Raw genomic sequence first — 162,804 nt, forward strand, 5'->3', positions numbered from 1 at the left:
CGCGGACCGCGCCTCCGGCTCCGGGGCGGGTCCGCGGCCGCCGCTGGTTCCCCTGTTTGTGCTCGGCTTCCTCGCCCTCATCCTCGTGCGTACCTTCGGGCTGCTGCCTGCACCGGCACTGGAGGTGGCATCCGTGCTCCAGGAACTGCTTTTTGCCGCCGCCCTGTTCGGACTGGGCGCCGGGGTGCGGGTCCGGGCGCTCTTTGCTTCCGGCATCCGTGCCGTCGCCGCCGCCCTGGCATCCTGGGCGCTGGTGGCGGGGCTGGGGCTGGGCGTAGCGGTGGCCATTACCGGCTGACCGAAGGCAGCTCAGGCAGCTGGTGCATCCGGTGCAGGGAAAGCACCGGAGGCGCCGGGGAACACACTGCCGGTAGCGGCGCCGGCAGGCCGGAATCCGCCCCTCTACTTGTGGCTGGGATGCACGGCCGCCTAGTGTCCAACGAGGAGGAGCACAGCCATCCCATCAGGAACGGAAGGCGGGTTTCCGCGCGCCGTGGATTGGAGCCTGAATGGCCTCGGATGCCCGCCTGCCCGGAATGCTTCCGGACTCCGCGCACCCTTCCGGCACTGCCGCAGGACGTCGCCGCGACCGGCGTGCAGGACGTCGCCCGGGCCGGCCCGCAGACGGACCGGGAACCCGGCTGACCTTTGCCGCCCGCCTGCCGGCGGCGGCCGGACTGGTCTTCTGCGGGATTGCGGCCTGGTCCGTGATCGGCAATCTGCTCAGCCCGCACTACGGGTTTTCGCAGTATCCCCGGGGGTGGGCCGCAGCAGCTGCCGGCGCCGTCCTGGTCCTGATGGCCGGGCTGTACCTGCTGCAACAACGGAGTACCGGTGCGCTCTCCCGGCACCGCGGGCTGCGGAACCTGATGCGCGTGATCCTGTGGGCAGGTCTTTTTGCGCTGCAGGTCCGGCTGGTGTTTGCCGTGCGTCTGCCGGCGGACTGGGATTCCCATGCTGTTTTTGACTCCGCTGCCGGGTTGGCCCAGGGCACACAAACAGCGCTCTCCTCCTATTTCGGCATCAACCCGAACAACACCCTGCTGGCGCTGCTGCTGTCCGCCTACCTCCGCTTCGTCACTGCCCTGGGCGTGACGGACCTTGAGATGGCCGCCGCGTTCCTGAACGCCGTCGTCCTCTTTGCCGTAACGGTGCTGACGTACTGGGCGGCGCGGATGCTGGCCGGCACCAGCGCCGCCGTGCTGGCACTGCTGCCGCTGGGCATCTTTGTGCTCTTTTCCCCGTGGGCGGGAGTGCTCTATTCGGACACCGTGGGGATGGTGTTCCCCATCCTGATCCTCTGCCTGCTGCTTGCCGCCTGCCGCAGCGGGCACTGGCAGGTCCGGATACCTCTGTGGATCCTTGCCGGCGCTGCCTGTGCAGTGGGCTACGGCATCAAGCCCACCGTACTCATCTGCCTGGTGGCCGCCGGCCTCACTGCCCTCTGCCTCCTGCCCGGCAGGCAGGGTACTGCCGGCCTCCTGGCGGGACTGGCTGTGGTCACGGGCAGTTTCCTCGCGGCATACGCAGGCATCAGCACCTTTGAGCGGAACAGCGCCGCGGTGCCGGACACGGACCGCGCCCTGCCCGCCACCCATTTCCTCAAGGTGGGCGCCCAGCAGGCACCCGGGCCGCACGGGCCGTACTACGGCAGCTACAACCAGTCCGATGCCGAAACAACGGTGCAGATTGCAGACCCGCAGGAGAGGTTCCGGCATGGCCTGGACGTTTATGCTGCCCGGGTCCAGGCCATGGGTCCGGCAGGCTACGCGGGGTTCCTCAACCACAAACTGCTGTGGATCACCGGCGACGGGTCCTTTTTTACCTGGGGTGAAGGCACCGTTGACGGCAACGACTTTGTCTCCGACAACCCGGCAGACCAGGCCATCCAGGACTTCTTCGGCAATACCCGCCCCCATTTCCCCTGGACGCTGTCACTGTGGCAGGGAACCTGGTTCCTGCTCCTCGCCCTCGCCGCGGTGCCGCTGGCGCTCCGGACCCCGGTCCTGCTGCGCCCGGAACTCTCCGCCGTGCGGATAGCGCTGCTGGGCCTGCTGCTGTTCCTGCTGCTCTCGGAAGCGAGGTCCCGTTTCCTGTACCTCTACACCCCGTATTTCATTCTCCTGGCCGTTGTCTCCTTTCAGGCACTCGGCCGCCGTTTCCTGCCGGCGCGCACCGGACAGGACCCCGCTCGACACCGCGGCCCGGCGCGCACCGGACGGGCCGCCGGACGCGCTAAGTACGGTGAAGGTGATTGAATGAACAAGTGTCCAACCAGAATCTGAGCCGTGACGAAGCCGCCCGGCGCTCCCGCCTGCTGTCCGTGACCTCCTACAACGTCCATCTGGACCTTGGTAATGCCGAAGATGCCGGCGCCGCCGGTTTCCGGTCCACCAGCACCATCGTGTTCAGTTGTTCCGAACCCGGGGCGGCCACCTTCCTTGATTTCATCCACGGCGGGATCTCCTCCGTGGTGCTGAACGGCCGGGAGTTGGACCTCGCCACCGCCGTGGACTCCTCGCGTATCCACCTGCCCGGCCTGCAGGCAGAAAACACCGTCACCGTGGACGGTACGGCGCTGTACAGCCGCAGCGGCGAGGGCCTGCACCGTTTCGTTGACCCGGCTGACGGGCAGACGTACCTGTACACGCAGTACGAACCCGCCGACGCCCGCCGGGTGTTCGCCAATTTCGAACAGCCGGACCTGAAGGCCTCCTTCAGCTTTTCCGTCACAGCCCCGGCCGGCTGGCACGTAGCCTCCAACGGTAGCGAAACCTCCCGCACGCAGACGGACGACGGCGGCCTGAGCCGCTGGGAGTTCGCGCCCACCCAGCGCATTTCCACCTACATCACCACCGTGCTGGCCGGCCCGTACCACCGGGCCGAAGACCAGTGGTCGATGACACTGCAGGACGGTTCGGAGCTGCAGGTGCCGCTGGCGGCCTATTGCCGGTCTTCCCTGGCGGAGTACTTTGATCCGGAGAACATCTTTGCGGTCACCAAACGGGGCCTGGACTATTTCCACCGCCTCTTTGCCTTCCCCTACCCGTTCGGGAAATACGACCAGGCCTTTGTTCCCGAGTACAACCTGGGGGCCATGGAAAACCCGGGCCTGGTGACCTTCACCGAGGCGTATGTCTTCCGCTCCCGGGCCACGGAAGCCCAGTACGAGGCACGCGCCAACACCATCCTCCACGAGATGGCCCACATGTGGTTCGGCGACCTGGTCACCATGGCGTGGTGGGATGATCTGTGGCTCAAGGAATCCTTCGCCGACTACATGGGCGCCCTCGCGGTGGACCGCGCCACGGATTTCACCAATTCCTGGGTGAGCTTCGCGAACCGGCGCAAGGCCTGGGCCTACGTCCAGGACCAGCTGCCCACCACGCACCCCATCGTCGCTGACATCCCGAACCTGGAAGCAGCAAAACAGAACTTCGACGGCATCACCTACGCCAAGGGCGCTTCGGTGCTCAAACAGCTGGTGGCCTACGTAGGGTTCGACACGTTCATCGAAGCGGCACGCGGTTACTTCCGCGACCATGCCTTCGGCAACACCACGCTGGCGGACCTGCTGGCTGCCCTGGAAGCGGCTTCCGGCCGGGACATGGGCCAGTGGTCGCGGCAGTGGCTGCAGACCGCCGGGGTGCCGGTACTGGTGCCGGAGACGGAGACCGACGACGCCGGGAACTATACCTCGGTAGTGATCCGCCAGAACGCACCGGATCCGGTGAGCGGGGAACAGGTTCCGCGGCCGCACCGGCTCCGCATCGGGCTGTACAACTTTGACGACGCCGGGTTCCTGATCCGCACCGACAGCATTGAACTGGATGTGGCGGGCGCCCGGACCGAGGTCCCCGAGCTGACCGGTCGGAGCCGCCCGGCACTGCTGCTGCTCAATGACGAGGATCTGACGTACGCGAAGATCCGCTTTGACCAGCAGTCACTGCTGACGCTGATGGATTCCCTCCACCGCCTCACCGATCCCCTGGCCCGGGCAATCAGCCTCTCCGCCCTGTGGAACAGCGTCCGCGACGGTGTACTCAGTGCGCGCGACTACGTCCGGCTCATCCAGCGCGTGGCCCCGCAGGAGTCCGGTGCAGGGGTGCTGCAGGTCCTGCTGGACAACGCGCTCTCCGCCGTGGAGTACTACGCGCCTGCTTCGCTCCGCGGAGAGCTGCGCGAGGAGCTCTATGCCGCCATGGTTTCCGCACTCCACGCTGCCGAGCCGGGCAGCGACCGCCAGGTCATCTGGGCCCGTGCTGCTGCGGCAGCCGGACGCCGCAGCAGCACCCATCATCAGCTGCTGCGGGGATTACTGGACGGCAGTACCGGCATCAGCGGGCTGACCGTTGATTCCGATCTGCGGTGGCGCCTGTGGCTGGCCCTGGCAGCGACCGGGCTGGCGAACCGTGCGGAACTGAACGCGGAGCTGGAACGGGACAACACGGCGTCGGGCCGCGTGGGGTACACCACCGCTGCCGCAGCCTTCCCCGAGCCGGCGGTCAAGGACTCGGCCTGGCAGGCCGCCGTTCATTCGGATGCCCTGTCCAATGAGCTGCTTTCGGCCACCATTGCCGGCTTTACGCTGGGCAGCCACGAGTTGCTGGACGGCTACACAGAGGATTACTTCTCCTCCCTGGCCGGAGTATGGGCAGGCCGCAGCATCGAGCTGGCCTCTCGTGTGGTGGGCGGACTGTATCCCGGCCACCAGGACGCGCTGCCCGGCACTGTCCCGGCGGACCACCCGGTAGTGCAGAAATCCGTGGAGTGGCTGGAGCTGCATCCCGACGCACCGGCAGCCCTCCGCCGGATCATCATCGAAGCGCAGGACCAGCTGCTGCGATCGCTGCGGGTGCAGGCCGCCGCGCAGTGACGCCGGAAGAGCAGTGACGCTGGAGGCGCAGTGTGAACCTGAAGGGCAGCGACGCTAGGGCGCTGCCCGCTTGGCGACCGTCAGGAGTACAGCCGAATCCTCCAGGGCCTTCAGGGAGTGCCGCGCCTGCGGCACAATCAGCAGGTCCCCGGCGGAACCGTCCCAGGTGATGCCTTCGGAAATCAGGCTGACCCTGCCCTTGAGCACGTGGACGGTCGCCTCCCCCGGGTTCTCATGCTCATCGAGCATGAACCCTGCCTGCAGGGCGATGACTGTCTGGCGCAGGACGTGTTCGTGTCCCCCGTAGACCGTGGCGGCACTGCGTCCGCTGGACGCCTGGCGGGCAGTTTCCATCTGCCGGCGGGCGAGGGCAGTGAGTGACTTTTTCTCCATGGCCGCAGTCTAGGCCCGGTACCGGCGGCCGGGGTAGCATCCAGCCCGCCCGCACTGCACCGTGGCCACTCTGCCCCGCGGCCGTACCGCGGATCAGGGTACCCGGTTCAGCCACTCCGGCGTGTTGAACTTTTCCTTGACCTTTTCTTCGGCGAGAGCCATCTCTTCCTCGCTGATACCAGCCTGCACGGCACCGTACCGGGTGGTGAAAGTGTCCATCATGGTGGCAATGATGTCTTCGCGCGAGAGACCGGTCTGGCGCTTGAGGGGATCCACCCGCTTTTTCGCGCTGGTGGTGCCCTTGTCGGAGAGCTTTTCCTTGCCGATCCGCAGCACCTCCACCATCTTGTCCGCATCGATGTTGTAGGACATGGTGACGTGGTGCAGCATGCCGCCGCTGCTGAAGCGCTTCTGGGCGGCTCCGCCGATCTTGCCCTGCTCCGTGGCCATGTCATTGAGCGGTACGTACCAGGCCTGGATGCCGAGCTTCTTCAGGGATTCCATCACCCAGGCGTCGAGGAACGGGTAGGAATCGGCGAAGCTGAGCCCGTCCACCAGGGACTGCGGAACATAGATCGAATAGGTGATGGCGTTGCCGTGCTCCATGAACATTGCCCCGCCGCCGGTAATGCGGCGGACCACCGTAACACCGTGGCGCCGGGCGCCTTCGGGGTCCACTTCATTCTTCAATGACTGGAAGCTGCCAATAACCACTGAGGGCGATTCCCACTCCCAGAACCGGAGGGTGGGATTCCGGTGGCCCGTGCCCACTTCCTCGGCCAGCACTTCGTCCATGGCCACGTGCATATGCGTGGACAGCGGCGTGGGAGGAATGATTTCCCACTGGTGATCACCCCAGCCGGTTGCCTTCCCCAAGGCGCGGCGCACCGCGGTGGCTACGGCCTCCGGAGAGAAACCGAAGAGCACTGCGTCGGGGGCCAGGCGCGCATGTACGGCGGCGGCAATCTCACCGAACGGGGTTTCGGCCGGGAGGCCCTCCAGGGCCGCGTTGATATCCAGCAGGGCTTCGTCCGGTTCCAGGAAGAAGTCTCCGCCCAGGGACACGTTAGCCAGACGGCCGTCGCGGACGTCCAAATCCACTACCACGAGCTTGCCACCGGGAACCTTATATTCCCCGTGCCGCCGCGTGCCGTACTGTTCTTCGCTTGCCATCAAGGACTCCTCTGCTGGAACCGGTGCCGGAACCGGTCGGCCCCGTGACGGGGAAAGGCCCGCCGGGCAGATGCCGACGGACCTTTCTCCAAGTAATGCTCTTTATCCCAAATGGGTTACTTCTTGGCGCCGAAGCCCTTGAAGCGGGCGTTGAAGCGCTCCACGCGGCCGGCGGAGTCCATGATGCGCTGCTTGCCCGTGTAGAACGGGTGCGATGCGGAGGAGATTTCCACCTCGATGAGGGGGTAGGTGTTTCCGTCTTCCCACTCGATCGTCTTGGAGGAGGTGGCGGTGGAGGCCGTCAGGAAAGCGGTGTCGGACGCCAGGTCACGGAAGACAACCGGTGCATACTTGGGGTGGATATCAGACTTCACAGTTTTACCTTCTTTTGGTACCTGGATTTTGCCAGGCACAGGTGGTTAAAAGCTTTAGCGGCCGGAGTTTTCGGCCAGCAACCCATACTAGCGCATCAGCGCCTCCGCATGGAAACGGCTCCCGGGCGCGGCCGTCAGGGAGCAGGGAGGGTGCCCCACTGCGAGTTTACCGCCGTAATCCGCGAGGATATGCCCTGGTTCAGCCCGAGAATTTCAATCCGCACCGGCCGGTAGTAATCATCCAGGAAAAGGGTGAAGGAGCCGGCCGGTATTTCCGCTCCGGAAGCCGGGTCCGGCGGCGCCTCCCGGCCTGCGGTGTCGAAGCTGCCACTGATCCGGGTGAAGAGCGCGCCGTCCAGCGGTGCGGCATATGCCACCTCCACCGGCCGGGCCGAGGCCACCATTCCCGCTAAGCGCTCCGGCCGGACTGTCAGTTCGGCGGCGTTTGCCATGACCGCTGCATACGCTTCTTCCGCCGTACCGTCCGGATTCGCCGATACGGCTGAGCCCGCCTGGCGTAACTCCCTGCGCCCCTCCCGGATACTCACGTGAACGTCCAGCTCTTCGTTGTTCAGCTCCAGGGCAAACTCCGGGGTGGTGGCGAAGGCAACGGTGTAGGTGCCCGCCGGCAGCCAGCTGGTCTCCGTTTCCAGGGTTTGCACTGCTCCCCCGCCGGCAGCCATGGCGGCGGACAGGCACTCCCCGGCTTCGGCAGCGGGCATGGGCGCCGTGTCACGGCGCAGCAGCCACTGGCAGGCGTCCTGCACGGGCGCGGGCATGCCGGCCTGGCTGCCGGTGACGCCCACGCGGGCGGGGGTGGTGGGTGTTGGCTGAACCGGTGTGGGGGCCGGCGTCTCTGTCGGACGCGGGGCAGCCGTGCGGGGTTGAAGGGGGGTGGCTGAGGCCGATTCCTCGCGGGCACGCAGCTGGTCCGCTGTCGGCCCGCAGGCTGAAAGGGGAAGGAGCAGGGCAGCGGCGAGGGCCAGGGCAAGGCCCGGGCTGGCGATCGCACGGCTTTCCATGGCGGCTCCACTGGCTTTTCCAACTGACTGGCTGGGCACAGTCTGGCACCTGGGCCGCCTCAGGGTAAGAGCAAAGCGCCTGGCGGGCCTTTACGGCCGGCACTCCCAAAAGGCCACGGCGCTGGCGGCTGCCACGTTCAGGGAGTCGACGCCGCCGCTCATCGGGATGCGCACGGCCAGGTCCACACCTGCAAGGGTGCTCTCGGACAGTCCGTCCCCTTCGGTGCCGAGGATCAGGGCAAGGCGTTCGTCGCGGCGTGCGCTGAGTTCATCCAGGGTCAGGGAATCCTCGCGCAGGGCCAGCGCCGCAGTGACAAAGCCGGCGTCCCGCAGCTGGGTGAGCTGGCCGGGCCAGTCCGTCAGGCGTACCCACGGGACCTGGAACACGGTACCCATGCTGACCCGGATGGCACGCCGGTACAGCGGATCGGCGCAGCGCGGCGTCACCAGCACCGCGTCGACCTGCAGTGCCGCGGCGGAGCGGAAGATCGCTCCGATATTGGTGTGATCGACAATGTCTTCCAGAACGGCAACGCGCCGTGCGGTGGACAGCAGTGCGGCCAGGTCCAGCGGGGCAGGCCGTTCCATTGCGGCGAGGGCACCGCGGTGCAGATGGAAGCCGGTAATTTCCTCGAGGATGTCCGCCGTGCCGACAAAGGCCGGAACCTCGGGGAAACGGTCCAGGATGTCCTGCAGGTCCGGCAGCCACTTCTCCGCGAGGAAGAAGGACCTCGGCCTGTGGCCGGCGTCGACCGCCCGGCGCAGTACCTTGGAGGACTCGGCAATGTACATGCCCTCAACAGGCTCCCTGCGGCGCCGCAGGGAGGTGTCCGTCAGGGAGGTGTAGTCGCTGACGCGCGGATCGTCGGCGGAGCTTAGGTACTCAAGGCTCACCCGTGCACCGGTCCTAGCTGCGGCGTGCGGTGGCGAAGTACCGGCCGCCGTCGCGGCGCAGCTCCAAAGGCAGGTCGAAGGCGGTGCTCAGGTGCTCCTCGGTAAAGACGTCGTCAATGGGACCTGCTGCCACTACCCCGCCGTCGCGCAGCAGCAGCGCGTGCGTAAAGCCGGTGGGCACTTCCTCGAGGTGGTGGGTGACCAGCACCATGGCGGGGGCTTCCTCGTCCCTGGCCAGTTCCCCGAGACGGAAGAGCAGGTCTTCGCGGCCGGCCAGGTCCAGGCCCGCGGCCGGCTCATCCAGCAGGAGCAGTTCGGGGTCCGTCATAAGGGCGCGGGCAATCTGCACACGCTTGCGTTCGCCTTCGCTGAGCGAGGCGAACCGGCGGTTCATAAAGGTGGACATACCCCAGTCATGCAGCAGGCGGAAGGCGCGGCGTTCGTCCAGTTTTTCGTACTTTTCCCGCCAGCGGCCGGTCATGCCGTAGGAGGCGGTCAGCACGACATTAAGAACTGTTTCGTCCTCGGGAATCTGTCCGGCCAGGGCAGCCGAAGCCAGGCCGATGCGGGGGCGGAGTTCAAAAACGTCGACGGCCCCCAGCACCTCCTCGAGGATCCCCGCGACGCCGCGGGTGGGGTGCATCCGGCCGCCGGCAACCTGCAGGAGCGTGGTTTTACCGGCGCCGTTGGGTCCCATGATGACCCAGCGTTCCCCCTCCTTGACCTGCCAGTTCACGCCGTCCAACAGGGCCTTGCCGCCGCGAACCACGCTCACGCCGGCAAATTCAAGAACATCACTCATAGCACTAGACACTAGGCTAAAGAAAGGGACATTGGCGAAACGATACGCCGCAGCGGCCGCTCCGAGGACGGCCGGGGAACCCCTTACCCACCAGGTACCTACGCCTGCCAAGCAGAACGGATGCCATGCCGAACGCCCCCGAATACAGTGTTGTCAGCTACGGACGGGAGATCTCCGACGCCTACCTCGGCACGGTCCAAGGCGCGGTTACGGGCCTGGGAGCGCGGATCCTTGAACTGGAGAACACGGGCGGAGACGGGTACACGGTGTGCAAGCTGTACGTCGGGTACGACGGCGGCCTGGACCGCCTGCGCGCCGCCGTCGCCACCGCGGCGGCGTCGGTGGATGTCCGTGCCGGAGGAGAGCAGAGCGCGGTGGTGCCTCCGTCGCTGCTGCAGAAGGCGCGGAAGCTGCTGGTCATGGATGTCGACTCCACCCTGATCCGCCAGGAAGTTATTGAATTGCTGGCAGCCCACGCCGGTCGCGAAGCGGAGGTGGCGGCCGTGACCGAGGCCGCAATGCGCGGGGAACTGGATTTTGCCGCGAGCCTGCATGCCCGGGTCAAAACCCTGGCCGGACTGCCGGCGTCCGTCATTGACGAGGTGGGGGCCCGGATTGAGCTCTCTGTTGGTGCCGAGGCTCTGGTGAAGGAATTCCTGGCCGCAGGCCACGGTGTGGCAGTGGTGTCCGGCGGCTTCAGCCAGGTCCTGGAGCCGCTGGCCGCCCGGCTCCAGCTGACGTTCTCACGCGCAAACCTGTTGGAAATCGAGGACGGCGTACTGACGGGCAGGGTCAGTGGCGCCGTGGTGGACCGCGCGGTCAAAGCACGGTCGCTGGCCGAATGGTCCGATCAGCTTGGTGTCGCCCGGGAGCATACGGTTGCTGTGGGCGACGGTGCCAATGACCTGGACATGCTGGCGGCGGCCGCACTGGGCGTGGCGTTCAACGCCAAACCGACCGTGCAGGCCGCCGCGGATGCCGTGCTGAACCTGCCCAACCTGGACGTGGTGCAGCACTTTGTGAAGCTCTAGGCGGTCTCGCCGGCCTTCAGGTAGTCGGCCCCGCCCACATACTCGGTATGCCCTGAGGGAACGTCCGCGGTAGCCATGCGGGCCACTTCGGCACCGAACTCAGCCACCGAGTACAGCTTGCCGGCTTCCTCGCGGCGGGCCTCGATGGCTCCGGGATTGGCGCGGTCCAGCAGGGTGGCGGTGACGGTCCCCTCGATCATGTCGCCGGAGACAACCACCAGCGAGATGCCCTTCCTCTCGAGGTCCGGCAGCAGTGCCCGAAGGGCGTCCTCGCCGGCACGCTTGCTCAGCGCCACTGCCTCGTATTCGGGCATGGTGGGCACTGACTTGATGAAGTGCGCCTGGTGGCTGGTCACGAAGACCACCCGGGAACCGGCGGGCATCACGTCCAGGGCCGCCTTAAGCATGTTGACCTGCGCGTCGCGGTTCAGCTTCAGCGCGTAATCCTCTCCCATGCCGGTTTCCATGCCGCCGGAGGCATTCAGCACCAGGACGTCGAGTCCGCCGAAACTGTCCTGCGCCGCGGCGACCAGGGCGGCGGGGCCTTCGGGGACGGTCAGGTCCGCACCCACGGCGACAGCGCGGCCGCCGTCGGCCTCAATGGCCGCAACCACTTTGTTGGCGCGGGGCGCCTTCTGCCGGTAGTTGACGACGACGCCGGCGCCCTCAGCGGCGAGGAACTTCGCCACCTCGGCTCCGATACCGCGTGAGGATCCGGTGACGATGGCGGCTTTGCCCTCCAGCAGGCCCATGGGAACTCCTTTTTGTGGAAAGTATCTAAGTGTTGTGCTCCAAAGCCCATCCTGCCAGCCGCCGGTCCCGGGAACAGTTGAGGAAACCTCCAACGAATCCGGGACCGGCCATTACCTGCGGCTAATGGCCCATGCCCAGGCCGCCGTCGACCGGGATGACCGCACCGGAAATGTACCCCGCTTCGCTGCCGGCAATCCAGCGCACCACGTTGGCCACTTCCTCGGGCTCGGCAAACCTGCCCGCGGGAATGGAGGAAAGATAGTTCTTCTGTGTGTCCTCGGGCAGGGCCTTGGTCATGTCGGTGTTGATGAATCCCGGTGCCACAACGTTGGCAGTGATGTTCCGGGAACCCAGTTCCCGGGTGAGTGACCGTGCGATGCCGATCAGGCCGGCTTTGGAGGCTGCGTAGTTGATCTGCCCGGGCGAGCCGTAGAGTCCCACCACCGAGGAGATCAGCACTACGCGGCCTTTTTTCATTCGCAGCATGCCCTTGGAGGCGCGCTTGATTACACGGAAGGCGCCCGTCAGGTTGGTGTCCACAACATCGGTGAAGTCGTCTTCGCTCATCCGCAGCAGCAGCGTGTCGCGGGTGATCCCGGCGTTGGCTACCAGAACCTCGACCGGCCCGTGCGCCGCCTCAACTTCGGTGAATGCGGCGTCCACGGATGCCATGTCCGTCACATCGGCCTTCACTCCCAGCATGCCGTCGGGCACTTCGCCGCTGCGGTACGTGATGGCAACCCGGTCGCCGCCGGCCAGGAAGGCCCGGGCAATTGCCAGCCCGATCCCGCGGTTTCCGCCGGTGACCAGGACGCTGCGGCCGGACTCGTGCTCTGGGGTGTTCTGCAACGGATATTCCTTCTTTCCACGTTCGGCAGGGGTGCTCCGATCCTACGTGGGACCGAATCAACTTCTACAACGCGGCCGGGAATGAGAGAATGGACGAACCTGTTTGGAGAGTGATGACAAAGCACACAAACCGCGGGGACGGCGTTCCCAGAATCACGGCCGCACCCACGCCGCACACTGATGAGATGCACGCCCGGATGGTCAAATACGGCGTGTCCATGGGCATCCGCGTCGTCTGCCTTTTCCTGCTGTTTTTTGTGCACGGATGGCTGCTGTGGGTGGTGATCGCGGGCGCCGTCGTTATCCCGTACTTTGCCGTCATCCTCGCCAACGGGGGTTCGGACACCAGGAACATGACCGCCTCGGACGCCATGATCTCGCAGCCTCCGGCTGCGGCGGTGGAGGCCCCGGCAGCGCCGGTATCCCCTGACCGGACTGAATCTCCCGAAACCAGCGTGGTGCAGGGCGAGATTATTGATAACGACGACGAAGACAAGGCTCCGCCCACCGCATGAACCTCCTAGACTCACTCTCCGGTGCTCCGTCGCCCGATCAGGGGGCTCCCGTGTGCTCGCGGAAAGCCTGCCGGAATGATGCCCGCTGGCAGCTGCTGTGGAACAACCCCCGGATCCATACCCCGGACCGAAGAAAAACCTGGCTCTCCTGCGAGGACCACCGCGGCTGGCTGGAAGACTACCTGCGGACCCGCGGGCTGTGGAAGGAAACCCTTCCGTTGGGAGCCGATGCAGGTTCCGGGGCAGCCGGAACCGATGAAGGCGGGCAGGCATAGATGTACCGCTTTCTTCTTTCCAGCCGCTGGCTCGGCTGGTTTGTGCTCGTCTGCATTTTTGCTGCCGCCTGCGCCTGGCTCGGGTCCTGGCAGATGGACCGCCGTGCGGCATCGCTGGCGGATACCAGCCGGATTGAGGCCAATTACGACGCCGACCCGGTCCCCTATGCCGAGGCCGCGCGCTATTTCGACAGCTTTGAGGAATCCGCCGAATGGCTGCCGGTACGCCTGGAAGGCACCTATGATTCCTCGGAACTGCGGATTATCCGCAACCGGCCGCTGAACGGCCGCGCGGGTTATGAGGTGGTGGTGCCGCTGAAGCTTGATGACGGCACGGCTATCGCGGTGAACCGGGGCTGGCTGCCGATCGGCAATAACGAGGCAGGGCGGCCGGACACCATTCCGGCGGCCCCCGAAGGCCGGGTGAGCGTGGTGGCCCGCGTGAAGCCGGGGGAACCTGCCCTGGACCGCAGCGCACCGGAAGGGCAGCTTCCCTCCATTGACCTGGCGGCCTTCGGTGAGCAGCTGGACTACCCGCTGCACCAGGGATCCTACGGCCTGATGGCCGCCGAAGACCCCTCCGCAGCCGTTGTACCCGAAGCCGCTCCGCGCCCCGAGGTAAATGAGGGCCTGCACCTTTCCTACGGCCTGCAGTGGTACGCCTTCGGCCTGATGATGTTTATCGGACTGGGCTATGCCGCCCGTCAGGAAGCCCTGAACCGCTATTACGGGCGGATCGAGGACGAGGACGACGACGAAACGATCTCCGCGCACCCGGCACCCTCCCGGCGCCGGCCGCCGCGCAAAAAGCGGCGCCCGACCGGTGAAGAGGAAGAGGACGCGATCCTGGACGCGCAGGGGCTGTAGCCGGTCCGGACCCGGCTGCTACTGGTAGGAAATGAACCAGGGTTTGGGTGAGACGTCGGTGTACGTCTGTTCCGGCGTCAGAGTCGGCAGATCTTCGTCGTAGAAGTTCTTCCACCCGGGCCAGATCCCGGGCTGCAGGCCGGTCAGGAGCGTATTCCACGTCTCCAGTTTCTGCCCCGGGGTGCCATGGCCGTCGGCATGCAGGCTGACCGCAAGTTCGTCATGGCTGACGTCAACCTGGTCACGGTTGGTGATCATGGCGGTATTGAACTGGTGCAGCATAAATACCTTTTGCGGAAGGGCATGCTCCCGGGTCAGCTCCGCCAGCCAGCGGGCCGTCGCATTGATCTCCCCGGCGTCCACGGACCCGATCTGCTCCATGTGCCGCTGTCCCGGTGCGAGCCGCCATTCAGCGTCCAGGGCCAGGCCCACGGACGGCCGTTGCAGCAGCTCCGTGTAGGTTTTGGCCTGATCCATGAACGTGCTGCGCCCGGGCTGCAGGTCCAGCACCACATACACACCGGCGGCTTCTGCAGCCTCAATCCACGGGAGCAGATCGGCTGCGGGGGTAACGCGGGAGTAGTTGCCGTCCGGACCGGCCTCGGCACTGGCCACGGTGGCGATAATCTCCAGGGCCGGAATGACCGGCTCAGCGCTATGCGGCTGGTATTGGGCCGCGGCGTCCTTGGCGCGCTGGATGGTTGCCGCAATCCCCTGCTCCCCCAGAACACCCAGGCTGCCCCCGCCGGGATGGCCGTAGAGGGCCACCATGCGCCGCTGGGGGAACACGGTCTGGCCACCGCCGGGGAGCTGGACACCCGTCCGGGCCACCGCTACGCGGTCCGCGAGGAGCTCGGGGGTGCCGAAGGCTTCACCGGCCGCAAAGACGTCCGCGTCAGGACGCCCGTGCAGGAACGCTACCGTGTCGGGGTCGGCCCGCGGGTCTCCGCCAGGCAGGCGGAGAACCGTGGCTCCGGCAGCCCGAGCCGTGGCCTCCGCGGCCGCAGCGAGGGGGCTGCCGTCACTGAGGAACACGGCGTCAGCCTTTTCTGCGGGAGCGGCAAAGTCCGGCAGCGCACCGGCGTCGTCGGTTAGTTCACGGTTCCCCAGTACCGGCTCCCAGCCGGCGTCCGGGGTTCCGTAGGTCAGGACGGACGTGGTTTCCAGCCGGTCGAGTTCAGCCCGCAGGCCGTCCCTGGCTGCGGGATCCTCCCCGGCAGCGTCGTCCACCTGCAGCAGGGGGATACCGAGCCTGGCGGCGTCCTCACCCGCTGCCGCCAGATGGGGCCCGCTACCGGCGGTGACCACGGCGACAGGGGCCGTGCGGAAAAAGGCGGCGCTGGCCGCCCGCGAGGCCGCTGCCGCACCGCCGTCGAAGAACCCGGTCCTGCCGTCCTCCTCTGTCAGCACCACGGCCGGAACCGCAGGGGTGTCCCCCGCCGCTGCGCAGCCACCGAGTGTGAGGCTCAGTGCCAGGGCCGAGCCGATCAGAAGCCGGGAGCGCGGGACAGCGGACAGGACGGGCAGGGACGGGGAAAACGAAGGGATGGCGCAGTGGCTTTCTGTAGTGCGGCGGCTGCGGGCGGGGGAAATCCGGCGGTGTGCCGGATCCGGGTCAGGCCAGCGTGACCAGGTCCAGGTAGTTTTCGTTCCAGTGGTCCTCGTCGCCGTCGGGCAGCAGGACAACCCGCTCCGGGTTCAGCGCGGCAACGGCACCCTCATCGTGGCTGACCATCACTACGGCGCCGGTGTAGTTGCTCAGGGCACCCAGGATTTCCGCGCGGGAGGCAGGGTCGAGGTTGTTGGTCGGTTCATCGAGAAGCAGCACGTTGGCCGAGGAGGCCACAATGGTGGCCAGCGCCAGGCGGGTTTTTTCACCGCCGGAGAGCACCCCGGCCTTCTTCTCAACGTCGTCGCCGCTGAACATAAAGGAACCCAGGACGCTGCGGACCTCGGCATCATCCATGTCCGGCGCCGAAGAGCGCATGTTTTCCAGGACGGTACGCTCGGTGTCCAGGGTTTCGTGTTCCTGGGCGTAGTAGCCCACCTTCAGGCCGTGCCCCGGAATGATCTTTCCGGTGTCGGGCTGGTCCACTCCGGCCAGCATGCGCAGCAGCGTGGTCTTGCCGGCACCGTTCAGGCCCAGGATGACCACCTTCGAACCCCGATCAATGGCCAGGTCCACGTCGGTGAAAATTTCCAGCGAGCCGTAGCTCTTGCTCAGGCCTTCAGCCATCATGGGGGTCTTCCCGCAGGGGGCCGGATCCGGGAAGCGCAGTGCGGCAACCCGGTCCGTGGCGCGCACGGCGTCGAGCCCGCCCATCAGGCGGTCCACGCGCTTGAGCATGCTCTGCGCGGCGGAGGCGCCCGAGGCGCGGGCCTTCATCTTGTTGGCCTGGGCCAGCAGGATGCCGGCCTTCTTCTCCGTGTTGGCGCGCTCACGCTTACGGGCGCGCTCGTCGGTCTCGCGCTGGACCTTGTAGCGCTTCCAATCCATGTTGTAGATGTCGATGGTGGCGCGGTTGGCGTCCAGGCTGAAGACCTTGTTGACGGTGGCTTCGAGCAGTTCCGTGTCGTGGCTGATCACAATCAGGCCGCCGGTGTGGTTCTTCAGGAATTCCCGCAGCCAGGCAATGGAATCAGCGTCAAGGTGGTTGGTGGGCTCATCGAGCAGCATGGTGTCAGCGTCGGAATACAGGATCCGGGCCAGCTCCACGCGGCGGCGCTGGCCGCCGGAGAGGGTGCTCAGCGGCTGGTTCAGCAGCCGGTCCGGCAGCGCCAGGTTGGCGCAGATGGTGGCTGCTTCGGACTCGGCGGCGTACCCGCCGGCGGAAAGGAACTCCGCCTCGAGCCGGTCGTAGCGGTTCATGGCCTTCGAGGAGATCTTCGGGTCATCGCTGGCCATCTCGTCCTGGCACTTCTTCAGCTGCGCGGAAACCTTGTCCAACCCGCGGGCGGAAAGGATCCTGTCGCGGCCCAGCTGCTCCATGTCCGGGGTCCGCGGATCCTGGGGCAGGTAGCCGATCTCGCCGACCCGCTTCACGTGTCCCGCGGCAGGCAGTGCCTCGCCGGCGAGGACCTTGGTGAGCGTGGTCTTCCCGGCGCCGTTACGGCCCACGAGGCCGATCTTGTCTCCCTTGTCCACACGGAAAGAAACCGCTTCCATGAGAAGGCGTGCGCCTGCGCGCAGCTCGAGACCAGATACGGAAATCACTCAGTGGACCTTTCGAAGGTTTTTGGTGTTGCTTGATGACGCTGCGCGGGGCGCGGGCCTCGTACCGGGTGGGAATCCACCGAGGCGGGGAGGGTCACAGGGACCGGTTGGGAAGGCCTTGTTGGCCGGAACAGCCTTCCCAGTCTAGCCGCACGGACCGTTTTGTAGAAAACCTCCAATGGAATCGCGTCTGCGCGCCGCTAATGTTCGAAACGCGGGACGGTTCGGTTCTCTTCCAACTTCGGAAAGTGCAGCGATGAACAACACACGGGCAAATGCGGCGGATCCAACTCCCGCAGCAGGCAGCGGTCCTGCCGCAGCAAAGACCTCCCCCGACGGCGGAGCACAAGCGGCAGCAGGTGCCCATCAGGGCCGGGAGCGCCGCGCTCCGCGACGGTCCTGGACCCCCACCGACCTGTCACTGATAGCCGTCTTCGCTGCACTGACAGCTGTGTTCTCCATTCTTCCCGGCATTCCGCTGGGCGCCGGCGTGCCCCTGACGCTCCAGACGCTGGCCGTTATGCTGACCGGAATGATTCTCGGTCCCGGCCGGGGTGCGGCAGCGGTGGGGCTGTTTCTGCTCGCCGGGCTGGCGGGCCTTCCGGTGTTCAGCGGGTTCCGCGGCGGATTGGGAGTCCTGGCCGCACCGTCAGCCGGATACCTGCTGTCCTTTCCCGTAGCGGCATTTGTTGTGGGCGTCCTGTCCGCGGTGGTGCTGCGCCGGATCAGCCGGGCGCGGTATGTGTGGCTTTTCGCCGCCGCCATAACAACCAGTTTCCTTGTGGTCCACCCGGCCGGGATCACCGGCCTGATGGTGAACGCACACCTGGACTTCAGCGCGGCGCTGGCCGCTGACATGGCCTTCTGGCCCGGCGACGTACTGAAGAACCTGTTGGCTGCAGCCGTGGCGGTCAGCGTTTTCAAGGCCTTCCCCGGGATGGCCCCGGCCGGCCGCCGGACGCGGCGCTGATGCCTCGGATCCTGCTGCAGGACGTCAGCGTTCTGCCGGCATCTCCAGGAACGGATACAGAACCGCCGCCCATTCTGCATCCGTTCTCCCTGGAACTGGCCGGCCCCCGCACAGCGGTGATCGGCGCCAACGGGTCCGGCAAATCGACCCTGCTGAAACTCCTCAACGGTTTGGTCCTGCCGGACACCGGGTCCGTCACCGTGGACGGACTGGACACGGCTCACAAGGGTGCGGCCGTGCGGCGCCGGGTCGGCTTTGTCTTCACGGATCCGCTCTCACAGCTGGTTATGCCGACCGGCAGGGACGACGTCGAGCTGTCACTGCGTGCCTCGGTGCCGGGCCGTGCCGCGAGGCGGCACACAGCAGAAGCCCGGCTGGCTTCGCTGGGCCTGCTGGACCTGGCGGACAGAAGTATCTATGACCTATCCGGCGGTGAGCGCCAGCTGATGGCACTGGCCTCCGTACTCGCGGTGGAGCCGGACATCCTGGTTGCGGATGAGCCCAGCACCCTGCTTGACCTGCGCAACACTGTACGGCTGCGCGGGATCTTTTCCTCGCTCCCGCAACAGGTCATTTACACCACGCACGATCTGGAGTTCGCCGCCGACGCGGACCGCGTCATTGTGATGGAGAACGGTTCGGTGGTGTTCGACGGCGGTCCGCAGGAAGCCATAGCCGCCTACCGGGCGCTGGCCCTCGGAGTGCGGTGAGGCGCCGGGCCGGCCGCGCGGCGGCAACCGACCTCCTTGGCGGCTACACGGAGGGATGTTCCCTGGTCCACTCGGCGCCCCTGTGGACCAAAGCCGCAGTGCTGGTGGCGCTGTCCGTCACGGTGCTGGTGTTCTCCTCCCCCACTGTGCTGGGTGCCGCCGCGGTGCTGGTTGCCCTGCTTTACGCCGCAGCCGGGCTGCTGCGCCGGATCTGGCAGCCGTTGCGGCTGATGTGGCCGCTGCTGGTGCTGCTCGGTGCGTTCCAGATCTGGTCCGCTGGGCCGGTAACCGCGGTGCTGGTGACCGGCAATATCGTGATCTGTGTTGTTGCCGCCCGGCTGCTGACCCTCGCCACCTCTCCCCAGGAGCTGCTGGACGGGCTTGTGTCGCTGGCGTGGCCGCTGCGCTTTGCCGGTGCCGACCCGGAACGGTTTGGACTCACGCTGGCCCTGATGCTGCGCAGCATTCCGTTCCTGCTGGGGTCCGCCAGGGACGTGCGGGAATCCGCAATGGCCCGCGGGCTGGAGCGCAATCCGCGGGCGTTGACGGTGCCGGTGGTCATCCGTTCGGTGGCGTACGCCAGGCAGACCGGAGATGCCCTCGCAGCCAGGGGGCTGGGTGAGGCTTCCGGGGCACGTCATGAGCCTGCCCGGGACCGTGAGCGTCCCGGCGCTCGGGGCTAGCCGGAACCGGACCGTACCACGCTGCCCTGTCAGCCTGCGGGCTGTCCGACGTTGACCTCGGTGAAATCCCGGCAGAGCAGCCACGCCCCGTTCGTGAGCCGCCAAGACTCCAACAGCAGTGCGCGGCCGGTGATCTCGGCGCCGCTGCGGTAGGTCATTTCATAGAAGACAACTGCCTCATCCCGCCCCCGCGGAGTCACGGTGCGGAAATCCGCGTGTACGGTACACCCCTGCATGTCTGCCACGGTGCCGGCAAAGCCTTCCCGGGCGGTGGCGGCATCAAAGGGGGCGGTGGCAGCAGCCTCCTGCCCCAGCCAGCCGTGATATTCCGGGGAAAGGAACTCCTCGATCGGTGCGCTGCGCCCGGTGCTCATGGCCTCATTCCAGGCGTCGATATACCGGTCATGAAAATGCGTGGTCCCGCCGGCCATAGTGTTCCCCATGGCGAGAACGTAGCACCGCCGGAGTGTGCCGTCGCCGCGACACGCAGAAGGGCCGCCGCCGGAGTGGTTCCGGTGGCGGCCCTTCGTGGATGGCGCAGCGAACCTGCTAGATGTTGAAGCCGAGGGCCCGCATCTGGTCGCGTCCGTCGTCGGTGATCTTTTCAGGTCCCCACGGCGGCATCCATACCCAGTTCAGGCGCCACTCGTCGACAACGCCGTCGAGTGCCTGGGCGGTCTGCTCTTCGAGCACGTCCGTCAGCGGGCAGGCCGCCGTCGTCAGCGTCATATCGATGAGCAGGGCGCCGTCGTCGGCGTACTTCAGCCCGTAGAGCAGGCCGAGGTCCACCACGTTCACCCCCAGTTCGGGGTCAATGACGTCCTTGAGGGCCTCTTCGACGTCCTCCAGGGACGTCTGGGCCAGATCGGAGTCGCTCATATGTTGCTCCTTCAGCTGCTCTGTGTCGCGTGTATCAGTTACGCGCCGGCTGCGGCGTTGGCGCCGGTGAAGCGGTCGTAGCCTTCTTCTTCGAGCCGGTCTGCCAGTTCGGGGCCGCCCTGCTCGGCGATGTGGCCGTCAACAAAAACGTGGACGAAGTCAGGCTTGATGTAACGCAGGATACGCGTGTAGTGCGTGATCAGGAGCGTACCCATGCCGCCCTTGGAGTGCTCACGGTTGACACCCTCGGAGACAACCTTCAGCGCGTCCACGTCGAGGCCGGAGTCGGTCTCGTCCAGGATGGCAAACTTCGGGTGGAAGAGCTCGAGCTGCAGGATCTCCACACGCTTCTTCTCACCGCCGGAGAAGCCTTCGTTGACGTTGCGCTGGGCAAAGTCGGCGTCAATGCGCAGGTCGGACATGGCTGCCTTGACGTCCTTGGTCCAGTGACGCAGCGAGGGAGCCTCGCCGTCCAGTGCGGTCTTGGCGGTCCGCAGGAAGTTGGTCATGGTGACGCCGGGGACCTCTACCGGGTACTGCATGGCCAGGAAGAGGCCGGCGCGTGCACGCTCGTCCACGCTCATGGACAGGACGTCTTCACCGTCGAGGGTGATGGAGCCGCTGTCCACGGTGTAGCGCGGGTGGCCCGCAATGGTGGAGGCCAGGGTGGACTTACCGGAGCCGTTGGGGCCCATGATGGCGTGCGTCTCACCGGTGTTGATGGTCAGGCTGACACCCTTCAGGATCGGCTTGCGGCCCTGTTCGGTCTCAATGCTGACGTGAAGATCCTTGATCTCAAGAGTAGACATGCGAGTTGGCTTTCTCCTTTGCACCCTGTGGTGCGTTACTAAGCTTTGGGGATGGAAGGCGGGACATCCGAAGGTGCCGGAAGGATCCGGCACCTTCGGTGAGGTCCTAGTAGGCTCCGGAGGCTTCGAGCTCGCGCTCGACGGCGTCGGTGAGACGCTCTTCCAGGGCCGGAACCTTGATCTGCTGGATGATCTCGGTGAGGAAGCCGCGGACCACCAGACGGCGGGCGGTTTCCTCGGGGATGCCGCGGGCCATCAGGTAGAACAGATGCTCATCGTCGAACCGGCCGGTGGCGCTGGCGTGGCCGGCACCCTCGATCAGTCCGGTTTCGATTTCCAGGTTCGGAACGGAGTCGGCACGGCCGCCGTCGGTCAGCAGCAGGTTGCGGTTGACCTCGTAGGTGTCGGTGCCTTCTGCTTCCTTGCGGATCAGGACGTCGCCAACCCACACGGTGTGCGCGTCGCGGCCCTGCAGGGCGCCCTTGTACATCACGCGGGACTTGCAGTTGGGTACTGCGTGGTCCACGAACAGACGCTGTTCCAGGTGCTGGCCGGCGTCGGCGTAGTACAGGCCGAACATTTCCACGTCACCGCCGGTGGCGGTGAACTTGGACGACGGCGTGATGCGCACCAGGTCGCCGCCGAGGCTGACGACAACATGCTTGAACTTCGCGTCGCGGCCGATCCTGGCGTACTGGGCGGAGGCGTGCACGGCGTCGTCGTCCCAGTCCTGGACCGAGACCACGGTCAGCTCTGCACCGTCCTCAACCACGATCTCCACGTTCTGGGACAGCACGGCCGAACCCTTGTGGTCCAGGACCACAACACCCTTGGAGAACTTCTGCGCGGTGATCACAATGTGCTGCGCGGCGGGATCCTTGCTGACACCGTTGATGGTCAGCGTGACGCTGCCGTCCACCACGGTTTCGGCAGGCAGGGTCACAGCGGTGGCTTCACTGAAGTCCTCCCAGGCAGCCGCAGCCACCCGGTCCTCCGGAATACCGGCCGAGCCGATGCGGGCATCGGTGCGGGCAATGCTCTCCACGAGAACACCGTCCGGAGCCACTACTGCCAGCTCGGGTGCGGAACCGTTCAGGTCCGCAGTGTGCAGGCCGCGCAGGCGCTTAAGCGGGGTGAACCGCCAGTCCTCTTCGCGTCCGTTCAGTTTGCCGAAGTCAGCCCGGTGGTAGGAGGTCATCCGGCCGGCGCGGGAGCTGTCCGGGATGCCCTCTCCGCCGCCGTGGCTGTGGGCCGTGCTGCTGTCGCCGCCGAGGGGCGAGGAATCGTCATTCAGCGGGGAAAGGTTTTCGCCTTCCTCGGTGAAGCCGTCAATGCGGATGCGGTTGGACTCGGAGGAGCCGACCTTCGCCTTGACCTCCTCCACTACGTTGCTGACCTTCTCGGTCACTGTTTCGACGACGTCGTTAAGCTTCGACATTAACCGACGGCTCCTTCCATCTGGAGTTCGATGAGGCGGTTGAGTTCAAGGGCATATTCCATCGGCAGCTCACGGGCGATCGGCTCAATGAAGCCGCGCACGATCATTGCCATTGCCTCGTCCTCGGGAAGGCCGCGGGACATGAGGTAGAACAGCTGCTCCTCGCTGACGCGGGAAACAGTGGCTTCGTGGCCCATGGTGACGTCATCTTCGCGGATGTCCACGTACGGGTACGTGTCCGAGCGGGAGATGGTGTCCACCAGCAGGGCGTCGCAGCGCACGGTGTTGGCCGAGTGCTTGGCGCCTTCACGGACCTGGACCAGGCCGCGGTAGGCAGCACGGCCGCCGCCGCGGGCCACGGACTTGGAGATGATGGAGCTCTTGGTGTTGGGAGCAATGTGGACCATCTTGGATCCGGTGTCCTGGTGCTGGCCCTCGCCGGCGAAGGCGATGGACAGGGTCTCACCCTTGGCGTGCTCGCCGACCAGGTAGACAGCCGGGTACTTCATGGTGACCTTGGAACCGATGTTGCCGTCGATCCACTCCATGGTGGCGCCCTCGTGTGCAATGGCACGCTTGGTGACCAGGTTGTACACGTTGTTGGACCAGTTCTGGATGGTCGTGTAGCGGACGCGGGCGCCCTTCTTCACGATGATCTCGACGACGGCGGAGTGCAGCGAGTCCGAGGTGTAGATCGGCGCGGTGCAGCCCTCGATGTAGTGGACGTAGGAATCTTCGTCCGCAATGATCAGCGTGCGCTCGAACTGACCCATGTTTTCCGTGTTGATGCGGAAGTAGGCCTGCAGCGGGATTTCCACGTGGACGCCCTTGGGGACGTACACGAAGGAGCCGCCGGACCACACGGCGGTGTTCAGCGAGCCGAACTTGTTATCGCCCACCGGGATAACCGTGCCGAAGTACTCCTGGAACATTTCCGGGTGTTCCTTCAGTGCGGTGTCGGTATCCAGGAAGATAACGCCCTGGCGTTCCAGGTCCTCGCGGAGCTGGTGGTAAACAACCTCGGACTCGTACTGGGCGGCAACGCCGGAGACCAGGCGGCCACGCTCCGCTTCGGGGATGCCGAGCTTCTCGTACGTGTTACGGATGTCCTCGGGCAGGTCCTCCCAGGTGTTCGCCTGCTTCTCGGTGGAGCGCACAAAGTACTTGATGTTGTCGAAGTCGATGCCGGAGAGGTCTGCGCCCCAGGTCGGCATGGGCTTGCGGTCGAAGTACTTCAGGCCCTTGAGGCGGAGGTCCAGCATCCACTGCGGCTCGTTCTTCTTCGCGGAGATGTCGCGGACGACTTCCTCGCTCAGGCCGCGGCGGGCGGTTGCACCGGCGACGTCGGAGTCGGCCCAGCCGTACTCATAGTTGCCAATACCCTCTAGCTCAGGGTTTTTCTCCAGGATGTCTGAAATCACAGAATCCGGCACCGTGGCAGGTGCCGATGGCTTCTGGGTTACTTGATCCGTCATCACGGCCTTTCTTGCTGATGAATGGATGTGGTCTGGGTGGTCTCGGCGTGCAGGGGTACCTGCGGCGCAGATCTGGTCCGGCCCACGGGAATGTGGGTCGTACAAACGTGTCCGCCCCTGGACAGCGTGGAAAGTCTGCGGACATCCACGTCCAGAAGGCGGGCGAAAACTTCGGTCTCCTTGTCACAGAAGACGGGGTAGGCCGTGGCCAGGCCCTGGATCGGACAATGGGCCTGGCAGAGCTGGACGCTGAGAAGCGTGCTCTTTTTTGCCGTGGCGCCGATCATCGTGGTGGACGCAACAAAACCGTCCTTGGTCAGCTCCGCAGCCAGCGCCTCGGCCCGGTCCGCCGTTTCCGGCCCGGCGGCGTCGACCACGGGACGGTAACGCTTCTCCATTTCGGCGAACCGGTTCGCGGCGAACGCCTCAATGGCCTGGGGTCCAAGTCCGGCACCGAGCTGGCGCAGTGCCTCCGTGGCAATATCCAGGTAATCGTTGCCCAGGTACGCCTGGCCCTGCGGGCTGAGGACATAGCGCCGTGCCGGCCGTCCGGCTCCGGAGGCCGAGTTGCGGACCAGTTTTACCTGGATCAGCCCCTTGGCGGAAAGTGCGTCAAGGTGGCGGCGCACGGCTGCGGGTGTGAAGCCCAGCCGTTCGCCCAGCTCGGCCGCACTCACCGGGCCGTGTTCCAGAACCGCACCGAGTACCTTGTCCCTGGTGCGTTCCTCCGCTTCGCGGGCAGCGCCTGGCGCGGCCGCCGCCTTGGTTTCAGAGTTGCTCACAGAATACACAACACAAGCATGACCTAATCTGTTCCCCGTTTCCACTAAGGCAAGGCTTCCCATTGCCTGCCTTCCCGTGCCGGAACCACTACTACCTAACGTAGAATATGCAGGTGCCTATCGATGAACCCTGCCTGACCATTAAAGGTCTGATCAAGGACTGTGGCCCGGTTGCTGGTCTCGACGGCAAAATGATCCGCGTACTCGCCGGCGTAGACTTCACAGCCCGCCGCGGTCAGGTCACCGCCCTGCTCGGTGCCAACGGCGCCGGCAAGACCACCACGCTTGAATGCGCCCAGGGCCTGCAATCCATTAACGGCGGTGAAGTGCGGCTGCTGGGGCAGGACCCGTACCGCGCTGACGCCAGGCTCCGCAGCCGTGTCGGCGTGATGCTGCAGGACGGCGGGCTGCCGCCGTCAGCCCGACCCGTGGCCCTGCTGGAGCATGTGGCCCGTATGTACGAGGCGCCCCGGCCGGTGTCCGAGCTGGTGGAACGCCTGGGCATCCGCAGCTTCGCCAATACCGGGATCCGCCGCCTCTCGGGCGGGCAGAAACAGCGCCTGGCCATGGCCGCCGCGCTGATTGGCCGGCCGGAAGTGCTGTTCCTGGATGAACCCAGTGCCGGGCTGGACCCGCAGTCGCGGCAGATTGTCTTTGACCTGATCGCCGAACTGCGTGCGGAGGGACTGGGCATCATTCTCACTACGCACCTGATGGATGACGCGCAGAAGCTTGCGGACTACGTGTACATCATTGACGCCGGGAAAACCGTCGCCTCCGGCACAGTCGCCGAACTGACCTCCGCCACCGGGCACCAGGCCGAACAGCGGCTGCTGACGTTCGACGCCGATCCGGGCCTGGACCTCACCGGTTTGGCTTCAGGGACGCTGCAGCACCTGGACGTGGCCGAAGCGGCCCCCGGGCACTATGCCCTGCGCGGCGCGCTTACCCCGCAGGACCTCGCTGACGTGGCCGCATGGTGGGCCCGGCGCGGGATTCTGCCGGCCTCGGTCCACATGGCCTCCCGCACGCTGGAGGATGTCTTCCTCGACCTTTCCGGAAGGACAATCCGTTGAGTGCTCCCGCTTCGCTGCCCGCGCGCATCCTGAATCAGGGCCGCTACGAAGCAGTCATGATGCTGCGCAACGGGGAGCAGCTGATCCTTGCCGTGGTGCTGCCGCTGCTGGCCATGGTTGCCCTGGTGGTCACTCCCCTGTTGGACGGCTACGGGACCAGCCGGATCAATATGGCCACCCCGGGGATTTTCGCGCTCTGTGCCATGTCCACGGCGTTCACCGGCCAGGGCATCGCCACCGGCTTCGACCGCCGCTACGGGGTGCTGCGGTACCTGTCCACCACTCCCCTTGGCAGGGCCGGGCTGATCGCCGGCAAGGTGATCGCAGTGCTCGCGGTCCTGGTGATCCAGGTTGCGCTCGTCTCCATAGTGGCGCTGCTCTTCGGCTGGCGCCCGGAGCTCAGTGGGCTGGTGCCGGCGGTACTGCAGCTCCTGCTCGGCGCCATTGCCTTTACCGCGCTGGGACTGCTGGTGGCAGGCACTGTCCGGCCCGAGGCCACCCTGGCCATCACCAACCTGCTCTGGATCCTGCTGGCTGCGGCCGGCGGTATCATCATCCCCGTAGGCAACCTGCCCGGCATCGTGCAGCCGTTTGTGGAAGTCCTTCCCTCGGCTGCGCTTGGGGATGCCCTGCGCTCGGCTCTGATCGACTCGCAGTTCAATATTTCCGCCACGCTGATTCTTCTGGCGTGGACAATACTGGGCGGCCTGGGTGCTGTCCGCTGGTTCAAATGGAGTTAGCTACCGTGTCACAGACCTCGGCCGGTGTTCCGGCCCGGCAATCCAACAGCCGACAGCCTGCAACGGGCCGGCTCATCCGTTCACTGGCAGTCGCCTCCCTAGTAGCCAACATCGTCATTGTGGTCACCGGTGGCGCCGTCCGACTGACCGCTTCCGGACTCGGTTGCCCCGAGTGGCCGCTGTGTACCGCTGATTCGCTGGTCACCACCCCGGAAATGGGCGTCCACGGAATCATTGAGTTCGGCAACCGCCTGCTCACGTTTGTCCTGACCGCCATTGCGTTCGCCACCCTTTTCTCCGTGTGGCGCCTGCGGGCCGAACGCCGCGACCTGTGGTGGCTGTCCATCGGCCTGCTGGCAGGCATTCCGGCGCAGGCCGTCATCGGCGGCATTACCGTCCTCACGGGACTGAACCCCTGGGTTGTGGGCCTGCACTTCATTGTGTCCATGCTGCTGATTGTCGCCGCCGTCGTCCTTGTGAACCGGGCCTGGCTCTCGCCGGAAGACCTGGCAGTGCGCCACGCTCCGCTCGCTGGGAGGACTCTTCGCCCGCTGCTGGGCGCCGTGGGCGTGCTTGCGGCCATCACCGTGGTGCTGGGCGTGGTTGTGACTGGCTCCGGCCCCCATGCCGGGGACCACGGAGCGGCCCGCAACGGGCTGAACCCGGACCTGATGACACGCATCCACGTAGTGCCCGTCTACCTGCTGGTCTTCACCCTGGCCGTTGCCCTGTACCTGGTCTTCCGCCGGGTAACCGATGCCCGGCTGCGCAATGCCGTGGTGCTGGTGACCGTTGTTGTCCTGGCACAGGCCGTCATCGGGTACGTCCAGCACTTCCTGCATCTGCCCATCGCCCTGGTGGCGCTGCACATGCTCGGCGCCTGCCTGCTGACGGCCGCTGCGGCGCAGGCTGTGTTCGTCGGCTTCGCCAGGCAGGTCCCCGGTGGCGATACCGTCCCCGCGGCCGCTGCTGCGCCTGTGGACTAACCGCCGCTGCACTGCCCGTTGAAAGGGCCGGCCCCCGCATTGGACTGCGGAGGCCGGCCCTTTTTTGGTGCGCCGGGGTCTGGTGGGCGGCGGTATCTGGCGGGCGGCGGGGCGTTTAGGGGTCTTGGGACGGGCCCGTCCCTATCCTTATCCCCGTCCCGGGCGTTAGGGTGTGCCGAACCGGTGCCGGCTCCGGCTTCAGCCCCAGCCCCAGGCTGCCCCGAACCAGTGCCGGCTCCGGCTTCAGCCTCAGCGTCAGGCCGCCCCGAACCAGTGCCGGCTCCGGCTTCAGCCTCAGCGTCAGGCCGCCCCGAACCAGTGCCACCGAAGCCCGTGCAGCTGATCCTGCGCAATTATCCGTTCGGGATACCCGCAGTGCACCGGATGCTGTCAGGATCTGGTCCGGGCCGCGCCTGCTGCTGTATTGATGCCAGTGTCCGGGTATTTGGCCCTGAGCCGAAGCCGGCAGCCGGCAGCCGAAAAAGCGCGGCGAGCCCCGCACGAAGCAGCCCGGACCACGAAGCCCGAACATGCAAAAGCGGCCGGAGCCCGAAGGCCCCGGCCGCTGCCAGTCTGCTGCTGCGCACGTACAGCGCGCAGAAACCGCTCCTAGACCAGTGCACCGCCAACAAAGGGGTCCACGGCCAGGGCGAGGAAAAGGATGGTGAGGTAACTGATCGACAGGTGGAAGACCTTCATGGCCGACTTGTCGCTGAGGTCTTCACGCTGTGCCCGGGAGTGCAGCTTGTGGGACTCGGCAATAAACCACACACCGGAAAGTACAGCTGCGCCGGTGTAGACCCAGCCGGCGCCGCCCACGGGTACCAGCAGCAGCGAGCAGGCCACGGTGGCGTACGCGTAGAGCACCACCTGGACCGAAACCAGCTGGGCGCCGGCCACGGCACCGAGCATGGGAACGCTGGCGTTGCGGTAGTCCTCCCCGTACTTCATGGACAGCGGCCAGTAGTGCGGCGGGGTCCAGAGGAAGATGATCATAAAGAGGATGATGGCCGGCCATTCGACCTTGCCAGTCACGGCGGCCCAGGCAATAAGGACGGGCATGCAGCCGGCTGCACCGCCCCAGACAATGTTCTGCGTGGTCCGCCGTTTGAGGATCAGCGTGTAGAAGACCACGTACAGCAGGATGGCGCCGAGGCCAAGCAGCCCGGTGAGGGGGTTGGCCCCGAACCACAGCATGGCAATGGAAACAATGCCCAGCACCCAGGCGAAGACCATTGCCTCCCGCGGGGAGACCTCGCCGGTGACGAGCGGACGGTTTTTGGTCCGCTTCATCAACTTGTCCATGTCGCGGTCGATGTAGCAGTTAAAGGCGCCGGCACTTCCTGCCGCCAGCGCACCGCCAACCATCGTGACCAGGATCAGGCCAAGCGAGGGCAATCCCTGCTGGGCAAAGATCATGGTGGGCAGGGTGGTTACGAGCAGGAGCTCGATGACGCGGGGTTTGGTGAGCGCCACGTATGCCCGGACCTTGCGGCCCGCCGTCATCTTCCCCGAGTAGACAGGGGATTCGGCATGCTGGGTAGTCACGAAGCGATCACTGTATCCAATCTGGAACGAAAAAGTCCGTCCTCATCATAGCCTCTATCGGCTGTAGAAATCGAAGTACAGCCCGCCGGGGCGTATATACGCGCGCGGCGCCGCCGCATTTGCGGGTGACAGCAGGCTACCCGCACAGTGTCCGGGCCGGGAGTCAACGCCGCCCAAATCGGCTCCGTTGCCGCGTTCGCAGCGTTGCGGGCCCGTCATCGTGCGGCAATAAGGCAGGCAGGAAGCACCCGCAGAGGATAAGGTTGGAGCGGACCTTTCCTGCAGCCAAATAAGGTATCGCGGCTGCGAAAGCGACCCGCAGTATGAAAAAGGTTTCCGCAGCGTGAAGCTGCGAATAACGGAAGCAGCGAATCCCCCGGTGGGGAATCGATTTCCTTCCAACGTTGGTTGTAGTGGTAAAGGCACCGGTAACACCCGCTGTCCGCGGGGGTTTCCGGGCATGTCCGGCACTGTACGGTGCCGGTTATCTGCACAGAGAGGGGCCCGTAAACGTGCCACATATGGAAGAGCAAGAACTGACCTGGACGGATACGGACCGCAAGGCAGTGGACACCGTCCGCGTCCTGGCCGCCGACGCCGTGGAAAAGGTCGGCAACGGACACCCGGGTACGGCCATGAGCCTGGCCCCGGCCGCGTACCTCCTGTTCCAGAAGGTTATGCGCCACGATCCGAGCGATCCCCACTGGATTGGCCGCGACCGCTTTGTCCTCTCCCCCGGGCACACTTCACTGACCCTTTACATTGAACTCTTCCTCTCCGGCTACGGCCTGGAACTCGAGGACCTGAAGTCCCTGCGCACCTGGGGCTCCAAGACCCCGGGGCACCCCGAGTACCGGCACACCGACGGCGTGGAGATCACCACCGGCCCCCTCGGCCAGGGCCTCGCGTCCTCTGTCGGGTTTGCGTTTGCCCAGCGCCGCCTGCGCGGCCTGCTCGATGCCGACGCCGCCGAGGGCACCAGCCCGTTCGACCACACCATCTGGGTCATTGCCTCCGACGGCGACCTGCAGGAAGGCGTCACGGCTGAGGCCTCCTCGCTGGCCGGCCACCAGGAACTGGGCAACCTCGTGGTGATTTACGACGAGAACCACATCTCCATCGAAGACGACACCGACATTGCCTTCACCGAAGACGTGCTCAAGCGCTACGAAGCCTACGGCTGGCACACCCAGCGGGTGGACTGGACCAGGACCGGCGAATACGTCGAAGACGTCAATGAGCTCTACAACGCACTGATGGCAGCCAAGGCCGAGACGAACCGGCCGTCCATCATCTCCCTGCGCACCATCATCGGCTGGCCTGCACCGAACAAGCAGAACACCGGCAAGATCCACGGCTCTGCCCTGGGTGCCGACGAAGTGGCCGCGCTGAAGGAAACCCTGGGCTTCGACCCGGAGAAGAGCTTCGACGTCGACCCCGAGGTCCTCGAGCACGCACGCCAGGTGGTCAGCCGGGGCGCGAAGGCCCACGAAGAGTGGAACGAAGGATTCCAGGCCTGGCAGGATGCCAACGCCGAGGGTGCTGCCCTGCTGTCCCGCCTGGAGAAGGGTGAACTTCCCGAGGGCTGGGAAGACAGCCTTCCCGTCTTCGAGGCCGGCAAGGACATGTCCACCCGTGCAGCCTCCGGCAAGGTTCTTTCCGCCATCGGCCCGGCACTGCCCGAACTCTGGGGCGGCTCGGCGGACCTCGCCGAATCCAACAACACCACCATCGAAGGCTCTCCCTCCTTCATCCCGGCCGGCAAGCAGACCAACGCCTGGTCCGGTAACCCGTACGGGCGGGTGCTGCACTTCGGCATCCGGGAACACGCTGCCGCGTCGATCGTCAACGGCATCACGATGCACAGCAACACCCGGGCCTTCTCCGGAACGTTCCTGATCTTCAGCGACTACCAGCGTCCGGCCATCCGCCTCGGCGCCCTGATGGGTGTTCCCTCCATCTACGTCTGGACCCATGACTCCATCGGGCTCGGCGAAGACGGACCCACCCACCAGCCGGTGGAGCAGCTGGCTTCCCTGCGCGCCATTCCGGGACTCGACGTCGTCCGTCCCGGAGACGCCAATGAGGTAGCCGTTGCCTGGCGGACCATTTTGGAGAACACCGAGAACCCGGCCGGCATTGTCCTCACCCGGCAGAACATCCCCACCTACGCCCGCGGCGAGGGCGGCGCCACAGCCGAGGCGTTCGCATCGGCCGAAGGCGCGGCACGCGGCGGGTACGTACTGGCTGAGGCCGTCCGCGACGGCGCCGTCGTGACGCCGGACGTGATCCTGATCGGCACCGGCTCCGAGGTGCAGCTGGCGGTGGAGGCCCGCGAGGTCCTGGCAGCTGAGGGCGTGGCGGCACGCGTTGTGTCCATGCCCAGCATCGAGTGGTTCAACAAGCAGGACGAGGCCTACCGGGAATCCGTACTGCCCAAGGACATCCGTGCCCGGGTTTCCGTTGAGGCCGGCATTGCCATGGGCTGGCGCGAGATCATCGGCGACGCCGGCCGCAGCGTGTCCCTGGAGCACTTCGGCGCCTCGGCCGACTACAAGACGCTGTACCGCGAGTTCGGCATCACCTCCGACGCCGTGGCACAGGCTGCCCGCGATTCCCTGACCGCCGCCGGCGGCAGCGGCTCTGCTCCCGACGGCACCCCCGGTGCCGCTTCCGGGGCACAGTCCACCGAGACCGGCGACCAGCAGTAACCCCTTCACAAAGGAGCACCACCATGACTTCCACACCCACTGCCGCGCTTTCCCAAGCCGGTGTGTCCATCTGGCTGGACGATCTTTCCCGCGAACGGATTGTGTCCGGCTCCCTGAAGAAGCTCATCGACGAGAAGAACGTCGTCGGCGTGACCACCAACCCGAGCATTTTCGCTGCGGCCCTGGCCAACGGCGAGTCCTACGCCGCCCAGGTGCAGCAGCTTTCCCGCTCCGGTGCCGACGTCGACAAGTCCGTCTTCGAAATCACCACCGATGACGTCATCCAGGCCTGCGACGTGTTTGCTCCCGTGTACGAGGCAACCCACGGCGTTGACGGACGGGTCTCCATTGAGGTTGATCCGCGGCTGTCCCGGGATACCCAGGGCACCATCAACGAGGCGAAGGAACTCTTCGACAAGGTCGGCCGCGCGAACGTGCTGATCAAGATCCCCGCCACGAAGGAAGGGCTGCCGGCCATTTCCGCCACGCTGGCTGCGGGTATCAGCGTCAACGTGACCCTGATCTTCTCCCTGGAGCGCTACCGCGAGGTCATCAACGCGTTTATGGTCGGCATTGAGCAGGCCAAGGAGAACGGACACGACCTTTCCACCATCCACTCCGTGGCTTCCTTCTTCGTCTCCCGCGTGGACGCCGAGATTGACAAGCGCCTGGACGGCATCGGCACCGACGAAGCCACGGCCCTGAAGGGCAAGGCCGGCCTGGCCAACGCCCGCCTGGCCTACCAGGTCTTCGAGGAACAGTTCGCGACCGAACGCTGGCAGGTGCTGGCTGCAGCCGGTGCCAACGCGCAGCGCCCGCTCTGGGCGTCCACCGGCGTCAAGGACCCGGCCCTGCCGGACACCCTGTACGTCACGGGGCTCGTGGCTCCGGAGACGGTGAACACCATGCCGGAGAAGACCCTGGAAGCCACCGCAGACCACGGCGAGGTTACCGGCAACACCATTGCCGGCACGTACGAAGAGTCCAACGGCGTCCTGGACCGCCTGGACGGGCTGGGCATCTCCTACAACGACGTCGTGGAGCAGCTGGAAACCGAAGGCCTCGATAAATTCGTGGTCAGCTGGGGCGAACTGCTTGAAACCGTTCAGACCGCACTGGATACCGCGAAAGAGGCGTAGGAAAAAATGACCACACTGTCCTTTGAAGCAGCCGGAGCAGCACGTGCAGCAGTAGATGCCCATGTGCCCGAACTCGTGGGCGACGAAGTAGCGTCGCGCCTGGTAGCCCAGGACCCCACTCTCTGGGGTCCTGACGCCGAAGCTGAGGCGTCGATCCGCCTGGGCTGGCTGAACCCGGGGGAAAGTTCCCGGCCGCTGCTGGGACAGATTGCGGCGCTTCGGGAGGAGCTCGCCGCCGAGTCGGTGACCCGCGTGGTCCTGGCCGGCATGGGCGGCTCCTCCCTGGCGCCGGAGGTTATTACCCGCACAGCGGGAGTGGACCTGACGGTCCTGGATTCCACCGACCCGGACGTGGTGGCAGCCGCCCTGGGTGAGCGACTGGCGGAAACCGTGATTGTGGTGTCCTCCAAGTCCGGCTCCACCGTAGAGACGGACTCCCAGCGCCGGGTCTTCGAACAGGCCTTTACCGATGCCGGGATTGACGCCAAGTCCCGCATCGTCGTCGTGACCGATCCCGGATCACCCCTGGATGCAGCCGCGCGGGAAGCCGGCTACCGTGCCGTCTTCAACGCCGACCCGAACGTGGGCGGACGTTACTCGGCGCTGACCGCCTTCGGGCTGGTGCCTTCCGGCCTGGCCGGGGCCGACATCGAAACCCTGCTGGACGACGCGGAAATGACCGTGGAGATCCTGCGCGATGACGCTCCGGACAACATGGGCCTGGAGCTCGGCGCAGCGCTGGGCGGTACCGAGCCGCTGCGCAACAAGATTGTCATTGTGGACGAAGGTTCCGGACTGGCAGGTTTCCCCGACTGGGCCGAGCAGCTGATCGCCGAGTCCACGGGCAAGCTCGGGACCGGTGTGCTGCCCGTTGTCGTTGAGGCCGGCGCACCGGAGATCACCTCGGACGCGGCCGACATCCTGACCGTACGCATTGTCCCCGCGGACTCCGAGGCACTCCCGGAAGGAAACCAGGTGCTGGTTGCGGGCAGCCTCGGCGCACAAATGGTGCTGTGGGAGTTTGCCACGGCCGTGGCCGGACGCCTGCTGCACATCAATCCGTTTGACCAGCCGGACGTGGAAGCCGCCAAAAAAGCGGCACGCGGACTGCTGGATGCGACCCCGGAGCCCACGGAACCCGCCTTTATTGACGGTTCCGTTGAGGTTCGCGGCCCGGCGTCCCTGCTGGGAACGGCCAACACCCTGCGCGGTGCACTGACGGCGCTGCTGGGCGAACTGGGGCCGGAGGGCTACCTGAGTGTCCAGGCCTACCTGGACCGCGACCGGCAGGCTGGCCTGGCCGATATCCGTGCCGACCTCGCGGCTGCCACCGGCCGTCCGGTGACCTTCGGGTGGGGACCGCGGTTCCTGCACTCCACCGGCCAGTTCCATAAGGGCGGACCGGCGGAAGGCGTCTACCTGCAGATCACCGGCCGTCCCGCCACCGACGTCGCGATCCCCGACCGGCCCTTCACTTTCGGCGAGCTCATCAGCGCCCAGGCCGCCGGCGATGCCTCCGTGCTGGCCGATCAGGGCCGCCCCGTGCTGCGCCTGCACCTGCTCAACCGCGAGGAGGGCGTCCGCGAAATCGAAAACGTCGTGCGGTCCCTCTCTGCTCAAGGCGGTAACAAGTAAATGGCCGCAAAGGAGAAGACCGGCAGGAGGAACCCGCTCCGGGATCCGCGGGACCGGCGGCTGAGCCGGATCGCCGGGCCGTCCTCCCTGGTAATCTTCGGGGTGACCGGAGACCTGGCGCGGAAGAAACTGATCCCTGCCGTCTATGACCTGGCCAACCGCGGGCTGCTTCCGCCGAGTTTTTCGCTGGTCGGTTTCGGCCGCCGGCCCTGGAGCCACGAGGAGTTCGCCGCGCAGGTGAAGGAGTCGGTGCAGGCCCACGCCCGCACCGACTTCAACGAGAACGTCTGGAAGCAGCTGGCCGAAGGTATCCGTTTCGTTGAAGGCGGTTTCGACAGCGACGAGGCTTTCGGACAGCTCAAGGCAACACTGGAAGACCTCGACGCCCAACGCGGAACGCGCGGCAACCATGCCTTCTACCTTTCCGTCCCGCCCAAGTCCTTCGAACAGGTCTGCCAACAGCTCTCCGAACACGGGCTGGCGAAAACCTCGCAGGGCAAGTGGCGGCGGGTGGTGATCGAGAAGCCGTTCGGCCACGACCTGAAGTCCGCACGCGAACTGAACAACGTGGTGGAATCGGTGTTCCCGGCCGACTCGGTGTTCCGCATCGACCATTACCTGGGCAAGGAAACCGTCCAGAACATCCTGGCCCTGCGGTTCGCCAACCAGCTGTTCGAACCAATCTGGAACGCCAACCACGTGGACCACGTGCAGATCACCATGGCGGAGGACATCGGCATCGGCGGGCGCGCCGGCTATTACGACGGCGTGGGTGCGGCCCGCGACGTCATCCAGAACCACCTGCTCCAGCTGCTGGCACTCACCGCCATGGAAGAGCCCATCTCCTTTGACGCTGACCACCTGCGGGCTGAGAAGGAAAAGGTCCTGGCTGCGGTCCGGCTGCCCAAGGACCTCTCCCGCAGCTCGGCACGGGGCCAGTACACCGGCGGCTGGCAGGGCGGTGAAAAGGTCACCGGTTTCCTGGAGGAGGAGGGCTTCAATCCCGAATCCAGGACTGAAACCTTCGCCGCCATCCGCCTGGACATCAACACGCGCCGGTGGGCCGGTGTCCCGTTCTACCTGCGTGCCGGCAAGCGGCTCGGCCGCCGCGTCACGGAGATCGCCGTGGTCTTCAAACGCTCCCCCAATCTGCTGTTCCGTGAGCACAATGATGACGATTTCGGCCAGAATGCGGTTGTGATCCGGGTGCAGCCGGACGAAGGCGCCACCATCCGGTTCGGCTCCAAGGTGCCCGGGACCCAGATGGAGGTCCGCGACGTGTCGATGGACTTCGGCTACGGCCATTCCTTCACCGAATCCAGTCCCGAAGCCTACGAACGGCTCATCCTGGACGTGCTGCTGGGCGAACCGCCGCTCTTCCCCCGCCATCAGGAAGTGGAGCTGTCCTGGAAGATTGTGGATCCCTTCGAGGAGTACTGGGCATCGCTCGATGAGCAGCCTGAGCCGTATGCCCCGGGCAGCTGGGGTCCCGACTCCGCCAACGAACTGCTTGCCCAAGATGGAAGGACCTGGAGAAGGCCGTGATAGTAGACCTGCCGGACACCACTACGTCCAAGGTGTCCAAGGAAATAGTTGCCATGCGCGAAAAGGGCGGCGTGGTGACTCTTGGCCGGGTGCTGACTCTGGTGGTGGACACGCAGCCCGACTTCGTCGAAGAGGCCATTGCTGCAGCCAACGAAGCCAGCCGGGAACACCCCTGCCGGATTATCGTGCTTGCCGAAGGCAGCTCCGCTGATCCCACCCGGCTCGATGCGCAGATAAGGGTCGGCGGAGACGCCGGCGCCTCCGAGGTTATTGTCCTGTCCGGGCACGGGGAACTTGCCGGTGAAAGCGAGTCCCTGGTCTCGGCGCTGCTGCTGCCGGATGCGCCCATTGTGGTGTGGTGGCCGCACGGCGTTCCGGAGAACCCGGCAGAGACTCCGCTGGGGTGCATAGCGCACCGGCGGATTACCGACGCTGCGACCGAGCCCAACCCCAAGGAGGCGCTGCTGCACCTGGCGGATACCTATGCGGCGGGCGATACGGACCTGAGCTGGACGCGGCTGACCAACTGGCGGGTCCAGCTGGCAGCCGTCCTTGACGGCGCAGGATCGTCGCCGGTGCAATCCGCCGTGGTCGAAGGTGCTTCGGATTCGGCCAGCACTTTCCTGCTCGCCGCGTGGCTGAAGAAGGCCCTGGCCGTACCGGTGGAAATCATCGAAGGCGAAGCGGGCACTGGAATCCACCGGGTGCAGTTCCGCAGGCCGGAGGGAGACGTGGTGCTGGCACGCCCTGACCAGGTCACGGCCCACCTTACCCAGCCCGGCCAGCCCGAACAGCAGATTTCGCTTCCGCGGCGTACCCTGCGGGACTGCCTCGCCGAGGAACTGCGCCGGCTGGACCCGGACGAAGTGTTTGGAGAAGTACTCACTGAGGGACTGGCCGCGTGCCTGTCCCAGGAAGGGGCCAGCGCATGAGGCACTCCCCCAACGGCGTCAGCATCCACCCGGACCCGCAGGCACTGGTCTCGGCCATTGCTGCCCGTCTGATCACCAAACTCGTTGACGTGCAAAGCCGCCGGGGCGAGGCCACGGTGGTTCTCACGGGTGGAAGCGTGGGGATCGCCGCGCTGGAGGCCGTCACTGCGAATCCTGCCCGGACTGCGGTGGACTGGACCCGCGTCAACTTCTGGTGGGGCGATGAACGGTTCCTGCCGCAGGGCGATCCGGAGCTGAACTCCCTTCAGGCCAGGCAGGCCATGCTGGCACCCCTTGGGGTTCCGGCCGAACGCATTCATGCCGTGGCCACGTCCAACGAGGTAGCGACAGTGGAAGAAGCGGCAGCGGATTATGCCCTGCAGCTGGCCGAAGCGGCCGCAGCCGAGGAGCTTGCTCAGGGTTTCGAGCCGGTTGACCCGCGGCTGCCCCGCTTCGATGTACTGCTGCTCGGTGTCGGTCCGGATGCGCACATTGCCTCACTCTTCCCGGAAATGCCGGGGGTGCGGACGGTCGGTGCAACCACCGTGGCAGTTCGGGACGCGCCCAAGCCGCCGCCGGAACGTATCTCCCTGACCCTGGAAACGATCAATACCGCTGAAGAGGTCTGGCTGGGAGTTGCCGGCGACGATAAGGCCGGCGCCGTGGGCCTGGCCCTGGCAGGCGCCGGACCCATCCAGGTGCCGGCAGCCGGTGCCCGCGGGCGAACCAAGACCCGCTGGCTCATCGACCAGGCGGCAGCAGCCCAGCTCTCCCGCCGCCTGCTCGATTCCGAGCAGGAGCACGCCGGCACGGACGACGACGAGGAATAAGGCACCACAGCACAGGAAAGGCCCCCGGCGAAACCGCCGGGGGCCTTTCCTGTGGTGAGTCTGTTATTAGGCTTCGCCGGCGAAGCGCTGGATCAGGCCGAGGGCCACGATGACCAGGCCCCAGGCCAGTGCAAGCCCCACCGTGAAACGGTTCAGGTTCTTTTCCGCAACGCCGGAGGAACCGAGGCTGCTGGTCATGCCGCCGCCGAACATGTCCGACATGCCGCCGCCGCGTCCCTTGTGCAGCAGGATCAGCAGGGTCAGCAGCAGGCTCGTGATGGCAAGAAGCACCAGCAGGATGATCTTCAGAATTTCCACTTACGGCCTTTCGGGTGACTCATGGATTGGGGACGCCGCTGCGGCGCCCTTCAGCGGCAGTTCAGTCAGTCACCAGATGTTGTTCGAACCTGACAATATTAGCAAACTCGCCTACATCCAAACTGGCGCCGCCCACCAGCACGCCGTCTACGTCACGCTCGCCCAGAATACTGGCGGCATTGGCAGCCTTGACCGAGCCGCCGTACAGCAGGCGCGTCCTGGCTGCAGTGGCGTCGTCGTACAGATCCGCGATTTCCGCGCGGATGGCAGCGCACATTTCCTGAGCGTCCTCCGGGCCTGCGACTTCACCGGTGCCGATGGCCCATACGGGTTCGTAGGCGATGACGAGGTTGGCCACCTGCTCCGCGTCGAGGCCCGAAAGATCCTTGCGGACCTGCTCCAGGGTGTGAAGCACGTGGTCCCCGGCCTGGCGGACTTCAAGGCCCTCACCGACGCAGAGCACGGGCACGAGGTTATGCCGGTAGGCCGCCTTGAGCTTCTCGTTCAGCAGCTCATCGCTTTCTCCATGGACGGAGCGGCGTTCGCTGTGGCCCACCAGGACGTAGCTGCAGCCGAGCTTGGACAGGAACTGACCGGAAACGTCGCCGGTGTACGCGCCGGAATCAAACGGAGACAGGTCCTGAGCGCCGTACTCCACCTTGAGCTTGTCGCCCTGGACCAGGGTCTGGGTGCTGCGGAGGTCGGTGAACGGCGGGAACACCACTACCTCCACCCGTCCGAAGTCGTGGCGGGCGTCGCTGAGCGTCCAGGCCAGCTTCTGCAGCAGGGTGATGCCCTGGACGTGGTCCATGTTCATCTTCCAGTTGCCGGCGATCAGGGGTGTGCGGTCGAACTTCCCGTTCGTGGAGGTTGTCATGGTTGCTCCGGTTTCTAACTCGCGGTGCACCGGCCGTGCGGGCCGGGCGGGATGGGACATGCAGGTGCGGGCCCGCGCCGGTTACCCGGCGGCGGACCCGCACCGAAAAACTACTTATCCAGGACGGTGAGGCCCGGCAGGGCCTTGCCTTCCAGGTATTCGAGGCTGGCGCCGCCGCCAGTGGAAATGTGCCCGAAGTCCGCTTCGGAGAAGCCCAGCTTGCGGACAGCCGCCGCGGAGTCGCCGCCGCCGACAACGCTGAAGCCGGAGGAGTCCTTGAGCGCCTGGGCAACGGCACGCGTGCCGTTGGCAAAGGCTTCGAACTCGAACACACCCATGGGTCCGTTCCAGAAAATGGTCCGGCCCTTGCCGATGTGTTCGGCAAACGCGTCCGCGGAGTCGGGCCCGATATCCAGGCCGATGCCCGAAGCACCAAAACGGCTGGACTCCATGGCATCGGCAGGGACGGTGGCAACATCGGCGTCGGCGGCGAACTTATCCGCCACCACGATGTCGGTCGGCAGGACAAATTCGCAGCCGACCTCCTTGGCACGGCTCAGGTATCCCTTAACATTCTCGATCTGGTCTGCCTCCAGCAGGGAGGCACCCACCTGGTGGCCCTGGGCGGCCAGGAAGGTGAAGACCATGCCGCCGCCCACCAGCAGGTAGTCGGCACGGTCCATCAGGTTCTCAATGACGGCGAGTTTGTCCGAAACCTTCGATCCGCCCAACACCACCACATAGGGCTTTTCGGGGTTTTCGGTCAGGCGCTTGAGCACCTGGACCTCGGTGTGCACCAGATCCCCTTCATAGGCGGGCAGGATCTCAGCGATGTCGTAGACGCTGGCATGCTTGCGGTGGACGGCGCCGAAGGCATCATCCACGTACGCGCCGCGATCTCCGGTCAGTGCCGCAAGGTCCCGCGCCAGGGCCTGCCGTTCGCCGTCGTCCTTGGACGTCTCCCGGGGGTCGAAGCGGATGTTCTGCAGCACCAGCACGGACCCTGCGGCCAGGGAGCCTGCCAGTTCCCGTGCGCTGTCCCCCACCACGTCTTCGGCGAACTCCACCGCGAACGGGGAAAGTTCGTCAAGCCGCTCGACGGCGGGGCGCAGCGAATACTTCTCGTCGGGCGTGCCCTTGGGGCGGCCGAGGTGCGCCATGACAATGACTTTTGCGCCGTGTTCCACGAGCTTCTGAAGCGTGGGAATGGAAGCCCGGATACGGCCGTCATCGGTGACGCGGCCGTCCGCCAGCGGCACGTTCAGGTCCGAGCGGACCAGGACGTACCTGCCTTCGACGCCGTCACTGATCAGGTCGGAGAGAGTTTTGACAGTCATTTCTACCTTTGCGTGCGGTCGGTTAAAGTTTCGAGGCGACGAGGGACGTCAGGTCCACCAGGCGGCAGGAGTAGCCCCACTCGTTGTCGTACCAGCCCACAACCTTCACCTGGTTGCCCATCACCCGGGTGAGCCCGGAATCGAAGATGCAGGAGGCCGGATCGGTGACGATGTCGGAGGAGACAATAGGCTCGTCCGTGTAGCGCAGGATGCCCGCCAGCGGACCGTTGGCCGCCGTCTTGTAGACATCGTTGATCTCCTCAACCGTGGCTTCGCGGCCGACTGTCACGGTCAGGTCCGTCACCGAGCCGGTGGGAACCGGAACCCGGAGGGCGAACCCGTCCAGCTTGCCGTCCAGTTCGGGAAGCACCTGCCCGATGGCCTTTGCAGCACCGGTGGTGGTGGGCACAATGTTCAGGGCGGCGGCACGGGCCCGGCGCAGGTCACGGTGCGGGCCGTCCTGGAGGTTCTGGTCTGCGGTGTAGGCGTGCACGGTGGTCATCAGGCCGCGTTCAATGCCGAAGGCTTCGTGGAGCACCTTGGCCAGCGGGCCGAGGCAGTTGGTGGTACAGGAGGCGTTGGAAATAATGTTCTGGGTGGCGGGATCATAGTCCGCATCATTGACCCCCATCACGATGGTGATGTCTGAGCCCTTGCCCGGTGCGGAAATCAGCACTTTCTTGGCGCCCGCATCCAGGTGCTTCTTCGCGTCTTCGGCCTTGGTGAAGAAACCGGTGGACTCAATAACGATGTCTACGCCCAGATCCGACCAGGGCAGGTTTGCGGGGTCGCGTTCCGCCAGGACCTTGATGGTTTTGCCTCCAACAACAATGTTGCCGTCCCGTACTTCAAGGTCGGCTCCCAGCCGGCCGGTCACGGAATCGTACTTCAGCAGGTGGGCGAGGGTTTCCGGGCTGGTGAGGTCATTGACGGCGACGATGTCGAGGTCCGCGTTCTGCTCCAGTGCGGCACGGAAGTAGTTGCGGCCGATACGTCCGAATCCGTTGATTCCAACACGAGTAGTCACTTTTCTGTCTCCTTGATAAGGGGTCAATTGAGAACTGAGTGACCTCGGTAAGAAGCCACCGGACTGACTGCGGCCTGACAACCTCCGCTTGGGGAACAAATCCGGCCGCGGCGCCGTGTCTCCGTCCTGCCCGGATGCCGGAGCATCGGGCAGGACGGTGACCTACGGAATATCTTACGCGTCACAGTCTCCGTAGGGACCGGGACGGCAGCACATTGGTGCTGTTTGGGTACGGACTAGGCCGGGACGATCAGGCCCTTGGCACCGGTGCGGGCAGCGTCGAAGCGTGCTGCGACATCGGCCCAGTTGACAATGTTCCAGAAGGCCTTGACGTAGTCAGCCTTGACGTTGACGTAGTCCAGGTAGAAGGCGTGCTCCCACATGTCCAGCATCAGCAGCGGAATGGTGCCGACGGGGACGTTGCCCTGCTGATCGTAGAGCTGCTCGATGACCAGGTTCTTGCCCAGCGGTTCGTAGGCCAGGATGGCCCAGCCGGAGCCCTGGATGGAGTTGGCCACAGCGGTGAACTGGCCACGGAACTTGTCGAAGGATCCGAAGAACTCGTCGATGGCCGCTGCGAGTTCGCCTTCGGGCTTGTCGCCGCCGTCCGGGGACATGTTGTTCCAGAAGATGCTGTGGTTGGTGTGGCCGCCCAGGTGGAAGGCCAGATCCTTGGAGAGCTTCGTCATGGTGCCGAACTCGCCCTTTTCGCGGGCTTCGGCCATCTGTGCCAGTGCCGTGTTGGCGCCTGCTACATAAGTGGCGTGGTGCTTGTCATGGTGCAGTTCCATGATGCGCGCGGAGATGTGGGGTTCCAGGGCTGCGTAGTCGTACGGCAGTTCCGGCAGTGTGTATTCGTTCACGAAAATCCTCCGTTGATATGTCGGATCGATGATCCGGACGGAATGCCCGTCCGGAAACTCATGGTGCCGCCAAAAGGCAGCATGCTTAGTCCATCCTATGCAATATCGCTATTCATCCAACATTTCCGGCGTGACACTGGACTCAGTACCCGGAATCCCCAGTTCAGCTGCCCTCTTGTCGGCCATGGCAAGCAGCCGCCGGATCCGGCCGGCGATGGCGTCCTTGGTCATGGGCGGTTCGGCCAGGTGGCCCAGTTCGTCGAGGCTGGCCTGCTTGTGTGCCACGCGCAGCTCCCCCGCGTAGCGCAGGTGCTCGGGCACGTCCTCGCCCAGGATTTCCAGGGCACGCTCCACACGGGCGCCGGCAGCGACGGCGGCCTGGGCCGAACGGCGCAGATTCGCGTCGTCGAAATTGGCGAGCCGGTTTGCGGTGGCCCGCACTTCCTTGCGCATCCGCCGTTCCTCCCACACCATCAGCGCATCGTGGGCGCCCATCCGGGTAAGCAGGGCGGCGATGGTGTCGCCGTCGCGGATCACCACGCGGTCCACTCCGCGGACCTCGCGTGCCTTGGCGGAAATGCCGATCCGGCGGGCGGAACCGACCAGGGCGAGGGCGGCCTCGGGTCCCGGGCAGGTAACTTCCAGGGAGGAGGAACGGCCGGGCTCGGTGAGGGACCCGTGTGCCAGGAAGGCGCCCCGCCAGACGGCTTCGGCGTCGGCTGCGGAGCCGTTGACCACCACTGAGGGCAGGCCGCGGACGGGACGGCCGCGGGAGTCGAGCAGCCCGGTTTGCCGGGCCAGGGATTCGCCGTCCTTGACTACGCGCACCACGTAGCGGTTTCCGCGGCGCAGGCCGCCGCCGGAGACCACAATGATGTCGCTGGCATGCCCGTAGACCTCCGCGATGGCCGAGCGGAGCCGGCGGGCGGTGGAAGCAAGGTCCACTTCGGCTTCGATGACTATGCGTCCGGAGATGATGTGAAGCCCCCCGGCAAAACGCAGCATCGCCGATACTTCAGCCTTGCGGACTGAGGATTTTTTTACCTCGAGGCGCGAAAGTTCCTCTTTTACTGCTGCGGTCAGCGCCACAAAAACACTCCTAAATCTCCCCAAACATATCGTGGAAGGCGGTCGCGAGGCGGAGCGGATCATGGATCGGACGCCCCGATGCTGCCCCCACCTTACCGAAGACCGCGCGGCCGCCCAGTTCGGCGACGGCCTCTTCGAACGCTTCCCGGTCCCCTACCACTGACGGATCCACCAGGACGGCATCCACCTTGAACTCCGGGGCGTAACGCCGGATCACAGCCAGGTGGTCCACGGCGCTCATGCCCGCGGTTTCCGTGGTTTCGTTGCTCAGGTTCATCGTCAGGCAACGCTTGGCGGAGGTGGCGCAGAGCGCATCACGCAGCTGCGGCAGCATCAGGTGCGGAAGCACCGAGGTGTACCAGGACCCCGGGCCGAGGATGACCCAGTCGGCAAGGTCGATTGCCTCCAGGGCAGCCGGGCAGGCCGGTGCGTCGGCCGGCAGCAGCCTGACCTCATGGACGTTGCTGCGGGTTCCGGCGGCGGCCAGGCGGGCCTGCCCGGTTACCGTCTCGATCCGGGTGCCGGCAGCGGTCCGCCGGATCACGTCGCCTTCAATGGTCAGCGGCAATGTGGACATCGGCAGTACCTGGCCGCGGGCACCGAGCAGCGCACCGGCCCACTGCAGTCCGGCTACCGGATCCCCCAGCAGCTCCCAGAGGGTGACAATCAGCAGGTTGCCCAGGGCATGGTCGTCCAGTGAACCGTCCACACCCGGACGGGAGCGGAAGCGGTGCTGCATCACGTCACGCCAGGTCCTGCCCCAGTCGGTGTCGTCGCAGAGCGCGGCCAGCGCCATCCGGAGGTCTCCGGGCGGCAGGACACCGAGCTCCCGGCGCAGGCGGCCCGAGGACCCGCCGTCGTCGGCCACGGTGACGACGGCGGTGAGGTCGGTGGTGAGCAGCCGAAGGGCAGACAGGGACGCAGAGAGGCCGTGGCCGCCGCCCAGGGCGACAACGGATCCGGCCTTACCGGGTTCCTCCCGTCCCTTCGCCTCCGGTATCAGCGGCAGCGGTCCGGTGAGAAAGGACATTATTCGCGCCCCAGATCCCGGTGGTGGGAGCTGACGGTGACGCGTGGAAGCTGGGCCAGGCGCTTGGCCAGCTCTTCGGTAACCGCTACGGAGCGGTGCTTGCCGCCGGTGCAGCCCACGGCAATGGTGGCGTAGTGCTTGTTCTCCCGGCGGTAGCCGTCGATGACCGGCTCCAGGGCTTCCACGTAGCGGTCCAGGAAGTCGGCGGTTCCCTTGGCCTGCAGGACATAGTCCCGGACATTCTCGTCCAGCCCGGTGTGCGGGCGCAGCTGCGGGACCCAGTGCGGGTTGGGGATGAAGCGGACATCCGCCACGTAGTTCGCGTCCACGGGCAGTCCGTATTTGAAGCCGAAGCTCATCACGTTCAGGCGCAGCACAATGGGACCGGACTCGGTAAACAGCTCGGTGACGGTGGTGGCCAGCGCGTGCACGTTCAGCTTGGAGGTATCCACCACGACGTCGGAGCTGTCCCGCAGCTCGGCAAGCACCTCGCGTTCGGAGGCGATGCCATCCAGGATGCTGCCGTCCCCCTGAAGGGGGTGCGGGCGCCGGCCCTGTTCAAACCGGCGGACCAGGGTTGCGTCGTCGGCGTCGAGGAAGAGCACCCGGTAGGCGACGCCCGCGGCACGCAGGTTCCGCAGGGCTTCCTGGATGTCCCGGAAGAGCTCCTTGCTGCGGACATCGATGACGACGGCCAGCTTGGGGATGGACTGCGGCATCCTGGACACCAGTTCGGTGAGGGTGCCCAGCATCAGCGGCGGGAGGTTCTCCACCACGTACCAGCCGTGGTCCTCGAGCGCATTCGCAGCCGTGCTGCGTCCGGCGCCGGACATGCCCGTGACAACGAGCAGCTCGGATTCCTCGGGCTTGACTATGGACAAGCCGTCCTCTTGCGTCATGTGGTGTGATCCCATCCTGTTGCACTGCCTGGCCCTGCCCGGAAAGGCATCATCCGTTCCCGCGACACGCCGGTTTCCCAGCGTAGCTAAGTTTCCAGGATTTCGCCGGTGGACATGTTCACTGCCGGTGCCGCCTCCGCCTTGGAACTATCGGCCAGACGGCTGCGGAGGTTAGCAGCCATGGCCGGTCCGATGCCGGGAACCTGCTGCAGTTCCTCCTCGGAGGCAGCCCGGAGTTTCTTCACTGAGCCAAAGTGCTTGAGCAGGGCCTGCCGCTTGGCGGGGCCCAGGCCCGGGACCTCGTCCAGGAGCGAAGCGGTCATGGACTTGCCGCGCTTCTGGCGGTGGAAGGTGATGGCAAACCGGTGCGCCTCGTCGCGGATACGCTGCAGCAGGAACAGTGCTTCGGAGGCGCGGGGCAGGATCACCGGGAAATCGCTGTCCGGGACCCAGACCTCCTCGAGGCGTTTCGCCAGACCAACCACCTGCACGTCGGTGATGCCCAGGTCCGCCAGTGCCCTGGAGGCCGCGGCAACCTGGGGCTGGCCGCCGTCGACCACCACCAGGTTCGGCGGATAGGCGAACTTGGTGCGCGGCGCCGGGGTCAGGGTATCCGTGAGCGGCTGCACGTCGGTTGCGCCGTCGTCGAGACGCTCTGCCGGCAGTTCCTGCGGGGCATCCGGATCAGCTGCCGGATCCGCGTTTTCAGCCAGGTAGTTGCGGAAGCGCCGCGAAATGACGTCATACATGGAGGCAGTGTCATCACGTGCGGCTTCTCCGGTGATGGAGAACTTCCGATAGTCGGATTTCTTGGGCAGGCCGTCTTCGGCCACCACCATGGAGGCCACTACATTGGTGCCGGAGACGTGGGAGATGTCATAGCATTCGATCCGCAGCGGAGCCGCGTCCAAGTCCAGGGCCTCCTGGAGCTCCTGCAGGGCGGCAGAGCGCGTGGTGATGTCGCCCGCCCGGCGGCTCTTGTGCAGCCGGAGGGCATCGGAGGCGTTGCGGGCCACGGTTTCCATGAGCGCTTTTTTGTCGCCGCGCATGGGCACCCGGATGTCCACCCGCGCGCCCCGCAGGCCGTGCAGCCACTCGGCCAGTTCCTCGGCATTGGGGGGAAGCACCGGGACCAGGACCTGGCGCGGAATGCGGTCCGTGGAATTCGCCTCGCCGTAGACCTGCTGGATCAGGTGCTCCACCAGATCCGCGGTGTCGTTGTCCTCCACCTTTTCCACCACCCAGCCGCGCTGTCCGCGGATGCGCCCGCCGCGGACGTGGAAGACCTGGGCTGAGGCCTCCAGCTCATCCTCTTCGAGGGCGAAAATGTCCGCGTCAGTGTCTTCGCTGAGCACTACGTTGTTGCGCTCGAACACTTTACGCAGTGCGGAAATGTCGTCGCGGAGACGGGCCGCGGTCTCATAGTCCAGTTCGGACACCGCGGCCTGCATCTCCTTTTCCAGGCTGGAGATGAACCGTTTGCCCTCCCCTGCCATGAAATCGCACAGCTCGGCGGCGAGCTGGCGGTGGTCTTCGGGGCTGATCCTCCCCACGCAGGGGGCGGCGCACTTGTCGATGTAGCCGAGCAGGCAGGGCCGGCCGGTGCGTTCGGCGCGCTTGAAAACGCCGCTGCTGCAGGTGCGCACCGGAAAGACGCGGAGCAGCGTGTCCAGGGTTTCCCGGATGGCTTTGGCCGGGTAGAAGGGCCCGAAATAGCGGGTGTCCTTGCGCCGGTCGCCGCGCATCACCTGGGCGCGGGGGTACTTCTCCCCCATGGTCACGGCCAGGTAGGGGTAGGACTTGTCGTCCCGGAACATGATGTTGAACCGCGGATTGAATTCCTTGATCCACGTGTATTCAAGCTGCAGTGCTTCCAGCTCGGTTCCCACCACGGTCCACTCCACGCCGGCGGCAGTGTGCACCATGGCCCTGGTTTTGGGCATCAGGCCGCGCGGATTGGCGAAGTAGGAGTTCAGTCGGGAGCGGAGGTTCTTGGCCTTGCCCACGTAGATGATCCGGCCGTGTTCATCCCGGAAACGGTAAACGCCCGGGGCCGTGGGGATCTCCCCTGTTTTTGGCCGGTAGGTTGCTGGATCTGCCACTGTTCCATCCTACGTTCGCCTCCGCGGCGTCCCCGACGTACGGCCGGCGTTTCGCGGGACGCTGAACCCCGCGGGCTACCCCTCGGGCCGGTTGCGGTTGTAACTCTCCGCGCGCTCCTGGCCGGTGAGTTCGGCGATGGCGTCCATGACCCGGTCCGTGGCCTGCCGGCGCGCCGGAAGGGCATGTTCGGGTCCGGTCTTCTGGAAGTACAGCGGCGCACCGACCCTCAGGGTGAAGTGCCCCGGCTTCACGGTCTTTTTGCCCGCCGGCTGCAGGTTCTCCGTGCCGATCAGGCCCACCGGAACCACGGGGGCACCGGAGGTCAGTGCCAGCCAGCCGACGCCGGTCCGGCCGCGGTAGAGCAGCCCGTCCCGTGAGCGGGTGCCCTCGGGGTAGATGCCTACCCCTCCGCCGTCCTCGAGGATGTCCAGCAGGGTCCGGAGGGCTGCCACACTGGCGGCCTGCTGGTCACGCTGCACCGGGATGGACCCCACGCCTTCAAAGAAGCTCTTCATGGCGTAGCCCTTGAGGCCCGTGCCGGTGAAGTACTCGGCCTTCGCGAAGAACCCGACCCGCCGCGGCAGCAGCGCCTGCACCAGGACGCTGTCCAGGAAGGAGAGATGGTTGCAGGCCACAATGAAGGGTCCGCTGGACGGTACGTTCTCCAGTCCGGTGATGGTGGGCCGGCACAGGCCGCCCACAAGGCCGCGGATACTGGTCCGCGTGAGGTTATAGAGCGCCATGGAGCGCCGGTCCGTTCTCAGCGGAGCGCAGTACCGCATCCACCAGTTCCGCGGCGGTATCCACCACAACGGCGGCGCCGGCTCCGTCCAGTTCGCCCGGGGCTGCGAAGCCCCAGGACACACCGATGCAGTCCAGTCCGTTGGCGTGTGCACCCTCGACGTCGTGGCGCCTGTCGCCGATCATCACGGCCGCGTCGTAGCTCCCGGCGTGCCGTTCCAGGGCCGCACGGATAATGCTGCGCTTGCCGTCCAGTGCGGCGGCGGCCTGTTCATCCGCCGGTGAGCCGTGCACGGAGGCGAAGAGTCCACCCATCTCCTGCACTCCGAGGAGTTCCACGGCCAGGGCCTCCGGCTTCTGGGTGGCAACGGCCACCGTGTGCAGGGCGCCCAGCCGCTCGACGGCGTCGCGGATCCCCGGGTAGGGACGGCTCTGTGCCATCCCGGCGGACCGGTAGCCGGTGCGGTATTGCCGGATAACCTCTTCGACCCGGCTTTCCGGTACGCCTGCGATATCCCGCAGGGAGGTCACGAGGGCGGGGCCCACCATCCGCTGCAGGTCCGCGTCAGCCGGAACCGGAAGGCCGCAGGCGGACAGGGCGGCACTGATACCGCCGGTGATGGCGCCGTTGGGGTCAACCAGCGTTCCATCGAGATCAAAGAGCACCAAGAGCCGGGGAGAAGTCACGGCCCAAGTTTGGCATACAGGGAAGGACTAAGGGAAAAAGGTATACCAATAATGGAATATGTCGGCGGCGGTTATATTCCGCAGAAGTGTCTGTGGCAGCGTCGCGCCGTGCCCGGGCAACACGGCATGGCCGGGCCAAACATCACGCGGTCCGGAAGACGGGAATGCCCCCGGACAGTCCGCCGAAACGGACCGCCCGGGGGCATCATGGCGCCCTGCCGCAGAACGGCTACGGGTTGAGGATCTCCGCGAGGAACGTGGCCGTGTGGCTGCCCTCCACCTTGGCCACCTTCTCCGGGGTGCCGGAGGCCACGACCCTGCCGCCGCCGTTGCCGCCGTCGGGACCCAGGTCAATGATCCAGTCCGCGCTCTTGATCACGTCGAGGTTGTGCTCAATGGTGATCACGGTGTTGCCCTTGTCCACCAGACCCTGCAGCACTTCCAGCAGCTTGCGGACGTCCTCGAAGTGCAGGCCGGTGGTCGGCTCGTCCAGGACGTAGATGCTGCGGCCGTTGGAGCGCTTCTGCAGCTCGCTCGCCAGTTTCACGCGCTGCGCCTCGCCGCCGGAGAGCGTGGTGGCCGGCTGGCCGAGCCGGACGTAGCCCAGGCCCACGTCCACCAGCGTGTTCAGGTGCCGGGAGATGGGACCGAACGCTGCGAAGAACTCCGCTGCTTCCTCGATCGGCATGTCCAGCACCTCGGCAATGTTCTTGCCCTTGTAGTGGACTTCCATGGTTTCCCGGTTGAACCGGGCGCCGTGGCACACCTCGCAGGGCACGTACACGTCCGGCAGGAAGTTCATCTCGATCTTGAGCGTGCCGTCGCCGTGGCAGGCTTCGCAGCGCCCGCCCTTGACGTTGAAGGAGAACCGGCCCGGCAGGTAGCCGCGCACCTTCGCCTCATTGGTCTCCGCGAAAAGCTTGCGGATGTGGTCCCAGACGCCGGTGTAGGTGGCCGGGTTGGAACGCGGCGTGCGGCCGATGGGGCTCTGGTCCACGTGGATGACCTTGTCCAGCTGCTCCAGGCCCTCCACCCGGGTGTGCCGGCCGGCCACATGCTTGGCGCCGTTGAGCTTGTTCGCCATGGTCTTGTAGAGGATGTCGTTGATCAGCGTGGACTTGCCCGAGCCGCTGACACCGGTCACCGCCGTGAACACGCCCAGCGGAATGTCCACGTTCAGGTTCTGCAGGTTGTTTTCCCGCGCGCCCACGATCTTCAGCTGGCGGGACTTGTCCACCTTGCGCCGTTTGGCCGGGATCTCAATCTTCTTCCGGCCGGAAAGGTAGGCACCGGTAATGGAGCGTTCGTTGGTGAGCAGCTCAGCCAACGGACCGGAGTGCACAATCTCGCCGCCGCGCTCACCGGCACCGGGTCCGACGTCAACAATCCAGTCCGCTTCATGGATGGTGTCTTCGTCGTGCTCCACCACAATCAGGGTGTTGCCCAGGCTGCGCAGCCGGGTCAGGGTTTCGATCAGCCGCCGGTTGTCCTTCTGGTGCAGGCCGATGGACGGCTCGTCGAGCACGTACAGCACGCCCACCAGGCCGGAACCGATCTGGGTGGCCAGGCGGATGCGCTGTGCCTCGCCGCCGGAGAGGGTGGCCGCCGGCCGGTTCAGGCTCAGGTATTCGAGTCCGACGTCGAGCAGGAACGTCAGCCGCGCCTGGATCTCCTTGAGTACGTTGCTGGCGATCTGTGCTTCCCGTCCGGTGAGGGTCAGGCTGCCCAGGAACTCGGCGGCCTCACGGAGCGGTAGGGCGCTGATCTCGGCAATGTTGCGGCCGTTGATCAGCACGGAGAGGGAGGCAGGGTTCAGCCGCGCTCCCCCGCACTCGGGGCAGGCGATTTCGCGCATGTACTCCTCGTACCGGTCCCGGGCATGGTCCGATTCGGTTTCCAGGTGCTTGCGGTGGATGTACTGGATGACGCCTTCGAAGCCGGTGCTGTACTTGCGTTCGCGGCCGAAGCGGTTCCGGTACTGGACCACCACCTTGTGGTCCTTGCCGTTGAGGACTGCCTCGCGCGCCTTGGCGGACAGCTTCTTCCACGGGGTGTCCATGGAAAAGCCCATGTCCTTGGCCAGGCCTTCAAGCAGCCGGTTCCAGTATTCGGTGGTGGCGGCGCCCAGTGACCAGGGAGCGATGGCGCCTTCGGCCAGGGACTTGGACGGGTCCGGAATGATCAGGTCCTCATCCACCTCCAGCTTGGAGCCGATGCCGGTGCAGACCGGGCAGGCACCGAAGGGGTTGTTGAAGGAGAAGGAGCGCGGCTCAATCTCGTCAATGGCCAGCGGGTGCTCGTTCGGGCAGGCCAGGTTTTCGGAGAAGGCCCGGGTGCGGTCCTCACTGTCCTCGGGCAGGTCCACGAAGTCGACCACTATCCGGCCATCGGCCAGGGCCAGGCCGGTTTCCACCGAGTCGGTGAGCCGCTGCCGGATGCCGTCCTTGGCTACGAGGCGGTCCACCACCACTTCGATGTTGTGCTTGATCTGCTTGCCGAGCTTGGGCGGGTCGGAGAGCTGGATCTGCTTGCCGTCCACCCGGGCACGGGAGTAGCCCTTGGCGGCAAGTTCCTTGAACAGGTCCACAAATTCGCCCTTGCGGCCGCGGACCACCGGGGCGAGGACCTGGTAGCGGGTACCTTCTTCAAGCTCCAGGAGCTGGTCCACAATGGCCTGCGGGGTCTGCCGGCTGACCGGCTCGCCGCAGACGGGGCAGAACGGGCGTCCCACGCGTGCCCAGAGCAGGCGCATGTAGTCATGGATCTCGGTGATGGTACCCACGGTGGAACGCGGGTTCTTCGATGTGGACTTCTGGTCAATCGAGACCGCAGGCGAGAGGCCTTCGATGAAGTCGACGTCGGGCTTGTCCACCTGGCCCAGGAACATGCGGGCGTAGGCGGAAAGCGATTCGACGTAGCGGCGCTGTCCTTCCGCAAAGATGGTGTCGAAGGCCAGCGACGACTTTCCGGAGCCGGACAGGCCGGTGAACACGATCATGGCGTCCCGGGGCAGATCCAGGTCAACGTTCCGGAGGTTGTGCTCGCGCGCCCCCTTCACTACCAGTCGGGACAGATCATTGGCAGTATGCGGCGCAAACACAGTGTCCGCCGTCGTGAGAGTCGATTTAGGCACGTTTTCCACTCTAGTTCAAACACCGATTCGAAAACGTATTCGAGCAGCCGAGTTTCGCCGCAGGCGAAGAGCAGCAGCCTTACTGCAGGGCGGCGCGCACCAGCGCGACGGCGTCGTCCGCGGGAATGCCGTTGGCGCGGGCCGCGTCGGCAAACACCCGGGCGGCCTCGGCTACCCGGCTGCGGCCGGCGTCACCGGCGGCGGCCACCACTGTTCCCGCCCGGGAGCGGGTGGTGACCACCTGGGCCTGTTCCAGCTCCCGGTAGGCCCGCGCCACCGTGTTGACCGCAAGCCCAAGGTGGCCTGCCAGCGCGCGGACCGGCGGCAGCCGGGTGCCCACGGCGAGCCGGCCCTCGTTAACGGCGTCCAGGATCTGCAGGCGCAACTGCTCGTACGGGGGGACCGAGCTTGCAGCGTCGATCCGAACCCAGGGCAGGACACCGGGATCGGTGACGGTGGAGGGCGATTCAGGGCCGGTGCCGGGCGCGGGAGTCATGATGCCATGCTAGTGCCCGTCCGGTGTGGACGGCGCAGCGGCCGCCTCAGCACCCCCGGCCGATTCCACTGCAGGTCCGGCGAACTGGGAGCGGTACAGCTCGGCATAGAAGCCCTCGGCAGCGAGCAGCGCGTCATGGACACCCTGCTCCACAATCTCTCCGTTGCGCACCACCAGGATGACGTCCGCGTCGCGGATGGTGGAGAGCCGGTGCGCAATCACGAAGCTGGTCCGGTCCTGACGGAGGGCATTCATTGCCATCCGGATGGCCACCTCGGTGCGGGTGTCCACGGAGCTGGTTGCCTCATCCAGCACCAGGATGGCCGGGTCGGAGAGCCAGGCGCGGGCGATTGTCAGCAGCTGCCGCTGGCCCTGGCTCAGGGATCCGCCGTCATAGCCCAGCACGGTGTCATAGCCTTCCGGCAGGGAGCGGACAAAGTGGTCCACGTGCGTAGCCAGTGCAGCGGCATGGATCTGCTCGTCCGTGGCCCCGGGGGCGCCGTAGGCCAGGTTTTCGCGGACGGTGCCCTCAAAGAGCCAGGCGTCCTGCAGCACCATGCCGATCCGGCTGCGCAGCTCTTCGCGGCTCAGCCGGGCAATGTCCACGCCGTCAATGGTGATGCGTCCGGCATCAACGTCATAGAAGCGCATCAGCAGGTTCACGAGGGTGGTTTTGCCGGCACCGGTAGGACCGACAATCGCCACCGTCTGCCCCGGTTCGGCGACAAAGGAAAGATCCTTGATGAGCGGCGCTTCAGGACTGTAGCTGAAGGACACGTCTTCGAAGGCCACCCGTCCGCGCACCTTGTCCAGATGTTCCGGGTGCGCCGGATCCGGTTCCTGTTCCCGCGCATCCAGCAGCGCGAACACGCGTTCGGCCGAGGCGACGCCGGACTGGAGCATGTTGATCAGCCCGCCCAGCTGGCCAAGGGGCTGGCTGAACTGCCGGCTGTACTGCACAAAGGCCTGGACCCCGCCGATGGACAGCTGCCCGCCGGCCACCTGCAGCCCGCCCACCACGGCCACTGCCACGTAGTTCAGGTTCGAGATGAACATCATCGCCGGCATGATGATGCCGGAAACGAACTGTGCCCGAAATGCTGACCGGAACAGACGGTCATTGGCCGGCGCGAATCCTTCAATCACCCGTTCCTGTTGCCCGAAGGCCTTCACCACGTCCTGGCCGGTGAACATTTCCTCGATATAGCCGTTCACCTCACCGGTGGATTTCCACTGCGTTTTGAACTCCGCCTGCGAGCGCCGGGCAATGAGTACCGTCACCAGGGCGGAGACCGGAACCGTGACCACGGCGATCAGCGCCAGCAGCGGGGAAATGGAGAGCATCATCGCCAGGACACCAATGATGGTCAGCACGGAAGTGACTATCTGGGTGAGGCTCTGCGAGAGGGTCTGGGCCAGGTTGTCGATGTCATTGGTGACCCGGCTCAGGACATCTCCGCGCGACTGCTGCTGGAAGTGGGACATGGGCAGGCGGAACAGCTTGCCGTCCACGTCGCGCCGCAGCCGGTACATGGCGTTCTGGACAATACGGGCCGTGAGCCGGGCCTGGAACCAGCCGAAGACGAAGGCCGCCAGGTAGATCGCCAGGACGCCCAGCAGGATCCCGCCCAGCCGGCCGAAGTCCAGCCCCTGCCCGGGCACCACGTCCATGGCGGCGAGCATGTCAGCCAGTTCCCGCTCCCCCGAGGCCCGCAGGGCCTCCACCTGGGCATCCTTGGACATTCCCGCCGGCAGGCTGTTCCCGATGAAGCCGTCGAAGATGACGTTGGTGGCTTCCCCCAGGATTCGCGGGGCACTGACCGCGAGCGCCACCGAGACGACGGCGGCCAGCATCACGGCGGCCACGCGGAGCCGGTCCGGTGCCATCAGGACCAGGATGCGCCGGACACTGGCGGCAAAGTTCTCGGGTTTCGCCGTTGCCGGGGCTCCCGGGCGTCCTCGCATGCCCGCCCCGTGCCCGCTCACGCGACCTCCTCGGCCGTGAGCTGGGAGGCGACGATTTCCCGGTACGTCGGGGAGGACTCCATCAGCTCGGTGTGGGTTCCCTGCCCTACGACCCGTCCCTCCTCCAGGACCACTATCCGGGCAGCGTCGGTGATGGTGTTGACCCGCTGGGCCACCACCACCACGGTGGCGTTCCGGGTCTGCGGTTTCAGGGCGCTGCGCAGCCGCGCGTCGGTGGCAAAGTCCAGGGCGGAGAAACTGTCATCGAAGAGGTAGATCGAGGGCCGCACCACCAGGGCACGGGCAATGGCCAGGCGCTGGCGCTGTCCCCCGGAGAAATTGGCACCGCCCTGTTCCACCGGATGGTCCAGCCCGCCGTCCCCGGCCCGGACGAAGTCTGCGGCCTGGGCGGTCTCCAGCGCTTCCCACAGTTCCGCGTCCGTTGCCTCCGGACGTCCGAAGCGCAGGTTGGAGGCAATGGTGCCGCTGAACAGGTAGGCCCGCTGCGGCACCAGGCCGATCCCGTGCCGCAGGGAGGCGAGGGTGACACCGGCAAGATCCTGGCCGTCCACGCTGACGGTGCCGGAAGTTGCATCAAGCAGGCGCGGCACCAGATTCAGCAGGGTGGTTTTCCCGGCCCCGGTGGAGCCGATGATGGCTGTGGTCTCCCCCGGCAGCGCCTCGAAGCTGATGCTGTGCAGCACCGGGCCCTCCGCCCCCGGATAGCTGTAGCCGACGTCGGTGAAGGTGAGCCGGCCGCCGTCGTACTCCAGTTCCGCCGCGTCCGGGGTGTCCGTGACGCTGGTGCGGGTATCCAGCACCTCGTAAATGCGCTCGGCACAGACTGCAGCGCGGGGCAGCATCATGATCAGGAACATGGACATCATCACGGCCATGAGGATTTGGATGATGTAGGCGATAAAGGCCGTCAGGGCGCCGATCTGCATTTGCCCGGCCTCAATCCGGAACGCGCCGAACCAGATCACGGCAACGGTGGCGAGGTTGGCCACCAACATGGCTGCCGGGAACAGCAGCGCCAGCAGCTGGCTGATCCGCAACTGGGTGCCGGTCAGGTCGGCGTTGGCCGAATCGAACCGCTGTTCCTCTGAGCGCTCGCGGATGAAGGCCCGGATAACGGCGATCCCCATGATCTGCTCCCGCAATACGGAGTTCACCCGGTCGATCTGCCGCTGCGCCCGCCGGAAAAGCGGGATCAGGCGCCGCAGGACCAAACCGATCACAACGAACAGCACCGGCAGGATCAGCAGCAGGATCCCGGAGAGCGGTATGTCCTGGTTCAGGGCCAGCAGCACCCCGCCAATGCCCATGATGGGCGCCGAGACCATCATGGTGAACGTCATCAGCAGCGTCATCTGGACCTGCTGCACGTCATTGGTGGTCCGGGTAATCAGTGACGGCGGCCCGAACAGGCCCACTTCGCGGGAGGAAAAGGTTTCCACGTTGGTGAACAGCTCGGAACGGATATTGCGGCCCGTGCTCATCGCCACCCGCGCGGCGAGGAACGTGGCAGCGATGGAACAGAGAATCTGGCCCGCCGTGACGGCGAGCATCCAGCCGCCCACCTCCATGATGACGCCGGTATCCCCGGTGACGACGCCGCGGTCAATGATGTCGGCGTTCAGGGTAGGCAGGTACAGCGTTGCCACAGTCTGCAGCAGCTGCAGCGCAACGACGGCGGCTACGGTGCCTTTGTAGGGAGCGAGGTACTGCCGGACCAGCCTCAGGAGCATCCTTGCAACCTACGCCCGTCTGCGGGTGCAGACAATAGCCCTGCGCAAGCACGTGCGGGAACGGCCTCGCTAGACTGGGCCGATGGAGAATCTGCAGAACATCACCATCCGGAGCGCGTCCGTGGGCACCATGGACAACAACGTTTATGTGCTCACCGACAAGGACACCGGCGCCCAGGTCCTTATTGATGCCGCTGATGATTTCGCCGCCATCCAGCGCCTGCTGGCCGAAGGGGCCGCCGATGCCCGGGTGCCGGCGAAGCTTGAACTGGTGATCACTACGCACAGCCACTGGGACCATGTCCGTGCGCTCGCCGAAACGGCGGCTGCCACCGGAGCGCGTACTGCCGCCGGGACGGAGGACATCGGGGACATCGAAGTACCCACCGTCCTGGCACTTGAACACGGCGACAGGGTGCCCTTTGGCGGCGCCGAACTTGAAGCACTCAAACTGCGCGGGCATACCCCCGGATCCGTGGCCCTGCTCTACCGGGAGCCGGACGCGCCGGCCCACCTCTTTACCGGTGACTCCCTGTTCCCCGGCGGCCTGGGCAACACGCAGAAGGACCCGGAACGCTTCGCGTCCCTGTACCGCGACGTATTCGAACGTATATTCGAATACCTTCCGGATGACACCGTGGTGCACCCCGGCCACGGCGCCGGCACCACTCTGGGGGCCGAACGGCCGCACCTGGCCGAATGGAAGGAACGCGGCTGGTAAAGGCGCACAACCCACGCTCCCCGTTGACCCTGCTTCGCGGCCGGCCGTACGCTCCAAAGGGGCCTGCCGGACCGAGTGATGGAGCGCAGCAGTGGCCGAACCAGCGTCGCCAAAGTCCCGGACGCCCCGGGCCCCGGGGCAGATTGGCCTCGTAGCCTGCGTAGCGTTCGGGGTTGGCACCACGGTGGGCGGAGGGGTATTCACCCTTTCCGGCACGGCGGTCAACCTGGCCGGACCGGCCGCCGCCGTCAGCTACATCCTCGCGGGCATCGTGATGTTCCTGTGTGCACTGTCCTTCATCGTGGTTTCCACCAGGGCCGGCGACGGCGAATCCGGCTACGCCCCCGTGGGCACCATCCTCGGCCCCTTCTGGCGGTTCATTGTGATGTGGGCCTTTTACCTCAACGGGGCCACCATCATCGCCTACCTGGTGGTCTCCTTCGGCGACTACTTCAGCGAATACTTCCTGCCCGCGGCCGGCACCCTCACGGTGGCGCTCGCCACCACCGTACTGGTCACCGCACTGAACCTCGGCCCGACGTCGCTCGTCGCCCGGGCGGAGACCTGGATTGTTGGCATCAAACTGGGGCTGCTGGTGCTGTTCTCCGTTTGGGGCCTCACCGAACTCCGGCCCGATGACCTTGACCGGCCGCTGCCTTCCGGCACCGGGGGGATCTTTTCCGCCGCCGCACTGCTGTTCACTGCCTACACCGGCTTCAACGTCATCACCAACATGGCCGGATCGGTGAAGAATCCGCGCAAAACAGTTCCGCGCGCCATCATGCTGACCATCCTGGTTTCCGGTCTCGTCTACCTCGGCACTGTCCTGGCCATGACAGCCAGCGGGATCACCAGGTTCACCGCCACCGGCGTATCCCAGGCTGCCGAGACGGTCATGGGGGCCTGGGGTGGCGTCCTGGTGGCGTTTGCGGCCTGCCTGTCCACGTTCTCGGGAGCCAACGCCAATGTGCTGGGCGCCTCGGAGATCATGCTGCGCATGGTGGCCCGCGGGGATGTTCCCCCGGCACTGGGCCGGCACACACGCAACGGCCACCCCTACATAAGCGTGCTGCTGCTGGGAATCATTACCGTTCTCCTGGTGGTGCTGCGGGACACCGCGTTTGTAGTCTCCGTTGCCAACGTGGCGGCGATTATCGCCATGATTGCCATCCTGGCCGTGCTGGCCGCGGCCGGCCAGCTGCCGTCACTGAACCCGGAAGCAATTGTGGCCGGCTTCTTCCTGACCGGTTTCGGTGCCGCCCTGTACTTCGCCCGGCTGTACGAACGCGGCGGCGCGGGAACCCGGGCGCATGCGAGCGCCCAGATCGATACCCTGAACACCCCGCTGATGAAAGCCGCACGCACCGGGACCATCGCAAACAGCGCGGATCCCTCCGGGCCGCGCCGGCGCCTGCCGCCCGAAGCCTGACCTACGCCGTTTTCCTTGCCACCATAAAAATGCGGCGGAACGGAAAGACGGTTCCCCAGCCGTGCTGCGGGTAGGCACTGCGCAGCAGAGCCGCGTATTCGGCCTCAAACCGGGAGAGCTCCTCTGCCGTCAGGGCAGCAATCACCGGGCGCAGCGCCGTGCCGCGGACCCATTCAAGTACCGGGTCCTCCCCGGGGAGAACCTGCTGGTAACTGGTCTCCCAGACATCGGCGTCCATCCCCGCTTCAACCAGGAGAGCCAGATACTCGTCGGGCGCGGCGACGGCGTCCGCATGGCGCAGCACCCCCTCCAGCTTCGGTGCCCAGCGGGCGCTCGCCGCCAGGTCACGCATGAGCACATGCGACGGGGCAGTGAAGTTGCCCGGCACCTGCACTGCCAGCCACGCGCCGGCGTCGAGCCGTTTGGCCCACTTCCGCAACAGATCCCGGTGGCCGGGAACCCACTGCAGGGCAGCGTTGGAGACCACCACGTCCGTACCGGCGTCCGGTTCCCAGTCCTCGATCCGGGACCGGATGAACTCCAGATTCAGAGGTGCACCCTCCAACGCCCCGGCCTGCTCAATCATGTCGGCGGAGGAATCCACCCCGGTCACCTGCGCACCGGGCCAGCGGGCGGCGAGCGCAGCGGTCAGTGCCCCGGTGCCGCAGCCCAGGTCCACCACCCGCCCGGGCGAGGACGCCGCTATCCGGGCGGTGAGGTCGAAGAAGGGCCTGTCGCGGTGCGAGGAGAACTGTGTGTACTTTTCCGGATCCCATTTCATGCGGCCGAGCCTACCGCCGGAAAGGGAGGAAAAACGCGACAGGCGCGGCCCCGTTAGTCTGGTAGAGACATGAAACTTCTTGAGCAGCTGCCCTCCGGTCCCTCCGCCACCGCAACCATTGACCCCGACGAGACCTACACCTCCTTCCTGGAATGGGTTGAGAGCCGGGGTATGTCGCTGTACCCGGCGCAGGACGAGGCAGTGATGGAACTGGTGACCGGTAACAACGTCATCCTGGCCACGCCCACCGGATCCGGTAAGTCCATGGTGGCCATTGCCGCGCACTTCCACGCCATGGCCCACGACGAGCGCAGCTACTACACCGCTCCCATCAAGGCACTGGTGTCCGAGAAGTTCTTCGCCCTGTGCGAGATTTTCGGTGCTGAGAACGTGGGCATGGTCACCGGGGACTCCTCGGTGAACAAGGACGCACCGATCATCTGCTGCACCGCGGAGATCCTGGCCAACATTGCCCTGCGTGAAGGGCCGGACGCGGATCTGGGCACGGTCATCATGGACGAGTTCCATTTCTACTCCGATCCGCAGCGCGGCTGGGCCTGGCAGGTGCCGCTGCTGGAGCTGCCGCAGGCGCAGTTCCTGCTGATGTCCGCCACTCTGGGCGACATGACCCGGATCGCCAACGAACTCAGCGAGCTCACCAACCGGGACACCGTCACGGTCTCCTCCGTGCAGCGGCCCATCCCGCTGCACTACTACTACGTGGAAACCCCCATCCAGGAATCCCTGGAGGAACTGCTGGCCACCAAACAGGTCCCCGTCTACGTGGTGCACTTCTCCCAGATCGAAGCCATTGACCGGGCCCAGGCGCTGATGAGCATCAACGTCTGCACCCGCGAGGAGAAAGACCGCATAGCCGAGCTGATCGCCGGGTTCCGGTTCGCCCCCGGCTTCGGCAAGACCCTCAACCGGCTGGTCCGCCACGGCATCGGCGTACACCACGCCGGCATGCTGCCCAAGTACCGCCGCCTGGTGGAGCAGCTGGCCCAGGCCGGACTGCTGAAGGTCATCTGCGGCACCGACACCCTGGGCGTGGGGATTAACGTGCCCATCCGCACGGTGCTGATCACTGCCCTGTCCAAGTACGACGGCACCCGCACCCGGCCGCTGAAGGTCCGCGAATTCCACCAGATTGCCGGACGCGCCGGCCGGGCGGGTTATGACACCGCCGGCACCGTGGTGGTGCAGGCACCGGAACACGTGATCGAAAACGCCAAGGCCATGGCCAAGGCGCAGGCGAAGTTCGGTGACGACCAGAAGAAGCTGCGCCAGGTGGTGAAGAAGAAACCGCAGGCCGGTTTTGTGTCCTGGGGCAAACCCAGCTTCGAGAAGCTCGTGGACGGCACCCCGGAGCCGCTCACCTCCAGCTTTAACATCACCCACTCCATGCTGCTGAACCTGCTGGAGCGCCCGGGTGACCCGTTCACCGCAGCCAAGAAACTGCTCACCAACAACCACGAGACGCGGTCCTCCCAGCTGGCGCTGATGAAGAAGGCCCTGAGCATCTACCGCGAACTGAAAACCGCGGGCATTGTGGAGGTGCTGCCCGAACCCGACGCCGACGGCCGCACCGTCCGGCTGAAGGTGCACCTGCAGCCCAACTTTGCCCTAAACCAGCCGCTGTCCCCGTTTGCCATGGCATCACTGGAAATCCTGGATCCGGAGAGCCCGTCCTACGCCCTGGATGTGGTCTCGGTGATCGAGGCGATTATGGAAAAGCCGCGCCAGGTGCTCTCCGCCCAGGAGAAAAAGGCCCGCGGCGAAGCGATCGCGGCCATGAAGTCCCAGGGCATCGAGTATGACGAGCGGATGGCGCTGCTCGAAGAGGTCACCTATCCCCAGCCGCTGGCGGAACTCCTGGAGCAGTCCTTCGAGGTATACCGCTCCGGTGCTCCCTGGCTGGGCGAGTTCGAGCTCAGCCCCAAGTCGATTGTCCGGGACATGTATGAGCGGGCCATGAGCTTCGGCGAGTACGTGCAGTTCTACTCGCTCGCGCGCTCGGAGGGCGTGCTGCTGCGCTACCTCTCCGACACCTACAAGGCGCTGCTGCACACGGTGCCCCCGGAGCGGCTCCGCGAAGACCTGGAGGACATCATCGAGTGGCTCGGCGAGCTGGTCCGCCAGACCGACTCGTCGCTGCTGGACGAATGGGAGGAACTCACCTCCGGAGTCAACCCCGACGCCAGCAGCGAACCCGTGCTGCCGCCCGTGCCGGACCGGCTGACCGCCAACGTCCGGGCCTTCCGGGTGATGGTCCGCAACGAGATGTTCTCCCGCGTCAAGCTTTTCGCGGACGAGGATGACCGCGCGCTGGGCGAGCTCGACGGCGACGCCGGCTGGGACGCCGACCGCTGGGCGGACGTGCTGGACGCCTACTTCGAGGAACACGAGGACATCGATGACGGCCCCGACGGCCGCGGCCCGAACCTGCTGATCATCAAGGAAGTTCCCGGCAAGTGGGAGGTCCGGCAGATCTTTAAGGATCCTGCCAACCACCTGGACTGGGGCATCACCGCGGAAGTGGACCTGGCCGCCTCAGACGAAGCCGGCAGCCCCGTCATCAAGGTGATCACCGCCGGACGGCTGGATTAGGCTGGATCCCATGCAGATCCGTCCCGCGCGCAAAGAAGATGTCCCCGTCATCCTGGAACTCATCCATGATCTGGCGATCTACGAAAAGGAGCCGCACGCCGTGAAGAACACGGTGGAGGCCCTCGAGGAGAACCTCTTCGGCCCGCATCCGGCCATTTTCGCGCATGTGGCAGTGGAGCAGGGACAGGTCCAGGGCTTCGCCCTGTGGTTCCTGAACTACTCCACCTGGGAAGGTGTGCACGGCATCTACCTCGAGGACCTGTACGTCCGGCCCGAAGCGCGCGGCAAGGGCATGGGCAAGGCGCTGCTGCGCACCCTGGCCGGGATCGCCGTCGAGCGCGGCTACGCCCGGGTGGAATGGTGCGTGCTGAACTGGAACGAACCCTCCATCCGGTTCTACAAGTCCCTGGGTGCGGTTCCGCAGGATGAGTGGACCACGTTCCGGCTGACCGGCGACGCGCTGTCCTCCTTCGGCAGCCCCGTGGTTTCAGGAGGGGCAGCATGAGCGCCCCGGTCCCGCGTATCCCCGTTCCCCACACTGCGTCGGCCCCCTACACGGTGCGTGGCATGAACGTCACCGACCACCGGTTCACCGTTCCCCTGGACCACGCGGCACCGGACGGGGAAAGCATCACCGTCTTCGCCCGTGAGTACTCCGATGCGGCCCTCCCTGCTGCCCGGGTGCGGGAACTGCCGTGGCTGCTGTACCTGCAGGGCGGACCCGGAGGCAAGGGCAGCCGGCTGCTGCAGTTCGGCGGCTGGACCAAGGCCGCCTCGAAGCACTTCCGCATCCTGATGCTGGACCAGCGCGGCACCGGGCTGTCCACCCCTGCGGACCGGCAGACGCTGGCCCTGCGCGGTGACGCCGCCGCCCAGGCGGACTACCTGACCCATTTCCGGGCGGACTCCATTGTTGCGGACGCTGAGCTGATCCGCCGGGCCCTGGGCTCCGGACCGTGGACCACTTACGGGCAGAGCTACGGCGGTTTCTGTACCCTCACATACCTCTCCTACGCGCCGGAAGGTCTGCGCGGGAGCCTGATTACCGGCGGCCTGGCGCCGCTGACCGGTCCCGCTGACCGGGTGTATGAGGCCACCTTCGGGCGGGTGGCCGCACGCAACGCCGAATACTTTGCCCGGTACCCCGAAGACCGGGACATCGTTACCCGCATAGCCCGGCATCTGGACAGCGTTCCCGAATTCCTGCCGTCCGGCGAACGGCTCTCCGTCCGGCGCTTCCAGATGGCCGGCTCGTACCTGGGTGGAAACACCCGGGTGGACGGCCTGCACTATTTCCTGCAGGAAGCCTTTGTTCCCACCCCCGACGGCGACCGGCTTTCGGATACCTTCCTGGAGACCATGCACGGACTGGTCAGCCGGGCATCAAACCCGCTCTACGCCCTGATGCACGAGTCCATCTACGGGCAGGGCGAAGCCACGAACTGGGCGGCCTGGCGGGTGCTGCAGTCCCATCCCGAATTCGAGCCCGCGGCCGCTGAGCCGCTGTTCACCGGCGAGATGGTCTATCCGTGGTACTTCGACGAGGACCCGGCGTTGGTGCCCTTGAAGGAGACCGCGGAACTGCTGGCGAAGAAGACAGACTGGGGTCCGCTCTATGACACTGCCCGGCTGGCACGGAACACCGTGCCGGTGGCGGCCGCGGTGTACACCGATGACATTTATGTGGACCGGGACCTCTCGCTGGAAACTGCTGCCGCCGTGAAGGGACTGCAGGTCTGGGAAAGCGGCGACTTCCATCACGACGGCATTGCCGACGACGGCGAGGCAATCTTCAACCGCCTGCTGGGCATGGTGCGCGGCGGCGACGCATAAAAAGCAGGTCCCCGGCGGATAGCCGGGGACCTGAAGCGTTTTTGTGGAGACTCCGCTGCGGAGCTTCGACGGTTAGAGGGGCTTCTTTGCAAGCTCCCGGACCCAGTCCGGGGTGGGCTTGCCGAGCTTGCGATCGGTGGTGAGGCGGAGGCGTGCTGCCCGGATCTGCACCCGCTCACGGTCCCGGTCAGGTACGGGCTGGTCGGCGGGACGCGGGGTTCTATCTCCGTGTGCCAGCGGCAGTGCTGCTGTTGTCATCGTCGACCTCCTCCGCTCCGGGTACGCTCGTGGTGTCTTCATTCTGGCCCATCCCGCCGTTCGAGTCCACTATCGCCGTCAGCGGGCGCGCCCAGGCAATGCTGATAATGGCCGCTTCTTCGGCCCCGGCAAGATCACTCTGGGCCAACAGATCCAGCACCCCTAATCCGGTTTCCTGCCGCCTGGGATCGTCCGACAGCGACGCCTCGATGGCCCACTCGGCACGTGCCCACCATTCAGAGCGTTGATCCGCCTTCCGGCGCTGTTCGAGGGTCTTCCACCCAATAATAAAGGTCAAAGCACCGGCGAGCAGAACAGCCAGGGGGCCCAGCGCAGCGACAATTTCCCACCAGGAGGTGGCACTCTCTGCGGGAAGAGCCGGAGCGACCGGCGGGGACGTTGACTGCATCAGCCCAGCGTAGCGCCGGCCGCCGACAATAGACGCGAAGCAACCCTAGGCGTGCCCGGCAGACTGCATCTGCCGCAGTTCCTTTTTCAGGTCTCCCACCTCGTCGCGCAGGCGGGCTGCCAGTTCGAACTGCAGCTCGGCCGCGGCCGCATGCATCTGCTCGGTCATGGAGGCAATCAGCTCGGTCAGGTCCTCCGCCGGGGCGGCGGCAAGTCCGTCCTTACGGACAGCCTTGCCCTTGCCCTTGGCCTTCTTGTTCCTGGCCGCTTCCTCCAGGAGTGCCTTGGTGTCGGCGTCCTCGCGGGCCAGCTGATCGGTGATGTCGGCGATCTTCTTGCGCAGCGGCTGCGGGTCCACGCCGTGCTTTTTGTTATAGGCGATCTGGATGTCCCGGCGACGGTTGGTTTCGTCGATGGCATGCGCCATGGAGTCGGTGATCCGGTCCGCGTACATGTGGACCTCGCCGGAGACGTTACGCGCGGCGCGGCCAATGGTCTGGATCAGCGACGTGGAGGAACGCAGGAAGCCTTCCTTGTCGGCATCGAGGATGCTCACCAGCGACACCTCGGGCAGGTCCAGGCCCTCACGGAGCAGGTTAATGCCCACCAGCACGTCGAACGTGCCCATCCGCAGCTCGCGCAGCAGCTCCACGCGCCGCAGGGTGTCGACGTCGGAGTGCAGGTACTCCACCTTCACCCCGTGCTCGAGGAGGTACCCGGTCAGGTCCTCGGCCATGCGCTTGGTCAGGGTGGTCACCAGCACGCGCTCGTCCCGTTCCGTGCGGGTGCGGATCTCGCCGAGCAGGTCATCGATCTGGCCCTTGCTGGGCTTGACCACCACCTGCGGGTCCACCAGCCCGGTGGGCCGGATGATCTGCTCCACGTAGCCGTCCGACTTGGACAGTTCGTATTTGCCCGGGGTGGCGGACATGTACACGGTCTGGCCGATCCGCTCGAGGAATTCGTCCCACTTCAGCGGCCGGTTGTCCATGGCCGAGGGCAGCCGGAAGCCGTGGTCCACCAGGGTCCGCTTACGGGACATGTCGCCTTCATACATGGCGCCGATCTGCGGAATGGTCACGTGTGACTCGTCCACCACGAGCAGGAAATCGTCCGGGAAGTAGTCCAGCAGGCAGTGCGGGGCGGTCCCCGGGCCGCGGCCGTCAATATGCCGGGAGTAGTTCTCGATGCCGTTGCAGAACCCCATCTGCTGCATCATTTCCAGGTCATAGGTGGTGCGCATCCGCAGCCGCTGGGCTTCGACCAGCTTGTTCTGGGATTCAAGTTCCGCCAGCCGCACCTGCAGTTCATCCTCGATGTTGCGGATAGCCCACTGCATCCGGTCCTCACCGGCGACGTAGTGCGACGCCGGGAAAACGTACATCTCGGTTTCTTCATGGATGACGTCGCCCGTCAGCGGATGCAGGGTATAGATGTTCTCGATCTCGTCGCCGAAGAACTCGACGCGGATGGCGTTTTCCTCGTACATCGGGATGATCTCCACCGTGTCGCCCCGCACCCGGAAAGTGCCGCGGTGGAAGTCCATGTCATTGCGCACGTACTGCATGGCCACGAACTTGCGCAGCAGGTCATCTCGGTTCATCTGCTGCCCGCGGCGCAGGGTCACCATCTGCTCGATGTACTCTTCCGGGGTGCCCAGACCGTAGATGCAGGAAACGGTGGCCACGACAATGACATCGCGGCGGGTCAGCAGGGCGTTGGTGGCGGAGTGCCGCAGCCGTTCAACTTCCTCGTTGATGGAGGAGTCCTTCTCGATGAAGGTGTCCGTCTGCGGGACGTAGGCTTCCGGCTGGTAGTAGTCGTAGTAGGAAACGAAATATTCCACGGCGTTGTTCGGCAGCAGCTCACGGAATTCGTTGGCCAGCTGGGCGGCGAGGGTCTTGTTTTGCACCATGACCAGGGTGGGCCGTTGAACCTGTTCCACCAGCCATGCCGCGGTGGCACTTTTGCCGGTACCGGTGGCTCCGAGGAGGACTATGTCCTTCTCGCCGGCATTGATCCGTTCGGCCAGTTCCTTGATGGCGGTGGGCTGGTCGCCGGCCGGCCGGTAATCGCTGACGACCTCGAAGGGCGCCACTACTCTCTTGATGTCCTGCGCAAGACTCATGTCTACAAAACTACTCCGCCATGCGGTCAGCCGTGGTCCGCTTTGCTAGGGGCTGAACGGAAATTATCCGGTCCCTTCGGCGTCCGGCCTGCGCCGGTTCATCGGCACCAGTCTCTGTTCCCACAGCGCCCGCACAGCGGCCGCCAGGTCTTCGGGAGTACCGGTGTTGTGCAGGACGACGTCGGCGGCCTCCGCGCGCTCAGCGGCGGTGGCCTGCGCCGCGATCCGCGCCCGTGCGGCGTCGGGATCCATCCCGCGGTCCCGGACCATCCGGACCAGGCGTTCCTCTTCGGGAGCCTCCACCACGAGCACAAAGTCAAAGTTTCCGGCCTGTCCGGTCTCCACCAGCAGCGGAATATCCTGCACCAGGATTCCATCCTGCGGAGCTTCAGCCGCCAGCGCTGCGGCGCGGGCACGGACCAGCGGATGAATGATGCCGTTAAGGACCGCCCGGCGCTCATCGTCGCCGAACACCACTGCCGCCAGCGCGGCACGGTCCAAACTGCCGTCCTGCGCGAGAACGGAAGGACCGAACGCCTCCACGACGGCGGCGAGACCGTCAGTTCCCGGTTCCACCACCTCGCGGGCCAGGGCATCGGCATCAATCAAAACGGCGCCGCATTCCACGAGGGTCCGGGCAACCAGGGATTTTCCGGCGGCGATCCCGCCGGTGAGTCCAACCTTGAGCATGCAGCCCAGCCTACCGCCGAAGCCCCGGGCCCCCGGGCAGTCGCGACGCCGGACCACTAGACTAAAGGGGTGAGTGACATCGACGCGGCGGCGGGGCGCTACACCACCGTTGCCGGGGAGCACCGCTCCGAACTGGAGATCAAACGCTCACGCTTCATCACGGTGCTGCGCCGCACCGAAACCGAAGACCAGGCACGGGCGCTGGTCGCAGAACTGCGCCGCGAATTCCACGACGCCCGGCACCACTGCAGCGCCTTCGTCCTGGGCCCGGGACGCGAGGTCCAGCGCTCAAACGACGACGGCGAACCCTCAGGAACCGCCGGCATCCCCATGCTGGAGGCACTGACCAAACGTGAAACCGCCGGCGGCGCTACGGACCTGAGCGACATCACGGCGGTCACCGTACGCTACTTCGGCGGCATTCTGCTGGGTGCCGGCGGACTGGTGCGGGCCTACTCGGAATCCGTCTCCACTGCCCTGTCCACCGCTCCCCTGCTGCAACGGCGTCGGATGCTGCTTTACGCGGTGCCGGCCGGCCACGCCGAGGCTGGACGGCTGGAAAACGACCTGCGCAATGCCGGCCTCAGCGTCACCGGCACCGACTACGGAGCGGCCGGGGCCAGTATCACCGTGGCACTGCCGGACATCCCGGGCAGTGCTGAGCATTTTCATGACCGGCTGGCAGCCTTCACCGCCGGGGTCAGCACCCCGGAACCGCTTGGAACAGAATGGATCGACCTGTGACGCAAGACCCCGCCGTGACACCCGGGTTTTCCTTTGAGAACCTCAGCCGCCGCCCCGATGTCGAGGCAGAGAACCTGCAGGCCCACGATGCTGCGGACCGGCTGCTGCTGGATACCGCCGCAGACCGCCTGCGCGCGGACGCAGGCGGCGTCGTCGTCATTGGGGACGCCTATGGTGCGCTGACTCTCGGAGCGGCCGCGCTGCACGGTGTGCGGGACCTGCGGGTCCATCAGGATCCGTATTCCGGTGAGCTGGCACTGGCACGCAACGCCGACGCCGCCGGGCTGGCCGGGGTGTACAGCTCGCTGCCGCTGGATCCGGCACTGGTGCACGGAGCCCGCACGGTGCTGCTGCGGCTGCCGCGGTCCCTTGACGCGCTCGAGGAAATAGCCGCCCTGATCGCACGGCATGCCGATCCCGGTGTGGTGGTTTATGCCGGCGGCAGGGTCAAGCACATGACCACCGCCATGAACGCCGTCCTGGGGCGGTGGTTCGGCTCCGTCTCCGCCGGCCTGGCCCGGCAGAAATCCCGGATCCTGACCGCGGCCGGTCCGCTGCCCGCTGAGCGGCTGCCTGAGGACCGGTTTCCGCTCGCCCAGAAGCACGATGTCGGACTCACCGCACCGCTGGAACTGCGGGGCTACGGTGCCGCATTTGCCGGGGCATCCCTGGACATCGGCACCCGGTTCCTGCTGCCGTACCTGGCGCAAGCACGGCAGGCGGCGTCCGCCATCGATCTGGGCTGCGGTACCGGGGCCATAGCCGCCTATCTGGCACTGACCCGCCCGGATCTGCAGGTGCTGGCCACAGACCAGTCAGCTGCCGCCGTGGCCTCCGCCTCCGCAACCATGGCAGCCAATGGCGTGGCGGAGCAGGTGCGGGTCCGGCGGGATGACGCACTGGCCGGTCTTCCGGAGCGTTCAGCCGAACTGGTGGTGCTGAACCCGCCGTTCCATATCGGTGCCAGCGTGCACGCCGGTATTGCGCTGAAGCTGTTTGCCGACGCCGGCCGTGTCCTGGTGCCCGGCGGGGAACTCTGGACGGTCTGGAACAGCCATTTGGCCTACAAGCCGGCCCTGACCCGGTTGGTCGGCCCCACCCGTGAAGTAGCCCGCAACCCCAAATTCACGATCACGGTCAGCACACGCGCCTAAGCGGACAGTAGCCCCGGCACGCCGGGCGGGACGTCCCTCTTCCCCCGCAGCGCATAATCCCGCACAACCAATCTGAGAGAGCGCTCTCTTGACAGTGACCGTTGTCACACCTAGGCTCACACGAAGATCAGAGAGCGCTCTCTCAGTCCGGCGGATGTTTGCGGACCGGCTCTCTTTTGTATCCAGCTTCAGTCCCGCCCCCCCCCGGCGGATCAGGTCCGGTTGCTGTCCCGGCACGGTCCAAACAGTTATCACCACCGGCTAGACCCACACACAAAGGAGTGACCGTGAAGAACTTTAAGCACCGGGCAGGAGCAGTGGCAGGCGCCGCAGCCCTCGCATTGCTCGCCGCCGGCTGTGGCGGCGGAGACAGCCAGGCCGGCACCGCGGAGGATCCCCTGGAAATCTCCATCACCACCTTCGGCACCTTCGGCTACGACGATCTCTACGCCGAGTACGAAGAAGCGAACCCGGGCATCAAGATCCGGCACAACAACATCGACCGCGGAGCCAACGCGCAGACTGACCTCTTCACGAAACTGGCCGCCGGCTCCGGCGTCAGCGACGTCGTCGCCATCGAAGAAGGCTGGCTCGGCGCCGTCATGGAGGTCTCCGACGAATTCGTGGACCTGAATGACTACGGCGCTGAGGACATCAAGGACAACTGGGTCGACTGGAAATACCAGCAGGGCACCGACGCGGAGGGCCGCGTTATCGGTTACGGCACGGACATCGGGCCGCAGGGCCTGTGCTACAACGGAAAGCTCTTCGAAGCCGCCGGCCTGCCCAGCGACCGCGAGGCAGTGGCGGAACTCTTCGGCGGGGATGACGCCACCTGGGACCGCTACTTCGAACTGGGCAACGAATACCACGAGAAGACCGGGCTGGGCTGGTATGACCAGTCAGGATTTGTCTGGAACTCCATGGTGAACCAGATGGAAGAGGGCTACTACACTGCCGACGGCGACCTGAACATTGAGGACAACGCCGCCATGAAGGAACAGTTCATGCAGCTCGCTGCCGGAACCGAGGCCGGCCTGTCCGGCAACGAGAAGAAGTGGGACTGGGGCAAGGGCCGCGCCTTCACCGACGGTTCCTTCGCCACCTTCGTGTGCCCGGGCTGGATGCTCGGCACCATTCAGGAACAGCTGGAATCTGCCGGCGGTGCCGAAGACTCCGGCTGGGACTTCGCCGATGTGTTCCCCGGTGGGGCATCCAACTGGGGCGGCGCCTTCCTCTCCGTATCGGAAGAGTCCGAGCACAAGGAGGAAGCAGCAAAGCTGGCCGCCTGGCTCACCGCCCCGGAACAGCAGGTCAAGCAGTCCGCAGCGGCCAACAACTTCCCCAGCACCCTGGAAGCACAGCAACAGCTCGCCGAGGATGCAACGCCCAATAAGGTCTTCAACGACGCTCCTACCGGGGCGATCCTCGCCTCCCGCGCGGAGGGCGTGAAGGCGCAGTTCAAGGGTCCGGATGACTCGGTGATCCAGGAGAAGGTCTTCGGAGCCGCTCTGACGCAGCTTGATGCGGGCAGCCTGGACGGCGAAGGTGCCTGGAACGAGGCGATCAAACTGCTGAACGAGCAGGTCGAACAGGACTAGCTCCCCGTCGGGGCCTCCGGGAAACCGGGGGCCCCTCATGGACTGTGAGAATCGAAATGACCGTAACCCTCAAGCCGTCCGCGCCCCCGGCGCCGGCGCACAAGCCCAAACCCTCTTTCCGGCAGCGCCTTAACGTCTGGGATTTCAAGGCGTCGCCGTACCTCTACATCTCCCCGTTCTTTCTCCTTTTCGCGCTGGTGGGCCTTTTTCCGCTCATCTACACGTTCTACGTGTCCCTCTACGACTGGCACCTGCTGAAGGGCCAGGGCGAATTTGTCGGACTGGGCAATTTTGCCAATGTGCTCGCGGACCGCTTCTTCTGGAACTCGCTCTTCAACACCATGAGCATCTTCCTGCTTTCAGCCATTCCGCAGCTGGCCGGCGCCCTGCTGATTGCCGCCGTGCTGGACCAGAACATCCGGGCCAAAACCTTCTGGCGCATGAGTGTCCTGGTCCCCTACGTGGTCACCCCCGTGGCCGTGGCACTGATCTTCACGAATATGTTCGGCGAAGACTACGGACTCATCAACAGCATCCTGGGGAACTTCGGAATTGATCCCATCATGTGGCGGACCGAGACCTTCCCCAGCCATGTGGCCGTGGCCAGCATGGTCAACTGGCGCTGGACCGGGTACAACGCCCTGATCCTTCTCGCCGCCATGCAGTCAGTGCCGCGGGAAATCTACGAATCCGCAGCCCTGGACGGTGCCGGTGCCTTCCGGCGCTTCTTCAGCATCACCCTGCCGAGCATCCGGCCCACCATGATTTTCGTGGTGATCACCTCCACCATCGGCGGACTGCAGATCTTCACCGAACCGCGCCTCCTGGACCCGACGGAAGCCGGCGGCTCCCAGCGGCAGTTCCAGACAACGGTTCTGTACCTCTGGGAAATGGGGTTCCAGCGCAAGGACTTCGGCGAGGCCTCTGCCATCGCGTGGCTGCTGTTCCTCCTGATCATCGTTGTCGGGATCATCAACCTGGCCCTGTCCAGGCGGATTGCCTCCGGCGGCCCGTCCCGCGGCCGCACCGCCGTGAAAGGGAAGAAAAAGTGAGTGTCATAGAGCGCAAGGCCGCGCCCGGACGGGAACCGGTACCGCCCCGCAGAGGGCCGAGTCTGCGAAACCGGGCCTTCGGAAACGGGCTTCGCCCCGGGTTCCTGACGTACGGTCTGCTGCTGGCCTTCTTTATCGGTTCCGCCTACCCGCTGTGGTGGTCGGCGATAGTGGGCAGCCGGTCCAACGAGGCACTGGGCCTGACCTATCCCCCGCTGCTGCCGGGCGGCAACTTCTGGACCAACGTCGGCGAGGTGATGGACACCATCCCGTTCTGGACCGCACTGTGGAACAGCGTCCTGATCTCCAGCATCATCACGGTGTCAGTCGTCATCTTCTCCACGCTGGCGGGGTATGCCTTCGCCAAACTGCGGTTCCGCGGCAACGGGGTGCTGATGGTTGCGGTGGTGGCCACCATGGCCATACCCACCCAGCTGGGCATCATTCCGCTGTTCATGGTGATGCGGACCCTCGGGTGGACGGGCGAAATCGGCGCGGTGATCGTACCGACGCTCGTGACGGCATTTGGTGTCTTCTTTATGCGCCAGTACCTGGTGGACGTGATCCCGGACGAGCTGATTGAGTCCGCCCGCATGGACGGGGCCAACATGATCCGGACGTTCTGGCATGTGGCCCTGCCCGCCGCCAGGCCGGCTATGGCCATTCTCAGCCTGTTCACCTTTATGTCGGCCTGGACTGACTTCCTTTGGCCGCTGCTGGTGCTCGACGCCGGAAACCCGACCCTCCAGACGGCACTCAGCCAGCTTCAGTCCTCCCGGTACGTGGACTACTCGGTGGTCCTGACCGGCGCAGTACTGGCCACCATCCCCCTGCTTGTGCTCTTTGTGCTGGCAGGCAAACAACTTATATCCGGAATTATGCAGGGAGCAGTGAAGGGCTAATGACAAACAACACCCCGGAATGGAACAACTTCCCGGCCGGCTTTATCTGGGGCTCCGCGACGGCGGCTGCCCAGGTTGAGGGCGCCGCCGCCGAGGACGGGAAGGAAGAGTCCGTGTGGGATGCCTTCGCGGCCGTCCCCGGCAACGTCCGGAACGGCGACACCCCCGCCGTGGCCGTGGACCATTATCACCGGATGCCCCAGGATGTGGCGCTGATGAAGGACCTGGGACTGGACTCCTACCGGTTCTCCACCAGCTGGGCACGGGTGCGGCCAGGCGGCCGGGACCTCAACCGGAAGGGCCTGGACTTCTACTCCCGCCTCGTTGATGAACTCCTTGAAGCCGGCATCCTCCCCTGGCTAACCCTGTACCACTGGGACCTCCCGCAGGCACTGGAGGAGGCAGGCGGCTGGACAAACCGGGACACCGCGTTCCGGTTCGTGGAGTACGCCCAGGACGTCTATTCGGCCCTGGGCGACAGGGTGGCCCACTGGACCACCTTCAACGAGCCCTTCTGCTCCTCGCTGCTCGGCTATGGTTCGGGTGCGCACGCGCCCGGCCGGCAGGACCCCCGCGCAGCAATTGCCGCCGTCCATCACCAGCACCTCGCCCACGGCATGGCAGTCACCGAGCTGCGCGGACTTGGAGCCAGGGAGCTGGGCATCACCCTCAACCTGAGCAACTCGATCCCCCGCGACGCGGCGGACCCGGTGGATGTGGAGGCCGCCCGGTTGTTCGATTCCCTGCAGAACCGGATTTTCCTGGACCCGATCCTCCGCGGCGCCTATCCGGAGGACTCGCTCCGCGACCTCGAACCGTACGGCCTGCACGAACTGATCCTGCCCGGTGACATGGAAACCATTGGGGCGCCTATCGATTTCCTGGGCGTCAACCACTATCACGATGACCAGATCAGCGGGCATCCGGACACCTCCGGCTCGGATGGGCACGGCGGCGGTTCCGGACGGCCCACGGCCTCACCATGGATCGGGGCGGAGCACATCACCTTCCCCAGCCGCGGCCTGCCCCGCACGGGGATGGACTGGGAGGTGAACCCCGGCGGCTTGCGCACGCTGCTGCTGCGGCTGGGGGAGGAGTATCCGCAGCTGCCGCCGCTCTACATCACGGAGAACGGGGCTGCCTACGACGACGAGGTGCTCGAAGACGGGAGCGTCCCGGACACGGAACGCACCCGGTTCATCCTCGACCACATCCGGGCGGTCTCGGAGGCCATCTCTGCGGGAGCCGATGTCAGGGGCTACTTTGTGTGGTCCCTGCTGGATAATTTCGAATGGTCCTGGGGATACAGCAAGCGTTTCGGCATTGTGCGGGTGGATTACGAAACGCAGGAACGGACGGTGAAGGACAGCGGCCATGCCTACCGGCAGCTCATCGCCGCGGGCAGGAGCACGGCCGCGGCGGCCTCAGCGGTGTGAGGTCCCGTAAGCTGGGCATCGGCCGAATGTCCCGGCCCCGGTCCCGAGGGAGAACATGGTGAACGCTGAGCCCGGCCAGGTCCGTCCTGCCCCGACCCTGGAAATGGTCGCGGCCCTGGCCGGGGTGTCCCGGGCAACGGTGTCCCGGGTAGTCAACGGCGCATCGTCCGTTGATCCGGGACTCACCGCCTCGGTGCAGAAGGCCGTGCAGGCCCTGAACTATGTACCTAACCGGGCGGCGCGGACACTGGCGAGCCGGCGTACTTTCACGGTCACCCTCCTGGTCCCGGAATCCACCTCGAAGGTCTTTGCGGATCCGTTCTTCGCCGCCGTCGTTGAGGGCGTTGCGCGGTACCTGAACACCACTGAGTACATGCTCAACATGGTGACGTCCTCGGAATCGAATCCGGAGAAAACCCGGCGCTACCTGTTGGGCGGCAACGTGGACGGCGTCCTGGTGGTCTCCCACCATACCGGCGACCACTCCTGGGCCCATCTGGACGGTTCCCTGCCCCTGGTCTTCGCCGGGCGGCCGCTCCTGAACTCCGCGGATGCGTACTTCGTGGAGGTCGACAATGAAAAGGGCGCCGCCACTGGCACCGCCCGGCTGACCGGATCGGGACGGACGAACATCGCCACCATCGCCGGTCCGCAGGACATGCACCCGGGCGTGGACCGTCTCGCGGGCTGGCGGGGCGAGGTTCTCCGCGCCGGGCTGACAGACGCGCTGGTGGAAATCGGCGACTTCACGGTCGCCTCCGGTGCGGCAGCCATGCGGCGGCTGCTGGACCGCGGGGCACCCCTGGACGGCGTGTTCGCCGCCAACGACCAGATGGCCGCCGGCGCGTACTCGGTCATCAGGGAGCACGGCCTGCGCATCCCCGAGGACATCGCCGTCGTCGGTTTCGACGACGACTATTACGCCACCAGCCTCACGCCCGCGCTGACTACTATCCACCATCCGATCTCCCTGCTGGGCGAGAAGATGGCCGAGGTACTGGTGGACCTCATCGAGGGCCGGCCGGCTGAGCGGATCACTCGCCTGCCGACCTCGCTTGTGGAGCGGGAATCGGCTTAAGGGCAAACCAAAAAGCGGACCCCCACTTTCGTGGGGGTCCGCTTTTATGTGGTTACTGCAACCGGGTCGCCGAAGCGACTAAACCGGAATTAGTTGCCCGTGAGCTTCTCGCGCAGTGCAGCCAGTGCTTCGTCGGAAGCCAGCGTGCCGGCACCCGTCTCAGCAACAGCCGGCTCGGAGGAGTAGCTGGTGGTGCCGGAATCGTTGGATTCCGATGCAGCTGCAACATCCTCCGAGTTGTGCTGAGCAACCTGCTTCTTGTGGGCTTCCCAACGGGCCTGGGCGTCAGCGTACTGCTGCTCCCAAGCGGCACGCTGGGTCTCGTAACCTTCGAGCCATTCGTTGGACTCGGGGTCGAAGCCCTCCGGGTACTTGTAGTTGCCGGCTTCGTCGTACTCTGCGGCCATGCCGTACAGAGCCGGATCGAACTCGGTGCCCTCGGGATCGACACCCTCGTTGGCCTGCTTGAGGGACAGCGAGATGCGGCGACGCTCGAGATCGATGTCGATGACCTTGACGAACAGTTCGTCGCCAACGGAGACAACCTGCTCGGCGAGCTCCACGTGGCGGACAGCCAGCTCGGAGATGTGGACCAGGCCTTCGATGCCGTCTTCGACGCGAACGAACGCACCGAACGGAACCAGCTTGGTGACCTTACCCGGAACAACCTGGCCGAGGGCGTGGGTGCGGGCGAAGGTCTGCCACGGATCTTCCTGCGTAGCCTTCAGCGACAGGGAGACACGCTCGCGGTCGAGGTCAACTTCCAGAACCTCAACGGTGACTTCCTGGCCAACTTCGACAACCTCGGAGGGGTGGTCGATGTGCTTCCAGGACAGCTCGGAGACGTGAACCAGGCCATCTACGCCGCCAAGGTCCACGAATGCACCGAAGTTGACGATGGAGGACACAACGCCGGGACGAACCTGGCCCTTTTCCAGCTTGTTGAGGAACGTGGAACGAACCTCGGACTGGGTCTGCTCGAGCCATGCACGGCGGGACAGAACAACGTTGTTGCGGTTCTTGTCCAGCTCGATGATCTTGGCTTCGATCTGCTGGCCGATGTACGGAGCCAGGTCGCGGACACGACGCATCTCCACGAGGGATGCCGGCAGGAAGCCGCGCAGCCCGATGTCGAGGATAAGACCACCCTTGACAACCTCGATGACGGTACCGGTAACGACGCCGTCTTCTTCCTTGACCTTCTCGATGTCGCCCCAGGCACGCTCGTACTGTGCGCGCTTCTTGGAGAGGATCAGACGGCCTTCTTTGTCTTCCTTGGTGAGCACCAGGGCTTCGACCTGATCGCCAACGGAGACAACGTCTCCGGGATCAACGTCGTGCTTGATGGAAAGCTCGCGGGAAGGAATGACACCCTCGGTCTTGTAACCGATGTCGAGCAGGACCTCGTCGCGGTCGACCTTGACAACGGTGCCTTCGACGAGATCGCCGTCGTTGAAGTACTTGATCGTTGCGTCAATCGCGGCGAGGAAGTCCTCGGCAGTACCGATGTCGTTGATGGCGACCTGCGGGGTACCGGACTTCTCGTTGGTGGTGATGGTCATGTAGTTGGGACTCCGATGTGGAAGTTGTTTTGTATTCCGGGCTGGTTTCCACTTAACCGGCAGCAGGCCTAGCGGCCGCCGCAAGCAAGATACTTGCCCAAGTGCAGGCCCTAGGCACGAAAACGCCTCTGACACACAGCTTGTTTGCCCGGAGATGGACAGGATGGGTAATAACTCGCGCTATTACGCGCCCGATCAGTCTAGCCGGACGCGCCAACGCAGGTCAAAGGGAGACGGTCATCCGGAGCCCGAAAAAATCACGCGGGCACTCAGGTGGTCAGAAATGGGTACTGCAGTACGGTGCCGGGCCGGCGCTGAACATCCCGTCCAGTACGGCCAGGGCCTCCGGTGTACCGCGCACCCCGCCTGCTGCGGCAAGGGTGCGGGCGGTGACATCACCAAGATACAGGGAGCCGAGCGCGGAGATGTCCACGGTGGCCTGCGGTGCCTGCGCTGCCGTTCCGGGAGCGATCGCCCGGACCGTCCCGGCACCGCCCCTGACCTCAAGAAGCCAGGTGCCGGCGGCGAAGCCCAGGGGGTCGCTGACATCCAGGGACACCGTACCGTCCCCGAAGTACCCGCGGGCTTCCAGCGCGGCCCTGGTATCCAGGATCCGCAGCCAGAGCACGTCCTCCACCTCGGTGACCTTGTAACGCCGCCGGTCCGCGAGCATCCACGGCAGCGGATCCGCGACAGGGGCAGCACCAAAGGTCAGCCGGTCCACCAGGTCAATGGCCCCGAGATATCGCCAGAGCTCGCGGTAGGCCTCATCGCTGGCGGCCACCAGGTCAGTGACCTTCATGGTGTGGGGTTCGTTCCGCCATCCCAGCGACTTAAAGGCGGCATAACCGTCCGGGACGCCGTCCGCGGTGTACCTGATCACGCCCCGCAGCGCCTTGTCCGGTTGTGTGGTCCCGTCACTCCATGCTCCGGAGGCACGCAAGGCGTAGCTGTGCTGCCTGCCCAGGGCACCGAAGGTCCGTTCCAGGTGCGCCCGGAAGATTTCCGGGGCGAGGGCCTGCAGCTTTCCGCCGTCAGCCACTGCAATGCTGCCTTCCGGCGGCGCGCTGACCTCCAGTCCCCCGCGGGTATCCAGCTGGACGGTGGCGGTGGAGCTGGCGGCGCCGAAACCGAACCGTCCGTAAATGGTGGCTTCGGAGGCGGTTAGCGCGGCCAGCGCCAGGCCGGACTCCTTCGCACGGGCAAGGTCGCCGGTGATGAGCCGGCGCAGGATGCCCCGCCGCCGGTGGGTGGGCCGGACGGTCACCATGGTGATCAGATGGGCTGCGAGCAGGTCGGCTCCACCCACATTCAGTCGGTTCACCATAGTGGCGTAGGTAGCCACCGGCACCGCCGGGTCCCAGGCATATTCAGGCGCGGCGTCGTCATAGACGCCGGTCAGGATCCGGCGGTCCCGCTGGTAGGCATCCACCATGGCCGCCACGTCCGACGGCGTCTGGCGCTCCTCATGGAACCCCAGGTTCACCGCGTCAACCCAGTTCAGCGTCCGTGTGTCGGCGGACTCGGGATTTGCGGCGTCGTATCCGGCGGGAAAGGAGACGAACCGCAGTCCATCGGCACTCCGGCTATCTGACTCGGTCATTCCTGCCCCCGTAGCTCGCATTGTTTCCTGCAGCCTAGAACATCCGGCCGCCCGTTGCAGGCGGCCGGATGCCGGAGCGTACCGGGAAAGGCGGGTCAGTGCCCTGCTTCGTGCCAGCTGATGCCCTGGCCCACGGAGACGTCCAGCGGCACCGAGAGGTCAGCGGCGGCGCCCATCTGCGCCCGGACCAGCTTCTCAACCGCATCCCGCTCGCCGGGAGCGACTTCGAGCACCAGTTCGTCATGGACCTGCAGCAGCATCCGGGACTTCAGGCCCTGCGCCTTGATTTCGGTGTCCACGCCGAGCATGGCCTTCTTGATGATGTCCGCTGCCGAGCCCTGGATGGGGGCATTCAGAGCGGCCCGCTCGGCCATTTCGCGCAGCTGGCGGTTGTCGCTGGAAAGATCCGGCAGGTACCGGCGGCGGCCCTCGATGGTGGAGGTGAAGCCGTCCTTCCGGGCCTGCTCGACGACGCCGCGCAGGTAGTCACGCACGGCACCGAAACGTTCGAAGTAGTCACGGATCAGGGTGCGGGCCTCGTCCACCGGGATGGCCAGCTGCTTCGAGAGGCCGAAGGAGCTCAGGCCGTAGACCAGGCCGTAGGACATGGCCTTGACCTTGGAGCGCATGGCACTGGTGACTTCTTCGGGCGCCACGTTGAACACATGCGAACCGACGAAGCGGTGCAGGTCCTCACCGGCACGGAAGGCCGAGATCAGCCCTTCGTCGCCGGAGAGGTGCGCCATGATGCGCATTTCAATCTGCGAGTAGTCGGCCGTCAGAAGTTCCTCGTACCCTTCGCCCACCACGAACACCTCACGGATGCGGCGGCCTTCCTCGGAGCGGATGGGGATGTTCTGCAGGTTCGGGTTGACCGAGGACAACCGGCCGGTGGCTGCCACTGTCTGTGCGTATGTGGTGTGGATGCGGCCGTCGTCGGCTACGGACTTCCGCAGCCCTTCGACGGTGGAGCGCAGCTTGGAGGCGTCGCGGAAGGCCAGCAGCTGCTCCAGGAACGGATGCCCGGTCTTCACAATGAGGTCTGTCAGCGCATCGGCGTCCGTGGAGTAGCCGGTCTTGATTTTCTTTGTCTTCGGCAGGCCGAGTTCGTCGAAGAGGACGGCCTGCAGCTGCTTCGGGGAGCCGAGGTTGATTTCCTTGCCGATGATCCGGAAGGCTTCCTCGCTGGCGTGGGTGATGGTGGCGCTGAAGTCATCGAGCAGCCGGTCCAGCTTCTCTCCGGAGACCGCGATGCCCGCAAGTTCCATTTCGGCCAGGACTTCCGAGAGCGGCAGCTCCAGCCCGCCCAGCAGCTGGTTCGCGCCGCGCTCCACCAGCTGACCGGCAAAATGCTCGCTCAGGCGCAGGGCGGCAAAGGCCTTGGACACAGCGGGGGTGGCGGCGTCCTCGTCACCCAGGGACAGCTCGAGCTGGTTGCTGCCTGCCGCCGCCGGCACAATGTTCATGCGCAGGTGGTACTGGGCCAGGTCCGCGAGGTCATAACTGCGGCGGTCCGGCTGGATGAGGTACCCGGAGATGGCAGTGTCATCCACCTCGCCGGCCAGGTGCAGGCCGCGGGCGGACAGCGCCTTGTAGGCTTCCTTGAAATCGTGCACCACCTTCGGAGCGTCCAGATCAGCGAGCCAGGCAGCGAGCACCTGCTCCGCGTCGGCGTCGAGCTCGGTCAGCGGCACATAGGCGGCGGAGGCGTCCGTTACCAGGGCGATGCCAACGACGTCGCGGGACGCGGCGGTTCCTTCAGTCACCAGCTGGACGGCGGTCCGGGCCTGGTTGGTGGCACGCAGCCAGGCCTCCAGCGCGGCGGCATCGGTGATGATGCTGTGGGCCGGGGCAGCGACTTCGGCGTGTTCGGGGCCGGCGGCTCCTTCTTCCTCGCCGTAGACGTCAAAGAGCCGCTTGCGCAGCGCGTTGAACTGCAGGGCATCGAAGAGTTCCTCGATGGCTTCCCGGTCCGGACGCTGGGCGGCCATGGCGTCCAGGTCCACCGGGAGGTCAAGGTCCCGCAGCAGCCGGTTGAGCCTGCGGTTACGCTTGACGTCCTCAATATTGGCGCGCAGCGAATCCCCCACTTTGCCCTTGATGGCGTCCAGGTTCTCCAGGATGCCTTCGAGCCCGCCGTAGAGCTTGATCCACTTTGCAGCCGTCTTGGGCCCTACGCCCGGAACTCCGGGAAGGTTGTCGGCGCTCTCGCCTACGAGCGCGGCCAAGTCGGAGTATTTGTCCGGCGGAACCAGGTATTTCGCCTCGACTGCGGCGGCGTCCATCCGGGGCAGGTCCGAGACGCCCTTCTTGGGGTAGAAAACCGTAACGTGGTCATCCACCAGCTGGAACGCATCGCGGTCACCGGAGACCACCATGACATCCCAGTTGCGGTCCGAGGCCTTGGCGGCCAGGGTGGCAAGAATGTCATCGGCTTCATAGCCGTCCATGGACAGGGTGGGGATGCGCATGGCTTCCATGACCTTGATGATCAGGTCCACCTGCCCGTGGAACTCCTCGGGCGTCTTGTTCCGTCCGCCTTTGTACTCGGTGTACTCCTCGGAACGGAACGTGGGGGTATCCAGGTCGAAGGCCACCGCCACGTGCGTGGGCTTCTCTTCCTTGATCAGGTTGATCAGCATGGAGGTGAATCCATAGACGGCGTTGGTGTGCTGGCCGGTGTCCGTAGAGAAATTCTCTGCCGGCAGGGCGTAGAAAGCCCGGAAGGCCATGGAATGGCCGTCAATAACCAGGAGCCGGTTATGGCCGCCGGCGTTGACGCTGCCCAGGGAAGCCGGAGCAGCGGCGGCAGTTCCGTCGGCGCTCACCGTGCCGGTTCCGGTGCCGCTCCCGCCGGGAGTTTCGAGGCTTGCGCTGTTGCTGTCTTCAAGGGGTTTTGCGGCCAGTTTGGTAGATTCACTCACAAATGCAAGCCTAGTTGCCATGAGCGAGATTTTCACGCCGGGCCAGGCCGGCTCCGAGGCGGACACGAACCCGTACAAGCGCGACCTGATCGAGGCCGGCATTCCGGAGGAAATGCATGAGTGGCTCTCCTCGCACGGCCCCGGCCGCCTGGTGGTGAAACTGGGCATCCGCTTCCTGGAGATGTCACCGGACCGGCTTGTGGCCACCATGCCGGTGGAGGGCAACGAGCAGGTGGCCGGAATCCTGCACGGGGGCGCCCACCTGGTCCTGGCGGAAACCCTCGGTTCCTTCGGCGCCGGCATGCACGCCGGACCGGGCAGGCACGCCGTGGGCATTGAGATTGGTGCCACGCATCACCGGTCGGTTTCCTCAGGTCTGGTGACCGGAACCGCCACCGCCGTGCACCTTGGCAATACCCTTACCACCCACGAAGTGGTCATGACCGATGAACAGGGCCGCCGGCTCTCCACCGCACGGATCACCAACATGATCCGCGAAACCCGCTAGCCGAACCCGTAGCTAAGCAGGACACTGCCGTCGGCGGACGGCCGCGCAGCCAGCAGCCGTGCGGACCGGCCGGCTGCCGACGGCAGGACCGGTTGTCCCGCGCCCAGCACTACCGGATGAAGTGTCAGGCGCAGCTCATCCAGCAGTCCGTGCCGGAGGTACTGCCCCGCCAGATCCGCTCCGCGCAGCCAGATGTCCCCGCCGTCGGCTGATGCCGCGATGTCGGCTGCAAACTCCGCCACCGGTCCCCGGACAAACATGATGTCCGCCCCTTCAACGCCGGGAAACTCATGGTGCGTGTAGACCCAGACAGGGGCCGGCGGACAGTCCCAGGCTCCCGTTCCCTCCTCTTCCACCTGCCTGCGGAGCCGCGCGTAGGTGCCTGCCCCCATAACGACGGCGCCTGCCGGAGCGGGCACCTCGCTGCCTAAGGGCTCCAGTCCGGCGGCATCAAATCCGTCCAGCGAAGCTGACGCGTAATACACGGCCCGGCTCATGGGCCCATGCTAGCCAGCGCGGGTTCCGCGGGAAACGGTGTTCCCTGGAAACGGTGTTGCCGCGAAACCGTGTTCCCGAGAAACGGCGGCGATAGACAGCTGCCCGGAAGCAGGTGCGCGGCCGGATGCCCCCGGGTCCCGGGCGGCGGGCGGCGGGCGTCGGGCGGAGCCCGAGAGGAATAGACCCGCGGGGCTCGGGGTTGTCCGCCTATGGAGTGAACCTGCCGCTGCCGGCGTCCCACGGGGGCGCGGACGGCGGCGATCTACAGGAAGAGTTACTTAGTGAATTTGTTTTCCCCCATGACCGCGGGCAGCCTGAAGCTGTCCAACCGCCTGGTAATGGCACCGCTGACGCGTCAGCGTGCCGGACGGGAAGGTATCCCAGGCCCCCTGATGGTGGAGCACTACCGTCAGCGTGCGTCCCTGGGGCTGATTGTCAGTGAAGGGACCTACCCCTCCCGCGAAGGGCAGGGGTTCCCGGGCCAGCCCGGCCTGGTTGATGCTGAGCAGCTGGACGGATGGCGGAAGGTTACCGACGCCGTACACGAAGCCGGCGGCAGCATTGTGGCACAGGTGATGCATGCAGGCCGGGTGACCCACACCAACACCACGGGCGGACTGGAACTGGTGGCGCCGAGCGCCATCGCAGTGGACGGGCTTTCCCACACCTATGACGGCAAGCAGCAGTATCCCGTGCCGCGCGCATTGGAAACCGAAGAACTGGCCAGGGTCATCGATGACTTCGTCCGTGCCTCACGGGACGCGGTGGATGCCGGGTTCGACGGCGTGGAGCTGCACGGTGCCAACGGCTACCTGCTGCACGAGTTCCTCTCCCCCACAGCCAACCTGCGGACGGACGGCTACGGTGGCAGCCCGGAAAACCGCGCGCGCTTTGTCATCGAAACCGTGCGCGCCGTCGCTGCGGAGATCGGTGCCGACAGGGTTGGCCTGCGGCTTTCCCCCGAACACAACGTCCAGGGCGCGCTCGAGACGGACCCGGCCGATGTGCTGGCCACCCACGGCGCACTGGTGGATGCCATTGCCCCGCTGGGCCTTGCCTACCTCAGCCTCCTGCACCGGGACCCCGCCGGTGAGCTGGTGCAGACCCTGCGCAGCCGTTTCGGCGGGCCGGTATTCCTGAACTCCGGCTTCGGCGTCATCACTACCCGGGACGAGGCCGTGGCGATGCTGGCCGACGGCCTGGCGGACGCCGTCGTTGTGGGACGCCCTGCCATCGCCAACCCGGACCTCGCCCGGCGCTGGGAGGAAGACCTGCCGCTGAACACTCCGGACGCCACCACGTTCTACTCCTTCGGCGCCGAGGGCTACACGGATTACCCGTTCTACGTTCCGGAGCACGCCGCGGAAAGCGCCGTTCGGAACTGACGGCGCTCCTCCCCCGGACAACGGAAAAGGCCTGCAGGATCATCACGATCCTGCAGGCCTTTTTGCCTGTTCTGTGCAGCGTAAGCCGCGCAGTTAGCCGTGCAGCGCCGGAACGATCAGGTAGATGCCGTACAGAACTGCTGCGCCGCTGAGGGCAAAGCAGGCAAAAGCGCCGGCTTTGGCCAGGGCAGGACGGGTTCTTGCGGGGGTGCCGGTGTCCTCATCGAGGGAGACCGCGTAGAGACGGACCCCGAAGGAGTAGATACCCACAACCGTCAGCGCGGCGAGGAGGGTGACCCCGAAAACCGTGAGGTAATCCAGCCAGTGGATGTTCATTTGGAACCTTCCTTGAGCTTGCCGGCAGCCTTGCCGCCGCCCTTGCTTCCGGTATTGCCCTGGCCGCTCTTGGCGCCCTGGTTCTTCCCGCGGGACTTGCCCCTGCTCTTCTTGATCCTGACCACCTCACCGGCACTCTCAATGTTGGTGACGGCGTTGTCGTGACCAACTCGGTTGCGGCGGGACCAGAGGAAAATACCGAGGATGACGGCAGTGCCGACGACGGCGTCCACCACCACGCCGACCATGCCCAGCTGGGCGATCATTGCGGTAACGGCGCCCATGGCGGCGGCAGCCGGGAGGGTGAGCAGCCAGCCGCTGCCGACCCGGCCGGCGGTACGCCAGCGCACCTCGGCACCCTTGCGGCCCAGGCCGGACCCGATGACCGAGCCGGAGGCTACCTGCGTGGTGGACAGCGCGAAGCCCAGGTGGGAGGAGGCCAGGATGGCGGCCGCGGTGCTTGTTTCAGCGGCGAATCCCTGTGCCGGCTTCACTTCGGTGAGTCCGGTTCCCATGGTGCGGATGATGCGCCAGCCACCTGCGTAGGTACCGGCGGCAATGGCGACGGCGCAGGCGGTTACCACCCAGAACTCCGGGCCGGTGCCGGCCGTCTGGAGTCCGCCGGCAATCAGGACGAGGGTGATCACACCCATGGTCTTCTGCGCGTCGTTGGTGCCGTGAGCCAGGGCCACCAGGGAGGACGAGAAAATCTGGGCGTACCGGAAGCCGCCGCGCCGGCGCGGGAGTTTGCTCCCGGAATCCGGATCATGGCGCCGGGTGATGCGGTAGGCGAGCTTGGTGGCCAGGTAGGCGACGAAACCGGCGATCAGGGGTGCGATCAGCGCTGGCAGGATCACCTTGGACATCAGAACCGAGAAATCCACGGCGCCAAAGCCGGCACCCACCACGGCGGCGCCGATGAGGCCGCCGAACAGGGCGTGGGAGGAGCTGCTGGGCAGTCCTTTCAGCCACGTGATCAGGTTCCAGATCACCGCTCCCATCAGGCCCGCGAAAATCATGACGGGGGTAATCTGTATGCCCCCGTCGCCTTCGCGGATCAGGCCGCCGGAAATGGTTTTGGCTACTTCGGTGGAGAGGAAGGCGCCGACCAGGTTCAGCACTGCGGCCAGGGTTACGGCGGTTTTCGGCTTGATAGCACCGGTGGCGATGGGGGTGGCCATCGCATTGGCGGTGTCATGGAAACCATTGGTGAAATCGAAGAACAGTGCTAGCGCGATCACCAGCGCGACCATAAGGGTGAGGTCCACCACATACCTAACTAAAGACAGTTTGAAGGAATCCGCGCTGCGGGTACTGCCTCGGCACGTTGTTTCCGCCGGGGCCCGCTTCGCGCCTGAATGATCGTATGCGCTTGGGTGGGCGGGTACCAAAGCCGGGGATGTGCGCTTGGTCTCCTCCGGGACCGTGCACCGCGGATCAGGCGGAGACCGGGTGGTGCAGGGAGGGGCTTCCGGGCCGGAGGAAGCATTGCCCTCATATCTGTATTCCGGTCCGGTTCCCGCGGCTGCCGTCCAGCTCGATGTCGACGACGCTGTTGGCCAGGGGGAAGGACAGCCGCCTGCTGTGGGTGGTGGACCCGTCCGGCTCAATGACACTGAGGATGTACACACCGGATCCCGGCAGCGGCAGCTCATAGTTCCCGCCGTCATCCGACCGGGTGGAAATGGAGGCCTCTCCTCCCGGCCGCAGCAGGATCAGCAGGGCCGCCGGGACGGCACGTCCTTCCTGCCGCACGGTGCCGGAGAGGGTCCGGCGGTTCCGGAAGCGGACGTCGTGTTCCTGCTGGACGCCGGGGAAGGCCAGCACCTCGGTGACCGGCTGCCAGGCAGACTGTGTGGCCACCACTGCGTAGTGGCCATCGCCCGGAAGCACCACGCTGTACCGGCCGGCATCGTCTGCACGGGCCCAATCCACCCGGTTTCCCGCGGCATCCAGGGCGGTCACCGTTCCGCCGGGCACCGGACCGCTGTCGGAGAGCATCCTGCCGCGGAGCATGATCTCCTGCTTTTCATCCGCCGGTTTCGGCTGTTCCTGCCCCGGGGCGGGATGCAGCTGCGGATGGGTTGCCTCGCGCCGCTGTGAACGGGGCACCAGGCAGGAGACCCCCGTGGCCAGGAGCGCCGCCAGTCCGGCGAAGACGAAGATGGTGCGGAAGGCATCCAGACCGGGGTAGACCGTACCGTCCACGCGCAGGGTCAGTGACGTGAGTATGGTGGCTACGGCGGCACTGCACGTGGATGTTCCGACCGAGCGCAGCAGCGTGTTGACGCCGTTGGCGGCGGCGGTGTCCGTCAGCGGCACGTTGCTCATAATGATGGTCGGCATGGCGGCCATGGCCATGGCCGTACCCACCGATACGATCACTGCCCCGATGATGATCTGGGTGACGGAATGAACAAGGAGCACTCTGGAGGCGTAGCCTGCGGCCATCACGGCGCAGCCGGAGACCAGGGTGGTCCTGGCTCCAAAGGCGTTGGTCAGCCGGGCGGAGACAGGGGCCGCCGCCACCATCGCGAGCCCTGATGGAATCATGGTCAGTCCGGCCCCCAGCACGCTCAGGCCGAACCCGAAACCTGTGACCGGTGAGAGCTGCAGCTGCTGGGTGGTGACCAGCATGTTGGCGTACATCGAGAACCCGACCAGTACGGCTGCGGCGTTGGTGAGCAGGACCGGCCGCCTGGCAGAGGTACGCAGGTCCACCAGAGGCGCTCCGCTGCGCAGCTCGGCCGGAAACCAGAGGGCAAAAAAGACGGCGGTTGCGGTAAAGAGGCCGATGATCGGGTAGGTCGTCCAGCCCCACACGCCGCCCTTGCTGATGGCCAGCAGCAGGGCGGTCATTCCGGCTGAAAGCAGCAGGGCCCCGGTGTAGTCGAAGCGGCCGGGGGTCCGCACGTCGGACTCGGGGACGAAAACAAAAACGCCCAGCATAAGGACGGCGGCAATCACGCCGACCACCCAGAAAGTGGCTTCCCAGCCCAGCCGCTCATAGATCAGCCCGGACAGCGGCAGACCCAAAGCGCTGCCAATGCCGAAGCTCGCGCTCATCATGGAGACCGCGCCGGCGATTTTCTTTTGTGGAAGCGCGTCGCGCAGGATGCTGATGCCCACCGGGATTACGGCTCCGGCAAAGCCCTGGAGGCCCCGGCCGATCAGGGCCCAGGTGAACGTACCGCCGAGAGATGCGGCAAAGGCGCCGGCGACCATCATGGCCATGGCGAGCAGCAGCATTCGACGCTTGCCGAACATGTCCGCCAGGCGCGAGACGATGGGCGTTGCCACCGCGGCGCAGAGGAGCGTTACGGTGACCATCCAGGACACGTCATCGCTGGTTACCCCGAAAATGCGGGGGTACTCCGGCAGAAGCGGAACCACTGCCGTCTTTTCCAGCGAGACGACAATGCCGCCGCATGCCAGCGTCGCAATGACCAGCCAGTCCGGGTAGACCCGTTTGCGCCGTGCCACCGGTGGCGTGCTCATACCTGCCTTCGGTTCAGCCCCGCGAGATCGGAATCTTCGTTGACGAGGCTCCGGGCTCCGGCACCGGTATGCGGACCTCCAGAACGCCGTCGTTGTAGGTGGCACTCACCCCGTCCTGGTCGCTGCCTGTGGGCAGTGGAATCTCCCGCGAAAAGGAGCCGTAGCGGAACTCCGAGCGGTATCCGTGCCGGTCCTTGTGCTCCGTCTCCTGGCGCCGCTCGCCTTTTATCTGCAGGACACCGTCGCTTACGGTGACGTCCAGTCCGGTATCGGGGTCAATGTCGGGAAGTTCGGCGCGGACCACCATGGTGGAGCCGTCCCGGTATTCCTCCACGGGGAAGGCCGGTACATCCCAGTCACCTTCGAAGAATTTCCGTACCGGTTCCGGCAGCTCGAAACGTTCCCGGCGTGCAAGTGAGGCCATGCGATTCTCCTGTTGCTATGGTCCCGGCAGGGCGGACTCCGGTGCTGCGCGGAGCCCGGACGGCGGGGACGGTGGTGAATCTCGGTTCCAGCAAGGTTATGCCCGGCTACCGGCGGGCTCAATGCGGGGCAGGCGAAACCAGGCGGGCAGCACCTGCTTTGGCAGGGCTTTGGCGGCCGTGCCGGCAGTGCGGAGCGGGAGCCTAGTAATGGATTTTCGCCCCGCGTATAGTTTTTCGTGCGCGCTGCCCTGTGGGGATATGACCGCCGTTCACTGCGGCCTTGCCGGTAGGCATTCCGTCGACGAGAGGGTTCCAAAATGGCGCAGAAAAAACCTGATTCAGTGACCGTCAATCCCATATTCGCCCGTCCGGGCGAGGAAACGTCAGCCCCGAAGTTCAAACTGAATGACGGGCAGATGCTGCCCGAGACCGCGTACCAGATTGTGCATGACGAGACCATGCTCGACGGCAACGCCCGCCTGAACCTGGCGACCTTCGTGAGCACCTGGATGGACGACTACGCCAACCGGCTCTACAGCGAGACGTTCGACAAGAACATGATCGATAAGGACGAATACCCGCAGACAGCGCAGATTGAACAGAACTGCTGGCGCATCCTCGCGGATCTGTGGCACTCCCCCAATCCGGAGGGCACTATCGGCACGTCCACGGTGGGCTCCTCCGAGGCCTGCATGCTGGGCGGGCTGGCGTTAAAGCGGCTGTGGCAGCACAAGCGCCGCAGCGAGGGAAAGTCCGTGGATAAACCGAACCTGGTGATGAGCTCGGCTGTGCAGGTGTGCTGGGAAAAGTTCTGCAACTACTTCGACATTGAAGCCCGGCTTGTTCCCATCAGCGAGGAGCATAAGTGCCTGGACGGTTTTGAACTGGAAAAGTACGTTGATGAGAACACCATCGGCGTGGTCGCCATTATGGGTGTGACCTATACCGGCATGTACGAACCCGTGAAGCAGATTGCCGCCAAGCTGGACGAGATCCAGTCCTCCACCGGCCTGGACATCGCCATCCACGTGGACGCCGCGTCCGGCGGGATGATTGCCCCGTTTATCCAGCAGGACCTGGAATGGGACTTCCGCTTGGAACGGGTCCACTCGATCAGCACGTCCGGACATAAGTACGGGCTGGTTTATCCCGGCCTCGGCTGGGTGGTCTGGCGTGAACGCCAGTGGCTGCCGGAAGACCTCATTTTCTACGTCAGCTACCTCGGCGGGGACATGCCCACCTTCGCGCTGAACTTCTCCCGGCCCGGGGCGCAGGTAGTGCTGCAGTTCTATCTGTTCCTCCGGCTGGGCAGGGACGGTTATGCCAAAGTGCAGCAGGCCTCCCAGGACGTGGCGCTTTACCTGTCCAGCAACATTGCGGAGATCGGTCCCTTCGAGCTGTGGAATGACGGCTCCGACATCCCGGTCTTCGCGTGGCGGCTGAAGGAGGGGCATACCGATAAGTGGAATCTCTACGATCTGGCGGAGCGACTGCGCACCAAGGGGTGGCTGGTTCCCGCCTATCCCATGCCGGATGACCTGGCGAACCTGACAGTTGAACGGATTGTGGTCCGCAACGGTTTGAGCATGGACCTGGCGGACAATCTGCTCACGGACATCCGCCGGGAAACCGCGTACCTGGAACAACTGAGTGCGCCCATGCCCCGCGAGTCGGAGCACCCCGGGTTCCACCACTAATCCCAGGAGGTGAGTTGAATGAGCGATTCGAAGGCAAGCGCTTCAACTGCATCCACGAACGATCAGCAGGGGCTTTCGGCGAAGCAGAAAGCGCAAATCACCATCGGTGCCCTGGCCGTGATGAACATTGTGGCGGTGGTCAGCCTCCGCGGACTTCCCTCGGAGGCGGAATATGGTTTGAGTTCCGTTTTCTATTACGTATTTGCCGCGATTGTCTTCCTGATCCCGGTATCCATCGTCGCAGCGGAACTGGCCACGGGCTGGCCGGAAACGGGCGGCGTTTTCCGTTGGGTCGGTGAGGCCTTCGGGCCCCGCTGGGCCTTCCTGGCCATGTTTATGCTTTTCATCGAAGTCACTATCTGGTTTCCCACGGTACTGACCTTCGGTGCGGTGTCGCTGGCCTATACGGGAACAGATCAAAACCTGGACTCACAGCTGGCAGGCAACAAACTGTTCGTCCTGGCAGTGGTCCTGGTGGTCTACTGGCTGGCTACCTTCATCGCGTTCCGCGGAGCGAAGGCCTTCTCACGAGTGAGCCAGTGGGGTGGAATCATCGGCACTATCATTCCGGCCATCATCCTGATCGTGCTTGGTTTTTCCTATTTCTTTGCCGGAAACACCCCGCAGATCCAGATGGGCTGGGGTGAACTTCTGCCGGACTTCGGCAATTTCTCCAACGTGGTGCTCGCCGCGTCGATTTTCCTTTTTTATGCCGGCATGGAAATGAACGCCATCCACGTGAAGGAAGTGAAGAACCCGACGCGCGACTATCCGATTGCGGTGCTGATTGCCGCAGCCGGCACAGTGATCATCTTCGTCCTCGGCACCCTGGCCATTGCCTTTGTGGTGCCGCAGGCGGATATCAACCTGACCCAGTCCCTGCTGACCTCCTATAACGACATGTTCGAGTGGGCCGGTATCGGCTGGGCCGGACCGATTGTTGCGGCCATGCTCCTGCTGGGGGTCCTGGCCGGCGTGGTGACCTGGGTGGCCGGTCCCTCCAGCGGCATGCTGGCCGTTGCCAAGGCCGGGTACCTGCCGCGCTTCTGGCAACACACCAACAAGCACGGCATGGGCACGCACATCCTCTTCTTCCAGGCATTTGTGGTGACCGGCCTGGGATTCATCTATGTGGTCCTGCCGTCCGTGCAGGCGGCCTACCAGATCCTGAGCCAGCTGACCGTGATCCTGTACCTGATCATGTACATGCTGATGTTCGCGTCGGCCATCTACCTGCGCTACAGCCAGCCGAACCGCCCCCGGCCCTACCGGGTGCCCGGCGGAGACGTGGGCATGTGGATTGTCGCCGGAGTCGGCTTCCTGGGCGCGCTGATGGCCTTCTCCTTCAGCTTCATCCCGCCCGCCCAGATCGCCGTCGGTTCCCCCGCCGTCTATGTGGGCATTCTGGTAGCCGGTGCAGCCATTATGGTGATCCTGCCGTTCATCATTTACGCCTTCCGCAAGCCGCACTGGCGTGACCCCTCCAGCCCGTTCGTGCCGTTTACCTGGCAGATTGAGCACTCGAATCCGGGAACGGTGACGGAGTCCAGTGTTTCGACGCAGCAGCTGACCCGGGAGGCAGAGGCTTCGGGGTCACCGCTGAACTATTCGCAGGACAGCGGACACGGAGAGCACGCCAAGGCTGCGCATCCGCCCGCCCACGTGCAGCCGTCCGGGCATGAGGGCGAGCACGCGGCTACTACGGGCGCCGCTCCGGCGCCCGGTTCTACCCGGCCGCGCGGTAGTGGCGGCAGCACAGGCACAGGCGGGAGCACAGCAGTATGAAACTGGACCAGGCATCCATAGAGAATGCCGTGAAAACCGCCTACGCGGACCATAAGGATGACACCGGCGGCGAGAACGCCAGCTACATCCCGTACCTGGCATCGGTGGACCCGGCGTTGTTTGGTGTCTGCGTCATGACTGCCGACGGCCAGTTATTCGAAATGGGTGACACCGGCTTCGAATTCGCGCTGGAATCCATTTCCAAGGTCTTTTCCATGGCCTGGGCCATGGAAAAGGTGGGGCTGGAAACCTTCCAGCAGAAAGTGGGCGCCGATCCAACGGGTGAACCGTTCAACTCGGTCATCTCCGTCGCCCTGCACGGCGACGCACCCGTGTCACCCCTGGTCAACGCCGGGGCCATGTCCACCGTCTCGCTGATCCCGGGCGACACAGCAGAGGACCGGTGGGAAGCCATCCTGCAGGTCCAGAGCGCCTTCGCCGGGCGGAAAATCAGGCTTAGCGATGAGGTGAACGAATCGGAGCAGTCCACCAACTTCCATAACCGGGCCATTGCCTGGCTGCTGTACTCGGGCGGCACCATGTATTCCGATCCGATGGAAGCCTGCGATGTGTATACCCGGCAGTGTTCGACCCTGGTTACGGCCCGGGACCTGGCAGCCATGGGTGCCACCATTGCAAACCGCGGGGTAAATCCGCTGACCGGCGACCGCGTGGTCCAGGCCGCGCATGTGCCGGCCATGTTGGCGGAGATGACCATGGAGGGGTTGTACACCGCGTCCGGTGACTGGGCCTACCAGGTCGGGCTGCCGGGCAAAAGCGGGGTGGGCGGCGGAATCATGGCCGTGATGCCCGGCAAGCTGGCCATCGCCGGCTTCGCGCCTCCCCTGGACCCCGCCGGCAACAGCGTCAAGGCCCAGCATGCCGTGGCGCAGGTGGCCAAGTCGCTGGGGCTGAGCATTTACAAGGCCAGCGAATACAGCGAGTAACTGCTGATTAGGCCGGGCCGCCGCGGCTGCCGAGATCCCTGGAGATCCGGTCCGCGGCGGCCCGCAGCAGCGGAAGAACCGTTGTCTCCACGCCGTCTGAACTGTGCAGCTGCAGGGACACGTTGGCGGCTGCAACCACGGTGCCGTCCGCACCCCGGACCGGCACGGCAACACCGCGCAGTCCGTCTTCCAGCTCATCCGTCACCTTTGACCAGCCGCGGATGCCGGCAAGCCGGACTTCCTCCCGCAACTCCGCCACTGAGGATACGGTGCTGCGCGTGTACTGCTGCAGCCGGACGTCCGCGAAGTAGGCTTCCAGCTCTTCGGCCGGCAGCTGAGCCAGCAGGACCCGCCCCATGGAGGTGGCCCAGGCCGGGAAACGGGTCCCCACGTTCACTGCCACCCGCAGGAGCCGCAGCGACGTGATCCGGGAAACGTAGACGACGTCGGTTCCGTCCAGGATGCACAGCGACGTCGTCTCCCCCAGCTCGGCAGAGAGCTGCTTCAGGTGCTGTTCGGCCACCTGCGGCAGGGAGAGGTGTGCCAGGTACGCGGCGGCGACGTCCAGGGTCCGCGGTGCCAGTCGGAAGGCGGTGCCGTCAAAGCCCAGATAGCCCAGGTCCCGCAGGGTGAGCAGGAACCGGCGGGCGGCGGCGCGGCTGGTCCCCGCCGCGGCCGCGGCCGTACTGACCGTGTGTTCCGGAACGTCGGGCGTGAACGCGCCGAGGATCCCGAAGGCCTTCTCCACGGACTTAACGTAGTAACCCTCCTCCACGGTCATCCCTCTCCGCGCCGGGAATCATTCCTCGATGCCAGGTATTGGGACGCCAGCCGGACCGGGGCGTTGGGGGCGCCGTAGCCGTCATAGCTGCCACGCCGTTCCACCACCTCGAAGAACACGTTGCCCACGGTTGCGGTGTAGAAGTGCAGGAACTCCCCGTCCGCATCCCGGTCATATAGCAGGTTCAGTTCCTGCAGCTCGGACAGGAACGCCGGGTCGAGGCGGAACCTGGCGGCAAGATCCTCATAGTAGTTTGCCGGTACCGGCAGGAACCGCAGGCCGCGCTCGGCCGCCCGCCGGGCTGTGGCGATCAGGTCGGTGGAGGCAAAGGCGACGTGCTGGGGGTACTCCCCGCTTCCCGGGCCGGATTCCACAATGAGCGGGGCAATGTTCAGCGCCAGCCGTACCCCGCCGTCCACACTGCGCATGACCTGGCTGCGGACCAGGCCCATGGGGCTGGGAACCTCCTGTGAGGCAATGGGTGCCAGGGACAGCGTGGATTCGTAAAACAGTACCGCTTCGTCGAAGTGCTGCCACGGCTGGGACAGGTTGATGTGGTCGATGGCAGAGATCAGGGGCTCGGCCAAACCGTCGCCGTCCGGTGCGTCCGGCGCCCCTTCCGGCCCGCCGGTACCCGCCGGCCGGCTGAACTCTCCGGCCCACGCGGCGGTGCCGTCGGCCGTCGCTTCGCAGAGGAAGACTTCGGTGGAATCCGGGGCGAACACTGCCTGCAGGACCTGCTCGTCAGCCTGGCTGCGCCGGTTCACCGGACGTGCACGCAGCTGCAGCGCCCGCGATGCCGCCGCCTGCGGGTCCTTCACATCCAGCCCCAGTGCTGAAATCCCCGGTTCCATGCCGCGTGCCTGCTGGCCGTTGATGATGACGCGGGCACGGCCCTGCGTCCACAGCTGCACCGGCTTGGTCCGGTGCCGGCCGGCGAAGGTGAAACCCAGCTGATAGAGCAGGGCGGATACCGTTTCCGGGTTTTCCGCCTTGACCTCGGCAAAGTTGAACCCGCTGGGTTCCGCCACCCGCGGCAGCGTGGCCAGCGACATTGGGTACGAGGCACCGCCGTCGTGCTCAGCGAGGTATGCCGAGGTGCGTTCCTCCAGCCAGATCAGGGACCGCATGGCGTCCACTGCGGTCCGCTCCTCGGCGGTCTGGCGGAACACGTCGTTAAAGATTTCCAGTGACACGGGACCGTCATAGCCGCTGCGGACCAGATGGGCCATAAACCCAACGAGGTCGAAGGCGCCCTCGCCGGGAAACACCCGGTAGTGCCGGCTCCAGGACAGGACGTCCAGGGAGAGTTCCGGGGCATCGGCGAGCTGGACAAAGAAGATCTTCCCGGCCGGGATCTTCTCGATCGCGGCGGGGTCCCATCCGCGGGAGAGAATGTGGAAGCTGTCCAGGCAGGTACCTATGTTGGGATGGTCGGCCAGGTCCACTATGCGCTGGGCGTGCTCAAAGTCGTTGACGTAGCGTCCCCAGGCCAGGGCCTCGTAGGCCACTTTTATGCCATACCGGGCCGCGGTGTCCCCGAGCCGGCGCAGCTGCCGGGCTGCCACGGCGTCGTCGTTGATGGTGGCCGTACCCACGTTGCTGCACAGCAGCAGGGTGTCGATGCCCAGCCGGTTCATCAGAGCAAACTTGGCCTGTGCCCGGCGCAGGTTCTCCTCCAGCTGCTCCTCCTCCACGCCTTCGAAGTCGCGGAAGGGCTGGTAGAGGTCAAGGGTAAGGCCGAGCGTGGCGGCGAGGTCCCGGATTTCCTCCGGGCTGGAGGGTGAGACCAGCAGGTCCGGTTCGAAGATTTCGATGCCGTCAAAACCCGCGTCGGAGCAGGCACGCATTTTCTCTTCGAGCGTTCCGCTAAGGCAGACGGTGGCTATGGAGGTGCGCATCAGCGTCCCTGGGCAATCAGCTCGTGGAAGTGGGCAAGCATCCGCGCGGCATCCGGCCGGATGCCGGTGATCAGCTCAAAGGCGTCCACCGCCTGGCCCACGGCCATCCGTCCGCCGTCCAGGACCCGGCAGCCCTTGGCGCGGGCGCCAATGATCAGTTCCGTGTCGACCGGGCGGTAGACGACGTCGGCCACCCACTGGGACGGGTCCAGCAGGTCCAGGTCCACGGCGAGTCCGGGGTGGGAATGCATGCCCACCGGCGTCGCATGGACCAGTCCGTCGGCACCGGGCAGCACGGCGGGCAGGTCCGCCGGCGTTCCGGAGTTCACTCGCCGGTCAGGGAAAAGCTGTGCAAGTGCCGCCGCGCGCTCGGCTGCGCGGTCCGGGTCCAGGTCCAGCAGCGTCAGTTCCGCGGTGCCGGCCTTCAGGAGGGCGTACGCGACAGCGGCTCCTGCCCCGCCCACACCCAGCTGAACCACGGACCCCAGCGCTGCGTCCGGCAGGCCGGCGGCCAGTGCACCGCTAAAGCCGGAGAAGTCGGTGTTGTGGCCAATGAGCTTTCCATCCCGGATCAGGACAGTATTTACCGCCCCGAGGCGTGCGGCGTCCTCAGACACCTCGTCCAGTTCGGCCAGGACCAGCTGCTTGCAGGGGTGGGTGACGTTGAAGGCGTTGAAGCCCAGGTCCCTGCCCCAGCGCAGCAGGTCACCCACATCCGAGCCGGGGCGCCCCAGCCGGGTGAGGTCCACCGGACGGTAGACATAGCGCAGGCCCTGCCGGTCGGCTTCACGCTCGTGCATGGGAGGAGTAAGGGAGGCAGTAATGCCTTCTCCGATCAATCCGACGACGAACGATTCCTCCGTGCCACTCATGGGACTGTCCTTCCGGTCTACTTGGTGCTGCCGTGTGCTCATTCCGAACCGGAACGGCCCGGATGGCAGGTCACAGTTGCCGGGGTATCCGGCTGTGAGTTACATTACTGCAAGTGTACGGAGTATGCACATGTGTACGCATAGCGCACAATGGCTGCTGCCACGCATACCCGGACACCATCAACACTGCATCAGGTACGGCGCACCCACCGCATTTGGTGCGGAAGCAGTACACCCTGCAGCACATCAGGTACCGCACACCCCGCACCACGGGGAAACACCCCGGAACCTGGTAACCGCACGGTATGCCGGCCACGGCATCCCGTCGCCATCCGCCGTCCCCCACCGCCACGCCCCCACGTCAGGAGAGATGCAATGGACGCATCCGCCCCCGCCGGAAAAGCGCCGGGCAAGTCCCCGCGCAAGGCCGCCACTGCCAGTTTTATGGGCAGTGCCGTTGAGTATTACGACTTCTTCATTTTCGGCTCCGCCGCCGCGTTGATTTTCCCGCGCGTCTTCTTCCCCGATGCGGATGCCCAGGCCAGCATCATGTCCCTGGCGACCTTCGGTTTCGCGTACATTGCCCGCCCCGTGGGTGCAGTGATCCTGGGACACTTCGGTGACAAGGTTGGCCGCCAGCGCGTGCTGATGTTCACCCTGCTTCTGATGGGCGGCTCCACGTTCCTCATCGGCTGCCTCCCGGACTTCAATACCATCGGCTGGTGGGCTCCCGCACTGCTGGTTTTCTGCCGGCTGATGCAGGGCCTTTCCGCTGCCGGCGAGCAGGCCGGGGCCAGTTCCATGACCCTGGAACACGCACCGGACAACCGCCGGTCCTTCTTCACGTCCTGGACGCTGACCGGAACGCAGGGCGGCCAGATCCTCGCAGCCCTGGTCTTCATTCCCGTCGTCGCGCTGCCGGACGAGATCAAGTACGGCATTGGCTGGCGTATCCCGTTCTGGCTGAGCGCCGTGGTAGTGGTAGTCACCTACTTCATCCGCCGTTCCCTGCACGAAACCCCCACCTTCACCGAAGCCAAGGAACGCAATGAAATCGTCAAGCTTCCGGTGGGTGTGCTGCTGAAGGACCACTGGCGCGATGTGCTGCGCGTAGTGTGCTGCGCCTTCATCGCCGCTGTCTCCACCGTGTACGGAACACTTGCGATCAAGTACGGCACGGAAGTCGGCAGCGTCAACGCGGACATAACGCTTTGGCTCGTAGTGGCGGGCAACTTCGTGGCACTGTTCACCCAGCCGCTGTTCGGACGTCTGGCAGACCGCATCGGCCGGCGGCCGGTCTTCGTCTACGGTGCAGTGTCCAGTGCGGTGATCATGCCCTTCTACCTGTTGTCCATGGAGTCCGGAAACACCCTGCTGCAGTTTGCCCTGTCCATTGCCGTATTCTCCTGCGGCTACGCGGCTGCCAACGCTGTCTGGCCGTCCTTCTACGCCGAGATGTTCAGCGCCAAGGTTCGCTTCTCCGGCCTGGCCATCGGCACCCAGCTCGGCTTCCTGATGGCCGGTTTCGCACCCTCCATCGTTGCCGCCATCGGTGGCCTGGAGCCCGGCGGCTGGCTGGTCACCAGCTACTTCACCGCAGCGATCTGCGCCATCGCCGCCGTATCGGCACTGACGGCAAAGGAAACCGTCCACGTTCCCACGGCCGAACTGGGTCTGCGCCCCAAGGCTGTTCCGTCCGGCGCAGCGCCGGCGAACCCGTACAGCTGAACCGCATAGCGCGGTAAACCGCCCGGGCGGCCCCTTTGCGGGGTCGCCCGGTTCCGGTTAAGCATCCGTTTACATACCGCGCAGCCGGGCGCGCCGCGATGTCCAGGCAATGTACCCGCCCAGTGCCCCGGTGGATGCCAGGCCGGCACTCATCAGGGGTGCCTGCCACGACTTCCAGCGCGAAGCGTCCCCGAGGGTCAGCTCCCCCACGCCACGGATGAAGGCAGAGGCGAAAATAGCTGCCACCAAACGGTTCCCCACCCGCTCCAACCGGATAACCAGCGGGAGCAGTTCTTCCGCCCTGAGGTGGACCTCCATGCCTTCGAAGTCCAGCGTTTCGATGAGCCGGCGCACCTGGTCCGGCAGTTCGGTGCCCAGTTCCAGGGCCTCCGCCCCTGCCCGCCCCAGCCGGCGGGCGTAATTGACCGGGTTCAGCTGCCTGGCGGTCATCCGGCGCGCATAGGGTGCCAGGGTCGGGCCCATCCTGAAGTCCGGGTCCAGCACCTCCCCCATGCCTTCGGTCATGATCAGCATCCGCAACAGCAGGGCCATCTCCCGCGGGAGCTGGATGTGATGGGTGCGGAGGATCCCCAGGCCGGTGGTGATCAGGCTGCCCACAGGCGCATCGGCCAGGCTCCTGCCCGAGTACATACGGATCAGCGGACCAAGGTCCATGCGCAGCTTCACCCGGTCCACCCGCACACCTGAAGCGTTCAGCCGGACAATGGCGTTGGTCATCCGCTCCGGGTCCTTGCGCACAATGCCGACAAAAAGTGCGGAGAGCTGCCCCCGCAGCTTCTCATCCACTTCTCCGACCATGCCGAAGTCAATCAGCCCCACCCGGCCACCGGGCTCCACGAACAGGTTCCCGGGATGCGGGTCGGCATGGAAAAACCCGTCGTCAAAGACCATCTGCATTTCCACCCCGGCCGCCGCGACAGCCAGTGCCGGACGGTCGATTCCTGCCGCATCCAGCGCCTTGGTATCCGTGACCTTCATTCCCGTGATGCGGTCCATTGTCAGGACCCGTGAGGTGGTGTGGTCCCAATAGACCCGGGGAATCTGCACGGCCGTACTGTCTTCGAAGTTGAGCCGGAACCGGTCTGCGTTGCGTCCTTCCTGCAGGTAATCCAGCTCAGAACGCAGGGTCCGGGCAAACTCGTCCATCAGGCCGGTGAGATCGTAGTCCCTGGCGGCCTCCCAGTGCTTGCTGGCCGTGCTGGCGAGGTTCTGCAGGATCTCCAGGTCCTGGTCCACCTCCGTGGTGATGCCGGGCCGGCGCACTTTGACGACGACGGCGGTGCCGTCCTTCAGGGCCGCCGAATACACCTGCCCGATGGAGGCACTGGCCATCACCGCGGTGTCGAAGAAACCGAAAACCGATTCCGGTTCGGCGCCCAGTTCCTGGCGCAGCTCTTCCCGAATCGCCGGCCAGGGCACAGGATCGGCCCTGTCCTGCAGTTTGGCCAGTTCCCGCTGGTAATCCGGTGGCAGCAGGTCCGGCCGGGTGGAGAGCAGCTGGCCCATTTTGATGTAGGTGGGTCCCAGTTCCTCGAGTGCAATCCGCAGGTATTCGGGCCTGCTCGGCCGGCGTACGGCATCTTCAGCGTGCTCCTGGCGCCGGAACGGCAGCCGCCCCTCCAGCCCGAGGGCCGAGACGAGAAAGCCCAGGCCGTTACGGGAGAGGATTTCGGCTATCTGCCGGTAACGGTCCAGGTGGGTAATCATGGTCTGCTCCCGTCATGCGGCACGGTTCACCGCCGCAGGTGCTTAGCGAAAACACTAACCGCAGCCCACGGCCGCCGACAGGCCCTGCAGCGATGCGGCAGCCGGCCGGGCGGCATCGGATGGTTTGCTCTTCCGGCAGGCACCGGCGGCCCCTAGACTCCGGCACATGCCAATGCCTGCATCCGACAACCCGTCCGCTTCCATGCCCCTGGATGCCGGGTCCCTGACGCTGCCCCATAAGCTTTCCCTGCTGTCCGGCGCATCCTTCTGGCGCACGGCGGCCATTGCCCGTGCGGGTATCCGGCCGCTTGTCCTCTCCGACGGGCCCCACGGCATCCGCCGGCCACGCAATGAGGATGAGCCGGGACTCGGGAACTCCATCGAGGCCACCTGCTTTCCCGCCGAGTGCCTCACCGCCTGCTCCTGGGATCCGGAGCTGCTGGCGCAGCTGGGCGCCGCGACGGCGCGGGAGGCGGCCGCGGCCGGCGTCGACGTCGTGCTGGGCCCCGGATTGAACATCAAGCGCACGCCCCTGTGCGGACGCAACTTCGAATACTTTTCCGAGGATCCGCTGCTTGCCGGCGAACTGGGTGCTGCGTGGGTACGTGCCGTCCAGGCACAGGGGGTGGCCGCCTGCCCCAAACACTTCGCCGCAAACAACCAGGAGGCGGACCGGATGCGCATTGATGCCTCGGTGGATGACCGGACGCTGCGCGAGATCTATCTGAAGGCCTTTGAAACCGTGGTCCGCTCCGCCCGGCCGTGGTCACTGATGGCCGCCTACAACAAAATCAACGGAATCCACGCAGCGGAGAACCCCTGGCTGCTGGATACGGTACTGCGCGGCGACTGGGGGTTCGACGGCGTTGTCGTCTCCGACTGGGGCGCTGTCACGGACCGCGCGGCTGCACTGGACGCGGGCCTGGACCTGGAAATGCCGGCAAGCAACGGCCTGGGCCTGGCCGAACTCGAGGCAGGGCTGGATGCCGGCACCATCAACCGGGACATGGTGGACGCCTCCGTTGCCAGGCTGCTGCAGCTGGCCGCGCGGACCGCATCACCGGCCCGGGAACCGGTGGACCCGGAAGCACACCACCGGCTGGCACGTGACGCGGCAGCACGCTCCATGGTGTTGCTGAAGAACGAGGGCGGCATCCTGCCCCTGTCCCCGAAGCTCCGGCTGGCGGTCGTGGGTGAACTGGCCCGCACACCGCGCTTCCAGGGGGCGGGCTCCTCCCAGGTGAACCCTACGCGGATCAGCGTGCCGCTGGATGTCCTGGCAGACGGGTTCGCCGCCGTTGACTTTGCCGCGGGGTACCGGCTGGACGGGGAGTCCGAGGAGGCGCTGGTAACCGAGGCGGAAACCGCTGCTGCCGCCGCAGACGCAGTCCTGTTTTTCCTGGGCCTGCCGGTGGAGAGGGAATCCGAGGGTTTTGACCGTCCGGACCTCACGCTGCCGGCAAACCAGCTGCAGTCACTCGCTGCCGTCCTGGCAGCGAACCCCTGGACGGTGGTGGTGCTCTTCAACGGCGGCGCAGTTGAAACGTCGTGGGCATCGGATGTGCCTGCGGTCCTCGAAGCGTGGCTTCCGGGACAGGCCTGTGGGGAGGCACTCGCCGATGTGCTGACCGGCGCCGTGAACCCGTCCGGAAAACTCGCCGAAACCTTCCCGCACCGGATCGAGGACACACCGGCCTTCGGTAATTATCCGGGTGAATCCGGGACGGTCCGGTACGGCGAAGGCATCTTTGTGGGCTACCGCTGGTACGACGCCCGGCGGATGGAACCGGCCTTCCCCTTTGGCCACGGGCTCTCCTACACCAGCTTCGGCTACAGCGGACTGGCTCTGAAGACCGCAGAGTCAGACGAGGGTCAAATGGTCTCGGTACGGCTGACCGTGCGGAACACCGGCAGCTGCGCCGGAGCTGAAGTCATCCAGCTCTATGTGGGCGCCCCGGGCGGCACGGCCCCCGCTGCGCCCCGCGAACTCCGGGCCTTCCGCAAGGTCTATTTGGAACCGGATGCCACCGCCGATGTGGCCTTTGACCTGCCGCTGGCGGCGCTGGCCCGGTTCGATCCGGCAGCGCACCGGTGGACCGCCGATCCCGGCGGCTACCGGATCGATGTCGGGTCCTCCTCGCGGGACATCCGGCTCAGCGGCAGCCTGGAGCTGCCCGGCACCGGCGCCGAACCGACAGGACAGCTCAGCCTCGATTCGACCATCGCAGAATGGCTGGCGAATCCGCGGGGGCAGCGTGTACTTGGCGCACTGGCAGCAGAAGCGGCCGGCGGCGCGGGGGAAACCGGAGCGGCGGAAACCGGAGCCGGGGAAGCCGGCGGGCTCGCCGGAGCGCTGTCGCTGATGGGCAGCCTTCCCCTTCGCCGGTTGGCACGCTTTCCCGGCAGTCCGCTGACACCCTCGATCCTGGCCGGGCTGGAACAGGCCGTCCGCGGCCCGGAAACCGGTCAGGGCGCCAGCACGGACGCGTAGATCTCCTCATGGGCCGCCGCCACGGCCCGCCGTTCGGCTGTCCGCTCCGCGCGTGTAAGCCCCGGCCAGGGACGCTCGGCATAGAGACCCTTGAGTGCGGTGGCCAGTGACTGCTCGTCCAAACCGTCCTCGGTGTGCACAAACTCCGCCACGGTGGAGCGTTGCTGGGCATAAAAACCGCAGGACGGCGCCAGCACGCTGGTGCCCAGATCCGTACAGGCCTCCAGCCAGCCGGAGTGGGTTCCGAACCGGTAGGGCAGTACTGACACATCCAGGGAGCCGAGGTAATCCCAGAGCGCCGTCTCATCGAAATAGTCCCGCACCTGCAGTTCCAAACGCCCAGCCGTTTCAGCTTCGGTGAGCCATTTGTGCAGCTCCGGACGGTATTTGTCCCCGCCCGGCGTGAGGATGTCCGGGTGCCCGTTAACCTGCAGCACGGCCCCCGGCAGCTGTTCCACCGCTGCCGTCAACGCCGGCAGGATGACGCCGTCAAGCATGTTGGGCCGCAGGCTCTTCAGGTGCACCCCCACGCGGAACCGGTCCTGCGGCGGCCGGGAAAGCCGCAGGCGCTGCCGCCGTTCGAGTTCACCCAGCTCCACCACGTGCGGATGGGGCAGGACCACCGGCCGGCGCCCCCAGCGGGCCTCGACGGCTGCAGCTGCCCCGGGCGTCAGCGTAATCAGCCGGTCCGCCGCCGGAATAAGCACATCCAGCTGGGCATCATGGGCTTCCGGGGTGAGGTGGTGCGGATTGCGCAGGTCATGCACGGTGTAGACCAACGGCTTGCCCCGGGCCTTCAACTCGGCCGTCACAGCCCGCAGGTCCCGGGGGGAAATGGCATCAAACCCGAAGTGGATGTGCATCAGGTCAAAGGTGGAGGCGTTCTCCCGGATCCAGTGCGGGTCCAGCATGACGGGCGGCCACCAGGTGGATTCCGTTGACTGGCCGGGATTGCGCGGATCCGGGTCCGGCAGGCGCAGCACACCGCCTGGCCGCGAATCACCGGGGACACGCCCCGTGTGGCGGATATAGACCTGGCTGTGCGGCACGCTTGCCACCCTGACGGTTGACTCCCCCACCGGATCCGACACCGCCGCGCCCACTGCCCCGGAATCCGCCATCGCGCCTGACTCTGCCACGTCACTGCACCTTTCCCGGGCCGAATCCGGCCCTGTCAGCAAATTGCCTTCAGTATACTTACTGTTTTGGGCGCCGGCAGGGAGCGCCTGCGGCGGAGGGGAACCCATGGAGCAGACCGGCGGCGACGAACCGTTTTCAGTGCTGATCATCAGCTCCGGGAGGGACCGGCACCTGGCCCGGACTGTCCAGGGCATCCAGCGCTCCACCCGCCTGCCGGCTGACATAGTGTTCTGCTACATGAACCAGCCCGACGCTGTTCCGCCCCAGGGCACACTGCCCCTCAGTGTGGTCCATGTGGACACACCGTCCGGTGCGCCGCTGCCGCTTGGTGCCGCCCGCAACGCCGCCGCCGCTGCTGCGCAGACCCGAACGCTGGTTTTCCTGGACGTGGACTGCATCCCCGCCCCGGAGATGTTCGAGCAGCTGCTGGCTGATCTGCAGCAGGCAGGAGGGCTGGTGATGGCGACGCCGCGCTACCTGTACCCGGATGCGGACCTGGCGGCCTGGGAGACGGGAGGCAGCATGGACGTGCTGATGCAGGGGTCCATTCCCCATCACGCCCGGGCAGCGCTTTCCCCGGGTCGCGGAGAACCCGCGGCCCCGTCCACCGAGTACGCCCTTTTCTGGTCCCTGGGCTTCGCCGTCCGGCGGTCAACCTTTGACCTAATCGGCGGTTTCGACGAGACCTTTGCCGGCTATGGGGGTGAGGACACCGATTTCGCGTTCACTGCCCGCGGGATGGGGATCCCCCTGGCATTCTCCGGGGCCACGATGTTCCACCAGCACCATGGTGTGCACCGGCCGCCCCTGCAGCATCTGGAATCCATTGTGGTCAATGCCCGGGCGTTCCGGAGAAAGTGGGGAACCTGGCCCATGACGGGATGGCTGGAGGCCTTTGCCCGGGCCGGCTACGTGGCGTGGGACCCGGACGGCGGGGAACTTCGGCTGCTTGCCACGCCCGGCCCGGCGGAGCTGGCTGCGGTGCGGGTCAGCGCTCCCTACTGAATGCAGGGACCGGCGGCCGCTCCCCTGCCCCGGATTCGGCGGTGGCACGCTCCACTGCCGTCAGGAAGCGGCTCCGGAATTCTGCCTCCGAAACCAGCAGTGTCCGCGCCAGCAGTTCCGGATCGGAGGCGCTGAGCGCCGCCAGTGTGCGCTGCCAGTCCGTAGGTGCCGAGAAGTCCGGGGCAGCAGTGGCGCCGGCGCCGGCCAGCGCCTGCGCAAACCGTTCCTGCTCTCGGAAGGGCCGCTGTTCGGGAATGAGCAGGGCCGGCCGGCGGGCTGCGGCGGCCGCGGCCACCGCGTTGTGCCCTGCCGAGGTCACCAGGACCTCTGCGGCTGCCAGCAGCGGTGCCGGCTCCGCTACAACGCCAAGCAGTTCAACATTGGAGGGCACGTCCCGGACAGCACCCGAAGTACGGCCCATGATCCGCCACGTCCAGTCCGGGGTTGCGCGGGCGGCCTCAAGTACGGCCGGCAGCCGGACCCCGGTCCCGCCGAGGGATGTCTGGACAGCAACCGTGCGCGGCTGAACAGCCTGCCGCCCCGCTGACCGCGGCGCGAGCATGCCGAGATAGGTGCTTTTTGTGCCGTAGGCCGCCAGATGTTCAGGGGTTTCGAGGGTTTGGGGGAAATACGCAATCAGTCCGTTGACGGAATCATAGGCGAGCCGGTGCGGGGCATCCGTCCGGTCCCCGTGCATACGCCGGTGGATGACCGGATATCCGGCCAGCCGGGCGAACACGGCGGTTTCCACCGAGACATCCACCACCACAACGTCCGGCATGAACTCCTCCCAGTACGCGTGCAGCCGTGCGAAGCGTTCCCGGACCGCAGGAACGGTGGGCGCATAGTGCAGGGACGTACCGGGTCCCGGCGGGAACGGGCCCTGCCGCGCGACGTCGGGCGGCAGCGGGGCAAACCGTGCCCCGCCCGGCAGGTCCGGGACGCCGGCGGCAGGCATGGTGCCGGTTACCAGCAGGTCCACGGCGTCAAGCCGGGCAATGTTCGCTGCGTGACGCAGGTGCCCTGTGCCGTGATGGTGCGCGTAGTACGCCACACGGGGTTTTCTCCGGGAGGTCATGACAGATCGGCTCAGCTCAGGGGCAGGGCAGCTTCGGCGCTGCCGGACTGGGGGCGGGAAAACCCGGCCGGCTGTGCAAGTGACGGCAGGCCCTCGGGCTGGAGCAGGGAACGGAGGTGCACCTCATAGGAGTCCACCATGGCACCTGCACTGAAGCGGGCGGCGGACCGGCGGACCCGGCTGCGGTCCAGGCCCCGCGCAGCCGTCATGGCATCGGCCAGTTCGTCGGCACCGAGCCCGGCGGCCACCCGGCCGGCGTCGGCGTCGATAATCTCCGGCATGGCGCCCAGCGGCAGTGCCGCTACGGGGGTGCCGCAGGCCATGGCTTCCAGGGCTGTAAGGCCAAAGGGCTCGGACCACACGGGTGAGGCGATAAAGACTTCACCCGAGCCCAGGAAGGCCGCCAGTTCGCGGTGATCGAGGTGCCCCGCATGTCTGACGCCCGGACCCAGCCGGGGAGCTATAACGCGGTCAAAGTACTTACCGTCACTGACAGGGCCCGCAAAGTGCAGGTCCATGCCGGCTTTCCGGGCGGCGTCGATCGCAATGTGCAGGCCCTTCTCCGGAGTCACCCGCCCCGCCCAGACCGCGGTACCGGGGCGGCGGGAGGTACCCGCGGGCCAGTCTGAGAGACGGATGCCGTTGTGGATGACGTGGAGGTCCGGCAGATGAGGTGCCCAGCCCGTGGCGTTCCGGGCGGAGACACTGACAAACCGGTGCAGCGGGGAGATGGCCGTGCGTCCCTGTTCAACCGCGTCCACGATCCACGGCAGGGGCGGGGTGTGCAGGATGGTCAGGGTGGGGTGGTCCGCCAACTTCAGATAGGGCTGCAGGCTCAGCGAATTGTTCACGACGACGTCGAAGGAGCCGTCCCGGACCGCGTCCAGTGCCAGGCCCAATGCCCTGTCCAGCGTCCCCTGCTGCGCCTGCATGGCGTCATCGGGCATCCCGCGGCGGAACTCAAAAGCGGCTGGAAGGACATCCACCACCCGGGCTGCGGACACGGATCCCGCTTTGGCAAAAAGCGTCACGTCATGACCGCGTGCGGCGAGTTCGTCTGCCATCAGGGAGGTGTGCATTTCGAGCCCGCCCAGGAACGGACTGGCAATCGGGTGATGCAGATGGGACAGCACCGCAATCCGGAGTGGACCCCCGCCCGCCGTGTGCCCCTGCGGGAGGGGGAACTCGAGACTCATATTAGTAAGTATGCCTTGTATTATCCCGCTCCCCGCCTAAGCCGGGCTCCCGGAGCTTCGGTCCACGTGCTTGGGGTTTGGGCGGTGCAGGTATCCGCCGGGGCGCTAACTAGGCTGTAAAGGGAATGGGCGGAAAGTGGTGCGTGGGCAGGCGGTCACGGTCGTAACTGATGGTGGTGTAGCCGTGGGGTGCGGGCTTGCCGTGCTCATCCAGGTTCACGAACACGATCTTGTCGATGGTCAGGATGCTGTCGCGGGTGATCATGTTCCGCACTTCGGCCTGCATTGTCAGCGAGGTCCGGCCGAACTTGGTTGCGGTAAGCCCCATTTCGATCAGGTCGCCCTGCACGGCGGAACTGACGAAGTTGATCTCGGACATGAACTTGGTGACAACCCGGCCGTTCCCCATCTGCAGGATCGCGTAGACGGTAGCTTCCTCGTCAATCCAACGCAGCAGGCTGCCGCCGAACAGGGTGCCGTTTGCGTTCAGGTCTTCGGGCCGGACCCACTTGCGGGTATGGAAGTTAATGTTTTGGAGGGGCATATATTCAGCTTATCCACAGCCCGGCCACCGTCCTGACCGATCCGCGGATGCCTTGCTCACACACCCCTGTTAGCTCTCTGACCTCTCTGTGACAGCCATCCCCGCACGGCTGTGAAAGCGGTCATTGCCAATCCGGCCTTTCGTTGAGTACGTCCCCCTGATGTGTAAGGTCGCCGTCTGCGGGCACGGGCAGTGCTTCCACAGACCCGGAGTGAACCAGCTGCCCGATGAGGGCGGCTGAGCCGCCCACGATGGTTGAGTCCATATCTATTTCCGAGGCCAGGAACCACGCACGGTCTTCGGGCCAGAGCAGGTTTGGGCTCTGCAGCACGTCCCATCCGCTGGCCTCGTGCCAGCCGGGCTCGGTGAAGACTGCAAGGTCGGCGTTAAACAGCAGGTACTTCCGTCCCGGCAGTTCCAGCCTGGCCGCACCGGCCACTGTGTCCTGATGGAAGGGCGGGGGCAGGGGTTCTTCGTAGGTATGGCCTTCACTGTCCACGGTGACGTTCACGGCCGCGCCGCTCACCCACCCCCACCCCTCCCAGAGGCCGGCGATACAGGCTGAGGGCGAATCCGTATGGCTGGACAGAATGCGCACCACCTCAGCCAGGCATCCGGCCGCCAACGCGCCTACGAGGGGATCTTCGTACTGCCAGCCCGGTTCATTCCAGACCGGGTTGCGGTAGCCCGCCAGGATGGAGTTCCACTGCATCAGCGGGTGCGCCAGCGTTCCGCGGGTCTCGGCAAGGTCCCGCCACTGCATGGTCCGCGACTGTACCGGCACCGGATAGTCCCGATCCCATTCCATTAGCCGCGCGTGGACGGGATGGAAGATCCGTGCGTAGGCCTCGAATCCGGCCGGTACGGTTCCGGTCACTGTGCCCGGGCGGGCGAGGCTCCCGGGAATCCAAAGACCGGACTCGGAATCGGCAAGGGGACCCTCCAGCGGCGTCGTCATGCGGCCAGTATGCCTTAGTCGCTGCCGGATGCGGCGTATCGGGGCAGTGTTGGACCGCCGGCCCGCAGGAATCGCCACCGTGGCCGTGGTGCGGCCCTGCCGATCGGTTCTGCCCGCCGCGTGCAGCGCTAGAAATTAATCATGTGGCCCGTCAATCCGTGGAAGGCCTCCTGCAGCGCCTCACTCAGCGTCGGGTGGGTGTGGACATTACGGGCCAGTTCAGCGGCCGTAAGGTCCCACTTCTGGGCCAGCGTCAGTTCCGGCAGCAGCTCGGAGACGTCCGGGCCGATCAGGTGCCCGCCCAGCAGTTCCCCATACCTGCCATCCGCCACCAGCTTCACAAAGCCCACCGGCTCCCCCAGCCCGTGCGCCTTGCCGTTGGCCGTAAACGGGAAGGTGCTCACCAGCACCTCGTGGCCCTCGTCCCGGGCCTGCTGCTCGGTAAGCCCGAAACTGGCAACCTGCGGCTGGCAGAACGTGGCGCGCGGCATCATCCGGTAGTCACCCAGCGGCATCGTTTCGGCCTTGCCGATGGTTTCGGCGGCAACCACCCCCATGGCCTCCGCTACGTGGGCGAGCTGGAGCTTGGCGGTGACATCACCGATGGCATAGATATGGGGCACATTGGTACGCATGAAGTCATCGATGCCAATGGCGCCCCGGTCCGTCAGCTGCACCCCGGTCTTCTCCAGGCCGTAGCCCTCGGTACGCGGCGCAAAGCCGATGGACATCATGACCCGGTCCGCTTCGATGCTGCCGGCCTTCCCGTCCTTGTCCGTGTAGGCCACCGTTACGGAGGAGCCGTTATCCTTCACGGTCTCCACCTTGGTGGAAGTCAGGATGGGAATGCCCAGTTTCTTGTACTGCTTTGTGATCTCCTTGGACACGTCAACATCCTCGTTGGGCAGCGCCCGGTCCAGGAACTCAATGATGGTGACGTCCACACCGTAGCTGCGCAGCACATAGCCGAATTCCATGCCGATGGCCCCTGCGCCCACAATGACCATCTTTTTGGGCAGGTCCCGGTCCATGATCTGGGCCTCATAAGTGACCACGTTGTCGCTCAGTTCCACACCGGGAAGAAGCCGGACATAGGTGCCTGTGGCGATGATGGCGTTGTCGAAGGTGACGGTTTCACTGCCGCCCTTTGACAGGCTGACCTCAAGGGTGTGGTCATCGGAGAAGATCCCGTGGCCGTCGTATTCGGTGATCTTGTTTTTCTTCATCAGGAAGTGCACGCCCTTGACCCGGCCGTCGGCCACCTGGCGGCTCCGGTCGAAGGCCGCCCCGTAATCGAACGTGACATCACCGTTCATGCCGAAGGTCTTGGACTGATTGGTAAAAATCTGCGCCAGCTCGGCGTTGCGGAGCAGGGCTTTGGAGGGGATGCAACCGACGTTAAGGCACACCCCGCCCCAGTATTTTTCCTCCACAATGGCAGTCTTCAGTCCCAGCTGGGCAGCACGGATGGCGGCCACATACCCGCCCGGTCCGGCTCCGAGAACAACGACGTCGTAATGTTCGCTCATGCGCTCTGACTCTCCTTAGCTGCGGTGCTGAAAACTGGTGCTGAACACTGTGGTGCTGGAAATCATAAGCCAGCTTACGACGCCCGCGCCGGTGCCGCGAGAGGCGCCCGCACCGGCCGCCGAATCCCGGGGGGCTGTTGCTCCGGCAGGGCAGCGCGTCAGATGTAGCCGCGGTAGCCCGCCCAGGCCCTGCGCCGTTCCGGGAACGGATCGGATTCAATCCGGTCGGCCTTATCAAACACGCGTGTGTGCCGGTGGAACTCGTCATACCCGGGCCAATCAGCGCCGGGGTGGGAGTGCCTGGCCAGGCTCAGCAGTGAACCCTGGAACCTCCGGGAGAGTGCTTTCAGCTCATCCCCTCCGCCCAGGAGCGTGAGGGCTTTGGCCAGCCCGCTATCGGTATCGCCGAACATTACGGGTACGTCAAAGGAATGGGTGGCGCCGAAGCCCAGGAGATTCATCATCGGCGTGGCGTAGTCGTAGCGGTATGCCCAGGTTGGGGCCACCCGCGAGTGCCCTTCGGCCACCATCTGGCTGGGATACCAGAAGACCAGGTCGCCGCTGATGTCCACGGACCGTTGGCGGGAGGGATAGCCCGGGTACGCTGCCACCACGCGGTCCCGGGCGAGCGGATCGGTCCCCGCGAACATCTTCTCGATCCGTTCAGGCGTCGACGGAAGGATGTTGGAGACCTTCGCGAAGAGTGCCCCTTCGCGGGCCATGGTGCCCAGCACCAGCGGCACCTGGTGTGATTCTCCCTCATGGAACATGTCGATTGGATGCCGCGGCAGAAAGTCACCGTCGATCACCGGCGAAACGCTCAGCGAGCCTGGCTGTTTGGCCGGACCTATTTTCGTGGTCATCTTCCGGGTTGCCTCGACAAGCTTGGATGCGCTGATGGTGGTCAGCCCCTCCGCTGCATCGGACGGGCTGATGCCAAGTATTTCCAGCAGGTCCGCGGCCCAGGCTGCATGCGTGTGGGGGTAATATGCCCCCGATGGTGCCGGGCTTTGGGCATAGGCCTGATGGAAGAGCCCCCGGGCGCTGGGGATGCACATCAGGGACGTCACCGCCAGGCCGCCGGCCGATTCGCCGAAGAGGGTGACGTTCCCGGGATCCCCGCCGAAGGCCTCGATGTTCTGCTGAATCCACTCCAGTGCCGCTACCTGGTCCCGCAGTCCCACATTGGCGTCGAACCGGTGTTCCGGGGTCGAGTAGGCACGGAAGTCCATAAAACCGAGTGCCCCGATGCGGTAGTTGAGGCAAACGTAGACAACGTCCCCGTCCCTGACCAGCTTTGCGCCGCGATAGGTAGGTTCGGCCGAGGACCCGGAACTGAACGCACCGCCGTAAAGGTAGACGAGAACCGGGCGCAGGGTATCCGAGGGGTCCAGCGGGGCGGACACATTCACGCTCAGGCAGTCTTCGTCCATCGCCACCCGGCGGTGCGTGCCGGTAAGGCTGGGTGCCTTGGACTGCGGCGGCACCGCACCGAAAAAGCGTGCATCACGGATCCCGGTCCAGCTCTCCGGCGGCCGGGGTGCGCGCAACCGCAGCTCCCCCACGGGCGCTGCCGCATAGGGAATACCACGCCAGGTACGTACACCCTGGTCAACAACGCCCTGAACCCGACCGTTACGGGTTTCAACCACCAGTGATTCAACGCCAATATCCACGACGAACTCTTTTCGGCCGGGGAAAGCTGAGCCTGCTCCCTGCGACTATCAACGATAGCCGGGCGCCCAAGAGCTAACCAGAGACGGAGCCGCTCACGGCTGCACGCCGTGCGGGATTGTGCCGCGGCCGCACTCTTTCGGACGGCGGACTACGCGGCGGAAACGAGCCGTCCTGCCGCGCTGCGGCGTCCCGAGACCCTCGAACCGGCGTTTTTGACCAGATAGCGGTGGACGCCGAATTCCTTGGCGCAAAGCAGGGCAACGGCAAAGACGTTCAATGCAATCTTGGTGCCCGTGGACCAGTCAGTAGCCACGCACAGCATCCAGACAACAATCAGGACGGGCAGATCAGCCCGCTTCAGCGCCTTCACAGCCAAAGGCCGTACTGCCAGCCGCCCACTCCGGGGGCGTCACCAGGCAGACACCGCTGAGGCGTCCCGGCTGCACTGCCGCTTCCCCAGTTGCAGTGCAGGTTGGCTGCCGGGCAGCCGCGTTTTCCACTCCATGGATCCATTGGACACTTCTTCCGTGAAATCGTCCGATAACTTAGCGAGACCAATCCGTGAGCTAAGCGCCGCATCCGCGGGGATGCAGCCTGCATAATTTCTATCACATTCGGTCAAGCAATATGTCCTCCCCTGCTGCCGCGGCACGGGAGGACGCCGCTCACCGGATGCGGACGGTCCCGCCCTCAACTTCCCACCGCACATCCAGGCGCACATTTTCCAGCAACCGCCGGTCATGGGATACCAGCAGCAACGCACCCTCGTAACTCTCCAACGCTTCTTCCAGCTGCTCGATCGCGGGCAGGTCCAGATGGTTAGTGGGCTCATCGAGAACCAGCAGGTTCACCCCCCGTGCCTGCAGCAGTGCCAGGGACGCACGCGTCCGCTCACCGGGAGACAGGTCCCCGACCCTGCTGCCGACCTGGTCCGCCTTGAGCCCGAACTTGGCCAGCAGGGTCCTCACTTCCGCCGCGGAAAGTTCAGGGACGGCGGCCTCAAATGCGTCGCCCAGCCTGGCACCGGCCGGCAGCTGCCCGCGCCCCTGATCAATTTCGCCCACGGCCACGGAGGCTCCCAGGGACGCTGTGCCGGCGTCCGGGGTTTCCCGCCCCAGCAGGAGCGCGAGGAGGGTGGACTTTCCCGCACCGTTGGGGCCGGTGATGCCGATCCGCTCCCCCGCATTAACCTGCAGGGAAACCGGTCCCAGGGTAAAACTGCCGCGGTTTAGCACCGCTGCGTTCAGGGTGGCGACCACGGAACTGGACCGCGGTGCCGCCCCGATGCGCAGCTGCAGCTGCCATTCCTTGCGCGGTTCCTCCACCTCGTCCAGCCGGGCAATCCGCGATTCCATCTGGCGGACCTTGCGTGCCTGCTTTTCGGAGGACTCGGTGCTGGCTTTGCGGCGGATCTTGTCATTATCCGGATTCTTCTTCATCGCGTTGCGCACGCCCTGGGAACTCCACTCCCGCGTGGTCCGGGCCCGGGAAACAAGATCGGCCTTCTTGTCTGCGAACTCGTCATAGGCCTCGCGGGCGTGCCGGCGTGCGACGGCGCGTTCTTCCAGGAACGCCTCGTATCCGCCGTCGTACACACCCACACTGTTCTGTGCCAGGTCCAGTTCCACCACGGTGGTCACGCAGCGGGCCAGGAACTCCCGGTCGTGGGAGACCAGCACCACCCCGCCGCGCAGGCCGCGGACAAACTGCTCCAGCCGGGCCAGCCCGTCCAGGTCCAGGTCATTGGTGGGCTCATCAAGCAGGACTATGTCGAACCTGCTCAGCAGCAGCGCAGCAAGGGCCGTCCTGGCAGCCTGCCCGCCGGACAGGCCGGTCATCGGTGCGTCCATTTCCACCTCCAGCCCGAGGTCCGCGAGCACCGACGGGGCACGGTCCTCAAGATCCGCAGCTCCGGAGGCCAGCCAGCGATCCAGGGCAGCGGCATACACATCGTCCACACCGGGGGTATCCGTTCCCAGCGCCTCGGCAGCCTTTTCCATGGCCACGGTGGCCGCAGCCGCACCGGTCCGGCGGGCCAGGTAAGCACCCACTGTTTCACCCTGTACCCGCTCGTGCTCCTGCGGCAGCCAGCCCACAAAGGCGTCAGCAGGATTGGTGCTGACCGTTCCGGCCAGTGGTTCGGCAGCGCCGGCCAGCAGGCTCAGCAGCGTGGATTTGCCGGCACCGTTGGCACCCACCACGCCGACCACGTCGCCGGGGGCGACGGTCAGCGACAGGTGCTCGAACAGGGTGCGGTGGGCGTGGCCGCCGGAAAGATCCCGGGCGACAAGTGTTGCAGTCATACCACCAGTCTATTTTGCGTGCGGCCTGTTTCTGCGCGGTGCCCCGGCGGTAGGCTGGTTATCCCCTCCGCACCTAAGGACTGCCATGAATTCCATGCATCCCACCGGCCCCGGGGCCCTCCGCCTGATTTTCCCGCAGTGGCAGGGCGCCGCAGGAGCGGGAACCGTAGGGTCGCTGCCGGCAGGCCAGCCGCACCAGACCCTGCTCTCCTACCATCTGGGCCCGCCCCTGCTGGAGCTGCTTTCCCCGCTGCATGACGGGCCCACGGCCTTTGTGCCGGTAAGTACGGATACATCGGACGCGGCAGTGGAAACGGTAGACGGCATTTATGCGCGCGGCGCCGTTCTCCAGCAGCTCCGGCAGGCACTGGAGGTGATACAGGACGCTGCCCCGGAGACCGTGGTGACCTTTGGCGGGGAATGCTCGGTGAGTGTAGCTCCGTTCAGCCATCTTGCCGCACTGTACAGCGGGGATCTGGCGGTGCTGTGGGTGGATGCCCACCCGGATACCGGCACGCCGGGCGACGGTTACACCGGGTTCCGGTCAATGTCGCTGGCAACCCTGGCCGGAGAGGGTGACGAAGAGTTCCTCGCGGCGCTGCCCGCCGTGGTGCCGCCGTCCAATATTCTCCAAATCGGCCTGCGGGACTGGCAGGATCCCGGCATCGGCACCAAACAGCGCCTGGGTATCCGCAGCGTGGGCATCACGGACACCCCTGAGGACACCCGCCGGATCCTGGAATGGCTGGCACTGACCGGTGCCACGAAACTGGCGGTGCACGTGGACCTGGATGTACTGGACCGGCGCGATTTTGCCGACACCACCGGCGGCGGCAGCCGCGGCGTCCGCGTTCCTGACCTGCTGCGCATCATCGATGCGGTCAGTGACGCCGGAGATATTGTCGGCTTATCGCTGGCTCAGCATGCGCCCCTGGAACTGCTCCGGTTGGGCGGCCTGCTGCGCGAGCTCCCCGTTTAGCCCCCGTCCACCCCCCCCACGGACCACTTCCCCCCCGCGCGGGTTTACGGTTCACCGGTAGCCCAGGTAGCCGTTCCACGCAACGCGCCGGACGTGGTGCGGGTCTGGCACTATCTGATCCGTCCGGTCAAAGATTTTGGTCTTGCGTGACTGTGTCTCATACGCAGGCCACATCGGCCCGGGATTCCCCGTCCGCGCAAACCGCAGCAGCGCCCCCTGGAAACGGTTGCTGACCGAAACGGCAGTGCGTCCGCCGCCGGCGAGCGTCAGGAACCGGCCGAGCCCGGAGGCATAGTTGCCGAACACAGCCGGGATATCCAGGCCGTGGGTGGCACCCAGTCCCAAAAGATGGGCCATGCAGGGAGCGTAATCGAAGCGGTAGGACCAGGTTGGGGCAAACGCTGAGTGGGCCTCCGCCACCTGTATCCCCGGATGCCAGAAAACCGCATCGCCGCCAACATCCACTGCTTCCCGTTTCCCGGGATAACCGGGGTAGGCGCCCAGCACCCGGTCCTTGAGGTCAGGCCCGGTCAGGGCAAACATGGTGTCGATCCGCTCCGGCTTTGTTGGCAGCACATCCTCGAACTGGTCGAAGAGGGCACCTTCGCGGCCCATGTTGCCCATGACCAGCGGCACGCGGTGCGCCGTCCCGGCCCGGAAGGCGTCTATGGGGTGCAGTGGCAGGAAGTCACCGTCCACTACCGGTGCGACGGCGCGCGTGCCCGGTTCGGATTCCGGGGCCACGTCCCGGGTCAGGCGCACCGCCGCCTCCACCAGGCGCGACGCCGGGAGGCTGGCCAGGGCCTTTCCGGCGTCGGCTTCGGGGACGCCGAGGAGGTCCAGCAGCTTGGCGGCCCATTTTTCGGGCAGTCCCGGTCCGTAGGCCGTGGACGGTGCCGAGCTCAGGGCAATGGCCCGGTGGAACAGGCCCTTTGCCGAGGGTGCGCACATCAGGGCGGTCACGGACATGGCGCCGGCGGACTGACCGAAGATGGTCACATTGCCCGGGTCTCCCCCGAACCGGGCAATGTTCCGCTGGACCCAGCGCAGGGCTGCAACCTGGTCTGCCAGGCCGCAGTTCGCGTCGAAGGGACGCTGCGGCGTGGAGTACCGGCGGAAATCCATAAAGCCCAGTGCGCCGAGCCGGTAGTTCATGCAGACGTACACAACGTCCCCGCGTTCCACCAGCCTGGTGGCGTCATACGCCTCGGCGGAAGCGGCTCCCGTGGTGAAGCCGCCCCCGTAAAGGTAAACGAGGACCGGCAGCGGCGCTGCGGGTGCCAGCGGCGCAGTGACGTTCACCGTCAGGCAATCCTCATCCATCGGCGTCCGCCGGCCGGCACCCAGGAGACCCCGGCCGCGCGGCTGCGGCGGCACCGGGCCATAAGCCGTGGCGTCGAACACCTCCGCCCATGGGCGTATCGGCTGCGGGAGGCGAAGCCGCAGCTCACCAACCGGCGGGGCCGCATAGGGGATCCCCCGCCAGGTCCGCAGGCCGCTGTTCACGGCGCCGCGCACCGGCCCTTCCATCGTTTCAACTGTGAGATCCGGCCGAACTGCAGTAAGGGACACAGTGTTCCTTCCGGGGTTCCAGGGTGTGGCGCGATCATAGCGGCCGCAGGGAACCGCCCGCTATCCCCCGGGCCGCTATTCCCGGTCCCCGAAACTAAGCCATTGGCGTAGGACGCGTTCCCTCGCCGCAAAAATATGCGAAGCATGCTTATGGTGGAGGCACGTAAGTCAACGAAAGGAATGCCGCATGTCACGCATCGCCATCATCGGGGGACACGGAAAAGTTGCACTCCACCTCGCCCGCAGGCTCACCGCCGCAAACCACTCCGTTACGTCAGTGTTCCGCAATCCGGACCACACCGCGGATGTCGAGGACACCGGGGCCGCTGCCAAGGTAGCCGACGTCCAGGCCCTGTCCACGGAGGAGATGGCCGAGCTGCTGCGCGGTCATGATGCAGTGGTCTGGACTGCCGGAGCCGGCGGCGGCAGCCCCGAGCGCACCTTTGCCGTGGACCGGGACGCAGCCATCCGGTCGATGGACGCAGCCGAAGCTGCCGGCGCGAAGCGGTACGTTATGGTCTCCTACTTCGGGGCAGGCAAGGATCACGGTGTGCCGGAGGACGACGGGTTCTACGCGTACGCCGAGGCCAAGGCCGACGCCGACGAGCACCTGCGTGCCAGCGGGCTGGACTGGACCATTCTCGGCCCCAGCGCCCTGACGCTGGATCCGGGTACGGGACGAATTGAAACCGGTTCGGGGGTTACCGGCAGCCAGGTATCCCGCGAGGATGTTGCCCATGTGGCAGCCGAGGTCCTCGACCGCCCCGAAACGGCAGGCCGGACCATCGAATTCAACAACGGCACAACGCCGGTAGCCGAGGCGCTGGACGCCGTAGCCGCACAGTAGCCGTGACGTAGTCCGCGGTCGGTGCCGGGGCAGGTACCGGGGTGCGCCCCGGTACCTGCCCCGGCCTTCCGGTGACGGACGCCTGCACGCAGCACGCCAGGGACCAGGAGCGAAGCCAGGAAAGGACCACCATGAACCAGCCAAAGCAGCAACAGGAAGTGCCCGGAACGCAGGAGGCGATGACGCCGATTCCGGATTGCGGCGAGGAAACCTACCGCGGCAGCGGGAAGCTCGAGGGCAAAGCCGCCGTGATTACCGGTGGCGACAGCGGTATCGGCCGGGCAGTGGCCATCGCGTACGCACGCGAGGGGGCCGACGTCGTGATCTCCTACCTGAACGAGGATGCGGACGCGCGGGATACCGCCCGGCTTGTGGAAGAGGCCGGCCGCAGGGCGGTACTGGTGCGCGGAGACCTGGATACGGCAGCTCAGTGCCGCCGCGTCATCGATACCGCTGTTGACCAGTTCGGCAAGGTGGACATCCTTGTCCACAACGCGGCGTTCCAGATGGACCGCGAATCCATTGAGGAGATTCCGGACGAGGAGTGGGAGTACACGTTCAAGGTGAACATCAATGCGATGTTCTATCTGGTGAAGGCAGCCCTGCCGCACATGTCCCCGGGCTCCTCGGTGATCGGCACTTCCTCGGTGAACTCCGACATGCCGGTGCCCACGCTGGCGCCGTATTCAGCAACCAAGGCAGCCATTGCCAACTTCTCCGCCAGCCTGTCACAGCTGCTTGGCGAACGCGGCATCAGGGTCAACAGCGTGGCGCCCGGACCCACCTGGACACCGCTGATCCCGGCCACCATGCCCGAAGACAAGGTTGGGTCCTTCGGAGCCGACACACCCCTGGGGCGGCCGGGCCAGCCGGCTGAACTGGCACCGACCTACGTCCTGCTGGCCTCTGAGGACGGCAGCTACATCTCCGGAGCCCGGATTGCCGTCACCGGAGGCAACCCCATCCTCTAGCCGGTGATCTTGTACTTCTCCCGGTCAGCTGCATCCAGTACACGCTGTTCCTCCACACCCATGGCGCTGCCGCCCCGGCTGCGTGGCATCCACCACGCACCGGGGGCGGGAGTGACCGGATACGTGTCAATGCAATGGTCGATTCCGGCCTGCAGTTCCTCCTGCAGCCGCAGGGTTTCCGCCGCGACGTCGGGATTTTCGTCAACGCGGATCATTTCGCCCACGTGCATGCGGACCGGTGTCTTCCACACCGAGGACAGGCTCAGCCCGTGTCCGCGGGTCTTCATCCGGTGGGCGCCCCAGATGGAAATCGGAATGATCGGCACACCTGCCTCGGCGGCCATGCGCACAGCGCCGGTCTTCAATTCGCGGACCGAGAAGCTGCGGCTGACCCCGGCTTCGGGGAGAACCGCAAGATAGTCTCCGCCCCGCAGCTTTTCCACGGACTCCGCATACGCAGCAGCACCGTCTGCCCGGTCCACCACCACATGCTCACACCAGTCGCAGACGGCCTTGACGAAAGGCTTTTTAGCCGCCTTCTTCGTGACCAGGAAGCGCATATGCACCTTCAGCTTCCGCCAGATGAGCAGCTCAGCGAAGGCAAAATCGAGATACCCGAAGTGCGTAATGGCTACCACCGCGCCTTTGCCGGGAACCACCTTGCGGTCCAATCCGCGGATCTGTTCGCCGGTGGGAAGATTCTCCAGGCCCGAGGGAATCACCGGGACCCGGAAGAGGCCGCGTGCGGCGAGGCCCGTGAAGACAATACCTCGGTAAACGTATTTGTTGGGGGAACGCTTTGCGGGCAACGTCAGCTCCTGGGAATGGGATGGTTCGGACATTTAGGGGCAGGCATAAAGATTCTAACGTGTGACGGCCGGCCTGCCCGGGCAGGTAGCACGCGGCACGCATCTTCCGGGTTTCTTGCCGCCGGAACAGGTCAGCAGCCTCCGCCCCGCAGACGGCGGCAGTCCGCGGCCGCTATCTTTTAGCCATGGCATTTAGGGGAATCTTTCCCGGGCGGAGGCTTCCCCGCAGACTGCACCCGGAACCGGCTGCGGGACCGGCCGCGGATCCAGGTGCAGCTGCCGCCGCGGACCCGGCTGGTGCGCGGGACGCCGCACTGGGCGACATTGACTGGACGGTCCTGCCACCGGGAACCGGGCGATCCTTTTTCCCGGCACCCAGCGGGGCCCTGGCCGCCGTCAGTATGGGCAGCCCTGCCGATACGCCGGTCATCCTTGTGCCTGGCGCCATGGGCTCCAAGGAGGATTTCTCCCTTATACTCCCCGAACTTGCCGCCGCCGGCTACTTCGCCTTCAGCTATGACCTGGCCGGCCAGTATGAGTCCGCCGGGGCCGGCCCGGAGCAACTGCACCCTCCGCGGGCCCATTATGACTACGACCTGTTTGTTGATGACCTGATCTCGGTGCTGGCCGTTCACGGCCCCGCCCATGTGGTCGGGTACTCGTTTGCCGGCGTCGTCGTCCAGCTCACGGCACTGCGGCGGCCGGACCTGTTTCGAAGCATGACCCTGCTTGGCTGTCCGCCCCGGGGCGGACAGAGTTTCCGCGGCGTAAGCCGGATCGGGTGGCTCGCTCCGCTGATCGGCGCCCGGATCAGTGCGGACCTGATTGTCTGGGGGGTCAGGCGCAACTTCATCAGGGCGCCGGCAGGCCGGATGAAACTGGTCAACCTCCGCTTCACCGTCACCCGGCGGGATTCGATCCGGGACATGGTCCGGCTGATGCGCCACGCCCCGGACCTGCGCGCCGCCCTGGGCGCCACCACCGTACCCAAATTCGTCGGTGTCGGCGCGCATGATGTGTGGCCGGTCCGGCTGCACCGGGAGTTCGCCGCGAGCATTGGCGCATCCTTTGCCGTGTACGCCACCGGACACAGCCCCAGCGAGGAATCCCCCTATCAGCTGACCCGCGACCTGCTGCGGTTATACCGCACCGCCCGCTAGGTACCGGCGTTCCCTGCGCCGGGCCAGCGGCCCCTCAGCGGCAAAATCGACCCGGAACGTTACATAGGCCATGGCCAGCCGCCTGCCCAGCCCGGCCCAGGTATGGAACGGACGGGCAGACACCCGGACGCGAAGCGTCCCGTCCCACACAACGTTCATCCACGGGCGCAGCTGGTAACTGAGGTCCAGGTCATCATGGACCCGGGGAACGCCGCGGTGGACCCGGTCCCGGACCTGTTCCCACATACTGCGGTGGAAGCCGAAGTTGGAGCCGAAGAGCGGCGGATGTCCCATCAGCAGGTTCATTGACCAGCGGTAGCCGCCGATGTACAGGTTCCGTGCAATCCACAGGATCACCGGAGCGGCTCCGTAGAAATCCCCGGGGCCGGTCACCGCTGTGTCCTTGCCGGCCGCCAGCAGGGCAGTCTCCAGCTGGGCAAGCCAGCGCGGTGGCGGAACCGAATCTGCGTCGATCCGGGTCAGCCATTCACCGGCGGCCTCGTCGAAGCCGCGGAAGGTTGCTGCGGCAACACCGACACTGTCCTCCCGGACCCGGCGGACCCCGAAGGCCCGGCAGACGTCCGCGGTCCGGTCGGTGCTGGCGTTGTCCACCACCAGGATTTCATCCGGGGCACGGGTCTGCTCTGCCAGGCCCCGCAGGCACGCGGCGAGCATGGGGGCATCGTTTCGGCAAGGAATCACCACCGAGATGGTCGGCATCGCATCCCGTTCCACGGTTGGATGTACAGGGTCCTGCCCTCCGATCATCGCACCGCCCACCCGTGGCGGCCATGCATCCGTTCCTGCCTGCCCACCCGGACGGCAAAGAAAGCCGGCGGATGTCCAGCCGTTCCGTAACCCGGCTTCATGCCCGGTCACATGGCGCCACACTCATTGAGGGCCGGGGCCGGCCCGCACTAGCGTTGCTCAACTGCGGCGGGATAGGCCGCAGTTCGTCTTCTCAGGAGTGCTTTACATGCTAATTTCAGGCCTGCTGGTGGGGGTGGCCCTCGGTTTCGTTATGCAGCGGGGGCGCTTCTGCGTTACCGGCGCGTTCCGTGACATCTGGGTGACCCGCAATACGCGGTGGCTGACCGCTTTCCTGGTGGTGGTGGCTGTTCAGAGTGTGGGCGTCTTCGCCCTCGACGCAGCCGGAGTCATCACGCTCCATGGCGATGCCTTTCCCTGGCTCGCCACTATCGTGGGCGGCTTCATCTTTGGCTTCGCCATCGTCCTGGCCGGCGGCTGCGCCACCGGAACCTACTACCGGGCAGGTGAAGGCCTGGTGGGCAGCTGGCTTGCCCTGATTACCTATGCCCTCTTCGCCGCCATCATGAAGACGGGACCGCTGGCCGGGTTCAACACGGCCATGCGCTCAGTGACCGTGGAACAAAGCAACTTTTACACCGTCCTGGGTGTTTCTCCGTGGCTGTTTGTCGCCGTACTGGTTGCCGCCGTCGCGCTGGCGGTCCGGCATCACCTGAACAAGCCCCGCATCGCCATGGCCGCCCTGCCACCTTCCAAAACCGGCCTGGCACACCTGTTGTTCGAGAAGCCGTGGAATGCCTTCGCCACCGCGGTGGTCATCGGCATTATTGCCATTGCCGCCTGGCCGCTCAGCTGGGCCACGGGCCGCGAAGACGGTCTGGGCATCACCACACCCTCCTCCAAGCTTGTTGGCTATTTGGTGACCGGTGACGCCGAGCTGGTGGACTGGGGCGTGTTCCTGGTTGTCGGCATCCTCCTTGGCTCCTTCATTGCCGCTAAGGGCAGCGGAGAATTCCGGGTCAGGGTGCCGGACGCCGCCACCGTCATAAAAAGCCTGGGCGGAGGCGCGCTGATGGGCATTGGCGCCGCACTGGCCGGCGGGTGCACCATCGGCAACGCCATGGTGCAGACGGCGCAGTTCAGCTTCCAGGGCTGGACAGCCCTGGTCTTTATGATCCTGGGCACCGGCCTGGCCGCGAAGCTGACCATCATGAACCGCCGGCAGGCACCCGCAGCTGCGCGCGTACCGGCGGGAGTATGACCTCCGCTGCCCCACCCGCAGCCGTTTCATTCATCCATCCACCCGAAACCCCACCACAAAGGAGTCACACCGTGGCAAAAGTAACCCTGGAAACCAACGGATCCGTCTGCCCCTTCCCTCTGGTTGAAGCCAAGGAGGCCATGAAAACCATGACTGCGGGCGATGAGCTGGTCATCAACTTCGACTGCACCCAGGCCACGGACGCCATCCCCCGCTGGGCGGCCGAAAGCGGCTACCCGGTCACGGACTTCTCCAAGACCGGTCCGGCGGAGTGGTCCATTACGGTCGCAAAGGCGTAGCCCGTCCCGCGCAGGCCCGCAGCGGATTCCGGCGCCGCCGGAGTCTGCCGGGGGCACCTGGCCGGGGAGGAAACCCGGCCCGGGTACGGGTCCGTCAGTCCTTGCGGCGGGCCCGGCTGGGCTGGACCCGGGGCGGCTCCCCGGCATCTTGGGATAGTCCGGCGGGAAGGGCAGCTCGCCCAGCCCGTTGGCCAGGTCCCGCTCCCACCAGCCCAGCAGCACGTCGATGGAGCCGGGCCGTGCATACATGTCGGCCCACGGATCCCCTACCGTACGCAGCCGCTCGGGAATTGTGGCAATGGTGAAGTCACCCGGATGCACCTGTTCGAGTTCTTCCCAGCTGATCGGGCAGGAGACGGGGGCATCCGGGAGGGCGCGCGGGCTGTAGGCCCCTGCCATGGTCCGGTCCCGGTTGGCCTGGTTGAAATCCACGAATACACGCCGGCCGCGCTCTTCCTTCCACCATGCGGTGGTCACCTTCTCCGGCATCCTCCGCTCTACCTCCCGCGCTGCGGCAATGACGGCATGGCGGACATCCTGGAACTCATGCTCCGGCCGGATCGGGGCAAAGAGGTGGATGCCGCGGTTGCCGGAGGTCTTGATATACCCCTCCAGACCCGCCTCGGCGAGGATGGAGCGCAGTTCCAGCGCGGCCGGGACGGCGTCGTCGAAGTCCGTGCCCGGCTGGGGGTCCAGATCGATGCGCAGCTGATCAGGATTGTCCGTATTCTCCGCCCGCGAGGGCCAGGGGTGGAACACCACTGTGTTCATCTGCACCGCCCAGACCGCGGCCGCCGGCTCATCCAGCACCACCTGCGGGTGGGACCGGGCACTGGGATAGGTCACCGTAACCCCGCGCATCCACTCCGGCATGCCCCGGGGCGGATTCTTCGAGAAGAACACTTCCCCCTCGATTCCTTCGGGGAAACGCTCAAGGGAGACCGGCCGGTCCCCGTTGGCCCGAATAAAGGCTTCACCCACGTCCGCCATGTAGCGCGCCAGATCGAGCTTGGTGATCCCCGGGACGGGCCAGAGCACCCGTCCGGGACTTGAAATCCGTATCTCGCGTTCCCCGTCCGGACCGGGAACCGTCAGTGTTTCCGCCTCGCGTGCCATGGGCCTGCTCCCCTCGCTTGTGGAACGAGGGTACCCCGTCAGGCGGCGGGCGTGTCCTGAGCCACGAAGGCGGTATGGTCCGGCCGCCGGTCCTTGCGGCCGTGGACAAAGTAGTACAGCACCGTATTGCCCAGCAGCACCGCAGCGAGGACCCAGTACATGCCGTGGAACCCGCTCAGCGGCAGCAGCACTCCCAGCAGGAGCGGGCCCAGACCCACCCCGGCGTCCATAAAGATGAAGAACGTGGACGTGGCCAGGCCAATCCGTGCCGGTGCGGCCATGCCCACTGCGATGGCCTGGGCGCACGGCATCAGGGCACCGAAGCCGAACCCGACGAAGACGCCGGCCACGGCCATGACAGTGTCATTGGGGGCGTATGCAAGGAGCGCCAGGCCGGCGGCGAAGGAGAGAAGCGTGGGGTAGACCACGGCGTTGTCTCCGTGGCGGTCCTGGATCCGGCCAACGAAGAGCCGCGATACCAGCACCACCCCGGCATAGACCACAAAGAAGAGGCTTGCCCCGAGGACCAGGCCCTCCGTCTGGGCGTAGGAGTTCAGGAAGGAAAGGATGCCCGCGTAGGCGGCACCGGCAATGAACATTACCGAGGCAATGGGAAGCACGGACACATAGAGGATGTCGCTCAGGTGCATGCGCCACTTGTTCTTCAGTTCCTCCGGGCCCGGCGTGCGCTCGGGCAGCCGCAGCACCAGGGAGAGGATCAGGGCGACGGCGGCGCAGGCGGCAGCAAACAGGAAAAGCGCACGGTAGCTGGCCGAGTCCACCAGGAGCACGGCCAGGAACGGCCCGACGGCGGTGGCCAGGGTGGTGGAGATGCCGAAGTATCCGGTGCCTTCCCCGCGCCGGTGGGCGGGGATAAGCCCCATAACCGAGGCTGAGAGGCTGGTGCTGGCGGCACCGAAGGCGGCGCCGTGGAGCAGCCTCACTGCCAGCAGCACGCCCAGGTTCGAGGCCGGGATGTAGAGCACCGAAGCGGCTACGAAAACTGCGAGGCTGGCGATCAGCATGCGCCGGCGGCCAACGAAATCAAGGAACTTTCCGGCAAAGACCCGGGCGGCAAGAGCGCCGATCACAAACGAACCGGAGGCAAAGCCGGCGGCGCTGTCCGACGCGGCGAACTCCTGCACCGCGTAGAGCGCCATGGTGGTCATCAGCAGGTAAAAAACGAGGGAAATGAACAGGTTCGTGACAATCGCCAGCACGAATCCCCTGGTCCATAGTTTCTGGCTGCTGCCTGACACTCGCGTTACTCCTGTGCATCGTTGAGGCTGCCCTCGATTGAAAGGTAGCCTAAGTATCTTATGCAGGAGAGCTGGCGTACCGGCAACCCAGATCCGCCAGGGAGAGCGACTTCACATTTTTTGTCTGCGGAACGGCGGTGTATCCCTGGCATCACGTGCACCATATACAACATCCGTTATGCGCCCCCGGCGCCGGACAACAGTCAGGCCTGAAAAATCGGCGGGAACAGTGTGACGGCATGGCATTGGATGGCATTGCTGGGGCCGGAGTGACTAGCACATCGAGGCGCCACTCACACGCTGCAGAGAACCGGATCACTAAATGGTTATCCAACCGTAACCATCTTGTACGGTTATTTCCATGCCGCTCTGAACGCGGCTCCCCCGGACTAGTTACCTAGCTCTGCCGCTTATCCGGGGTCCACAGAACGCACCATCACGGCAGGGGCGGGGGAACCAATAACGGGTTCCACGAATCCTTGGGGTTAAGTCGCCGGATTCACTCCGATGACCGGGTGTCTCCCATCCGCATCCGACAGCTCACCTCGCAGGTATCGGGAGAGGTAAATCAACATGTCATTCAATAAGAACCGTGGACGTCACCGTGCCGAGACCGCCGGCGTTTGGTCCACCATCTCACAGACCACCGTCAGCCGCGGACGGACCATCGGCAGCACCGCAGCCGTTGTAGCCGCCGGATCCGGCCTGATGCTCGGAATGGCCGCACCGGCCTCCGCAGGCGTCGTAGCGAACGACAACTACACGCCGACCCAGGCTGCAGCTCCGGCCGCACCGGTCGCAGCCCCCGTGGCTGAAGCCGCTCCCGTTGCCGCTCCGGCAGCCGCCAGCACCACCCACACCGTTCAGTCCGGTGACACCCTGGGCGCCATTGCCGCCAACTACGGCGTCAGCCTGGACAGTGTCTTCGCCCTGAACGGCCTGTCCATGGCATCGATCATCTACCCCGGCGACGTCATTACCGTCTCCGGCGAGGCAGCAGCCGCACCGGCTGCCCTGGATTACGCTGCCGCCACCTACACCACCGAGGCCTACGCCGCACCGGTTGCCCCTGCTGCCGCGGACAACGGCATCATCAGCACCCAGGCCACTTCGGTTACCCCGGCCCCGGCTCCCGCCGCCGCTGCTGCCACCGGCAGCAACGCCACCATGCTGGCATCGGCGTACTCGCAGCTGGGCGCCGCCCAGGACTGCACCGTCCTGGTTGAGGTTGCCCTGCGCGCCGCCGGCCACTCCGTGGGCGACCTTGCCCCCGCACAGCTGGCTGCCTACGGCACCCAGGTCTCCACTCCGGAGCCCGGTGACATGGTCTACTACGCCGACGGCGGCATGGGCCTGGCCCACATTGCCATCTACATCGGCAACGGCGAGGCCATCCACAGCGGCTGGAACGGCAACCAGACCGTGGTCCAGTCCGTCAACGTCGGCTCCGGCCCCGTGTTCTACCGCGCATAAGGCTTAGCGGCCCGTCCGCGCACGGCAATCCTGCCGTAGCTACGCAAAAGCGTCCGTTCCCTGAAGGGGGACGGACTCTTTTGCGTTTCCAGCGCCGTTACGGCACAAACCGGTACCCCATGCCGTGCTCGGTCAGCAGATGCTCGGGACACCCGGGGTCTACCTCCAGTTTGCGGCGCAGCTGCCCGATGTACAGCCGCAGGTAGCCCGTATCGGTGGTGCCCGGCCCCCAGACGTCGTGCAGGAGGGTATCCCGCGTCACCAACATGCCCGGGTGTGCCAGGAGGGCCGCCAGCAGGCGCCATTCAGTAGGCGTAAGGCGGATGTCGGACCCGTCCGGCAGCCGGATAATCCGCCGGGCAGCCAGATCGACACGCACCGAGCCGAAGGATATTTCGCTCGGCCCTGCCGCGGCCGGTGTCCGGCGGGACAGGGCACGGATGCGGGCCAGCAACTCCTCGGTGGAGAAGGGCTTCGTCACATAGTCGTCAGCGCCGAGGTCCAGTGCACGGACCTTGTCCGCAGGATCCATCCGGCCGGATACCACCAGGATGGGCACCGCGCTCCAGCCGCGGACCGCCTCAATGACATCCATCCCGCTCAACCCGGGCATGCCCAGGTCCAGGACCAGCAGGTCAGGATGGGTATCCACGGTTTTACGGATGGCTGCACTGCCGCTCTCGGCGGTCACCACCTCGTACCCGTACGCGGCGAGCGTGATGCGCAGGGCGCGCAGTATCTGTGTATCGTCGTCGGCCAGCAGGATTCTCATCGGGCCCCCACCGGCAGGCCGCCTGCCCCGGCGGACACACGGTCCGCGGCAGGCAGGGAAAGGACCATGGTCAGCCCGCCGCCGGGTGTGTCTTCGGCCTCCAGGGTTCCGCCCATACCTTCAGTGAATCCCTTCGCCAGAGCCAGTCCCAGCCCCAGGCCGGTTTGATTGTCCGTGTCGCCCAGCCGTTGGAACGGCGTGAAGATGTCCGGTTGCCGTGGTTCCGGGACACCGGGGCCCGAGTCTATGACACGGATTTCCACCCGTCCGGAAAACTCGCTCACGGCCAGCACGGCTCTGGCCGACTCCGGGCTGAACCGCACGGCGTTAGCCAGGAGATTGACCAGCACACGCTGCAGCAGCACCGGATCGGCAAGGACATTCCGGCCGTCCACAGGAATCCCGAGTTCCACCTCGGCCGGGCCCAGGTCCAGTTCCTCCAGTGCCGGCAGCACGGCATCGGCAACATTCAGCGGCTCCAGGTTTACCCCGACCACCCCCGCCTGCAGCCGGCTGACGTCCAGCAGGCTGGTCACCAGCGTGGAAAGGGACGCGAGTGATTCCTCGGCAGTGGCAAGCAGCTCGCTGCGGTCCTGCTCGGACCAGGTGACGTCCGTGGCCCGCAGTCCGGTAACCGCGGCGGTGGCCGCCGTCAGCGGCCGGCGCAGGTCGTGTCCGACGGCGGCCAGCAACGCCGTGCGTACCTTGTCCGCCTCGGCCAGGGACCCGAGCCCGCGGGCCGTCTCGGTCAGTTCCCGGTGCTCCAGTGCCGCTTCCAGCTGGGCGGTGATCACCGCCAGCAGCCGGCGGTCCGAAGCCGCCAGTTCACGCCCCCACAGATCCAGGAAGGCGCGCTCCCCCACCGGCAGCCGGGTGAAGGCCGGGTCCCCCGGCGGGAGATCTGCCGGCCAGTCGCCGTCGGCGTACAGGTCCATGCCGTCCGCCCTCAGCCGCGCCGCGCCCAGGGTAAACGCCTCACGGGTGCGCCCCACCAGGGCGGCCAGGGCATCCTCACCCCGCAGCACGCTGCCCGCGACCGAAGCCAGCAGTTCGGATTCCGACGCCGACCGCCGGGCGGTGCGGGCACGGCGCGCCGCCGCATCCACCACGTAGCTGACCAGCAGCGCGTTCACCACATACAGGCCCAGGGCCAGCATGTGGGAGGGCGTGGCAACCGTGACCGTGTAGAGCGGCTGGATAAAGAAGAAGTCCAGTGTGAGACCCGAAAGCAGCGCGGCGAACAGTGCCGGCCAGATCCCGCCCACCAGCGCCACCAGAATCACCAGCAGCTGGTAGCTCAGGACGTCGCCGGTGATGGTCTCGGCGCTCCGGACGGCCACCAGCCCGGCGGTAAGCAGCGGACCTCCGGCCAGGGCCAGGGCAAAACCCAGCAGGCGGCGGCGCCTGGAGAGTGCACCGCCGAAGTGCGGCAGCACCAGCGCCCGTGCTGCCGCCGAGTGGGACACGATGTGGACATCAATGTCCCCCGACTCCCGGATCACGGTGGCACCGATCCCGGGGCCGGAGAGCAGCGCCGCAATCCGCGGGCGGCGGCTCACGCCGACTACCAGCTGTGTGGCGTTGACGCCGCGGGCAAAGTCCACCAGTGCCTTGGGAATGTCGTGGCCCACCACCTGGTGGAAGGTGCCGCCCAGTTTTTCCGCCAGGATCCGCTGCGCCGCCAGCTCCCCGGGCTCTGCTCCGCGCAGCCCGTCCGCACCGGCAATGTGGACGGCCAGCAGTTTCCCGCCGGCCGACCGGGCGGCTATCCGCGCACCCCGGCGCAGCAGCGTTCGTCCTTCGGGGCCGCCGGTCAGGGCCACGACAACCCGTTCCCGGGCTTCCCATTTACGGTGAATGCCCTGTTCCGCACGGTACCGGTTCAGTGCCGAGTCCACCTCGTCCGCCAGCCACAGCAGGGCCAGCTCGCGCAGCGCGGTGAGGTTGCCCAGCCTGAAGTAGTTGGACAGCGCGGCGTCCACGCGTTCGGCCGGGTAGATCACCCCGTCGGCCAGCCGTCCCCGCAGGGACTGCGGCGCCAGGTCAACCAGTTCCACCTGTTCGGCCTCGCGCAGGACGGCGTCCGGTACGGTTTCGGCCTGCAGGGTGCCGGTGATCTGCTCGATCACGTCATTAAGTGAATCGACGTGCTGGATGTTCACGGTGGACAGGACGTTGATCCCGGCATTGAGCAGGGCCTGCACGTCCTGCCACCGCTTTTCATGCTTCAGTCCGGGGACATTGGTATGGGCCAGTTCGTCCACCAGCGCGTACTCCGGGGCGCGGGCCAGGACGGCGTCCAGGTCCAGCTCCGTGAGCTCCAGCCCGCGGTGGTGCAGGACGGCGCGCGGGACTGTCTCCAGGCCCTCGGCCTGGGCAGCGGTCGCTGCACGGCCGTGGGTCTCCACCAGCGCGACGACGACGTCCGCCCCCTCGCTGCGGAGGCGGCGCCCTTCCTCGAGCATGGCGTAGGTCTTCCCCACACCGGGCGCCGCCCCCAGGAATACCCTCAGTTGTCCCCGCGTCATGGACTAAGTGTCCAGCTCCGCCAGGGAAATGTTCAAAAGCAACACGTTAACGGTGCGCAGTCCGAGGATCCCTGCGAACGGAGCCTGCGTGGCATCATCCACGAGTGCCTGGACCCGGGCCGGGTCCAGGCCGCGTTCGGCGGCCACCCGGTCCACCTGCATCCGGGCGTACTCGGGGCTGATGTGCGGATCCAGCCCGGACCCCGACGCGGTGACTGCCTCGGCGGGAACATCTGCCGGCGCCACCGCCTCCAGCTCGGCCACGGCGGCCCGCCGCTCCGCCACGGCAGCAGCCAGGTCCTCATTCAGCGGGCCGAGGTTTGACCCGCTGGAGGCACCGCCGTCGTACCCGTCCCCCGCTGCCGAAGGCCGGGACTGGAACCACTGCGGCAGGGCGGCGCCGTCGGCGTCAGTGAAGGACTGCCCGATCAGCGCCGATCCCACGTCCGTGCCCCCGCTGCTGACCATCGAGCCGTTGGCCCGGCCGTGCAGGGCGGCCTGTCCGATTCCGGCGACTGCCAGCGGATACACCACGCCGAGGAGAACAGTGAGCACCGCCAGTGCCCGGAGGGAGACGCCAAGCTGGCGCATACTGCTGCGGACGGGGTTCATTTACTGCTCCTGGTCAGAGGTGTGCTGCGTACTGTGCGGGTAAGGGGCGCCATGTCAGAAGCCCGGGAGAAGGCTGATCAGCAGGTCGATGGCCTTGATGCCGATGAATGGCGCGATCACGCCGCCCACACCGTAGACCAGCAGGTTCCGGCTAAGGATCGAGGAGGATCCGGCGGCCCGGTACTTCACGCCCCGCAGTGCCAGCGGGATTAGCACCACGATGATCAGCGCGTTGAAGATGACCGCGGACAGGATTGCCGAGGCGGGTGAATGCAGCTGCATCAGGTTCAGTGCGGACAGGCCCGGGAACACCCCTACGAACATCGCCGGGATGATCGCGAAGTACTTGGCAATGTCGTTCGCGATGGAGAAAGTGGTCAACGCACCGCGCGTGATGAGCAGCTGTTTGCCGATACCGACAATGTCGATCAGCTTGGTGGGGTCGGAGTCCAGGTCCACCATATTGCCCGCTTCCTTCGCCGCGGAGGTGCCGGTATTCATTGCCACGCCGACGTCGGCCTGGGCCAGGGCCGGGGCGTCATTCGTGCCGTCACCGGTCATGGCGACCAGGTGGCCGCCCTCCTGTTCACGCCGGATCAGGGCCATCTTGTCCTCGGGCGTCGCTTCGGCGAGGAAGTCATCCACCCCTGCCTCGGCCGCAATGGCCCTGGCGGTGTAGGGATTGTCACCGGTGATCATCACCGTGCGGATGCCCATGGCGCGCAGCTGCGCGAAACGGTCCTTCAGGCCCTCCTTGACCACGTCCTTCAGGTGGACGACGCCGAGCACCCGGGTGCCGCCGTCGGCGTCCCGGACCGCCACCAGCAGCGGTGTGCCGCCGCCCGTGGAGATTTTCTTTACCTGGTCTTCAACGGCAATCAGCACGTCGACGTCGATGCCGCCGGATTCCGCAGTCCAGTCCAGGATGGCGGAGGAGGCGCCCTTGCGGATCTTCGCCCGGTCGGGGAAGTCCATGCCGCTCATCCGGGTCTGCGCAGTGAAGGGAACACTGACGGATCCGGCGGGCGGTTCGGGCCTGCACCCCTTCGCCGCCGCCAGGTCCACGATGGACTTGCCCTCCGGGGTGGGATCGCCGAAGGAGGACAGCACTGCGGCGTCAATCAGGTCGGTGCTTTCGGTCCCGTTGATCGGGATGAACCCGGCGGCCTGGCGGTTGCCATAGGTGATGGTGCCGGTCTTGTCGAGCAGCAGGGTGGTGACGTCGCCGGCTGCCTCCACTGCGCGGCCGGACATGGCCAGGACGTTGCGCTGGACCAGGCGGTCCATGCCGGCAATGCCGATGGCGGAGAGCAGCGCGCCGATGGTGGTGGGGATCAGGCACACCAGAAGTGCCACCAGCACGGGGATGCTGACGGTCGCGGACGAGTAGCCCGCCAGCGGGTTGAGCGTCAGCACCACCACGATAAAGACCAGGGACAGCGTGGCCAGCAGGATATCCAGGGCAATCTCGTTGGGCGTTTTCTGCCGGGCGGCGCCTTCCACCAGCCGGATCATCCGGTCCACGAACGTTTCACCGGGCCTGGACGTGATCCGTACGACGATCCGGTCCGAGAGGACGCGGGTGCCGCCGGTGACGGCCGAGCGGTCGCCGCCGGATTCACGGACCACCGGAGCGGATTCACCGGTAATGGCGGATTCGTCCACGGAGGCAATACCGTCAATGATGTCGCCGTCGCCCGGGATGACCTGTCCTGCTTCGACCACCACGACGTCGTCCAGGGCCAGGTCGGCCGAGGGGACTTCGGCCACAGTTGCCCCCAGAGCGGCCGGATCGCGGGCTGCGTCATACCCGTCCACCCGGTAGGCGGTGGTGGTGGCACGGCTGTTGCGCAGGCTGGCTGCCTGCGCCTTGCCCCGTCCCTCGGCCACGGATTCCGCGAGGTTGGCGAAGATAACGGTGGCCCAAAGCCATCCCGCGATCAGCCAGGAGAAGGCTCCGGGGACGGCGGTGCCGCCGGAATCCGCCGGCCCGCTGAGGAAGGGTTCGGCCACGGCGATGGCCGTGATCAGGACGGCTCCGGCTTCGACAATGAACATCACCGGCGTGCGGACCATAAGCCGGGGGTCCAGCTTCCGGAAAGCTCCGGGCAGGGCGGCCGCCAGCGATCCCGCGGTGATGCCGCGGCGCACCGGGGCCGGGGCACCGGCCTGTTCGGATTCTCGGGGTTTGGTAAGTGTGGACATGGTTAGTGCAGTCCTTCCGCCAGGGGACCCAGCGCGAGTACGGGAAAGAAGGTCAGGGCAGTCACAATCACGGTGACGCCGCACAGCAGCGTCACGGATTGCGGCCGGTGGGTGGGCAGGGTTCCTGAGGTGGCAGGGACCTTGCCCTGCTCCGCGAAGGCCCCGGCCAGTGCGAGAACGAAGATCATCGGCAGGAAGCGTCCGACGAGCATGGCCACGCCGAGGGCCGTGTTCAGCCACGGGGTGTTGGCAGTAAGGCCCGCGAACGCCGAACCGTTGTTGTTGGCTGCCGAGGTGAAGGCGTACAGGACCTCACTGAAGCCGTGCAGCCCGGTGTTCAGGATGGAGGTGCCTTCAATGTCGGCCCGGATGGCCGGTACGGCGAAACTCAGTGCCGTTCCCACCAGGACCAGGGTGGGCATGGTGAGGATGTAGAGGCTGGCGAGCTTGATTTCCTTCGGCCCGATTTTCTTGCCGAGGTATTCGGGGGTGCGGCCTACCAGGAGGCCGGCCACGAAGGACGTAACCACTGCCAGGATCAGCATGCCGTAGAGCCCGGAGCCAACGCCGCCGGGGGCCACCTCGCCGAGCATCATGTTCAGCATGGCCATCATTCCGCCCAGCGGGCTGAAACTGTCATGCATGGCGTTCACTGCTCCGGTGGACGTGAGCGTGCTGGTGGAACCGAAGAGAGTGGAGGCGGCTATCCCGAAGCGCTGCTCCTTGCCCTCCATGGACCCGGCGGCGCCGTCAGCCGCACCGAACTCGAAGGCCGTCATGGCTGCGAGCGACACGGTGAAGATGCCGGCCATGGCCGCCAGAATGGCGTAACCCTGCCGGCGGTCGCCCACCATGGTGCCGAAGGTGCGGGGCAGGCTGAACGGAATGAGAAGCATCAGGAAGATTTCCACCAGGTTGGTCCAGCCGCCGGGATTCTCGAACGGATGCGCGGAGTTGGCGTTGAAAAACCCGCCTCCGTTGGTGCCCAGCAGCTTGATGGCTTCCTGCGAGGCCACCGGCCCGCCGGGGATGGTGGCGGTTCCGCCCAGCAGCGTGGTGACGGAGCTGAAGCCGTTGAAGTTCTGGATCACCCCGCCAACCATGAGGACAATGGCGGCCAGGAATGCCCCGGGGAGCAGCAGCCGCAGGACGCCGCGGGTCAGGTCCACCCAGAAGTTGCCGATGGTGGCGCAGTTGCGCCCGGCCAGTCCGCGGATCAGTGCCACGGCCACGGCCAGCCCGACGGCCGCCGAGAGGAAGTTCTGCACTGCGAGTCCGGTCATCTGCACCGCATAGCCCATGGTGGTTTCGGGTGAATAGGACTGCCAGTTGGTATTGGCCACGAAGGAGGCAGCCGTGTTGAAGGACAGGGCCTCGGGGACGGCAGGAAGGCCGAGCGAACCCGGCAGCAGCGTCTGGACCCGCTGCAGCACATAGAGCAGGAGCATGCTGGCTCCGGAGAAGGCCAGGACGCTGCGCAGGTAGCTCTGCCAGGCCTGGCCGGCGGAACCGTCCACGCCGATCAGGCGGTAAAAACCGCGTTCGATCCGAAGATGTTGATCGGAGGAATAGAGCCGGGCCATGTAGTCGCCGAGGGGCCGGTGGACCAGGGCCAGCAGGAGAAGCAGGCTGAGCACCTGGGCAAGCGTTGCCCACCCGCCCATCAGAACCGCTCCGGTCGGATGAGGGCCACCAGAAGGTAGCCGGCTGCGGCCGCCCCGAGGCAAAGCGCCAGGATGTTAAAGACGATCACAGTCTTTCCACCGCCCCGACCATCAGGACAAACGCAGCGAATAGCCCTGCGAAGCCCAGCACAAATAAAACGTCAAGCACAGGAATTGCCCCCAGCCGAATCAGCGTGCCGCCGCAACGGCAGCACGGGCACGCCTTGTGCCGCATTCGATTAGAAACCTCCGCAGGGCGCCCCGGCGCCGTTCCTAACGCTTTCCTTACGGCCCCGCCGCAAACCCTTACGAAATACCCATAACGCGGCGCCGCAGCGGCGAACAGGATGCGTAGCTCCGTGGCGTGTACGCCGTAAACTTGAAGCACCGATCTTATTCGCAGAAAGGCACGCCCGTGTCCCGGAAAAACCCGCTGACCCCGGACGGTATCGCTGCAGCCGCCGTCGCGATAGCCGACGCCGAAGGCCTCGATGCCGTGAGCATGCGGCGCGTTGCCGGTGACCTGGGCGTCTCGGCCATGGCCCTGTACCGGCACGTGGCAGACCGCAATGACCTGCTGCTGATGATGGCCGGGGCGGCCACCGCCGAATTCTCCCTGCTTGGCCCCGGGACCCGCACCTGGCAGCAGGTGCTGGCCCACATGGCAGATGCGCAGTGGGAAGCGTTCACGGCACACCGCTGGCTGCTGCGCATTGTGCTCACTCCGCGCAGGCTGGTGAACATGGCCAGCCCCGGGGACGTGGAACGGATACTTGCCACGCTCGCCTCAGCAGGCCTGAGCGAGGAGCAGGGCTTCGACTGCCTGCTGGGAATTTCCGCCGCCGTGATAGGCACTTCGGCCATTACTGCGGCAGCCCACTACGGCCCGGCCTTCGATGGACAGCCGGCGCCCGCGGACGGCGGACAGGGCGAGTGGAAGGACGGCACAGCGGTGGCCCGGCACCCGCGGGCGGCCCGTTTCCAGCAGCAGGGCATCACCTATGCCGGGTCACGCCGTTCCCTGGACTTCTTCGTTGCCAACTTTATTGCCGGCGTCGAACAGACACTGGCACAGGCTCAGGACCTGCCAACGGGTTCTGCGACACGGAAGGAATAAGAATGAAACTCAGTAACCGGACAGCGATCATTACCGGCGGGGCCGGCGGGATCGGGCAGGGAATTGTCCGGCGGTTCCTCGCCGAGGGCGCCAAGGTTGCGGTAGTGGACATCGACCAGGCGCAGGGCGACAAGCTGCTGGCCGACCTCGAAGGCAAAGGCGAGGTCATATTCATCGCGAAGGACATCTCCAAGGCCGAGAACGCCGCAGCCATTGTGGCCGAAACGGTGGCACGCTTCGGCGGGCTGGACATCCTGGTGAACAACGCCCATGCCTCCAAGCAGGCGCCGATCATGGAAACCACGCAGGAAATGTGGGACCTGTCCTTCAACACGGGCACCATGGCCACCTTCCACCTGATGCGGGCCGCCTATCCCGAGCTGAAAAAGACCGGCGGCAGCATCATCAACTTCGGCTCGGGGGCGGGTATCAAGGGCCTGCCCAACCAGGTTGCCTACGCGGCGGCCAAGGAAGCCATCCGCGCCATCTCCCGCACGGCCGCCAACGAGTGGGCGGCGGACGGTATCCGCGTCAACGTGGTCTCCCCCGTGGCGCTGACACCGGGCATTGTGCAGTGGGCCAAGGCCTTCCCGGACGCCTATCAGGAGGTTGTCGACGGCGTACCGCTGGGCCGGCTGGGTGATCCGGAAACCGACATTGCACCAATTGTGGTGTTCCTGGCCAGCGATGATTCGCAGTACCTGACGGGCCAGACCCTGATGGCCGACGGCGGCACCATCAAGCTGTACTAGCCGGCAGCAGTACCAAGCACGGCCCATCCGCCGCCGGGCAGGGACAGCTGCCTACCCGGGACGTCCAGCCCACCCTCGCCGGCGAGGACGTCCCGGGCTGCGGCCGGCACCGGAATATGCCCGGCTGCGGCGGAGGCATTCAGCGCCACGAACAGTGAGTTCCCGGCGTCGTACACCTCGTAGACAATCTGCTCATTGCTCAGCGAATGCACCCGGGTGCGGGCCGCGTGAACCCAGGCATGCCGGCGGCGCAGCCCGATCAGTTCGCGGTGCAGCCGGTACAGCGGCGCGCCGACATCGGAAAGTCCGTCGGGGGTGGCGGGGAACAGCGGCCGGATGTCGTCGTCCCCTCCGGCACGCTCCTCCTTGATGCCCCGGTAGCCCTGCTCGTCGCCGTAATAAATGGCAGGCGTGCCCGGCAGGGTCAGCAACAGCACCACCGCCTGCGCCAGCCTGCCCGACGGCGCCAGCCGGCTGGCAATGCGCGTCACGTCATGGTTGCCCACGAAGGTCAGCGGCACGAAGCTGTCCAGGAACGTGTTGTGCCGCTCCAAGGCAGCCGCAAGTTCGTAGAAGTTGGCGTCACTAAGCGAGCTCCAGACTGCCTTCCACAGCTCGTACTGGGTCACTGCGTCCAGTTTTCCCGCGCGAACCTCGGCCGGGTAGTCGCCGTGGATGTACTCCCCCACAAAATAGGCCTCCGGGAATTCGGCCCTGACCTCGGTGAGCACGCGTGCCCAGAACTCTGAGGGTACGGCGTACGCGGCGTCCAGCCGCCAGCCGTCAGCCCCGCGCCTGAGCCAGTGCTTCATCACATCGGCCACAAAATCCGCTACCGCGGGTTCGCCGTGATTCAGCGCCACCAGGTGGTGGTGCCCCTCGAAGTCGCCATACTGCGGTTCGGTTCCGGGTTTCCATCCGTCCGGCCAGTCCAGGTGGAACCAGCCGGCTGTCTCCGCGGCAGGCCCCTTCTCCAGTGCCTCCATAAACGGGGCAAAGCTGCGGCCGGTGTGGTTGAACACCCCGTCCAGCAGAACGCGGATACCGCGGGCCCGGGCCGCACGGATCAGCTCGTCGAAATCGGCGTCGTCGCCGAGCCGGGGATCAATCCGGTAATAGTCGGTGGTGTCGTACCCGTGGGATTCGGAGGCAAACACGGGGCCGAGGGCAAGGCCGGACGCGCCCATCTCCACCAGATAGTCCAGCCAGTCCGCCAGGTGCGGCAACCGGTGCTGCACGGGCTGCGCAACCGCCGGATCCCCGCCGGCTGCCATATCGCCCGGCGTTTTTTCGGCTCCGGTAAAGCCCAGCGGGTAGACGTGCCACCACACAGCGTGCTGCACCCAGTCCGGCGTCCTCATGTAACAGGTGACCTTTCAGTAGTCCTCGCGTCCTGGTCCAGTCTGCCATTATCAGCCGGCCCGCAGGTGCAAGCCGCCGGCCGGGAGCTGCGGCGGCTAGCGCAGCTCTGCCGGAACTGCGGGGAAGGCGTCCGCTGCGTAAAGACCTGCCACGGCCTTCATGTACTGCGTCCACTGGGCGCCGGCGAGGGCTGATCCGTCCACGTAGGAACGGGTAACCCCGTTGATTTCCTGGTTGTTCAGGGACGTGTAGGAGTTCCAGTTGCCCACCCAGGACGCCGTGGAGATACCCGTGGTGTAACCCACCGTCCAGGTCTGTTCAGACTGGTCGGTGGTACCGGTCTTGGCGGCTGCAGGCACACCGATGGGGCTGATGCTGCCCGGCGATCCGTTGACCAGGTTCTGCAGCGGCAGGGTAACCGCGGCGGCCACGTCCTCGGAGATGGCACGGCTGCAGTTTTCACCCGGAACCTCATATGAGTTGCCGCGGCCGTCGGTTACCTCGGTCAGCGCCGTCGGCTCGCAGTATTGCCCGCCGCTGGCGAACGTGGCGTAGGCCGCGGCCATGGTCAGCGGGGAAACTTCCTGTCCGCCGAGCACAAAGGACGGGCTCGTGACCTCCAGGGGTTCCCCGTCGACTGCCCGGTGCACACCCATGCTGGTGGCGGTATCCCTGATATCGCACAGGTCCAGCAGGGCTGCCTGCGCCACCGTGGCGGTGTTCACTGACTGGGTGAGGCCCTGGCTGACGGTCATCGGCCGTTCGAAGCCCTCGCTGGCGTTTTTGAACTTCCATTCATCAAACTCGGTGTTTGCACCCAGGCATTTCGCCTGCCAGTCGAACCCGGCGGGATAGGACGTGCGGGTCGCATCGATGGTGTCGCTGAGGCTGCGGCCGGATTTCAGCCACTGGGCCGTGGTGAAGGGTTTCATGGTGGATCCGGGCTGGAACCCGTAGGGGGTCCCGCCCATATCCGCATCCACGTTGAAGTTCAGCTGGGTCCTGCCGGCCCCGGGTTCCGGCGTGTACACGGTGTTCTGCGCCATGGCCAGAATCTTCCCGGTGCCCGGCTCAACGGACACCATTGCCGAACCGGCGCCGGATGCATCCCCGACCGGAACCTGTGCCTCGATCTGTGCCTGCGCCTCCGACTGCAGCCGGGAGTCAAGGGTGGTGCGGATGGTCAGTCCGCCGCGCGCCAGAAGCTTGGCGCGGTCCTGGACGTCGGCGCCGAAGGCTTCAGACTGCAGGATGGTCTGCTCCACGTAGCTGCAGAAGTACTGGGCGGTTTCGGCGCCGGTGCAGCCGGAGGTAACGGTCTGGGGGTTCAGGTCCAGGCCCGTGGCCACGGCCTGCTCATACTCGGCCTGGCTGATTTTGCCGTTCTTCAGCATCGCCGCCAGGACCGTGTCCCGGCGGGCCTGCGTCCCCTCGGGGTTGGTAAAGGGGTTGTAGTGGCTTGGTGACTGCACCATTCCGGCCAGCATGGCCGACTGTGCCGGGGTCAGCTGGGACGCCGGCACACCGAAGAAGCTGCGGGCCGCGGCTTCCACACCGTAGGTCTGCCCGCTGAACAGCACAATGTTCAGGTAGCCCTCAAGGATTTCCTCCTTGGTGTACTGCTTCTCCACGGCGACGGCGAGCTTGGCTTCACGCAGCTTGTCGCCCAGGTCCTTGGTGCCGCTCAGGGTCAGGTCACTGCCACCCTTGCCCGCTGCAATATCGCGGTTGATCAGGACGTTGTTGACGTACTGCATGGTCAGCGTGGAGGCACCCTGGGTGTCGCTGCGGCTGGCGTTGGAAGCCACCGCGCGGGCCACACCCTTGAAGTCAATGCCGTTGTGATCGAAGAAGCGTGCGTCCTCGATGGAGACAATCGCATCCTGCATGCTCTGCGAAATCTGGTCCAGGGTAACCGGGACACGGTTCTGCGCGTAGAACGTGGCCAGCAGGACTCCGTCGGCGCTGTAAATCTTCGACCCCTCGTCCAACGGGCCGGTTTCAAGCTCGTCCGGCAGCTGGTCCAGTACCTCCACGGTCATGTCCGTTCCGGTGGCCGCCACGGCTGCCACGGGAATCAGGGTGGCGGCGGCCAGCACGCCGGCCAGCAGGCTGACGAGGAAGAAGGCTGCCACCCGTGCGGGCAGCGTGAGTCGTTCCAGGAACGAGGGTTTGGGGGCTTGCATCCGGCTAAGTTATCGGTTTTTCCTGTGAGCGCTGCGGCACCGGCGGATGCCCGGAAGCGCGCTGCGGGGCGCGCGCGCCGGCCTGCCGTCCGCCGTCCTGCCGCGTACTGACGGGGTTCAGCGGGCACCCCGCGCCGTGTCGCCGGGCCGCCGGGGCCGGACTGCCGAGCGTCGCAGGGAGAAAAAAATCACACGGCAGGGCGGCTTGCAGCCCCGGTTAACGAAGTCCGGCCCGCAGCGTAATCACTGCGGGCCGGAGCGCGGGACGGGTCCCGGGGCTAGCTACGCGTCAACAACAATCGCCGTGATGGCCGGCGTGCGGTTGTAGAACCGGCGCATCCAGTTGGCGACGGCGCGCTCGATGACGTCTTCGAGGTCCTCGCCCTTGGGTCCGCGGCGGCTGCCGGAGGCCGCGTTGGCCAGGGCCTTCTCCACGGCTTCCTCGGCCTTCTTCAGGTCCTCTGACTTCACGGTAAAGCCCTTGGTGAAGAACTCGGCAGGCTCGGCAATGGTGCCGGTATCGGCGTCGACCAGGGCCAGCACCGTCACGGCGCCCTCCTCGGCCAGCTGCATGCGCTCCTTCAGGGTTTCCTCGGTGGTGTGGCCAACGCTGTCGCCGTCCACGAAGACCAGGTCCACCTGGTGCTTCCCGGAGATCGTGGCCCGGCCGCGGCGCAGGTCAACGGTCATGCCGTTTTCGGCGATGACGACGTCGCGGGGATCCATGCCGGTAGCCTCTGCGATGGCTCCGTTGGCCTTGAGGTGACGCCATTCGCCATGCACCGGCATCACGTTGCGCGGCTTGACGATGTTGTAGCAGTAGGCGAGTTCGCCGGCGCTGGCGTGGCCGGAGACGTGCACCTTGGCATTGCCCTTGTGCACCACGTTGGCGCCGATCTTGGTCAGGTTGTTGATGATGCCGTAGATGGCGTTCTCGTTACCCGGGATCAGCGAGCTGGCCATCAGCACGGTGTCGCCCTCGTGGATACGGATCTGGTGGTCCTTGTTGGCCATCCGGGACAGCGCGGCCATCGGCTCGCCCTGCGAACCGGTGCAGATCAGCACCACCTTGTGGTCATCGGTGCGCTGCAGGGACTTGAAGTCCACCAGGATGCCCTTGGGGATGTTCAGGTAGCCCAGTTCCTCGGCGATGGTCATGTTGCGGATCATCGAGCGGCCCACGAAGGAGACCTTGCGGTTGTAGCGCGATGCCGCGTCGATGACCTGCTGGATGCGGTGGATGTGGCTGGCGAAGCTGGAAACGATGATGCGGCGCGGTGCGGTGCGGAACACCGTGTCGATAGCCGGGGCCAGTTCCTTTTCCGAGGCCATAAAGCCGGGGACCTCGGCGTTGGTGGAGTCGGTGAGGAACAGGTCCACGCCTTCCACGCCGAGCCGGGCGAAGCCGGTGAGGTCGGTGATGCGGCGGTCCAGCGGGAACTGGTCCATCTTGAAGTCACCGGTGTGCAGTGCCATGCCGGCAGCGGTGCGGATGGCAATGGCCAGGCCGTCCGGGATGGAGTGGTTCACGGCCAGGAACTCCAGGTCGAAGCCGCCGATGGTGCGGCGGTCGCCTTCCTTGACCTGGATCAGCTTGGGCTTGATCCGGTGTTCCTTCAGCTTGGCCTCGATGAACGCCAGGGTCAGCTTGGAGCCCACGATGGGGATGTCCGAACGCTCGCGCAGCAGGTACGGGACACCGCCGATGTGGTCTTCGTGGCCGTGGGTCAGGACAACGGCAACAACGTCCTGCAGGCGGTCACGGATGGCGGTGAAGTCGGGCAGGATGAGGTTGACGCCGGGGTGTTCCTCTTCGGGGAAGAGGACGCCGCAGTCAACAATCAGCAGCTTGCCGTCGAATTCGAAAACGGTCATGTTCCTGCCGATTTCGCCGAGGCCGCCAAGATTCATGACTCGCATGGTTCCCTTGGCGAGTTCCCGGGGGGCTTTTAGGACGGCAGGTGTTCTATTCACGGATGATTTTCTTTCGTTGGGGATCGGGATTGCAAAGTGGAATGGCAGCCGTACGGCGGCATTCCGGAAGTCTGTGGTGCGGCCAGAGCAGGGCCGTCGGCTGCGGTGCTTACATCTATTCTATTGACTTTTCCGGCGCGCCGCGGACCACGGGGTTCCCGGGAGCGTCACGACGGCGCCGGACACCGCGTTTTTGCGCGGTCAGGCCGGCTTGGGGGCGTGCTTCGGGCTGCGGCCGATTACCGTGCCGTACCCGCACTTTGGACAGGCCTAGAGCGTCCGCAGGGGTTTGGCCGGGTTGCCTGCCACAACGGTATTGGGCGGCACATCGCGTGTGACGACGGCGCCGGCCCCCACCACGCTGTTCTCCCCCACACTCACTCCGCCAGGATGTGCTGTGCTGCGCTTTGGTCCGTGGGCCAGGTGCGGGCGTAGCGGTCGGCCAGCTCCATGGCACGCCGGCTGTCTGCGGCCAGCTCCGGGTCATCGGCAAGGTAGGGATCGCCGGCAAGCATCCGCTCGCGCATGCTGCGGGTATCTCCGGGGAAAAAGTCGCGCTTCTCCATGTGTCCCAGCCTACGGCATTACTAAGCTTGCTTAGTACTGGCAGTGCGGTTATCTTCTCTGGCATGGACGCCCGTCCCCGGACAAACGCCGAATACATCCTGCCGCTTAAATGGACTGAGGACAGCGGCCTGGAAGAGCTGTGCGGATACCTCGAAGTGCTGTGCACCCATCTGCCGGTACTGGTGGTGGACGGCTCCGACGAGGAACGCTTCGCCGCGCATGGCCGGGCGTTCCCGCCGGCGGTGCGGCATTGCCGGCCCGCCCACCCCGAATGCCTCAACGGCAAAGTTGACGGAGTCCTGACCGGCCTGGACCTGACCCGGGCGGAGTACCTGATTATTGCCGACGACGACGTCCGCTACACGCCGTCCGCGCTCAGCCGCGTGCTTGCGCTGCTCGCGGACGCCGACGTCGTCCGTCCGCAGAACTACTTCCCCGCCCCGCTGCCGTGGCATGCCAAATGGGACACCGGCCGCATCCTGCTGAACCGCGCCTTCGGTTCGGACTACCCCGGAACGCTGGGCGTGCGTGCAGAGCTCCTGAGACGCACCGGCGGCTACAGCGGAGACGTACTGTTCGAGAATCTGGAACTGCTGCGCACGGTCAAGGCGGCAGGGGGCCGCGAGGCACGCGCCGGAGACCTGCATATCGCCCGGCTCCCCTGCTCGGCCCGCCGGTTCTTCAGCCAGCGGGTCCGCCAGGCCTACGACGGTTTTGCCCAGCCCTTGCGCCTGTCGGCCGAGCTATCCCTCCTCCCCCTGCTGACCTGGTGCCTTCGCCGGCCGCGCCGGTTGGCCGGTTTCGCCGGCATTGCCGTTGCGGCGGCAGAATACGGCCGCCGGCGCAGCGGCGGAAGCCGGGTGTTTCCACAGACGGCGGCCCTCTGGGCACCCGTCTGGCTTTCCGAGCGGGCGGTCTGCATCTGGCTGGCAGCAGTCCGGCGGATGGGCGGGGGCATCCCGTACTCCGGCACCCGGATAAGGACCGCCGCGCATTCTGTTGTCACCCTGCGCCGGGAGCTGCGCCGGGGAACAGACCCGGTGGCGTAGCGATGGGGAGTATTCCGGACAGCGGGAGCCACGGATGGGTACAGGTGCCCCATGCCCGCATTTACTGGGAGGCCAGCGGCAACCCGGCCGGCACCGCGGTCCTGTACCTGCACGGCGGCCCCGGCAGTTCGCTCGGTTCCGGCGGCTACCGAAGCCTGCACAATCCACGGCTTTTTTACACCATCGGGATCGACCAGCGAGGCTGCGGCCGCAGCACTCCGGCCGCACAGGATGATCCCGGGCACCTGCACCTGAACACCACCCAGACGCTGATCGCCGACATCGAAGCGGTGCGGACCAGCCTGGGGATCAGCCGGTGGATAGTCACCGGAATATCCTGGGGCAGCACCCTGGCGATGGCCTATACCCTCCGGCACCCGGACCGCGTCATTGGGCTGGCCATGGCCGCCGTCACCACCACCAGCCGTGCCGAGGTGGACTGGATCACCGGCGGCGTCGGGCGGTTCTGCCCCGAAGCCCTGGCCCGCTTCAGCCGGGATGCCCGCGCCGTCCCCGGCGAGAGAACCGTTGAAGCGTACGCCCGCCGCCTGGCAGGAGAGGACCGGACGGATGCCCTTGCCGCCGCCGGAGCCTGGCTGCAGTGGGAATCCGCAGTTGCCGCTTTGGCACCCGGTGCGCCGGCCGGTCCCCGGTTCGACGGCGAGCGCAGCCTGGTGACGTTCGCGCTGTTGACTGCCCGCTACTGGGCGCAGGACGGCTTCCTGCCCGGAGAGGCGGCGATCCTGGCCCGGGTGCGGGAGCTGGACGGCATCCCGGCCCGGCTGATCCACGGGCGGCGGGATATCGGCAGTCCCGTAGGTACGGCCTGGGAGTTGCACCGGCGCTGGCCCTCCAGCCGCCTCACGGTCATCGAGGACGAGGGACATGTGGGACCGAGGGCACTCGCTGCGCTGGGTGCCGCTGTGGAACAGCTACGGGGTGCAGAGCCTGCTCCGCCGGTAGGCTTTGACCATGGCCAGATACTATGACGTCCACCCCGACAATCCGCAGCCGCGGTCCATCAACCAGATAGTGGATACCATCCGCTCCGGGGGCCTCATCGCCTATCCCACAGACTCCTGTTACGCGCTGGGCGTCCAGCTGGGCAACCGGGAGGGAGTGGAACGCATCCGCCAGCTCCGCAGGCTGGATGAGAAGCACCACTTCACCCTTGTCTGCCGGGACTTCGCACAGCTGGGCCAGTTTGTGCAGCTGGATAACTCGGTGTTCCGCAGCGTTAAGGCCGCCACCCCGGGCAGCTACACCTTTATCCTGCCGGCCGTGAAGGACGTTCCCCGCTGGCTCTCGCATCCCAAGAAGCGGACGGTGGGAGTACGCATCCCGGATAACGCCGTGGTCCAGTCCATCCTCGCCGGCCTGGGCGAGCCCCTGCTCTCCAGCACCCTGCTGCTGCCCGGAGACGAGGAGCCGATGACCGAGGGCTGGGAAATCAAGGAGCGTCTGGACCACCAGGTGGACGCCGTCATCGACTCCGGTTTCTGCGGCCCTGATCCCACCACCGTCATTGATTTCTCCAGCGGCGCCCCGGAAGTGGTCCGACGCGGAACCGGAGACCCGTCTCCCTTCGAATAACCTGTCCGCCGGTACACGCTTCCCTGCCCGCGGCCTCCCCTGCCGCAGCCTAAACAGGCTGCCGGAGGAACCGGTTTGCCTCACTTCGGTTGACTCCCCGGAAGCCGGTACAGAGTGTTGCACGCGTCAGGGGGACCTTCACCGCTAGGCACTCGCAGGGGAATCCACATGAATAAGACGGCTAAGGCAGTATCAACGGCGATATTGGGCATTTGCGTCCTGGCAGGATGCGGAACCGGCGTGGGACTGCCGGGACACGGGGGTGGTACCGGCAGCCCCACGGCCACCGGACATCCAACCCGGCCGGGACATACCGGGACACCGACACCCTCCGCTACCTCCACACCAAGTCCCACAGCTACCGGGAGCCCCTCTCCGACGGAAAGCCCGTCCCCTTCACCCAGTCCCACGGATGGTGGCGGAGACGGCGGAACCGATGAGTCGGTCAACGTCATCCTGATGGTCGGCGACGGTATGGGCACCAGCCAGCGCGACGCCATCCGGCTCGCTTCGGTGGGCCTGAGCGGGGAACTGGCCATGGACACCCTTCCCGAGGTGGGCAGGGTGCACACCAACTCCGCGGACGAGGAAACGTTCGTCACCGATTCCGCCGCAGCAGCCACCTCCATGGCCACCGGTGTCAAAACCTACAACGGCGCCGTCGGGATGGATGTGGACCGGCAGCCGGTCACCACGGCACTGGAAATAGCCGAGGAACTGGGCAAGTCCACCGGGCTGGTCACCACCAGCCAGGTCACCGACGCCACGCCGGCTGCGTTCGGCTCACATGTCCTGGACCGGGACGAGCAGAGCGCCATTGCCGCACAGTTCCTGCGCAGCTCGCACCCGGAAGTCATCCTGGGCGGCGGCGAAGACCACTGGTATCCGGAGGGCAGCCCGGGCAGGTACCCGGACAATCCTGACGAGGATCCCTCTGAGGAGAGCGCCGGCACCGAAGGCAATCTGGTCGAAGAAGCCATGGACCAGGGCTACGAATACGTCTGGGACCTGCCGGGCCTGCAGGCAGCACAGGGGGACCGGATTCTGGGACTCTTCGCCAATGAGGAAATGTTCCAGTACGGCGACGACGTCGAGGAAACCTACAGCCCCTCGGTTCCGCTCACGGAAATGACGCGAAAGGCCCTCTCCGTGCTGGACGGCAACCAGTCCGGCAACGGCTTCTTCCTGATGGTGGAGGAAGAAGGCATTGACGCCTTCAGTCACGTCAACAACGGTGCGCTCACCATCGGGTCCGGCATTGAGTTTGACCGGTCGGTGGCTTTGGCCAAAGAGTTCGCCGAGCAGGACGGCAATACGCTCCTGGTCACGGTCGGCGACCACCAGACCGGCGGGATGGTTATCGAACCGCTGGGCGGCGCAGACCCGACGAATCCTGACAGCCCGGTGCAGGAGGAACCCTTTGACGTTGCCGGTTCGGAGCAGCAGTTCCGGATTGACTGGACCACCAACGGCCACACCGGCGACGACGTGCCCCTGACGGCCATGGGGCCGGGCGCCGAAATGCTCACCGGGGTGTACGAGAACACCCGCATCTTCGACGTGATGGTGGACGTTATGCGGTCCGGCACCGAACGGGCCTTCGATCTGCAGTCCCACCGCGGCGGGCGCGGGGAAAACACCGAGGAGTCCCTCGCGGCGTTTGCCCATTCCCTGGAACTGGGGGTAACCACTTTGGAGCTGGACACGCACCTGACCGAGGACGGCAAGGTGATTGTCTGGCATGACGACACCATCCAGCCGGAGAAGTGCGCCGACACCGGTCCGGCCACGTACGTGGATCCGGAGTTTCCCTACGTGGGTGACCGGGTGGCGGAGCTTAGCCTGGCGCAGATCCGGATGCTGGATTGCGGTTATGCCCAGCTGCCGGGCTACCCGGAACAGGTGGTGTCGCAGGGGAACACCATTGCGGAACTGCGTGATGTGTACGCGCTCGCCGATCGCTACGGGGCGGACACGGTCCGCTTCAATGTGGAGACCAAGGTCGAAGAGGGGCTGGCCGGCGGTCCGGGCAGCGTGGCGCTGACCGAGGCGGTTGTCAGTGAGGTCCGCGCGGCAGGCAAGGCCGGACGCACCACTATCCAGTCCTTCGACTGGTCCACGCTGAACCTGGTATCCGGGATGGCCCCGGAACTGGTGCTGGTGGCGCTGGCCGGGACTCCGGAGGATCTGGGCGTGGGGCAGCCGGGGGCTGCACCGGAACTGGGCGGCATCGACATTGATGACTTCGGCGGTTCGGTTCCCCGGGCGGCCGCGTCTCTGGGGTACGACGTCGTCTCCCCCATCGCCACCAGCGTCACTCCGGCGATGATCACCGAGGCACACGACCTGGGACTCAGCGTTATCCCCTGGACCGTCAATGAGACGGCGGACATGAACGCGCTTATCGACCTGGGAGTGGACGGCATCATCACCGATTACCCCACCCGGCTGCGGACGGTTATGGCTGAGCGCGGGCTTCCCCTGCCCCCGGCCTACGCCGGCTGAGCCGGGCCGGGGCGGCGGGACCGTATTTTCCGCCGCCCCGGCGCCGATGGCATGCTGGTGCAATGCCCGGTCTCTATGTCCTTCCCTCCAGCTGGCTGCTTGATGCCTCCCCCGAAGACGTATGGGAGGCGGTGGCCGGCCCGGAGATGGACTGGCCCCGGTGGTGGCCCGGCTGCACCCGGCAGGACGTCTCCCCGGCTGCTGCCCCCTCCGGCGGCGACCGGGCCGCGGTGCTGCTCTCCTCCACCGTCCGGCTGCAGTTCCGCGCCGCACTGGGCTACCGTCTTTCCATTACCCTGCGTCCCACCGCGGTGGACCACCCGGTCTCGATCGATTTCGACGCCGCCGGTGATCTGGCCGGCAGCGGGCAGATCCGCCTGACTCCCCTGGCCGCTGACGGCGGGACGGAGCCGGTGCAGACGCGGATGGACATATCGTGGCGGGTCCGGCCGACCCGGCCGTGGATGCGCCTGCTCACCCCGGTTGCCCGGCCGGTTCTCACGGCCGCCCACGCGCTGCTTATGCACCGCGGCGAAAAGGGACTGCAGCGCCTGCTTCGCCGTGCGGCGCGCGGTACCCGGCAGAGTGCACCTGCGCAGGCGCTTCAGGCAACCCGCCGGGGCCGGCCGAACAGGGTGTCCACCCCCGTGGAGTAGTGCACGGTGTCCGGCGGGCCGGAGACATCCAGCCCGGCGGCGGAGAGCAGTTCATCGTCGCAGTGTGCCAGCCGCGCCGGGTGCAGCGGCCAGGGCCGGTGGGAATTGGGGATAAAAACCGTGCTGCCGCCGAAAGCGGTATGCAATCCGAAGCGGGCCGTCAGCCACAGCGAGAGCTCATCATCGGCCTGCCGGGCACAGTCCGGAACCGCAGCGAAGGAGGAACGTGCCTGCCTGCCGAACCGCTCGACGTCGTACCCCCGGGCCGTGCCGGCGCGGACCGGCCTGCACCGCGACCAGACATAGGGAATCCGCAGCGAGCGTGCCACGAGCACGGGAGCGAGCCGGGATGCGTCCAGGGACAGGAACAGAACCCCCGCGCTGCCGTCTGCGCCGCGGGAATACAGCCGCACGTTGATTTCCGTGAAGGAGCCGACGTAGGGCATGCCGATCCGTCCCAAAAACCGCGTCTTTGGCGCGTGGAACCCGATCAGCCCCACCCAGGTGGCACCATGAAGAACGTCCGGTTCCACGCCCGGCGGCATAAACGGGACGGCCGCTGCGGGATCCATGCGCCAGTGCAGGAACACCACGTCTGCCCAGGTCTGGGCCATCAGCACCGGCGGTGCCGCGCGTGGCCCGGCAGGCCAGGGCTCCTGCGAACCGTGCCCGTACACACCCATTCCGCCAACGTAACAGCGGGTGCTAATCCCCTGCCAGGGCTTTTCCTAGGCTTCGCGGATTTCCACCTGCCCCGGGGCGGATCCTTCGGCGCCGAAGATGAGGCGGCGGGTGGCGATCTTCTCGGTGAAGAACCGGTCATGGCTGACCACAATCACGGCACCGGGAAAATGCATCAGGGCCCGTTCCATCACCTGGGTGCTGGACATGTCCAGGTGGTTGGTTGGCTCGTCCAGCAGCAAGACGGGTGCGCCGGAAAGCAGGCACTGGGCCATGGCCACCCGGGCACGCTGGCCGCCGGACAGGTTGCCGATCTTCTGGGTCAGGTCCGCTTCGGAGAACTGGAACATGGTCAGGAAGCGGTTCACGGACTTTTTCGTGGCACTGAAGGCAAGGGATCCCGGCAGGGCGTTAACCGCGTGGGTGACCGTGTCGCCGTCGTCGAGCGCCTCAAGCATTTTGTTGTAGGAGACCATGGACGGGCCCTTGGGCCAGCTGACCTCGCCGGAGTCGGGGGTTTCCTCCCCCGTGAGGACACGCAGCAGGGTGGTCTTGCCGCTGCCGTTGGTGCCGGTGACGGCAATCCGGTCGCCTTTGTTCACTTCAAAGCTCAGGTCGCTGAAGAGCACTTTGTCGCCGTAGGACTTGGACAGTGAGCGGAAACGGCCCAGCACGTCCTTGACGTGCAGGCCGGCATAAATCCCGGTGATGATTTCATCCACCGGCCGGGGTGCCCGGGACTTCTTGATCCGGGCCAGCTGGCTGCTCAGCCGGCCGCCGGCCTTGGCCGCCTCACGGCGGTCCGCGATGCCCTCTGCTTCAAAGGCCAACAGTTCGGCTTCATGCACAAACTGGGCCTGCAGGGTTTTCAGCCGGAACTGCTTCTGCACAACGTATTCCGCAAAGTTGCCGGGGTATTCGTGCAGGTGGAAGTTCTCCACCTCCACGATGCGGGTAACCACGGCGTCCAGGAACTTCCGGTCATGCGAAACGATGACCGCCGCACCGCGGAAGTCGCGGAACCAGCCCTCAAGCCATTCCACGCCGTCCACATCAAGGTAATTGGTTGGTTCATCCAGCAGCAGCACATCCGGCTGTTCAAGCAGGATTTTCGCCAGCGCCGCCCGGTTCCGCCAGCCGCCGGAGAGGGCGTCAATGGCGCAGGTGCGGTGCGCCTCGGTGAAACCGAGGGTGGTGAGCACGGCATCGATGCGGCGGGGGTAGTCCCAGCCGTCCAGCCGGTCCATGGTCTCAAACAGTTCGGCCTGGCGGGTGATGAGCCGGTTCATTTCCTTCTCGGCGGGAGCCCCGGCTATGGCCGTGTCTATGCGGGCGAGCTCCGCTTCGACGTCCTTGATCCCGGTAAAGACGGTGTCCAGCACCTCGGTGATGCTGGCTTCTCCGTCCAGTTCGGAGAACTGGGAGAAGTAGCCGATCCGCAGGCCCGGCTCCACCGTGACTGTGCCGGAATCCGGTTCGAGCCGGCCCAGCACGAGTTTCAGGATGGTGGACTTGCCGGATCCGTTGCGTCCAATCAGCCCGATCCGGTCCTTGGGTTCAAGGCGAAGGAACGCTTCGCGCAGCACCTGCTTGTTCTCGAACGATGTGTTGACGTCCTGCAGCCGGATCAGGCTCATGGTGTCCTCTCATAGGGGGTTGGTCTTCCTCGCCCCCGCGGGACAACGAGCATTCAGCTTATCGGCTGCGCACGTCCCGCCCGGCGCGGCCGCACGGTCTGCACCGCAGCCTGCGCCGGGGAATGCCGCCGCTGCCTACGCCTGAAAGGTGTAGCTGCCGCTGCCTACGCCTGAAAGGTGTAGCTGCCGCGGGCGCGGCGGGGAGCAGATGCTCCGTCGGTGCAGGTGTAGCTGCCCGCGGCGCGGGTCCGCTGGCTGGCGGCGGTGACGTAGCTTCCCCGGGAGCGCGGGGTGCAGCGGGTTTCCGCAGCGGAGTCATAGCGGCTGGTGTAGCTGCCTTCGGGACGGATCGGAGCTGCTGCCTGTTCCGTGCGTTCGGCAACGGCAGGGCGCGGAGCGGAGTCCTGGCGGTTATCGTCACGGGCGGTGGCGGTCGGGGTGATCAAAATGGTCATGGTTCTCTCCTCGGATAACGCGTTGTGGTGAGACTCGGGCCGGTTCCTACCGCCGGTTTGCACAAGTGCAGGCCGGGGCAGGGGCGGTTTCCGGGCAGCGTGAAGCCCGGAAAGGGGTAATCGCCATTGAAAGGGGCCCGCCGGTGGTTCGACGGTTGGTGCTGCCTACGGGGCGGAGGATTCCGCCAGCTGCCGGCAGCTGCTGCAGATGCCGCTGAATGTCACTTCGGCGGCCAGCACGGTGAAATCGGAATCATCCGACGGCTCCAGGCAGGGTGCCTGGCCAATCACGCAGTCAACGTCCCTGATTTTCCCGCAGTGGATGCACACCAGATGATGGTGGTTATCTCCCACTCGGGACTCGTACAGGGCCGGTGAACCGGCGGGCTCAAGCCGTCGCGCCAGGCCGGCCTCGGTAAAGGCGGCCAGGATGCCGTAAACCGCCTGGGCGGAGATGTTCGGTAATTCCTCGCGGACGGCAGCAAGAACCTGCTCCGCACTGGAGTGCGGGGTCTGCTGCAGCACCTGCAGTACGGCCAGGCGCTGCGCGGTGACCTTCAGTCCGGCGGTCCGGATGTTCCCGGCCAGCCGTTCCGTGTCTTCGTCCGTCTGCATATCAAAACCCTATCAGTTGTTTTGAGCGACTCAAGACAACTTCCGCCCTTTCGGACTGTGATTCCGGACGCTGTGACCGGCACCTCCCGTGTAGGGGAGGATGAGGGTAGGAACTTGTGTCAAGGAAAGAGGAACAGGGTATGGGAACGCTCAAAGACCGGCTGCAGCAGGATATGAAAGCGCATATGAAAGCCGGCAACCGCACGGCGCTGGCCACGGTCCGCAATGTGCTTGGTGAAATCGGCACGCGGGAAAAGTCCGGGAAGACACCCGTGGAGCTGGATGACGCGCAGACCATCTCCCTGCTGCAGAAGGAGGCAGCCAAGCGGCGAGACACCGCACGGATCTACACCGAGGCAGGGGAAGCGGACCGCGCCACGGCGGAGATCGCAGAAGCGGAGATTATCGAGGCGTACCTGCCGGCTGCGCTGAGCCGGACAGAGGTTGAGGCCATCGTGGACGAGGAGATTGCCGGGCTGCGCGCCGGCGGCACGGAACCGTCCATGCGGCAGATGGGGCAGGTCATGAAACCGGTGACGGCCAGGGTGGCCGGCCGGTTTGACGGCAAAACGGTCAGCGAGATTGTCCGCTCGCGCCTGGCCTAACCGCCCCGTACCGGATGCACTCCCCTGTTACTCTGGTTGCTAAACGCTCATTTTGTTCAGAATCCGGAGGATCAGGTGCCCGCAACCGACACGGGCCAGCGCCTGCTGGAATCCGCCACCGAGGCCTTCGCGGCCAAGGGTTTTCACGGCACCACTACGCGGGACATTGCTGCAGCAGCAGGGGTGACGCCCGGGGCCGTGTACGTCCACCACAGGTCCAAGGAAGAGCTGCTGTACAGCATCTCGAAGGTGGGCCATGAGCGGACCCTGGAGCTGGTCCGCGCCGGAATGGCCTCGAGCACGGATCCGGTGGAGCAGATCCGCAACGTGGTGCGGGACTTTGTGGAATGGCAGAGCAGCAACCGGACCAAATCCAGCGTGGTCAACTTCGAATTGCCCGCCCTCAGCGATGAGCACCGGGCCGAGGTGCTTGAGATCCGCCGTGCGGTGGACGCCGAGTTCCGGACCGTCGTCGACCGCGGGCGCGAACTGGGTGTGTTCTCGGTGCCGGACACCCGGCTGGCTGTTTTCGCTCTTCTGTCCCTGTGCATCGATGTGGCCCGCTGGTTCCGCGCGGACGGAAGGCTCACCGCGGCCGACGTCGCGGCGAACCACAGCATGCTGGCGCTGCGGATGCTTGGCGCCGCCGGCTCCTGACCCGCACCGTCTGTTCCCGGAGCCGTGCGGGCGGCATACTGTACCTGCACACTGGAACACCCGGATGAAGCGAGGTGCAGCATGGCGGAACCGGCAACCCTGGCATCCGGCATTGGAATGGGCGAATCCGCACGCTGGCACGGCAATGAATTCTGGTTTGCGGACTGGACAGCGGGCACCATCTCGGCGCTGGACCGGCAGGGAAACATTCGCCGTGCCGCAGCGGTGCCGTCCTTCCCCATCAGCTTTGACTGGCTGCCTGACGGCAGGATGGTGGTGGTCTCGGGCAGTGACGGCACCGTGCTGGTGGAGGTACCCCACGCCGGACTGGTCCCGCTGGCCGATCTGCGGCGGCTCTCCGAGCACCCCTGGAACGAGATTGCCGTCCACCCCGGCGGCAACGCCTACGTCAACGGCATCGGGGCCGACTACGCCGCCGGGGCGGGCAGCGACGGCATCATAGCCCTGGTCCGGCCGGACGGCTCCGCCGAGACAGTCGCCCGCGGACTGTCCTTCCCCAACGGAATGCTGGTCTCCGAGGACGGCAGCACCCTGGTGGTGGCCGAATCCAACGCCGGCCGCCTGGCATCCTTCACTATCAATGCCGATGGCACGCTCACCCCCGCGGGCGAGTGGGCCGGGGTGCCCGGCAGTGCCCCGGACGGCATCTGCTGGGACGGTGCCGGCGGCATTTGGTTTGCCGAAGTGCCCGGTGAGCGGTGTGTGCGAATCCGGCCCGGCGGGGACGTTGTGGAGTCCGTACAGCTGGAGCAGGGCTGTTTTTCCTGTGCTGTGGGAGGAGACGACGGCGGACTGCTTTTTATGATGACCGCACAGTGGCCGGAGGCCATGGACCCGATGGCGGGGAACACCGGCAGGGTGCTGGGGCTGCGGGTTGGCGGGCCCCAACACCCATAGCGGTATCCGTCAACTGTTCTCCGGCTGGCCTCTGATGCTCTAGGCGAAGGCCGACAGGCCGGTAATGTGCCGGCCCAGAATCAGGGACTGCATGGTGTCGGTGCCCTCATAGGTGAAGACCACCTCCATGTCGGTCAGGTGCCTTGCCACATGGTTTTCGAGCAGCAGTCCGTTGCCGCCCATGATGTCCCGTGCCTCCTGGCAGATCCAGCGTCCCTGCCGCGCTGCGAACATTTTCGCCATGGATGCCATGGGGCTGGTCATCTGGCCGGATTCGCCCAGCTCGTTGAGCCGGAAGCAGGTCAGCTTGATGGCGGTCAGCTGGGCAAGCATGTTGGCCAGCTTGTTCTGCACCAGCTGGAACCCGGCAATCGGCTTGCCGAACTGTACGCGCTGCTTGGCGTACGCGACGGCAATCTCATAAGCAGCCACGGCATGTCCCAGCGCCTCCCAGGCCACTCCCCCGCGGGTGGCGGCAAGGACCTTGTTTACGTCCTTGAAGGAGTTGCAGTTTTCCAGCCGGTTCGCGGCCGGAATGCGCAGGTCCTCAATGACAATGTTGGGCTGCAGCACGGCACGCTTGCCCATCTTTCCGGTGATGACTTCGGCGTTATACCCGGCCGGGTGGCCCTCGGCGCCCTTCTCCATGACAAACGCCTTAACCGCGCCGTCGGCTTCATCCCGGGCGTAAATGATCACGATGTCGGCAAAGCTGGCATTGCCGATCCATCGCTTGCTGCCGTTCAGGACGTAGAAATCGCCCTCGCGCCGGGCACTGGTCTCCAGCGAGACCGAGTCGGATCCGTGCGCCGGCTCGGTCAGGGCAAAGGCGCCGATCTTTTCAAACCGGGCCATGGCCGGCAGCCAGCGCTGTTTCTGTTCCTCACTGCCGAGCATGTCGATGCTGCCCATGGCCAGGCCGGAGTGGACCCCGAAAAAGGTGTTGATGGAGCCGTCGCCGCGGGCCAGCTCAGCGGCTGCGATGGAGGCCGACATCCGGCTCATGCCGGGGCACCCGTATCCCTTGATGGTGCCGCCGGCGATGTTGAGGGCTGCCAGCTTGGGAATCAGCTCGTACGGCACCTCGGCCCGCTCCCAGTATCCGTTGATGACCGGCAGCAGGTCCTGGTCCACGAAGGCGCGTACCCTCGCCTGCACGTGTTTTGCCTCCTCATCCAGCTGCTCGTCGAGCAGGTACAGGTCGGCATCAACGTCGGCGACGTCGTTCGGATCGAAGGTGGGACGGGCGGACTGGAGGACGGTCATCTGGGCTCCTGACATAAGCACTAACTAATCGTTCATTTAGTATGGAGTCCGTCACACCCGTGGTCAAGGATTTTCCGGGACGCCCTGTTCGGCGAGCATGTGCGGCGCGTTGGTGACCACCAGCCAGGCCGGCAGCACAGCCAGGCAAAGGACGCCGGTCACGGTGACGTCGCCGGTGATCACCACGGCGATAAAGAGGGCCATCCAGCCGTCCCGGGCCACGGCAAGTACCAGCCCGAGCACGGCCGCGGACACGGCCAGCGCTACCGGTATGCCCGGCACAAACCCGGCGACCGCCAGGCCGGCGGCAACGCCGATAAAAACGGCAGGAAAAATCCTCCCGCCACGGAAGCCTGCTGCCGCCGCTATGACCAGGGCGGCGAGTTTCACCAGTGCGTCACCGAGCAGGGCCCAGGGTTCCTCGCCGCCCGGGTTTTGGAGCAGGCGCGCGGATTCGGCCGCCCCTTTGAACAGGGTCACCGGCCCGCCGATCACACCCAGCAGGCCAAGCAGCACTCCCCCGAGCGTGGTGTAGAGGACAGGGCTTCCCAGCCGCCGGAATCCGCTGTGCACCCGGGCGAAGACCGCTACCCCGAGCAGGCCGAATGCGGCCGCCAGCGGAGCAATCACCAGCGCCGCCAGTACGTCCCAGCCGTCCGGGGCGCCCATGGGCGGGATCCGGACCTGCAGCAGCGTGCCACCGAGCAGGGTCATGGTTACTGCTCCGGCACCGGCGGAGACGAGCGGCAGGAAAAGCCTGTCAAAGAGGGCTCCCCCGGTGCGCATTGCGCCGGCCAGCCCGGTAAAAAGCAGGGCGGCCGCCACGGGTGTGCCGAACAGGGCACCCACGGTTCCTGCCACCGCGAGGCCGGCGATCACCCGGGCGGGTATGCGGACGAAAAACCGCCCTGCCAGCGCGGTCAGCAGGGCGGTATTGATGGCAATAATCGGATTCTCCGGTCCCAGGCTGACGCCCCCGGCCAGGCCAAGGACTGCAGCCAGGGCGAGCCCCGGCACCACGCCGGGCGGCAGCGGCGGACCGCCCAGTTCGGCAGCTGCTGAATCCGGGCCGGCATGGCCTGGCACAAACCGTACAGTGAGTCCCACGGCGAGCCCGGTAATCGTCAAGGTGCCCAGAATCCACCAGCCGCCCGCGGGATCCGCGCCGACGGCGGCCGGCAGGTCGGCCCAGACCCAGTGTTCGAGCAGCAGGCTCAGCCTGTCGAGACCAAAAAGGACCAGGGCGGACACCACGCCGAACAGGACCGCCGGGCCCGCGAGGGCCAGCAGCATCCGGACGCGGTTTCCGCCGGGGGCTTGCCTGTGCTCGGACATGGTGCCACTTCCCGGAGTGCAGTGCCTGTGATGGGGCGGATTGCACCTGCGTTACCGAGGATAGTGGCCGCCGCTGCCGAACAACAGGCACACCGGGTTAGTGGACGCCCACCCCGTCAGGCAGTTCGTTCACGGGACGGCGGACAAAGAATGACGCCGCCAGTGCCACCAGGGAGATCACGGCGCCCCAGAAGAAGGCCGTATGGATTCCGGCCGCTGCTGCCGGGATGGCCGCCAAGCCGTCATTGACTGCAGCGGTGGTGCCGGCTGTCATCAGCGTGATGAAGACTGCCGTACCTGCCGCTCCTGCCAGTTGCTGGAGCGTGTTGATGATGGCGCTGCCGTGCGAGTACAGCGTGCGGTCCAGGGAACCGAGTGCAGAGGTGAACAGCGGGGTGAAGATAAAGCCGAGGCCGGCGTTCAGGAAGCAGTGCAGCAGGATTACCAGTGGCACCGGAGAGTCCTCCGTCAGCATGGTCATGCCCCAGAGCGAAGCACTCAGCACCAGGGCGCCGGGAATCACCAGCGGCCGGGGTCCGAAACGGTCAAAGAGACCGCCGACAATCGGGGACAGGATTGCCATGACCGCACCGCCGGGCAGTAGCAGCAGACCGGTTTCCAGAGTGGACAGGCCCAGCACGTTCTGCAGGTAGAGCGGGAGCACAATCAGGCAGCCGAACAGGGCCATCATGCTCACCAGCACCATAACCACAGCTATGACAAACGGCTTGCTGGTGAAAGTGCGCAGGTCCATCAGTGCCCGGTCAGAGCGCTGGAGCACCAGCTGGCGGTACACAAACCCGGCCATGGCCAGTGCACCGACGGCCAGGGGGATCCACAGCGGCATGAGTTCCTTGCCCTGGGCCGCCTCTCCGATGCTGCTCAGGCCGAAGATGATTCCGCCGAAGGCAAAGGTGGAGAGCACTATGGACAGGGCATCGAAGGGAACCCGTTTCGGTTCGGTCAGGTTGCGGATGAAGACTGTCCCCAGGACCAGCGAGAGCAGGGCAATGGGCAGCACCAGCCAGAACATCCAGCGCCAGTCCAGCGCATTGAGGATGATGCCGGAAACGGTCGGCCCGATGGCCGGAGCCACGGCGATCACAATCGAAATGGTTCCCATCATGCGGCCGCGCCTGTGCGCAGGCACCGCATTCAGCACCGTGGTCATCAGCAGCGGGATCATGATGGCCGTACCGCCGGCCTGGATGATCCGCCCGCCCAGCAGGGCACCGAATCCGGGAGCCAGGGCAGCGAGGAGGGTGCCGGCACTGAACAGGGACATGGCGGTCATAAACAGGCCGCGCATGGAGAAGCGCTGGAGCAGGAACCCGGTCGCGGGGATTACCACGGCCATGGTGAGCATAAACCCGGTGGTAAGCCACTGGGCGGTTCCCGCAGTGATGTTCAGGTCCGCCATCAGCCGGGGCAGAGCCACGCTCATGATGGTTTCGTTCAGGATGACGACAAATGAGGAAACGAGCAGCAGCCCGATAACGGTTTTCGTCCGCGGATCCAGGGCGTCCGGTGCCGGTTTCCGTCCGGCGCGTTTTGTGGTGCCCGCTGCGGGCAGCGGTGAAGAGTTGGTGTGGGGGTCAAGACTCAAAGGGGTGAAATCCAATCACGCATAGTTGCTGGGGCACGCGGCGATCGATGCCCGGCCTGCCATCCTATGCGTTTGGAACACCCGGGGATTAATCCGGGCTATCCGAAGCCAATGACCAGCAGCCCGAACCCAAGGACGCAGGCAACCACCAGCCACCAGCCAAACACCACGGCCACGGCAGCCATGGCCAGCACCATCACCCAGGTCCGCCGGACGCGGCTGCGCAGCCAGGTGAAGATCAGCGGGGCGGCCAGCAGGAGCATCACCACGGACCCAAGGATCAGTGCCAGCAGCAGAGTGAGCAGCACCGGCTCCGGCAGAATCCACAGCTGCAATATCACCACTGCCACCGCCAGGGTGATGGCGGCAGCCGCCTGCACCACCCATGCCAGCCCCAAAAGCGGCCAGGACTGATCGTTTTCGCTCATAAACCCGCAGTCTAGCCGCGAAGGAGCCTAGTGCCGTTCCCGGTGGTCCATGGTGACGGTCCTCAGATCCAGCCGCCGCAGCACCCGGTCCACGGCCTCGGGATCCGTGCCGGGGCGGCGTCGGGCTGCGAGCACCTCGCGCCGTGCCGCGTCCATGGCTTCACGTTGGACCACATCCATGAGTTCCAGGGTGGCTTTGCGGTCCAGCAGCTTCTGCGGATCCGGCTCGTCATCGCCCTGCAGCATTGAGTGCAGCGAGGACATCCGCTTGGCCAGCACGGCCCGGCGTTCCGGCGGAAGCTGCGCAATTGCCGTGGAGCGTTTCATGCTTTCTATGGCTGCCCGTTCCGCGCGAAGCGCCAGTTCGCGTTCCTTGCGGTCCGCGTCCCGGTGGTTATCGGGCAGCTTGAGGACCCGCATCAGCCAGGGCAGGGTCAGGCCGGGTATAACGAGCGTGACCACGAGTACGGCCGCGGCGCACGCGACCACGAAGTTCCGGCCGGGCAGGGCCTCCCCGGCCATGGTGGTGCCGGGCAGCGCCAGGGCCAGCGCCAGGGTGGCGAGCCCGCGCATGCCGCACCAGGTCAGCACGAGGACTTCCTTCAGCGAGCCGGGAACCCGGTTCATCTCGGTTCCGCCCAGCCGGTAGATACCCAGCATCCACAGGAACCGCACCACCAGGACGGCCACGCATACTGCGGCAATTCCGGGAACGAAGCCGAGCAGTTCCGCCCCCTCGTCCTCGATGATGTACCGCATCTCGATGCCCACCAGGCCAAACGCAACACCAGTGGTCAGCATCTCCACCACGTCCCAGAAAGCGGTACGGGTGAGCCGTTCCTCGGAATCCTGCGGGCGGGCCCGGCGTCCAAGTTCCAGTGCGGTGACCACCACTGCCACCACCCCCGAAAAGTGCGCTTCTTCAGCAATCAGGTACACGGCATAGGGCGCCACCAGAGTAGCTGCCGAACGGGCCACCATGTTCGGGACAAAACGGTTCAGGCTGCCGACAAGCCACGCCATGGCCAGGCCCAGGAGGACGGCTCCCGCTGCACCGATAAGGAACCTCGGAACCACATCCCATCCGACTTCACCTCCGCTGGTGCTGGCCGCCACGGCGGCCTGGAAGATCACGATGGCGATGGCGTCGTTAAACAGGCCCTCTGTCTGGAGCACGGTGATCAGGCGGCGCGGCATTTTTACCTTGCCTGCCACCGCTTCCACCGCCACCGGGTCCGGCGGGGCGACAATGGCACCCAGGGCAATTGCGGCCGGCAGTCCGAGGGCCGGGATCATGGCCCAGGAAACCCCGGCAACCACCGCAACTGTGACTGCGACCAGGGCTACGGCCAGGAGCACCAGTGACCGCCACCGCAGGCGGAAGACGGACCAGGAGCTTCGTTGCGCCGCGGCGTACAGCAGCGGCGGCAGGAAGAGCGGCAGGATCAGTTCCGGGTTGATGTGCACCTCGGGAATGATCGGCAGAAAAGCGATCAGGGCGGAGAAGATCAGCATCAGCACCGGGTACGGAAGGCGGATACGTTCACCGACGCCGGCAGCCAGTACGGTTCCGAACAGCAGTCCGATCAGCAGTATCAGGAATTCCATGGTCTCAGCACCTTCCGCGCCTGGAGTCCGGAGCTGTTATGCATGCCATGTCTGTCCGCAACCTCTTCCGGGTCTGGGTCACTGCCTATTGGTCTGCGGACAATTATTGCACCCGGTCCGGGAGAGTGAATGAATGCATCGAGTGCAGGCTTGCCCCGGGGCGGGTGGAACCCGGCAGACTTCACGGGCGAACATCACAGGCGTGCATACGCATCCTCACAGCGGGAACCCCGCCCGCGGTGTCAAGCCCGGATGTGGACAGCGTTAAGATTATTCAACAGGCATTTTGAGTGCACAAATCAAGGTGATTTGAGTTCTAAGATGTTGACTCCACATCTGTATGACCCCGTCCCTACCGTTTCACAGCGGGGCACTCTGACCGCTGCCCGCGGCCCCGGTCTGCTGATCGACTGGAACCCTGCCGACATACCGGATGCCCTGGACCGTCTCGCCGAACAGCATCCGGAGCACTTCACCGGCCCGGATGCCCTGCCCCAACACCCTGTCCCCTTCCGGATGCGTTTGCTGGATGCGGGGGCTCCACCCCCGATCCTGATCCACCCCTCCGTGGAGCAGGCCCAGGCAGGCTTTATCCGCGAGCAGGCCCGGGGCGTACCCATGGGTGCAGGCAACCGCAATTACAAAGATTGCCATGCCAAGGTGGAAGTAGCCGTTGCGGTAAGCCCCGTCAGCGTATTGTCCGGCGAGCGTAACCCTGCGACCCTCCGGGAGGTCGCCGAGGGGTTGGATCTGCCCTGGCTCCGGTCTTTCGTCACCTTTCAGCATGAATCGCCCAGCCACGCCGTGCTGCGGATGACGCGTGACGAGCAGCAGCGGGCGCTGCGGGAGACAAATTTTGCAGTGGACAGGGCCACGAACCCCACCGGGGCGGTGGCCGATACCGTGGCCACGGTTCGCCGTCTCCGCGAACTGTTTCCCGGGGACCGCGGCATCCTTTACGCCGTCTGCATGAATCACATCCATCTGGAACCAGGCCAGGCCATGGTCACACCGGCGGGCTGCCTGCATACTTACGTGTCCGGTCAGGCAGTGGTGCTGATGAGCATCTCCGAGAACTCGCTACGGGTGGGCCTGACCAGGGACTACGTGGATACCGGTGAACTCCAGCAGGTCCTGCGTGAGGACCAGCCAACGCCGGCCCCCCTGCCGGTTATCCCAGTTGACGGCTTCCAGGACAGGATTCCGCTGTGGAGCGAGGATCTGCATCTGGGGCGTGCGGTGTTGGATGACACCGAAGAGACCGTCCAGCTGGGCCGTTTTGCCATAGTGCTCTCAGCGAAGGGGCGCGCGGAAATCACCGTGGGTGGCACCACCACACCCGTATCAGAGGGCTGCCGCGTCCTTTATCTTGGGGACCCGGTTCAGGCCCGGGTCCGCGGACCCGCGCAGCTTTTCATTGCTACCCGGCGCTAGCCCCGCACCCTGGATCCCGCATGCCGCGGAGTGGTGACGGCGACCACTGCCAGCGCCACCAGCGCACCAATAGTAGTTTGCAGTGACCGGTCCATGGTTAGCGCCCACACGTCTCCGCCGTGCGTAAATCCCGTCATCATCAGCGCCACGGGCGTCAGGAACACCATGGCGGCGCCGTAATGCCTGACCACATAGAGTTCACCGCTGAACTGCAGCATGGCCAGCAGCAATGCCAGCTGCACGGCTGACCAGGGCACCTGCATCAGCAGGGCGGAAAACAGTACGCCGGCATAGGTGCCGGCAATGAAGTGCACTGCCCTGGCTGGTCCCCGGGACAGTTCGACGGCGGCCAGTGGGGCGCAGGCAGCCAGCATTGCCCAGTATCCGTGTCCGAGGCCGAGCCCTGCGGATACCGTGCCGGCAATGCCTACTGCTGCGGCGTAACGGCTTGCGTAGACCAGCAACCGGCGGGCACGCCTCGGGCTTCCCGGCCGTGCCGCCGGCTCCCGGAGACGGCCCGGGCTATGCCGGCGGGCGTGCAGCCGGCCGGCCACTCCCAACAGCACCGCCAGCAGCGTACTTGCCGTGACGGTGAGAAATGCTTCGACCAGCGAACCGGCAAACGGCGCGGCCGACGTCGCTGTAAAGGCAAAATGTAAGTGAACGGGCCGGCCGGGCGCACCCGCAGGGAATCCGCAGCCACAGAGATGCCCGCAGCAATCAGGGTTCCGGTGAATACCACTGTCCAGGGTCCGCGGCCGGCCTGGGACAAGGCCACCCCGGCCATCACCGTCAGGACCATCAGCACGCCGGAAGCGGTTTGCTGCTTCAGCCGCCGCCAGTGCGGTTCGCTGCGCCCGAACACGCCGGTCAGGGAACCAAAGATGGCACACATGGTCAGATCGGTACGTCCGGCCGGAATCAGTACCAAAAGCGGCAGCAGCATCCCCAGGCCAACACGCACGGCCGGGAAGCGGTGTCCGCGGCCGGAGGGGATACTCAGGAATTCACGGACGGAGTACTTCACGGGTGCAGACAGCCTTTCACGGCAGCACAGGACGGCGCGCTGCCCTTCCAGCCTAAAACCCGCCGTGCTTCGCGGCGGGGCAAGGCGGCTGTGACTCTGCACTCAGTACCGCCCCGGAACCCCGCCCCTACATCCGGGCCTTGGTGCGTGCCGTTGCCTTGGCCTGCCAGGGATCTTCGGGCCAGGGGTGCTTGGGATACCGGCCCCGCATCTCAGCCCGCACCTGTGCATACGGTCCGGACCAAAAGGACGCCAGGTCATCCGTCACCGCCAGCGGCCGGCCCGCCGGTGAGAGCAGATGAAAGAGGACCGGAACCCTGCCCTGGACCAGGCGGGGAGTCTGTGCCCACCCGAAACACTCCTGCAGCTTCACGGCTACCACGGGCCGCTCCCCTGCATAGTCGATCCGCACGTGCGAGCCGCTGGGCACCTCAAGCCGTTCGGGAACCAGCTCCCCCATGTGCGCGGCCTCGGGCCACGGAAGCAGACGCCGGAGCGGTTCGGTGAGGTCGATGCCGCGCACCGGGCTGCCGGCCGCCAGTGCGTCGAGCTCCGGTGCAAGCCAGTCCTGGAGCCTGGCCAGCAGCGCCTGCTCGGCAACATCGGGCCACGGTTCCCCCAGTTCCCGGTGCAGCAGTGCCATCCGCCGGCGCAGCGTGCCGGCAGCCGGTGAAAAGCCGATAATGTCCAGTCCCTCCTTCAACAACGCACGGCCAACGGCATCCCGGCCGGCCTCAACGGAAGCCCGGACCGGTGTAGAGGAGAGCACAATGGCGCCCAGCCGGCGTTCCTGACGGGCGCTGACCCGCCCGCCGGCAAACCGGGCCTCCACTGTATCCGTGAGCAGATGCGCAGCAGCGGCTTCGGCGGACGCTGCTGACAAGGGTGCGGCAGCCCGAATCACGGCGCCCGTGCCCGCGGCATCCCGGCCGGCAGCACGCGCCACCTCTGCCACGGCCAGCCACTCCTGGCCGCCAAGGCTACTGCCCGCCGGAAGGCCCGCCCGGGTGCCGGAGGCGAGCAGATAGCGCTCCGGCCCGGTGCCCGGCACCCGCCGGGCAATCCGGTCCGGGAACGCCAAGGCAAGCACGTACCCCGAACCTTCCTCCGGATCGGGGACCCAGGGGTGCTGCCCGGCCACGGACGCCGGTGGATGCTGTTTCCGGGCCACCGTCTCCATCCGCCGGACGTCTTCAGCCCACCGCCGATGTCCCGGGTCCCGGCCGGAACGCAGGTCGGACAGCAGGCGGGTAAGGTCCGCGCCCGGGGCGCGCGCCTCCCCGGCTGCCAGGGCCACCGCCTCCGCGGCC

140 protein-coding genes, 2 pseudogenes and 1 riboswitch are annotated in these 162,804 nt (G+C 65.9%); of the genes and pseudogenes, 57 read left to right on the plus strand and 85 right to left on the minus strand.

Features of this window, described 5'->3' with window-relative positions; all coding sequences use genetic code 11:
• From AC5RVB_RS03930 to pepN, 3 genes are all read left to right on the plus strand, one after another.
• On the plus strand, nucleotides 1–298 hold a 298-nt coding region (locus AC5RVB_RS03930; protein ID WP_494142022.1), incomplete at its 5' end, for a putative sulfate exporter family transporter.
• 211 nt (nucleotides 299–509) lie between these two features.
• On the plus strand, nucleotides 510–2,258 hold the full coding sequence (locus AC5RVB_RS03935; protein ID WP_494142023.1) for a hypothetical protein: 1,749 nt from the start codon (nucleotides 510–512) through the stop codon (nucleotides 2,256–2,258).
• A gap of 8 nt (nucleotides 2,259–2,266) precedes the next feature.
• The gene (pepN, locus tag AC5RVB_RS03940; RefSeq protein WP_494142024.1) at nucleotides 2,267–4,876 is read left to right on the plus strand and encodes an aminopeptidase N; all 2,610 of its coding nucleotides are present in this window, start codon (nucleotides 2,267–2,269) and stop codon (nucleotides 4,874–4,876) included.
• A 54-nt stretch (nucleotides 4,877–4,930) separates the two neighbouring features.
• Here pepN and AC5RVB_RS03945 read toward each other — a convergent pair whose 3' ends face one another.
• The 6 genes from AC5RVB_RS03945 to AC5RVB_RS03970 all read right to left on the minus strand — a co-directional run bounded on the left by AC5RVB_RS03945 (nucleotide 4,931) and on the right by AC5RVB_RS03970 (nucleotide 9,534).
• Entirely contained in the window at nucleotides 4,931–5,269 is a 339-nt protein-coding gene (locus AC5RVB_RS03945; protein WP_227901881.1) for a cupin domain-containing protein, read from the minus strand.
• Between the two features lie 93 nt (nucleotides 5,270–5,362).
• On the minus strand, nucleotides 5,363–6,442 hold the full coding sequence (lplAB, locus tag AC5RVB_RS03950) for a lipoate-protein ligase LplAB (protein ID WP_290245054.1): 1,080 nt from the start codon (nucleotides 6,440–6,442) through the stop codon (nucleotides 5,363–5,365).
• Between the two features lie 116 nt (nucleotides 6,443–6,558).
• Complete coding sequence (locus AC5RVB_RS03955) at nucleotides 6,559–6,816, minus strand: type B 50S ribosomal protein L31 (RefSeq protein WP_146361982.1); 258 nt, start codon at nucleotides 6,814–6,816, stop codon at nucleotides 6,559–6,561.
• 134 nt (nucleotides 6,817–6,950) lie between these two features.
• Nucleotides 6,951–7,838, minus strand: a complete 888-nt coding sequence (locus AC5RVB_RS03960) for a hypothetical protein (RefSeq protein ID WP_494142025.1) — start codon at nucleotides 7,836–7,838, stop codon at nucleotides 6,951–6,953.
• Between the two features lie 90 nt (nucleotides 7,839–7,928).
• A complete protein-coding gene (locus tag AC5RVB_RS03965; RefSeq protein ID WP_494142026.1) occupies nucleotides 7,929–8,732 on the minus strand; it encodes a TrmH family RNA methyltransferase in 804 nt (267 codons plus the stop codon).
• A gap of 13 nt (nucleotides 8,733–8,745) precedes the next feature.
• A complete protein-coding gene (locus tag AC5RVB_RS03970) occupies nucleotides 8,746–9,534 on the minus strand; it encodes an ABC transporter ATP-binding protein (protein WP_494142027.1) in 789 nt (262 codons plus the stop codon).
• 125 nt (nucleotides 9,535–9,659) lie between these two features.
• Here AC5RVB_RS03970 and serB point away from each other — a divergent pair, with 125 nt between their 5' ends.
• Complete coding sequence (serB, locus tag AC5RVB_RS03975) at nucleotides 9,660–10,565, plus strand: phosphoserine phosphatase SerB (RefSeq protein ID WP_494142028.1); 906 nt, start codon at nucleotides 9,660–9,662, stop codon at nucleotides 10,563–10,565.
• Here serB and AC5RVB_RS03980 read toward each other — a convergent pair.
• Both AC5RVB_RS03980 and AC5RVB_RS03985 read right to left on the minus strand, forming a co-directional pair.
• Complete coding sequence (locus AC5RVB_RS03980) at nucleotides 10,562–11,317, minus strand: SDR family oxidoreductase (RefSeq protein ID WP_227927809.1); 756 nt, start codon at nucleotides 11,315–11,317, stop codon at nucleotides 10,562–10,564. The two genes, serB and AC5RVB_RS03980, sit on opposite strands and share 4 nt — an antisense overlap.
• Before the next feature lie 121 nt (nucleotides 11,318–11,438).
• Entirely contained in the window at nucleotides 11,439–12,167 is a 729-nt protein-coding gene (locus tag AC5RVB_RS03985; protein ID WP_227901888.1) for a beta-ketoacyl-ACP reductase, read from the minus strand.
• A gap of 113 nt (nucleotides 12,168–12,280) precedes the next feature.
• On the opposite strand from AC5RVB_RS03985, the gene AC5RVB_RS03990 reads away from it, so the two are divergent.
• The 3 genes from AC5RVB_RS03990 to AC5RVB_RS04000 are packed head-to-tail and all read left to right on the plus strand — an operon-like array spanning nucleotide 12,281 to nucleotide 13,824.
• Nucleotides 12,281–12,682: a DUF3099 domain-containing protein gene (locus AC5RVB_RS03990; protein WP_290245059.1), complete on the plus strand. Its 402-nt coding sequence runs from the start codon at nucleotides 12,281–12,283 to the stop codon at nucleotides 12,680–12,682.
• Nucleotides 12,679–12,957 carry a hypothetical protein gene (locus tag AC5RVB_RS03995; RefSeq protein ID WP_494142029.1) on the plus strand — a complete coding sequence of 93 codons (279 nt, stop codon included), beginning with the start codon at nucleotides 12,679–12,681 and terminating at the stop codon, nucleotides 12,955–12,957. Before AC5RVB_RS03990 ends, AC5RVB_RS03995 begins: the two co-directional genes overlap by 4 nt.
• Nucleotides 12,958–13,824, plus strand: coding sequence for an SURF1 family cytochrome oxidase biogenesis protein (locus tag AC5RVB_RS04000; RefSeq protein ID WP_494142030.1), 867 nt, complete (start codon nucleotides 12,958–12,960; stop codon nucleotides 13,822–13,824).
• Between the two features lie 18 nt (nucleotides 13,825–13,842).
• On the opposite strand, the gene AC5RVB_RS04005 is transcribed toward AC5RVB_RS04000, so the two are convergent.
• Together AC5RVB_RS04005 and AC5RVB_RS04010 are read right to left on the minus strand one after the other, a co-directional pair.
• Nucleotides 13,843–15,237, minus strand: coding sequence for a hypothetical protein (locus tag AC5RVB_RS04005; protein WP_494142031.1), 1,395 nt, complete (start codon nucleotides 15,235–15,237; stop codon nucleotides 13,843–13,845).
• A 202-nt stretch (nucleotides 15,238–15,439) separates the two neighbouring features.
• Nucleotides 15,440–17,038 carry an ABC-F family ATP-binding cassette domain-containing protein gene (locus AC5RVB_RS04010; RefSeq protein ID WP_290245063.1) on the minus strand — a complete coding sequence of 533 codons (1,599 nt, stop codon included), beginning with the start codon at nucleotides 17,036–17,038 and terminating at the stop codon, nucleotides 15,440–15,442.
• A 256-nt stretch (nucleotides 17,039–17,294) separates the two neighbouring features.
• On the opposite strand from AC5RVB_RS04010, the gene AC5RVB_RS04015 reads away from it, so the two are divergent.
• Genes AC5RVB_RS04015 through AC5RVB_RS04025 form a run of 3 tightly spaced genes read left to right on the plus strand, consistent with a single transcriptional unit; the run spans nucleotide 17,295 to nucleotide 19,401 of the window.
• The gene (locus tag AC5RVB_RS04015; RefSeq protein ID WP_494142032.1) at nucleotides 17,295–18,008 is read left to right on the plus strand and encodes a biotin transporter BioY; all 714 of its coding nucleotides are present in this window, start codon (nucleotides 17,295–17,297) and stop codon (nucleotides 18,006–18,008) included.
• Nucleotides 18,008–18,718: an energy-coupling factor ABC transporter ATP-binding protein gene (locus AC5RVB_RS04020; RefSeq protein ID WP_494142033.1), complete on the plus strand. Its 711-nt coding sequence runs from the start codon at nucleotides 18,008–18,010 to the stop codon at nucleotides 18,716–18,718. The genes AC5RVB_RS04015 and AC5RVB_RS04020 overlap by 1 nt, the downstream gene beginning before the upstream one ends.
• Nucleotides 18,715–19,401 carry an energy-coupling factor transporter transmembrane component T family protein gene (locus tag AC5RVB_RS04025; RefSeq protein WP_494142034.1) on the plus strand — a complete coding sequence of 229 codons (687 nt, stop codon included), beginning with the start codon at nucleotides 18,715–18,717 and terminating at the stop codon, nucleotides 19,399–19,401. The genes AC5RVB_RS04020 and AC5RVB_RS04025 overlap by 4 nt, the downstream gene beginning before the upstream one ends.
• Before the next feature lie 29 nt (nucleotides 19,402–19,430).
• Here AC5RVB_RS04025 and AC5RVB_RS04030 read toward each other — a convergent pair whose 3' ends face one another.
• The 6 genes from AC5RVB_RS04030 to AC5RVB_RS04055 all read right to left on the minus strand — a co-directional run bounded on the left by AC5RVB_RS04030 (nucleotide 19,431) and on the right by AC5RVB_RS04055 (nucleotide 24,793).
• On the minus strand, nucleotides 19,431–19,844 hold the full coding sequence (locus AC5RVB_RS04030; protein ID WP_494142035.1) for a hypothetical protein: 414 nt from the start codon (nucleotides 19,842–19,844) through the stop codon (nucleotides 19,431–19,433).
• 106 nt (nucleotides 19,845–19,950) lie between these two features.
• The gene (locus AC5RVB_RS04035) at nucleotides 19,951–20,280 is read right to left on the minus strand and encodes a metal-sulfur cluster assembly factor (protein WP_227901900.1); all 330 of its coding nucleotides are present in this window, start codon (nucleotides 20,278–20,280) and stop codon (nucleotides 19,951–19,953) included.
• 38 nt (nucleotides 20,281–20,318) lie between these two features.
• Nucleotides 20,319–21,089 carry a Fe-S cluster assembly ATPase SufC gene (gene sufC, locus AC5RVB_RS04040; RefSeq protein WP_227901901.1) on the minus strand — a complete coding sequence of 257 codons (771 nt, stop codon included), beginning with the start codon at nucleotides 21,087–21,089 and terminating at the stop codon, nucleotides 20,319–20,321.
• A 106-nt stretch (nucleotides 21,090–21,195) separates the two neighbouring features.
• A complete protein-coding gene (sufD, locus tag AC5RVB_RS04045) occupies nucleotides 21,196–22,527 on the minus strand; it encodes a Fe-S cluster assembly protein SufD (protein ID WP_494142036.1) in 1,332 nt (443 codons plus the stop codon).
• Entirely contained in the window at nucleotides 22,527–24,002 is a 1,476-nt protein-coding gene (gene sufB / locus AC5RVB_RS04050; protein WP_227901903.1) for a Fe-S cluster assembly protein SufB, read from the minus strand. Before sufB ends, sufD begins: the two co-directional genes overlap by 1 nt.
• Nucleotides 24,002–24,793: a helix-turn-helix transcriptional regulator gene (locus AC5RVB_RS04055; RefSeq protein WP_227901904.1), complete on the minus strand. Its 792-nt coding sequence runs from the start codon at nucleotides 24,791–24,793 to the stop codon at nucleotides 24,002–24,004. Before AC5RVB_RS04055 ends, sufB begins: the two co-directional genes overlap by 1 nt.
• A 98-nt stretch (nucleotides 24,794–24,891) precedes the next feature.
• Between AC5RVB_RS04055 and AC5RVB_RS04060 the strand changes: the two genes are divergently transcribed.
• From AC5RVB_RS04060 to AC5RVB_RS04070, 3 genes are read left to right on the plus strand one after another with little or no spacing between them, the layout of a single operon-like run.
• A complete protein-coding gene (locus tag AC5RVB_RS04060; RefSeq protein ID WP_227901905.1) occupies nucleotides 24,892–25,860 on the plus strand; it encodes an ABC transporter ATP-binding protein in 969 nt (322 codons plus the stop codon).
• Nucleotides 25,857–26,600: an ABC transporter permease gene (locus AC5RVB_RS04065; protein WP_227927814.1), complete on the plus strand. Its 744-nt coding sequence runs from the start codon at nucleotides 25,857–25,859 to the stop codon at nucleotides 26,598–26,600. The genes AC5RVB_RS04060 and AC5RVB_RS04065 overlap by 4 nt, the downstream gene beginning before the upstream one ends.
• Entirely contained in the window at nucleotides 26,591–27,586 is a 996-nt protein-coding gene (locus AC5RVB_RS04070) for a COX15/CtaA family protein (protein WP_423724590.1), read from the plus strand. Before AC5RVB_RS04065 ends, AC5RVB_RS04070 begins: the two co-directional genes overlap by 10 nt.
• 609 nt (nucleotides 27,587–28,195) lie before the next feature.
• Here AC5RVB_RS04070 and AC5RVB_RS04075 read toward each other — a convergent pair.
• Nucleotides 28,196–29,092 (minus strand): heme o synthase, encoded by an 897-nt coding sequence (locus AC5RVB_RS04075; protein ID WP_227928078.1) that lies wholly within the window; start codon nucleotides 29,090–29,092, stop codon nucleotides 28,196–28,198.
• A 563-nt stretch (nucleotides 29,093–29,655) separates the two neighbouring features.
• Between AC5RVB_RS04075 and tkt the strand changes: the two genes are divergently transcribed.
• From tkt to pgl, 6 genes are read left to right on the plus strand one after another with little or no spacing between them, the layout of a single operon-like run.
• Nucleotides 29,656–31,845, plus strand: a complete 2,190-nt coding sequence (gene tkt / locus AC5RVB_RS04080; RefSeq protein ID WP_494142037.1) for a transketolase — start codon at nucleotides 29,656–29,658, stop codon at nucleotides 31,843–31,845.
• A gap of 23 nt (nucleotides 31,846–31,868) precedes the next feature.
• Entirely contained in the window at nucleotides 31,869–32,984 is a 1,116-nt protein-coding gene (gene tal / locus AC5RVB_RS04085; protein WP_227901909.1) for a transaldolase, read from the plus strand.
• Between the two features lie 6 nt (nucleotides 32,985–32,990).
• Nucleotides 32,991–34,619, plus strand: coding sequence for a phosphoglucose isomerase-related protein (locus AC5RVB_RS04090; protein WP_494142038.1), 1,629 nt, complete (start codon nucleotides 32,991–32,993; stop codon nucleotides 34,617–34,619).
• On the plus strand, nucleotides 34,620–36,164 hold the full coding sequence (gene zwf / locus AC5RVB_RS04095) for a glucose-6-phosphate dehydrogenase (protein WP_290245073.1): 1,545 nt from the start codon (nucleotides 34,620–34,622) through the stop codon (nucleotides 36,162–36,164).
• Nucleotides 36,161–37,096 (plus strand): glucose-6-phosphate dehydrogenase assembly protein OpcA, encoded by a 936-nt coding sequence (locus tag AC5RVB_RS04100; protein WP_290245074.1) that lies wholly within the window; start codon nucleotides 36,161–36,163, stop codon nucleotides 37,094–37,096. The genes zwf and AC5RVB_RS04100 overlap by 4 nt, the downstream gene beginning before the upstream one ends.
• Nucleotides 37,093–37,926, plus strand: coding sequence for a 6-phosphogluconolactonase (pgl, locus tag AC5RVB_RS04105; RefSeq protein WP_227901913.1), 834 nt, complete (start codon nucleotides 37,093–37,095; stop codon nucleotides 37,924–37,926). Before AC5RVB_RS04100 ends, pgl begins: the two co-directional genes overlap by 4 nt.
• A 66-nt stretch (nucleotides 37,927–37,992) precedes the next feature.
• Here the strand turns inward: pgl and secG are convergent, their stop codons facing one another.
• From secG to AC5RVB_RS04180, 15 genes are all read right to left on the minus strand, one after another.
• Complete coding sequence (gene secG, locus AC5RVB_RS04110; RefSeq protein WP_227901914.1) at nucleotides 37,993–38,244, minus strand: preprotein translocase subunit SecG; 252 nt, start codon at nucleotides 38,242–38,244, stop codon at nucleotides 37,993–37,995.
• 61 nt (nucleotides 38,245–38,305) lie between these two features.
• Nucleotides 38,306–39,121, minus strand: a complete 816-nt coding sequence (gene tpiA, locus AC5RVB_RS04115) for a triose-phosphate isomerase (RefSeq protein ID WP_227901915.1) — start codon at nucleotides 39,119–39,121, stop codon at nucleotides 38,306–38,308.
• 110 nt (nucleotides 39,122–39,231) lie between these two features.
• Nucleotides 39,232–40,458 (minus strand): phosphoglycerate kinase, encoded by a 1,227-nt coding sequence (locus AC5RVB_RS04120; protein ID WP_227927819.1) that lies wholly within the window; start codon nucleotides 40,456–40,458, stop codon nucleotides 39,232–39,234.
• A gap of 22 nt (nucleotides 40,459–40,480) precedes the next feature.
• The gene (gene gap / locus AC5RVB_RS04125; RefSeq protein WP_227901917.1) at nucleotides 40,481–41,485 is read right to left on the minus strand and encodes a type I glyceraldehyde-3-phosphate dehydrogenase; all 1,005 of its coding nucleotides are present in this window, start codon (nucleotides 41,483–41,485) and stop codon (nucleotides 40,481–40,483) included.
• Between the two features lie 236 nt (nucleotides 41,486–41,721).
• Nucleotides 41,722–42,348: a superoxide dismutase gene (locus AC5RVB_RS04130; protein WP_227901918.1), complete on the minus strand. Its 627-nt coding sequence runs from the start codon at nucleotides 42,346–42,348 to the stop codon at nucleotides 41,722–41,724.
• Nucleotides 42,349–42,456: 108 nt separating this feature from the next.
• Nucleotides 42,457–43,437: a DNA-binding protein WhiA gene (gene whiA / locus AC5RVB_RS04135; protein ID WP_227901919.1), complete on the minus strand. Its 981-nt coding sequence runs from the start codon at nucleotides 43,435–43,437 to the stop codon at nucleotides 42,457–42,459.
• A gap of 10 nt (nucleotides 43,438–43,447) precedes the next feature.
• A complete protein-coding gene (locus AC5RVB_RS04140) occupies nucleotides 43,448–44,467 on the minus strand; it encodes a gluconeogenesis factor YvcK family protein (RefSeq protein ID WP_227927820.1) in 1,020 nt (339 codons plus the stop codon).
• A complete protein-coding gene (rapZ, locus tag AC5RVB_RS04145) occupies nucleotides 44,467–45,366 on the minus strand; it encodes an RNase adapter RapZ (protein WP_494142039.1) in 900 nt (299 codons plus the stop codon). Before rapZ ends, AC5RVB_RS04140 begins: the two co-directional genes overlap by 1 nt.
• Nucleotides 45,367–45,452: 86 nt before the next feature.
• Nucleotides 45,453–47,468, minus strand: a complete 2,016-nt coding sequence (gene uvrC, locus AC5RVB_RS04150; RefSeq protein ID WP_227927822.1) for an excinuclease ABC subunit UvrC — start codon at nucleotides 47,466–47,468, stop codon at nucleotides 45,453–45,455.
• Between the two features lie 75 nt (nucleotides 47,469–47,543).
• Nucleotides 47,544–48,212, minus strand: coding sequence for a lysophospholipid acyltransferase family protein (locus tag AC5RVB_RS04155; RefSeq protein WP_227927823.1), 669 nt, complete (start codon nucleotides 48,210–48,212; stop codon nucleotides 47,544–47,546).
• Nucleotides 48,199–48,897: an HAD hydrolase-like protein gene (locus AC5RVB_RS04160; protein WP_227927824.1), complete on the minus strand. Its 699-nt coding sequence runs from the start codon at nucleotides 48,895–48,897 to the stop codon at nucleotides 48,199–48,201. The genes AC5RVB_RS04155 and AC5RVB_RS04160 overlap by 14 nt, the downstream gene beginning before the upstream one ends.
• 229 nt (nucleotides 48,898–49,126) lie before the next feature.
• Nucleotides 49,127–52,030, minus strand: a complete 2,904-nt coding sequence (gene uvrA, locus AC5RVB_RS04165; protein ID WP_227901925.1) for an excinuclease ABC subunit UvrA — start codon at nucleotides 52,028–52,030, stop codon at nucleotides 49,127–49,129.
• Nucleotides 52,031–52,109: 79 nt separating this feature from the next.
• Nucleotides 52,110–52,526 (minus strand): GntR family transcriptional regulator, encoded by a 417-nt coding sequence (locus AC5RVB_RS04170; RefSeq protein WP_227927825.1) that lies wholly within the window; start codon nucleotides 52,524–52,526, stop codon nucleotides 52,110–52,112.
• 9 nt (nucleotides 52,527–52,535) lie between these two features.
• Nucleotides 52,536–54,491, minus strand: a complete 1,956-nt coding sequence (locus tag AC5RVB_RS04175; protein ID WP_227928079.1) for an ABC transporter ATP-binding protein — start codon at nucleotides 54,489–54,491, stop codon at nucleotides 52,536–52,538.
• 17 nt (nucleotides 54,492–54,508) lie between these two features.
• On the minus strand, nucleotides 54,509–56,242 hold the full coding sequence (locus AC5RVB_RS04180; protein ID WP_494142040.1) for an ABC transporter ATP-binding protein: 1,734 nt from the start codon (nucleotides 56,240–56,242) through the stop codon (nucleotides 54,509–54,511).
• A gap of 82 nt (nucleotides 56,243–56,324) precedes the next feature.
• On the opposite strand from AC5RVB_RS04180, the gene AC5RVB_RS04185 reads away from it, so the two are divergent.
• Both AC5RVB_RS04185 and AC5RVB_RS04190 read left to right on the plus strand, forming a co-directional pair.
• A complete protein-coding gene (locus AC5RVB_RS04185; protein WP_227901928.1) occupies nucleotides 56,325–56,963 on the plus strand; it encodes an MBL fold metallo-hydrolase in 639 nt (212 codons plus the stop codon).
• Nucleotides 56,964–57,054: 91 nt separating this feature from the next.
• Complete coding sequence (locus AC5RVB_RS04190; RefSeq protein WP_494142041.1) at nucleotides 57,055–58,392, plus strand: APC family permease; 1,338 nt, start codon at nucleotides 57,055–57,057, stop codon at nucleotides 58,390–58,392.
• A gap of 1 nt (nucleotide 58,393) precedes the next feature.
• On the opposite strand, the gene AC5RVB_RS04195 is transcribed toward AC5RVB_RS04190, so the two are convergent.
• Nucleotides 58,394–59,173 (minus strand): trans-aconitate 2-methyltransferase, encoded by a 780-nt coding sequence (locus AC5RVB_RS04195; protein ID WP_494142042.1) that lies wholly within the window; start codon nucleotides 59,171–59,173, stop codon nucleotides 58,394–58,396.
• A 69-nt stretch (nucleotides 59,174–59,242) separates the two neighbouring features.
• Here AC5RVB_RS04195 and AC5RVB_RS04200 point away from each other — a divergent pair, with 69 nt between their 5' ends.
• The 3 genes from AC5RVB_RS04200 to AC5RVB_RS04210 are packed head-to-tail and all read left to right on the plus strand — an operon-like array spanning nucleotide 59,243 to nucleotide 63,616.
• Nucleotides 59,243–61,783 carry a DEAD/DEAH box helicase gene (locus AC5RVB_RS04200; protein WP_227901931.1) on the plus strand — a complete coding sequence of 847 codons (2,541 nt, stop codon included), beginning with the start codon at nucleotides 59,243–59,245 and terminating at the stop codon, nucleotides 61,781–61,783.
• A 10-nt stretch (nucleotides 61,784–61,793) separates the two neighbouring features.
• Entirely contained in the window at nucleotides 61,794–62,288 is a 495-nt protein-coding gene (locus AC5RVB_RS04205; protein ID WP_227901932.1) for a GNAT family N-acetyltransferase, read from the plus strand.
• Nucleotides 62,285–63,616, plus strand: coding sequence for an alpha/beta fold hydrolase (locus AC5RVB_RS04210; protein WP_494142043.1), 1,332 nt, complete (start codon nucleotides 62,285–62,287; stop codon nucleotides 63,614–63,616). Before AC5RVB_RS04205 ends, AC5RVB_RS04210 begins: the two co-directional genes overlap by 4 nt.
• Before the next feature lie 72 nt (nucleotides 63,617–63,688).
• Here the strand turns inward: AC5RVB_RS04210 and AC5RVB_RS04215 are convergent, their stop codons facing one another.
• The 4 genes from AC5RVB_RS04215 to coaE form a co-directional block, all read right to left on the minus strand.
• Nucleotides 63,689–63,874, minus strand: a complete 186-nt coding sequence (locus AC5RVB_RS04215) for a hypothetical protein (RefSeq protein WP_227927830.1) — start codon at nucleotides 63,872–63,874, stop codon at nucleotides 63,689–63,691.
• Entirely contained in the window at nucleotides 63,837–64,283 is a 447-nt protein-coding gene (locus AC5RVB_RS04220) for a hypothetical protein (protein WP_494142044.1), read from the minus strand. The genes AC5RVB_RS04215 and AC5RVB_RS04220 overlap by 38 nt, the downstream gene beginning before the upstream one ends.
• Nucleotides 64,284–64,328: 45 nt before the next feature.
• A complete protein-coding gene (uvrB, locus tag AC5RVB_RS04225; protein ID WP_494142045.1) occupies nucleotides 64,329–66,410 on the minus strand; it encodes an excinuclease ABC subunit UvrB in 2,082 nt (693 codons plus the stop codon).
• Between the two features lie 63 nt (nucleotides 66,411–66,473).
• Nucleotides 66,474–67,100, minus strand: coding sequence for a dephospho-CoA kinase (gene coaE / locus AC5RVB_RS04230; protein ID WP_227927834.1), 627 nt, complete (start codon nucleotides 67,098–67,100; stop codon nucleotides 66,474–66,476).
• A gap of 69 nt (nucleotides 67,101–67,169) precedes the next feature.
• Here coaE and AC5RVB_RS04235 point away from each other — a divergent pair, with 69 nt between their 5' ends.
• From AC5RVB_RS04235 to AC5RVB_RS04265, 7 genes are all read left to right on the plus strand, one after another.
• Nucleotides 67,170–67,844 (plus strand): IMPACT family protein, encoded by a 675-nt coding sequence (locus AC5RVB_RS04235; protein ID WP_227927835.1) that lies wholly within the window; start codon nucleotides 67,170–67,172, stop codon nucleotides 67,842–67,844.
• Complete coding sequence (locus tag AC5RVB_RS04240; protein ID WP_423724591.1) at nucleotides 67,829–68,998, plus strand: class I SAM-dependent methyltransferase; 1,170 nt, start codon at nucleotides 67,829–67,831, stop codon at nucleotides 68,996–68,998. The genes AC5RVB_RS04235 and AC5RVB_RS04240 overlap by 16 nt, the downstream gene beginning before the upstream one ends.
• Nucleotides 68,999–69,285: 287 nt before the next feature.
• Nucleotides 69,286–70,599 (plus strand): ABC transporter substrate-binding protein, encoded by a 1,314-nt coding sequence (locus AC5RVB_RS04245; protein WP_227927837.1) that lies wholly within the window; start codon nucleotides 69,286–69,288, stop codon nucleotides 70,597–70,599.
• A gap of 56 nt (nucleotides 70,600–70,655) precedes the next feature.
• Nucleotides 70,656–71,651, plus strand: coding sequence for a carbohydrate ABC transporter permease (locus AC5RVB_RS04250; protein ID WP_227901943.1), 996 nt, complete (start codon nucleotides 70,656–70,658; stop codon nucleotides 71,649–71,651).
• A 62-nt stretch (nucleotides 71,652–71,713) separates the two neighbouring features.
• Complete coding sequence (locus tag AC5RVB_RS04255; RefSeq protein WP_227901986.1) at nucleotides 71,714–72,553, plus strand: carbohydrate ABC transporter permease; 840 nt, start codon at nucleotides 71,714–71,716, stop codon at nucleotides 72,551–72,553.
• Nucleotides 72,553–73,989 (plus strand): GH1 family beta-glucosidase, encoded by a 1,437-nt coding sequence (locus AC5RVB_RS04260; RefSeq protein WP_494142046.1) that lies wholly within the window; start codon nucleotides 72,553–72,555, stop codon nucleotides 73,987–73,989. Before AC5RVB_RS04255 ends, AC5RVB_RS04260 begins: the two co-directional genes overlap by 1 nt.
• A 55-nt stretch (nucleotides 73,990–74,044) precedes the next feature.
• The gene (locus AC5RVB_RS04265; RefSeq protein WP_494142047.1) at nucleotides 74,045–75,067 is read left to right on the plus strand and encodes a LacI family DNA-binding transcriptional regulator; all 1,023 of its coding nucleotides are present in this window, start codon (nucleotides 74,045–74,047) and stop codon (nucleotides 75,065–75,067) included.
• 89 nt (nucleotides 75,068–75,156) lie between these two features.
• Here AC5RVB_RS04265 and rpsA read toward each other — a convergent pair whose 3' ends face one another.
• From rpsA to polA, 3 genes are all read right to left on the minus strand, one after another.
• Complete coding sequence (gene rpsA / locus AC5RVB_RS04270; RefSeq protein ID WP_227901950.1) at nucleotides 75,157–76,629, minus strand: 30S ribosomal protein S1; 1,473 nt, start codon at nucleotides 76,627–76,629, stop codon at nucleotides 75,157–75,159.
• Between the two features lie 277 nt (nucleotides 76,630–76,906).
• Nucleotides 76,907–78,232 carry a GNAT family N-acetyltransferase gene (locus tag AC5RVB_RS04275; protein WP_494142048.1) on the minus strand — a complete coding sequence of 442 codons (1,326 nt, stop codon included), beginning with the start codon at nucleotides 78,230–78,232 and terminating at the stop codon, nucleotides 76,907–76,909.
• Nucleotides 78,233–78,327: 95 nt separating this feature from the next.
• Nucleotides 78,328–81,156, minus strand: coding sequence for a DNA polymerase I (polA, locus tag AC5RVB_RS04280; RefSeq protein WP_423723363.1), 2,829 nt, complete (start codon nucleotides 81,154–81,156; stop codon nucleotides 78,328–78,330).
• Nucleotides 81,157–81,175: 19 nt separating this feature from the next.
• Here polA and AC5RVB_RS04285 point away from each other — a divergent pair, with 19 nt between their 5' ends.
• Entirely contained in the window at nucleotides 81,176–81,664 is a 489-nt protein-coding gene (locus AC5RVB_RS04285; protein WP_227901953.1) for a PaaI family thioesterase, read from the plus strand.
• Here AC5RVB_RS04285 and AC5RVB_RS04290 read toward each other — a convergent pair.
• The gene (locus AC5RVB_RS04290) at nucleotides 81,661–82,161 is read right to left on the minus strand and encodes a dihydrofolate reductase family protein (RefSeq protein WP_227927842.1); all 501 of its coding nucleotides are present in this window, start codon (nucleotides 82,159–82,161) and stop codon (nucleotides 81,661–81,663) included. The two genes, AC5RVB_RS04285 and AC5RVB_RS04290, sit on opposite strands and share 4 nt — an antisense overlap.
• A 300-nt stretch (nucleotides 82,162–82,461) precedes the next feature.
• On the opposite strand from AC5RVB_RS04290, the gene AC5RVB_RS04295 reads away from it, so the two are divergent.
• A complete protein-coding gene (locus tag AC5RVB_RS04295) occupies nucleotides 82,462–83,547 on the plus strand; it encodes an alkene reductase (RefSeq protein WP_494142084.1) in 1,086 nt (361 codons plus the stop codon).
• Nucleotides 83,548–83,640: 93 nt separating this feature from the next.
• Here the strand turns inward: AC5RVB_RS04295 and AC5RVB_RS04300 are convergent, their stop codons facing one another.
• The 4 genes from AC5RVB_RS04300 to AC5RVB_RS04315 form a co-directional block, all read right to left on the minus strand.
• Nucleotides 83,641–83,883 carry a hypothetical protein gene (locus AC5RVB_RS04300; protein ID WP_231709669.1) on the minus strand — a complete coding sequence of 81 codons (243 nt, stop codon included), beginning with the start codon at nucleotides 83,881–83,883 and terminating at the stop codon, nucleotides 83,641–83,643.
• Complete coding sequence (locus AC5RVB_RS04305; RefSeq protein WP_494142049.1) at nucleotides 83,880–85,151, minus strand: inorganic phosphate transporter; 1,272 nt, start codon at nucleotides 85,149–85,151, stop codon at nucleotides 83,880–83,882. Before AC5RVB_RS04305 ends, AC5RVB_RS04300 begins: the two co-directional genes overlap by 4 nt.
• 226 nt (nucleotides 85,152–85,377) lie before the next feature.
• Nucleotides 85,378–87,381: an MFS transporter gene (locus AC5RVB_RS04310; RefSeq protein WP_494142050.1), complete on the minus strand. Its 2,004-nt coding sequence runs from the start codon at nucleotides 87,379–87,381 to the stop codon at nucleotides 85,378–85,380.
• 13 nt (nucleotides 87,382–87,394) lie between these two features.
• A complete protein-coding gene (locus AC5RVB_RS04315; protein ID WP_227901957.1) occupies nucleotides 87,395–87,805 on the minus strand; it encodes an Hsp20/alpha crystallin family protein in 411 nt (136 codons plus the stop codon).
• Nucleotides 87,806–88,123: 318 nt separating this feature from the next.
• On the opposite strand from AC5RVB_RS04315, the gene gad reads away from it, so the two are divergent.
• From gad to glsA, 3 genes are read left to right on the plus strand one after another with little or no spacing between them, the layout of a single operon-like run.
• Nucleotides 88,124–89,503 (plus strand): glutamate decarboxylase, encoded by a 1,380-nt coding sequence (gene gad, locus AC5RVB_RS04320; RefSeq protein ID WP_227901958.1) that lies wholly within the window; start codon nucleotides 88,124–88,126, stop codon nucleotides 89,501–89,503.
• A gap of 18 nt (nucleotides 89,504–89,521) precedes the next feature.
• The gene (gadC, locus tag AC5RVB_RS04325) at nucleotides 89,522–91,288 is read left to right on the plus strand and encodes a glutamine/gamma-aminobutyrate antiporter GadC (RefSeq protein ID WP_494142051.1); all 1,767 of its coding nucleotides are present in this window, start codon (nucleotides 89,522–89,524) and stop codon (nucleotides 91,286–91,288) included.
• Nucleotides 91,285–92,235 carry a glutaminase A gene (gene glsA / locus AC5RVB_RS04330; protein ID WP_494142052.1) on the plus strand — a complete coding sequence of 317 codons (951 nt, stop codon included), beginning with the start codon at nucleotides 91,285–91,287 and terminating at the stop codon, nucleotides 92,233–92,235. Before gadC ends, glsA begins: the two co-directional genes overlap by 4 nt.
• A gap of 7 nt (nucleotides 92,236–92,242) precedes the next feature.
• On the opposite strand, the gene AC5RVB_RS04335 is transcribed toward glsA, so the two are convergent.
• From AC5RVB_RS04335 to AC5RVB_RS04345, 3 genes are read right to left on the minus strand one after another with little or no spacing between them, the layout of a single operon-like run.
• The gene (locus AC5RVB_RS04335) at nucleotides 92,243–93,016 is read right to left on the minus strand and encodes an IclR family transcriptional regulator domain-containing protein (protein ID WP_494142053.1); all 774 of its coding nucleotides are present in this window, start codon (nucleotides 93,014–93,016) and stop codon (nucleotides 92,243–92,245) included.
• Nucleotides 93,013–94,917, minus strand: coding sequence for a bifunctional sugar phosphate isomerase/epimerase/4-hydroxyphenylpyruvate dioxygenase family protein (locus AC5RVB_RS04340; protein WP_494142054.1), 1,905 nt, complete (start codon nucleotides 94,915–94,917; stop codon nucleotides 93,013–93,015). Before AC5RVB_RS04340 ends, AC5RVB_RS04335 begins: the two co-directional genes overlap by 4 nt.
• The gene (locus tag AC5RVB_RS04345; RefSeq protein ID WP_290245092.1) at nucleotides 94,917–95,789 is read right to left on the minus strand and encodes a shikimate dehydrogenase; all 873 of its coding nucleotides are present in this window, start codon (nucleotides 95,787–95,789) and stop codon (nucleotides 94,917–94,919) included. Before AC5RVB_RS04345 ends, AC5RVB_RS04340 begins: the two co-directional genes overlap by 1 nt.
• Nucleotides 95,790–96,164: 375 nt before the next feature.
• On the opposite strand from AC5RVB_RS04345, the gene AC5RVB_RS04350 reads away from it, so the two are divergent.
• Nucleotides 96,165–97,517, plus strand: a complete 1,353-nt coding sequence (locus AC5RVB_RS04350; RefSeq protein WP_227901964.1) for an MFS transporter — start codon at nucleotides 96,165–96,167, stop codon at nucleotides 97,515–97,517.
• 69 nt (nucleotides 97,518–97,586) lie between these two features.
• Here AC5RVB_RS04350 and AC5RVB_RS04355 read toward each other — a convergent pair whose 3' ends face one another.
• A complete protein-coding gene (locus AC5RVB_RS04355) occupies nucleotides 97,587–99,245 on the minus strand; it encodes an ABC1 kinase family protein (RefSeq protein ID WP_227927849.1) in 1,659 nt (552 codons plus the stop codon).
• Nucleotides 99,246–99,411: 166 nt separating this feature from the next.
• Between AC5RVB_RS04355 and AC5RVB_RS04360 the strand changes: the two genes are divergently transcribed.
• A complete protein-coding gene (locus AC5RVB_RS04360) occupies nucleotides 99,412–101,736 on the plus strand; it encodes a glycoside hydrolase family 3 C-terminal domain-containing protein (protein WP_494142055.1) in 2,325 nt (774 codons plus the stop codon).
• Here the strand turns inward: AC5RVB_RS04360 and AC5RVB_RS04365 are convergent.
• Nucleotides 101,712–102,875 carry a glycosyltransferase family protein gene (locus tag AC5RVB_RS04365; protein ID WP_494142056.1) on the minus strand — a complete coding sequence of 388 codons (1,164 nt, stop codon included), beginning with the start codon at nucleotides 102,873–102,875 and terminating at the stop codon, nucleotides 101,712–101,714. The two genes, AC5RVB_RS04360 and AC5RVB_RS04365, sit on opposite strands and share 25 nt — an antisense overlap.
• A 106-nt stretch (nucleotides 102,876–102,981) precedes the next feature.
• Between AC5RVB_RS04365 and AC5RVB_RS04370 the strand changes: the two genes are divergently transcribed.
• Entirely contained in the window at nucleotides 102,982–103,881 is a 900-nt protein-coding gene (locus AC5RVB_RS04370; protein WP_494142057.1) for a glycosyltransferase family 2 protein, read from the plus strand.
• Here the strand turns inward: AC5RVB_RS04370 and AC5RVB_RS04375 are convergent.
• From AC5RVB_RS04375 to AC5RVB_RS04410, 8 genes are all read right to left on the minus strand, one after another.
• Nucleotides 103,865–104,935 carry a glycosyltransferase gene (locus AC5RVB_RS04375; RefSeq protein ID WP_227901993.1) on the minus strand — a complete coding sequence of 357 codons (1,071 nt, stop codon included), beginning with the start codon at nucleotides 104,933–104,935 and terminating at the stop codon, nucleotides 103,865–103,867. The genes AC5RVB_RS04370 and AC5RVB_RS04375 overlap by 17 nt on opposite strands.
• Nucleotides 104,936–104,970: 35 nt before the next feature.
• Nucleotides 104,971–106,155, minus strand: a complete 1,185-nt coding sequence (locus AC5RVB_RS04380; RefSeq protein ID WP_227901994.1) for a glycosyltransferase — start codon at nucleotides 106,153–106,155, stop codon at nucleotides 104,971–104,973.
• A 109-nt stretch (nucleotides 106,156–106,264) separates the two neighbouring features.
• Entirely contained in the window at nucleotides 106,265–106,699 is a 435-nt protein-coding gene (locus AC5RVB_RS04385) for an acyl-CoA thioesterase (protein ID WP_227901995.1), read from the minus strand.
• Nucleotides 106,700–106,820: 121 nt separating this feature from the next.
• Nucleotides 106,821–107,657 carry a hypothetical protein gene (locus AC5RVB_RS04390; protein WP_227901996.1) on the minus strand — a complete coding sequence of 279 codons (837 nt, stop codon included), beginning with the start codon at nucleotides 107,655–107,657 and terminating at the stop codon, nucleotides 106,821–106,823.
• 128 nt (nucleotides 107,658–107,785) lie between these two features.
• On the minus strand, nucleotides 107,786–109,186 hold the full coding sequence (lpdA, locus tag AC5RVB_RS04395) for a dihydrolipoyl dehydrogenase (protein ID WP_494142058.1): 1,401 nt from the start codon (nucleotides 109,184–109,186) through the stop codon (nucleotides 107,786–107,788).
• Nucleotides 109,187–109,344: 158 nt separating this feature from the next.
• Nucleotides 109,345–110,862, minus strand: coding sequence for a carboxylesterase/lipase family protein (locus AC5RVB_RS04400; RefSeq protein ID WP_494142059.1), 1,518 nt, complete (start codon nucleotides 110,860–110,862; stop codon nucleotides 109,345–109,347).
• A gap of 149 nt (nucleotides 110,863–111,011) precedes the next feature.
• The gene (locus tag AC5RVB_RS04405; RefSeq protein WP_290245099.1) at nucleotides 111,012–111,233 is read right to left on the minus strand and encodes a hypothetical protein; all 222 of its coding nucleotides are present in this window, start codon (nucleotides 111,231–111,233) and stop codon (nucleotides 111,012–111,014) included.
• 295 nt (nucleotides 111,234–111,528) lie between these two features.
• The gene (locus AC5RVB_RS04410) at nucleotides 111,529–113,166 is read right to left on the minus strand and encodes an ABC-F family ATP-binding cassette domain-containing protein (protein WP_290245100.1); all 1,638 of its coding nucleotides are present in this window, start codon (nucleotides 113,164–113,166) and stop codon (nucleotides 111,529–111,531) included.
• An 85-nt stretch (nucleotides 113,167–113,251) separates the two neighbouring features.
• Between AC5RVB_RS04410 and AC5RVB_RS04415 the strand changes: the two genes are divergently transcribed.
• Nucleotides 113,252–114,145, plus strand: a complete 894-nt coding sequence (locus AC5RVB_RS04415; RefSeq protein ID WP_290245101.1) for an arginase family protein — start codon at nucleotides 113,252–113,254, stop codon at nucleotides 114,143–114,145.
• Between the two features lie 51 nt (nucleotides 114,146–114,196).
• Here the strand turns inward: AC5RVB_RS04415 and AC5RVB_RS04420 are convergent, their stop codons facing one another.
• On the minus strand, nucleotides 114,197–115,717 hold the full coding sequence (locus AC5RVB_RS04420; RefSeq protein WP_494142060.1) for a carboxylesterase/lipase family protein: 1,521 nt from the start codon (nucleotides 115,715–115,717) through the stop codon (nucleotides 114,197–114,199).
• A 187-nt stretch (nucleotides 115,718–115,904) separates the two neighbouring features.
• Between AC5RVB_RS04420 and AC5RVB_RS04425 the strand changes: the two genes are divergently transcribed.
• On the plus strand, nucleotides 115,905–116,564 hold the full coding sequence (locus tag AC5RVB_RS04425; protein ID WP_227927859.1) for an SDR family oxidoreductase: 660 nt from the start codon (nucleotides 115,905–115,907) through the stop codon (nucleotides 116,562–116,564).
• 131 nt (nucleotides 116,565–116,695) lie between these two features.
• Nucleotides 116,696–117,535 carry an SDR family oxidoreductase gene (locus AC5RVB_RS04430; protein WP_494142061.1) on the plus strand — a complete coding sequence of 280 codons (840 nt, stop codon included), beginning with the start codon at nucleotides 116,696–116,698 and terminating at the stop codon, nucleotides 117,533–117,535.
• Here AC5RVB_RS04430 and AC5RVB_RS04435 read toward each other — a convergent pair.
• Nucleotides 117,532–118,377, minus strand: coding sequence for a lysophospholipid acyltransferase family protein (locus AC5RVB_RS04435; protein WP_227902005.1), 846 nt, complete (start codon nucleotides 118,375–118,377; stop codon nucleotides 117,532–117,534). The genes AC5RVB_RS04430 and AC5RVB_RS04435 overlap by 4 nt on opposite strands.
• Nucleotides 118,378–118,529: 152 nt before the next feature.
• Here AC5RVB_RS04435 and AC5RVB_RS04440 point away from each other — a divergent pair, with 152 nt between their 5' ends.
• Nucleotides 118,530–119,504, plus strand: a complete 975-nt coding sequence (locus tag AC5RVB_RS04440) for an alpha/beta fold hydrolase (protein WP_494142062.1) — start codon at nucleotides 118,530–118,532, stop codon at nucleotides 119,502–119,504.
• Here AC5RVB_RS04440 and AC5RVB_RS04445 read toward each other — a convergent pair.
• Nucleotides 119,484–120,239: a glycosyltransferase family 2 protein gene (locus tag AC5RVB_RS04445; RefSeq protein ID WP_494142063.1), complete on the minus strand. Its 756-nt coding sequence runs from the start codon at nucleotides 120,237–120,239 to the stop codon at nucleotides 119,484–119,486. The genes AC5RVB_RS04440 and AC5RVB_RS04445 overlap by 21 nt on opposite strands.
• Nucleotides 120,240–120,480: 241 nt before the next feature.
• Here AC5RVB_RS04445 and AC5RVB_RS04450 point away from each other — a divergent pair, with 241 nt between their 5' ends.
• A complete protein-coding gene (locus AC5RVB_RS04450; RefSeq protein WP_494142064.1) occupies nucleotides 120,481–121,533 on the plus strand; it encodes a YeeE/YedE family protein in 1,053 nt (350 codons plus the stop codon).
• Between the two features lie 71 nt (nucleotides 121,534–121,604).
• Nucleotides 121,605–121,832 (plus strand): sulfurtransferase TusA family protein, encoded by a 228-nt coding sequence (locus AC5RVB_RS04455; protein WP_146362107.1) that lies wholly within the window; start codon nucleotides 121,605–121,607, stop codon nucleotides 121,830–121,832.
• A 94-nt stretch (nucleotides 121,833–121,926) separates the two neighbouring features.
• On the opposite strand, the pseudogene ligD reads toward AC5RVB_RS04455, so the two are convergent.
• Nucleotides 121,927–122,948 (minus strand): annotated as a pseudogene (ligD, locus tag AC5RVB_RS04460) (non-homologous end-joining DNA ligase).
• A 38-nt stretch (nucleotides 122,949–122,986) separates the two neighbouring features.
• On the minus strand, nucleotides 122,987–124,207 hold the full coding sequence (locus tag AC5RVB_RS04465; protein WP_494142065.1) for an MFS transporter: 1,221 nt from the start codon (nucleotides 124,205–124,207) through the stop codon (nucleotides 122,987–122,989).
• 421 nt (nucleotides 124,208–124,628) lie between these two features.
• Nucleotides 124,629–124,775, plus strand: a riboswitch (cyclic di-AMP (ydaO/yuaA leader).
• Between the two features lie 5 nt (nucleotides 124,776–124,780).
• Here AC5RVB_RS04465 and AC5RVB_RS04470 point away from each other — a divergent pair.
• The gene (locus AC5RVB_RS04470) at nucleotides 124,781–125,680 is read left to right on the plus strand and encodes a LysM peptidoglycan-binding domain-containing protein (RefSeq protein ID WP_227902011.1); all 900 of its coding nucleotides are present in this window, start codon (nucleotides 124,781–124,783) and stop codon (nucleotides 125,678–125,680) included.
• Nucleotides 125,681–125,777: 97 nt separating this feature from the next.
• Here the strand turns inward: AC5RVB_RS04470 and AC5RVB_RS04475 are convergent, their stop codons facing one another.
• The 6 genes from AC5RVB_RS04475 to kdpF are packed head-to-tail and all read right to left on the minus strand — an operon-like array spanning nucleotide 125,778 to nucleotide 133,550.
• Entirely contained in the window at nucleotides 125,778–126,452 is a 675-nt protein-coding gene (locus AC5RVB_RS04475) for a response regulator (RefSeq protein ID WP_494142066.1), read from the minus strand.
• Nucleotides 126,449–128,980 (minus strand): ATP-binding protein, encoded by a 2,532-nt coding sequence (locus AC5RVB_RS04480; RefSeq protein WP_494142067.1) that lies wholly within the window; start codon nucleotides 128,978–128,980, stop codon nucleotides 126,449–126,451. The genes AC5RVB_RS04475 and AC5RVB_RS04480 overlap by 4 nt, the downstream gene beginning before the upstream one ends.
• A gap of 3 nt (nucleotides 128,981–128,983) precedes the next feature.
• Complete coding sequence (gene kdpC / locus AC5RVB_RS04485) at nucleotides 128,984–129,592, minus strand: potassium-transporting ATPase subunit KdpC (RefSeq protein ID WP_227902014.1); 609 nt, start codon at nucleotides 129,590–129,592, stop codon at nucleotides 128,984–128,986.
• 54 nt (nucleotides 129,593–129,646) lie between these two features.
• Entirely contained in the window at nucleotides 129,647–131,797 is a 2,151-nt protein-coding gene (kdpB, locus tag AC5RVB_RS04490; RefSeq protein WP_494142068.1) for a potassium-transporting ATPase subunit KdpB, read from the minus strand.
• A gap of 2 nt (nucleotides 131,798–131,799) precedes the next feature.
• Nucleotides 131,800–133,461, minus strand: coding sequence for a potassium-transporting ATPase subunit KdpA (gene kdpA / locus AC5RVB_RS04495; protein WP_494142069.1), 1,662 nt, complete (start codon nucleotides 133,459–133,461; stop codon nucleotides 131,800–131,802).
• On the minus strand, nucleotides 133,461–133,550 hold the full coding sequence (gene kdpF / locus AC5RVB_RS04500) for a K(+)-transporting ATPase subunit F (protein WP_227902017.1): 90 nt from the start codon (nucleotides 133,548–133,550) through the stop codon (nucleotides 133,461–133,463). The genes kdpA and kdpF overlap by 1 nt, the downstream gene beginning before the upstream one ends.
• A gap of 326 nt (nucleotides 133,551–133,876) precedes the next feature.
• On the opposite strand from kdpF, the gene AC5RVB_RS04505 reads away from it, so the two are divergent.
• Together AC5RVB_RS04505 and AC5RVB_RS04510 are read left to right on the plus strand one after the other, a co-directional pair.
• Entirely contained in the window at nucleotides 133,877–134,578 is a 702-nt protein-coding gene (locus tag AC5RVB_RS04505) for a TetR/AcrR family transcriptional regulator (protein WP_227902018.1), read from the plus strand.
• Nucleotides 134,579–134,580: 2 nt separating this feature from the next.
• The gene (locus AC5RVB_RS04510; protein WP_227927870.1) at nucleotides 134,581–135,330 is read left to right on the plus strand and encodes an SDR family NAD(P)-dependent oxidoreductase; all 750 of its coding nucleotides are present in this window, start codon (nucleotides 134,581–134,583) and stop codon (nucleotides 135,328–135,330) included.
• Here AC5RVB_RS04510 and AC5RVB_RS04515 read toward each other — a convergent pair.
• The 5 genes and pseudogenes from AC5RVB_RS04515 to AC5RVB_RS04535 all read right to left on the minus strand — a co-directional run bounded on the left by AC5RVB_RS04515 (nucleotide 135,327) and on the right by AC5RVB_RS04535 (nucleotide 141,418).
• A complete protein-coding gene (locus AC5RVB_RS04515; protein ID WP_227902020.1) occupies nucleotides 135,327–136,691 on the minus strand; it encodes an alpha-amylase family glycosyl hydrolase in 1,365 nt (454 codons plus the stop codon). The genes AC5RVB_RS04510 and AC5RVB_RS04515 overlap by 4 nt on opposite strands.
• A 96-nt stretch (nucleotides 136,692–136,787) precedes the next feature.
• On the minus strand, nucleotides 136,788–138,878 hold the full coding sequence (locus AC5RVB_RS04520) for a transglycosylase domain-containing protein (protein ID WP_494142070.1): 2,091 nt from the start codon (nucleotides 138,876–138,878) through the stop codon (nucleotides 136,788–136,790).
• A gap of 282 nt (nucleotides 138,879–139,160) precedes the next feature.
• A complete protein-coding gene (locus AC5RVB_RS04525; RefSeq protein ID WP_227902022.1) occupies nucleotides 139,161–140,798 on the minus strand; it encodes a ribonuclease J in 1,638 nt (545 codons plus the stop codon).
• Between the two features lie 324 nt (nucleotides 140,799–141,122).
• A pseudogene (locus AC5RVB_RS04530) lies at nucleotides 141,123–141,239 on the minus strand (sugar O-acetyltransferase); the annotation flags it as partial.
• Nucleotides 141,230–141,418 (minus strand): maltose acetyltransferase domain-containing protein, encoded by a 189-nt coding sequence (locus AC5RVB_RS04535; RefSeq protein ID WP_494142071.1) that lies wholly within the window; start codon nucleotides 141,416–141,418, stop codon nucleotides 141,230–141,232. The gene AC5RVB_RS04535 and the pseudogene AC5RVB_RS04530, both read right to left, overlap by 10 nt.
• Nucleotides 141,419–141,481: 63 nt before the next feature.
• On the opposite strand from AC5RVB_RS04535, the gene AC5RVB_RS04540 reads away from it, so the two are divergent.
• From AC5RVB_RS04540 to AC5RVB_RS04560, 5 genes are all read left to right on the plus strand, one after another.
• The gene (locus AC5RVB_RS04540) at nucleotides 141,482–142,468 is read left to right on the plus strand and encodes a glycosyltransferase family 2 protein (RefSeq protein ID WP_494142072.1); all 987 of its coding nucleotides are present in this window, start codon (nucleotides 141,482–141,484) and stop codon (nucleotides 142,466–142,468) included.
• Nucleotides 142,469–142,470: 2 nt separating this feature from the next.
• A complete protein-coding gene (locus tag AC5RVB_RS04545; RefSeq protein ID WP_494142073.1) occupies nucleotides 142,471–143,457 on the plus strand; it encodes an alpha/beta fold hydrolase in 987 nt (328 codons plus the stop codon).
• Nucleotides 143,441–144,061: an L-threonylcarbamoyladenylate synthase gene (locus AC5RVB_RS04550; protein WP_227902026.1), complete on the plus strand. Its 621-nt coding sequence runs from the start codon at nucleotides 143,441–143,443 to the stop codon at nucleotides 144,059–144,061. The genes AC5RVB_RS04545 and AC5RVB_RS04550 overlap by 17 nt, the downstream gene beginning before the upstream one ends.
• A 459-nt stretch (nucleotides 144,062–144,520) precedes the next feature.
• Nucleotides 144,521–146,566, plus strand: a complete 2,046-nt coding sequence (locus AC5RVB_RS04555) for an alkaline phosphatase (RefSeq protein WP_494142074.1) — start codon at nucleotides 144,521–144,523, stop codon at nucleotides 146,564–146,566.
• 62 nt (nucleotides 146,567–146,628) lie between these two features.
• Complete coding sequence (locus tag AC5RVB_RS04560; RefSeq protein WP_494142075.1) at nucleotides 146,629–147,222, plus strand: SRPBCC family protein; 594 nt, start codon at nucleotides 146,629–146,631, stop codon at nucleotides 147,220–147,222.
• On the opposite strand, the gene AC5RVB_RS04565 is transcribed toward AC5RVB_RS04560, so the two are convergent.
• The 4 genes from AC5RVB_RS04565 to AC5RVB_RS04580 all read right to left on the minus strand — a co-directional run bounded on the left by AC5RVB_RS04565 (nucleotide 147,171) and on the right by AC5RVB_RS04580 (nucleotide 150,610).
• The gene (locus AC5RVB_RS04565; RefSeq protein ID WP_227902029.1) at nucleotides 147,171–147,905 is read right to left on the minus strand and encodes a YqjF family protein; all 735 of its coding nucleotides are present in this window, start codon (nucleotides 147,903–147,905) and stop codon (nucleotides 147,171–147,173) included. The genes AC5RVB_RS04560 and AC5RVB_RS04565 overlap by 52 nt on opposite strands.
• 45 nt (nucleotides 147,906–147,950) lie before the next feature.
• Complete coding sequence (locus tag AC5RVB_RS04570) at nucleotides 147,951–149,540, minus strand: ABC-F family ATP-binding cassette domain-containing protein (protein WP_494142076.1); 1,590 nt, start codon at nucleotides 149,538–149,540, stop codon at nucleotides 147,951–147,953.
• Nucleotides 149,541–149,704: 164 nt separating this feature from the next.
• Nucleotides 149,705–149,995 (minus strand): hypothetical protein, encoded by a 291-nt coding sequence (locus AC5RVB_RS04575; protein ID WP_494142077.1) that lies wholly within the window; start codon nucleotides 149,993–149,995, stop codon nucleotides 149,705–149,707.
• Nucleotides 149,996–150,160: 165 nt separating this feature from the next.
• Complete coding sequence (locus AC5RVB_RS04580; protein WP_227902032.1) at nucleotides 150,161–150,610, minus strand: Fur family transcriptional regulator; 450 nt, start codon at nucleotides 150,608–150,610, stop codon at nucleotides 150,161–150,163.
• A gap of 140 nt (nucleotides 150,611–150,750) precedes the next feature.
• Here AC5RVB_RS04580 and AC5RVB_RS04585 point away from each other — a divergent pair, with 140 nt between their 5' ends.
• From AC5RVB_RS04585 to AC5RVB_RS04595, 3 genes are all read left to right on the plus strand, one after another.
• Nucleotides 150,751–151,215, plus strand: coding sequence for a GatB/YqeY domain-containing protein (locus AC5RVB_RS04585; protein WP_227902033.1), 465 nt, complete (start codon nucleotides 150,751–150,753; stop codon nucleotides 151,213–151,215).
• Nucleotides 151,216–151,290: 75 nt separating this feature from the next.
• Complete coding sequence (locus AC5RVB_RS04590; protein ID WP_227927879.1) at nucleotides 151,291–151,872, plus strand: TetR/AcrR family transcriptional regulator; 582 nt, start codon at nucleotides 151,291–151,293, stop codon at nucleotides 151,870–151,872.
• A gap of 81 nt (nucleotides 151,873–151,953) precedes the next feature.
• Nucleotides 151,954–152,790, plus strand: a complete 837-nt coding sequence (locus AC5RVB_RS04595; RefSeq protein ID WP_227902035.1) for an SMP-30/gluconolactonase/LRE family protein — start codon at nucleotides 151,954–151,956, stop codon at nucleotides 152,788–152,790.
• 39 nt (nucleotides 152,791–152,829) lie between these two features.
• Here the strand turns inward: AC5RVB_RS04595 and AC5RVB_RS04600 are convergent, their stop codons facing one another.
• The 5 genes from AC5RVB_RS04600 to AC5RVB_RS04620 all read right to left on the minus strand — a co-directional run bounded on the left by AC5RVB_RS04600 (nucleotide 152,830) and on the right by AC5RVB_RS04620 (nucleotide 159,033).
• A complete protein-coding gene (locus tag AC5RVB_RS04600; protein ID WP_494142078.1) occupies nucleotides 152,830–154,056 on the minus strand; it encodes an acyl-CoA dehydrogenase family protein in 1,227 nt (408 codons plus the stop codon).
• 63 nt (nucleotides 154,057–154,119) lie between these two features.
• Complete coding sequence (locus AC5RVB_RS04605; protein ID WP_494142079.1) at nucleotides 154,120–155,391, minus strand: ion channel protein; 1,272 nt, start codon at nucleotides 155,389–155,391, stop codon at nucleotides 154,120–154,122.
• Nucleotides 155,392–155,488: 97 nt separating this feature from the next.
• Nucleotides 155,489–156,997, minus strand: coding sequence for an MDR family MFS transporter (locus AC5RVB_RS04610; RefSeq protein WP_494142080.1), 1,509 nt, complete (start codon nucleotides 156,995–156,997; stop codon nucleotides 155,489–155,491).
• 98 nt (nucleotides 156,998–157,095) lie between these two features.
• Nucleotides 157,096–157,425, minus strand: a complete 330-nt coding sequence (locus AC5RVB_RS04615; protein WP_227927882.1) for a hypothetical protein — start codon at nucleotides 157,423–157,425, stop codon at nucleotides 157,096–157,098.
• A gap of 27 nt (nucleotides 157,426–157,452) precedes the next feature.
• Nucleotides 157,453–159,033, minus strand: a complete 1,581-nt coding sequence (locus AC5RVB_RS04620) for a cation:proton antiporter (RefSeq protein ID WP_227902039.1) — start codon at nucleotides 159,031–159,033, stop codon at nucleotides 157,453–157,455.
• 321 nt (nucleotides 159,034–159,354) lie between these two features.
• On the opposite strand from AC5RVB_RS04620, the gene AC5RVB_RS04625 reads away from it, so the two are divergent.
• A complete protein-coding gene (locus AC5RVB_RS04625) occupies nucleotides 159,355–160,467 on the plus strand; it encodes a cupin domain-containing protein (protein WP_494142081.1) in 1,113 nt (370 codons plus the stop codon).
• Here the strand turns inward: AC5RVB_RS04625 and AC5RVB_RS04630 are convergent.
• Nucleotides 160,464–160,931: an FUSC family protein gene (locus tag AC5RVB_RS04630; RefSeq protein WP_494142082.1), complete on the minus strand. Its 468-nt coding sequence runs from the start codon at nucleotides 160,929–160,931 to the stop codon at nucleotides 160,464–160,466. The genes AC5RVB_RS04625 and AC5RVB_RS04630 overlap by 4 nt on opposite strands.
• Before the next feature lie 690 nt (nucleotides 160,932–161,621).
• A partial coding sequence (locus tag AC5RVB_RS04635; protein WP_494142083.1) for an ATP-dependent helicase C-terminal domain-containing protein occupies nucleotides 161,622–162,804 on the minus strand: 1,183 nt, incomplete at its 5' end.

The sequence above is a fragment of the Arthrobacter sp. Y3225209 genome, from assembly GCF_059090685.1.

Coding starts and splice junctions, on each gene's coding strand:
- AC5RVB_RS03935 (WP_494142023.1), top strand. CDS start 510: ATGGCCTCGGATGCCCGCCTGCCCGGAATGCTTCCGGACTCCGCGCAC.
- AC5RVB_RS03945 (WP_227901881.1), bottom strand. CDS start 5,269: ATGGAGAAAAAGTCACTCACTGCCCTCGCCCGCCGGCAGATGGAAACT.
- lplAB (WP_290245054.1), bottom strand. CDS start 6,442: ATGGCAAGCGAAGAACAGTACGGCACGCGGCGGCACGGGGAATATAAG.
- AC5RVB_RS03960 (WP_494142025.1), bottom strand. CDS start 7,838: ATGGAAAGCCGTGCGATCGCCAGCCCGGGCCTTGCCCTGGCCCTCGCC.
- AC5RVB_RS03970 (WP_494142027.1), bottom strand. CDS start 9,534: ATGAGTGATGTTCTTGAATTTGCCGGCGTGAGCGTGGTTCGCGGCGGC.
- serB (WP_494142028.1), top strand. CDS start 9,660: ATGCCGAACGCCCCCGAATACAGTGTTGTCAGCTACGGACGGGAGATC.
- AC5RVB_RS03980 (WP_227927809.1), bottom strand. CDS start 11,317: ATGGGCCTGCTGGAGGGCAAAGCCGCCATCGTCACCGGATCCTCACGC.
- AC5RVB_RS03990 (WP_290245059.1), top strand. CDS start 12,281: ATGACAAAGCACACAAACCGCGGGGACGGCGTTCCCAGAATCACGGCC.
- AC5RVB_RS03995 (WP_494142029.1), top strand. CDS start 12,679: ATGAACCTCCTAGACTCACTCTCCGGTGCTCCGTCGCCCGATCAGGGG.
- AC5RVB_RS04000 (WP_494142030.1), top strand. CDS start 12,958: ATGTACCGCTTTCTTCTTTCCAGCCGCTGGCTCGGCTGGTTTGTGCTC.
- AC5RVB_RS04015 (WP_494142032.1), top strand. CDS start 17,295: ATGAACAACACACGGGCAAATGCGGCGGATCCAACTCCCGCAGCAGGC.
- AC5RVB_RS04020 (WP_494142033.1), top strand. CDS start 18,008: ATGCCTCGGATCCTGCTGCAGGACGTCAGCGTTCTGCCGGCATCTCCA.
- AC5RVB_RS04030 (WP_494142035.1), bottom strand. CDS start 19,844: ATGGGGAACACTATGGCCGGCGGGACCACGCATTTTCATGACCGGTAT.
- AC5RVB_RS04035 (WP_227901900.1), bottom strand. CDS start 20,280: ATGAGCGACTCCGATCTGGCCCAGACGTCCCTGGAGGACGTCGAAGAG.
- sufC (WP_227901901.1), bottom strand. CDS start 21,089: ATGTCTACTCTTGAGATCAAGGATCTTCACGTCAGCATTGAGACCGAA.
- sufD (WP_494142036.1), bottom strand. CDS start 22,527: ATGTCGAAGCTTAACGACGTCGTCGAAACAGTGACCGAGAAGGTCAGC.
- sufB (WP_227901903.1), bottom strand. CDS start 24,002: ATGACGGATCAAGTAACCCAGAAGCCATCGGCACCTGCCACGGTGCCG.
- AC5RVB_RS04060 (WP_227901905.1), top strand. CDS start 24,892: ATGCAGGTGCCTATCGATGAACCCTGCCTGACCATTAAAGGTCTGATC.
- AC5RVB_RS04070 (WP_423724590.1), top strand. CDS start 26,591: ATGGAGTTAGCTACCGTGTCACAGACCTCGGCCGGTGTTCCGGCCCGG.
- AC5RVB_RS04075 (WP_227928078.1), bottom strand. CDS start 29,092: ATGACGGCGGGCCGCAAGGTCCGGGCATACGTGGCGCTCACCAAACCC.
- tkt (WP_494142037.1), top strand. CDS start 29,656: ATGGAAGAGCAAGAACTGACCTGGACGGATACGGACCGCAAGGCAGTG.
- tal (WP_227901909.1), top strand. CDS start 31,869: ATGACTTCCACACCCACTGCCGCGCTTTCCCAAGCCGGTGTGTCCATC.
- AC5RVB_RS04090 (WP_494142038.1), top strand. CDS start 32,991: ATGACCACACTGTCCTTTGAAGCAGCCGGAGCAGCACGTGCAGCAGTA.
- zwf (WP_290245073.1), top strand. CDS start 34,620: ATGGCCGCAAAGGAGAAGACCGGCAGGAGGAACCCGCTCCGGGATCCG.
- pgl (WP_227901913.1), top strand. CDS start 37,093: ATGAGGCACTCCCCCAACGGCGTCAGCATCCACCCGGACCCGCAGGCA.
- tpiA (WP_227901915.1), bottom strand. CDS start 39,121: ATGACAACCTCCACGAACGGGAAGTTCGACCGCACACCCCTGATCGCC.
- AC5RVB_RS04120 (WP_227927819.1), bottom strand. CDS start 40,458: ATGACTGTCAAAACTCTCTCCGACCTGATCAGTGACGGCGTCGAAGGC.
- AC5RVB_RS04140 (WP_227927820.1), bottom strand. CDS start 44,467: ATGTCCTTTCTCACCGGACCGCTGCCGCTGATACCGGAGGCGAAGGGA.
- rapZ (WP_494142039.1), bottom strand. CDS start 45,366: ATGACGCAAGAGGACGGCTTGTCCATAGTCAAGCCCGAGGAATCCGAG.
- AC5RVB_RS04155 (WP_227927823.1), bottom strand. CDS start 48,212: ATGGCGCTCTATAACCTCACGCGGACCAGTATCCGCGGCCTTGTGGGC.
- AC5RVB_RS04170 (WP_227927825.1), bottom strand. CDS start 52,526: ATGACTCCCGCGCCCGGCACCGGCCCTGAATCGCCCTCCACCGTCACC.
- AC5RVB_RS04175 (WP_227928079.1), bottom strand. CDS start 54,491: ATGCGAGGACGCCCGGGAGCCCCGGCAACGGCGAAACCCGAGAACTTT.
- AC5RVB_RS04180 (WP_494142040.1), bottom strand. CDS start 56,242: ATGCTCCTGAGGCTGGTCCGGCAGTACCTCGCTCCCTACAAAGGCACC.
- AC5RVB_RS04185 (WP_227901928.1), top strand. CDS start 56,325: ATGGAGAATCTGCAGAACATCACCATCCGGAGCGCGTCCGTGGGCACC.
- AC5RVB_RS04195 (WP_494142042.1), bottom strand. CDS start 59,173: ATGAAATGGGATCCGGAAAAGTACACACAGTTCTCCTCGCACCGCGAC.
- AC5RVB_RS04200 (WP_227901931.1), top strand. CDS start 59,243: ATGAAACTTCTTGAGCAGCTGCCCTCCGGTCCCTCCGCCACCGCAACC.
- AC5RVB_RS04205 (WP_227901932.1), top strand. CDS start 61,794: ATGCAGATCCGTCCCGCGCGCAAAGAAGATGTCCCCGTCATCCTGGAA.
- AC5RVB_RS04210 (WP_494142043.1), top strand. CDS start 62,285: ATGAGCGCCCCGGTCCCGCGTATCCCCGTTCCCCACACTGCGTCGGCC.
- AC5RVB_RS04215 (WP_227927830.1), bottom strand. CDS start 63,874: ATGACAACAGCAGCACTGCCGCTGGCACACGGAGATAGAACCCCGCGT.
- AC5RVB_RS04220 (WP_494142044.1), bottom strand. CDS start 64,283: ATGCAGTCAACGTCCCCGCCGGTCGCTCCGGCTCTTCCCGCAGAGAGT.
- uvrB (WP_494142045.1), bottom strand. CDS start 66,410: ATGAGTCTTGCGCAGGACATCAAGAGAGTAGTGGCGCCCTTCGAGGTC.
- coaE (WP_227927834.1), bottom strand. CDS start 67,100: ATGCTCAAGGTTGGACTCACCGGCGGGATCGCCGCCGGAAAATCCCTG.
- AC5RVB_RS04240 (WP_423724591.1), top strand. CDS start 67,829: ATGGATCGACCTGTGACGCAAGACCCCGCCGTGACACCCGGGTTTTCC.
- AC5RVB_RS04250 (WP_227901943.1), top strand. CDS start 70,656: ATGACCGTAACCCTCAAGCCGTCCGCGCCCCCGGCGCCGGCGCACAAG.
- AC5RVB_RS04260 (WP_494142046.1), top strand. CDS start 72,553: ATGACAAACAACACCCCGGAATGGAACAACTTCCCGGCCGGCTTTATC.
- AC5RVB_RS04265 (WP_494142047.1), top strand. CDS start 74,045: ATGGTGAACGCTGAGCCCGGCCAGGTCCGTCCTGCCCCGACCCTGGAA.
- rpsA (WP_227901950.1), bottom strand. CDS start 76,629: ATGACCATCACCACCAACGAGAAGTCCGGTACCCCGCAGGTCGCCATC.
- AC5RVB_RS04275 (WP_494142048.1), bottom strand. CDS start 78,232: ATGACCGAGTCAGATAGCCGGAGTGCCGATGGACTGCGGTTCGTCTCC.
- AC5RVB_RS04285 (WP_227901953.1), top strand. CDS start 81,176: ATGAGCGAGATTTTCACGCCGGGCCAGGCCGGCTCCGAGGCGGACACG.
- AC5RVB_RS04290 (WP_227927842.1), bottom strand. CDS start 82,161: ATGAGCCGGGCCGTGTATTACGCGTCAGCTTCGCTGGACGGATTTGAT.
- AC5RVB_RS04295 (WP_494142084.1), top strand. CDS start 82,462: ATGACCGCGGGCAGCCTGAAGCTGTCCAACCGCCTGGTAATGGCACCG.
- AC5RVB_RS04300 (WP_231709669.1), bottom strand. CDS start 83,883: ATGAACATCCACTGGCTGGATTACCTCACGGTTTTCGGGGTCACCCTC.
- AC5RVB_RS04310 (WP_494142050.1), bottom strand. CDS start 87,381: ATGAGCACGCCACCGGTGGCACGGCGCAAACGGGTCTACCCGGACTGG.
- AC5RVB_RS04315 (WP_227901957.1), bottom strand. CDS start 87,805: ATGGCCTCACTTGCACGCCGGGAACGTTTCGAGCTGCCGGAACCGGTA.
- gad (WP_227901958.1), top strand. CDS start 88,124: ATGGCGCAGAAAAAACCTGATTCAGTGACCGTCAATCCCATATTCGCC.
- gadC (WP_494142051.1), top strand. CDS start 89,522: ATGAGCGATTCGAAGGCAAGCGCTTCAACTGCATCCACGAACGATCAG.
- glsA (WP_494142052.1), top strand. CDS start 91,285: ATGAAACTGGACCAGGCATCCATAGAGAATGCCGTGAAAACCGCCTAC.
- AC5RVB_RS04335 (WP_494142053.1), bottom strand. CDS start 93,016: ATGACCGTGGAGGAGGGTTACTACGTTAAGTCCGTGGAGAAGGCCTTC.
- AC5RVB_RS04340 (WP_494142054.1), bottom strand. CDS start 94,917: ATGCGCACCTCCATAGCCACCGTCTGCCTTAGCGGAACGCTCGAAGAG.
- AC5RVB_RS04345 (WP_290245092.1), bottom strand. CDS start 95,789: ATGAGTGGCACGGAGGAATCGTTCGTCGTCGGATTGATCGGAGAAGGC.
- AC5RVB_RS04350 (WP_227901964.1), top strand. CDS start 96,165: ATGGACGCATCCGCCCCCGCCGGAAAAGCGCCGGGCAAGTCCCCGCGC.
- AC5RVB_RS04355 (WP_227927849.1), bottom strand. CDS start 99,245: ATGATTACCCACCTGGACCGTTACCGGCAGATAGCCGAAATCCTCTCC.
- AC5RVB_RS04360 (WP_494142055.1), top strand. CDS start 99,412: ATGCCAATGCCTGCATCCGACAACCCGTCCGCTTCCATGCCCCTGGAT.
- AC5RVB_RS04370 (WP_494142057.1), top strand. CDS start 102,982: ATGGAGCAGACCGGCGGCGACGAACCGTTTTCAGTGCTGATCATCAGC.
- AC5RVB_RS04380 (WP_227901994.1), bottom strand. CDS start 106,155: ATGAGTCTCGAGTTCCCCCTCCCGCAGGGGCACACGGCGGGCGGGGGT.
- AC5RVB_RS04385 (WP_227901995.1), bottom strand. CDS start 106,699: ATGCCCCTCCAAAACATTAACTTCCATACCCGCAAGTGGGTCCGGCCC.
- AC5RVB_RS04390 (WP_227901996.1), bottom strand. CDS start 107,657: ATGACGACGCCGCTGGAGGGTCCCCTTGCCGATTCCGAGTCCGGTCTT.
- lpdA (WP_494142058.1), bottom strand. CDS start 109,186: ATGAGCGAACATTACGACGTCGTTGTTCTCGGAGCCGGACCGGGCGGG.
- AC5RVB_RS04410 (WP_290245100.1), bottom strand. CDS start 113,166: ATGACTGCAACACTTGTCGCCCGGGATCTTTCCGGCGGCCACGCCCAC.
- AC5RVB_RS04415 (WP_290245101.1), top strand. CDS start 113,252: ATGAATTCCATGCATCCCACCGGCCCCGGGGCCCTCCGCCTGATTTTC.
- AC5RVB_RS04425 (WP_227927859.1), top strand. CDS start 115,905: ATGTCACGCATCGCCATCATCGGGGGACACGGAAAAGTTGCACTCCAC.
- AC5RVB_RS04430 (WP_494142061.1), top strand. CDS start 116,696: ATGAACCAGCCAAAGCAGCAACAGGAAGTGCCCGGAACGCAGGAGGCG.
- AC5RVB_RS04435 (WP_227902005.1), bottom strand. CDS start 118,377: ATGTCCGAACCATCCCATTCCCAGGAGCTGACGTTGCCCGCAAAGCGT.
- AC5RVB_RS04440 (WP_494142062.1), top strand. CDS start 118,530: ATGGCATTTAGGGGAATCTTTCCCGGGCGGAGGCTTCCCCGCAGACTG.
- AC5RVB_RS04450 (WP_494142064.1), top strand. CDS start 120,481: ATGCTAATTTCAGGCCTGCTGGTGGGGGTGGCCCTCGGTTTCGTTATG.
- AC5RVB_RS04470 (WP_227902011.1), top strand. CDS start 124,781: ATGTCATTCAATAAGAACCGTGGACGTCACCGTGCCGAGACCGCCGGC.
- AC5RVB_RS04475 (WP_494142066.1), bottom strand. CDS start 126,452: ATGAGAATCCTGCTGGCCGACGACGATACACAGATACTGCGCGCCCTG.
- AC5RVB_RS04480 (WP_494142067.1), bottom strand. CDS start 128,980: ATGACGCGGGGACAACTGAGGGTATTCCTGGGGGCGGCGCCCGGTGTG.
- kdpC (WP_227902014.1), bottom strand. CDS start 129,592: ATGAACCCCGTCCGCAGCAGTATGCGCCAGCTTGGCGTCTCCCTCCGG.
- kdpB (WP_494142068.1), bottom strand. CDS start 131,797: ATGTCCACACTTACCAAACCCCGAGAATCCGAACAGGCCGGTGCCCCG.
- kdpA (WP_494142069.1), bottom strand. CDS start 133,461: ATGGGCGGGTGGGCAACGCTTGCCCAGGTGCTCAGCCTGCTTCTCCTG.
- AC5RVB_RS04510 (WP_227927870.1), top strand. CDS start 134,581: ATGAAACTCAGTAACCGGACAGCGATCATTACCGGCGGGGCCGGCGGG.
- AC5RVB_RS04515 (WP_227902020.1), bottom strand. CDS start 136,691: ATGAGGACGCCGGACTGGGTGCAGCACGCTGTGTGGTGGCACGTCTAC.
- AC5RVB_RS04520 (WP_494142070.1), bottom strand. CDS start 138,878: ATGCAAGCCCCCAAACCCTCGTTCCTGGAACGACTCACGCTGCCCGCA.
- AC5RVB_RS04525 (WP_227902022.1), bottom strand. CDS start 140,798: ATGCGAGTCATGAATCTTGGCGGCCTCGGCGAAATCGGCAGGAACATG.
- AC5RVB_RS04535 (WP_494142071.1), bottom strand. CDS start 141,418: ATGGAGAAGCGCGACTTTTTCCCCGGAGATACCCGCAGCATGCGCGAG.
- AC5RVB_RS04540 (WP_494142072.1), top strand. CDS start 141,482: ATGGACGCCCGTCCCCGGACAAACGCCGAATACATCCTGCCGCTTAAA.
- AC5RVB_RS04545 (WP_494142073.1), top strand. CDS start 142,471: ATGGGGAGTATTCCGGACAGCGGGAGCCACGGATGGGTACAGGTGCCC.
- AC5RVB_RS04550 (WP_227902026.1), top strand. CDS start 143,441: ATGGCCAGATACTATGACGTCCACCCCGACAATCCGCAGCCGCGGTCC.
- AC5RVB_RS04555 (WP_494142074.1), top strand. CDS start 144,521: ATGGTCGGCGACGGTATGGGCACCAGCCAGCGCGACGCCATCCGGCTC.
- AC5RVB_RS04560 (WP_494142075.1), top strand. CDS start 146,629: ATGCCCGGTCTCTATGTCCTTCCCTCCAGCTGGCTGCTTGATGCCTCC.
- AC5RVB_RS04565 (WP_227902029.1), bottom strand. CDS start 147,905: ATGGGTGTGTACGGGCACGGTTCGCAGGAGCCCTGGCCTGCCGGGCCA.
- AC5RVB_RS04570 (WP_494142076.1), bottom strand. CDS start 149,540: ATGAGCCTGATCCGGCTGCAGGACGTCAACACATCGTTCGAGAACAAG.
- AC5RVB_RS04575 (WP_494142077.1), bottom strand. CDS start 149,995: ATGACCATTTTGATCACCCCGACCGCCACCGCCCGTGACGATAACCGC.
- AC5RVB_RS04580 (WP_227902032.1), bottom strand. CDS start 150,610: ATGCAGACGGACGAAGACACGGAACGGCTGGCCGGGAACATCCGGACC.
- AC5RVB_RS04585 (WP_227902033.1), top strand. CDS start 150,751: ATGGGAACGCTCAAAGACCGGCTGCAGCAGGATATGAAAGCGCATATG.
- AC5RVB_RS04595 (WP_227902035.1), top strand. CDS start 151,954: ATGGCGGAACCGGCAACCCTGGCATCCGGCATTGGAATGGGCGAATCC.
- AC5RVB_RS04600 (WP_494142078.1), bottom strand. CDS start 154,056: ATGACCGTCCTCCAGTCCGCCCGTCCCACCTTCGATCCGAACGACGTC.
- AC5RVB_RS04605 (WP_494142079.1), bottom strand. CDS start 155,391: ATGTCCGAGCACAGGCAAGCCCCCGGCGGAAACCGCGTCCGGATGCTG.
- AC5RVB_RS04615 (WP_227927882.1), bottom strand. CDS start 157,425: ATGAGCGAAAACGATCAGTCCTGGCCGCTTTTGGGGCTGGCATGGGTG.
- AC5RVB_RS04620 (WP_227902039.1), bottom strand. CDS start 159,033: ATGGAATTCCTGATACTGCTGATCGGACTGCTGTTCGGAACCGTACTG.
- AC5RVB_RS04625 (WP_494142081.1), top strand. CDS start 159,355: ATGTTGACTCCACATCTGTATGACCCCGTCCCTACCGTTTCACAGCGG.